The sequence below is a fragment of the Paenibacillus sp. FSL F4-0125 genome (genome assembly GCF_038008565.1).
Classification (GTDB): Bacteria; Bacillota; Bacilli; order Paenibacillales; family Paenibacillaceae; genus Paenibacillus_AQ.
Map to the genome: position 1 here is coordinate 749,731 of NZ_JBBOZJ010000001.1, position 230,686 is coordinate 980,416.

The 230,686-nt window shown below is 43.1% G+C and carries 170 protein-coding genes, 15 tRNA genes, 3 rRNA genes, 2 pseudogenes and 1 riboswitch (2 of these 191 running past the window's edge); of the genes and pseudogenes, 143 read left to right on the plus strand and 47 right to left on the minus strand.

The genetic code is table 11. The features are described from left to right. Positions 1 to 139, minus strand: the 5' portion of a protein-coding gene (locus NST74_RS03380) for a flavocytochrome c (protein ID WP_341110384.1). Its footprint begins 1,652 nt before the window's first position; only the first 139 of its 1,791 coding nucleotides appear in the window; the start codon lies at positions 137 to 139; the stop codon falls past the left edge of the window. Between the two features lie 224 nt (positions 140 to 363). Here NST74_RS03380 and NST74_RS03385 point away from each other — a divergent pair, with 224 nt between their 5' ends. From NST74_RS03385 to drmC, 13 genes are all read left to right on the plus strand, one after another. Next, entirely contained in the window at positions 364 to 2,001 is a 1,638-nt protein-coding gene (locus tag NST74_RS03385; RefSeq protein ID WP_341110385.1) for a sensor histidine kinase, read from the plus strand. Then, positions 1,970 to 2,758, plus strand: coding sequence for a response regulator transcription factor (locus NST74_RS03390; RefSeq protein ID WP_339289163.1), 789 nt, complete (start codon positions 1,970 to 1,972; stop codon positions 2,756 to 2,758). The genes NST74_RS03385 and NST74_RS03390 overlap by 32 nt, the downstream gene beginning before the upstream one ends. 340 nt (positions 2,759 to 3,098) lie before the next feature. Continuing rightward, positions 3,099 to 6,119, plus strand: coding sequence for a DUF4855 domain-containing protein (locus tag NST74_RS03395; protein ID WP_341110386.1), 3,021 nt, complete (start codon positions 3,099 to 3,101; stop codon positions 6,117 to 6,119). A gap of 300 nt (positions 6,120 to 6,419) precedes the next feature. Further along, positions 6,420 to 6,989 (plus strand): SF0329 family protein, encoded by a 570-nt coding sequence (locus NST74_RS03400; RefSeq protein WP_341110387.1) that lies wholly within the window; start codon positions 6,420 to 6,422, stop codon positions 6,987 to 6,989. A gap of 465 nt (positions 6,990 to 7,454) precedes the next feature. Beyond that, entirely contained in the window at positions 7,455 to 7,604 is a 150-nt protein-coding gene (gene scfA, locus NST74_RS03405; RefSeq protein ID WP_076098734.1) for a six-cysteine ranthipeptide SCIFF, read from the plus strand. Between the two features lie 122 nt (positions 7,605 to 7,726). After that, the gene (scfB, locus tag NST74_RS03410) at positions 7,727 to 9,121 is read left to right on the plus strand and encodes a thioether cross-link-forming SCIFF peptide maturase (RefSeq protein ID WP_341110388.1); all 1,395 of its coding nucleotides are present in this window, start codon (positions 7,727 to 7,729) and stop codon (positions 9,119 to 9,121) included. Positions 9,122 to 9,512: 391 nt separating this feature from the next. Continuing rightward, positions 9,513 to 15,515 carry an S-layer homology domain-containing protein gene (locus tag NST74_RS03415; protein WP_341110389.1) on the plus strand — a complete coding sequence of 2,001 codons (6,003 nt, stop codon included), beginning with the start codon at positions 9,513 to 9,515 and terminating at the stop codon, positions 15,513 to 15,515. Between the two features lie 1,437 nt (positions 15,516 to 16,952). Next, positions 16,953 to 18,077 carry a DNA cytosine methyltransferase gene (locus NST74_RS03420; protein ID WP_341110390.1) on the plus strand — a complete coding sequence of 375 codons (1,125 nt, stop codon included), beginning with the start codon at positions 16,953 to 16,955 and terminating at the stop codon, positions 18,075 to 18,077. After that, on the plus strand, positions 18,058 to 21,219 hold the full coding sequence (gene drmD, locus NST74_RS03425) for a DISARM system SNF2-like helicase DrmD (protein ID WP_341110391.1): 3,162 nt from the start codon (positions 18,058 to 18,060) through the stop codon (positions 21,217 to 21,219). The genes NST74_RS03420 and drmD overlap by 20 nt, the downstream gene beginning before the upstream one ends. Next, on the plus strand, positions 21,212 to 25,231 hold the full coding sequence (locus NST74_RS03430) for an Eco57I restriction-modification methylase domain-containing protein (protein WP_341110392.1): 4,020 nt from the start codon (positions 21,212 to 21,214) through the stop codon (positions 25,229 to 25,231). Before drmD ends, NST74_RS03430 begins: the two co-directional genes overlap by 8 nt. A gap of 74 nt (positions 25,232 to 25,305) precedes the next feature. Beyond that, positions 25,306 to 29,184 carry a DISARM system helicase DrmA gene (drmA, locus tag NST74_RS03435; RefSeq protein WP_341110393.1) on the plus strand — a complete coding sequence of 1,293 codons (3,879 nt, stop codon included), beginning with the start codon at positions 25,306 to 25,308 and terminating at the stop codon, positions 29,182 to 29,184. Continuing rightward, positions 29,181 to 31,022: a DUF1998 domain-containing protein gene (locus NST74_RS03440; protein WP_341110394.1), complete on the plus strand. Its 1,842-nt coding sequence runs from the start codon at positions 29,181 to 29,183 to the stop codon at positions 31,020 to 31,022. The genes drmA and NST74_RS03440 overlap by 4 nt, the downstream gene beginning before the upstream one ends. Next, on the plus strand, positions 31,022 to 31,780 hold the full coding sequence (gene drmC / locus NST74_RS03445) for a DISARM system phospholipase D-like protein DrmC (protein WP_341110395.1): 759 nt from the start codon (positions 31,022 to 31,024) through the stop codon (positions 31,778 to 31,780). The genes NST74_RS03440 and drmC overlap by 1 nt, the downstream gene beginning before the upstream one ends. 318 nt (positions 31,781 to 32,098) lie before the next feature. Here the strand turns inward: drmC and NST74_RS03450 are convergent, their stop codons facing one another. Then, complete coding sequence (locus NST74_RS03450) at positions 32,099 to 32,347, minus strand: helix-turn-helix domain-containing protein (RefSeq protein WP_341110396.1); 249 nt, start codon at positions 32,345 to 32,347, stop codon at positions 32,099 to 32,101. A 152-nt stretch (positions 32,348 to 32,499) separates the two neighbouring features. Between NST74_RS03450 and NST74_RS03455 the strand changes: the two genes are divergently transcribed. The 11 genes from NST74_RS03455 to NST74_RS03505 all read left to right on the plus strand — a co-directional run bounded on the left by NST74_RS03455 (position 32,500) and on the right by NST74_RS03505 (position 46,097). After that, complete coding sequence (locus tag NST74_RS03455; protein ID WP_341110397.1) at positions 32,500 to 32,997, plus strand: hypothetical protein; 498 nt, start codon at positions 32,500 to 32,502, stop codon at positions 32,995 to 32,997. 143 nt (positions 32,998 to 33,140) lie between these two features. Beyond that, positions 33,141 to 33,827: a nuclease-related domain-containing protein gene (locus NST74_RS03460; RefSeq protein ID WP_341110398.1), complete on the plus strand. Its 687-nt coding sequence runs from the start codon at positions 33,141 to 33,143 to the stop codon at positions 33,825 to 33,827. A 381-nt stretch (positions 33,828 to 34,208) separates the two neighbouring features. Beyond that, positions 34,209 to 36,464, plus strand: coding sequence for an MrcB family domain-containing protein (locus NST74_RS03465; RefSeq protein ID WP_341110399.1), 2,256 nt, complete (start codon positions 34,209 to 34,211; stop codon positions 36,462 to 36,464). Beyond that, positions 36,436 to 38,850 (plus strand): restriction endonuclease-like protein, encoded by a 2,415-nt coding sequence (locus tag NST74_RS03470; RefSeq protein ID WP_341110400.1) that lies wholly within the window; start codon positions 36,436 to 36,438, stop codon positions 38,848 to 38,850. The genes NST74_RS03465 and NST74_RS03470 overlap by 29 nt, the downstream gene beginning before the upstream one ends. 479 nt (positions 38,851 to 39,329) lie before the next feature. After that, a complete protein-coding gene (locus NST74_RS03475; protein WP_052404147.1) occupies positions 39,330 to 39,908 on the plus strand; it encodes a sigma-70 family RNA polymerase sigma factor in 579 nt (192 codons plus the stop codon). After that, positions 39,901 to 40,761, plus strand: a complete 861-nt coding sequence (locus NST74_RS03480) for a hypothetical protein (protein ID WP_341110401.1) — start codon at positions 39,901 to 39,903, stop codon at positions 40,759 to 40,761. Before NST74_RS03475 ends, NST74_RS03480 begins: the two co-directional genes overlap by 8 nt. Positions 40,762 to 40,950: 189 nt before the next feature. After that, positions 40,951 to 42,063 carry a helix-turn-helix domain-containing protein gene (locus tag NST74_RS03485; RefSeq protein WP_341110402.1) on the plus strand — a complete coding sequence of 371 codons (1,113 nt, stop codon included), beginning with the start codon at positions 40,951 to 40,953 and terminating at the stop codon, positions 42,061 to 42,063. Positions 42,064 to 42,175: 112 nt separating this feature from the next. Beyond that, positions 42,176 to 43,186, plus strand: coding sequence for an ABC transporter substrate-binding protein (locus tag NST74_RS03490; protein WP_341110403.1), 1,011 nt, complete (start codon positions 42,176 to 42,178; stop codon positions 43,184 to 43,186). Beyond that, positions 43,183 to 44,004 carry an alpha/beta hydrolase gene (locus NST74_RS03495; RefSeq protein WP_341110404.1) on the plus strand — a complete coding sequence of 274 codons (822 nt, stop codon included), beginning with the start codon at positions 43,183 to 43,185 and terminating at the stop codon, positions 44,002 to 44,004. The genes NST74_RS03490 and NST74_RS03495 overlap by 4 nt, the downstream gene beginning before the upstream one ends. Before the next feature lie 75 nt (positions 44,005 to 44,079). Further along, positions 44,080 to 45,111: a FecCD family ABC transporter permease gene (locus NST74_RS03500; protein WP_341115819.1), complete on the plus strand. Its 1,032-nt coding sequence runs from the start codon at positions 44,080 to 44,082 to the stop codon at positions 45,109 to 45,111. Beyond that, positions 45,111 to 46,097, plus strand: coding sequence for a FecCD family ABC transporter permease (locus NST74_RS03505; RefSeq protein WP_341110405.1), 987 nt, complete (start codon positions 45,111 to 45,113; stop codon positions 46,095 to 46,097). Before NST74_RS03500 ends, NST74_RS03505 begins: the two co-directional genes overlap by 1 nt. 78 nt (positions 46,098 to 46,175) lie before the next feature. Here NST74_RS03505 and NST74_RS03510 read toward each other — a convergent pair whose 3' ends face one another. Continuing rightward, a complete protein-coding gene (locus NST74_RS03510; protein ID WP_341110406.1) occupies positions 46,176 to 46,715 on the minus strand; it encodes a PadR family transcriptional regulator in 540 nt (179 codons plus the stop codon). A 46-nt stretch (positions 46,716 to 46,761) separates the two neighbouring features. Then, positions 46,762 to 47,949: a YhgE/Pip domain-containing protein gene (locus tag NST74_RS03515; protein WP_341110407.1), complete on the minus strand. Its 1,188-nt coding sequence runs from the start codon at positions 47,947 to 47,949 to the stop codon at positions 46,762 to 46,764. A 218-nt stretch (positions 47,950 to 48,167) separates the two neighbouring features. Between NST74_RS03515 and NST74_RS03520 the strand changes: the two genes are divergently transcribed. The 5 genes from NST74_RS03520 (at position 48,168) to NST74_RS03540 (ending at position 53,860) form a co-directional block, all read left to right on the plus strand. Next, entirely contained in the window at positions 48,168 to 49,289 is a 1,122-nt protein-coding gene (locus NST74_RS03520; RefSeq protein WP_341110408.1) for an NAD(P)/FAD-dependent oxidoreductase, read from the plus strand. Positions 49,290 to 49,447: 158 nt separating this feature from the next. Continuing rightward, a complete protein-coding gene (locus NST74_RS03525) occupies positions 49,448 to 50,614 on the plus strand; it encodes a DUF4317 domain-containing protein (RefSeq protein WP_341110409.1) in 1,167 nt (388 codons plus the stop codon). Positions 50,615 to 51,011: 397 nt separating this feature from the next. Beyond that, positions 51,012 to 51,686 carry a hypothetical protein gene (locus NST74_RS03530; RefSeq protein ID WP_341110410.1) on the plus strand — a complete coding sequence of 225 codons (675 nt, stop codon included), beginning with the start codon at positions 51,012 to 51,014 and terminating at the stop codon, positions 51,684 to 51,686. Beyond that, positions 51,634 to 52,929 carry a hypothetical protein gene (locus NST74_RS03535; RefSeq protein ID WP_341110411.1) on the plus strand — a complete coding sequence of 432 codons (1,296 nt, stop codon included), beginning with the start codon at positions 51,634 to 51,636 and terminating at the stop codon, positions 52,927 to 52,929. The genes NST74_RS03530 and NST74_RS03535 overlap by 53 nt, the downstream gene beginning before the upstream one ends. Before the next feature lie 208 nt (positions 52,930 to 53,137). Continuing rightward, a complete protein-coding gene (locus NST74_RS03540; protein ID WP_341110412.1) occupies positions 53,138 to 53,860 on the plus strand; it encodes an MBL fold metallo-hydrolase in 723 nt (240 codons plus the stop codon). Between the two features lie 17 nt (positions 53,861 to 53,877). On the opposite strand, the gene NST74_RS03545 is transcribed toward NST74_RS03540, so the two are convergent. Further along, on the minus strand, positions 53,878 to 54,819 hold the full coding sequence (locus NST74_RS03545; RefSeq protein ID WP_341110413.1) for an AraC family transcriptional regulator: 942 nt from the start codon (positions 54,817 to 54,819) through the stop codon (positions 53,878 to 53,880). 456 nt (positions 54,820 to 55,275) lie between these two features. Between NST74_RS03545 and NST74_RS03550 the strand changes: the two genes are divergently transcribed. The 17 genes from NST74_RS03550 to yaaA all read left to right on the plus strand — a co-directional run bounded on the left by NST74_RS03550 (position 55,276) and on the right by yaaA (position 75,352). After that, positions 55,276 to 56,295: a glycoside hydrolase family 88/105 protein gene (locus tag NST74_RS03550; RefSeq protein WP_341110414.1), complete on the plus strand. Its 1,020-nt coding sequence runs from the start codon at positions 55,276 to 55,278 to the stop codon at positions 56,293 to 56,295. Between the two features lie 12 nt (positions 56,296 to 56,307). Then, positions 56,308 to 58,470 (plus strand): 1,3-beta-galactosyl-N-acetylhexosamine phosphorylase, encoded by a 2,163-nt coding sequence (gene gnpA, locus NST74_RS03555; protein ID WP_341110415.1) that lies wholly within the window; start codon positions 56,308 to 56,310, stop codon positions 58,468 to 58,470. A 271-nt stretch (positions 58,471 to 58,741) separates the two neighbouring features. Further along, positions 58,742 to 59,629, plus strand: a complete 888-nt coding sequence (locus NST74_RS03560; RefSeq protein ID WP_341110416.1) for a spermine/spermidine synthase domain-containing protein — start codon at positions 58,742 to 58,744, stop codon at positions 59,627 to 59,629. Positions 59,630 to 59,804: 175 nt separating this feature from the next. Continuing rightward, positions 59,805 to 61,415 carry a Na/Pi cotransporter family protein gene (locus NST74_RS03565; RefSeq protein ID WP_341110417.1) on the plus strand — a complete coding sequence of 537 codons (1,611 nt, stop codon included), beginning with the start codon at positions 59,805 to 59,807 and terminating at the stop codon, positions 61,413 to 61,415. Between the two features lie 70 nt (positions 61,416 to 61,485). Then, the gene (locus tag NST74_RS03570; protein ID WP_341110418.1) at positions 61,486 to 62,265 is read left to right on the plus strand and encodes a hypothetical protein; all 780 of its coding nucleotides are present in this window, start codon (positions 61,486 to 61,488) and stop codon (positions 62,263 to 62,265) included. Positions 62,266 to 62,468: 203 nt separating this feature from the next. Further along, complete coding sequence (locus NST74_RS03575) at positions 62,469 to 63,197, plus strand: LytR/AlgR family response regulator transcription factor (RefSeq protein ID WP_042124123.1); 729 nt, start codon at positions 62,469 to 62,471, stop codon at positions 63,195 to 63,197. A 653-nt stretch (positions 63,198 to 63,850) separates the two neighbouring features. Further along, entirely contained in the window at positions 63,851 to 64,471 is a 621-nt protein-coding gene (locus tag NST74_RS03580) for an ATP-binding protein (RefSeq protein WP_339302271.1), read from the plus strand. A gap of 194 nt (positions 64,472 to 64,665) precedes the next feature. After that, positions 64,666 to 66,051 (plus strand): radical SAM/SPASM domain-containing protein, encoded by a 1,386-nt coding sequence (locus NST74_RS03585; protein ID WP_341110419.1) that lies wholly within the window; start codon positions 64,666 to 64,668, stop codon positions 66,049 to 66,051. A 5-nt stretch (positions 66,052 to 66,056) separates the two neighbouring features. Continuing rightward, positions 66,057 to 67,301: a hypothetical protein gene (locus tag NST74_RS03590; RefSeq protein WP_341110421.1), complete on the plus strand. Its 1,245-nt coding sequence runs from the start codon at positions 66,057 to 66,059 to the stop codon at positions 67,299 to 67,301. Then, positions 67,298 to 67,963: an ABC transporter ATP-binding protein gene (locus NST74_RS03595; RefSeq protein WP_094869983.1), complete on the plus strand. Its 666-nt coding sequence runs from the start codon at positions 67,298 to 67,300 to the stop codon at positions 67,961 to 67,963. Before NST74_RS03590 ends, NST74_RS03595 begins: the two co-directional genes overlap by 4 nt. Further along, on the plus strand, positions 67,953 to 70,271 hold the full coding sequence (locus NST74_RS03600) for an ABC transporter permease (RefSeq protein WP_341110422.1): 2,319 nt from the start codon (positions 67,953 to 67,955) through the stop codon (positions 70,269 to 70,271). The genes NST74_RS03595 and NST74_RS03600 overlap by 11 nt, the downstream gene beginning before the upstream one ends. A gap of 453 nt (positions 70,272 to 70,724) precedes the next feature. Further along, positions 70,725 to 71,018: a hypothetical protein gene (locus NST74_RS03605; protein ID WP_042124136.1), complete on the plus strand. Its 294-nt coding sequence runs from the start codon at positions 70,725 to 70,727 to the stop codon at positions 71,016 to 71,018. Between the two features lie 144 nt (positions 71,019 to 71,162). Then, entirely contained in the window at positions 71,163 to 71,549 is a 387-nt protein-coding gene (locus NST74_RS03610) for a VOC family protein (RefSeq protein WP_339289219.1), read from the plus strand. A 35-nt stretch (positions 71,550 to 71,584) separates the two neighbouring features. After that, entirely contained in the window at positions 71,585 to 72,460 is an 876-nt protein-coding gene (locus NST74_RS03615) for an aminoglycoside phosphotransferase family protein (RefSeq protein WP_341110424.1), read from the plus strand. A 192-nt stretch (positions 72,461 to 72,652) separates the two neighbouring features. Beyond that, entirely contained in the window at positions 72,653 to 74,209 is a 1,557-nt protein-coding gene (locus NST74_RS03620) for a glycosyltransferase family 39 protein (protein WP_341110425.1), read from the plus strand. Positions 74,210 to 74,239: 30 nt separating this feature from the next. Next, positions 74,240 to 74,488 carry a hypothetical protein gene (locus NST74_RS03625; RefSeq protein ID WP_341110426.1) on the plus strand — a complete coding sequence of 83 codons (249 nt, stop codon included), beginning with the start codon at positions 74,240 to 74,242 and terminating at the stop codon, positions 74,486 to 74,488. Between the two features lie 102 nt (positions 74,489 to 74,590). After that, positions 74,591 to 75,352, plus strand: coding sequence for a peroxide stress protein YaaA (gene yaaA / locus NST74_RS03630; protein ID WP_341110427.1), 762 nt, complete (start codon positions 74,591 to 74,593; stop codon positions 75,350 to 75,352). A 211-nt stretch (positions 75,353 to 75,563) separates the two neighbouring features. Here the strand turns inward: yaaA and NST74_RS03635 are convergent, their stop codons facing one another. Together NST74_RS03635 and NST74_RS03640 are read right to left on the minus strand one after the other, a co-directional pair. Next, on the minus strand, positions 75,564 to 77,339 hold the full coding sequence (locus tag NST74_RS03635; protein ID WP_042124145.1) for an ABC transporter ATP-binding protein: 1,776 nt from the start codon (positions 77,337 to 77,339) through the stop codon (positions 75,564 to 75,566). After that, on the minus strand, positions 77,326 to 79,131 hold the full coding sequence (locus NST74_RS03640) for an ABC transporter ATP-binding protein (RefSeq protein ID WP_341110428.1): 1,806 nt from the start codon (positions 79,129 to 79,131) through the stop codon (positions 77,326 to 77,328). The genes NST74_RS03635 and NST74_RS03640 overlap by 14 nt, the downstream gene beginning before the upstream one ends. A gap of 238 nt (positions 79,132 to 79,369) precedes the next feature. Between NST74_RS03640 and NST74_RS03645 the strand changes: the two genes are divergently transcribed. Next, entirely contained in the window at positions 79,370 to 80,071 is a 702-nt protein-coding gene (locus NST74_RS03645) for an ABC transporter ATP-binding protein (protein WP_042124149.1), read from the plus strand. 13 nt (positions 80,072 to 80,084) lie between these two features. Then, complete coding sequence (locus NST74_RS03650) at positions 80,085 to 82,730, plus strand: FtsX-like permease family protein (protein WP_341110429.1); 2,646 nt, start codon at positions 80,085 to 80,087, stop codon at positions 82,728 to 82,730. A gap of 120 nt (positions 82,731 to 82,850) precedes the next feature. Here NST74_RS03650 and NST74_RS03655 read toward each other — a convergent pair whose 3' ends face one another. The 3 genes from NST74_RS03655 to NST74_RS03665 form a co-directional block, all read right to left on the minus strand. After that, positions 82,851 to 83,309: an acetyltransferase gene (locus tag NST74_RS03655; RefSeq protein WP_341110430.1), complete on the minus strand. Its 459-nt coding sequence runs from the start codon at positions 83,307 to 83,309 to the stop codon at positions 82,851 to 82,853. A gap of 20 nt (positions 83,310 to 83,329) precedes the next feature. Further along, the gene (locus NST74_RS03660) at positions 83,330 to 84,322 is read right to left on the minus strand and encodes a DUF4003 family protein (RefSeq protein ID WP_076300281.1); all 993 of its coding nucleotides are present in this window, start codon (positions 84,320 to 84,322) and stop codon (positions 83,330 to 83,332) included. An 83-nt stretch (positions 84,323 to 84,405) separates the two neighbouring features. After that, positions 84,406 to 84,972: a TetR/AcrR family transcriptional regulator gene (locus NST74_RS03665; protein WP_042124157.1), complete on the minus strand. Its 567-nt coding sequence runs from the start codon at positions 84,970 to 84,972 to the stop codon at positions 84,406 to 84,408. Between the two features lie 195 nt (positions 84,973 to 85,167). Here NST74_RS03665 and lpdA point away from each other — a divergent pair, with 195 nt between their 5' ends. From lpdA to NST74_RS03680, 3 genes are read left to right on the plus strand one after another with little or no spacing between them, the layout of a single operon-like run. Next, on the plus strand, positions 85,168 to 86,562 hold the full coding sequence (lpdA, locus tag NST74_RS03670) for a dihydrolipoyl dehydrogenase (RefSeq protein WP_341110431.1): 1,395 nt from the start codon (positions 85,168 to 85,170) through the stop codon (positions 86,560 to 86,562). Next, the gene (locus NST74_RS03675) at positions 86,559 to 87,191 is read left to right on the plus strand and encodes an HlyD family efflux transporter periplasmic adaptor subunit (protein ID WP_341110432.1); all 633 of its coding nucleotides are present in this window, start codon (positions 86,559 to 86,561) and stop codon (positions 87,189 to 87,191) included. The genes lpdA and NST74_RS03675 overlap by 4 nt, the downstream gene beginning before the upstream one ends. Continuing rightward, positions 87,175 to 88,335 (plus strand): ABC transporter permease, encoded by a 1,161-nt coding sequence (locus tag NST74_RS03680; protein WP_341110433.1) that lies wholly within the window; start codon positions 87,175 to 87,177, stop codon positions 88,333 to 88,335. The genes NST74_RS03675 and NST74_RS03680 overlap by 17 nt, the downstream gene beginning before the upstream one ends. A 1-nt stretch (position 88,336) precedes the next feature. Here NST74_RS03680 and NST74_RS03685 read toward each other — a convergent pair whose 3' ends face one another. After that, entirely contained in the window at positions 88,337 to 88,960 is a 624-nt protein-coding gene (locus NST74_RS03685) for an NAD(P)H-dependent oxidoreductase (RefSeq protein ID WP_341110434.1), read from the minus strand. Between the two features lie 38 nt (positions 88,961 to 88,998). Here NST74_RS03685 and NST74_RS03690 point away from each other — a divergent pair, with 38 nt between their 5' ends. Both NST74_RS03690 and NST74_RS03695 read left to right on the plus strand, forming a co-directional pair. Then, on the plus strand, positions 88,999 to 89,259 hold the full coding sequence (locus NST74_RS03690; RefSeq protein WP_341110435.1) for a hypothetical protein: 261 nt from the start codon (positions 88,999 to 89,001) through the stop codon (positions 89,257 to 89,259). A 51-nt stretch (positions 89,260 to 89,310) separates the two neighbouring features. Then, on the plus strand, positions 89,311 to 89,499 hold the full coding sequence (locus NST74_RS03695) for a hypothetical protein (RefSeq protein WP_341110436.1): 189 nt from the start codon (positions 89,311 to 89,313) through the stop codon (positions 89,497 to 89,499). A 2-nt stretch (positions 89,500 to 89,501) separates the two neighbouring features. On the opposite strand, the gene NST74_RS03700 is transcribed toward NST74_RS03695, so the two are convergent. From NST74_RS03700 to NST74_RS03710, 3 genes are all read right to left on the minus strand, one after another. Further along, positions 89,502 to 90,815 (minus strand): purine/pyrimidine permease, encoded by a 1,314-nt coding sequence (locus NST74_RS03700; protein WP_341110438.1) that lies wholly within the window; start codon positions 90,813 to 90,815, stop codon positions 89,502 to 89,504. A 104-nt stretch (positions 90,816 to 90,919) separates the two neighbouring features. Further along, positions 90,920 to 91,363, minus strand: coding sequence for a cyanase (gene cynS / locus NST74_RS03705; protein WP_042124170.1), 444 nt, complete (start codon positions 91,361 to 91,363; stop codon positions 90,920 to 90,922). A gap of 39 nt (positions 91,364 to 91,402) precedes the next feature. Next, complete coding sequence (locus tag NST74_RS03710; protein WP_042124173.1) at positions 91,403 to 91,987, minus strand: beta-class carbonic anhydrase; 585 nt, start codon at positions 91,985 to 91,987, stop codon at positions 91,403 to 91,405. A 138-nt stretch (positions 91,988 to 92,125) separates the two neighbouring features. Between NST74_RS03710 and NST74_RS03715 the strand changes: the two genes are divergently transcribed. Continuing rightward, on the plus strand, positions 92,126 to 92,563 hold the full coding sequence (locus NST74_RS03715) for an Lrp/AsnC family transcriptional regulator (protein ID WP_042124175.1): 438 nt from the start codon (positions 92,126 to 92,128) through the stop codon (positions 92,561 to 92,563). Positions 92,564 to 92,610: 47 nt separating this feature from the next. Here NST74_RS03715 and NST74_RS03720 read toward each other — a convergent pair whose 3' ends face one another. Next, positions 92,611 to 93,549 (minus strand): helix-turn-helix transcriptional regulator, encoded by a 939-nt coding sequence (locus tag NST74_RS03720; RefSeq protein ID WP_341110440.1) that lies wholly within the window; start codon positions 93,547 to 93,549, stop codon positions 92,611 to 92,613. A 97-nt stretch (positions 93,550 to 93,646) separates the two neighbouring features. Between NST74_RS03720 and NST74_RS03725 the strand changes: the two genes are divergently transcribed. The 19 genes from NST74_RS03725 to NST74_RS03815 all read left to right on the plus strand — a co-directional run bounded on the left by NST74_RS03725 (position 93,647) and on the right by NST74_RS03815 (position 117,021). Next, positions 93,647 to 94,096: a VOC family protein gene (locus tag NST74_RS03725; protein ID WP_341110442.1), complete on the plus strand. Its 450-nt coding sequence runs from the start codon at positions 93,647 to 93,649 to the stop codon at positions 94,094 to 94,096. Positions 94,097 to 94,280: 184 nt separating this feature from the next. Next, positions 94,281 to 94,871 carry a TetR/AcrR family transcriptional regulator gene (locus NST74_RS03730; protein ID WP_231574030.1) on the plus strand — a complete coding sequence of 197 codons (591 nt, stop codon included), beginning with the start codon at positions 94,281 to 94,283 and terminating at the stop codon, positions 94,869 to 94,871. A 37-nt stretch (positions 94,872 to 94,908) separates the two neighbouring features. After that, positions 94,909 to 96,219: a cytosine permease gene (locus tag NST74_RS03735; protein ID WP_341110443.1), complete on the plus strand. Its 1,311-nt coding sequence runs from the start codon at positions 94,909 to 94,911 to the stop codon at positions 96,217 to 96,219. A gap of 4 nt (positions 96,220 to 96,223) precedes the next feature. Then, entirely contained in the window at positions 96,224 to 97,336 is a 1,113-nt protein-coding gene (locus tag NST74_RS03740; protein ID WP_445668123.1) for a DUF917 domain-containing protein, read from the plus strand. Then, positions 97,336 to 98,916, plus strand: coding sequence for a hydantoinase/oxoprolinase family protein (locus NST74_RS03745; RefSeq protein WP_341110445.1), 1,581 nt, complete (start codon positions 97,336 to 97,338; stop codon positions 98,914 to 98,916). Before NST74_RS03740 ends, NST74_RS03745 begins: the two co-directional genes overlap by 1 nt. Positions 98,917 to 99,039: 123 nt before the next feature. Beyond that, positions 99,040 to 99,885, plus strand: coding sequence for a TolB family protein (locus NST74_RS03750; RefSeq protein WP_341110446.1), 846 nt, complete (start codon positions 99,040 to 99,042; stop codon positions 99,883 to 99,885). A 60-nt stretch (positions 99,886 to 99,945) separates the two neighbouring features. Next, a complete protein-coding gene (locus tag NST74_RS03755; RefSeq protein ID WP_341110447.1) occupies positions 99,946 to 101,643 on the plus strand; it encodes a hypothetical protein in 1,698 nt (565 codons plus the stop codon). 80 nt (positions 101,644 to 101,723) lie between these two features. Beyond that, positions 101,724 to 103,637, plus strand: a complete 1,914-nt coding sequence (locus NST74_RS03760; RefSeq protein WP_341110448.1) for a PAS domain S-box protein — start codon at positions 101,724 to 101,726, stop codon at positions 103,635 to 103,637. A gap of 232 nt (positions 103,638 to 103,869) precedes the next feature. After that, on the plus strand, positions 103,870 to 104,214 hold the full coding sequence (locus NST74_RS03765) for a YojF family protein (RefSeq protein ID WP_042124189.1): 345 nt from the start codon (positions 103,870 to 103,872) through the stop codon (positions 104,212 to 104,214). Between the two features lie 23 nt (positions 104,215 to 104,237). Further along, a complete protein-coding gene (bshB2, locus tag NST74_RS03770) occupies positions 104,238 to 104,891 on the plus strand; it encodes a bacillithiol biosynthesis deacetylase BshB2 (protein WP_341115821.1) in 654 nt (217 codons plus the stop codon). Between the two features lie 161 nt (positions 104,892 to 105,052). Then, positions 105,053 to 107,005 (plus strand): flagellin N-terminal helical domain-containing protein, encoded by a 1,953-nt coding sequence (locus NST74_RS03775; RefSeq protein WP_341110449.1) that lies wholly within the window; start codon positions 105,053 to 105,055, stop codon positions 107,003 to 107,005. Positions 107,006 to 107,208: 203 nt separating this feature from the next. Next, a complete protein-coding gene (locus tag NST74_RS03780; protein WP_341110450.1) occupies positions 107,209 to 108,582 on the plus strand; it encodes a hypothetical protein in 1,374 nt (457 codons plus the stop codon). Positions 108,583 to 108,665: 83 nt separating this feature from the next. After that, entirely contained in the window at positions 108,666 to 109,658 is a 993-nt protein-coding gene (locus tag NST74_RS03785; protein WP_339244921.1) for a LacI family DNA-binding transcriptional regulator, read from the plus strand. A 318-nt stretch (positions 109,659 to 109,976) separates the two neighbouring features. Further along, entirely contained in the window at positions 109,977 to 111,272 is a 1,296-nt protein-coding gene (locus NST74_RS03790; protein WP_341110451.1) for an ABC transporter substrate-binding protein, read from the plus strand. Positions 111,273 to 111,357: 85 nt separating this feature from the next. Further along, positions 111,358 to 112,242 carry a carbohydrate ABC transporter permease gene (locus tag NST74_RS03795; protein ID WP_341110452.1) on the plus strand — a complete coding sequence of 295 codons (885 nt, stop codon included), beginning with the start codon at positions 111,358 to 111,360 and terminating at the stop codon, positions 112,240 to 112,242. Then, positions 112,242 to 113,078 (plus strand): carbohydrate ABC transporter permease, encoded by an 837-nt coding sequence (locus NST74_RS03800; RefSeq protein ID WP_341115822.1) that lies wholly within the window; start codon positions 112,242 to 112,244, stop codon positions 113,076 to 113,078. The genes NST74_RS03795 and NST74_RS03800 overlap by 1 nt, the downstream gene beginning before the upstream one ends. Positions 113,079 to 113,123: 45 nt before the next feature. Further along, on the plus strand, positions 113,124 to 114,806 hold the full coding sequence (locus tag NST74_RS03805) for a glycoside hydrolase family 13 protein (RefSeq protein ID WP_341110453.1): 1,683 nt from the start codon (positions 113,124 to 113,126) through the stop codon (positions 114,804 to 114,806). Between the two features lie 15 nt (positions 114,807 to 114,821). Continuing rightward, positions 114,822 to 116,267 (plus strand): sucrose phosphorylase, encoded by a 1,446-nt coding sequence (gene gtfA / locus NST74_RS03810; RefSeq protein ID WP_341110454.1) that lies wholly within the window; start codon positions 114,822 to 114,824, stop codon positions 116,265 to 116,267. 100 nt (positions 116,268 to 116,367) lie between these two features. Continuing rightward, complete coding sequence (locus NST74_RS03815) at positions 116,368 to 117,021, plus strand: M48 family metallopeptidase (RefSeq protein WP_341115823.1); 654 nt, start codon at positions 116,368 to 116,370, stop codon at positions 117,019 to 117,021. A gap of 85 nt (positions 117,022 to 117,106) precedes the next feature. Here the strand turns inward: NST74_RS03815 and NST74_RS03820 are convergent, their stop codons facing one another. Next, positions 117,107 to 118,117, minus strand: a complete 1,011-nt coding sequence (locus tag NST74_RS03820; RefSeq protein WP_341110456.1) for a LacI family DNA-binding transcriptional regulator — start codon at positions 118,115 to 118,117, stop codon at positions 117,107 to 117,109. Positions 118,118 to 118,351: 234 nt separating this feature from the next. On the opposite strand from NST74_RS03820, the gene NST74_RS03825 reads away from it, so the two are divergent. From NST74_RS03825 to NST74_RS03850, 6 genes are all read left to right on the plus strand, one after another. After that, positions 118,352 to 120,445: an amylo-alpha-1,6-glucosidase gene (locus NST74_RS03825; protein ID WP_341110457.1), complete on the plus strand. Its 2,094-nt coding sequence runs from the start codon at positions 118,352 to 118,354 to the stop codon at positions 120,443 to 120,445. 52 nt (positions 120,446 to 120,497) lie between these two features. Beyond that, positions 120,498 to 121,820, plus strand: coding sequence for an ABC transporter substrate-binding protein (locus tag NST74_RS03830; protein WP_341110458.1), 1,323 nt, complete (start codon positions 120,498 to 120,500; stop codon positions 121,818 to 121,820). A gap of 72 nt (positions 121,821 to 121,892) precedes the next feature. Continuing rightward, a complete protein-coding gene (locus tag NST74_RS03835) occupies positions 121,893 to 122,792 on the plus strand; it encodes a carbohydrate ABC transporter permease (RefSeq protein WP_094870022.1) in 900 nt (299 codons plus the stop codon). Positions 122,793 to 122,810: 18 nt separating this feature from the next. After that, a complete protein-coding gene (locus NST74_RS03840) occupies positions 122,811 to 123,635 on the plus strand; it encodes a carbohydrate ABC transporter permease (RefSeq protein ID WP_042193304.1) in 825 nt (274 codons plus the stop codon). A gap of 271 nt (positions 123,636 to 123,906) precedes the next feature. Continuing rightward, entirely contained in the window at positions 123,907 to 124,464 is a 558-nt protein-coding gene (locus NST74_RS03845) for a hypothetical protein (protein WP_341110461.1), read from the plus strand. A gap of 20 nt (positions 124,465 to 124,484) precedes the next feature. After that, a complete protein-coding gene (locus NST74_RS03850; protein WP_042124198.1) occupies positions 124,485 to 124,778 on the plus strand; it encodes a hypothetical protein in 294 nt (97 codons plus the stop codon). A gap of 62 nt (positions 124,779 to 124,840) precedes the next feature. Here NST74_RS03850 and NST74_RS03855 read toward each other — a convergent pair whose 3' ends face one another. Further along, positions 124,841 to 126,562 (minus strand): cellulase family glycosylhydrolase, encoded by a 1,722-nt coding sequence (locus NST74_RS03855; RefSeq protein ID WP_341110464.1) that lies wholly within the window; start codon positions 126,560 to 126,562, stop codon positions 124,841 to 124,843. A gap of 220 nt (positions 126,563 to 126,782) precedes the next feature. Here NST74_RS03855 and NST74_RS03860 point away from each other — a divergent pair, with 220 nt between their 5' ends. The 9 genes from NST74_RS03860 to NST74_RS03900 all read left to right on the plus strand — a co-directional run bounded on the left by NST74_RS03860 (position 126,783) and on the right by NST74_RS03900 (position 139,812). Beyond that, complete coding sequence (locus NST74_RS03860) at positions 126,783 to 127,361, plus strand: hypothetical protein (protein ID WP_341110466.1); 579 nt, start codon at positions 126,783 to 126,785, stop codon at positions 127,359 to 127,361. Positions 127,362 to 127,452: 91 nt separating this feature from the next. After that, positions 127,453 to 127,653, plus strand: a riboswitch (cobalamin riboswitch). Between the two features lie 165 nt (positions 127,654 to 127,818). Beyond that, entirely contained in the window at positions 127,819 to 132,741 is a 4,923-nt protein-coding gene (locus tag NST74_RS03865; protein WP_341110467.1) for an S-layer homology domain-containing protein, read from the plus strand. 73 nt (positions 132,742 to 132,814) lie between these two features. Further along, complete coding sequence (locus tag NST74_RS03870) at positions 132,815 to 133,783, plus strand: DUF4430 domain-containing protein (RefSeq protein ID WP_341110468.1); 969 nt, start codon at positions 132,815 to 132,817, stop codon at positions 133,781 to 133,783. Continuing rightward, positions 133,783 to 134,673 (plus strand): energy-coupling factor transporter transmembrane component T, encoded by an 891-nt coding sequence (locus tag NST74_RS03875; RefSeq protein ID WP_341110469.1) that lies wholly within the window; start codon positions 133,783 to 133,785, stop codon positions 134,671 to 134,673. The genes NST74_RS03870 and NST74_RS03875 overlap by 1 nt, the downstream gene beginning before the upstream one ends. After that, positions 134,646 to 136,316 carry an ABC transporter ATP-binding protein gene (locus NST74_RS03880; RefSeq protein WP_341110470.1) on the plus strand — a complete coding sequence of 557 codons (1,671 nt, stop codon included), beginning with the start codon at positions 134,646 to 134,648 and terminating at the stop codon, positions 136,314 to 136,316. The genes NST74_RS03875 and NST74_RS03880 overlap by 28 nt, the downstream gene beginning before the upstream one ends. After that, positions 136,298 to 137,026 (plus strand): ECF transporter S component, encoded by a 729-nt coding sequence (locus tag NST74_RS03885; RefSeq protein WP_076120093.1) that lies wholly within the window; start codon positions 136,298 to 136,300, stop codon positions 137,024 to 137,026. The genes NST74_RS03880 and NST74_RS03885 overlap by 19 nt, the downstream gene beginning before the upstream one ends. A 425-nt stretch (positions 137,027 to 137,451) precedes the next feature. After that, complete coding sequence (locus NST74_RS03890; protein ID WP_341110472.1) at positions 137,452 to 137,655, plus strand: hypothetical protein; 204 nt, start codon at positions 137,452 to 137,454, stop codon at positions 137,653 to 137,655. Positions 137,656 to 137,962: 307 nt separating this feature from the next. Continuing rightward, positions 137,963 to 138,964: a Gfo/Idh/MocA family protein gene (locus tag NST74_RS03895; RefSeq protein ID WP_341115824.1), complete on the plus strand. Its 1,002-nt coding sequence runs from the start codon at positions 137,963 to 137,965 to the stop codon at positions 138,962 to 138,964. A 215-nt stretch (positions 138,965 to 139,179) separates the two neighbouring features. After that, the gene (locus NST74_RS03900) at positions 139,180 to 139,812 is read left to right on the plus strand and encodes a carbohydrate-binding family 9-like protein (protein WP_341110473.1); all 633 of its coding nucleotides are present in this window, start codon (positions 139,180 to 139,182) and stop codon (positions 139,810 to 139,812) included. Positions 139,813 to 139,901: 89 nt separating this feature from the next. Here the strand turns inward: NST74_RS03900 and NST74_RS03905 are convergent, their stop codons facing one another. From NST74_RS03905 to NST74_RS03915, 3 genes are read right to left on the minus strand one after another with little or no spacing between them, the layout of a single operon-like run. Next, positions 139,902 to 141,254, minus strand: a complete 1,353-nt coding sequence (locus NST74_RS03905) for a HAMP domain-containing sensor histidine kinase (protein ID WP_341110475.1) — start codon at positions 141,252 to 141,254, stop codon at positions 139,902 to 139,904. Continuing rightward, entirely contained in the window at positions 141,251 to 141,928 is a 678-nt protein-coding gene (locus tag NST74_RS03910; protein WP_341110476.1) for a response regulator transcription factor, read from the minus strand. The genes NST74_RS03905 and NST74_RS03910 overlap by 4 nt, the downstream gene beginning before the upstream one ends. A 58-nt stretch (positions 141,929 to 141,986) precedes the next feature. Then, entirely contained in the window at positions 141,987 to 143,960 is a 1,974-nt protein-coding gene (locus NST74_RS03915) for a serine hydrolase domain-containing protein (RefSeq protein ID WP_341110478.1), read from the minus strand. A 216-nt stretch (positions 143,961 to 144,176) separates the two neighbouring features. On the opposite strand from NST74_RS03915, the gene NST74_RS03920 reads away from it, so the two are divergent. Continuing rightward, the gene (locus NST74_RS03920) at positions 144,177 to 144,464 is read left to right on the plus strand and encodes a hypothetical protein (protein ID WP_341110480.1); all 288 of its coding nucleotides are present in this window, start codon (positions 144,177 to 144,179) and stop codon (positions 144,462 to 144,464) included. 85 nt (positions 144,465 to 144,549) lie between these two features. On the opposite strand, the gene NST74_RS03925 is transcribed toward NST74_RS03920, so the two are convergent. From NST74_RS03925 to NST74_RS03935, 3 genes are all read right to left on the minus strand, one after another. Next, positions 144,550 to 145,824, minus strand: coding sequence for an MFS transporter (locus NST74_RS03925; protein WP_341110481.1), 1,275 nt, complete (start codon positions 145,822 to 145,824; stop codon positions 144,550 to 144,552). A 25-nt stretch (positions 145,825 to 145,849) separates the two neighbouring features. Next, on the minus strand, positions 145,850 to 146,755 hold the full coding sequence (locus NST74_RS03930) for an ArsR/SmtB family transcription factor (RefSeq protein ID WP_341110482.1): 906 nt from the start codon (positions 146,753 to 146,755) through the stop codon (positions 145,850 to 145,852). A 256-nt stretch (positions 146,756 to 147,011) separates the two neighbouring features. After that, a complete protein-coding gene (locus tag NST74_RS03935; RefSeq protein WP_341110483.1) occupies positions 147,012 to 147,320 on the minus strand; it encodes a hypothetical protein in 309 nt (102 codons plus the stop codon). 82 nt (positions 147,321 to 147,402) lie between these two features. Here NST74_RS03935 and NST74_RS03940 point away from each other — a divergent pair, with 82 nt between their 5' ends. The 3 genes from NST74_RS03940 to gshAB all read left to right on the plus strand — a co-directional run bounded on the left by NST74_RS03940 (position 147,403) and on the right by gshAB (position 151,519). Further along, the gene (locus tag NST74_RS03940) at positions 147,403 to 147,756 is read left to right on the plus strand and encodes a MerR family transcriptional regulator (protein ID WP_341110484.1); all 354 of its coding nucleotides are present in this window, start codon (positions 147,403 to 147,405) and stop codon (positions 147,754 to 147,756) included. Positions 147,757 to 147,825: 69 nt separating this feature from the next. Then, positions 147,826 to 149,169 carry an MATE family efflux transporter gene (locus NST74_RS03945; RefSeq protein WP_341110485.1) on the plus strand — a complete coding sequence of 448 codons (1,344 nt, stop codon included), beginning with the start codon at positions 147,826 to 147,828 and terminating at the stop codon, positions 149,167 to 149,169. 19 nt (positions 149,170 to 149,188) lie between these two features. Beyond that, positions 149,189 to 151,519 (plus strand): bifunctional glutamate--cysteine ligase GshA/glutathione synthetase GshB, encoded by a 2,331-nt coding sequence (gene gshAB, locus NST74_RS03950; protein ID WP_341110486.1) that lies wholly within the window; start codon positions 149,189 to 149,191, stop codon positions 151,517 to 151,519. Between the two features lie 82 nt (positions 151,520 to 151,601). On the opposite strand, the gene NST74_RS03955 is transcribed toward gshAB, so the two are convergent. Next, entirely contained in the window at positions 151,602 to 152,045 is a 444-nt protein-coding gene (locus NST74_RS03955) for a hypothetical protein (protein ID WP_341110487.1), read from the minus strand. 93 nt (positions 152,046 to 152,138) lie between these two features. Between NST74_RS03955 and NST74_RS03960 the strand changes: the two genes are divergently transcribed. Genes NST74_RS03960 through NST74_RS03970 form a run of 3 tightly spaced genes read left to right on the plus strand, consistent with a single transcriptional unit; the run spans position 152,139 to position 155,536 of the window. Further along, complete coding sequence (locus NST74_RS03960) at positions 152,139 to 153,485, plus strand: glycoside hydrolase family 5 protein (RefSeq protein WP_445668124.1); 1,347 nt, start codon at positions 152,139 to 152,141, stop codon at positions 153,483 to 153,485. Positions 153,486 to 153,495: 10 nt separating this feature from the next. Then, positions 153,496 to 154,143: a response regulator transcription factor gene (locus NST74_RS03965; RefSeq protein ID WP_042124226.1), complete on the plus strand. Its 648-nt coding sequence runs from the start codon at positions 153,496 to 153,498 to the stop codon at positions 154,141 to 154,143. After that, entirely contained in the window at positions 154,127 to 155,536 is a 1,410-nt protein-coding gene (locus NST74_RS03970; RefSeq protein ID WP_341110489.1) for a sensor histidine kinase, read from the plus strand. Before NST74_RS03965 ends, NST74_RS03970 begins: the two co-directional genes overlap by 17 nt. A 711-nt stretch (positions 155,537 to 156,247) precedes the next feature. On the opposite strand, the gene NST74_RS03975 is transcribed toward NST74_RS03970, so the two are convergent. The 3 genes from NST74_RS03975 to NST74_RS03985 are packed head-to-tail and all read right to left on the minus strand — an operon-like array spanning position 156,248 to position 159,289. After that, a complete protein-coding gene (locus NST74_RS03975; RefSeq protein ID WP_341110490.1) occupies positions 156,248 to 157,387 on the minus strand; it encodes a DHHW family protein in 1,140 nt (379 codons plus the stop codon). Positions 157,388 to 157,408: 21 nt separating this feature from the next. Further along, positions 157,409 to 158,794, minus strand: coding sequence for an MBOAT family O-acyltransferase (locus NST74_RS03980; RefSeq protein WP_341110492.1), 1,386 nt, complete (start codon positions 158,792 to 158,794; stop codon positions 157,409 to 157,411). A 6-nt stretch (positions 158,795 to 158,800) separates the two neighbouring features. Beyond that, positions 158,801 to 159,289, minus strand: coding sequence for a DUF4358 domain-containing protein (locus NST74_RS03985; RefSeq protein ID WP_042124234.1), 489 nt, complete (start codon positions 159,287 to 159,289; stop codon positions 158,801 to 158,803). 227 nt (positions 159,290 to 159,516) lie between these two features. Between NST74_RS03985 and NST74_RS03990 the strand changes: the two genes are divergently transcribed. Both NST74_RS03990 and NST74_RS03995 read left to right on the plus strand, forming a co-directional pair. Next, positions 159,517 to 159,957 carry a HEAT repeat domain-containing protein gene (locus tag NST74_RS03990; protein ID WP_042124236.1) on the plus strand — a complete coding sequence of 147 codons (441 nt, stop codon included), beginning with the start codon at positions 159,517 to 159,519 and terminating at the stop codon, positions 159,955 to 159,957. Between the two features lie 11 nt (positions 159,958 to 159,968). Next, positions 159,969 to 160,547 carry a hypothetical protein gene (locus NST74_RS03995; protein ID WP_341110493.1) on the plus strand — a complete coding sequence of 193 codons (579 nt, stop codon included), beginning with the start codon at positions 159,969 to 159,971 and terminating at the stop codon, positions 160,545 to 160,547. Positions 160,548 to 160,635: 88 nt separating this feature from the next. Here the strand turns inward: NST74_RS03995 and mbcS are convergent, their stop codons facing one another. Continuing rightward, positions 160,636 to 162,231: an acyl-CoA synthetase MbcS gene (gene mbcS, locus NST74_RS04000; protein WP_341115825.1), complete on the minus strand. Its 1,596-nt coding sequence runs from the start codon at positions 162,229 to 162,231 to the stop codon at positions 160,636 to 160,638. A 164-nt stretch (positions 162,232 to 162,395) separates the two neighbouring features. Here mbcS and NST74_RS04005 point away from each other — a divergent pair, with 164 nt between their 5' ends. Together NST74_RS04005 and NST74_RS04010 are read left to right on the plus strand one after the other, a co-directional pair. Further along, on the plus strand, positions 162,396 to 162,917 hold the full coding sequence (locus tag NST74_RS04005) for a GNAT family N-acetyltransferase (RefSeq protein WP_076120079.1): 522 nt from the start codon (positions 162,396 to 162,398) through the stop codon (positions 162,915 to 162,917). Between the two features lie 189 nt (positions 162,918 to 163,106). Continuing rightward, positions 163,107 to 163,811: a hypothetical protein gene (locus tag NST74_RS04010; protein ID WP_341110494.1), complete on the plus strand. Its 705-nt coding sequence runs from the start codon at positions 163,107 to 163,109 to the stop codon at positions 163,809 to 163,811. 114 nt (positions 163,812 to 163,925) lie between these two features. Here the strand turns inward: NST74_RS04010 and NST74_RS04015 are convergent, their stop codons facing one another. Continuing rightward, complete coding sequence (locus NST74_RS04015) at positions 163,926 to 164,051, minus strand: DUF4023 domain-containing protein (protein ID WP_052414454.1); 126 nt, start codon at positions 164,049 to 164,051, stop codon at positions 163,926 to 163,928. A 167-nt stretch (positions 164,052 to 164,218) separates the two neighbouring features. Here NST74_RS04015 and NST74_RS04020 point away from each other — a divergent pair, with 167 nt between their 5' ends. The 20 genes from NST74_RS04020 to NST74_RS04115 all read left to right on the plus strand — a co-directional run bounded on the left by NST74_RS04020 (position 164,219) and on the right by NST74_RS04115 (position 176,131). Then, positions 164,219 to 168,547, plus strand: coding sequence for an S-layer homology domain-containing protein (locus NST74_RS04020; RefSeq protein ID WP_341110495.1), 4,329 nt, complete (start codon positions 164,219 to 164,221; stop codon positions 168,545 to 168,547). Positions 168,548 to 169,060: 513 nt separating this feature from the next. Continuing rightward, positions 169,061 to 170,619: ribosomal RNA gene (locus NST74_RS04025) — 16S ribosomal RNA — on the plus strand. 261 nt (positions 170,620 to 170,880) lie between these two features. Continuing rightward, positions 170,881 to 173,809 (plus strand): 23S ribosomal RNA (locus NST74_RS04030). 72 nt (positions 173,810 to 173,881) lie between these two features. Next, a 5S ribosomal RNA gene (rrf, locus tag NST74_RS04035) occupies positions 173,882 to 173,998 on the plus strand. The 16S, 23S and 5S rRNA genes sit together here with 15 tRNA genes alongside, the layout of an rRNA operon. Before the next feature lie 57 nt (positions 173,999 to 174,055). Beyond that, a tRNA-Ile gene (locus NST74_RS04040) sits at positions 174,056 to 174,132 on the plus strand. A 3-nt stretch (positions 174,133 to 174,135) separates the two neighbouring features. Beyond that, positions 174,136 to 174,211, plus strand: a tRNA-Asn gene (locus NST74_RS04045). A gap of 5 nt (positions 174,212 to 174,216) precedes the next feature. Next, a tRNA-Ser gene (locus tag NST74_RS04050) sits at positions 174,217 to 174,309 on the plus strand. A gap of 130 nt (positions 174,310 to 174,439) precedes the next feature. Beyond that, positions 174,440 to 174,511: transfer RNA gene (locus NST74_RS04055), tRNA-Glu, on the plus strand. A gap of 6 nt (positions 174,512 to 174,517) precedes the next feature. Then, positions 174,518 to 174,593: transfer RNA gene (locus NST74_RS04060), tRNA-Val, on the plus strand. A 17-nt stretch (positions 174,594 to 174,610) separates the two neighbouring features. Continuing rightward, a tRNA-Met gene (locus tag NST74_RS04065) sits at positions 174,611 to 174,687 on the plus strand. A gap of 72 nt (positions 174,688 to 174,759) precedes the next feature. Further along, positions 174,760 to 174,836, plus strand: a tRNA-Met gene (locus NST74_RS04070). 25 nt (positions 174,837 to 174,861) lie between these two features. Beyond that, positions 174,862 to 174,939: transfer RNA gene (locus tag NST74_RS04075), tRNA-Asp, on the plus strand. A 16-nt stretch (positions 174,940 to 174,955) separates the two neighbouring features. Further along, a tRNA-Gln gene (locus NST74_RS04080) sits at positions 174,956 to 175,030 on the plus strand. Between the two features lie 7 nt (positions 175,031 to 175,037). Continuing rightward, positions 175,038 to 175,113, plus strand: a tRNA-Lys gene (locus tag NST74_RS04085). Between the two features lie 15 nt (positions 175,114 to 175,128). After that, positions 175,129 to 175,212 (plus strand) — tRNA-Leu (locus NST74_RS04090). 5 nt (positions 175,213 to 175,217) lie between these two features. Then, positions 175,218 to 175,292: transfer RNA gene (locus NST74_RS04095), tRNA-Gly, on the plus strand. A gap of 8 nt (positions 175,293 to 175,300) precedes the next feature. Continuing rightward, a tRNA-Arg gene (locus tag NST74_RS04100) sits at positions 175,301 to 175,377 on the plus strand. 30 nt (positions 175,378 to 175,407) lie between these two features. Next, a tRNA-Pro gene (locus tag NST74_RS04105) sits at positions 175,408 to 175,481 on the plus strand. A 12-nt stretch (positions 175,482 to 175,493) separates the two neighbouring features. Next, positions 175,494 to 175,564 (plus strand) — tRNA-Gly (locus tag NST74_RS04110). 102 nt (positions 175,565 to 175,666) lie between these two features. Next, the gene (locus NST74_RS04115) at positions 175,667 to 176,131 is read left to right on the plus strand and encodes a YdeI/OmpD-associated family protein (RefSeq protein WP_341110496.1); all 465 of its coding nucleotides are present in this window, start codon (positions 175,667 to 175,669) and stop codon (positions 176,129 to 176,131) included. A gap of 102 nt (positions 176,132 to 176,233) precedes the next feature. Here the strand turns inward: NST74_RS04115 and NST74_RS04120 are convergent, their stop codons facing one another. Beyond that, positions 176,234 to 176,689, minus strand: a complete 456-nt coding sequence (locus NST74_RS04120) for a GreA/GreB family elongation factor (protein ID WP_341110497.1) — start codon at positions 176,687 to 176,689, stop codon at positions 176,234 to 176,236. A 397-nt stretch (positions 176,690 to 177,086) separates the two neighbouring features. Here NST74_RS04120 and NST74_RS04125 point away from each other — a divergent pair, with 397 nt between their 5' ends. Continuing rightward, entirely contained in the window at positions 177,087 to 177,281 is a 195-nt protein-coding gene (locus tag NST74_RS04125; RefSeq protein ID WP_042124253.1) for a sporulation protein Cse60, read from the plus strand. A gap of 192 nt (positions 177,282 to 177,473) precedes the next feature. Here NST74_RS04125 and katA read toward each other — a convergent pair whose 3' ends face one another. Together katA and glgP are read right to left on the minus strand one after the other, a co-directional pair. Then, a complete protein-coding gene (gene katA, locus NST74_RS04130) occupies positions 177,474 to 178,931 on the minus strand; it encodes a catalase KatA (protein ID WP_341110500.1) in 1,458 nt (485 codons plus the stop codon). Between the two features lie 254 nt (positions 178,932 to 179,185). After that, complete coding sequence (gene glgP / locus NST74_RS04135; RefSeq protein WP_341110502.1) at positions 179,186 to 180,799, minus strand: alpha-glucan family phosphorylase; 1,614 nt, start codon at positions 180,797 to 180,799, stop codon at positions 179,186 to 179,188. A gap of 252 nt (positions 180,800 to 181,051) precedes the next feature. Here glgP and rbsK point away from each other — a divergent pair, with 252 nt between their 5' ends. Together rbsK and aroD are read left to right on the plus strand one after the other, a co-directional pair. Further along, positions 181,052 to 181,993 carry a ribokinase gene (gene rbsK, locus NST74_RS04140; RefSeq protein ID WP_341110503.1) on the plus strand — a complete coding sequence of 314 codons (942 nt, stop codon included), beginning with the start codon at positions 181,052 to 181,054 and terminating at the stop codon, positions 181,991 to 181,993. 46 nt (positions 181,994 to 182,039) lie between these two features. Continuing rightward, on the plus strand, positions 182,040 to 182,804 hold the full coding sequence (gene aroD / locus NST74_RS04145; RefSeq protein WP_341110504.1) for a type I 3-dehydroquinate dehydratase: 765 nt from the start codon (positions 182,040 to 182,042) through the stop codon (positions 182,802 to 182,804). A 74-nt stretch (positions 182,805 to 182,878) separates the two neighbouring features. On the opposite strand, the gene NST74_RS04150 is transcribed toward aroD, so the two are convergent. The 4 genes from NST74_RS04150 to bglX form a co-directional block, all read right to left on the minus strand. Further along, positions 182,879 to 183,670 (minus strand): MerR family transcriptional regulator, encoded by a 792-nt coding sequence (locus tag NST74_RS04150; protein WP_341110506.1) that lies wholly within the window; start codon positions 183,668 to 183,670, stop codon positions 182,879 to 182,881. Positions 183,671 to 183,782: 112 nt separating this feature from the next. Then, positions 183,783 to 184,535, minus strand: coding sequence for a 3'-5' exonuclease (locus tag NST74_RS04155; protein WP_042124264.1), 753 nt, complete (start codon positions 184,533 to 184,535; stop codon positions 183,783 to 183,785). Between the two features lie 194 nt (positions 184,536 to 184,729). Beyond that, positions 184,730 to 185,698 (minus strand): metallophosphoesterase family protein, encoded by a 969-nt coding sequence (locus NST74_RS04160; protein ID WP_341110508.1) that lies wholly within the window; start codon positions 185,696 to 185,698, stop codon positions 184,730 to 184,732. Between the two features lie 31 nt (positions 185,699 to 185,729). Next, positions 185,730 to 187,889 (minus strand): beta-glucosidase BglX, encoded by a 2,160-nt coding sequence (bglX, locus tag NST74_RS04165; protein ID WP_341110509.1) that lies wholly within the window; start codon positions 187,887 to 187,889, stop codon positions 185,730 to 185,732. A 591-nt stretch (positions 187,890 to 188,480) separates the two neighbouring features. On the opposite strand from bglX, the gene NST74_RS04170 reads away from it, so the two are divergent. The 5 genes from NST74_RS04170 (at position 188,481) to NST74_RS04190 (ending at position 194,022) form a co-directional block, all read left to right on the plus strand. Beyond that, positions 188,481 to 189,416 carry an ABC transporter permease gene (locus NST74_RS04170; RefSeq protein WP_231574041.1) on the plus strand — a complete coding sequence of 312 codons (936 nt, stop codon included), beginning with the start codon at positions 188,481 to 188,483 and terminating at the stop codon, positions 189,414 to 189,416. Positions 189,417 to 189,444: 28 nt separating this feature from the next. After that, a complete protein-coding gene (locus NST74_RS04175; protein WP_339289297.1) occupies positions 189,445 to 190,341 on the plus strand; it encodes a carbohydrate ABC transporter permease in 897 nt (298 codons plus the stop codon). A gap of 77 nt (positions 190,342 to 190,418) precedes the next feature. Then, entirely contained in the window at positions 190,419 to 191,999 is a 1,581-nt protein-coding gene (locus tag NST74_RS04180) for a DUF3502 domain-containing protein (RefSeq protein ID WP_339268871.1), read from the plus strand. 68 nt (positions 192,000 to 192,067) lie between these two features. Further along, positions 192,068 to 193,096, plus strand: a complete 1,029-nt coding sequence (locus NST74_RS04185; protein WP_341110510.1) for a LacI family DNA-binding transcriptional regulator — start codon at positions 192,068 to 192,070, stop codon at positions 193,094 to 193,096. A gap of 38 nt (positions 193,097 to 193,134) precedes the next feature. Beyond that, complete coding sequence (locus NST74_RS04190) at positions 193,135 to 194,022, plus strand: sugar phosphate isomerase/epimerase family protein (protein WP_341110511.1); 888 nt, start codon at positions 193,135 to 193,137, stop codon at positions 194,020 to 194,022. Positions 194,023 to 194,104: 82 nt separating this feature from the next. On the opposite strand, the gene NST74_RS04195 is transcribed toward NST74_RS04190, so the two are convergent. From NST74_RS04195 to NST74_RS04220, 6 genes are all read right to left on the minus strand, one after another. Continuing rightward, entirely contained in the window at positions 194,105 to 194,884 is a 780-nt protein-coding gene (locus NST74_RS04195) for a spermidine synthase (RefSeq protein WP_445668125.1), read from the minus strand. Continuing rightward, positions 194,856 to 196,355: a response regulator transcription factor gene (locus tag NST74_RS04200; RefSeq protein ID WP_341110513.1), complete on the minus strand. Its 1,500-nt coding sequence runs from the start codon at positions 196,353 to 196,355 to the stop codon at positions 194,856 to 194,858. Before NST74_RS04200 ends, NST74_RS04195 begins: the two co-directional genes overlap by 29 nt. Further along, positions 196,356 to 198,209 carry a sensor histidine kinase gene (locus tag NST74_RS04205; protein WP_341110514.1) on the minus strand — a complete coding sequence of 618 codons (1,854 nt, stop codon included), beginning with the start codon at positions 198,207 to 198,209 and terminating at the stop codon, positions 196,356 to 196,358. A 30-nt stretch (positions 198,210 to 198,239) separates the two neighbouring features. After that, positions 198,240 to 199,073, minus strand: coding sequence for a carbohydrate ABC transporter permease (locus NST74_RS04210; protein WP_042124279.1), 834 nt, complete (start codon positions 199,071 to 199,073; stop codon positions 198,240 to 198,242). A gap of 2 nt (positions 199,074 to 199,075) precedes the next feature. Further along, the gene (locus NST74_RS04215) at positions 199,076 to 199,969 is read right to left on the minus strand and encodes a carbohydrate ABC transporter permease (RefSeq protein ID WP_341115826.1); all 894 of its coding nucleotides are present in this window, start codon (positions 199,967 to 199,969) and stop codon (positions 199,076 to 199,078) included. A 118-nt stretch (positions 199,970 to 200,087) separates the two neighbouring features. Continuing rightward, positions 200,088 to 201,440: an ABC transporter substrate-binding protein gene (locus NST74_RS04220; protein WP_341110515.1), complete on the minus strand. Its 1,353-nt coding sequence runs from the start codon at positions 201,438 to 201,440 to the stop codon at positions 200,088 to 200,090. A 380-nt stretch (positions 201,441 to 201,820) separates the two neighbouring features. Here NST74_RS04220 and NST74_RS04225 point away from each other — a divergent pair, with 380 nt between their 5' ends. The 3 genes and pseudogenes from NST74_RS04225 (at position 201,821) to NST74_RS04235 (ending at position 207,732) form a co-directional block, all read left to right on the plus strand. Further along, a complete protein-coding gene (locus tag NST74_RS04225) occupies positions 201,821 to 204,373 on the plus strand; it encodes a beta-mannosidase (RefSeq protein WP_341110516.1) in 2,553 nt (850 codons plus the stop codon). Between the two features lie 25 nt (positions 204,374 to 204,398). After that, complete coding sequence (locus NST74_RS04230; protein WP_341110517.1) at positions 204,399 to 206,552, plus strand: alpha-galactosidase; 2,154 nt, start codon at positions 204,399 to 204,401, stop codon at positions 206,550 to 206,552. Between the two features lie 213 nt (positions 206,553 to 206,765). Next, positions 206,766 to 207,732, plus strand: a pseudogene (locus NST74_RS04235) (alpha/beta fold hydrolase). A 77-nt stretch (positions 207,733 to 207,809) separates the two neighbouring features. On the opposite strand, the gene NST74_RS04240 reads toward NST74_RS04235, so the two are convergent. Next, positions 207,810 to 208,643 (minus strand): helix-turn-helix transcriptional regulator, encoded by an 834-nt coding sequence (locus NST74_RS04240; protein ID WP_341110519.1) that lies wholly within the window; start codon positions 208,641 to 208,643, stop codon positions 207,810 to 207,812. A gap of 179 nt (positions 208,644 to 208,822) precedes the next feature. On the opposite strand from NST74_RS04240, the gene NST74_RS04245 reads away from it, so the two are divergent. From NST74_RS04245 to NST74_RS04285, 9 genes and pseudogenes are all read left to right on the plus strand, one after another. Then, positions 208,823 to 210,874, plus strand: coding sequence for a beta-galactosidase (locus tag NST74_RS04245; protein ID WP_341110521.1), 2,052 nt, complete (start codon positions 208,823 to 208,825; stop codon positions 210,872 to 210,874). A 180-nt stretch (positions 210,875 to 211,054) separates the two neighbouring features. Beyond that, positions 211,055 to 212,029 carry a phosphotransferase enzyme family protein gene (locus tag NST74_RS04250; RefSeq protein WP_341110522.1) on the plus strand — a complete coding sequence of 325 codons (975 nt, stop codon included), beginning with the start codon at positions 211,055 to 211,057 and terminating at the stop codon, positions 212,027 to 212,029. Positions 212,030 to 212,119: 90 nt separating this feature from the next. After that, positions 212,120 to 212,479: pseudogene (locus NST74_RS04255) on the plus strand (GNAT family N-acetyltransferase); the annotation flags it as partial. Positions 212,480 to 212,560: 81 nt separating this feature from the next. Then, positions 212,561 to 213,547: a phosphotransferase gene (locus NST74_RS04260; RefSeq protein WP_341110523.1), complete on the plus strand. Its 987-nt coding sequence runs from the start codon at positions 212,561 to 212,563 to the stop codon at positions 213,545 to 213,547. 285 nt (positions 213,548 to 213,832) lie between these two features. Continuing rightward, positions 213,833 to 214,336 carry a CYTH domain-containing protein gene (locus NST74_RS04265; RefSeq protein WP_042124295.1) on the plus strand — a complete coding sequence of 168 codons (504 nt, stop codon included), beginning with the start codon at positions 213,833 to 213,835 and terminating at the stop codon, positions 214,334 to 214,336. Positions 214,337 to 214,439: 103 nt separating this feature from the next. Beyond that, positions 214,440 to 215,828, plus strand: coding sequence for a threonine synthase (gene thrC / locus NST74_RS04270; RefSeq protein WP_341110524.1), 1,389 nt, complete (start codon positions 214,440 to 214,442; stop codon positions 215,826 to 215,828). Positions 215,829 to 216,090: 262 nt separating this feature from the next. After that, on the plus strand, positions 216,091 to 217,077 hold the full coding sequence (locus NST74_RS04275; protein ID WP_042124299.1) for a Gfo/Idh/MocA family protein: 987 nt from the start codon (positions 216,091 to 216,093) through the stop codon (positions 217,075 to 217,077). A gap of 19 nt (positions 217,078 to 217,096) precedes the next feature. Beyond that, a complete protein-coding gene (locus NST74_RS04280; protein WP_339289316.1) occupies positions 217,097 to 217,972 on the plus strand; it encodes a radical SAM/SPASM domain-containing protein in 876 nt (291 codons plus the stop codon). A gap of 95 nt (positions 217,973 to 218,067) precedes the next feature. Further along, the gene (locus NST74_RS04285) at positions 218,068 to 220,137 is read left to right on the plus strand and encodes a class I SAM-dependent methyltransferase (RefSeq protein ID WP_341110525.1); all 2,070 of its coding nucleotides are present in this window, start codon (positions 218,068 to 218,070) and stop codon (positions 220,135 to 220,137) included. A 99-nt stretch (positions 220,138 to 220,236) separates the two neighbouring features. Here NST74_RS04285 and NST74_RS04290 read toward each other — a convergent pair whose 3' ends face one another. Next, on the minus strand, positions 220,237 to 220,995 hold the full coding sequence (locus NST74_RS04290; RefSeq protein WP_341110527.1) for a hypothetical protein: 759 nt from the start codon (positions 220,993 to 220,995) through the stop codon (positions 220,237 to 220,239). A 104-nt stretch (positions 220,996 to 221,099) separates the two neighbouring features. Then, entirely contained in the window at positions 221,100 to 221,990 is an 891-nt protein-coding gene (locus tag NST74_RS04295) for an AraC family transcriptional regulator (RefSeq protein WP_341110529.1), read from the minus strand. A 127-nt stretch (positions 221,991 to 222,117) separates the two neighbouring features. Here NST74_RS04295 and yicI point away from each other — a divergent pair, with 127 nt between their 5' ends. Together yicI and NST74_RS04305 are read left to right on the plus strand one after the other, a co-directional pair. Further along, positions 222,118 to 224,439, plus strand: coding sequence for an alpha-xylosidase (gene yicI, locus NST74_RS04300; protein WP_339289320.1), 2,322 nt, complete (start codon positions 222,118 to 222,120; stop codon positions 224,437 to 224,439). A gap of 124 nt (positions 224,440 to 224,563) precedes the next feature. Next, on the plus strand, positions 224,564 to 225,733 hold the full coding sequence (locus NST74_RS04305) for an SGNH/GDSL hydrolase family protein (RefSeq protein ID WP_341110531.1): 1,170 nt from the start codon (positions 224,564 to 224,566) through the stop codon (positions 225,731 to 225,733). A 95-nt stretch (positions 225,734 to 225,828) separates the two neighbouring features. On the opposite strand, the gene NST74_RS04310 is transcribed toward NST74_RS04305, so the two are convergent. Together NST74_RS04310 and NST74_RS04315 are read right to left on the minus strand one after the other, a co-directional pair. Then, a complete protein-coding gene (locus NST74_RS04310) occupies positions 225,829 to 227,490 on the minus strand; it encodes a helix-turn-helix domain-containing protein (RefSeq protein ID WP_341110533.1) in 1,662 nt (553 codons plus the stop codon). Next, the gene (locus NST74_RS04315; RefSeq protein WP_341110534.1) at positions 227,487 to 229,307 is read right to left on the minus strand and encodes a cache domain-containing sensor histidine kinase; all 1,821 of its coding nucleotides are present in this window, start codon (positions 229,305 to 229,307) and stop codon (positions 227,487 to 227,489) included. Before NST74_RS04315 ends, NST74_RS04310 begins: the two co-directional genes overlap by 4 nt. 136 nt (positions 229,308 to 229,443) lie before the next feature. Between NST74_RS04315 and NST74_RS04320 the strand changes: the two genes are divergently transcribed. Further along, positions 229,444 to 230,325, plus strand: coding sequence for a carbohydrate ABC transporter permease (locus NST74_RS04320; RefSeq protein ID WP_042124318.1), 882 nt, complete (start codon positions 229,444 to 229,446; stop codon positions 230,323 to 230,325). Next, a protein-coding gene (locus NST74_RS04325; protein WP_042124320.1) for a carbohydrate ABC transporter permease crosses the window boundary here: on the plus strand, positions 230,325 to 230,686 show its 5' portion. The gene runs 472 nt beyond the window's last position; the window shows 362 of its 834 coding nt (coding positions 1–362); it begins with the start codon at positions 230,325 to 230,327; the stop codon falls past the right edge of the window. Before NST74_RS04320 ends, NST74_RS04325 begins: the two co-directional genes overlap by 1 nt.

The following is a 230,686-nucleotide window of genomic DNA, read 5'->3' on the forward strand; positions in this document are numbered from 1 at the left end:
CTTGCCCAACTCCTTCAAAGACTTGAACTCCGTTTGCATCTGCAGCGGGTGCTGCCTCTTTACCGCCACAGGCAGCAAGCGTGAACATAAGACTGAGGACTAGTAGAATAGATAACAGCTTTTTCGTGTGAGTTCGCATAATATCTCCTTCATTCTGTTATGAATTGGTTACATACACTAGGGAGAGGAAGATTTGCTAGGCAAATCATTCATCTCTAGCCTAGACATGAATGTTATTTCATGTGAAAATATGCACAAGACCTATTATAGATTTAGTGCAGCATTATGTATTTGCACAGATTAGCGTTTTTTTGTCTTTTTCGGGCATGTAAGAAACGGATATTGTGAAGGGCTATGATTACAATGAAAACAATTCACTTCAAAATTACGTTAATCGCAGGAGGCTGCTTCTTGCTGCTGTTCGTTGCATTGCTTGTAACAATATATTTTGAGATGAACCATACGGTTGTCCCTTTGAATAAGAACTTAACGCAGCAAGTGGTTAATGCACGCAGCGACCAGATCGATTATTGGTTTAATCAGCGCATCGGTGAGATAGACATGCTTGCTTCTCTAGCTTCGGACCATCATTGGACACGAGATGAATTGCTGCAAGAGATCAATAAGTTCGAGGCGAAAAAACAAGTAGAGTACGAATCCATACGCGTGGTGGATATTCACGGAGATTCCTGGTCAGCAAGGGATAAGCCTTTTTCGATACTAAACCGACCCTACTATCGAAAACTACTGCTAAATTCAGATTCCAATTATGTGGTGAGCAATCCTATCGTATCCAAAGCGAATGCAGCTGAAATCGTCGTCATTCTGTATCGCGTGAATCCATCGGTGAATGATGAGGTAGCTTATATTGCCGCAGCCGTCTCCGTCAAGAAGATGAAGGAGATTGCTCAAGATGTAATGCTATATGACCAGTCAGGCCAGCTTATCATCGATTGCAGAGAGCTGGGTGAAGGAGATGGAGCGGATGATGCAGCAGATAAGAAGAGCATAAGTGTATTTGAGGCTCCAATTCAAAATGTGGAAGGCTGGAAGCTAGTACTCGAAGTACCGAATTCAAGTCTATCGCTAGCGGTGATCAAAACCCAGCGGACTGCATTGCTGGTAGGCGTTCTTATCGGTAGTGCGTTTATCGTCTTTCTGATGCTGCTTGCTTCTTCCATTATTCGTCCAATTCAGTCGCTTCGCCAGGTAATGGAAAATGTGCAGAAAGGCAATCAAACCATACGAGCAGATGTTATGCGCTCGGATGAGATCGGCGATCTTGGGCGAAGCTTCAATGACATGCTTGTTCAATTATACGCTGTGGAGCAGGACCGAAAGAAGATGGAACTCAGACTGATTCATGAGCAGATCAAGCCGCACTTTTTATACAACACATTGGATACGATCCAGTGGATGGCAACGGAACATGGAGCAGACAATGTGGTGGAGATGGTGGAAGCGCTTAGCGCATATTTCCGATTAGGGCTTGGCACAGGCAGTCCCTACATTCTGCTTGATCAGGAGTTGTACCATGTCGAGAGTTATCTTCATATTCAAGGCGTGCGATATGAGGAGATTCTGGACTACGAGCTTCGATATGATGAAAAGCTTGCTCAGTGCCAAGTCGTTCGCTTCATGCTGCAGCCGTTGGTGGAAAATGCGATTTATCACGGGATTAAGCCACTTGGGGATCAAAAGTGCAAAATTTCGATCACAGCATATAAACAGGTCGATGATTTGGTCATTAAGGTTAAAAATAATGGGGTTATGATTCCTGAAGAGAAGCTTGAACAGATGAATCAAGCCCTTCTTGATGATAAATATGATCGTTCTGCCACAGGCTTTGGGCTATACAGCGTAAACCATCGCATTCGACTAGCTTACGGGGTGCCATATGGCCTTGCAGTGAAGAGCGAAGATGGCATTACCGTTATGGTCATTCGAATACCTTTGGAAGGGGAGCGGAATGAAGATGTGGAAGATTGTCATCGTCGATGATGAAACGATCATTCGCAAAGGCTTGCGACAATACATTGAGGAGAGTTCGTATCTTTTTGAAGTTGCAGGAGAAGCGAAAAGTGCAAACGAAGCATTGAATATGGTGGAGGAAGCCCCACCACATGTATGTCTTGTGGACATCAACATGCCGAATATGAATGGGCTCGATCTGATAAATATATTGCGCGAACGCTGCCCGTCGGTTCTAGTTGTAATCATCAGTGGCTACGATAACTTTGAATATGCGCGTCAAGCCGTGCAACTGCAAGCATTCGATTATGTATTGAAGCCTGTGCCGAAGAGTGATCTGAACAAGCTGCTTCATCGGATCGATGAGCATCTTCAGGTAAAATATCCTTTGCATTCACATGAAAGCAGGGTGGATAAGGAGCTGGGGCTTCCCGGGTATACAGGGGATGGAACAGTGCTTATCCAAAAAGTGATCGAGTATATTGACAGTCATTATCAGGATCCGGAGCTGTCTATTACTCGAGTAGCATCGCTATTTCATATCAACCAAACCTATCTTAGCAAGCGTATGAAGCAAGAAATCGGTGCTTCATTCCTTGACTATGTCACCGAGCTTCGGATATCGAAGGCGAAGGAGATTCTGGATGACGTAATGCCGAATATCAAAATCGGGGATCTGGCCGTGAAGGTAGGGTATAAGAGCCAGTACTATTTTAGTCGTGTGTTTAAAAATAGAGTCGGCTCAAGCCCCTTAGAGTATAAAAAGCATCCGATCGGTTATGGATAGGGCATCAATTTAAGTAGAACGCCACAGCAATTAGGCGCGACCATATATAAACACGACGCAACCTCGAGGGGTTGCGTTTTTTATTTGGCAGATTGCTTGGAGGACAGTTGATGGCCTTCATGTCAACAAGTGTATACCCAATGTCATTAATTATCTATTTGAAAGAAAGGCCACTTTTCATAATGTTACTTTAAGGACATTGACATATGTTATAAGCTTCTATGACGTGTCGGAATCTCGGAAGGGAGGAAGGAGCATCGAGGTAAGCTGAAATGGAAGCACATACCATTTAGGAGATTGATGTTTCTTGACTCAAAAATCAGAAGGGAGTTAGTACGATATGAAGAGGAGTAGAAAATGGGTAGCTCTCGTCATGGTTGCGATCATGATCGTAACGATGATGCCGATCGCGCAAGCGGCAGAGGCGCTGTCGCCTACACAGATAGAGGAACAGACACCAGCGAACCCGCCGGGCGAAGCCGATCCGGTCGAGGTGATGAATCCATCAGACCTACCGGGAGCGGGTACGGAGGGTGTTATTGCGTCAGTGTATGGGGCGGTATATCACAATCTTGCAGCGGGCTTATCTTATGAGTGGTCGCAAGAGCCGGAAGCTTCCTATCCGGATGAAGGCAACACACTTACGGATGGTATATATGGGGCAAGCAATAGATCCGACGTAGCATGGGTTGGACATCATTTGGGTAAGACACGCGAAGTTGTGTTTGATTTGGGGGCGAAGAAATCCATCACGGGTATTAAAGCCAATTTCCTCGAAGATTGGCCAACGAACAATGTACTCGTGCCACTCACGGTATCGATGTACGTCTCCGATGACAAGGTGAACTGGGGACTGCTCAAAGACAATGCCACGCAGAAGCTGTGGAATGACGGCAAATACACGGAGACCTATGTGTGGGACGGCAGCAAGGACGGTATCAAAGCGATCGGCCCAGATGCGAAGATCGCTCATGCTCGCTATGTGAAAGTGACATTCACAATGCATACGCGTGCAATGACCTTCGTGGATGAGATTGAAATCCTCGGTGAAGACGGCAAAGTTGCCGGAGCTGTAACTGTTCCAACGCATACGCCGAAATTCTTGGCGGCAGGCGAGGCGACAGCGGGTATCGAGCATCTTGGACTTTTGTATAACGGGCAATATGCGAATGACTTAGGCATCTGGACGAAAGAACGGATCATTCCGAATATTAGTTATGTCGATAAGGACGGCAAGATTAAGGATCGACTCTTCGACGGCGTCCTGTATCTTGGCATTAACTCTCCAAATCCAGGTCGTGATTTCGGCGGGCGGGCTTATATGGAAGATTGGAAATGGTATCTGGATAAAACCTTTGCTGTAGGCGGTGATATGGATGCGTTAAACGAAGCGGCTAAGGAAGTATCCGATGCGCTGAACGAGTCTGGCGTGAAGGAAAAGGTTGTCCTCATGATTCCGGATCCAGGTGAATCGATCACTAATTTCGGAGCTGTTGAACAAGGTGGAGAATCGCTGAACTTCAATGATTCCGTTGGCAAAGAGAAAGCCCTTGCGAACCGTGAAAAAGCAGTTCAATGGTGGCTGCAGCAAGTCAAATCGAGATGGGAAGCGAAAGGTTACGCTAACCTCGAGCTTGTAGGTATGTACTGGTTCGAAGAGCAAATCAGCACAAGCCAATCCGGACCGGATCTGATCCGGTCGGTGAGCAGCACCCTGCATGACATGCAAATTAGCGGCAAGGACCTGAAGTTCTTCTGGATTCCGCACTTCTTCGCTTATAAAGCGTTCATGTGGAAGGATGTCGGCTTCGATGCGGTGACGATCCAACCGAACTACTTCTTCGAGCCGACGGATATCGAACGTTTGGAGGATTCTGCGAATCTGGCGAAGCAGTATGGCATGTCCAATGAACTCGAGTTCGATGATCGGATGCTGACGGACGGCGTGTTCCGCGAGCGGTATATCGATTACTTGAACAGTGGTGCGAAGACAGGGCTCATGAAGGATGGCTTCAAATCGTATTATCAAGGCAACAATGCAGTCTATAACACCGCGGTAAGTAAAGATCCAGCGACACGCGTTCTTTACGACTGGCTGTATCAATTTGTTAAAGGAACGTATCAGATCAATGAGGCTCCGCCTTCCGAGGTAGACATGCAGATGAACGGCAATCCGTTCCAGAGCGGGATGAAGCTGCCCGATTCAGAATCCGTATCCTTTACATGGAAGCTTAGAACGGATGATGGTCTGACGAAGGTGACGGCGACGTATGACGGCAAGCCTTATACAGCGGGTACCGTTATTCCGCTTGCAGGCAAGCTTGGCAAACATGAGCTTAACATTACCGTTACCGCGGGGCGTATGGTGACAAAGTCATATGTTATCGAAGCAACGACGAATGCATCTGGTATGAAAGCGCTAGTCGACCGCTTCGAAAAAGCGAAGCAATTTACGAATTCTGCAACGGTGCGTTCTTTGAACAACTATTTGGAAATGATGATGCGCTATGAAGGGAACGATGCAGCGCAAGTCACCAAATATCTCCGAGGCTTTAACGCAAAGCTGGATGAATTCAAGAAGGCGGGTACGATAAAAGATGAGGCGTACAATACGCTGAAGGAAAGCGTCTATTACCTAATAGGCAATTTGGCGCAGAATAAAACGGTAGAAGCTTCGTCGACCGAAGGCAATAATGCGAATTATGCACCGGCTAAAGCCGTCGATGGATTCCCTGCTTCAAGATGGGCGAGTGAATACGTGGACAATACTTGGTTCCTGGTTGATCTCGATGAAGAGAAGGAAATGGATACGGTTCGAATTGATTGGGAATATGCTCGTGCCGATAAATACAAAATTCTTGTGTCGAACGATAAGCAGGACTGGATCAATGTCATGCCAAATGACGGAATTATTACCGCGCATGATGGCAAAGAAACGATTCAGTTCAACCCGGTCAAGGCAAGATACATGAAGTTACAAGGCATAAAAAGAGCAACCGATTACGGATATTCCATCTACGAGTTTGGTGTCTATAACCTCTCGGGTGCTGTAGACGTGAAAGGCATTGAGGGCATACAAGTAAAGGTTGACGAGGAAGCGAAAAAAGTAACGATTGATGGATTGCTGATGAATGGCGTCCTTACAAATGTGCAGTTGATGGTGCTTGATCCGAAAGGCAAGGTTCAACTCGAAGATGAGACGAAGAGTACAGTCGCGGGAAGCTTCCAATTCACATTCAAACTTACGGGTAATTTAAAGGGAACCAATGAGGCGTATCTATCGACTGGCTATATGAGCGAGCCTGTAAAAGTGACCTTTGAATACTCAAAAGAAAACCCGGGTAAAGGTCACGATAAGTAATGGAGAAATAATCCATCCAAGCAGCAATACGACCCGCGCTGAAACTTCCTGTACCGGTTATCGAATTATCTGTCCAAGTAAGAGTAATAACCGAAGTGAAAACGTTTGAGGCGTAACATAACAAGCCGATTAGGTGCCAGACCACGGGGTCTATACCTAATCGGCTTGTTTCTATATACAGAAGTGATGATAAGACGGAATATCAAGATATGATTCAGGTTTTAGTGGGATTGTATTATGTATTGTATAATAGAACGACTGCCTCAACAGGTATTTATAACATAAAACATAGGAGGATACATGTCCTGGAGCAAATTGAAGCAACAACTGGAGAGTTTTCTCTGTCCTGCGTTATACGGCAGGGTTGAATATCGCGCAAGCAGTTACCGTTATTTACCTGATAAATCAGGGGATTGTTATATTTCGGTAGATAAAAAGAACGTACTCAAAATGAATGATAGAACTAGCTCAATTAGATGGTATCAGACGGAGCAGGAGATTAAGAATGATTCAGATCTTCAAATTCCTATTAACCATGAAGACATTGAAGCGGTTAGAAAAGATAGTAAGGGGATCATCCCGGAGGATCGGCTAATAGTCATTGCAAGAAGCAGAAAAATATCAGAAGTTGCAAAGGAGCTTTTGTCAGCACAGACATCATTAAGTAAATCGAACTTTATTGTTATAGCTACTAAGTATTTATCTATTTCCATAGAGGAGAGCTTAGAAAGCAATGATATCTTATTGAATATTCTAGCTATAGTGGACAGACGAGTTGGGAAAAAGCGAATTTTAAACATGAGCGACAAGATGAAGTTAAAGCATCCAATTGTGCAATATTTTTATGAACTAAGGCGTAGTACATTATAAAAATAAATAACTTCATTGAATATTCACGAAACACTCCCTACAAAAATCCTTAATTCTACGCGACTTCTTTCCGCCATAACAATAGCCATGATAATGAGAGGGATGTTCGCATAGGGTGCATATGGAGTTGGAGAGTGTCGCTCTACTGGTAAGGAAGGATACAGTGCTATGAGATCCTTATATTTATTGGACTTTACGGACAAGTATGAGGAAAAATCGTTATTGAAGAGATGGCATCATTGCCGTCTCTTTTTTGTTTCATATTTTTAATTTTGCACTGACTCTGGTTCCCGCTGCCGCATCCTACGATCACAAGCATGAAAATGAGCGTTGATGCTTATGTTTAATCCCTCTCTGCTCTGCTAGGTGACGGGAATCATAGACGTACTTACGTCAGGTTGCTACGATGTTCCATGGAAATTAAGTGAAAGTGATCACAAGAAATTACAGAAGGAGTTATTTATCGTGAAAAGAATCGTAACACTGAGCACCCGTAAACTGATGGATACCGCAAAACACGGCGGATGCGGCGCATGCCAGACCTCTTGCCAGTCCGCTTGTAAAACTTCCTGCGGCGTTGCAAACCAGAAGTGTGAAAATGCAATGAACAGATAGGATTCGGAATTTTACCGCCCATTGCTCTGCTGATGGGCGGCTATTTTTAAGAAATGGACGCTTCCTCTAAAGGATGGCAAAGCCGTTTCTACTTGTGTGCAAAAGGAGCTTGATTAGTAAGTATGATTCATCAATATAAACTAAACGGATACAATATCGTGCTCGATACCTATAGTGGCTCGGTGCATGTTGTTGATGACCTGGCATATGAAATTATAGAACTTTATGAGAAAACTCCTGTCGACAAAATCGTGACTATGATGATGGATAAATATAAGCATGATTCCAGTATTTCTGAGAGCGACATTCAAGAAACCATCGTGGATATCGAGGAGCTTATAAAAGATGGACAGCTCTTTACAAAAGATGAGTATGAGAACCTCTCGCTTGATTTAAAAAAACGAAAAACTTATGTCAAAGCGCTCTGCCTCAATGTTGCGCATACCTGTAATCTGTCATGCGACTATTGCTTCGCCAGCCAGGGGAAATACAACGGAGACCGAGCGATCATGAGCTATGAGGTTGGACAAAAAGCTATCGATTACCTGCTTGAAAATTCGGGCCATCATCGAAACCTGGACATCGACTTTTTCGGCGGGGAGCCGCTTTTGGCTTGGAAAGTGGTTAAACAGATCGTAGCTTATGCAAGAAGTAAAGAACAAGAATACAAAAAGAAGTTCCGCTTCACCTTCACGACGAACGGGATGTTGCTGAACGATGAGGTCACCGAGTTTTTAAATCAGGAAATGTACAATGTCGTATTGAGTCTGGATGGAAGAAAAGAGGTTCATGACCGGCTGCGCCAAACGGTTAACGGAAAAGGCAGCTACGATCATATTGTTCCGAAGTTCAAGGAATTCGTTCGTAAGCGCGGGGACCAAGAGTACTATGTTCGAGGAACTTACACTCGTAACAATGTCGATTTCACCAACGATATATTTCATATCGCAGACCTTGGTTTTGACAAAATCTCTATGGAACCAGTCATCTGTGATCCAAAGGAGCCCTATGCACTTACCGAGGAGGACTTGCCGGAGATATACAACCAGTACGAAATTCTCGCCAAGGAAATGATCGGTCGCGGTGAACAAGGCAAGGGGTTTACCTTTTATCACTACATGCTTGATCTCTCAGAAGGGCCTTGCATCCAGAAGAGAATCACTGGCTGTGGGTCAGGAACCGAATATCTTGCCGTCACCCCTTGGGGAGAGCTTTTTCCTTGCCACCAGTTCGTAGGGGATGAAGAGTATAGCATGGGGAACCTCTGGGATGGCATCACAAAGCCTGAGCTGCAATGTCAATTCCAAGAGAGCAACTGCTACTCGAAGCCGGAATGCAAGGACTGCTGGGCTAAACTCTACTGCAGCGGTGGTTGTCCTGCCAATGCACTGCACGCGACGGGTTCTCTGGTCGGAACCTATGACTTCAGCTGTGACGTCTTCCGCAAAAGAGTTGAATGTTCCATGATGGTAAAGGTGGATGAATCCATTAGAGCGATGGAAGAACAACCTAACTAATTAAAATAACGGATCAATAAACCATAACCGAGAAATAGACACTTTTAAATAAAGTGCTCTTTCTCGGTTTTTTGTTTTAACTATCACTATGATCATAGAGTGTCTTCTTCATCGGCAATCAGGATGTGAAATTCTCAACGTGACAGCCTAATCTGTTTAGTGGACAGAGAGGGCTTTTTTAATGTGCGAATCTATGATTTTTCTCTTTGACCACAAATATATATGACTAAAGTCATGATAAATTCGTGATTTATCGTATTTTTTTGTCGAAAAATAAACTATTTTCTAAGAAATGTCGATATAATAGGATAGAAATCTGCTTTTCTGTATTAATTGCAATTACGGAAGCGTTAACAATTATATGAATAGTCATTCAACAAGGAGGAAAGCAATGTTAAAAAAGTTAGGCAAGATTGGATTGGCTTTTATATTAGTCATTGGACTGCTACCGATGATTTCACTCCGGGCATACGCTGCCATACCCTCATTCACCCAAACGGTGGACTTTCCCATTCAGCCTCCAGTTACAAACGCCTCGGGTAAGAATGTTTCTGATGTTGATGTTCTTCCTGACGGAAGTACCGCAGTAGTGTTAAACACATTCGCTTATCAAGGCAATTCCTACGTTTATTCTTATTTTTTGAAGATTTTTGACCGCACGGGAGCTCCTAAAGCGGATATTCCTCTAAGCAACTTAATGGAAACCTACTACCAGATGATTGATGTGAACATGCTTGCGCTAAGTAATGGCAATATCCTGATTACTTACAATAAAAGCGACAGCGGAGCTAACAATTTGCAATTGGGGTCTGTTAGGGAGAATAATCCCAACGCCTATTTTATGGTGCTAAACCAGTCAGGACAAAAGGTAGTTGGCCAGACGCAGATTAATACATACTCTGCTGCCAGTACCCCGGCACTCACGCGGTTTATATCTATAACGGAATTGTCCGACGGCAATATAGCTTTTTCCTGGCAGCGAAACGACAATATGAGCACGGCTACACGTGTATTCTCTGTTACGGGTACCCCGGTCTCGAGTGAAACGCTATTGGTTAACCATAATGCGAGCATGTCTTATGTATCCGCTGGAGACGGTGTATATATGGTTGCTTATAATTCGGGAGTAGGACCTCAGTCGGATAAAATGTATCTAAAAATATTCAGTAATAAAGGAGATCTGTTAAACACAATTGATAAAGGAATAAGAACGAATGAAAAACAGCTCTATTTGTCTACGTTGAACAACGGGAATTTCATGTTCAGCCAATATTACTATATAACGGACTCTTCAACGGTTTCTTTATATGATAAGAACGGTACGAGTAAGGGTGATTTTACAGTAAGTGGCTATCTAGGTGAATCTTCGGCTGCTATTTATAGAGATGGTGCAAATCCGGGATTCGTAACTGTAAGTACGGACCCTACTTCTACCAATGCCATCAATGATGCGTACAACAACTTTAAAGAATGGTCGGGAACGCAGTATGCTTACCTGAATTATTATGACAATGACGGTAATTTGGTCTTTACATCGGATCAGCCGGTGGATTCCGCTCCGGTGGCTATGCAGGGTTTCAATGTAGCCACTTGGATGTACGCTGTGGAATATTATCCAAGCTTCCGATTGTATCCCACCTTTGGCGACAATCTTGTCTTGGTGACAACCGATAATACGGATGCTGATCATTATAGAATAACTGCAAAATTATTTGAGACAGGAGCTCCGGCACCGGCAGCCATCATTGACTATGCTGCTGAGCAACTGACCGGACTGACGCCAAACAGCGCGTACTCGGTTAACAACGGTACGGCGGTAACGGCGACAGCAGAGGGGAAGCTGGCTATAGACAGTAGTTGGTTGGGAACGTCACTGAGCATCGTGAAAAAAGGTGATGGCTCAACGACAACGGATAGCCCAGCACAAACGCTGATTATTCCATCCCGTCCAGGGGCACCGACTGGTGTAACGGCGACGAATGAAACGGCAATAAGTGCTAACGATGGTACATTGACCAACGTAACAACTGCCATGGAGTATAAGAAGGGTGAGGTGGGTACTTGGACGAATATTCCAGGTGCAACCGTAACGAGACTTGTTCCGGATATGTACTATGTCCGGACAAAAGCGACGGTGACGGCGTTTGCGTCAGAAGCGAAGAGCGTGACGGTGGCTGCGTTCGTGGGAACACCGGAAGCGACACCAGCAGCCATCATTGATTATACAGCAGAGCAGTTAACTGGTCTGGCGCCAAGCGGCTCATACACGGTGAACGGTACGGCAGTAACAGCGACAACAGATGGTAAGCTGACCATTAACAGTGGTTGGTTGGGTACGTCGCTGAACATCGTGAAAAAAGGCAATGCCTCGACGACATTGGATAGCGCGGCGCAGACGCTAAGCATTCCGTCACGTGCAGAGGCGCCGACTGGTGTGATAGCGACGGGTGAAACGGCGATCAGTGCTAACAATGGTACTTTGACGAACGTGACAACCGCGATGGAATACAAGAAGGGTACAGCAGGTGCATGGACGAATGTAGCAGGTGTAACCATAACGGAACTTGTTCCAGACACGTATTATGTGCGGACGAAAGCAATGGCGACGGCATTTGCTTCAGAAGCGCAGAATGTTACGGTGGCTACTTTTGTGCCAACGCCGGAAGCAACACCGATAGCGACCATTGATTATGCGGCAGAGCAGTTGTCAGGCTTGACGTCAAGTGGCTCGTACACAGTAAACGGGGCTTTGGTAACAGCGACAACTGATGGCAAATTTGCTATTGATAGCAGTTGGTTGGGGACGTCACTGAGCCTTGTGAAGAAGGGCAACAGTTCGACGACTACGGATAGCGCGGCGCAGACGTTAAGCATTCCGATCCGTCCAGTGGCGCCGATAGGTATAACGGCGACGGACGAAACGGCGATCAGTGCTAACAATGGTACTTTGACGAACGTGACAACCGCGATGGAATACAAGAAGGGTATGGCAGGTGCGTGGAAGGATGTGACGGGTGTAACCGTAACGGAACTAGCTCCAGACACGTACCATGTGCGGACAAAAGTGACGGCAACGGCATTTGCGTCAGCTTCAGTGCAAGTGGCGGTGGTTGCTTTTGTAGCAACACCGGAAGTGGTGCCCTCAGCCGTTATTGATTATTCGACTGAACAACTGACAGGCCTCACGCCGAATGGCTCGTACACAGTAAACGGGGATTTGGTAACAGCAACAACTGATGGCAAATTAGCAATTGGTGGCAGTTGGTTGGGAACGTCGCTGAGTATTGTGCAGAAAGGCAATGGCTCGACGACAACGGATAGTGCGGCGCAGGCGTTAAGCATTCCGTCCCGTGCAGGGGTGCCGACTGGTGTAACGGTGACAGATGAAACGGCGATAAATGCCAACGATGGCAAATTGACGAACGTAACAACCGCGATGGAATACAAGAAGGGCACAGCAGGGGCATGGACGGATGTGTCAGGCACAACCGTAACAGGGCTTACTCCTGATACGTATTATGTCCGGACGAAAGCGACTTTGACAGCATTTGCGTCAGAAGCGAAGATCGTGATGGTGGCTACGTTCGTGCCAACGCTGGAAGCAACACCGACAGCCATCATTGACTATGCGGCAGAGCAGTTGACAGGCTTGACGCCAAGTGGCTTGTACACGGTAAATGGTTCAGCGGTTACGGCGACAGCAGATGGTAAGCTGGCCATTAATAGTAGTTGGATAGGAACATCGCTAAGCATCGTGAAGAAGGGCAACAGCTCGACGACAACGGATAGTGCGGCACAGACGCTAAGCATTCCGTCCCGTTTAGTGGCGCCGACTGGTGTGACAGCAACGGGTGAAACGGGAATGAACACAAACGATGGTACGCTCATCAATGTTACTAGTGCGATGGAATACAAAAAAGGCACAGCAGGTGCATGGACAGATGTACCGGGTACAAGCGTGACGGGACTTACTCCTGACACGTATTATGTGCGGACGAAAGCAACAGCGACGGCATTTAGTTCGGCTTCGGTGCAAGTGACGGTATCGGCATTCACGAAAATGCCAGAAGCGACGCCAGCGGCCGTCATCGACTATGCTACTGAACAGTTGGCAGGCCTGACGCCAAGTGGCTCATACATGGTAAACGATACAGCGATTACGGTGTCAGTAGATGGCAAGCTGGAAATAGATAGCAGTTGGTTGGGAACGTCACTGAGCATCCTTAAGAAAGGTGACGGTTCAACAACAACGGACAGTGCGGTACAGACGTTAAGCATTCCATCTCGTGCAGCGGCTCCGGTAGGAGTGACTGTTACGGATGTAACGTACAATGGAGCTAATAACGGCACCATTCAGAATCTGACAGTCCAAATGGAATACAAAATAGGCAGCACTGGTCTTTGGACAGAAGTTACAGACACAATGATTACTGACCTTGCGCCGGACACGTATTATGTTCGGGAAAAGGCAACGGCAACAGCATTCGCTTCTATTGCCGCTCAGATTACTGTTCATGACTCGAATGCGGTCATCCCTTCCGCGCCTGAAGTCACGGCTGATGATCTGAACAATACGATTGTTGGTCTGGACACAAGTATGGAATTTTCAGTGGACGACGGACCTTACGTACGGTACGACGGAACCAACTTGCCGGATTTGAGTGGTGAGCACATTGTTAAGGTACGGGTGGTAGCTAGCGGGTCCGTTCCGGCGGGACCGGCAACCACGTTGACCTTTACAATTAATATGCTTAACCCTGCCGGTGGCTTGAACGTGATCGCCATCGATCCAAGTGGCTCGGCAAATAACGGCTATTCACAAATCACTGTTACGCCTACATTGGCTGATGGACATAAGCTCTTTTATAAGAACTTTGGCGCTGGTAGCGTCGTCGTACCAAATGTGGGAGATATCCTGACTGGATACACGCTTCTAGGCAGTGAGGGATTGGTTCCAGCAGCCAACGGGGATACGATTGGGATTGCAGAGGTAGATGCTGACGGCAAAGTGGTGAAATACGGTAGTGCAACAGCAGCTGTGGCGGCTGATCCCGTATCACCGGGTACTGATCCGGTCAGCCCAGGTTCCGGAAGCAACTCGAATAGCGGAAGAACCCCCGGTAATGCGAACACAGTTGTTACCGATGTGATCGTCCTCGTTAATGGTAAGGAAGAGAATGCGGGCAAAGCAACAACAACGACCTCAGGAAACGTGGGAACGACTATTATTGTCGTTGACCCAGCTAAACTCCAAGCGAAGCTGGACGCGGAAGGTAATGGGGCGGTGGTGACCGTTCCTGTGACGCTGGATTCCAACATCATCGTCGCTGAGTTAAACGGTCAAATAATTAAGAACATGGAGAACGCATCGGCTACCCTAGTGTTTCAGACAAGTAAAGGTACTTATACTTTGCCAGCTGACGAAATCAATATTGATGCGTTAGCTAAAAAACTTGGAAGCGGCTTGAAGCTGGAAGATATCACACTGAAGATTACGATCAGCGAATCCTCAGCATCCATGAACCAGGTAGTGGCGGGTGCGGCAAGCAGAGATGGCTTCACACTCGTTGCACCGTCACTAGATTTCACTGTTACCGCTACTTACGGTACATCGACAGTGGAAGTGAGTCAGTTCAATGCTTACGTAGAGCGGATAGTGGCACTTCCAGGTGGTATTGATCCGAATCGGATTACGACTGGAGTCGTTGTGGAGCCAGATGGCACAGTGCGCCATGTACCGACTAGATTCGTTCTGAAGGACGGCAAATACTACGCAGTTATTAAGAGTGTGACGAACAGCTCGTATTCGATGATCTGGCATCCGCTGACTTTTGCGGATGTGGAGAATCATTGGGCGAAGGACGCAGTGAACGATATGGGATCTCGTCTAGTAATTAATGGAGTGAACAAAACGACCTTTAACCCGAATGCAGATATCACCCGGGCAGAGTTCGCGGCGATCATCGTACGCGGTCTGGGACTGAAGCTTGGAGAAGGAAAGACTGCGTTTACGGATGTGCCAGTGAATAGCTGGTATGCAGGTGCGGTTGAAACGGCATCCGAGTATGGTCTGATCACTGGTTTTGAGGACGGGACATTCCAACCGAATGCTCCAATCACACGCGAGCAAGCCATGAACATTATCGCCAAAGCGATGAAGTTAACTGGTCTTGCGGACCAGACTGGCATAGTGGATGCAACAAGTGTACTTGCTGCCTTTACTGATGCCGGCAACATAGGTGTCTGGGCTAAGGACAGTCTGGCACTTGCGGTCAAGGCTGGCTTGATTAGTGGCCGTGGCGACAATAAGCTGGAGGCAAAGGCTAATGTCACCCGCGCGGAAGTGGCAGTTCTGATTCAGCGGTTGCTGCAGAAATCGGGTCTTATTGATTAGAGCAAAATGAGTAATGGAAGAGCGGATTCAGCATAGGGCTGAATCCGCTTTTTTTTGTTTGGCTCATTTTTGGGTATATCCTTGGACAAACGCTAATTCTAGAATTGAAGTACCTATTATGTATAAAAAATGAAGAATTTACGGTTCGAATTTATTTTTATAGATCTGACTGAGGGTAGTGGCTTGAACTTGCAGTTTCACAGTAATGAGAGAAAAATTCTGATACCAAATATTTATATTAATCTTAAAAATGAAACATGTAGGGTTAAATAAAAGACACAGGGAGTATATCCAAGGTTATAAGTAAACAAATGGAATTCTCTGTCCTCTTTCAACTCTCAAAACACAAAAGCAAATTGCTAAGGCATTAGATTGTGCCGCAGAACTGCTTGCTATGCGTAAATAGTAACTTACTGAGCTGGTTAATCTTTTTAAATGATTATTTTGATATGTTTGGTGATTCTGTAAGTAATTCAGCAGGACAGATAATTGTGAAATTAGTGTCTTTAATAAAAACAAAAATGTTTTAGTTGTGGAGCCCTTTGGTTCATCAATTAATACAAAGGCAGACTATGTTGATAATGGAGAGATTCCTTTTAAAAGGACTAAGAATGTTAATAATCTAGAATTTATAATCGAAGACTTGAAGTTTATGACAAGAGGAAAATACGAAATATTCATTGGAAGAAAAGTATTACCTCAACAGATCAACTAAAATAGGATCGATCACAATTTATGTATTATTCTTGATATTTATTCCGAAGCGGTTAAATTAATACGGAAAGTTGTGAAATTTGAGAATTGATTAACATATCTAACTATATCATTTATATTGTGTTTAATTTTAATATTTTTTGGGTGTGAATTCATTTGATTAGGGATCAACGTATAAAGGTTATTCACATCTCTCTTTTGGCTTTCTGGTATTGAAGACACTAATTATACGAATTAAATATTGTCTTTAAGGAGTTATTGATCTTAAGCCAATACATTGTTAACATATCCTCATTTAACTTTATCCTGAATAAAATGAAGGACTTTTAGTGACTAAATTACTTTATTTATCCCAATTCTTATTTAAAAAAATGGATCTAACTTATCAGCCGTAGCCTGATCTGCCAAGCATTTTCAATAACCATCGGATGTTCACTGATTGCTATAGCGACCATCTTACTAAAACAACATTTTTGACGATCATATCTAATCCTATGGGTTCAAATCTAATAGTAAATGCTATGTCATTATTATATGTTGGAACACCACTTAGTTGATGATAAAATGTAGGAATCAACTAAAAAGAATTGTCGAGTATTAGCAAATTTTATATTGAGATTAAACCTTTTTTTAAGTCAGTCTATTTAAATTTAAACTCTCTCGTACATTCGCATTATTAGGATGCAACTTGTATAAAATTTATTAATTTGAGGAGCCGTACAGATGCGTAATGAAAAAAAAACTTCAAAAAAACTAATGCCAAAACGGAAAATATATGCTATTGATTTATTTTGTGGTGCCGGAGGATTAACAAAGGGAATGGAAAACGTAGGAATTGATGTCCGATTAGGAATTGATATTGATCCAGCTTGTACTCATCCCTATAACTACAATAATAAGGCTCAGTTTCTTTTAAAAAACATAGAAGAAGTTACGGTAGACGAGTTAGAAAGAAAGTATAGAAAAAATGGAATTAAGTTGCTGGCGGGATGTGCCCCATGTCAGACATTTTCAACATATAATCGTAAAGCAGATCAGACTGATAAACGTTGGTGGCTACTAATGCAATTTGCGAGATTAATAAAGGAGGTTTCTCCAGAATTAGTTACAATGGAGAATGTACCTAGTCTAATTGATCAAGACGTGTTTATAAAGTTTTTGGAAGACTTAAAGAATGCAAATTATCATGTGAGTTATCAAATTGTAAATTGCGCGGAGTATGGTCTGCCCCAGCAACGTAAAAGATTAGTTTTGCTTGCCTCAAAGTTTGGTGAAATTGAACTTTTAAGTCCTTCAGAGATGGGGGTTAAACCTATGACAGTGCGTGATGCGATTTTTAATTTGCCGCATATTGACGCTGGTAAGGTTTGCAGTAGTGATCTTTTACATCAATCTTCCTCACTTTCTGAGACTAACCTGTTACGAATAAAAGCATCAAATCCGGGCGGGACATGGCTAGATTGGGATAATGATCTTGTAGCCGAATGTCATAAAAAAAACTCAGGAAAGACTTATCGAAGTGTTTATGGAAGGATGGAATGGGATGAACCAGCCCCTACAATAACTACACAGTATTTTGGTTTTGGTAATGGGAGATTTGGTCATCCAGAACAGGATAGAGCAATCTCTCTACGCGAGGGGGCAATTCTACAAAGTTTTCCTGAAGAATATAGTTTTGTTGAGCCAGGAGAAAAAATCAGTATAAAAGCTGTTGGTAGGATGATTGGTAATGCGGTCCCTGTAAAACTGGGTGAAGTTATTGGCAAAAGCTTATTAGCACACGTAGCTCACCATGAAGCGATAAATAATGGTAAGGGAGGCGCGTCTGTTGCAGCAACAAACCAATAAAAACCTTTCATTCAGTCAGAACGTCCCCGACCCAGGTCAACTTGTTGAAGTTAGACGACGTCATTGGGTAGTTAGCCAGGTTCAAGGGTCCTCGTTCTCTACTGACTTAAATAGGCAACAGCATTTAGTAACCCTCGCTTCATTAGAAGAAGATTCTCTAGGTGAAGATCTTCAAGTCATATGGCAGATAGAACCTGGTGCAAAGGTTATGGAAAAGGCTGGTCTCCCTCAGATTACTGGATGGGATACAAACGAAAGGCTTGAGGCTTTCCTGGATGCAGTTAGATGGGGGGCAGCAACTAATGCAGATCGTTCTTTTCTACAAGCTCCATTTCGTAGTGGGATATCGATAGAAGAGTATCAACTAGATCCTCTTGTGAGGGCTGTTGATATGGCTCGTGTTAACTTATTAATTGCAGATGATGTTGGTTTAGGTAAGACAATTGAAGCTGGATTGGTAATACAAGAACTTCTAGTACGTCATAGAGCACGGACTGTCTTTATTGTTTGCCCAGCCTCCCTTCAGGTGAAATGGCAAACTGAAATGCAGGAGAAATTCGGCCTTGAATTTCGAATTGTTGATACTGATTATATAAAACAACTGCGACGCGAGCGTGGAATACATGCTAATCCTTGGGCCTCCTTTCCGCGACTTATTTCGTCTATGGATTGGATGAAAAGCGGTGAGGGATTACGACTGCTCAAGGACATTCTACCTCCTCAAATAACTTATCCACGCAAATTCGACATTTTAGTAGTCGACGAGGCACATAACATAGCGCCAACGACTTCTAGTAAGTATGCACTTGAGAGCCAACGTACAAAACTAATTCGTACCATTTCACCTCACTTTTCAAATCACTTATTTCTGAGTGCGACACCGCATAATGGATATCAGGAGTCTTTTACTTCATTACTTGAACTACTCGATGATCAGCGATTTGCAAGAACAATTATGCCTGATGAAAAGCAACTTCAAAGGGTAATGGTTCGCCGACTAAAAAGTGACATAGTAGATAGTAATGGTCAGCCTGTATTCCCTGTTCGAAAGCTAGAGTGTCTTGAAGTGGACTATTCCATTGAGGAGAGAGACATTCATAAGCTACTGGGGGAATATATAACTAGTAGATCAAGTAGTGTTCGTGGAACTCGTTATGAGTTCGGGACGGATTTCATTCATACATTACTAAAAAAAAGATTGTTTTCTTCTCCTATGGCTTTCGCAACAACACTAGAAAAGCATAGAGATACCCTTAGAAAAGGGTGGGAAAGTCCTGCAAAAGATACATTAGATAATCGGATTCTTCGAAAGGCGATCTTGCGCACGGAAGAAGAATATTCCAATGATGCACAAGCTGAACAGTTCAATAATGAGGCGATTGAAGTAGCTAGTGAGCTTACAGTTCCCTTAACGGTAATACAAACGGAAATGTTAGATCGTCTTTCTGGCTGGGCTGATAAATTTAAGAACCGTTTGGATTCAAAAGCAAAAGCAATACTTAGTTGGTTAGATACTCATCTTAAGCATAATGGGCAACCGAATAATAAGCGGGTGATATTATTTACTGAATATCGGGCCACACATACATGGTTACACCAAATTCTAGTTAGTCATGGTTATGGTGGGGAGCAGCTAATGTTTTTGCACGGTAGCATGCTTCCCGATGAACGGGAAATTGTTAAGGCGGCTTTCCAAGCGGACCCGCAGATATCCCCAGTTCGTATTTTATTAGCAACTGATGCTGCTTCAGAGGGGATAGATTTGCAGAATCACTGTAATTATCTGATTCATATCGAGATCCCGTGGAATCCAAACGTTATGGAACAACGTAATGGTAGAATAGATCGACACGGTCAGAAGGAAAATGAAGTATATATCTGGCATCCGGTAGGAAAAGGTTTTGAATTTGATAGTTCACAAAGAAAAATTAGCATAGGTCAGGTTACTGGTGACCACGAATATCTGATGCGTGCTGTTCTTAAAATTGATAGGATTCGGGAGGACCTAGGTACAGTTGGTCCTGTTATTGCATCACAAATTGTAGAGAAGATGCTTGGGAGACGTAATTCAATGGATACAAGTATTGCAGAGACTAAGGCAGCCCAAGCTCGTCGTTTTGTTGCTGCTGAAAAAAGGATGGAAGAAAAAATTTCTCGTCTTCATGCGCGGCTATTAGAGGCAAAAGAGGAGTATCATCTTTCACCTGCAAATATTGAAAGGGCAGTGAAAGTAGCTTTAGAAATTGCTGAAAAGCCGGGGCTTAATCCAATTTCAATTGGTAATATTTTTGAGATACCTATATTACCTGGATCATGGGGAAGGGCGACATTAGGACTAGACCATCCCCATACAGGCGTGCGTCGCCCAATAACATTTGACCATAATGTAGCAAAAGGAAGAGACGATGTCGTACTTGCGCATTTGAATCATAAACTCGTTCAAATGAGTCTGCGCCTATTACGTGAGGAATTGTGGAAATTAGATGACGTTAAGCAACTCCATCGTATATCTTTTCGTTCAGTTCCTGATAGGGATTTTGTAACACCCATTGTCACGGTTTGGTCAAGACTAGTTATTATCGGCGGCAATCACCAGCGACTTCATGAAGAAATGACATTATCAGGAGGGGAACTAGGGAAAAGCGGGTTCTCTAGAATAGCGCAATTGGGTAGATTAGAATCATTTATTGAACAATCAACTGCTCTGGAACCATCAGAATTATTATTTAATTCGCTCAAAGAAAAATACGAAAGCCAAGAAAAGTCTATTCTAGCAACTATTGAGGCTAGATCGCGTGATAGATTAAAGTATTTAGAAAACAGCTTAAACCGACGGAAAGATGGAGAAATTAAGGATGTTTTAACAGTTCTAGATGACTTGGAAAAGAGCATAAAAAGTGAATTAAAAGATCAAGGGCCTCAGCAAATTGAATTGCAACTATGGCAAGAGGATCAAAGAAATCAGCTTCGTCGAGATATAGATGCACTTAAGGAAAGACTCAAACGTATTCCAAATGAGAGAAAAAATGAAGCTATTGCAATAGAAAATAGATATAAAAATATTGTTGATCGAACGTTTCCGGTAGCGGTTGTATTTCTTGTGCCTGAATCGGAACTTGGAAGGATGAAACAGAGTGAATAGACATACAGAGTGGCTGTCTCTAATAGAAGTGTCAGGTCCTTTTTTAACGGTTCCTCTCTTAGAAAAAGCATTTCCTCAAGGATTGGAGTCGATTGAAACACCAAGAAGAGCACGTCTTCGTTCGGCTTATGATGAATGGTGTGAGGCTAGAGACGCACAAGATTCGCTGTTATCAGAACTTCATAGTGAATGGATATGGTTAGTGATTACTGAACTCTTAGAATATGATAGTTATTCTTTGATTTCGAACTCAAAATTATCTTTTCCTTACAGTATAACTTCTCCTGAGCAAAATGGACTGTTCATGCCTGATTGGATTGTTAAGAGTAATCAAGATGAAAACCCAAGACTCTTTATTTCTATTCAATCTCCTGAAATTAGTCTTGAGGCGGCCGAGAATGATGATGGCTGGCCAAATTCTATTATAGAGAGAATGACATCGTTATGTAGAACCTCAGGTGTTAGACTCGGTCTTGTTACCAACGGTGAGCGATGGGTATTGATAAACGCTCCAGTAGGTGAGACTTCAAGTCATGCTTCGTGGTATTCACGACTTTGGTTTCAAGAACCGGTAACATTAAAGGCATTCCAGTCATTATTAGGAGTACGGCGTTGCTTTGGTCCTCAGGAAGAAACTTTAGATGTTTTACTAGAAGAATCGTTAAAACATCAGGATGATGTGACGGATACCCTAGGTGAACAAGTTCGTCGTGCGGTTGAAGTACTAATACAATGTCTAGATAAAGCTGATCAAGATCGAAACCGTGAGTTATTGCAGAATGTGGCCACGGCTGAGCTATATGAAGCAGGTCTTACAGTTATGATGAGATTGGTGTTCTTGCTCTGTTCAGAAGAAAGGGGATTATTGTTATTAGGTGATCACTTTTACGATCAACATTATGCAATTTCAACCTTACGTAGTCAATTAGTGGAAGAGGTCGACCGTCATGGACCAGAATTGTTAGAACGTCGATACGACGCTTGGGCACGATTACTAGCTGTATTTCGTATGGTTTATGGAGGAATTGATCATGAATCACTTCGAATGCCAGCTCTTGGTGGCTCATTATTTGACCCGGATAGATTTCCCTTTTTAGAGGGTAGGAAAAAAGGAACCAGATGGCTTGATTCAGAAGCTAAACCATTACCAATTGATAACAGAACAGTGCTTCTTTTGTTAGAATCATTACAAGTATTGAATCAACATGATGGAGCTTTGCATTTATCCTATAGAGCACTAAATGTTGAACAAATAGGACATGTATACGAAGGGTTACTTGAACAAACTGTAACGCGGGTACCAGATGTAACTTTAGGATTAATAGGTTCGCAAAAGGCTAAAAATCCCAATGTTTCGCTTTGCAAACTTGAATTAGAGCTAGCTGAAGGGGAGCAGGAGCTCGTAAAATTTATTAAGGGAGTCACAGAACGTAGTGAGACAACTATCTGTAATGCCATTAACAGATCAGTTGAAGAGGCACAAGTAAGTCGGCTGCTTGCGATATGCGGTGGGGATGTCGCACTTGTAAAACGTATAGAGCCATTCATACACTTGATACGACCAGATGCTTGGAATGATCCTATTGTCTACCTAGCGAAATCTTTTATAGTTACTATCGGAGTAGATCGTCGTGAAACTGGTACTCACTATACACCAAGATCACTTACAGAGCTTATCATTGCAAAAACTTTGGAGCCATTAGTATATGATGGTCCTGTAGAAGGTAAACAACGTTCAGATTGGGTGTTAAAGCCTTCAAATGATTTATTGAATCTTAAAATTTGTGATCCTGCAATGGGTTCGGGTGCATTTCTTGTACAAACTTGTCGTTGGTTGGCTGAACGCCTTGTAGAAAGATGGGGGATTGAAGAACAGTTAGGAAAGGTCATAACAATTAGTGGCGAAATTCTGGATGGTATTAATTTTAAAGATCCGCTGCCGAAGGATCTAGACGAACGATTACTCATTGCAAAGCGGCTAGTTGCAGAGAGATGTCTTTATGGTGTCGATATTAACCCCTTGGCTGTCGAGTTATCAAAACTATCAATTTGGCTGATAACTATGTCTAAGAATCTCCCGTTTGGTTTTTTGGACCACAATTTACAGCATGGTAATAGCTTAGTTGGAATATACAAGCTTGAACAGTTAATTCATTTAAGGATAATTCCTGACCAAAATCATCGACAGCTTAATATCTTCAGTAAAACGATTGAAAATCTTAATTCTGAAGTAATTGATATAAGGAAGAGATTGCGCGAAACACCGATAAGAGATATCAAAGATGTAGAATACATGTCGCGCTTGAATAGTGAAGCGAGGAATAAGTTATACATCGCTGATGTTGTAGCCAATGCGATTATTAGTGAGATTTTACAATCGGGATTTAACTCTAAGGATATTAATATTGGATTGGATGCCCTTTTAGATAAGGTTGAGGCATTAGCTAATTGGGATAATCAACTGAATCCAATGGATGTTTCTGAGGAAATGAAAGAATTGTCGTCAAGTCTGTCTCGAAATAAAATGTTTGGTAAACCATTTCATTGGCCTTTGGAGTTTCCTGAGGTTTTTATTAATGGTGGATTCGATGCTGTTGTTGGTAATCCTCCATTTATGGGGGGGCGTCGTTTAAGGGGAAACTTAGGTGATGTTATGATGAACTGGCTGGTGGTTAATTGGCCACATGCTAGTTTGAACTCAGATTTATGTGCCTTTTTTTATTTAAGGGCGGCATCACTTCTTAGAACTAACGGTGAACTTGGCTTCCTAGCTACAAAAACTATTGGTGAAGGTGATACCGCACGCACCGGGTTGGCTTTTCTGATGGATAATTACAATATTAATATACGATATGCTAAATCTTCTTTTACATGGCCGGGGACAGCATCTGTTACGGCTGCTCTTGTTATTGCATGCATGGGCGAATGGGACGGATTAAAGTATCTAGATGAAAGGCCAGTAGCAATTATTTCTCCAAATCTTGATGATCAGGAAGGATGGGGCGAGGCTGTCTTGCTGGTAGAAAATAAAACAAGAAGTTTTCAAGGGTCTGTGTTGGCTGGTAAAGGATTCATTCTTACTACCGAGGAAGCTTCAGAGTTTATTAAAAAGAACCATAATAACAAGCGAGCATTATTTCCATTTTTAAGTGGTGAGGATATAAATTCTCATCCTGAACATAAAACAGACAGATGGGTAATTGATTTCCGAGATTTAAGCTTGGTTGAATGTCAAAAACAATGGCCAGAACTAGTTGAACGGTTACTTATCTTAGTAAAGCCAATAAGAGAAAAGGTTCGACGAGAAGCACATCGCAAATATTGGTGGCATCATGGTGACAAACGTCCCGCACTTTATAAGAAGATTAAAAACAAAGAAGAGGTATTCGTTATTTCAAGAGTAACTAAATATCTAGCAATTACATTGGTTCCAGCAAAGCAAGTATTTGGTGATGCAGTATGTATTTTTGATTTACCATCCTGGGCAAGTTTTGCTGCTCTTCAATGTACATTTCATGAGATATGGGTACGACGTGAGAGTTCGACAATGGGAGAGAGAATTAGGTATACACCATCAGATTCTTTTGATACTTATCCATTTCTCCATTTGAAAAATGATCAACTAGAATCAGTTGGAAAAAAATATCATGATCTTCGAAAGACGGTAATGATATCACGGAATGAAGGTATGACTTCAATTTATAATCGCTTTCACAATCCCGAAGAGGTAGACGGGGATATTGTAGAGTTGAGGGAACTTCATGCACAAATGGACAAAGTTGTAGCCGGTTCGTATAGGTGGAATGATCTTGATCTAAAACATAGTTTTTATGAGACAAAACAGGGTGTTCGCTATACTATTTCCGAATCGGCGGCAAGAGAAGTACTTAAACGCATACTAAATCTAAATCACAAGATTTATCAACAAGAAAATATAAGTGATGGTAAATCAACAAAGTCACGGAGTACAAAAAAAAGGCAACCGACAAATCAACTTACACTTTTTGATTAATCAAGGTTGTATCGATCAGTATCATGAAAAAACTAATAAACAAATCTTGGAGTAGTTTTGAGGGAGGGATTAATGTGAGTGAGGAAAGCAGGAAAAAAATTAATTGGGATGAGCCTGTGGTTTCAAAAGAACACCATTCATTTAACGCTTGGATAATTCGCCTTGGAGAAGAAGCCCGAACAAACAAATATTCAGTTACTTTGGATATCAGTTCGTCCGAATGTCAAGGATTGCATGAAGGGGATGCCTTGGCATTAGTTGAGGAACGAAGTGGGGAAGTAATATTAGTTGCTTTCGCCCGGATTTATCTTAAACGAGCCATTCTACAGAAAACTATTCTCTTATTTGATGGTATTCTTGAGGTAGAGAGCAGCATTATTGGATTAGAGAATGTACAATCTCTCGCATCTATTACTCGATTAGATTGGCTTACCTTTGAGAAAAGTTTAAAAACCGTTTGTAATATTGAGTTTTCCTCTTTTCCAACTCTGATTGGAAACTCCCCTCAAGAACAGTCCTACATTCGTGACTTATTACAGATGGCTGTGTATGATGACTTACTTGGTCCTGCTGGTGGCCCTGAGGAAGAGATAGTTGAAATGAGTGTACGTGACCGTTACCTGGTAGGAAGGCTTGCTCCGCAAGAAACCCGTTTCGAAGAGGCTGACGACTTGTCCAATGCAAGTGGGCGAATTGATACCGAAGATTCAGATGAGGAAATTGACGCTTCAACAAATCAGTCTCTGGTTCCTTCATCAATAGGATTTACCTTCTGTGTTGATGGGGCTGTTAAAGAAGTTGAACTTATTGCAAGTTGGGGAAGATATGAGCGTGCAGAAAGCCATAAGGTTAATGAGAAAACTGGAAAACCTCTTCGTGCATGGAAACGGATACCTTCGGGTGGGACTAAACTTATCAAATTAAATGATAGCAACATTAAACCTGTACAAATAGACATGAATTGTCCAAATGTTGTTATTCAAGGAATGATAAGTAACCCACTAGAAAATGGAGACAGGCTGGTTACGTTATTCCTAATTAATAATCAAATTAGTATAAGTCAAAATCAAGATCAAGCTTGGTTATTTCAACCTGAGTTGCTAGTACGAGACTCTCAAAATAAAGCCATTTTTAGACGCCGTCCTATCCTTCAAAATGAGGATTTCGACGATGAACGGGAATCATTAGAGATGGTATACCGACATCATATTGAGTTTGCTGTTGGTCATGGAATATCAGTACACGCTACTACTGCAGATGGGGATAGTGAACATGCGGTTGAAATAAGTACAAAAGTAATACCTAATTATGAAGTACCTATTACAGAAACTCCTGGTCTTGAATCCGAAGATCGTCCTGCAATGCGTGAAATGGTTGAGTCAGGGTATCTTGATATGGAGCTATTGGCTAATTTAGAAAGCGATGATCTAGAAAGTGCCTTGAATATCCTTATAAATGATTATGACACATGGATTCGTGTACAAAGAAAGCGAATAGTTGTCTCGGTAAAAGGATACGAAAAATCTGGAGCAGATGCGATGGATAGTTGTGATCATATTCTTGGTAGATTGCGGGAGGGCATTGCAGTACTTAAATCTAATCCGTTAGCGTTAAAGGCATTTCGTTTTGCTAATCAAGCAATGGCCACTCAACGTATACATAGCATTTATGCACTCTCAAAGCGCCGTGGTGAGAGCCCGGATTTAGATAAATTGAATATTCGTAAAAATCGTTCTTGGCGTCCATTTCAGTTGGCTTTTATTTTATTATCGATTCCTGCTTTGTCTGACCCAACTCACCATGATCGTACCGAGCCGCTTGAGGCGTATGCTGATTTGTTATGGTTTCCAACCGGTGGGGGGAAAACTGAGGCCTACCTCGGAGTAGCTGCTTTTACTATGGCTATACGGAGACTACAAGGAAATCTTGGTGGTTTTGATTCTGGTCGTGGATTAGCTGTCATTATGAGATATACACTCAGACTATTAACCTTACAACAGTTTCAACGTGCAACGGCATTAATTTGTGCAATGGAAGTATTACGTAAAAACGAACCGAAATTATGGGGAACACAACGTTTTACCATAGGGTTATGGGTTGGGAAAAAGGTAACACCTAATACTACAAAGGAAAGCCATGAAGCAATTGAAAAGGAACGTGATGGTAAATTTAGAGGCTCTACTCCTGCTCAACTTACTACTTGTCCTTGGTGCGGATCTGAGATTGCCTCTGGTCGTGATATTCGCGTAGATCTTGATATGGGAAGGACTTTAATTTTTTGTGGCGATAAGTATGGTCGTTGTGAGTTTAGCCAGGAGAAGTCAAAAAAATTAGGTCTACCAGTTTTAGTTGTAGATGAGGAGATATACCACCAACCACCTTCTATGTTGATCGCTACTGTAGATAAGTTTGCAATGATGGCCTGGAAAGGTGAGGTCCGTACGCTCTTTGGTAAAGTAACTCAGGAATGTCAACGTCATGGCCTACTATGGCCTGACGCTGATTGTAATGGAAATCATAAGAAGAAAGGTTACCTATCTGCAACTTCCGCGCAGAATGTGTTATCAGTTCGCCCACCTGACTTAATCATTCAAGATGAATTTCATCTTATAAGTGGACCTTTAGGAACTATGGTAGGACTTTATGAAACAATTGTTGATGAATCATGTACTTGGGAATTTAATGGTAAAAAAATAAGGCCTAAGGTTATCGCTTCCACAGCTACAGTAAGAAAGGCTCGGGAACAAATGAATAATGTATTTCTGAGACAAGTATCAATTTTCCCACCACATGGCTTAGATGTAGAAGACAATTTTTTCTCTATCCAAAGGCCTGTAGAAAAGAAGCCTGGTCGTTGTTATATGGGAATCTGTTCACCTGGAAGTTCACGCCCAGCAGTGTTGATTCGGATTTATGTCGCAATGCTTACCGCTGCGCAAACGTTGTATGATCACTTTGATCAAGCAGCAGATCCTTACATGACTGTAGTCGGATATTTTAATTCTCTTAGAGAATTGGGTGGAATGCGGAGACTTGCTGAAGACGATGTTCAGACCCGTTCTTACCGGGTGGAGATGAGTGATGTGGATAGACCGGGTTTGAGCCAAAGATCTGTAAAGAATGTAGATGAGCTTACTTCACGAGTAGCAAGTAAAGAGATTCCTAAAAAGCTTGACCAATTAGAGGTGAATTTCAAGTCTTCATGGGAAAAGGGCGAGGCTCGTGCGATAGATATAATGCTCGCGACTAATATGCTCTCGGTTGGCGTCGATGTAAATCGTCTAGGTTTAATGGTTGTTAATGGTCAACCAAAAAGTACGGCTGAATATATTCAGGCTACCAGTCGGGTAGGTCGTGCATTCCCTGGCTTAGTTTGTACTGTTCTCACATGGTCTCGACCTCGTGATCTCTCTCACTATGAAACCTTTGAGCATTATCATGCCACTTTTTATAAACATGTTGAAGCACAATCAGTAACTCCATTTGCTCCACGGGCCTTGGATAGGGGGCTGACAGGAACAATGATAAGTTTGTTGCGCATGAATCACGATGTATTAAACCCAAATACTGGTGCCCATTATCTCGATAGTCCTACCAAGCCAGAAGTGGAATATGTGAAACGAATTGTGAAGAATAGAGCATGGAAAGTTAAGAATGAAGAAGCAATGAATAATGCAAATCAGATGTCATCAGAAAGAATAGATATCTGGGCAAAAGAAGCAGCTAAGCCTGGTCGGCGACTTGGGTATGAGACAGAACGCGGTCAGGGCGACCTAGTGGCTCTGTTGAAGAAGCCCGGTATCTTCGCATGGGATAATGTAACTGTCCCTATGTCTTTGAGAGAGGTTGAGCCTGGTGTTCAACTTATTATGGATGTAGCGAATCTTCCTGAACCTCCAAATTGGAGGCTGAAAGAAAATGATAGTGTTAGCGAAGGAGGCAATAGAGGATGAGTACTTATAGAGTTGGAGCTGTTCGACCTTCTCAGCTATTATGGACTTATGGACCTGGGGCTTTGATCGACTTACCTAACTTATCTGCAATAACTATGGGATTAGATCTTTGGAATATTGAAAATTGTTCCCCTATTGAAGAGGCGAGATTACTGGCTGCCGTAAGACGCAAGTTAGGCCCACAAGTTGAACGATTACGTGTTCCACCATTCCTTAGAGACGAGAGTGCAGATCCGATGTCTGCTGAAGGAAAGATAGGTGTGCCAGTTAGGCCTTTTCCACGCTGGTTGAGATGTGTAAGATGTGGTCTTCTTTCAGAATATGATTCGGGGTTGTTTAAAATTAAACCCAATCCTTATCGCCCGGAGCAAACCCACTTCATTCATGAAAATTGTGAAAAGGGTAAAAAATCGGATGCAGTGCCAGCCCGCTTTTTATTAGCGTGTAGAAATGGCCATCTTGATGATTTTCCATGGCGTTGGTTTGTACATAGCGGTCCGTCTGATTGTAAAGGGAAATTAAGGTTCTTCGAAACAGGTGCATCGTTACAGACAGAAAACCTATGGGTGAAATGCGATGAATGTGAATCATCAAGATCTTTAGTTCATGCTTTTGGGAAAGAGGCTCAACAAAATTTACCAGCCTGTCGTGGAAGGCATCCCCACCTTGATATGTATGATAAATCATGTGATGAAAACCCAAGGGCTGTATTACTTGGAGCTACCAACAGCTGGTTTCCTATTACTTTATCAGTATTGGCAATACCAATTCATAACAATTTGTTAAATCAACTTGTGGCTGATGGTTGGGAAGATTTTGTAGATGTTGAAAGTCCTGAGGAATTAAGAGGAATCGTCAGGACGCTCTCCAGAAGAGGGGTCTTGCCTGGTATAAGTGAGTATGATTCTAAGGATATATGGCATGCAATTCAAAATAAGAAAAACGGGCAAGCTGCAGATGAGAATGTTACGGAACTTGATATTAAAGTGCCAGAGTGGGATGTTCTTACATCATCATCACCTCCAAATGATTGGCCACAATTCTTAAGCCGGCGAACAGAACCTCCAGCAAGTTACGGGGATAAAATATCAAATGTATTATTATTAGAAAGATTAAGGGAAGTAAATGCACTAATTGGATATACAAGGGTCGAAGCCCCAGAGGAAGGTTCAGATACAGAAGTTCAGCCAACTATGGCTGGATTATGCCGCGGTCGCCCAAAGTGGGTGCCAGCAAGTGAAGTGCATGGCGAGGGGATATTCATACAGTTTAATGAAGAGAAGATAAGGGATTGGGAAAACAGGGGGATTGTTAAAGAACGGAATTTAAAGTTAGAACTAGGGCATAAGGGATGGCGTAATGCAAGGAAGTTAGATCCAGAGGAAGGGTATCCGGGAATTAGGTATGCAATGTTACACACATTCGCACATCTGTTAATCCGTGAGCTAGCGCTTGAATGTGGATACAACGCAGCTAGTATTAGAGAACGGATATATGCTAGTGATGATTTGGAACGACCAATGGCTGGGGTTCTATTGTATACTGCAGCGGCCGATTCTGACGGAACGTTAGGAGGGCTCGTAGAGTTGGGAAATACCGAAAGCCTTGGTCGACTTATTGATCAAGCCTTGGTAAGATCAGAGATTTGTTCATCAGATCCATTATGTTCGGAGCATGATCCAAGTCAAGATCGAACTCTTCATGCTGCATCATGTCATGCCTGTGCTTTTGTCGCCGAGACTTCTTGTGAATGTGGAAATCGATATCTTGATAGAGCTCTCCTTGTTAATACATTAGAATGTAGTGAAGCTGCATTCTTAAAAAGGGAATTTAATTAATGAATGAAATATTTCAGATTGTTGCAGAGCTAGGAATGAAACTTCACCCAGATCGGATAAGAGCAATTGCCGAGAAAATAGCTTCTTTAGGATCTTTCAAAGATTTTTCTAGAGCAAAAACTAGTTTTGGGCCTAACGTTGATAATTTATTAATTATTAGATTTGAACGTGCTTGGCAAAAGTATAGTCATATTACGCCTGCTGAACTGTCTATAGCATTACGTAGTTCATCTTGGACTTCGAGTTTGCACAATATGAAGAGTTCCATTGAATTAGTATGGACAGGTCCATCAACTGGGATAGTACCTATTAGACATACTGAGCAGGTGTTGTGTCAAGTAATTAGATCTGCAGTCAAGAAGCTTTACATAGTCAGCTACGTTGCATACAAAGTTGAAACAATTATCCACGAATTATGTCATGCCGCTGAGAGAGGTGTGAGTATTAATTTGATTTTTGAATCCTCTACAGAACATGGAGGAACTGTCAGTTTTGATTCAGTGGAAGCTATGAAAAAAACAGTCTTAACAGCAAATATCTATATTTGGAAAAAGACAGGACAATTAGTTGGTTCAGTGCATGCTAAATGTGCTGTTGCTGATGGGCAGATATCATTTATTACGAGTGCAAATTTCACTGCCGCTGCAATGGAAAGGAATATGGAGCTAGGCGTTTTAGTTGAGGGAGGGCATATTCCCCAAAACTTAGAACGACATCTTGAAGCACTTATTGTTACTGGTATCGTTCAAAGAATTTGATTTGGGATTACTAAGGTATTTCTAAATTTATCACGCTTATGTAATACTTGCTGTTTTTATCTACCGGTATTTTTTTTGAATTGCTGCTGCCTAAGTTGTAGGTTAAGAAAGACATAGTAATCAGCAGTTTATCATCTCAATAGATGGATGCGAGAATTTAGGAGACAGATTTATTTGGAGATTAATTGGGGACAAAGATCGCCAATTGATCTCCAATGTCAACTAAACAAAATCATACGAGAGCGTAAAAATTCTTATTATGTTTACTTTTTTAATGGAATTAAAGAGGCTCTATTAGAAACAGAATCCCCCGTCCCTTCAGCTATCCTCCCCCAACAACTCCCCAACAGAAACCTCCAGCGCCTTCGAAATAGCAACTACCTCATAATCCTGCACAAGCCTATACTGACCTTCCAAACGCGATAGACTGGTTGGACTAATATCTAAGCCGAAGGTTTGTAACCTGGCGAGAAAATCCTTTTGCTTCATTCGCTTAGCTTTTCGAATAGCTACCACTCTGGTCCCGATGATGTTTTTGTCACCTGGGGGCTCTTTGCGATGCTTCATTTCGGTGTCACCTCACAATATTAACCAAATTGTATGCGAGGCAAGTGTTGTTTTAATGCGAATATCGAATTAAAATAAAATAAACCGATAAACGCACTAAAATCTCTGTACATCGTCTACAGAGTTAGCTTTGCCAGAAAGGTGAGGATGCAATGCACAATCTGACGCATAAATATGAGGAGGAGAAGCGCAAGCTGAATGAACTCGGGCAGCGATTAATGGAGCAAGGAATTCCGTTGAGCACCAATGAGGCGCTTCAGGCTCAGAGTCGTAAAGTAGATGAACTTATTAATCAGATGTATCAAGAAAAGAACGGGTATTCAGAGGCTTTGTGTTTAAACTTCTGTCTTGGGGGAGATATGGTGAGCTTTCCTGCGTGGTTTATACAAACAATTCAAGGTCGATTGAATGAGGTGACTGCACAAATAGAATATCAATCGGAGCCTAGACAAGCGTTTGAAGAAGAGAGCGATGCTTTTCAGGCGTTATTTGACTCCATGGATATTGCTCTTATGCCGGAGTTTGAGGATTGGGAGAGTAAACTTCAATTGAAACAGTCCGTTATTTATGAACGCCTATATCTACAAGGACTTAAGGATGGGATGCAGCTTGCCAATGCCTTCACTGCTCCTTCTGTTCTCTCGGATTAACATGGACAAAAAAGGCATACACATACTTATATTTGGGCTGTCAATTCGACAGTCTTTTTCTTATGTGCATTTTGGAAGGGAATCCTTCCCATATTGTCGAATTACCATACATATTGTAAATCCAGATGATATGAGGTTTAGCTATGTTTAAAGCACTGATTTCTCTCTTCAAGAAATCTGACCCTAAGCCGCCACAGGCTGTACATAAGGTGCAAGCTCCAAAATCGAAGCCAAAAGTTGCACCCACGCGAATTGGAGAGTTAGGCGAACATAAAATCAATATTCAACTTGACCAGCTACCTAAGGAATGTAGATCATTAAGCGATCTGCTGCTTTCTAATTCCAAGTCTAGAACAGGTTACGCTCAGATTGATCATGTTGTTATTTCTCCGTTTTGCGTATTTGTCATCGAGACGAAAAACTACAATGGGGAAATTAAAGGTGGACGGACGGATCAGCAATGGTCGGTGAGTAACCGTTACAAGATGTATAATCCGCTGAAACAGAACTATGGACATATCAAGGCCATCGAGAGTCTGTTAAAAGATGTGGCCACAGTGAAATACATCTCTATGATTTCATTCACGATGAGATGTAGGTTCAGTATTGACCCAGAGCTTCGGAAGATCCACTCGGACGAACTGATTGTCTATGATGTGGAATTAAGTGAGTTTATCACCAGGAAGATGCTCAGTTTGAGAACAGCAGTACCTGAACCTCCTATTTCTACTGCACAGGCCCAGACCATATATGATTATCTGGTTCAGGCTAATATTACCGATATTGAGATTCGTAAGATTCATGTGGATAAAATCAAGAGCAGGAGCTGATTTTAATGCCGATCTACAACAAACTTTTTCGTGAATCCATGAAATTATCCGAAGGTCCGATAAAGACTTCAATTGCATAACGTTAGAGAAAGAATCTTATATTTCCGAACTAAAAAGAAAGCTTCGAGAAGAGGTAGAAGAGTATACCCGAGCTGCCGATGACTCAGAGGGAGTCGAAGAACTGGCCGATATTCTTGAAATGGTCCACGCTCTTGCTCAAGTACATAAGTTCCTTCCAGAAGATTTAGAGAAGGTGCGTGCTAAGAAAGCAGAGGAATGCGGAGAATTTAAAGAGCGCAAGCGCACTTTTCTAATTGAAGTAACGGGTTAATCAAGTTTTAGGTAATTACTGTAATTATACATTCCTATTGGGGGATCAACATGACATTACCAGAATCTATTACTCAAATTTTTAGGAGAAAACAAAAATCCTACAAGATGGTGCTCATCATATCCTTAATTGAAGAGCTGAAGACTACTAATCAGGAGAGAGCTTTTTTTGATAAAGTGAGGGAGCGATTTCTTAGTTACTATATGCAGCAACAAGATCTTGGACATAGGGTAGATGAGACACCTATTCGCTACCACGCCCGATGGAACGAGATAACGATTGGGCAGCTTAATTCTATTTTAACGACACCTGTTAAGGTTCTTTCAGAAATTATATTTGTTGATAGAGAAGATAATTCAATTGGTTTTTATCCTGAGATAAAGAGTCAACTCGGGGAGGGTGGCCTACGCCAGTTGGAGAACCTAGCAAAAGAAGAGCTAAATAAGTATAATATTGCAATGCAACAATTCTCTCTGAAAAATCACCTGGAGAATATTATGGCCCAATATGTTCAGGCTAAAGCAGAACCCTTTAAAGGCCATTCGTTAGGAACTTTATTGCGTAAGACGATTCCTTCTGAACTAAAGACCTTACCTTTCCTGAATGAGGAGCACTATAAGATTCAAGGCTCCATTGGACAGGGGAAATGGGCAGATGTGCCTTGGTTTTCTATATTAGATAAACGAATTACTAGTACCACTCAAAGCGGTGAATATGTCGTATATCTTTTTGCCGAAGATATGAGTGCTGTGTATCTAACACTTGCCCAAGGAGTGACGGTTCCATCGAAAGAGAAAGGTAGCAAGGAGAAGTATGCCTACCTACGCAATAAAACTCAAGAAATTCGTGAGCTCATTCCTCTCACAAATATGAATAAGGACGAAAATATTCATCTCTTAAGCCACGGCCGAGGGAATGATTATCAGGCATCCACGGTTGCATACATAAAGTATGAACGTGGTAAGGTGCCGTCAGATGAGCATCTGGTACAGGACCTACAGAACGTAATGGAAGATTATCGAATCTATGTTGAAGATCACATACTTAACGAAACGGCAAGCACCCTGGAGGTAGAGCCAATGATGGAGTATATAGAATCGGTACCTGAGCCAATTGACGATGCCCAAATTCCCTTCCTCCTCCACCAAATCCAATTCCACATCCGCCGCAAAGGCTTCTTCTTCCCTGAGCACCTTATCGAGAATTTTTACCTCTCCCTAAAGACTAAGCCTTTTGTCATTCTGGCAGGCATATCGGGAACAGGAAAGACTCGGTTGGTGAAGCTGTTTGCAGAGGCTCTTGGTGCAACGGGGAATAACGGCCAGTTTACCTTGATCCCAGTGCGGCCGGATTGGAGTGATCCTGCGGATCTGCTGGGGTACAAGGATCTTTCGGGCAGGTTCAAACCGGGTCCGCTCACGGAAGTATTAGTAGAGGCGCGGAAACCGGAGAATCAGTATAAACCTTATTTTATCTGCATGGATGAGATGAATCTGGCGCGGGTAGAGCATTATTTCAGTGAACTGCTAAGTGTGCTGGAAACACAGGACTGGCAGGAGGGAAAGATTCAGACACAGGATCTCATATCTTCTACCATGCTGGATACGTCTGAGGATCAAGTGAAGTATGGCAGTCTTGGTATTCCGGAGAATGTGTTCTTAATCGGGACTGTGAACATGGACGAAACGACACATCCTTTTAGCAAAAAGGTACTGGATCGAGCCAATACACTAGAATTCAATTATATTAATCTGCAACAGTATCCGGATTTGGGTGAGCAGGTAGAGACCAGTGATAGCTCTGACGCTGCCGAATTGAATCATCTTTTTCTGCGCTCCGATTATTTGCAGCTAGTGGATGCTTATGATGCCAACAAAGAGCTTGTTGTACGGACGACAGAGAGAATGGTTAAGATCAATGACTTACTTGAGGATATTCACGCTCATGTAGGTTTTCGGGTACGGGATGCGATTTGCTTCTATATGATCTATAACGAACGGTACAAGCTGATGAGTGAGGAAGAAGCTTTTGACTGGCAACTGCTGCAAAAGATACTGCCGCGTATTCAAGGGAGCCATTCTTCGGTTCGCCGGGTATTGTTGAACTTGATGAAAGGGGCTCTTGGTACCGGATCTGGTGTTACAGTAGACTTCCAAGCTTTTATGGATGATGCTTCTCCACTCTACCTGAAATGGGCTGCTGGCCAAACTCCACCTACGGCTAAACATCCACAAAGTGCGCGTAAATTGGCTTTTATGCTTAGGAGGTTAGAGGAAGATGGATTCACCTCTTACTGGCTCTCTTAATCAGACGGTAGAATTGCTCCGTATAGAAACGGAGCTTTTTACGCTTTTTCTTCAAGGACGGCCTTATCATCCTACGGTGGAGACATTGCAGCTTCATCGTTCTTCTAGTCAGGAATGGGTGAGTGCGCAGCTTGGGCTTGTTTGCTCCGAACGGCTTGGTGATGTTCAGATTAAAGTTTTTTCCCCTGAAGCCCACGGGATGGTGGACTGGCAGCCGAGGGAGTCTGCTTTTCCTTGTTTTTATGAGACACAGTCGTATGAGCTGGTGATTCAGAAGAAGACCGCTGCTAACCTATCTTTTTATCATGAAAATGTGCTGCTTCGGCAGGCAATTAAGCCTCTAGGTGAGACTATTCTTGCGGGTGTTCTGAACTTTGGGAATGAGGTAGGTTTGACGGAGTGGGAGATCCGTAGTTCAGGACAGGCTTTGCTGCGGGTAGAGATGGAGATCTTTCCCTCTAAAATGGATTACAAGCTGGATTACCAGAATATTTTAAATGAAGTGAATGAGCAGATTTATAATTTGGCCTTTGATTTTTTGCGCAAAACCTACCAATTAACAGGCCTGCGGGAAACGCAGCATCAGAGCTTGACGGAGTTTTTCACTATACTTCAGCATGTATTTAGACAGCTTCTGGATGCCGTTGAGCGGATTAACAAGAATCCTAATTATGCTCTGCTCCAGGATCGCCGACTAGTGGACGCCAATCGGGTCAAAAAGGCAGGAAGAGAGAACATCCGCGAGCTCGCGAAGCATCCCGAACGATTAAGAGAAGACATGGACCATGGATTCCTGACCATCGGCAGCCGAAATTACACAGCTACACATTTAATGGAGACACGAAGACGCCTCGCCTATGATACTAATGAGAATCGGTTCATCCGCTGGATGCTGGAACGTATTCATGGAAAGTTGAAAGAGCTCAAGAGTCGCTGGAAGATTAAAAACCGAACCCCAGATCCATTACTAATAAAAAGGATAGACACCATGCTCACTCAACTAGAGCGGGTGCTCAAGATGGATTTCTTGCGTGAGGCTGGAGTACTGAAGCAAATGTCCGTTACGCTGGTGCTGCAGATGGCCCCTGGATACCGCGAAGTCTATCGCTGTTATCTAATGCTGCTTAAAGGCTTGTCTATCCAAAGTGACCTGTTCCGCTTATCCATGAAGGATGTCGCTCAGCTCTATGAGTACTGGTGCTTCTTGAAGCTGAATCAGCTCCTGGGGCAGAAGTATAAACTGGTGAAGCAGGATATTATTAAGGTGAATCGGAACGGTATTTTTGTTACACTTGACCGCTCGCAGAGCGCTAAGATGGTGTACGAGAATCCAGTTAACGGAGAGCAGTTCATCCTGTATTATAATGCGATTCCTAGCTCGGATAGGACCCCGACGCTCAATCAGCGTCCGGATAATGTGCTGACACTAAAGAAGAAGGATGCTGGCAAAATCAAAGAGTATAAGTATATTTTTGATGCGAAGTATCGGTTAAATCCGGCTTATGAAGGGACTTCCTATCACGGGACTTATAGACAACCTGGACCTGAAGAGGATGACATCAACACGATGCACCGCTATCGTGACGCCATAGTGTATCAGGAGAAAGGCTCGGGGGAATATGAGCGAAGTATGTTCGGTGCCTATGTGTTATTTCCCTATCCGGATGAGGAGCGGTATAAGACCCACCAATTCTACAAAAGCATCGAGCTATTGAATATTGGCGCTTTGCCGTTCCTACCGAATTCTACAAGCCTGGTGGAGCAATTCTTGGATGAGATTATTCAGGATAGTCCGGAAAAAGCTTATGAACGATCTACTCGTCCACGCGGTACGAAAGAATACTATGCCAACCAACTCGCGGGTAAAAATGTTCTTGTCGGCTCTGTTCGTGGTCCCAAACAAGTCGAGGTGGCCAGGCAGCACTCTTTTTACCATGTACCTTTGAAGAACCTTGCAAGCCAGAAGATAATAACCCAAATCGAATATATAGCGATGTGCCAATCGAGAAGGAAATTCTTCGATCCTGCAAAGACAGGGATTCATTGGGTGGGTAAAGTGGTGGATTGGGAAGTGGTGAAACGGAAGGAAATAAAGGAGATTGTCCCTGAACCTCATAAGGAAGAGAAAGATTATGTTAGATTCACTGTTGAGGAATGGATACCTTTAAAGCCTCACATTGCTTTAGGGGGACAGGGAATAAATACAGTCCTTTACACAAGCAAATATGTCCTAGACCGAGCGCTGGAAATCGCGGAGCTTCGCTTAGAAACGGAGGAAGATCTTCGTGAATGGCGTGAGAAACGCCGAAAGGGCAGAGTGAAGGTGAAGGTGGATCATGACCAGTATGTGGACTTAGGGAAGGTTGTTGAAGTTCGGAATATTTAAAGCTAGTGAAAATGAAGTAAGGTTATTGTCCTGCCATTTATCAAGCATCCCGCTGGATAATGGCAGGATTTTTTTATATTAGGCAAATACAAAACATCCTGTTAATAGACGGTACTTGGAATGAACATGTTATGATAACAGTTATATAGAAAGAGATCACCTGGAAAAGCTTATGGATGCACTGGATGTACAAGTATTTTGTATAGATTCTAAAAGTCTTGAAGTACATAACTATGAAATTATTGAATTATAGCGCGGAGTTTCTCCCCTTCTCTCCCACACATATATCCACCCCGCAACTCAAGTATCGCCGCTTTCGCAAATAGTGATCTTTCACCTGTTTCCCACCATCCCACAATTATCAAAACATTTGTTAATGGTTTGGGCTTTTCTACGTATTAACTTATGTAAGTTTCTTCACAACAAATTGCGCAATTTGTTTAGCTTTTCGATGAAGGTGAGGTGGAAGGAGGGTGAAGATGGAAGTTATCCAGGGTACTGCGGACCGTTACAAGAATATCGAAAGATCACGTGGTGCCATGATGTCAAAAGAGGAATTTACCCGGATGTACGATACGTACTACAAACGTGTTTACAAATATATTAGTTATCGCATTAATAACCACCACGTGTCGGAGGACATTTGCAGTCAGGTGTTTGAGACGGTGATGTGTAAGTATTACAGCTTTTCAGAAGAAAAATCGAATTTTGAGGTTTGGTTGTTTGCCATTGTAAGGAACGCTGTGACGGATTACTTCCGGGGGCAGAAGAAAAGAAGCTATACCTCACTAGATTCTTTGCTGGAGCTCATATTTCCCAAGCCGTCTCCGGAGGAACTGGCGATTCGTGAGGATAATAATCAAGCGCTGTTCAAGGCGCTCTCCAAGCTGCGTGAGAAGGAACGTAATATCATTGCAATGAAATATGGGGCTGGGCTGAAAAATTCCGAAGTCGCACAGATCATGGGCGTCAGTGAGTCCAATATTGGTGTCGTATTGCATAGAAGTCTGAAGAAACTGCATATTTCTTTAAAAGCAGGAGGATTCAACCATGAATAAAAAAAATGATGATCTCACAAAATTCAGCAAAACCATAGAGCTGCTTGAGAATGTTGAACAGGATAACACAGCCGCCAAAGAAAGAATTTATAACCGTTTAGTATACAAGCTGGACCACGGAGCTCTTGAACCCAAATCAGAGAAAAAGGACGGGATAACAATGAAAAAAAGTAGCTGGAGAAATGCAATAGTGATTGGTAGTGCAGTCATTTGTTTGGGTGGCGCATTCTCTGCAACCTCCTATGCACAGGATATGTTCCAATCGATCATGGCAAAGTTTGAAGTAGGAAATCTCGAAATCACGCAATACGATAAGGAAATCCCTTCGGCTGGACAGTCAATGACTCCATCTGAAGAGGGGAAAGGCGGGGAGAATATTGCCATTGAATTGCCGGTTGCAGCTAAGTTGAGCCTGGATGAAGCACGTGCGGAGCTTGGAATGAACTTCCCGGCACCAACCTGGATGGCAGACTATGCGTTTGTGAATGTTGTTCTTCAGGGGACCAGCATGGCTGAAGTGCAGTATAACTCCGGGGATAAAGCTGTTAATTTCCTAATCTCCAAGGGCGGCGACAATGGGATCAGTACTACGGAAGAAGTGAAGACAGAAGTAATTAACGGGACTAAGGTTTATTTTGCAAATGGAATTGTGATTTGGGAAAAAGATGGCTTTACCATTGAACTTTACGCTCAAGAAGACTTTGACAAAGCCACACTTGGGAAGATCATCGATAGTTTCAGCATCGGTGCTCCTGTGAAGTCCTTAGGGACTGAAGAAGTGAAAGAGAATTTGCAGAAGAATGAAGGGGTAGTTGCAGGTCCGGCTCCGGTTCCGGTTGTAGATTCAAAATAAGATGCTCTACTTAGGGTAGTATTCATAGATACACATAAAGAAGACGCGAGGGGATTCCCCTGAGCGTCTTTTTTTACGAGGCTATACACTTCCAACCATTGCCACCCTCCCAATTCAAAAGTATAATTGAGAATAATTATCAATCAGCGAATTTAATAAAATTCATCGAAGCAGTAAAGAGGTGACAGCATGCAAAAGCAATCTCAAAAGACAGATTTAAGCGAGGTTAAAAAATACATAGAAGAGAATTTCGCGAAGCCCTTATCTTTAGCTCATTTAGCTGATCTTACTGGTCTTAGCTCCAGTTATTTTTCCTCAGCGTTCAAACAGGAATATATACAAAGTCCAATGGAGTTTGTTACCCAGCTACGGATTCAAAAGGCTAAACAATTATTGCAAAAGGAAGACGTTCGCTTGAAGTTTATAGCAGAAGCTGTTGGATATAATGATGAGTTTTATTTTAGCCGAGTGTTCAAAAAAGTTGAAGGGATATCCCCAACGATGTACTCCAGCCAGCAAAAATCTAATATCGGTGTTGTAACTGGGAACATGATGGGGTATCTACATGCGGCAGGAGTAGTCCCGTTTGCTGCACCCTTAAGTGCAAAATGGACACCGTACTACTATAATTTGTGGTCGCAAGAAATCGAGCATAAGGTAACCTTGACGCAAAATAAAAATTATTGCAGCCCAAATGAGCTGTTGCATTTGCCAATCGATCTTCTTATTTCTCCTAAAGATTTGTCGTCAGAGCTGGTAAAACAGATAGAGGATCATTTTCCAATCTATTGGTTGGATGATAAACAAGATTGCTTAATAGCGTTAACTGAACTTGCTGCCCGATTAAATAAACAAGAAGAAACGAATCAATGGATCACGCAGTATAGGGCAAGATTGGAAGACATTCGTAGCGAGTTAGGCTGGACCACAAATCCACCTAAAGTTCTAGTTATACGTATCTATCAGCAGCAAATCTTTGCTTATTGCAATACAGGCATTCAGCATCTTTTATTTCAGGATTTGGGAGCGGAATCTGGTTATGAGCAGCCTGGTCTATATAATGCAGAGATTACTTTTGATGAGTTAAGTACATTGAAGGTAGATAAGCTGTTTACGATTATATGCCCTGATGATGAGTCACGCGCAACCTGGCATCATTTGCAGAGAGACGCTGGATTTAAACAGTTAGAGGCTATTAAACAGCGACAAATCTATGTCATTCATTCTGATCCTTGGTTCGAATATTCCCCTGTGGCTTTAAAGCGGATGCTAGAGGAAGTTGCAGTGATGATGATACCTTGAAAATGTACATGAGGAATCATAAGATGTTACATGGTCAATGAGCCCTATCTCTTATACACTCAATAATGAGAATGATTATTATTGAGAAAATAGGAAAGAGGGAAGGTCAATCATGAAGGGGTTTAATACAAAGATAATAAGTTATGTTGTAATGGTTGGTTTATTATCCATTCTACTAACAGCTTGCGGCAGTAATAATACAGCGAATCAGCAAGCAACAGATACTCCAGCAAAAACTAGCGAAGCGAGCGCAACGGAGGAATCAGCTGTAAAAGAAACGGAAGCAGCGGCTAGAGAGGCGTTTGTAGTAACGGACCAAGTAGGCAATACAGTAAACATTTCCGGAACTGTACAAAAGGTGTACGCACCAGGTTTAGAGGATTACTTAGTTACGCTTGGTGTAACCCCGGTAGCGCAATGGTCCACGGGTGAAAGACCGCAGCAATATCTACAGGATACGTTAAGTGGCGTAGAAGAAATCAGCTTCGCTAATGGTATTCCCTCTCCAGAATCGGTAGTAGATTTGGAGCCGGAATTAATTATATTCCCAACGGCCTTTTATGCGCAAAATGGTGTCTATGAAAACTACTCGCAAATTGCTCCAACTTACGTGTTTAAGAATGCACTTGGAAACGTAGTGGAAGCAACGGAAACGATTGCGAAATTGCTAGGATTAGAAGATAAGGCCACAGAAGCTATTGCTGCTTATAATACAAAGCTAGAAGAGACTAAAGCACAATTATCTAGCGTTTCTGCCGGTAAAAAAGCGATTTATATCAACGCGAATGCCCGTGCGATCTTCTTAGTGGGTAACTTCCATTATGGGGGTTATGTGCTGAGTGAGTTAGGCTTTGCTCAAAGTACTCTGGTAGAAGGTGAAATGTCCGCTGATATTTCGCTGGAAATGCTGTCTGATTTAGATGCTGATTATATCTTTATTAACGATAATGATGGTCTGGGAGATGCCTTCCTGGCAGACATTAAAGCTAGTCCCTTATGGAATGCGCTGCCTGCAGTTCAAGCAGGTAAAGTATTCGAGGTGGATGGCGACCACTGGAGATCCAGCGGATTAATTGCTTATCAAAAAACGATGGACGATATTGTGGCGTTCCTGCAGCCATGATTATCAAACCGTACGTAAAGCCCAACTATGAAACGATGCTGATCACGAGTAAAGCTAACAATCTAGACTATGAAATCTTTATTGCAAAACCTTTAGATGAGCCTGCAATGGATGGCTACGGTGTCATTTATGTTCTTGACGGTAATGGGCTTTTTGAAACCGCTGCTGAAATCACAAGATTGCTGACGCGTAAGCCTAAAGGATTTCCACCCGCGATTGTTGTTGGCATTGGATATCCTGGGGGTGAGGCGTTTGATACCGTGCGTCGAACCTATGATTTAACGATGCCAGCCGAGCTTGCAAATTTACCGAAACGTCCCAATGGGGAGCCTTGGCCTTCATTTGGTGGGGCAGATGAGCTGCTAGCTTTTTTTGAAAAAGAGTTAATGCCAGCCATTGCCCAGCGGTTTGTTATCAATAAGCAGAAGCAAGCACTGTTTGGCCATTCCTTTGGCGGATTATTTGTTCTGCATGCCTTGTTTACGCAACCTACCTTGTTTTCGCATTATATTGCAAGCAGTGCTTCTATTTGGTGGAATGATTATTCACTATTAAAGGAGTATGAGAATTTTAAAGCTGATTTACACAGCAATACGCTAAGTCAGTTACCTAAGACGCTTATGATTGCCGGTGAAGATGAGCTGGATTATATGGTCAAGGATAGCTTGAATCTATGCAACAGCATGATGTCCTTACACATACCAAGCTTTGAAGTAAGCTGGGCATTGCTTGCGCAAGAGGAACATGTAAGTGTAATCTCGGGTGCGATTAGTCGAGCTGTTAAATTTATGCTTACCACATCCTCTGACTTACGTTAGAAATCATATTCGTTTGCATCTGAGCTGGCCCTTGGCTGGCTCTTTTTGTAAAGTGAAGGGAAAGGGTTGGAAACATTGGCCGTAAATGTTCAGAAATCATCTCTACCAGGAGAAAAAAAACTCTCCTTTTTATTATTGCTAATCTTCATGCTCCTCCTACTAATAGGAGTATTAGTACTTGCTATGGCCCTTGGCGCGAAAAAAATACCCTTTGCAGATGTATTCATGTCGATCATTGCTTTTGATGATAAGGCGTCTACTCATCAGGTGATCCAGTCGATTCGTTTACCCCGAGTACTTGCCGCTATGGCTACAGGCGCTGGATTTGCAGTAAGTGGAGCGATTATTCAAGGGATTAGTCGCAATCCTTTAGCCGATTCGGGAATTCTTGGATTAAATGCTGGGGCAGGTGTCACGTTAGTTATTGCTATGGTTTTCCTGCCGACACTTACATTTACAGGCACACTTTGGCTCTGTATTCTAGGTGCGGGATTGGGAGCGGGTTTAGTCTTTAGTGTAGGCTTACTAAGTAAACGAGGAATGACGCCTATTCGACTTGTATTGGCGGGTGCTGCCATCTCTGCTATGCTAACCGCCTTAAGTGAAGGCATAAGTATCTTTTTTTCAGTGGCACAGCAGGTGGCCTTTTGGTATGGAGGAGGTTTAAGTGGCATTAGTATGGCTCATTTACAGCAAATGTTGCCTTGGATGCTCCTTGCTCTATTACTTGCCATCGTAATTTCAAAGTCGATTACAATACTATCTGTTGGGGATGAGACAGCGGAAGGGCTAGGCGTTAATATTAAGCTTATCAAAAATCTTTCACTTTTATCCGCATTTATGTTAGCTGGGATTTCATGTGCTTTGGCTGGATCTGTAAGCTTTGTTGGCTTAATTGCTCCGCACTTGGTACGTTACATAGTGGGTGTAGATTATCGTTATATTATTCCATTATCCGCAGTTCTGGGGGCCATCCTTGTTGTGCTTGCTGATTTAGTGGCACGTATCGTAAATGCTCCTTATGAAATACCTGTAGGTGCTGTAATTGCAGTTATTGGAGTTCCGTTCTTTCTGTACTTGGCACGTAAAGAAAGGCGGGAACTATAGTGAAGCTAAGATGCAAATTTATAATCATAGCAATCATTTTACTGCTTGGCTTTATATATAGTGTATCTACTGGTCAAAGCAGCTTAAGCTTACAAGAATTATGGCAAACATTATTGGGAAATGGAACATCGAGGCAGGAGCTTGTACTTTTTCAATTTCGTATTCCTCGTATGATATTAGGCTTTCTAGTGGGTGGCGCGTTAGCGATAGCAGGTATGCTGCTACAGGCCATAAGCCGAAATGCTTTAGCAGACCCGGGCATATTGGGGATAAATGCGGGTGCTGGATTATCCATGATGTTATTTTTATTGTTACAAAATAGCTCTACCGGCTTACATACTTATGTTCAGCCATTGTATGCTTTATTGGGCGGATTTATTGTTGTGGCCATTTTATTTTTGCTGTCATATGACCGCAATCAAGGCATTATTCCCATTCGATTAATTTATACAGGGATTGCTGTTGCAGCTGCCATTAGTGCATTTATGATTGTGCTAACCTTCGTATTAGATCCTTCGCAATATCAGATGATCAAGGTGTGGCTGGCAGGGAACATAGGGAATAGTAATTGGAGCCACGTGTACGCTATGCTGCCTTGGTTACTTATTATTGTACCTTTATTAATTCGGAGCCATCTTATATTGGATGTACTAAGGTTTAACGATCCTGTAGTCATTAGTTTAGGGGTGTCTTTAAATAAGTATCGGGTTTGGTTTTTAGTGTGTAGTGTCTTATTGGCGGCACCAGCGGTTGCCGTTAGTGGAAGTATTGGATTCGTAGGTTTAGTAGTTCCACATTTAGTTAGACGACTCTTTCGTGGCCATAAAATAATGATTCCCGCATGCTTATTAATAGGTGGCGGATTAGTTGTTATTGCAGATGCGCTTGGTAAAATGGTAGTAGCCAATACTGAAATACCAGCAGGAGTGATCGTGGCTTTAATCGGTGCTCCATACTTTTTATATTTATTGATTAAAAGTGAATAACTAAAAGAGATTATTGTGATTGGTGCTGGAAATAAAAAAAGAATGCCTTGATTATGCTATAATCCAAGGCATTCTTTTTTATATGGTTTTCGTTTTCAGCTTTTCTAAAAGAACTTTCCACCAGTGAATAGATTGCTCTAGTTGAGAATCGTAGTAGCTCTCCATGAAATCTACGACTTCTCGAGTGGAGCTAACTGCATCTATTTGATGATAAATTTGATTTAATTGATCTTTTCTTATCAGTGACTGTTCAATTTTCTTCTCGATAATAGGGATCACTTTATCAGTCTCTACAAAACGAAGATTCACAAGAGCGACAATCATCTCTGAAATAGATTCTGCATTTTCTATTACCTTATAAATTTTGAGCGGGAGTTCTTTACGCCCTTTATCAGTAATGGAAAACACCTGTTTGTCTGGGCGATGTTCTTCTTTGATAATCTCTACCTGTTCAACTAAGCCCTGTTTCGAAAGAGATTCAAAGTGATAATATAGCTTGCTTTCAGATAGATTGAGCAATTTATCAAAAGGAATAGGGGTGGATAGTTCTTTTTTTAATTTATAAGGATAATTATTTTCATCCATTAACTTACTTAAGATATAAATTTGAATTGACATCACAGAACCCACTCCTAATTGTTGGCTAAACTCTATCTTACCAAACCTAGGCGGTTATTTCAGCTGTATTTTTAACTTCAACGGGCAGTATAGCTTCTTTAGTCACAGGTACAGGCTTATGAACAAACCGGACGATTACAATGTTAATCAACATTGCCCCGGCAAATACGCCCGCTAATCCCCATAAGAAGGGTGCTGGACTAATGGAACCAAACATTTGTGCCATATAAGCTTGTACAGAATAATACATCGGTGTGATGCGGCCGAACCAATCGTATGGTGTATACATCATATCACGAGGCATGGTAGCACCATTGGCGATGGTTTGCATGAGCAGGATTGGAATATTTAAGACCATACCGCCTTCGCCAACGAGGAAGACCATAATCGCACACACGTTAAATGCAGCCATATACATTAGAATTTGCTGAGCAGCAACTGGTAATAGTAAGGATAGGTCTACATCTGCAACAGAGAAGGCAATGGTTAAAGCAACGACTGTTGATAATACAGCGATTAATAAAGCTGTGAGTTGAACGAACATAAACAGTTTTGTCTTGCTTGCTTTCCCGCGGTTCGCTTTAAATGAAGCAACCAATTGCATGGAGGCAATCATTGCCCCAACATAACCAGCCATAGTTAAGAACATCGGTAACATGTTGTTGTGCATACCGTTCGGAACGTCATTGATGACAACATAATTCCCGACATAACTATTTTTAATTTGTGTAGCCATTGCGGTGGCTTGTTCTTCTGGTACGTTAAAGTTCATTAACACACCTTTTGCGGTTTGCTCTGAGAAGTTCGCGCTTAATTGTTTGTTAATCTCTCCTACAACGGAAGACATCGCTGAAGATACCATGGTGGCAGAAGCCTCGTTGACTGTGAAATCAATACTTGCGGATACCTTACCGCTTTGAACGTTGGCGGAGAATTCTTCTGGAATATGAACAACTAGAGCTAACTTATTATGCTCTAATTCATCCATTGCCTTTTTATTCGATATATCGGTTTTTATCGTTTTGAATGGTAAGCTCTCCGATAACTGACCCGAAATCTGAGCCCCGTATTGACCTGCATCATCATTGATGATAGCAACTTTTAGATCATCCATGTTCCCTGGAAGTGCTGTATACCCTGGTAAGAAAATACCAAGCATAGCAATGGCATAGAACACACCCATAAAAATAGAACCGATTGCCCCTTTGGACTTCAAAAACTGTGAAAACTTCAACTGTATACCTTCTTTCTTCTGAATAACACTTTTATTCTAGTACTTCAATTAAAGTACTTTTAACTGAGTGAGGTTTATACTACGATAATTCATTAGAAATGTCAAATTTAAGATACAATGGGTAAGTAGTGAATGAATTATCATTCTTGTTGTTACATTGATACATAGTAGATGTGTTAATGTATTGATTAAAAGTGATAACTGAAAGGATTTCAGACATGAAAAAGGTTATTGTAATTGGTGCAGGGATATTAGGGGCTTCAGCGGCTTATCAGTTAAGCAAGTTAGGTGCTGAGGTCATCATTATAGATCGTAAAGATGTTGGACAAGCAACAGATGCAGCAGCAGGGATTATTTGTCCATGGTTGTCTCAACGCAGAAACAAAGCATGGTATCGTCTTGCTAAGGCGGGAGCAAGCTTTTATCCAGCACTTATTCAAGAGCTTCAAGAGGCTGGAGAAACCGAGACTGGATACGCAAAAGTTGGAGCGATATGTATCCATGATGATTTGAAAAAGTTACTCGCGATGAAAGAAAGAGCGGAGCTTCGCAGAGAGGACGCCCCTGAAATAGGTGAGCTTACGATGTTGACGGATCTTGAAGCGCAAGAGAAGTTTCCATTATTGTCGGAAGGTTATCATGCGCTGCATGTATCGGGTGCAGCAAGAGTGGACGGACGTGAATTACGTGATGCTTTGCTAAGAGCGGCACAGCGTAACGGTGCGCAAATGATTGAGGGAGATGCTATTCTTGAGCATGCTGATCATGAAATTAAAGGGGTTAGCGTCGGAGAACAGACATTCACAGCGGATGAAGTGATTGTGTGCGCAGGGGCTTGGTCTAACGCTTTGCTTCATCCGCTTGGGATCATGCTCCAGGTGCGTTATCAGAAGGCTCAAATTATGCACTTGAAGCTTGCTCAACAAGCGAGTACCGAGCAATGGCCTGTGGTAATGCCGCCTACAGATCAATATATCCTTGCATTTGCGGATCAAAATATCGTAGTAGGTGCTACTCACGAAAATGATGTCGTAGGTTATGATACCTCTGTAACCGTAGGTGGAATGCAAGAAATTTTAAATAAAGGTCTTCAAACGGCTTCCGGTCTTGCAGATTGTAGCCTAAATGAAATAAGAGTAGGGTTCCGTCCATTTACAGCAGATTTTCTTCCCGTGCTAGGAAGGGTTCAAGGATGGAATAAACTAATTGTTGCTAATGGACTAGGTTCATCGGGATTAACGATGGGACCCTTTCTTGGTGAGCAGCTAGCCAAGCTAGCCATGGATCAACAGGTAGATATTCCGCTTGAAGACTATGCATTAGAGCATGCGATAAATTGATTAGAACGAGCACGTATGGAGGGGAAGTCCAAACATTCACCGCAGTCACGCACTTACCTTAATAGAGCAATCTTAAGTTCAACTAATATAGCGAAGGTTTTTTTTATCCTTTATACTGAAAAGACCAATTTATCTTCCTAGGAGTTGTCTAACGAACCATGATAAAGAAAGAAGTCGCGCATATACGCAAGCAATTTAAGCTGGATCATGATTTAATGAATATTTACGATATTCTCAACGTGTATATTATGAAGGAAAGCAACGAGATCTATCATTGGGAGCGCCTGCCATTTGGAATGGTGGACAGAGAAAAGCAGGAGCTGTATATGGGCAATTTCAAAAAACTGCTGACAGGTGAGTTAGATCAGAAGCTGTTCGAGTTGAAGTTTCAAGCGGAAGCGGAGGAGCCAGCGCAGGTGATGCTTCACCAAGCTTTGGTGACAGGGGATCCAGATGAATGGCAGGATCTGATGCTGCTGCTCGTGGACAGAATGATGGCGGATACTCATTATGAACGCGATACGGTGATCACTTTCGTTCGTGGGCAGTATTATCGCCCGACTAAAGATAGAAACGATGAAGCCGAGGAAAGTGAGAAAAACGAACTATTCGCGCATCCGTTTATTCTATGCAGCGTGAATTCCACGGAGAAGCAGCGGAAAGCTCTCTTATTTGATTATGTGGAGCGGGAATTCAAGTACAATGTCATTGTAGATCCGATCGTCAAGCTAAGTACACCGGAGCAGGGCTTCTTTTACCCGAGTGTGACGGACAATTATTCCGATGTGAACCGCATTCTGTATTGTACAGGTAAATCGAACTTCCCGGATCCGCATTTCGTCGGAGAGGTCTTGAATGCCGAAAGATCCATGACGGCACTGGAAGAGAGAGCGATATTCGAGGACATCGTGAAGGAAGTGGCGGGCGAACAGCTTGATGCAACCACCCTAGCACAGGTGTACGAGGAGATCCATCAGGTCATCGAAACCAACGACGATAAGGAAGAACCTCCAAAGCTCGATTATAGAGATCTGGAACGCGTACTGACGGTAAGCGGCGTAGAGAACGTGACAACGGAAAAAGTGGAACGGGCGTTTGAAACGATCGTTGACGATAAGCATTATGAGATGAAGGCAAGTAGCGTGATGCCGAAATTCACTACCAAATCGATTAAGATCGAAACAAAGGTAGCTACGATTTCGGTCAGTCCGCAGGATTTAAAATATGTGAAACAGGTAAATCATCATGGGAGACGTTGCATCTTGATTGAGGTCGACGAAGATGCCGTGATCGAAGGATTTACACTTACTACAGAGACGCTTTAGACTCTTTAACAGCGGGCTATCCTTAAAGTCTTTGATCAGACTTGGGATAGCCCTTTTTGTATTTGGATCAAATACGGTGCTTATAGATATAGTTGATATATTCTTTTGCGCTACATCAAACTGATTTACAGAATTGTTATCAAACTATTAAGAAAAAGTAGGGTTGTTTAAATCCCTTGGTAGAGCCAATCAAAGTGTTCCTAGTAATATTGTAACCCCTCCTAAAAAAGAGTTGGCATTATTTAGCACCTGATATTCCTCTGAATTGGATATTTATTTATATATTGTTTTATTTCAATAGGATAATGTTACCTCACCGTAACACTGTCCTAGGTTGCTAGGAATATAATAAGTCTGTATTCGACACCAACCTTTATAAACCATCGGAGGAAACACAATGAAAATTAAGAAAACATTATCCGTTGCATTATGTGTAGCAGCTGTCGCATCTTTCTCATCTCAAGCAATGGCAAGTCCTGTCGCAACGCCAACAAGCGCAACAGTAGCGCCATCTGTTAATCAAGTAGGACAAAAGTTTACACTAGCTGGTGTCCAAACAAATGCAAACACAGTATTGATTGCAACACAAACTACGGATATTAATTTGGATGGAGTTAAAGATACGTTATATCTCATCGGCGACAAAAATGAATCTCCTGATTTCGACAACATTAATCTCATCGTTGTAAACGGCAAAACAAACAAAGTGTTAAACGCAGGGATTAAAGACTTCGGTGGTTTGAACGCGAAAATCAGCTATGTGAGTGATTTCAATAATGACCATGCACTTGATGTGATGATTACTGCGTACTCCGGTGGCAACCAAGGTTCTACCAATGCTAGAATCGTAACTTTTAAGAATGATACACCTTCTATTATTCTGGGCGGGGATTTGAAGGTGAAGGGCGAACGGGCATTATTCAGAACATTAGAAGCGATTGATGTGGAAAATGATGGCGTGAACGAGCTGCTTGGAATCAGAATCCTTCATGGCGAAGCTACTTCAGTGGTAACAGGCTATGAAAAAGTATGGTTCGCATACAAAAATCGAATTCGTAGCTACCAAAAGTGAAACTACTAAAGAAGATCCATTCAAGCAACCTGCACTTGGTGAACTGACTGTTGGACAACCTTTCGCATTGCAAGATGTTAAAACAACAGATAAATCGGTTCTTATCCGTAAACAAGTCAACGATGTAAACAAAGACGGTGTTAATGATAAAATCTATCTGATCGGTGACAAAGCAGATGAGCTTGGTTATGTAACCAACATCAACCTGGTGGTTGTGGATGGCAAAACAAACACAGTGAAGGATGCAAAAATCAGCGGTTTCGATGGCTTTAAGCCAGAAATTCAATGGATTGGTGATTTCAACGGGGACAAAGCAAATGATGTCATGTTTACAGCATTCTCCGGTGGTAACAACGGTACGACCGATGCTTACATATTGTCTTTCGCAGGTGATAAGGTACAGCCGCTTTTGAGCGTAAAGCCTGTTGTGGATGGTAAAACAGCATTTTTCAACACTTTAGAGCAAGTGGATCTTAATAAAGATGGTGTATATGATTTGGTAGGGACTAGAAAAATTCGCGGTAACGCTGAAGCTATCGTTCTAGGCGAGGAAAAAACAACCTTCACCTTCAAAGATGGTGCCTTCAAGGTTGTGGATACAGAAACCATTAAATCCGATAGCAAGCCAGTGACTACACCAGCTACAACTACAACAAGTGAATACACCGTTGGCAAACGCTTTGAGCTTAAGGGAATTCCAACGACAGCAAAAACAATTTTGCTAGCTAAACAAACAATGGATGTAACAGGTAATGGCGTTGCAGATAACGTATTACTGATTGGTAACAAGGATGCCACAAATGGTGGCTTGGTTACAGATATCAACATCGTCGTTCTCGAAGGTAAAACTAAAAAAGTGATTAACAGTAATATCAAAGGCTTCGAGGGTTACCAACCAAAAATCAACTTCATAGGAGATTTTAACGGAGATAAATCTAAAGATGTCATGATTACTGTATACTCTGGTGGTAACAGCGGCAGCACCAATGCTTACGTAGTATCCTTCAAAGACAGTAGTGTTAAAGTTCTTCTTAACGAGTACGTGAAAGTGAATGGCAAACGTTCGCTCTACAATACAATGAAGGCTTCTGATGTAGACAAAAACGGAGTCTATGAAATTGTTGCAACAAAAACGATTCACGGTGGAGCTACTTCCGTAGTGAAAGGCGAAGAAACCTCTGTTCTTGCTTACAAAAATGGAGCATTTCAAGTTAAATCGACGACTGTGAAGAAATCTAAATAATCTTATAGCAAAACCTAACAATGAGAGAGTTTCCAGATAGCCATAAATAAGTGGTTACTGAGGGACTCTTTTTTGTGCTTTTAGTTGGATTAACTTATGTACCTGGTGAGGACGTCTAAAACTAAACTCTCCCTTGCTCAATAAGTTTTTCGGATTCATTATTAAATTACTAAATGACCCGCTATTCTAAAGGAGAGAAAACAATCTTATGGAACTGAAAAAAATAAATGAATCTATTTATTACTTAGAAAATGTTAGAGAAACAGACAGACCAGTTTTGGGATATGTATTAGGTGAGAGCTTTTCAATAATGATTGATTGCGGCAATTCCAAATCGCATTTAGATGCCTTTATGAAGTATTTGGATGATAACAATCTTCCGCGTCCCAAATATGCTTTGATCACACACTGGCATTGGGACCATACCTTTGGTATGCATGCTTTTGAGGGGGAAACGATAGTATCTTCAGCAACGAATGAGGTATTGAAACGATTGAAAGCGTGGAAATGGGATGAAGAGTCCGTTATACAACGTCTAGAGACCAAAGAAGAAATAGAATTCGCCTATAACTGTATGAAAAAAGAATATGATACGTTCGATAAGATTTCGGTCAGCACAGGATCGATTATTTTCGAGGATTCTTTAACGTTGGATTTAGGGGGCATCACTTGCCAAATTCTCAAGGTAGGAGGGCCGCATGAAGCAGACTCTTGTGTTGTATATGTTAAAGAAGCGGAGGTTTTATTTGCAGGTGATGCACATAGTGGAGATTATTATCATGGAGAAGGTAAGATTGATCCCATAAAAATGAAGGAATATGTTGAGTTTTTAACAACTCTTTCATTTACTACGTATATCCCAGGACACGACGCCCCTATGAGCAAGGAGCAAATCATTCATGTGCTAAGTAGATTTTGTGAAGTGAAGTAAACAGGGACTCCCTTTCCCTATACCCACCCCGTAAACTCCAATATAGATGCTTTTGCAGATTGAGCTTCGGAATGTGCACCTTTTCGCCATTGTTTGGGTGATTCGCCCATAAGCTTCGAGAAGCATCGGTTGAAGCTGGAAATAGACTGAAATCCGACTTGTTCGGAGATGGAGAGGATGGAAGCATCCGTGCTTTTTAACTGCTTGCAGGCCTCTTCAATACGGGTACTGTTTAGAAAATCGAGAGGTGCAGTTCCCATGATCTCGTGAAACTTTCTTCGAAAATGAGTGGTGCTTAGATGACACAGATCAGCCAGGTCAGCGATGGTGATAGGTGTCATATAGTTTTTAGTGATGTATTCCAGAACCGGAGAGATGACAAAATCTCCTTTCAGGTTATGCTCTATTTCTTGCTCTGCCAAGGGTTCGTTCTGGGAATGGATTCTAAGCAGTTCTATATAAAGCGATAATAATAAGCCGTAGGCACTTTCTTGATAAAAAGGATTTTTGTGCTTCAATTCCTCTACGACCGACGTCGCAAGGGTATAAACCTTGGGATGCTCCTCCTTGTTCAAAATACAGTTCATCCCCTTGATCGCCCATAAATTTGGTTCGAAGTCGCTGTAAGCGCTTTTGAATGAATGCTGAAAAAGATCCTCAGGTGAAAAGAAGATATAAGACCAAAGACTAGCCTCATTTGGCGAACTATACGTTGTGTGAGGAAGATACCTAGGGATGAAGGTTACATCTCCGGCTTTAAAAGGTACAGATTCCCCTTTGATCTCCATAATGCCGCTATCTGAATGACAAATGCCAATCTCTAAATGGTTATGAAAATGGAGATGCTCACTTTTAATATCGGAAATCTTCCAACGTTCACCGCTTAACAGTAGAATTGGGAAGTTTATCGGCAAGCTGTAGTGGCGGTATTCGATGATGGGCTTCTTTTTTCTGGGCATAATCTCAATACTCCCGTTCCGTTGATTTGTGTAGATTATAGGTGAAAGAGCTTTCAAGTTCAACTATATAAAGAGATCTTGATATTATACAATTTGGGAAAAAAGTGGCGGAGGAGAAGTTTGGAACTGTAGGAGCGTTAGCGTCCGCCTGAAAGCTTTCCATAGGAAAGCTCGCTTCGGAAGCATAAGCAGTCTGCAGATTTCCACCGCGAAGAGCGGTATAAAATCAAGAAATTCTTACGACAACAGCGACCGGAAGTCCAAACATTCTCTGTAGTCACGGCCAATCCCGAAATATAAGAACCACTAGTTAATGGTCGGAATTGCACAGTTTAGTTATGAATATGCTTAGAATCAGACTATTTTACTCCTTACAATGGAGTTAGTAAAGCGTTTACATAGAACGGACAGCTCTCAGCGCCAATGGGGGTGTGTGCGAAAGAGAGGAGAATCAAGATGCTTCAATTAACTTATGACAGAGAAGAGATTCTAAGCGTTATCGACAAGGTCGTTAGAAAAACAATGACGATGGATTTAACATGGGACTGGCCATGTGGTGTGGCTTATTATGGGGTATCCAGAGCTTATGCAACTACAGGGAATAAAGAGTATTTGGATATGCTTGTAGAGTGGGCAGATGAATATATCGAGCTGGGGCTGCCGGATTGGACGGTAAACACCTGTGCTATGGGCCATATGCTGATCACCTTATATGAAGAAACAGGCAACCAGAAATATTGGGATATTGTGATGAGCAAGGTGGATTATCTTCAGCATAATGCGCTCAGATTCGGAGATCATGTGCTACAGCATACCGTTTCTACTTCGAATGATTTTCCAGAACAAGCGTGGGCGGATACGTTGTTTATGGCGGCATTTTTTCTACTCAGAGTAGGAAGTAAATTAAACGATCAGGAAATGATCCAGGATGCCCTGAATCAATATTACTGGCATATCAAATACCTGCAAGACCCTAGCAGTGGCCTCTGGTACCATGGCTACAATAATGTGAAACAGGATCACATGTCCGGACTATATTGGGGCAGAGCAAATGCTTGGGGCGCATATACCATGTCGCAGGTCAAAATGCTTTTGAAAGACTGGTATTTGTATCCGCAATGTATGGATGTGGAGTGTTCGCTGCGCGATCAACTGGCGGCACTTAAGCTTGTGCAAACGGAGAACGGCTTGTGGCGTACCGTACTGGATGACGAAGAGTCCTATGAAGAAGTGTCTGCCTCTTGCGGGATTGCGGCTGCTATGATCAATAATGGCAATCCACTGCATACCAAATATGTGCAAAAGGCTCTAACGGGCGTCTTGAACAATATCAGCGAGGATGGACGGGTACTGGGAGTATCGGGCGGAACAGCGGTTATGAAGGATCGGGAAGGCTATCGCAATATTCCAAAAGACTGGATTCAAGGCTGGGGTCAAGGCTTAGCACTCTCTTTTCTGTCCGATATGCTTAAATAGGAGGGATCCAAGTTGTCCAAGCAAACAACCGGGGCCTTTACACTACCGGGCGAATCCGGTTATGAGGCACTGACCTTAGAGTTAGCTGAACGGTGGGGTGCCGATGTCATCCGTGACAGTGACGGCACACAGTTGTCCGATGAGATTATCAACGCAGGATACGGCATTTATTCTACAATCTGTATCATCAGAGATCATAACGAATGGGCATCCCAGCACCCTGATAAGCTGCAGCAGAGCTTTTTAATTACCAATCCGAAGGTAGCGGTCGAGGATTATTTATCCATCTATTTGATGGAGGATTTTTTCGCTGAGCAATTTCGAGTAAATGATTCCAAAGAGGCGTTTAAGTACTGGCAGGTTTATGACCGAACTACAGGTGAAGAGATTCCAAGAGATCAGTGGAATTATGAGCGGGAATCAGGAAATGTGGTCATTACTGGCATTGCGCCTTGGCATAAGTACACTGTCAGCTTCATGGTCTACCGGATCTGGGAAGAGATCTCCATGTACAATCACACCACGAATCATTGGGAAAAAGAGCATTTGATGCAGATCGATCCCATCTATGTAGAAACGCAAAAATATTTACTCCATTGGATAGAAGATTGGTGTCATAAGCATAAGGAAACAACAGTGGTTCGGTTTACCTCACTCTTTTATAATTTCGCCTGGATCTGGGGCAGCAATGAGCGCAATCGCCATTTGTTCTCAGACTGGGGTTCATACGATTTTACGGTAAGCTCAAGAGCGCTTGATCTGTTTGCTCGGAAATATGGGTATTCGCTCACGGCCGAGGATTTTGTGAATGGTGGAAAATATCGCGTCAGTCATATCCCGGCGCAGCAGCGCAAGCTGGACTGGATGGCATTTATCAATGATTTTGTCATCGGATTTAGTAAGCAGTTAATTGATATAGTGCATAAGCACGACAAGCTGGCGTATGTTTTCTATGATGATAGTTGGGTTGGTATGGAGCCTTACAATGATCGCTTTGAGGAGTTTGGCTTCGACGGAATGATTAAATGTGTGTTCTCAGGGTTCGAGGCAAGAATGTGTTCAGGTGTAAAAGTAGATACCCATGAGATTCGGCTGCATCCCTACTTATTTCCGGTTGGATTGGGAGGGCTTCCTACTTTTATGGAGGGAGGTAACCCTACACTAGATGCCAAAAAGTATTGGATCAATATCCGGCGTGCTCTACTCAGAGAGCCTATAGATCGAATTGGATTGGGCGGATACTTGCATCTTGTAGAGCCTTACATGGATTTTTGTGATTACATCGAAAAGATTGCAGGTGAATTCAGAGAAATAAAAGAGCTGCATCATAAAGGCAAACCGTATCATATCAAGACTAAGGTAGCCATTCTGCATGCTTGGGGCAAATTGCGATCTTGGACCTTGTCCGGGCATTTCCATGAAACGTATATGCATGATTTGATTCATATCAATGAGGCTTTATCTGGATTGCCGATTGAAGTACAGTTTATTGATTTTGAGGATATCCGTCAGGGAATTTTAAAAGATTATGATGTAGTGATCAACGCCGGCTCTGCTGGTTCAGCATGGAGTGGTGGAGAACACTGGAGGGACAGCAAGTGCGTGGACTTACTGACAGAGTGGGTGTATGAAGGTGGTACTTTTATTGGCGTGAATCAGCCTTCGGCGCTTGAAGGGTATGACAGCTTTTTCAGAATGGCACATGTTCTCGGTGTGGATGGGGATACAGGCTCCAGAGTAGCGCATGGGAAATGGACATACGAAGTGAAGGATGAACTTGGTTTAGTTCCTGCTGGGACTACCATTAAGCCCAAAAACAACCTTAATCTTACCGATGGATCAGCAGCGGTTGTGAATGAAACGGATGGTCAAATAACGCTGTCTACGCATGCTTTCGGTAAAGGAAAGGGGATCTACCTGCCTTCTTTCACCTTCAGCTTTGAGAATACAAGACTGCTGCTGAATTTGATTCGTTTTGCGGGTAATGAGTTCACAGAAGCAAAGTACATTACAGATAACTTATATACAGAGTGTGCTTATTATCCGGCAAGTAAAATCCTCGTGGTGATTAACAATAGCGGTGAACTTCAAAGCACTACGATTCAAACGGAGTATGGGCAACAAACCCTGGAATTAGATCCGTATGACACGATTATTAGAACTATTGGCGACTAGTAAAAATCGATTTAGGAACGGAAAAGCGATCCACGAGTATAAGACTTAAAAGCTCAAGCCTACGGCAGTCAGTCTGCGGATGCTTGGGCTTTTTTTTTGCAGCGATAGACCATTCGCTCTTACCTACTTTAAGAAAAATTGTAACCAACGAAAAAAAACTATGCTTCCCCTCATGATAAATTGAATAAAGACTGATAAAATGAGGAATGGTTGAAAAGAGATCGGGATAACAGTGCTTTACTATATAATTTTTAAATAGACAGGTGAGGAAATGGTAGGTAACAAGGGAATAACAGATCAAATAAAAGAAGATAACTACAAAGTATTCGCTTTGCTTAGCCAGTATTTAAATCATTCACCAGATTTTATTCACGAAGATGAAATTGGAGAGATCGTAAAGTGTGGCGTAACTTATGAATACGCTTTTGGTCTACTATTGGCTTCTGCCTTTGGGATGGACACGGTTGATAATGCTGAGGATAAGGAATTGTTCAACAAATATTTTAACAATATGTTTCATAAGCTTGATGCAAATGAATTTTATGACAATCCATATTATAAGAATATCAAGATACCAACTATAAAGATTGGTAGCAGTGAATTGAAATATGAAACCTATAAACCTTTTGAAGGGTTTGTATGTAACGATATCATGCAGACAGCAGAGGGAAGACAAATTCCTCAAATCGGCTTTTTTGAAACGGAATTTAGCTTTCCCGCAGTATTAGAAAACGATAGGATCTGGATGACGATTACGCCTAATGAAATAGAAACGATGAAAGAAGCAGTGGATCAAGCGTTTGGGAATGTCCTTACTTTTGGACTGGGGCTTGGCTACTATGCATATATGGTATCTGAAAGAGTTAATGTCGAAAGCATTACGGTTGTTGAAATGAATGAAGATGTCATTCAGTTGTTTAATAACTACGTATTGCCACAATTCAAAAATGCTCACAAGATTAAGATTATCAAAGCAGATGCCTTCGAATATGCTCAAAAATATATGTCTAAAGAAAACTATGATTTTGTATTTACCGATTTATGGCATGATGTTTCGGATGGAATAGACATGTATTTAAAAATGAAAAAATTCGAAAAAGAAAGCTCTGATACTGTATTTACGTATTGGATAGAACAATCTATTTTATGTTATTTATAAAAAGAAGCTCAAGCCTGCGGTTATCTGCGGATGCTTGAGCTTTTTTGCTGTGTTGCACCGATTCACCCTTGCTATATTTTGAAGTTTTGTACGGTAAACCGGGTTAGACGTCCCGAATTTAGATCATGCTATGTGTTGAATCTGTTTATTTTATACATGTGGAGGAGGCTTTCCCTTGGATTGGCAGGATTTGATATTTAAATTCGTTGGTGGACTTGGGATTTTTCTGTTTGGTATTAAATATATGTCGGACGGGCTTCAGAAATCCGCTGGGGATAAAATGCGCGGCCTGCTTGAGAAGTATACATCCAATCCGATTTTGGGTGTTCTTGTCGGTATTAGCGTAACCGTATTGATACAATCTTCTACGGGGACAACGGTTTTGGCGATCGGGCTTGTAAATGTGGGACTGATGACTTTGCGTCAAGCCATTGGTGTAGTCATGGGCGCCAATATCGGAACAACAATGACAGCATTTATTGTAGGGATCAAGATTGAAGAATATGCCCTTCCAATTATTGCAGTAGGTGCTTTCTTCTTGTTCTTCATTCACAAAAAGCGATACCAGTATATTGGACAGATTATCTTTGGGTTTGGTACCTTGTTCCTTGGTCTCGGTACAATGGGAGGGGGACTTAAACCACTTCGGGAATTGCCTGCATTTACAGATTTTATGATTGAGCTGTCTCACCAGCCCGTCTTGGGCTTGATTGTCGGAACGGTATTTACAATGATTGTTCAGAGTTCGAGCGCAACGATTGGTATTCTACAGACGATAGCTGATGAAGGCATGATTAGTTTGCGGGGAGCTTTACCGATCTTGTTCGGTGACAATATCGGAACAACAATAACGGCGGTGCTTGCATCGATCGGTGCGACGGTAGCTGCTAAACGTACGGCTCTCGTACACGTTATTTTTAATATTGTTGGGGCAATTCTCTTCACGATTCTGTTACCGGTCGTATATAACATTGTCCTGTGGCTTGGAGAAGGTGTGAATATCCGTATGCAGATTGCTTATGCTCACGGTTTATTCAACGTTACTAATACACTGATCTTCCTGCCTCTTATTCCAGTGCTGGCTTGGATCGTAACAAAGGCTATTCCAGGCCAAATGCAGGAGATTCAGTTCAAAGCGATTTATCTGGATGAACGTTTTCTTGCGACACCTGCTATGGCTCTTGGACAAGCTCAGCATGAGATTGTACGGATGGGACAATATGCATACGAATCCCTTCAGGATGCAACAGGATTCTTTTTCAATAAGGATACTAAATCTGCAGAGTTGGCACTTCAGAAGGAAGAGCTAGTAAATGAGCTTAACCGTAAAATCACCGATTATATCGTGAAAATTCACCAAAAGGGTCTTTCTCCGGGAGAATCTGAGAAGGCAACAGGCTGGTTCCAAACCGTAAGTGATCTGGAACGAATCGGCGACCACGCTGAGAATATAGTGGAACTAGGCGAATTCAGAATGACGAACAAGCTGGAGCTATCAGCCGAAGCGGCCGCTGAGCTTAAGGAAATGATTGAGGTTGCGAATCAGGCTGTGAATAAAGCACTAGTTGCTCTTGAACATAATGACAAGGATATAGCTAAAGAGGTGCTTCAACTTGAATTAAAGCTGGATGATCTGGAAATAGAGTACCGTAAGAATCATATTCAGCGTTTGCATAAGGATTTGTGTTCTGTCGGAACGGGGTCCATTTATCTTGACCTGCTGACCAATCTGGAGCGAATTGGTGATCATAGTAAGAATATTGCGCAGTTCGTTTTGCATGAATAATAAACAGCACCCTTAGAATAGACATTGGATAATCCCTATCCGATGAAACTCTAGGAGGTGTTTTTTTATTATGAAAATAGGAAAGAGCATGCTCTCAAAGATGAACCTTATTAATGAAGTAGGCGCTCATGTTAATACAATCGATCAATTGTATACATCCAGCATCATTAATCGCAGAGGTAAGACAGCAGATGGCGAATTCTCCACAGAAGTAATTGCTGAAGAATTGCTGAGACTGGATATAAAAAATCGACTGAAAGAGATCAATGTAGTAGTAAGAGAGAAAGGGTATCGCGTGGCAACGCATAACGGGGTTGTTACTACCGGGCATAAGGAAGAGGACTCTAATCGAAAAGAAGAGCGAGTTGCCATCCAATTATTTAACTTGAGTCAAAGTGGTACAATATTCGATCATATTGGAAGGATTATCGACTATCAAGTCCCTTTAAAAAATATTAGGGCGGATAAAGGATTAGGCAAGATTGATTTAGTTTCTTTGGTGGATGATTGTATTGTTCTGATCGAATTTAAAATTAAAGAAAATCGAGAAACCCTCTTAAGATGTGTTCTTGAAATCGCGACATATTATCAGGTGCTGTCAAAGCCCAAGTTGTTGGAGAGTTATTCAAATGATTTTGGATCACCTAAACGCATAAAGAAAGCGGTTTTGATCGTTTTAGATTCCTTGCAATATAAGGAGATGTTAGAACTTCGTAATGGGGAAAGAAGGTACTTGGAAAAGCTTATGGATGCGCTGGAGGTCCAAGTGTTTTGTATGGATCCTGTAAGTTTCGAAGTGCAGACGGTGTTTATTCATGAGGGACTTTGTAATCCGAAATCTGAAGGATGAAGCTATACGGCTTCAGATTTACCGTTGGTTATGAAATAGTTTAGTAAGTATTTAGTAGACGACTTTGGTCGTCTTTTTTATTTTGCAAGGACTTCAGACCTACTTTGTTGAATTAATACTAATAAGGTAATATTTACATAACTATAGGCATATATTGAAATTTCAATTTCTTTATTTTATTTCAACAGAGGGAGTTTAGGGGAATGATAAGAATTTGTATTTGTGATGACGAGCAATTACATAGTTCCAAATTAGAGAAGATCATTATGGATAGTCTGGTCTTGTATCAAAACATAGAGTTAGATATTGATATTTATGAATCTGGAAAATCATTATTGAAAGCCTTAAATGCTAGAAACGAAGAGTATCAAATATTATTCTTAGATATTGAAATGGGGATTCTAAATGGAATTGAGGTCGCTAGGGAAATTAGAAAAATAGACAAAAATATGATTATCATTTATGTTACCAGCTATGACAATTACACTATGGAAAGCTTTGAAGTTTCACCTTTTCGATACATACTAAAACCTATACAAGAAGAACAAATAAGTAAAGTATTACTTCACGCAATTGATGAGGTCAGAAGGAATAACCAGTACTTATTCTTCAAAACTCAAAATCTTAACTATCAAATTAAAAGCGAGACGATTCTATCCATTTCCTCTGAGAAAGGTAGGATTATACATGTTGTAACCGTTAATGACGAATTTTCATTCTATGGCACAATAAAAGAGATTGAAGAAATGCTTGATCCATTATCTTTTATAAAAGTAAATCAAGGCACCATTTTAAATTTAAATTACATACATATTGTTTCAGGGACTGATATTATTCTCACCAATAAGGAAAGTTTTGCAATTAGTAGAGGGCAGAGGAAAATAGTTAAAGATGCCTATAACCATTTCATAAAAAGGAGGATTGGCTTTTGAGACATGTTGAGGTTATAAGCATTGCGGTTCTAGCTATTCTCTATACGCTTGTTCAGGTCACATCAATTTCTATTTATTTTAATGGATTTCTTAACCTCAGAATCTCAAAGTATAAATTCTATTCTTTAACCTTTCTTTCTATGGGAATCATAAAATTATTGTCTAGTGACACAAACGCTATGGTCAGGTTGCTTTTATTTGTTGTTCTTTTAAGTATCTGTATATTGTACTCATTCTACGGATCAATGGCTCGAAAGATTTACCACATTATCTTTTTTACGCTGATAACTACGCTTGCAGATTTAGCTCTGTCTATCATTACATATAATTATGATCAGAAATTTGAAGGCCAGTTATTTATTATGCTTGTCGTATATTTTAGTGCAAACTTTTTATCGTTGTTAATCGTATTGTTGTCAGCAAAGCTGCTGCTCTATTTTAGATCTGATAATGAGATCGGATTAAGTAATAAGGAATGTTTGTTATTAAGCATTGTTCCCTGTCTATCCTTATTGAGTATATATTGGATTTTCCAATATAAAGATATTAATCAATTCGTTCCTTGTATTTTCTTGTTAATTGTTAATGTATGCATCATGCTGATCTACAACAGTTTAGAAGGGAAAAATTTTCTTATACATAAGTACTCCATAATGGAGACACAAAATAAATATTACGAAGAGAGCTTAGAGAATCAAAGGGAAATGTCTAAGTTAAAACATGATCTGAAAAATATTTTATTAAATATAGCCTATGGATTGGAGAGAAAAAAAACAGACGAGGTAAAAGAGGAGCTACAGGAGTTATTAAAAACCAATGTATTCTCATATAGATTATTAACCGGATGTATACCCATCGATGCCATTCTTAATAGTAAGCTAGAACAAACCAAGAAGTATAATATAGAATGCACTTTAGACCTCCAAGTTCCTCATGATTTATTTATAGAGCATACCATTGATCTAGCGGCCATTTTAGGGAATCTTTTAGATAATGCTGTTGAAGCCGTACTTAGATTAACAGAAGAAATAAAAAAGGAAATTGAAATTAAAATAAAGTTTAGTGAAGGTAAATTATTCATAATCATTGTGAATTCGTCGAATCATGTGAATGTGGACTTCTCCTATGGGCGATTAATCTCTGAAAAAGGGAAAAATAGGTACGGCATTGGAATCAGCAGTATCAATGAACGAGTCAAAAAGTTAAAAGGATACTCAGACTTTTCATACGATGAGGGCTATTTTAATTCAATCGTAGTTTTACCAATTCCATAAGAACAAACGGTGGCGATTTCCCATTCATAATAATTGAATGGGAAATCGCCTTTTTGTTATGCAGATTACAACGAGTATTATGCCGATTACAACGAGCAACAAAAAAACAGAAAATATTGGTTTATGATTTCAGCATAAGGAATGAAATGTGACGAATAGTTCCCACTAATAAAAATGAAAAGTGAAATAGGAGGATGGAAAAATTGTATTTCACGGATAGAGTAATGGATTTCCAGCTTGATGATGAGAGTATCTTATTAATAAATACAATCTCTAGTGCATTTGACATTATTGATTCAGATACTTATGAACGGATTGAGGAAATGAAGAAGGGATATTCCAATTTTGATGATAAAGATGAGCTGATGCAAACTTTAATTAAGAGGGGCTACGTGTTTGAACAAAAAGAGAAAGAACAAGAATTCATAAGAAAGTATGCTGAGATACACCAAAAGTATATTGAAAAAAATCTGGTTCGCAGCTTTACCATTTGTCCCACGATGGGTTGCAATTTAAGATGTACCTATTGCTTTGAGGGGGACGAGAATCTAAGTAATAAAAAAGTAATGACTGAAGAACAACTAACTTTAATCCTTAATTATATTGATACTTGCATTACGGCACAAACAGAGATTGACACACCAAAAACATCGATTTCCTTGTTTGGAGGAGAGCCCTTGTTACCTCAAAACATGCCAATTGTACAAAAGACACTTGATTTTGCAAAAGCAAGGGACATCGAAGTGAGAATTGTAACGAATGGAACAACAATAAAATACTACAGTAAGCTTTTGAAAATGTATGATAATGTCATCATTCAGATCACCTTGGATGGTTCAAAGTCTATTCATGATGTCAGACGAATTGGAGTCAGTGGAAGAGGAACCTTTGATCTCATCGAATCAAGTATTGATTTACTGACTGAAATGAAAATAAAAACGCATTTGCGAACAAACATAAATCAAGATAATATCGATTCTTTAAGCGATTTGGTCCATTTTATCAAGGAAAAGAAATGGGTGGAATCAGGCTATGTATATCCTTATGTGGCACCAGTATTAGAATATTGTGACGGTTCGAACAACTCTATGAAAGAAAGTGAGTTATACTCCAGAGTTCTTGAAATCGAACCCACATTAGGATCTGAGGATTCGATTATTAAAATGGTTGTTTCTCCATGTGTGAATTACCTACAATCCTTCTTTGATTCAAATAATCAAATGAAACCTTGGAAGCTAAATTATTGTGAGGCTACTTCTGGTGGTAATTTAGTATTCTCTCCCGATGGAAATATTTCTACTTGCTTAATGCTAGCCGGTAAGGGGCATCATCAAATCGGATCCTATGACGGGGAAAGTGTAAAGCTTGATCCAAATCTTGAGGGAATGTGGAAAGATCGAACTATACTACGAATTCCACAATGCAAAGAATGCAAGTACGGTCTGATTTGTGGTGGGGGTTGTCCTATAGCAGCCATAGACATAAACCAGGATATTGATTGTCCTGTATGCAGTGATATTGAAGATACAATGAAAGCTTTTGTGAATACAAGAAAGCGTCAAATTCTACAAAAGGTGTGATGAGCATGGAGGGGCTGCTACAAGTAAAGCAATATGAAACTAGACAAGAGCTTGATGTAGACGGTAATAGCTTTTATATATTATCGTTTGATCAATCCAGCCATATCAAAGTATCACCTAGAGCAAAAGAAATCATTGATAAGTTAGATGGAACGAACAGTAATGAGGAGATTATTAATGATCTCAATGCAAAAGGTATTAGTATTACAGACAAGGAATTCGATTATTTTATTAAAAAATTTCTTGTTCCTAAAAATATGATGACAAATTCCTCTAACAAATCTGGTGAGAAAAAAAAAAGCTACCTTTGGTTACATCTTCCGATCATTGAGTCGTCGAAGTTCCGTGGACTATATTCAATACTGAAATATCTACTCTATAGTCGTTGGGTTGTTATCCCATTGCTGATCATTGTAAGTATTTGTGGAGTATTTTCGGTGATGCATCTTTCAAAATATCCAACGGATATTTTTAATAACCTGAACACTATTCTTGTTATTTTTTTAGTGTATCTCTCCATGTTTATTCATGAGCTGGGGCATGCAACAGCAGCTTATAAGTACGATGTTAACGTTGGAAAAATAGGTATCGGAATTTATTTAACCTATTTTGTGTTCTTTATTGATATGACAAATACCTGGCGTTTAGACAAAAACAAAAGAATTATCAATGATGTCAGTGGGATGTACTTTCAAGTACTCACTACAATTCCAATATTCGTGTGTTATATGATATCACATAATATTTCTTTACTTATCGGCATTGTTCTTATTCTAATGACGTCGGCGATGAACCTTGTACCATTCTTAAGAATGGATGGATACTGGCTGTTGTCGGATTATCTGAATGTTCAAAATATTCAGGTCAAAGCGTTTAAGTCAATCAAAGAGATGACTGTAGAATTAATAAATGCAAAGAGAGCAAGAAAAATGGATGAACACTATTCAATCAGTAAATCTGTATATGTGTATGGTATTTACAGTAGTGTATATGTACTTACTACATGTTTGATTATTCTGTCACTTCTGTACTCTGTCATGGGCTTAATTCAAAATCATGATTTGTTAATCAACAAATTTATATCCTTACAGCAAAATATAATACATGGAAATATATCTAATGTTTTAGTTGATCTAAATAACCTATTTATTCTGTTTATACCGGTGATTTTTGTTGTTAGCCTGTTGGCATCCTTCTTAAAAAGACTTTACCTCACTTTGAAAATTAAAGGAGGCTTGAAGGCACAATGATTGAGTGTGTAAATGTTAAAAAAGATTTTAGCACTGATAAAAATGTGCAGCATGTTCTAAAGGGAATTGATTTAACCATTGAGCAAGGTGACTTCATCACCATAATGGGGAAATCGGGAAGTGGAAAAACGAGTTTTTTAAATTGTATTTCATTGTTAACAGATGTAACAGAGGGTCAGATCTTAGTGGATGGAAGATCCATTGATACCAAGAATAGAAAAGAGATCGAACAGATCAGGCAAGATTACATTGGACTTGTATTTCAAAACTCAAATCTAATCCCTTGTTTGTCACCCTTAGAAAATTTGATTATTGCTATTCATGAAAATTTATCGTATGCAAAGAAAAAGAGTCGTGCAATGGAAATGCTAGAAAGAGTGGGATTAACAAGCAAACATAGTCATAAGACACCGACACTTTCTGGTGGGGAAATGCAAAGAGTCGCCATTGCGAGGGCCTTAATTAATAATCCCAAGATGATTCTATGTGATGAACCAACAGGAGCTTTAGACGCTGCCACCGGCAAAAGCATAATGGACTTCCTTCTAGAAGTAAGTGCTTCTTATAACAGCGCATTAGTGATAGTTACTCATGATCATTCCATTGGAAGTCTGGGTAAACGACAATATTTAATGAATGAGGGGTTGTTAAATGAAATATAGAGAATTATTTAAACTCTATAATCTTAAAAACCTAAACCAAAATAAATGGTCAATGTTTTTTATAGCCCTTTCAATCGTAATTACAATGACCGTTTCGCTTATTTTGCCTCAAATAAGAATGAGTAAGCAGGAATACATTAATCAGGCTATGCAAGAATCTAACCCTGCTGATCTTGTAGTCACACAATCTTTTCCTTCTAAGAGCTTTGATAAAGCTATAAGCGCATATGAGCAGGAAGGAATTCAAACCTCCTATGTTCATTCAGCCCCTGTCTATCTTAAAAATGAAAATAACCAAATGATGCTCTATCTTCTATCCGGTTACGAAAATTTATCCGAGGAAGAAGTTGTAATCTCTGAAGGATTGGCAAACAAGCAGCATTTAAATGTAGGGGATACAATCCATCTAATAGGAATTAAGGAACAAGACAAAGCCTTAAAGATCACGAGAATAGAATATCTCCCTATTGATGTTGTGGATGATGCCCAGGTTTCTGGTTATATCAAGACTAAAAATTTAGAATCCTCCTATCATTCTGACGCTGGATTAGTATTTATTTCTGGTAAATCCGGAGAGTTATTGAAACAAGAACTGCAAACCCTGGAGTCTGGTTATAAATACAAAACAATTGAAGATAGAAGAAATGAATTATTCTCAGACTTAGATAAACAGATTATGGCTTTGAATTTGATTAGTACAGTAGGGTACTTATTAGCAATCGCCGTGTTGATTAGTGGAATTACGATGTTGATTGTGAGAAGCCAAAAAGATATTGCTGCGTTCATGCTAATTCCTATCAAGATGAAGGACATTATTAAGGCAATGAAATTAGAGATCAATATCTTGATCTTTACCCCATTAATCTTGTCCGTTATTTTCAGCATTCCACTCGCAAAAATGATTTTAGCTGCGGAAAATATTAGTGTTAATTACACAGCCGCTTATATGATAAATATTCTTAAATTTGTAGTCTTTAATATTTTTGTATTCCTTTTGTACAGAAATATTGCACTAAAGTATATGGTCAATCTAGATCCTGTTCTTATTGTCAAAGGAGATCATGGTCTCCCTAAAAGGAATAGGCTAAGAAATTTTGGGATTATGCTATCTCTCCCAGTTGTCTTTTCCGTATATGCAGTTTTATTGGGTAGTGGTACATCCATGGCGAGTAACTTTATTTTATTAATTACGTTATGCGCTATTTTTATAGGGATATTACTGCTCATTGAGCTGATTACAAGACTTCCAGTATGGAAATATCATCGTAGTACCTTATATACATTTAAAGAAATTAAAAAAAATAAGCTCGTTTTTGTAATAGGGATTCTAAATTTAACCATGATGCTTTGGTTTATTCTAATAGGCTTTGGGTTAGCAAACACCTTAAAGGAATCTGTTGATATGGGGTATCAACAATCTTTACCCTATAACTATTTAATGAAGACAAGTGATGAAGAGGCTCTAAATCAGGTGTTGGTTAACTCCGGTGATATAAAGACATTCACGATAATGCACTATATGGATGCAAAGATAGAAAATGATGAGGTCTCCAACAAACAAGTTCGTATCAATGAAATTGACCAAAAGAACTATACCTCAAAATTTAAAATTACCGAGGGGCAAGATGTCTTTGAAGGAAATCCAAGAGAAATACTCATCTCAAAAGCATATGCAGACGCCTATAAAATCAATATTGGAAATACCCTAGAAATTACGAACGAAGAGAAAACTGTGAATTATAGAGTAAAGGGAACCTACGATTCTGCTGGTATCAATAATAATTGGATGTTGAAAGCTTCCGAAAATCAATATAGCGATACAATTTATTTGGTAAGAGCAATTGATGATGGATTCCTTAATGAAGTGAAGGATAGCTATATTGCTAACATGAATGTAGTTGGAGATTACCTGTTATCTAAAATGGATTCATTCTTAACTAGTTTTAAATATATCTGTTTTCTTTTCATCGTGGCAGCAGTCATATTTAACGTTAATTTACTTAGCTTAATGAATGATCTCAATAGAAAAGAGTATGCAATCATCAGGTCTTTAGGCATAGGTAAGAAAATTCTTGTGAAGCAATATATGATCAAAGCCATAATTAGCATAATATGTTCGCTTACGATGTCATTGGTTCTATTTTCTGTAGTTATATCCGTTGCTGTTTCAGCTATTTCTAAAGGAAATGCAATTATTGATGGAAGTATGTATGTATTTATCATTGTTATATCTGTTTTGTTTGTATTTGTAGGAAATATATCTCTTTTCAGTGGAAAATATAATGATTTAGAAGTGATTAGAGAATGAAACTAATTATTCATATGACAACTGCGACAACTATTGTTACTTTTCTACAGTAACTAAATAAATATGAATGTTATATGTGAATTCATTTATGCCATCAATTGTTTCCGCTAATTCAAAATGAAAGGAGTGGAAGGTAAATGCATTCTTTAAACGCCACAGAATCCCTTTGGACTGATGAATCCGTAGAAAATTTGGAAACGAGAGAAGAGTATGGTTGTTTCTGCTTCTCCATTTGTTTCTCACTATGCTTCTGTTTCTGTTTCTAATTTAAACTAAATATTTCTAACTGGTTAGGTTTTCTTGGTAACAATAGTTGTGATATTCGTTCAAAGTAATTAACCAGTTAGAAATATGAAGAAAGCAGTATGTTAGTACTTTTAAGCAGGAGCAAGGGGAGTAAACTTGAACCTGCTTAATTATTTTTTGGGGTGAAAAGTAAGGAGGGCGAAAGTTATGATTCCATTAGTTGTATTAGTTGTTGTATTTGCTTTATTGACTATAACGCTATCATGTTTATGGCTCTACAACGATTGTTTGTATCGAGGGATAAATCCTTGGATTTGGGTATTATTAATGATTGCGACCACTCCCATATTGGGATTCATTTTATATTCGCTTATCGGAAAAAGAGGAATATCAATTACGGGTAAGTCTATAAAGAATAAGTATATAGGATCTGCGGTTTTTATTACCATACTGTTGCTTATCTTTTCAAGTATCGGATTGGCATTTTATTCAGTGACATAAGTAGTACAGTTAGATTTAGCTGAGAGTGCTCTGTAGAGTTTCTACAGAGCTTTTTATTATTGTATAGTTCATTTCATTATTTTACCGGCTATGTTACTATGTCTACGATCTAAAAGGAATAATTTTGAATCGTAGGAGGGTTTTATGGAAATCGGTGCGATCACTTTTATTGTAAAAGACATGGAAAAGATGGTTACATTCTATCGGGATGTCATGAACATGGCTTTGGAATGGGATGGCGGCGTATTTACCGGGGTCCAGCTTAAGAGTGGTGTGTTCTTTAATTTATGCCAGCGGGATGCGCTTAGTATCTCAGGGCTAGGTTATCCTAACGGGTTGAATGGGACACTGGAGGTCTCATTTGGCGTTCCCTCGCCTGAGGAGGTCGACAAGGAATTTGATCGTCTGGTGACTGCCGGTGCAACGCCTATAAAAGAACCGATTTCGCAGCCTTACGGGTTGCGTGAAGCTGTTGTGGCTGACCCAGAAGGCAATTTGCTTGAGATCGTAGCGGGCATTCCAGAAAATTAATATCTGCGAACAACCGAGCGAAAGGAGGGACACTTTTGAGAACCCCTATAACTAATGTAAACTGGTTAGAACACCAAGAAATCATCATGCACGACTTACTCATTCAAGAAGCCACTTTAACCACCTATCCGATGGAGGATGGCTTTGAAGCTGAGGTTCTAAAGATCAGTTCAGGCCAGGAAAGCTTTGTTTTGAAAACATGGAGTAAGATCTCCAAACCAGATGTTCAGTTTCAATATCGATTATTGGAGGTCCTGTCCGAACGAGGAGTAGCCGTCTCTAAGCCAGTGGGCTGGGGGATTAATCCCGATGGGGATAAGGTGTTGTTAACAAGCTTTGACGGAACGCCAATTCTTAAAGTGAATGATAAGACAATGAAGAAGCTCGCGAGCATTTTAGCCAGAATTCATCAAATAGATATTGTTGAGCTTGAACATATACAACTACCTAAGTACGACTTCGTCGATTACTTTTTTCCTGAAGTGAGTGAGCACGCAGATCTTAAACAAGCACTGATTTCTCTAGTAAAGCAAACGCCAATGAAACAGGACCGTATCATTCATGGAGATTTTCACGTAGGAAATATAGTTGAGGAACAAGAGCAGTTTACGGTCATTGACTGGACGAACGGCCAGTTGGGAGACCCGAGATATGATTTTGCATGGTCATTTATTCTGCTGAAAATCCACCTATCTGAGCGATATGCCCGTTTGTTTCGTTCTGCTTATCTATTGGAGAATGACATGGAGCAGGAAGAGCTGGAGGTCTTTGAAGCATGGGCTTGTCTTAGGTGGATCTTGCTGAATAGACGAGGTAGTACACCTAAAGGACCTAATGTAACGAAGAGGGTAAAGAGTTTAATAGGAAGTAATCGATTCCTAAAGGATTTGGAATTCGTAGGGTTTAAATGATCTTTTCCGCAATGAATATTTAACAATACTGACCGCAACCCTTTGCATGGAGGGCGGTCTATTTGCGTTTGTTCACTGCGGGGGCCCGGCACCCCCAATTTTCATTGAATATTCAGTTTGGGTATTTATAATGCTTTTATGAAACAGAGGATGTGCTTGTATAGGACTTCGACTGAGAAAAGGAGGTTTTCCATGGTAAGGGCAATTCAAAAATCATTATATCTCATCTTTGCATTCTTCATTGGACTGTTTATCGCTTCCTCCTTTTTTATCCGAGCGAAATATAATTATTTCGTATATGGGGACACGCCAGTTTTGGAGAAGCAACAGCTGGGCCTTTTTATTCTAGGGATTGTGGCGGTGCTGGCGTTAAGCGTTATTTTGTATAAAATATGTCTGAAGCTTAATCCGTACAGTTGGAAAATCGTCATTCCATCCATATTACTGTGTTCTTTTGCTATTCAGATCGTGATCATTTTTCTGTTTCCCCGCTTGCCGACGGATGATTCGCAGACGGTGCTTTCACTGGCACTCGATATGCTGTACAGGAATGATTATTCAAGTTTTGATACGACGGGTTACTTGCATATGTTTCCGTTTAATTTCTCGATTGTTGTGTATTTAAAAACGTTACTACAGTTATTTCCGGATAATTATTTGGTGATCAAAATATTCAATATTCTATTTACACTCTTAACCTCGTTAATGATTTACCTGCTGTATAAAGAGCTCAATGAGAAGTCAAAGGATCGTGACTATGGCATTCTCGTGTTTGCTGCAACCTATATTCCTTCTTTGTTTATGAGTAATTTAATCTATAACGATGTGATTGCTACAGCCTTTCTAACAAGTGCTTTATATTTCGCTGTGAGATTTATAAAAAGAAAGTCCATAAAGGATATCCTCTTCGCAGCCATCCTTCTGGCAGTCGGCAACTATTTCCGAAGCATCGGTGTTATTGTTCTGATTGCTGTGGTGGTCAGTCTTTTGTTCAACATGCGTGCGATCGGGGTGAAAAAAGCTCTAAGCGCTTTGTTTATCACAATTTTATTGTTCAATACTCCGAGCTGGACGCAAAATGCTGTGTTGCAGGCGACGAGTGTTGTAGATGAACCGATTACTACAAATTCCGCACCTGTCTATATGTGGCTAAATATGGGGGTAAATCTGGAGACGTTTGGGTTCTGGGATAACTGGCAGAGCTATACGATCTATCAGCAGGAGGCAAATTATAATAAGGCAGAAAGTACGGAGCTATTTAAAGAGGAAATCAGTAATAAACTCTCCGAGGCGAGCCTAAGCGATTTAGTGAAAATGTATTATAAAAAGATCGTTTGGACCTGGACGGAAGGCACATACCAGATGGAACGATATGGGCTGGGAAATGACGGATCATCCAGTAACGGCGGAAGAATGGGCTTTGTCATGGACCGTTATAGCTACACTACCGCTGCAACAGATTTGTTTAAGGCGGACTCAAGTTACAGAAGCGGGCTGCTGTGGTTACTGTATATTCTGAATTTCCTGATGTATGTTTGTATACTCATTCGTTTAATCGGTGGAATAAGAGCGAAAAGATATGGGGAGTCCTCTTTGATTCTTGTGGTGCTAGGCTTTATTGGATTCTATCTGCTATGGGAGATTAAGTCTCGGTATATTTACCCGGTGTATCCGCTGCTGATCGTGTTATCCTACATGGGCTTTAAAGATGTATATGATTATATGTTAAAAAGATATTTTTCACGTTGACCATTTTTGCTCGGAAAGAGGGGTTCAAAGATGCGGATTAAGCGATATCTCGCTTTGCTCATAGCAGTGCTAAGTTGTTCCATGGTGCTCGTCTCTTGCGATGCCATCACCGCGCAGAAGATATCAAGTACAGATTCTGGTTCGAGGGCGAACGGGGGACAGGGCTTTAACGGTGGTCGGGGTAAAGATGGAGGTGTCTCTCCCGGCATGAATGGCGGGACAAGAAGAAATGGCAGCCAGGGTACGGATGGTGGTAGTGGGCAAAGCGGGCGGCAGTGAAAAATTTCATGAACTTGCCCCAAGCCTACGAAGATTAAGTGTGATAGGATAAAGTTACGTATAAATTCCCCGCGGGGGTAAGAAAAGAGAAAAGGGAGCATCATGAGAATCATTATATCGCCTGCCAAGAAGATGAAGATGGATACGGATTTTATGGATTGCCGCCAGCTGCCGCAATTCATAAGCGAGTCACAGACTCTTCTGGCCTTATTACAAAAGTTGAATTATGAAGAAGCCAAATCGCTATGGAAATGTAATGATGCCATCGCCACGCTAAATGTAGAGCGGATTCGGGAGATGGATGTAACACGGAATCTTACTCCGGCTATCTTTTCTTATGAGGGGATCCAGTATCAGTACATGGCACCTGGGGTACTTCAAATGGAGGAGCTCGAATATCTTCAGCAGCATTTACGGATATTGTCCGGGTTCTATGGAATCGTCCGGCCGTTTGACGGCGTTGTTCCGTACAGGCTGGAGATGCAGGCTAAGCTCAGCGGACCAGGTTTCAAATCTATCTACGAGTTCTGGAACAGGAAGCTGGCAGATCAGCTATTTTCGGAAACTGACATCATTCTGAATCTGGCCTCCAAGGAATACAGCAAGTGCATCTCCCCGTATGTTGTCGGAAACGTTCGAGTGATTAGTTGTGTATTCGGGCAGGAAATCGGCGGTAAGATCGTTGAGAGAGCGACTCTGGTCAAGATGGCCAGAGGTGAGATGGTACGCTTCATGGCTGAGCGGCAAATCACCTGTGTGGAGGATATCAAAGGCTTCGACGGGTTTGATTTCAGCTATGCGGATGAGCTGTCGGATGAGAGTACGTATGTGTTTATACAGAAAAAGAATGATGAGAGTAAGTAGTATACGATGGGTAATCTTGAAGACGGTTGAACGACCAGCTAGAGCCTGCAGAGCGTTTGAGGGTGTACAGAAATCACACGAATATTGCGGTTCGCTCACTTGCGCTAAATATTTGGACGGTAATAGATTAGTTTGCATATTTTTAAGAATATATAAACACCAAAAAAGCTCAGGCTGTAAATCGCCCTGAGCTTTTTTGGTGTTTATTGAGTTATGCTTCCATCTTCTGTGCCGTGTAGAGGCGGTAGTAAAGCCCCTTTTGTGCGATAAGCTCATCATGTGAGCCACTTTCCGCAATACCTTTATTAGATACATACATAATGCGGTCGCAGTTTTTTACGGTGGACAGGCGATGCGCGATAATGAACGAGGTACGTCCTTTAAGGAGCTCATTCAGACCTTTTTGCAGCAAACGTTCAGTCTTCGCATCGATCGATGAAGTGGCTTCATCTAGTATGAGAATTCTCGGATCAGCCAAGAGCGTTCTTGCGAACGAGATGAGCTGCCGCTGTCCTTGAGATAGCTTGGAGCCACGCTCGTTGACCTCTGTCAGGTAGCCTTGATCGAATTCACGGATGAATTCGTCGGCACAGACGGCTTTCGCTGCGGCGATTACTTCTTCCTCGGTGGCATCGAGTTTACCGTAACGAATATTGTCCAAGATCGTACCGGAGAAGATGAAACTGTCCTGTAGCATAATTCCCATTTGGCTGCGCAGAGACTTCAGTGTAACCTGCGAGATATCCTGATCGTCGATAAGAATCTTACCGCTGGAAATATTATAGAAGCGCGAGATCAGATTGACGACCGTAGTTTTGCCTGCACCTGTTGGTCCCACCAGAGCGATGCTTTCTCCCGCTTTGATCTTAAAGGAGATATTCTCCAGAATATTGAGTCCTGGGTCATAGGCAAAGGTTACATCATCGAAAGTGACATGGCCCTCTACAGGTCGCAGTGTCTTCGCGTCTGGAATATCACTGACGGTAACTGGCTCATCCAGCGTCTCAAAGATACGCTCAAGATAGGCAACGGCGTTGATGAAGTTATTGTACAGGTTCGAAAGATTCAGAATCGGCTGCCAGAAGCGGGCAGCGTAGCTGCTCATCGCCAGAATGACACCGAGGGTCATGTCTTGTGGACTAAGTGTTAGTAGACCTACAAGGAAAATCAATGATGTAACGATCGTAGACAAGTTGTCTACGGAGAACGGAATAAGCATGTTGTAACGTAGAGCCTTCATCCATTCTGTACGGAAATTACCCGCCAGACGTGTGAAGATTCCTTCGTTACGTTGTTCCCGGGAGAACATTTGCGTCACACCAATACCGCTGATGCTTTCTTGCAAATAGGCGTTCAGGTTGGAGCTCTTATTGGATACCGCTTGCCAAGCCCGGCGTTGCCGAGTTTTAATCAGCATCATGATGCCAAAGAATACCGGCAGTCCTGCAAGGATGACAAATGATAGACGTACGTCAACGGCGAACATGAAGGCTGCAATAAAGAGCAAATTCACGATTTCTAGAATAAAGTTGATAATACCGTTGGACAGTACATCGGAAACGGCGTTGACATAGTTTACGACCCGGATGAGAATCTTGCCCTGCGGCCGGTCGTCATAATATTTGAAGGGCAACTCTTGCAGATGCTTAAACAAATCTGTACGGATATCAAAAATAATATCCTGCCCAACACTCGTCATGATGCGTGATCGTATAGTAGCCAGATAAACACTGACCACGATGGTCAGAAGCATCAGTCCAGCCCAGCCCAGCAGCGCAAGCTTGGCTTTTGCCGGAATAGTTACGTCGATCACATGCTGCATGATCAGTGGAGCCGATAGGGATATAGCCGCTGAAAGCGCACTGAGTATAAATGCAACAATCATTGGCGTTTTCTTACGTTTGATGTATACCATCGCACGCCGGAAGTGTTTTATATTAAACGGCGATTCCAGATTCTCATCGACGTCGAATTTATTCCTTGCCACTTGCGGTCACCTGCCTTCCAATACCCTCGTTCTGCAGTTTAAACACATCGTAGTAGTAGCCCCGTTTCGCCAGTAGTTCGGCGTGGGTACCTTCTTCAACCAGCTTCCCGCCATCCAGAATGAGAATGCGGTCAGCCTGCGCGGTCGTAGATACACGCTGCGCGATAATAATCTTCGTGCAAGGGTAATCCAGCTCGCGTAGACTTTTCTGGATATGTTCCTCCGTCTCCAAATCGACAGCAGAGGTCGTATCATCCAGAATCAGGATCGGACGGCGTACGGCCAAGGCACGTGCTAAAGCGATACGCTGTTTTTGACCTCCGGATAGACCGACTCCGCGTTCCCCGACAACGGTATCATAACCTTCAGGCATTTTGGTAATGAAGTCGTGTGCGGCCGCGAGCTCGGCATAGCCTTTTGCATCTTCTTCCGGAAGATCAGGATCGCCATAGGCGATGTTTCCATCAATAGTATCAGAGAACAAGAGTACATCTTGGGTCGCCATACCAATATTATCGCGGAGCTCATCGAGCTCTAGCTTTCGGACATCAACGCCGTCGACAAGTACGCGCCCCTCGGCTACATCATAGAATCGAGGAATCAGATTGATGATTGTTGTTTTGCCAGATCCGGTTGAGCCCATGATTGCTATAGTTTCACCAGGTTCAACGGTAAAGCTAACATCGTCAAGTACGATAGCGCTGTCATATTTGAAACGAACATGATCGAACTCAATACGGCCTTCGTAACGGCGTTTAGTAGTGGACTTATGCTCATTTATAATATTTGGCTTGGCGTAATAGATATCAACAATTTTGGATAAGCTCGCAAAAAAGCGTTGAATATCGTTGATAATAATACCGATGTTACGCATAGGGTTGGATACAGCCCAGATCAGCGACGAGAAAGCCGTGAATTCACCGAAGGTGATCCGGCCGTTCATTAGGAACAAACCACCCACCAACATAAGAATTACGTTGAAGCCCTGAGCGAAGGATTCCAGATAAGGAAAGTAATCAAGCCATACAAGGGCGGCCTTTTTGTTCGCCGTGGAATAGTTGACATTCTTCTCTGTGAATTTTTGGACCTCGAACTCCTCGCGGGCAAAAGCCTTAACCACACGGTTTCCTGAAATATTCTCCTGAGTTGTCGTGTTAAGCTGGGACAACCGCTCACGCAGGTCGATATACATAGGACGAACGCGTTTAGCAAATATGTAAGCCACAATAAAAATGGGCGGTGACAGGATTAGCATCCACAACGTCAGCTGAGCATCTATAGTGAAAAAATAGATAACAGCGGCGATGAAGATCGTTAGCGATTCAATGATCGTTTTGAAAATCCATGCCATCGAGTGCCGTACCATATCCAGATCCCCGGTCATCTTGGTCATGAGATCGCCGGTTCGGTTATGGTCGTAATAGTCTCTGTCCTGTCCTTGAATCTTGTTGTACAAAAAAATACGGATATTGTACATCATGTTTTGCGAGGACTTTTCATACTGCATGGTTGTAAAATAAGCAAGTCCTGTACGCAGTAGAGAAAATCCAATCATGCCTAGGCAGAGCATAATTAATAATTGCCGTTCTTGTGTAAGATTCTGCAGGGCATTGTCACCCGCAATAAACGTATCGACAATGCGCTGACTGATGTACGGGTTCACGATCGTAAGACTTGAGCCCACCACCGAGAGGCAGAGCGCCAGAATATACCGTGTCCGGTTCCCCTCTAAGTTCTGCCAAAGCCATTTCAGTTCGAACATCTGATCACCTGTTTCTGTTTGTTCTTTCACTCTTGCCTGAAAAGAATGAATAAATCAAGGTGATTATAACACTATCAAATGACTAAGTATCGTTTACGGAAAAATTTCCTTGTTACATTATTGTTACAAAAAAATGAACTTATTAATGATGTGAATTTTACCTTGCGTAATGAGGGTTTACCATTCGGGCTTGGGCGTTCTAATTATGATAAACTGAAACAATGTAAAGTAATTAGGCTTGGTTTGGATAGAGACAGGAGGATGAGGAATGAGCTTTGTTGCTGTAAAAGGGGAGTACAAGCGTTACAAAATGGGTGAAAGTGTGATTGTTGCCAACGACGGAATTGATTTCGAGATAAATAAAGGTGAGTTTGCAGTGATTGTCGGTCCCAGCGGTGCAGGTAAATCGACGGTGCTTAATATTCTTGGCGGGATGGATTCTGCCGACGAAGGCCAGGTCATTGTAGACGGTACGGACATAGCCAAGTTCAGTGCCAAGGAGTTGACAGGCTACCGCCGCAATGATGTGGGTTTTGTGTTCCAGTTCTACAACTTAGTGCCGAATCTTACTACGCTAGAGAATGTTGAGCTTGCTTCTCAGATTTCCCCGCGTGCACTAGATGCGCGTAAGGTGCTGGAGGATGTGGGACTGGGCGCGCGGCTGGATAATTTTCCGGCTCAGCTGTCTGGTGGCGAGCAGCAGCGTGTCGCTATTGCCAGAGCGCTAGCTAAACAGCCGAAGCTGCTCCTATGCGATGAGCCAACAGGTGCACTAGACTACAATACCGGCAAGCAAGTGCTCAAGTTGCTTCAGGATACCTGCCGCAATACAGGGACGACAGTCATTGTAATCACGCATAATCTGGCGATTGCGCCAATGGCAGACCGGGTTATTGAGATTAACAATGCTAAGGTACGGAAGATGGTAACCAATCCTTCGCCAGTTTCTGTTGAAGATATCGAATGGTAAGGAGAAGTCACCTATGAAAAAGCGAGCGTTGTGGAAAGATATTTTTCGCGAAATTAGGCACACGAAAGCCCGGTTTATTTCGATATTTGCAATCATTATGCTGGGTGTTAGTTTTTTTTCCGGCATCAAGTCAGCCGGTCCAGATATGTTGGATACAGCCGGAACCTTTTACCAAGAGACGAGACTGATGGATTTGAAGGTGCAGACCAACTATGGTCTGACCGAAGAGAACATAGATCTGCTGAGTGATGTACCGGGCATGGACGAAGTCCAGCCGGGTTACAGCGCAGATGTATTCAGTGGCGATAATGCATTGATACTCAAAGTTCATTCTTACAATTCAGATAAACCTCTTAACCAGTACAGCATAATTGAAGGTCGTCTTCCGGAGAATTCCGGAGAAATGGTATTGGATGACAAGCTGGTCGAAAAGTATGCACTAGGTGACAAGGTAACGTTCAGCGGAGCTGGAACGGATGCGGAATTGACCAACAACTTCGAAACCCTTGATTATACCGTAGTGGGCTTTGTGAGAAGCCCACAATTTATAGAGAAGAGTGCCCGGGGCACCAGCGGAATTGGTAAAGGGACGGCGGATGCATTCGCAGCAATCCCGGAGTCAGATTTTAAGCTCCCGGTCTATACGGAAGCCTATCTATCCTTCAAGGATACAATCGGAGTGAAGGCTTATTCACCAGCGTATGAGGAATTGATCGAACAGCATACCAAGGCAGTAGAGCAGGCGCTATCTGGCGTACCGGAAGCGCGTCTTACTGAGATGCGTGCGGAAGGTGAGAAAGAGTTGTCCAGTGGACGTGACAAGGTAGCCGCCGCCGAGCAGCAGCTCGCTGACTTAAAGCGCCAGCCAGAGGCGGTGCAGCAGGAACAAGCTGTAAATATGAAAGCCATTGCGGATGGACTGGTTGCAGCCAAAGCGGAATTGGCTGCAGGGGAGCAAAAGCTTGCAGAGCTAGCGCTTCCCAAGATCTATATCACTGACAGAAACGCCAATCCGGGATATGCCGAATATAAAGACAACGCTGACCGGTTGTCGGCAATTGCGAGCGCGTTCCCGGTATTCTTTTTCCTGATTGCTGCACTGGTCAGTCTGACAACTATGACCCGCATGGTCGAGGAACACCGCCTGCAGATCGGGACACTTAAAGCGCTCGGCTATGGCAACCGTGACATTATGGCCAAATTCTTGGTTTATGGTACGCTTGCCAGCTTGGCGGCTTCGGTTGCAGGGCTTGCCCTAGGTTTTACCATGTTTCCGACCATTATCTATAATGCGTACAGTTCGCTTTATAATCTGCCGGATCTTATCAAAAGCTTCTATCCGTCATATTCCATCATTTCTATTATAGTGGCGCTAATCTGTACAACATTGACAGCTTGGATTGCCGCGCGGGTAGAGTTACGCAGCAACGCTTCCGTATTGATGCGTCCGAAGGCGCCAAAGAGCGGGCAGCGGATTTTGCTGGAGAGAGTTACGTTTGTATGGAAACGACTAAGCTTTGTTCAAAAGGTTACCGCACGGAATTTATTCCGCTACAAGCAGCGGATGTTCATGACTGTGTTCGGAGTGGCCGGCTGTACGGCGTTGATCCTGACCGGGTTTGGTCTCAAAGACTCGATTGGCAGCATTGCACCTCAGCAGTTCGGTACGATCATGAAATATGATGCACTTGTGGCGCTGCATGAAGATGCGTCTGCGGATGCACGGGATGCCTATGAGCAATTGATCACTGGCGAGTCCAGCATAACCGGATCATTAAGTGTGGCACAGGAAACGATGAAAGCGCACAGCAGTGGTGTGAATGATCAGGATGTGCATCTGTTCATCCCTGCATCTGTTGATGCTATATCCGATTATGTGGAGCTGCGGGATCGAGTAAGTGGAGAAAAACGCATGCTTTCGGACGAGGGCGCTATAATCTCGGAGAAGCTGGCTAAATTATACGGGCTTGAGCCCGGTGACCTGTTGAGTGTGGTGGACAAGGATAACGAGACATTCAAGATTAAGGTGGCAGGGATTACAGAGAACTATGTAATGCACTATGTCTATATGACACCTGCTTATTATTCTTCCGTATTTGGACAAGAACCGGTGTTCAACACAGAGCTGCTGAACTATACCACGCACGATAAAGCATGGGAGGACAAGTTCGGAGAGAAGCTGACAGACAATGAAGGAGTGGCTGCGGTCAGCTTTTCAAGCAGCGTAGGCACTGCCTTTGACGACACCATGAAGAGTATGGACGTTGTAACCCTGGTGCTCATTGTATCGGCTGCTGCTCTTGCATTTGTTGTCCTCTACAATTTAACTAATATCAATGTCTCTGAACGGATCAGAGAACTATCAACCATCAAGGTATTGGGATTTTATGATAAGGAAGTAACGTTGTATATTTACCGCGAGAATTTGCTGCTAAGCTTACTCGGCATTGTTGCCGGATCGGGTCTTGGCATTATATTGCACAGCTTCGTCTTGAATACAGCTGAGCTGGATGCGACGATGTTCGCGCCGATCATCAAGTGGCCAAGCTATGTGTATGCCGCACTGTTAACACTGCTGTTCTCAGGCATAGTCATGGCATTCATGCACATTAAGCTCAAACGGATTCATATGATTGAGGCGTTGAAATCGGTAGAATAAGCGCAGCGTCCACACCAAAAACTAAAGTTGATCCTGCTTAAACACAAAGGACCGCATCGAACAGCCATTGTTATGGCTGCTCGATGCGGTCTCTTTTGATTTGAGTGGCGACGTAATCTTCTAACGTGAGTCGATCGATAACTCCATATGCAAGATAGGAAATGGATTACCTTGTTCATCCAGTGCAGAACGCTCAAAAACTTCAAAACCCATATGCTCATAGAAACCTAAGGCCTGCGGATTTTGTTCATTTACATCGACGTAATGTACGTCTAGAGTCTGTATGGCATGAGTAACGAGCGATTTACCGATGCCTTTTCCCATTGTAGCAGGTTCTACGAACAGCATTTCAATCTTGTTATCCTGAACTCCTATGAAGCCAAGGGATTGGTCATGCTCATCTATAAAAGTAAGTAGATGATTTATATGCTCCAAACCCTGTAGAACCAGTGGACGCAACGCATCAATGTCCTGTTCAGACAAGAATTGATGCGTATGCCGCACGGATGATTCCCAAATATTCAGTAGACGGTATAAACATTCTTCATTCCTATTGGTGATGAGTTGTATTGAGTTCATGTCTTCCCTCGCATTTCCACTTAATTCGAAGAAGATGAAGCTGCAGCCGCAGCCGACGCAGCCGCAGCCCCAGCAAGAGCAGCCTGCTGTGCGATCACAATATTAGTGATGCTGGTGGAGAGCATCGAGGTTACAATGCCGCTTTGCACATCCTCTACATATTTGAAAGCTACCAGCGCAGCTGACAACAGTAGCAATTCCTGCTTTACAATGGACCAGCTGCCAAAGCCTTTTTTGGTACGCAGTAATTCGAAGGTCTCTGAGACTTCCGTAACCATGTCCTTATTGTTGGAGGAGAGCAAAGTAAGCACGCCCAGCGAAGAAAGGGTATATTCCTTATCTAACCGGATGCCATGTGCACGGAACGCATCTCGTAATGCCAGTACACGATCCGCTGCTTCAGAAGCTTCTTTTCCAAGAACCAGTACCTGTGTCAGAGCTTGGACACTGTTCCCCGACATAAATTCAGGCTTTAGTGTAGTGTATAGCTGCTCCATCCGGTCGATGCCGCTGTCCACGTCGATATCGGAAAGGCCGAGCATGGCAGAGAAGATGTAATCATCATGTCCGGTAAGGAAACGGTGCTTCGCTTTCATACTATCGTAAAACATCTTTGCGCGTTCAACCGTACGCTGATACTGATCTGTTGTCGTATTAGCGGCGATTTGATAAGCGGCAACGACGAGATAATCAGAGGCTCTAAATTTGACGTCCTTCAATAAGTCATACACGGTCAGCGTATTTGCAAGCTGTTGTTCCTTGTCAGCAGAAAGAGAGAGCATAGTAGCAATACTGATTGCCGAGTTTCCCCTAAACGAAGAAAACATTCCGGTATTTTCTTTAATAAGCTCGTGGCTCGCACGAATCGCATCCTCATCTGCACTTTTATTCTCTGCTGTGTACAGTAACCCCGCCAAACGGCTAACCATTGCATTATGCCAAGGAAAAGCCTTTTTGATCCTCTGTGCGTTCTCTGCGAACAATTCAACCCTTGCTGCATACTGCTCGTTCATTGGATACACCCCTCAGTTACCTTTTATTTCATATTACTACGAAGAAATTTGGAGGAGGATTCATTTGTGGCTCAAAATCAAAATTAGTTCATAACTAGCTTTTTGGCAGACTGCTTGCCTGCAGAGAGGAGGTTGTCGCTCAATTCAGGATTATTTACAGTCCGTGCAAGAATAAGAGAGCCAACCATAGTACTGAACAGTGCGCTACCTTTGGACGTGTCGATGCCAGCCAGAGTAGAGATAAAATCAATCATCCGCTCTAGCTCCTGTGTGAATACCTGCCGAACATCCTCGGAAGAGTGGGCTAATTCGGTAGAAAGGGCAGGAATAATGCAGCCCATCTCGGTTTTGTCGCGGTGATACGGACTTAAATAATAGTCAATGACCGCATTGATTTTGGGGTTCTGGTCTTCCTGATCCGCAACCTTCTGCAGAAGTGCGATGGTATCGCTGATGGCATATCGGCAGGCTTCGGCGACCAGCTGTTCTTTGTTGTCAAAATGTGAATAGAAGCCTCCATGCGTCAATCCGGCTCCTTTCATAATGAAGGGAACACTTACATCATGAATTCCATGGGTGCGAAAAGCCTGGGCAGCACTTTCAACAATTTTATTCCGTACTTTTATTTTATGGCCTTTGGGATAGGGCATTGTAATCACTCCACAGCATCATAATTCTACTTCTAAAATATTATAATCATCATAATAAATCCTGTCAATTTAGCGTTTCTGAGCACATCTAGCTTATGAAAGGCTAAACAAGGTTATTGACGGTTTTAAAATATTATGATTATAATATATTACGATCATCATATTTTGAGATAGCTAAACAGGAGGTATCGGGAGATGAATAAACTTGAATCCGTAGAAACATTGGTCATTGGATCAGGTCCGGGAGGGTATGTGGCGGCGCTGCGATCCGCACAGCTTGGGATGAAGACGGCAATAGTTGAACGCGATCAGTTAGGTGGGGTCTGTACAAATGTAGGGTGTATTCCATCCAAAGCATTAATTGCAGAATCCCATCGTTATGAGTGGCTTAGAGCGTTCAGCTCTGCAGATGCGGCAGTGTCATTTAAGAATGCTCAGGATTTCAAGCAGGGAATTGTGAATAAGCAGGCAGGAGGAGTCAGCTATTTATTAAAGACGGCAGGCGTAAACATTCTGGTAGGAGAGGCTAGATTGCTTGATGAGCATACGGCGATTATCAGTCAGTGTGGGCAGGAGCAGACTCTTTCTTTTAAAAATGTCATCCTGGCCACAGGCTCTCGTCCGATTGAGCTGCAAGCCTTTCCGGTTGGCGGACGTGTTTTGTCTTCCACAGAAGCTTTGGCGCTGCCAGAGGTTCCAACAAGCCTAGTAGTTATCGGCGGGGGATATATAGGTGTTGAACTGGGGCAAATGTATGCCAAATTCGGAACAAAAGTAACGATACTGGAGGGAGGAGAACAAGTGCTGCCTGGATTTGAGCCGGAGCTTGTGAGCCCTGTTGGAAGGCAGTTGAAAGCTGATGGGATTAAGATGATTACCGGAGCGACAGCTGTGAACGTAGTGCAGAGTGCGGATGCCATTACACTGCATTATTTAAAAAATCAGGAAGAGCAGTATGTGACAGCGGAATATGTGTTAGTCACTATAGGCCGAAAACCAAATACAGACGGCAATTTAGGGCTGGACCGTATAGGCTTGCCAGTGACGAGCAGGGGATTGATTGAGACAGATGAACAGTGCAGAACGGCTATTCCGAATATTTTTGCAATTGGGGATATTACGTCGGGTCCTGCCCTTGCTCACAAGGCATCTTACGAAGCCAAGATTGCGGCAGAAGCTATTGCTGGTCTCTCCTCCGAGGTTGATTATAGAGCCATTCCGCTTGTTGTATTTTCTGATCCAGAGCTGGCCAGTGTTGGCTTAAGTGAAACGGAAGCAAAGTCAAAAGGAATTCCGGTCGTTATCGGCAAATCCTCCTTTGGGATTAACGGGAGAGCCTTGGCTTTGAGAGAAACTGAGGGCTTCGTCAAAATTGTAGCGGACCCGAACTCTGGAATCGTTATTGGCGCCCAAATTGTTGGAGTAGAAGCATCTACACTTGTGTCGGAGCTTGCCCTTGCTATTGAGATGGGTGCAACTGTGGAGGACTTGGCGATGACCATTCACCCTCATCCCACATTGGGAGAAGTAATTATGGAGGCTGCCGAAAATGCAGTTAGGAAAATGAGAATGGGAGAGAGTGGAAAATGAAAATAAAAGCAGGTTTGTATATCGGAATTGCTATTGTGTTGATCGTTGGTGGGGCGCTTCTTGCTGTAAAAGGAAAGGATGCTGTCAGTCAGGCTGAGAGCAGGAAGCAAGGGATTCTAGATGCGGAGCAAAAGACCCTATTGTATCAGAACAGTCCAGGGTCAATTGTAGAGGTCGGTGTGGCTGCAGGTGATTCTATAAAACAGGGAGAGGTATTGTTCAAGGTTAAATCCGCTGAAGAAGGAGAAACAGATGTACTCGCGCCAGAGGACGGATCGGTCAACAGGATTATTGTAAAGCCGGGAGATCAAATACAGCAAGGAATGCCAATGGCGATTTTGCAGAAAAATAACTTTTATACAGACCTCTACATACAGGAAAGTGAAATCCAAAAGCTAGAGGTGAATCAAAGCATTAGCGTTCATTTTCCGTATTTGGAGCACCCAGCGGAGGTGACGGGTGTAATTGCTTCCATCGCAGTCGCTCCTCAATTTGCCGGCTTACGCATGTCACGTGAAAAAGGGCAGGCTGATTTAAGCATGTTTCTTGTCCGTGTAGCTATGGATGCGAATGCTGATTTACTTCCGGGGATGACTGCGGAGGTGAAGCTCGATGAAATCACTGATTGATGAGTGGAAGTATGTAACGGGCAGTAAGTATTTACGCTTGATTTTTATCGGCCCGTTAATCGCAGCTCTGTTCTTCGGCTTGATGTTCTCAAAGAATCAAATCAGCGAATCGCATGTTGTAGTCATTGATGAGGATCACAGTTCGTATTCACGACAGCTGATCTCTAAAATAAATGGTTCTCCTTATATGAAAGTAACTAATGTGTACGCCAGTCCCCTGGATCCAGAAACATTACTGGCAAATGAGCAGGCAGTCGCGGTCATCATGCTTCCTAAAGAGTTGGAGCTGCGTCAGCAGCAGGGGTTATCAACGAATCTCGGCATATTAATGGATAACACAATGCCCTCAGGGCTAACCGGCATCCGAACTGCGATTCAGGAAGTCATCCAGACGGAAAATATGACGCTTTCGATGACCCGTCTGGTTCAGAAAGGAATGGACGCAGAAACCTCTAAAGGGATTATTTCTCCATTGTCCCTTCAGCAGCGGATGCTGTTTAATCCGACCACGAGTTACGTAGGCTTTATGGTGCTTGGATTTGTAAATATTGTGACGCTGATGATTACAACAAGCGCAGCGGGTTCAATTGTCCCTCGCTTGCGTCAGGAGGGGAAACTCTTTGCAAACGGGAAGTCACCTTGGCAGATTTGGGTTCGTAGTCTACCATACGCTGTTTTGACCACTATCTCTCTGCTCCTGTGTTATGGCTTATTAAAACAGATGGGGGGAATGCGCTTTGTAGCGGAGCCTTATCTGTTCATTCTTCCGCTGTTTGTGTATGCCTTTGCCTTGTCTCTCATGGGCCTGTTGATTGGTTACACTGCCAAAGACGTATCCAAAGTTAATTTACGAACCAATTTCGTATTGTATCCGTCATTTCTTGCTACTGGAATCCAACTGAGTCCACTTGCGTTTCCGGAGTTTTTTCAAATTTCCGCTTGGGCATTACCGATGAATTGGCTGAATCGCCTCATACGCGGGATGGCTTTTCGGAATGGGGCGCTAACAGCCTACAGTCAGGAGCTGGGGGCACTGCTGATCATTATTGGTGTTGCATCCTTATTCATTGGATTGCTGGTGCTTCGGGAGGCGAAGAAACCCGAGGTTCAGCTCTCGACATCCGTTTCAGCTTCAGTAAATTAATTTACCCAAGTCGTGCAAAACGTCGTTCTTTTTTATTAAGATGCTTCACCCGTTCTTCTAAGCTGCGATCTGACATTCCGGCATAATTATACCAACGGAGATTCTTACGTATTCCCATTTTGCGGAAGGTCCCTCTGAACAGAATCTTGGTGATGGGGTTACCAAAAATCCAGCGATAAAAGAAGTCAGGAGTATTCATAACAGTCAGCAGGGATACTCCTTTAATATTCGGCAGTAAGCATTTGAAGGGCCGTCCAGGTTTAATTTCTTCGTAGACAATGCCTTTTGCAAATACCTTATCAAGAAAGCCATTGGTAAGAGCGGGCATGGCTTCCCACCATATAGGGAATATGAAGACAATATGATCCGCTGCTATAAGACGCTGCTGATCATTGGCGACTAGAGGGTCGATGGTTTTCTTTTGTCGCCAAGCAGCAAGTTCTTCGCACGACATGACTGGATTAAATTCATCGGCATGCAAATCGATAAGATCAATCGTATGACCTTTGGTGGTAAGACCTCGCATAACGGAAGCTAGTAAGGCCGCGGAATAGCTTCGCTGATGGGGGACATTCTCGAACGCTGTTACTCCATATGGATGATCAAAAATAATCAGGACATTCATATAAATACCTTCTTTACGATTTATTGTTTCACAGAAACATGACCTTGCCTGTAATAGGTGCAATTGGACAGCTTGAGCCGGTGAATGGCACTACCATTTCGAAGCATTTCCGAATTCCGAAAGGCAGCGTGTCCAAAATCACTAGAAAATTAGTTCTGCAGGAAATGATTCGCACGGAGTTTCTCCCCGATAATAAAAAAGAAGTGCTGTTTCTTACAACACCTCTTGGAAAAGAAATATTCGATTTGCATCAAGCACTACATAAGGAGATGAATAAAGGGATAAATCGGTTTCTATAAAGATATAACACAGATGAATTGTTATTTCTGATCCAAGCATTCGAGGATTCTTTGGAAGCATCATGGGTTCATTCGGAATCGGTTGCTGAAGAAGAACCATTAAATGCTGGAGAATCTCTTAAGGCAATGGAAATCGATGAAATGAGTCAAATCGTAGATATGCTGAACCTACTGGATACACGCAATCTTAAGAAAGCTAAGGCCATTCTTCAAGATGTGTTTTTTACCTCTTTTGAGTAGCTTCATAATTTGCGATAATGGCTTATTTTCTTTTCACCCTTCCACAATTGCTCTAAAAGCATGGCCAGTATAGTGCCGACAAGCAGACCATTACTGCAAATATATCGAAATGTGGAAGGAAGACTCTGAAATACCGCTGGAGGTAAAAACATAAGTCCGATGCTCACCAACAACGTTATTCCTAGTATCGTTAATCGGCGATGATCAAGCTGTTCCTGTAGCAAGGATTGGAATGCAATCCCTACGATTTGTACAAAAGTAGCTAGAAGTGCTGCACTGGCTACTGGCGCTGGAAGTAACGATAGCACATTGACAACGGACGGCATAAGCGCGATAACGGTTAGTAACAGACAGGCCATAAGAAATGGCCGAATTCGCTTTTGCCCTGTTAATTTCATAAAGCCCGCCGAGGCTGGCAATGGAACAACGCCTATCGTTGAGAATAGGGCGGCTAGTATATGAGAGATCCCTCCCGTCCAAATCCCTCGACTTAATGCTGTTTTTTCATCTTTCGGTACAACCGGAACTACTTGTTTTACAGCGGAAATAGAAGAAATTGTATTGGATACTAACAAAAACGTAAACAACAGTGAGGTAATCACGATCCCTTGATCGAATTGAGGTGCTCCCCAAGCAAAAATATGAGGGAACTTCAAGACGGGAGTTGAATCTGTAAATGTTGGGCCCACTTTCCCGAATGCTGCAAATAAAGCCGAGCCCAAGCCAATTCCAATCAGTACGGCGTAACTACTAATCCATCCTCTTCCTTTAATAGAGAGAAAAATAACAAGTCCAAAAATAAAAAAGGATATGAGTGCTGCCATAACATCTGGTTCGGCGCTTGTGCCCTGTAACCCAAGCATGCCTTTGACTAATACACCGCTTAATTGCAAGGCGAGAATGAATAAAAATGAACCCGAAACTAAGGGTGTGAATAAAAATTGAAGCCTATAAACTAGCCCTGTAATTCCTAATACGAAGAGAAGAAGACCGGCTACGATTAATCCTCCTTCTAGAATTTGTAATGTATACATTTGATCTTGCCCTTGAATGAAGGCTAAGTTGCCTAATATGACAAAGATACTAACCCATGATCCCGCAGGACCATCTGCAATAGGGTATTTATGTCCGAAGCATCCTTGAATAAACGAACTGATTCCTACAACGAAAAATGTCCGCTGCATTAAGGTTGAAATTTGTTCGAACGACAATTGAAAAACACCTCCAATGACAATGGGCAGAGCCACTGCATTGGCTAGCAAAAAAATAAACCATTGTACAGTACTGAGAGTATTAGTAACACGTTTGTTCTCCATATCAACTCACCTTTACTATTGTTAACTATACAATCTATACGGAAAAAGAAAGCCACCTTTCGATGTGAAATCGTTAAAAGGTGGCTGGCTCGCTTCTTAATCTATTACCATTTGCGATATGGCAAAAACTTTCCGTTCATCGTCAGAATGATGCGGTCACCGTTCGGATCTTCTTGCTTTTGTACGTCGAATTGGAAATCGATTGCGCTCATGATCCCTTCGCCAAGCTTCTCCAAAACAAGTTCTCTAATCGTTGGACCGTATACAAGCAGCATTTCGTATAGGCGATACAATCCTGGATCTGTAGGCGGCATATCGATGACATCGCCACGGTGTGGGATTTGTGTGAGCGCTTGAACGACTTGTTCGTCGAGTTCAAGCAATTCCCCCATTTTATCTGCTTCATTACGTGTCATTGTTGCTTGACCCAACAGTGCAGTTACAACCCAGCTCTCTGAATGCTCGCTTTCCTTTGCGATTTCGCCCCAAGTTAATCCTTTTGCAAATTTAGCGTCCAATATCTGTTGTGTCGCTTCTTTTCTATTCATATTTCATTGCTCCCTTTAGTTTAGTATAATGAGTATCGCTTAGTGCTTGTCGTGGCCTGTTATTTGTTCATATCCATTTACAATCAGATCGAGTTTACCAGTGTCTGGTGCTATCACCAGACCATGAACAGCTACCTCTTTCGGAATGAGCGGATGATTACGCACCAGATCTATGTTTCCTTTAATCGAATCTACGACATTCGTAAAGCCGAACAACCATTTATGAAGATCGATACCTGCATATTCAAGTGAAGAAAGAATTTCTGGTGTAGCGACTCCGCGATCCATTATTTTTTGAAGTGTTCCTTCTGGGTTACTTTGACTCATGCCACAATTGTGGTGACCGATGATATAAATTTCTTCCGCATTCAGTTCGTAGACAGCCGTTACGATACTGCGCATGATGCTTCCAAATGCATGGGTAATCGTTCCACCTGCTGTTTTGATGACTTTTGCATCCCCATTGTGTATATTTAGGGCTTTAGGCAGCAGCTCAATAAGTCGAGCATCCATGCACGTTACGACAATCATGCGTTTTTTAGGGAATTTCGTTCCCTCATAAGGTAGATACTCCTTGTCTTCTACGAACTGATCGTTATACTCCAAAATTTCTTGTAATAGCATTCTTGGGCCTCCTTTGAAGTGGTTTAGTTATCACTGTTTCAATGGCTACTAACTAGTGAATCAGGATATAACTAAGTATAGATATTCATGCTTAAATGCTGAACAAGTTGGCGAAACGCTATATGTCCGTTTGCTTTCATGACGAAAGGATTGATTTTTATTTTTGATCATATCGATTTTGCGATACTAGCATTACTAAAAGAAAACTCCAGAATTCAGTGGAAGGACATTGGCCAAAAGATACATATGACCGGCCAAGCGGTCGGAAATCGCATTAGGCGTTTAGAAGATTTGGGGGTTATCGAGCAATATACGATCGTTACTAATAAAGCAAAGCTAGGTCTGTCTATCACAGCCTTTATTACATTTTTTGTGGAATCAGCCAATCATCCTTTATTCCAGAAGTTCGTGATGGCAGAGGATGCTATTACCGAAGTGCATCGAATTAGCGGAGAAGGATGTTATGTGTTAACCGGACATTTTGCTTCTAATGAGGAGCTTGAGGCATTTCTGGCTCAACTTTTGAATCATGGGAATTATCGAGTGAGCCTATCCATCGGAAAAATAAAATCTTAATCCATACAAAAAAAGAGGGGCGTAGACCCCTCTTTTCTTTTTCCAATTTATAATTTTTGATAATGATGTAAGAGATTTTCTATTCTATCCTGAATCATTTGTTTCAAGGCTTCAGGCTTCACTGCTCTAACATATTGACCATAACGCATGAAATAATTAGCTAGAAATTCTTCTTCGCCTGGATTATAGAATCCCTTTATGATTGTTTTCTGGCCAGCTTCTATTTTCATAGAGGGATAATGCTCTTTATAAAAAATATCTTTGGCTTGCTCCGCAATCTCAACTTCAAAGTGAATACTGTGCTCGGATTGATAGAATTCTAAGGAACGACTAAGAAGTTCTTCTATAGAATAGCGGGCTGTGCTTTCCTCTTCTTCGATGAAGGTTATTCGATCACATCTAAACACCCTATAGGTATTCGTATTTAACTCTATTCCAGTAGCATACCATTGACCAAACTTCGCGGAAATTCTGAAGAATTGTACAGGGTAGCTTTTTGTCTGGTTCTTTTTTGTGTATTCAATGGTGCAGACACATTCATTCAGAATACTTGCCAGGATTTTATCTAAAAAACGACTGACATGCTTATGCTGATACATTTCGAAATGTAGAACTTTTTTCATTTTATGAATCTGCTCGATTTGTATATTCGAAAGACAGTACTCGAACTTTTCGTTTAGCTTGTTAACACTTAAATGAAAAGGTGTAGATTGATAAGATTCTAGCGTCAGCATAGCAAAGTACAGTGCATACACTTCATCTATCGTGAAAATAATAGGGGATAACAATCTATTTTTTAAAATACCATAACGTCCGTGTCTTCCATGTTCCGCGAAAATAGGCATACCCAATTGTTCTAATGAAGTAATATCACGCAGCGCTGTACTTTTTGAAATATTGTATTTCTCCCTAAGGTCACTTAGATTAAAAAACTCTCGCCCGTTTAAGTATCTCATCATGTCATTTAATCGTTCTGATTTCTTCATAATAAAAAGCCCCTTTTTAAGGTGTCATGTTTTGATACCTTTTTATATGATAATAAGTTCAAGGTCACATATCAAATCAACAAAGGAGATTTATACGATGAGTACAACACTAGAAGTAGCTATTTTCTTATCGATGAACGGAAGCGCAAAGGAAGCTATAGAATTTTACAAAAAGCATTTTAATGCAGAGGAATTGTTACGTGTTACCTATCAACAACTCGCAGAACGTGACAGCTCCATACAGCTTACGGATGAAAATAAGGAGTATATTACTCACTCTGTTTTGTTAATCGGCAGAACCAAACTAATGATCGCAGAAGAAACCATGAATCCGAGTGAAGCATATAGAGTGGGGAATAATACTTCATTATGTATCCAAAGTGCTGATGTAGAGGAAATTGAACACTTCTATAGTAGCTTAATCACAGATGATCGAGTAAAAGTCATAGTTCCCTTATCTAGCAATGTATTTAGCAAAGCCTATGGGATTATTGAAGACCCATTCGGTATTCAAATTCAATTAATGTTTGATGAAAGATTACATTAACCCGAGGACGCTTTTTGCATTGAAAGTAAAACTAGTTCACTGTCCAGCTGACCATAATTCAGGGATTGTCCTGATGTTGGTCAGCTTTTTTCATTCATTTGCTGTTGTTCTTTCTGAAAAAGGATTGAATTTTTATGCACAAAGATGTATAGTATTTTTTAATTAACGTTAATTAAGTAAGGGTGTGAATGTCTTGACCAGAAACAAGCTGAAAGAAGTGGCGATGAGACTATTCGGGGAGAAGGGGTACGAGGGTACAGCTCTCTCTGAAATTGCTAAGGAAGTAGGCGTGAAGACTCCGGCGATCTATGCCTTTTTTGAGAATAAAGAGGATTTGTTTATGACGGTCTTTCGTGAGGCGATGTTGTCCTATAACACTTATATTCAGGAACTGTCGGAAGAACAGAAAGTACTGAGTGCGCAGGAAAGTCTACGTGGGATTTTAGACAGACAATATCAATTTTATCAACAGAGTCCTGAAGCAGGCAAAATTGTACTGAGATATGTGGTCTTCCCGCCGGCATTCTTGAAGGAGACGATTGAGGAAGCATTCCTAGAGTCGGATGCGATGCTGACGAAGATTATTGAACAATTCATCTCGAAAGGGATGGAAGAGGGTGTAATTCGCGACCAATCCGTGGAGCTTCTCGTCGATGCTTTTCTCAACTTGATGGATGGTTTAAGCATGCAATACTTCTATTACACTTCTAAGGGAATATATGAGCGTAAGCTGAACCATGCGTTTGAAATGTATTGGAAGGGTGCGTCCTCATAGAGCTACAGAAGAAGATAACAACAGGGGGATGGGGAGAATGGCAGAAGTAAGTGAAGTAAAGGGGAACGAGCTTAGCTCGGGGGATTTTGAGAGAGAGCCGGTTCCAACGCATTTGCGTAAAAAATGGCTGTCTATGTCGCTCGTCTGGATCGCCATCGGAATTGACCTATCAGCGATGTTCCTGGGTGCTCAACTTGGCAATGGAATGAATCTGACGGATTCACTCACAGCAACAATAATCGGTTCGTTAATTCTTGGGGTGATCGGAGCGTTATGTGCGTATGTAGGGGCGAAAACAGGGTTATCGACATCGATGATCTCTAGGTTTCTATTCGGAAATATGGGTGCACGTGTCGTAGCGGTTATCCTCGGTATTTTCTCACTCGGTTGGTTCGGGGTGCAGGTCGGGTTCTTCGCTTCAAATATGCAGACTGCTTTTAGTCAATTATGGGATATCCATTTGTCCTTAGGGGTGCTTTCATTCATAGGCGGGCTTTTGATGATGTCGACAGCTATTTGGGGGTATCAATCTATTGAACGACTAAGCACCTGGTCCGTACCGTTGCTTATTTTGTTTATCGGAGTGGCTATTTATTCCGCGTTCCACACCAAAGGAGCCTCAGCCGTTTGGGAGCCGATTAGCGGAGCAGCGATCCCGATGGGGACAGCGATCTCGCTTGTTATTGGTATCTTTATTGTCGGCACGGTGCTTTCACCGGATATCGCTCGTTGGGCACGCACACCAAAGCATGCTATAACCGCGGCCTTTATCGGCTTCTTTGTGGGTAACAGCTTCATGACGATTGTAGCTATTTTCCTATCTCGAATCATGGACACAGATGATCTGACGAATATTTTCATTGCGTTAGGACTTGGGCTTCCAGCTATTATCGTCTTAACCCTTGCCCAATGGACGACAAACACGAACAATTTATATTCTGCTTCGCTAGGGTTCTCTGTCGTGTTCCAAAGGGTTCCGAAAAAGCTAATTACTATTGTGGCAGGTATCTTTGCTACGTTGCTTGCCGTATTTGGCATCTATGATAAGTTTTTATCTTTCCTAAATATTATTACGGTGTTTGTCTCTCCAATCGGGGGGATCTACACGTCCGAATTTTTGCTTGTAGATCGAAAAAAATTCACTTTTGATGGTCTGGACCGCAATAAAAACTGGGTGATTCGCTCTTTAGCGGTATGGGTCGCAGCTACGTTATTCGCTTTTATGACCACCGCAGCGCCAGATGGATTCGGGTGGTTCCAAATCACAAGCGTACCGGCATTGGATGCATTTATGTTCGCCTTTATAGTGCAATGGATTGTCGGAAAAATCATGACCAAGAAGGGATAACATCATGAGAATGAACAAACTAACAGAATTAAATGAGCAAGCGGTACAATATATTGCTGTGGGTGCAGCCGTTCTTGGAACAGGCGGGGGCGGTGATCCGCATATCGGTAAATTAATGGCGAAGGAAGCTATTCGTAAGCATGGCCCTGTTCGTGTGATCAGTCCTGAGGATCTGGAAGACGACGCTTTGGTTGTTCCTATATCCATGATCGGTGCACCAACAGTCATGAATGAGAAGATTCCTTCGATTCAGCAAATGATCAAGCCTTTGGATATGATTGAAAAAGAGCTTGGACGCAAAGTGAGCGCCATTATGCCGATTGAGGTTGGCGGCGGTAACTCCCTAGTTCCTGTAATTACGGCAGCGGAACGCAACATTCCTATCGTGGATGCGGATGCCATGGGACGGGCTTTTCCTGAATCGCAAATGGTAACGTTCTACTTGGATGGTATCGACTGCAGTCCGATCACGATGGCAGATGAACGCGGCAACGGAGTGCTAATGCATGCGATCGACGGTGTCTGGGAAGAGCGGATGGCGCGTGCGGTCACGATTCAAATGGGTGGATCGGCTTCGATTTGTGATTATCCGGTAACTGGAGCGCAGGTAAAGCAAAGTGCAATTCCGCATACCTTGACACTTGCGTATGAAATAGGAAAAACATTGTTCGAGTCCAAGGAATTGAAGCGGAATCCAATTGAAATGCTGCTGAAGCAGCTGAATGGATATGCCTTGTTTCAGGGTAAGGCAGTAGACATTCGCCGTCGTACAGAAGGCGGATTTACACGCGGTGAAGCGATCTTCGAAGGTACAGATGCTAAAAAGGGACGTTCGATGACTTTGTTCTTCCAGAATGAGTTCCTTCTTGCCACAGAAGATGGACATTCCATTGCTATTACTCCTGACCTGATCTCCGTGCTTGATCAGGATACCGGTATGCCAATCACGACTGAGAATTTGAAATACGGTGCTAGGGTAAGTGTGGTTGGTTTCCCTTGTGATCCGAAATGGCGTACAGCTAAGGGTCTTGAGACGGTAGGTCCGCAATATTTTGGCTATGATGCACCTTATGTTCCAATTGAACAATTGGCAACATCGAAAGGGGGCGCTGAGTAATGTCTAATACGAATGTAAATAACATGGAAGAAATATACCGCATCGGGATCGATGTGGGCGGCACAAATACGGATGCAGCCTTACTCAATTCGAAATTAAATACAATTCATACTATAAAAGTGCATACTACACGTGACGTCAATGAGGGTATTAGCGAATCGATTCGCCGCTTGCTTGAAGAGAGCAAAGTGAATCCAGCGCAGATTCGTTATGCGATGCTTGGCACTACACACTGCACGAATGCTATTGTGGAGCGCAAGCACCTCGGTAGAGTAGGCTTGATTCGGATCGGGGCACCAGCGACAACTTCGGTTCCTCCCCTCGCGGATTGGGACGATACGCTGAGAGCGACGATTGGTTCCCATGCATATGTTGTTCACGGTGGTTATGAATATGATGGTCGAACCATTGTTGAGCTGGACGAAAATGAGGTTATCGATTGCTTAACAAAGATGAAGGGGAATGTCGAAGCGGTTGCGATTTGCGGTGTATTCTCTCCAGTGAACACCTCACAAGAGAAACGCGTGGAAGAACTTGCGAAGCAAGTTCTTGGAGCAGATATGCCGGTGACATTGTCTCATGAGATTGGAAGTATTGGACTGCTTGAGCGTGAGAATGCCTCACTACTGAACGGTGCTTTACTGAACGTTATTGCCGGCGTTGTAAAGGGCTTTGAAGAGGCGCTTCAGGCCTTTGGTATTAAAGCTAGCGTGTATATTTGTCAGAACGATGGAACGTTAATGTACAGTTCATATGCGCTTCGTTACCCGATTCTAACGATTGCTTGCGGGCCGACGAATTCCATTCGGGGTGCGGCTCACTTATCAGGCTTGAACGATGCGCTCGTTGTTGATATCGGGGGGACAACGACGGATATTGGTGTTCTCACACAAGGCTTCCCGCGTCAATCCTCTGCCGCTGTTGAGATCGGCGGGATTCGTACGAATTTCCGCATGCCGGATATTTTATCCATCGGGATCGGCGGCGGTACTATCGTTCGCTTGGATGAAGCGCAGGATCAGGTAACGGTGGGGCCGGATAGCGTGGGTTACGAGCTGTTGAAGCGCGGTCTTATCTTCGGCGGCGATACGCTCACAGCAACTGATGTGGCGGTTAAGCTCGGACGATATGAGTGGAAAGATGCGCAGACAGAGAAGCTTAATGAATCGATCTGCCGAAGAGCGGATGAGATCATTACGCGAGATATTGAGGACGCGATTGATCGGATGAAGACAAGCTCGGCCCCTGTTGACGTTATCCTAGTCGGCGGTGGGAGCATTCTTGTAGCCGATCAGCTTGAGGGTGTAGCACGGATCGTAAGACCCGATCACTATGATGCAGCAAATGCGATTGGTGCGGCATTAGGTGAGGTTAGTGGTGAGACGGAGCGAATTTATTCGCTGGATGAGATGTCTTATGACGAAGCCAAGGACGATGCTCGCAACCATGCGATAGAGCAAGCCGTTCTGGCCGGTGCAGATCGCGAGACTGTACAGATTGTGTTGTCTGAGGATATACCGATTGCTTACTTGCCGGGCAATGCCTTGCTGGTAAAAGTGAAAGCCGCAGGACGTTTATAAGAGGAATACGGATCTGCCTTGAGGAGTGAACGCTCTTCGAGGCAGATTTTTTTTGCAGAAAGGGTATTTAGAATACCTGTCGAAGTGGGTTATGTACATATTTTAACGATGGGAGAGAGGACAATGAAAGTGATTAGCACATTAGAAATCGTAGATGTACAGACAGGGGAACGAACTGCGCTCCGCTCGTTTGATTCCTTAATTGAGGCACCCAATTGGACGAGCGATGGTAAGCGCCTTATTTATAATAGTCAAGGTTGTCTTTATTCGTTCGACATTGCAACCTGTGAGTATGATCGATTGGATTCGGGGTTTGCAACGGATTGTAATAACGATCATGTGCTGTCTTTTGACAACACTAAGATCGCAATAAGTCATCATACAAAAGAAGATGGTAAATCACGTATATACATCCTTCCTATAGAGGGTGGCGAGCCGGTTCTAATTACACCGAATGCACCAAGCTATTTACACGGCTGGTCTCCAAATGGTGCTGAATTGGCTTACTGTGCTGAGCGCAATGGTCAGTATGATATTTATACCATTCCAGTAGACGGTGGAGTTGAGGTGCAACTGACGAATTCGCCTGGACTGGATGATGGACCTGAATATTCACCTAATGGACAGCATATTTGGTTCAATTCGGTACGTACAGGGCTTATGCAGGTGTGGAGAATGAATGCCGACGGCAGTGAGCAGACGCAGATGACTTTTGACGAGAGTAATAACTGGTTCCCGCATGTATCGCCAGATGGTCAGACGGTTGCCTACCTGAGTTACCGCAAAGGAGATGTAGATCCTGGCGATCACCCTGCAAATAAGGATGTTGAGATTCGATTGATGGCAAGCACAGGAGAAGATTATCGCACACTAGTACAATTGTTTGGAGGACAAGGTACGATTAACGTGAATTCGTGGTCTCCGGATAGTAAGCGCTTGGCGTTTGTAAGTTATGTGGTGGAGGAATAGGAATAAAATACCGATAAAATTATAGTATTTTTATTTATATATAAATGGGGGAAAAGTTGGATGAAGAGGATTTTTAGTGTTTTGCTAATTGTATTACTGGTTATACCCGCGCTCGGCACTACAACCTATGCGAGTAATACGGTGAAGGCTAAGGTGACTGAGAGCAGTACATATTTTGACGGAGAGAAAAAGGCTTTGAACGGGTTCAATATCTCGAACAATAATTATTTCAGACTGCGTGATGTAGCGGAGTATTTCTCGGGAACAGCCAGTCAATTTGATGTCACTTGGAACAAAGCAAACAATGCGATAGAGATCATAACCGGGCAAGCTTATACGCCTGAAAAGAAAGCTGGCAGCAACTATTATAGTCGCAGTAGAACTTATTCAGCCACGCTGTCGACCTCTAAAGTGCTGGTGAATGGGCAGCTACAGTCGATTACGGCGTACAATATTGACGAGAATAACTATGTTCAGCTGCGAGATTTGGCGGGGAAGATTCCATTCGATATCGAATATGACGTTCAGTCTGATCGAATATCCTTGTTCTCCAAAGTTCCGGATCACGCTTACCGGGTAAAGACGGCGGTGGAAACTGAAAGTAACGCTGTATCTTCTTATTTTCCTAGATGGAAAAGCACAATCTCTTCCTATCTGGTGAAAAATAATGATGGGACTGTAAGTGTTTTGGAGGCGAAAAAGGAAGTTACGATTGAATCGTATAATGAGAAGTTCGAACTGACGGGAAACAAAAGTATTCCTTTGGAGCTTCCGATATTTGGGGGCTTCTATAGCGGCGAGAACTATAACTACATTGCTTTTGGACAAGAGAACCGTGAAGAGAATGATAGCAAAGAAGTCATTCGGATTGTCCGTTATGATAAAAGCTTTAACAGAATCGATAGTGTCTCCATAAAGGGTGGGGAGAGTTATACAGTCAGCCCTTTTGATGCAGGCTCCGGTAGTATGGCTGAAGCTGGTGATACGCTGGTATTCCACACCTCACGTACTAGATACACGACAGAAGATAAACTAAATCATCAATCCCAGCTTACCATTATCGTGAACACCAAAACTATGACTGTGACGAATGATCTAGGAAGATTCCAGAAGAATCATGTCAGTCACTCGTTTGATCAGTATGTATTGTTTGATGGTGCCACGCATGTTCTAGTGGATCATGGTGACGCGTATCCCCGTTCGATTGTTCTGAATAAAGGAGATGGAACCAGCTATAACGAGGTAGACCTGTTCAATATCCCCGGCAAAATCGGAGCGAACGCTACTGGTGTTTCTATAGGCGGATTCGAGATGTCTTCGGCGAACTATATTGTCGCTATGAATACGATTGATCATTCGCTTGTCAAGGAATATACGTCTTATGAAATGGTGGGACTGGAGAAGGATCAGAGAGATATCGTTCTTAGCGTACTGCCAAAAGCTAACCTGTCTAGCACAGCAGTGAACCACATCACCTTGGCTAAATATGTAGGTACAAACCAGATCGCTTCCATTCCAAAACTAGTGAAAATAACAGACGATAAGCTGATGGTGCTGTGGCAGGAATTTGATAAGGAGAATCATCCGGGTGACCTGAAATATGTTCTTATAAATGGAGAGGGTGCAACCACTGGCGGTATCCAAACGATTAAGAACTTTACACTTTCAGAAGGCAGCCCTATTGTTAGCGGCGATAAAATTGTATGGTATACCAACAATAAGGGATCCAGAGTGTTCTATTCGATCCCGTTAAATTAACGGATTCAATTAATAACAAAGTGGGTAAATTAGACTATAAGATATAAATAGGACCTTCTAAATAGAAGGTCTATTTTTTCATGCAAAAATCACATCATTCCATGGAGGTCGCTATGCATCGCGTAAATCTAAACCATGAACAATTCAACCAACAGGTGATTAATCACGCATCCTTTGGAATCGCCCTTATATCGCCAAATGGTTTGATTCTGACCGTAAACCCAGCCTTTGAACAGATTTTTGCTTATTCCACTGAAGAGTTTGAGGGTTTGCGGTTAGAAGACCTTTCTCACCCCGAGGATTTCGGCAACCTTCGTGATTTAAAAGCACTCTTGGGTGAGGAAACAGAAGTGCAGATGGAAAAGCAGTTTATCACAAAAAATGGAGATTATATTTGGGGACAGCTTACTCTCCACTTATTCAGCGACGAGTCGAACCAGCCAGCATATTTCATTTGCCAGATCGTTAACATTACAAAGCAAAAGGAATCCGAGCAACGCCTTCAGGAGTCTGTTGAACGGTATACGTCGCTTAAAAAATACAACCATGACGCCGTCATTTCCTTTGACCTTGATGGTCGAATCATTAACACCAATAGTATGACGGAAAAGTTAACGGGCTACTCCATCGAGTCCGAGTTGATCGGGATGAAGCTTGCGAGTCTGATTGGAGAAGAGAATGTCCAGCGCATTCTGGAAAGAGCCCTTTACGATAATACGGTTGAGCAGTATATCAATAAGCTTGTCACTAAGGATAGCGAAGTAGTTGAAGTGCTCACCAGTATTGCACCCATTTATGTGAACAATCATAATATCGGGTTTTACCTTATATGCAAGGATATTTCCGAGCAAAGGCAATTGTCGCTAGCTAAGGAAGCCGCAGAGTCCACGAATAGAGCTAAAAGTGAGTTCCTGGCTATGATGAGTCATGAAATTCGCACTCCCATGAACGGGGTGATCGGCATGACTGATATTCTGCTTGAAACAGAGCTCAATGAAGAACAACGTGAATATGTAGAAATCATTCGCAAAAGCGGAGGAATCCTGCTCAATATAATTAATGATATCCTTGATCTTTCAAAAATTGAGGCAGGCCGAAGCGAGCTACAAGAGGATACATTCGATCTGCGAACTTGCCTCAAGGACAGCTTTTCTGTTATCGCAATAAAAGCTGAACAAAAACATCTGGAGCTCACCAGCATCATAAATCATGACGTTCCTGAATTTATTTACGGTGACGAGGAACGCTTGAAGCAAGTGTTCTTGAACCTGCTAGGCAATGCTGTGAAATTCACACCGGCGGGCAGCATATCGGTAAAAGTGAGGCTTGTAAAGGAAGATCCCTCCCTGCTGGCCTTTACGGTAACGGATACTGGCATTGGAATTGATCCTGATCGACTTACTGATATTTTTGAACCGTTTGAGCAGGTGGATAGCTTTATGATGCGGAGACATGAAGGTACGGGGCTTGGCCTTGCCATCAGCCGCAGAATTGTCGGAATGATGGGTGGTGAGATCTATGCGGAGAGTGACGGCAAGAACGGTACGTCGGTTACCTTCACAATCAGGCCCAAGAAATCAGTGGTAATCTCTAGCCAAGAGGCTAACATTAACAAGCTTCATACCGCACGTGAGGCAAGAATTTTACTTGCTGAAGACAACTCTATCAATGCGCTAGTGCTGACCAAAATACTCGAAAAAATGGGTCACAGCGTTACCGCTGTAACAAACGGCATAGATGCGGTTGAAGCAGCAAGGAAAGAACCATTTGATCTTATTTTATTGGATCTTCACATGCCCATTATGAACGGCATAGAGGCTATGAAGATGTTAAAAGATGAGCATCAAGAGAAATGTCCGCCCATCATCGCGGTCACGGCTAATGCTTTGAAGGGTGACCGTGAAAATTGTCTAGCTGCCGGGATGGACGAGTATATCAGTAAGCCTGTAAAGCGTGAAGTCATCGTAAAGATGTTAGATCAGTTTGTGATCTAATATAAACAGCATAACCTCTTAGTGATATTAACCCCTTCAGGTGAACAGTAAAAAGCCAGTCCATTACTGATACACTTGGAGGCGATCGCTCTATCCATTGAATTACATAGCATTGCAAGTTATACTTTGATGAGAAATACGGACCCGCTTATCCTTTAACAGATCCGTCCTTTATAAGGTATGGATCTTATTTTTCGTAGGCATAAATTCATTCAGATATGGAGGCGTAACCTTGCAGCTAATTAATCAATCCGAAATACAAGAGAGGATCGACCTGCTTAAAGATCAGGATCTATACATCCATCTTGAGATGACGACGGGAGCATACGCTGCCCATTTCGATAGTTCAAAGCATCCGGCAGCTACTTTCATTACTAATGCTGTGATTCGATATTCTCATGGTTCAATTTCCGGTAATGGACCTTTTCGCGTCGGCTTAAAAATGTCGCAGGGCTGGATATACTCGGAAGGACTAACTCACTTTGAAGAGAGTGAGACAGAAAGATTGATTCTGGCCGGGCATGACAGTCAAGGCAAACTGGTCGTATCTTTACAATTAAGCCGGGAGCCGTTCTAATGGTAGAGGAGATGAAGAGTTCAGTGGAAAGACATATTCTAGTTATATTACCGCATCCGGATGACGAGGCCTTTGGTATATCAGGAACACTTGCCAAGCATGTGCAAAACGGCACCCAAGTCACCTACGCTTGTCTGACACTTGGAGAAATGGGGCGGAATATGGGCGTTCCGCCATTCGCAAATCGGGTAACCCTCCCACAGATACGTAAAAAAGAACTGGAAGAATCCTGCCGAGCGATTGGTATACAGGATTTAAGAATGCTTGGTTTCCACGATAAGACGATTGAATTTGAGGATCAAGCGCTGCTTGACAGCCATATTGATGCGCTTTTGAAGGAGCTTAATCCCTCATTGATCATTACGTTCTATCCGGGGTATAGCGTTCATCCCGATCATGATGCTACCGGAGCTGCAGTGGTGCGAACGGTTGGTAGAATGCCCAAGGCAGAGAGACCTCCAGTTCACTGTATAGCTTTCGCCAATAATATTGAAGAGATTGGGAAGCCAAAGGTTATCAATGATGTGAGAGATTTCCTGAAGCAAAAGATGGCATCCATTCAGGCGCATAAATCTCAATTCCAAGCCGCTGAGTTATTGGGGAACAAACCGTTAGAGGATAAAGAAATCCAAGATCGATTTGGAACAGAGCATTTCTGGATCTATCCATTTGAATAATATTTTCATGAACAGAACTTTTAAGCGGCGTTCAGTTGTCGGTATCTTACCGATGACAGATCGTCGTTTTTCTATGGTAAATATTCAACTTTTCAGAGAGGCACGATGGGGATTGCAAGTGAGGTCTTAAGCAGTGGGTAATTTGACCTAAATAATTACTAATGAATATCCGATATAGAAGATATTATCAATTGAAAGGTGATTATATGCGGATAGGTCACAACATCACATCTTTAAATAGTTTGAACAGATTAAATAAAAATAATAAATCTATTACAAGTTCACTAGAGAGACTATCATCTGGACTTCGTATAAATATAGCAGCAGATGATGCTGCGGGATTAGCAATTTCGGAGAAAATGAGAGCACAGATTCGTGGATTAGCTCAGGCGGAGAGGAATACACAGGATGGTATTTCATTAATTCAGACTGCTGAGGGTGGACTTGGAACTATACAAGATCCTAATCTGCTAAGACTACGAGAGCTTACAATACAGGCTTCAAATGATACCTTAACAAATTTTGATCGAACATTGATTCAAAAAGAAGTTGAACAGATAAAGCTTGGGATAAATGATATTGCCAATAACACTCAATTTAATGGGATTCATTTATTGAATAATGACCTCGAAGTAAACACGAATGTTACGCCAGTACAGGGCAATATAAGTACGAATTGGACAGCTAACATACCTGCCAGAGATTTATCTAAGACTTCGGATGGAGGTTACGTCGGAATAAGAATTCCCGGTAATAATCCTTTCAAATTAGATAGTATGGGTAATCTGGTTTGGTCACAAGCAATTCCTAATATGGATGTGTATAGTATTAAGGAATCTAGTGATGGTGGTTATATTTTATTAGGAAATGATTTCTCAGCAGGGGTACTTTCCGATCAAAGGATTAATATAATTAAATGGGATGGGAATTTGAATGAGCAGTGGAGAGCAGGAGTATCTGGCGTCTACTCCATTATGGGAAATGAAGTAATTGAGACTGGTGACGGTTCCTTTATTGTGGCAGGTACGGGCTCTGGTATTCAAGTTTGGGATGGTCTAGTGGCTAAATTTAACAGCAGTGGTGTTCAACAATCCACCTCGATAGTGGGTTCTTCACAATCCAATCCTGTTGGCTATGGAAGTGAAGAATTTAACTCTATTATTGAAACGGCTGACGGCGGTTATTTGGCTATTGGTTCATCAAGTCTCCAACTAAATGGTTCTTATACCGATAAGACAAGCTGGGCTGTGAAATATGATAGCAATTTAAATCCGTTATGGGACACACGAGTCGGTGCTGCTGGGGATGATGAAGGTTACCGGGCCATTGCAACCAGTGATGGAGGGGCCATAATTGTTGGTTCATATAACGACTCTACTAAAACTAGTGGATTAATCTATAAACTAGACAGTAGTGGAAATGTATTGTGGGAGAAGAATATCTCAAATCAAACTTCCAACTCCAGTCAACTTACTAGCATTACAGAAATGAAAGATGGGAATTACATCGTTGGAGGAATAGTAGATAATAATTATCGTCTTTCCATTTTTGATCCACAGGGAAATGAATTGGCTAATGTCAATCTAAATGGCGGGGGCTCTACGGACAGATTAAATAACATTATTAGTAATGCTGACGGAAGTTACACTTTTTCAACTACAACTGGGATAACAAATTTCAATGTATCTTACGGATCAAATCCTAGTACCACATATGAATACAAAACACTAAATCTACAGGTGGGGGCTAACGCCGGGAATAACTTCGCTGTTAAATTAACAGATGCCAGAACTACTGCTCTGGGAATTGCGGATATCGATCTTTCAACCAGACAAGGTGCCGAATTAGCGATTTCGAAAATAGACAAAGCTATAAATACCGTTTCATCCAGACGTTCAATGTACGGCGCGTATCAAAATGCATTAGAACATATCCATAATAACCTTAGCAACTACGAGGTAAACTTAACAGCAGCTGAATCACGAATAAGGGATGTGGATATGGCAAAGGAAATGATGAAGCTTACCCAATACAACGTCTTATCCCAAGCATCACAAGCCATGTTGGCTCAGGCCAATCAACAGCCTCAAGGCGTATTACAGTTATTAAAGTAAAAGTGTTTAATAGAGTCTATGCCATTTTGGGCATGGGCTTTTTAAAATTTGTTGTTATTTGTTTATCAGTCCTATTAGATAACTCTAGAAAACAGGAATAGAAATGATTTACAAAAAAATACACAAAGATTATGATATTTCTATAGGCAATTATATCCTTTTTTTCCTAAACTTTTGTTTGGACTAAATAATTGGAGGATCAAATGAAAAAGCACGACAAAATCATTTCCTTCATCTTCATACTTTTTATGATGGTGACGGCTATTTACTGGGCAATTACGACCGAAAGTTGGACCGTGATGGGCACCCTTGCATCCGTGATCTGTTTCGTACTTTTTGTATTATTGGGGCTTCGCACTATCCCTGTTTTGACAGCATTTGTGCTGGCGAACCCGGGACTCGAAGTGACTCAGGAAATTAGAGAGCGGGATAGAAGGCGCGCTTGGCTTCGAATTATTGGCTGGATATTGGCGAGTCGTATCCTGCTTATGCTCATTGGTTATGCATTTTTAATTATACAGAATGGTTATTCAGGGGGTCTGTTTAGCAAGATTGCCGAGACTTGGCATATATTCGGGATCGATGCTTCACATTATTTAGGGATTGCAGAGAATGGATACGTGACGGAAGGAGATCCGAAGTACCATATTGTGTTTTTTCCTTTCTTTCCAAACTTAATTAAAGTAGTTCAGGTATTCGTAGGAAATTATCTTGTTGCTGGATTCATCGTTTCAAATATCGCTTCTATTGTTGCCGCCTTGGTTGCTTATGAGCTTGCAGCACTAGACATGCACCGTAAAAATGCCATGCGAGTCGTGAAGTATATTTTCATATTCCCTGCCGCGTTCTTCTTCTTTATTCCGATGACAGAAGCGCTATTTCTGGCTTTATCTTTAATGAGTTTATATTTTGTGCGAAAAAAAGAATGGCTCATCGGATGCTTATGTGGTGCACTTGCAGCGTATACTCGTTCTCCAGGGGTGCTACTGATTGTACCGGTTGCCATTGAATTTGGACGGGATCTGATAGGCAATTATAAATTACTAAATAAAAAAGCGTTTATACATAGAATCACCACTGCCGTTGGCTGTCTCGCTATCATATCAGTAGGTTTACTGGCTTATCTGTATATTAATTACTACGTTACGGGAAATGCATTTCAGTTTAGTATTTACCAGCGGGAGCACTGGTCTCAGCGGTTTTATCTCTTTTTTGATACCGTAAGATATCAGATGGAATACGCTGTGGGCACTTTTAAGAGTGGAGATCATCGTTCTTTCCTTGGGATGTGGCTACCCAATTTAGTCGCTATATTCTCAGCACTAGTTATCATGTTTAGGGGTGCAAAAAAGATCCGACCTTCATACACCGCCTATTTCATCGTGTACTTTGCGTTCGTAGTGGGTGCTACCTGGCTGCTCTCAGCCCCACGGTATTTGCTTGTTGCATTTCCGCTAGCTTTTGCTGCTGTCGCGCTTACGGAAGACAAATCAAAGGATGTTGCGCTTACTGTAGTTTCAGTTGTGGGGAGTATATTGTATTTAGCGATGTTTGTGGCAGGATATCCAGTGTATTGAGGACCCTTTCATTTTTTTATATTTTAAGCTAAAATGATTGAAACTGGTTTCAAAAACTGTCCCTATCTGGAGTGAGTGTAGAAATGGCAAATATTTTAGATGTGGCGCGTTTAGCAGGAGTGTCTAAGACGACCGTATCCCGAGTAATAAATAACTATCCTCATATTTCAGCAGATAAAAGAGAATTGGTATTAAAAGCAATGGAAGAGCTTGAATATACCCCGAATCTCTCAGCAAGAAGATTAAGAGGACAAGTGACAACAACGATAGCTGTCGTAGTTCCTAGAATAGTGAATCCTTTTTTCTCCTATTTAGTTGATTCCATAGAGAAGGTTGGTTACAAAAACGGCTACCAAACCTTGATCTGTCAGACTAATGAGGATAAGGAGAGAGAATTAACCTATTTAAATTTGTTGAAGACCAAACAAGCGGATGGCATCATCATGGCATCCATTGAGAATGATTGGAAAGTCATTGAACCGTATACTGAATTTGGACCTATTGTGTTATGTAACGAATATGTGAGTAATGCAAAAATTCCGATGATTCGGCTGGATCAATTTAAAGGTACATACTTAGGAATCAAGCACTTAATTGAAAGAGGTCACCGTAAAATTGCTTACTGTACGGGAGGTCTGTTTACCGAGGCCGGGAAAGATAAAGACCGTAACCTAGGTTATCAAAAAGCATTGGAAGAGGCCGGGATTCAAGTGAATCCTAACTGGATTTTGGTCAACCAGCATACCATTGAAGATGGGAAAAGAGTAATGAAACTCTTGCTTGAAATGAAGGATCGTCCAACCGCTGTGTTTACAGGCAGTGATGAAATTGCTGGTGGTTTGATGATGGCTGCAAAAAAGGAAGGGTTAAGTATCCCACGGGATCTGGCGATCATTGGTTTCGATGACCAGCCCCTCGCTGAAATGTTGGATCCCGCATTAACGACAATACGGCAGCCTATAGAGCAGATGGGGCGTAAGGCAGGGGAAGTTCTTATGGAGATGCTGGATGATTCCAATGTAGAGCCAGTTACTTATGAGCTTCCGGTTGAACTGGTAGTTCGAGAATCTACGTAACACTGATAAGCGAATTTGCAATGCAGACTCGCTTTTTTATTTATCTTTATTGGTATCGATACCACATCTATGGGATAAACAATTAACTTGAATCACCTTGTTTATCAGTAGTTGTTCCGAATAATTTATAAACTTAGCTTTAAATTGTATTGAAACCGATACCAAGTGATGTTACAATACAGGCAAGAAAGCTTTCTAGTATATCAGCTAGTTGAATTTATGAATAATTTTTTTAACTAATGAAAACGGTCTCAATCTGATGTTCAGACTTTTATAGGGGTCTAGCATATAAAAAAGCACAAAATGGAGGGGTTTTGTTTGAAAAAGATATCTGTTTTATTATTTGTTCTTTTGCTTGCTGTTTCATTGACAGCTTGTGGTGGATCCAACGGAGCGGGGTCCAGTCCGGCAGCGAACTCGAAGGATGAGCAGGTCAGCATAATTATTACGAACGGTAAAGGTGAAATCGCTTCCCAATGGGAACAAGCGGCTAAAGACTTCATGGCAGCGAATCCGAATATCAAGGTTGAGGCTGTCTCTGGAGCTGTTGGTGATACCGTTAATTTGCTGGATAAACTTACGGCATCCGGTAAAACGGTAACTATGGCAATGATGTCCCCAGATTCCATTGTGAACAAATATAAAGATTTCGGTATAGATCTTTCAGGTGAGAAGTGGAATGAAGATACGGTTTACGGCGTTAAAGATGCAGAGGGGAAAATTGCCGGTTTTCCATTTTCAATAGAGGGCTTCGGTCTCGTGTACAACAAGAGTGTACTTGATAAGGCCGTTGGCGGTACCTTCGATCCGCACACTATCAATACTCGTGACAAGCTAAAAGAATTATTAGATCAAATTAAAGCTTCCGGTGTAAAATATCCGGTTGCTTATCAAACCGAAAACTGGTCCGTAGCGAACCATTACAGTACACAGTTTGTGAATCAGGCAGAAGATCCGAACACGATTGTAGAGCAACTAAAAGCCGGAACATTTGACTTAGCAAGTAATGATGTTTGGAATGGTTACTACGATACGATGGATCTGCTGGTATCCAAAGAATACAACAAATACGGTGAACGTCCACTGGGCAAATATTATGACGATGCGCATGTAAGTGTGGGTAAAGGGGAATCAGCTATCCTGTTTAACGGGAACTGGGCTTATGATTCATTGCAGGCGGTTAGTGGAGAATCCTTCGGATTTATACCTGTCCCAGTGGATAACAATCCAGACAATCCGCTGAACAATAAGATTGCTGCAGGTCCAACTAATATTCTGGTGATTAATAAAGCGGCAACCCCGGCTGAGCAAGAAGCAGCTAAGAAGTTCCTGAACTGGCTCGTTTATGATGAAAAAGGTCAAGATTTTCTGGTGAACCAGTCTCAAGTCGTCTCAGCCTTTAAGAACAACACTATGAAAGTGAATAATCCACTCGGATCAGCGATCGCGGATGCTGTGGTAGCCGGCAATACGATGCCGTTCAGCTCAAACTATGTGAAGGTCGAAGATTGGGGCAATATTCTTGCACCGGATATTCAGAAATATATCGCCCAAAAAGAATCCCGTGTTGATCTTGCCAAAGCTATTGAAACCTATTACAAAAGCCAAAAGTAATTAATCATTTGCTGAATTGCGGGAAACGGGTTGGGATGACTCTCGCCTGTTTCCTCCTTTAAGCAATTAGGGGTGTGCTAAACGTATGATATCAGAAAAACGTCTGATCAAACGAATGGGCAACCAGTTATTTTTCACCGGTCCCACGATCATTTTCTTTACGATTGCCGTGCTGATTCCTTTTGCATATGGATTATATCTGACCTTTACCAATATGACCTCTCCATTAAATCCAATAGAGTTCTCAGGTTTAGCTAACTATAAGACAGCATTTACGGACTCTAAGTTTTGGGATTCTCTTATATTGACCGTTAAGTTTGTCGTAACAACCGTTATTATCATCAACATTCTCGGCTTTGTTTTGGCTTATTTAGTGACTTCCGGAGTGAAGATGCAAAATTTCTTCCGAACATCTCTGTTCACACCGAATCTGATCGGCGGCTTGATTTTAGGTTACATCTGGCAGTTTATATTCGTACAAACTATGCCTTCTATCGGTGAGAAGTTCGGGATAGAGTGGTTGCGTTTAGGTTGGCTAGGGGATGAACATTTGGCTTTCTGGGCCATTGTTATTGTGTCAATCTGGCAATCGGCGGGCTATATGATGATCATCTTTGTGGCTGGTTTAGTCAATGTGCCAAAAGATGTAATGGAAGCAGCGAAGATAGATGGTGCCAACGGCTGGCAACGTTTGAGAAAGGTTACTTTGCCGCTGATGGTTCCTTCCTTTGTAGTAACGATCTTTTTAACTCTGAAGAATGCCTTCATGGTTTACGACGTTAACTATTCTCTAACGGCAGGCGGACCATATGATAGTACAACCATGGTATCGATGCATGTGGTGAAAAAGGCCTTTGTCGAAAATAATTATGGCGTTGGTCAAGCAGAAGCCTTTGTATTATTTGCTATCGTTGCAGTTGTTACCGGCCTGCAGGTTTATTTCAGTAAGAAATTGGAGGTTGCTGCATGATGAGTGCTAGACGAAAAACTTCCGTGATTCTGACGTATTTATTTTTAATTGTGTTTTTCATTATTTTTGTTTTTCCATTCTTCCTTATGATCGTCAATTCCTTCAAGAGTAATGGTCAAATTCTCGAAAGCCCTTTTTCACTGCCAACCAGCTTAAACTTTGGGCATTTTGCTGAAGTCATTGATAAAATGAATTTTTTTGTCTCGTTTAGAAATACAGTCGTAGTCACCTTTTTCAGTGTCCTATTCATTGGTGTTTTTGCAGCAATGACCGCCTATTACATGGTGAGACATTCGACTAAATTCAATAATGGTTTCTTCGCACTAATGGTGGCTTCCATGATTATTCCGTTTCAGTCCATTATGATTCCTCTGATTTATATCTACGGGGCAAAACTTCACTGGATCGATGCAGCGCCTATTCCATTATTGATTATTCTTTACATCGGCTTCGGAAGTGCGTTATCGGTATTTATGTACCATGGTTTTGTGAAGTCGATTCCTTATGAATTGGAAGAAGCGTCTCTGCTGGATGGATGTAATCGTAGACAGACATTCTTTAAGATTGTACTGCCTATGTTGGCTCCAACATCAGTGACCATTGCGATTCTGAATGTGTTATGGATTTGGAATGATTATCTGCTACCTTCACTGGTACTGACTAAGGATAACCATTTTACAATGCCGATTAAGATGAAGGTGTTTAACGGAACGTACATGAATAACTGGGAACTGTTGATCCCAGCACTTCTGTTAACGATCCTGCCGATTCTTATTGCTTATTTGTTTGGTCAACGTTACATCATAAGAGGCGTCAGCCAAGGCGCTATTAAATAAGATAAAGAAAGCCCTAGACTCGGGTGCTGGAGGAAGTGTGGAGTTATGGAGACTAGAAACAGCAACTGGTGGAAAGAAAGTGTGGTTTATCAAATTTATCCCCGGAGTTTTCAGGATTCAAATGGAGATGGAGTAGGGGATTTGCGTGGAATCATCAACCGGCTCGGGTATTTAAGGGATTTGGGCATCAATGTTATTTGGTTGTGTCCGGTCTACGATTCACCTAATGATGACAATGGGTATGATATTCGGGATTTCTATAAAATTCAGGATGAGTTTGGAAGTATGGAAGATATGCTCGAATTGATCACACAAGCGGAAGCGTACGGAATTCGTATGATCATGGATCTGGTAGCGAATCACACCTCTGATGAACATGCTTGGTTTATGGAATCCAGAAGTTCTAAGGACAGTCCAAAGCGTGACTGGTATATATGGAAGCCGGGGAACGATGGTCAAGAGCCTACCAACTGGGAATCGAATTTTGGAGGTTCAGCTTGGGAATATGATGAGACCTCACAGGAATATTATTTACATTGTTTCTCTAAGAAACAACCGGATCTCAATTGGGAGAATCCCGAAGTTCGCCAAAGCATCTTTTCTATGATGGATTGGTGGATTGACAGGGGAATAGCCGGATTTCGTATTGATGCGATCACATTTATTAAAAAGAATCAGCAATTTCCGTACCTTAAGTCTGAAGATGACCGCCGCTATGTTCCTCTGGCAGAAGCTTGTTTGAATCAATCCGGAATTTTGGATTTTCTTCACGAGATGAAACAGGAGGTTCTTGAACCTCGCAATGTGATGACGGTTGCGGAAGCTCCTGGAGTTCCGATAGAGCAAATTCATGAATATGTAGATGAGCAGAACGGCGTCTTTAATATGATATTTCAATTTGATCATGTAGATCTGGATGCCAAGCCAATGGCTAAAGGAATCTATCATCCTTGGAAGCTGACTGAATTTAAGCACGCGTTATCTAAATGGCAGATTGAGACAGCCAATAAGGGCTGGATGGCACTTTTTATGGAGAATCATGATCATGTGCGTTCGGTTTCAAAATTCGGTAACGACGGGATATACCATAAAGACTCAGCTAAAATGCTGGCTGCCTATTATTTCTTAATGCGAGGAACACCGTTTATTTATCAAGGTCAAGAGATTGGAATGACCAATTATTTCATGGCTTCAATTGAAGAGTATAGAGATATTGAGAGCTTAAATTATCACCGTAATGAAACTGCACTGGGTAGGTCTGAGGCAGATATCCTGAACTATTTAGCGATCAGAAGCAGGGATCAGGGGCGTACACCGATGCAATGGAGTTCAGAACCTATGGCCGGATTTACGAATGGGCAACCATGGATTAATGTGAATCCGAATTATTCGTCGATTAATGTGGAGGAAGAGCTACAAGACGGTAATTCAATTCTTCATTTTTATCGGGAATTAATCAAGCTGAGACGGGATAATAAAGCGTTAATTTATGGTGACTATCATGAGATTTATGTGGACTCGAATGAGCTAGGTGGATATGTTCGAACTTACGGGAATGAGTGTTGGACGGTAATCTGTAATTTTACGGATCAAACCATTCCGTTAACTAATCCTCTTGCAGGCCATGTTGTACTGTCTAACATTAATAATCATGATAATGGTCTGTTGAGGCCTTATGAGGCTTTGATACGCAAAGGGGAAAAGAGTGCAGATGTAGCCGAAATCTAACGAGGGGGATTTATAATGCAAATTAAGAATGAAGCTATGTTGATTACCTATGCAGATAGCCTCGGGCGTAATTTAAAAGAATTAAACGAAGTATTAGATAAGCATCTGCGAGGCATCGTTGGAGGTGTTCATTTACTACCGTTTTATCCTTCTTCGGGTGACAGAGGATTTGCACCAATGGATTATACCAAAGTGGATCCTGCATTCGGAGATTGGTCGGACGTCGAAGCGATGAGTAAAAATTATTATATGATGTTTGATTTTATGATTAATCATATCTCCAGACAATCACCTTATTTTCAGGACTTTCTTGAGAAAAAGGATGCATCAGAATATGCGGACTTGTTTATCCGTTACAAAGATTTTTGGCCGAACGGGGAGCCCACTCAGGAAGATGTGGATTTAATATATAAGCGTAAACCACGCGCTCCATACGTAGAGGTTACCTTTAAGGATGGTAGCTTGGAGAAAGTATGGTGTACCTTTGATGAACAACAGATTGATCTGGATGTGACCACAGCAACGACGCAGAAATTCATAACGGACAATCTTACCTTTTTGGCGGAAAAAGGGGCTTCAATTATTCGACTAGATGCTTTCGCATATGCCAACAAAAAAATCGGTACGAATTGTTTCTTTGTTGAGCCGGATATTTGGGAGATGCTAAATCAATCTGAGCAGACCGTTGCCCCTTATGGAGTGACCGTTTTGCCGGAAATTCATGAGCATTATAGCATCCAGTTAAAAATCGCAGAACAGGATTACTATGTATATGATTTTGCGTTACCAATGTTGGTGCTGCATGCTTTATTTAGTGGGAAAGTAAACCGGCTGGTTCATTGGCTGGAGATTTGCCCGAGAAAACAGTTTACAACATTAGACACGCATGATGGTATTGGTGTGGTGGATGTAAAGGATCTTTTGAGCGATGAAGAAGCAGAAATGACAAGAGAAAGTCTCTATAGCCAAGGAGCTAATGTCAAAAAAATATATAGCACCGAAGCATATAACAACCTTGATATTTACCAAATCAACTGTACCTATTATTCAGCACTTGGGAATGATGATCAGGCTTACTTGCTGGCGAGAGCCATCCAATGTTTTGCACCAGGAATACCGCAAATTTATTATGTGGGACTATTAGCTGGAGTGAATGATATAGAGCTTCTGGAAAAGACCAAAGAAGGACGGAATATTAATCGGCATTATTATACCCAAGATGAGATTGATGCTGAGGTGAAGCGCCCGGTTGTGCAAAAGCTCTTTAATATTTTGAAATTCAGAAATAGTAATCCAGCCTTTGATGGAGATATTCAGATTGAACAGTTGGATGAGAATAATGTGGTGATAATTTGGAAAAATCTGCAGAACGAAGCGAAATTGGAAGCGAATCTGTTAAGCAAGGCATTTACGATTTCGCAAAAAGAACGGTCAGCAGATTGGGAGATGGTTGTACTGTAAGGGAATATCCAGTGTATTGATGAATCATGTTAAAATAGGGAGAACGTCTAAACGCGTTCTTCTTTTTTGTGTGAATAACCTTATAGAAACGATGGTGGGTATGAAGATTGAGTACGACAATCAGGTGATCGAGTTTAATGTTCAATATGGAAATGGCAAGAAAATCTCCATTCATATAGATTCTTCAGGGCGTATAACACTCAAAGCTCCCAAGAAAACAAGTGAAGAGACGATTAAAGGCGTGGTTGAGCGTCATGGGAAATTAATAGTGGAGAAGCTGCAGAGCATTGAAGCAAACAAAGAAACGCCAAAGCTTAAAGAGTATGAAGACGAGGGCAAGTTCTTGTATCTGGGCAAATATTATTCGCTGCAAGAGCTAATAGAGACAGGGGATTTAAATGAGGAAGAGCTTAAACTGAAGCTGAAGAAGTTCTATTTTGCTAGCTGTAAAAAGATTGTAGGCGAACGGATTAATAGATATCAGACGCAGCTTAGAGTAAAGCCTAAGACGATTGACATTGTAGAGTCTAGAACCAAGTGGGGAAGCTGTAGCTCAGATAAAAAGCTAACCTTTAACTATCGCTTAGCGATGGCTCCAGTGGAGGTTATCGATTATGTAATCATCCATGAACTGTGTCATTTACTTCATATGAATCATGACCGCTCTTTTTGGCGAAAGGTTGGAAGCCTCATGCCGGATTATAAGGAGAAGGAAGAGTATTTAGCTAGATATGGGCGTGCTATGACCCTGTGATAAATTAGTATTCATGATTTAAGATAAAAAAGGATGTCCCTAATGAAGGGGCATCCTTTTCGTTGTTAATGAGCTGCTCATGATGTTAAAGGGCACGAACGCTGTCTCTTTTTATAAGCTCGCTAGGAAGCATGACATGATGAATCGCTTGTTGTTTCTCTAGTAGATCTATGAGGATCTGAGCAGCATTGGTACCTAACTCGTATTTATGCTGGTTCACTGTAGTCAAAGCTGGTGTGCAATACGCTGTCAGATCAATATTATCGTAACCTATAATTGAAATATCTCCAGGCACCAATTTTCCGGCTCCCTTCACACCCTGCATAGCTCCGAGCGCCATCAAATCACTTGCACAAAAAATAGCAGTGACCTCAGGATGGCTGGACATCATTTGCTGAGCAGCTTCTTTTCCTCCTTGTTCGGAAAATAATCCGTTAAATACGAGGGATTTATCAAAGGGAATATCGTAATTCTCAAGGGCGAGACGATAGCCTTCTAATCGAAGAAGTGCTACATCTGCTTGGGTATGTCCGTTAATCATTGCAATATGGCGATGTCCTGACTCTAGCAGATGAGTTACTGCGTGAAGCGCCCCTTTTGTATTATCAGAGGTGACATAACCGACATTTGGCCCTTCAAGTGTAATATCAATGAGCACGCAAGGAATATCAGAGGATACGATTTCCTTGAGATAGGGATCATCCAGTCGAATCCCCATAATAATAACACCATCCACACCTCTTTCTTGGCATAATGTCTTATAGGATTTTACCCTTTGTTTTTGCGGGGTTGTGCTGAAGAGTACAAGGTCATAATCCAGCTCTCCTGAACGATCATTGATCCCGCATAACACTTCAAAGGCTATATTGTCTTTGGAGCTATCTCTTGTAACATTGGAGAGTAGGAGACCTAGCGTTTTAGTTTTTTTGGATATAAGCGATCTGGCAGCCATGTTAGGGCTATAACCTAATTGGTCTGCAATAGTTCTAATCTTGAGCCGGGTACCTTCGTTAACATCGTCATAACCATTTAAGGCTCGGGAGACGGTGGTAACGGATACGCTGGCGGCTTTGGCAATATCTTTTATAGTAACCATTAGGATACCTCCTTCATATTTAGGGACAATAAGGCAATATGTAGTATTCAAATATTAAAAAAATAAAATATAAAATGCATCTTGTAAATGCTTTCATCATGATTTATAATTCGATTATACCTTATCCGAAACGTTTTGGTAAGTCTGTCGAGCATTAGATTATTTGAAGACATATATTTTTTTGTGCTTTTTCCGAAACGTTTCGGATACACAGCGAAGAAATGAGGGGAAGTTTTGAATTATCGAGTTATCAAAGAAAATGATCTGTTTCTAATGACGGACAAAAGTGGGGACATACCGGACAATGATCAATCGGGTCTAGGTCTCTATACCAGAGATACCCGTTTCTTAAGCCGAATGGAAATCCGAATTAATAATCAGCGACCAATATTGTTATCCTCCGCCGCCGATGAGAATTATATCTCTACCATTCGTCTTACCAATCCTCATATGGAGGAAGACGGTAAGCTGATTTTATGGCGTGAGTCTGTAGAGATTGAACGTACGCGCTTTATTTATGAGGGGGCGTTATATGAGACCTTTAAGTTAACAAGTTATTACCCTAAAGCAATCCAATTTGATTTCTCTGTACTGTTAGATGCGGATTTTATAGATATGTTCGTGATTCGTGGTTTCCAGCATGGAAAGCTAGGAAATAAGACAGGTGAACGAAGTGCTTCAGGTGAAAAAGTGATCAGTTATCTCGGGGCAGACGAGTTGCTGAGAGAAACCAAGGTAAAATGGGATACTCAGGAAAGCCGAATAAGCGAGACAGGCGAGGTACATTTCGATGTTGAGCTGAAGCATCAGGAAAGTGTTGAAATCGCTTTCTTTATTGCTCCGATGATAGAGGGCAACGAGCCGCTGCAGCATGAACCTAAGGAAGCAATGAATAAGCTCAGAGCATCTTACGCTAGTTGGAATGCTTCATCGACTTCCATCAGCAGTGATATGCCGTTATTTAATAAGCTGTATCATCGAGGTGTTCAAGATTTGCGGGTACTGCTTACAGATCTTGGTTATGGCCAATTTCCGGTCGCAGGCTTGCCTTGGTACTCCGTTCCCTTTGGACGCGACAGCCTGATTGCAGCGCTGCAGATGTTATCTTTGAATCCTCAAATTGCTAAGGGAACCTTACTTACAATGGCTGCCTACCAAGGACAGAAGGAAGATGAGTGGCGCGACGAGCAGCCAGGCAAAGTGATGCATGAAATCCGGTATGGAGAGTTAGCGGCTACTAATCAGGTTCCGTTCACACCTTATTACGGCACTATCGATGCAACACCTCTGTTCCTGCTGCTTACCGCCGAGTATTACCACTGGACAGGAGATCTTGATTTTGTTAGCTCATTAATGCCGCATCTCAACGCTGCGTTGAATTGGATTAAAGAATATGGCGATTATGATAAGGATTCCTTTGTGGAGTATTATCAGAAGTCATCCAAAGGAATTGCCAATCAGGGATGGAAAGATTCTGCCGATTCCGTCATTCATAGTAATGGTGATTATGCGGAGGCCCCGATCGCGCTAGTAGAGGTTCAAGGTTATGTGTATCAGGCGCTGACTCGACTTGCTCCTATCTTCAAGAGTCTTGGTCACGAAGAACAGGCAGAGGGTATGGAAAAAGATGCAGCTCAGCTGCGAGCCCGTTTCGAGGAAGACTTCTGGATGGACGATGAGCAATTCTATGCAATCGCCTTGGATAAGGATAAGAAACGGGTAGACTCCGTTACTTCGAATGCAGGACATATTCTCATGTCAAGAATCGCCTCCCCAGAGCGGGCAAAAGCAGTTGCGGCAAGACTAGTAGCCCCTGATCTCTTCGGAGGATACGGTATTCGGACCATGAGTACTGCAGCTACGGGTTACAATCCGATGAGCTACCATGACGGAAGTGTATGGCCACATGATAACTCACTTTGTTTGCTTGGCCTTAGTCAGTCCGGATTCACAGAGGAAGCAATCACCGTCATGCAAGGATTGCTGAATGCAGCTGACCAATTTGAATATTACAGATTGCCTGAATTGTATTGCGGTTACAGTGACCAGCTCGGTGCTCCTGTTCCTTATCCGGTAGCCTGTTCTCCGCAAGCATGGGCAGCTGGAACACCATTGACGTTCGTGCAAGCGCTGCTTGGTCTTCAACCGAATGCTCTAACCCGCCAAATTACGATCAAGCCTGCACTTCTAAACGGTATGAATGACTTAAAGGTGGAGCAATTACAGATTGGTAATGGCACGCTCAGCCTGCGAGTTAGTCGTGTGGATAACGAGCCAAAGCTGGAGATTTTATCTAACCAGACAGGTTATGAACTGGTGATTCTATAGGCAATACGTAATTCTTTCATATAAAAAGCCTGACAATACTAAGGAGGTTGTAATGAAAATGAGAAAATCGGGGCTAATAATTCTATCTTTGATGCTGGTTGCTGGACTAATGTTGGCTGCATGTGGCGGTAATAAAACAAACAGCAACACAGGAACGGCAGCAACAAACAATGGCACAGATAAAGAGCCGGCAGCACCAGCAACGGATGAGCAGGTTACGGTTACACTTGCGGGCTGGGGAGCAAGTCCAGAAGAGCAGGAGCTGCTTAATCAGACGCTGAAGGAGTTCGAAGCTAAATATCCGAATGTGAAAGTGAATTACGAAGTTATAGCTGATCAATACATGGACGTTATCAAGACAAGACTCATAGGTGGAGAAGGTCCGGACGTCTTCTACCTGGACGCATTCGAGGCGCCTGGTCTCATTGAAGCCAATGTGCTGGAGCCATTGGACAGCTATGTGACACCTGAGTTTGATGTTGCAGATTTTGAACAGCCAATGGTCGATGCTTTTAAGAAAGATGATGTATCTTACGGATTCCCTAAGGATTTCTCTACGCTCGCTATGTTCTACAATAAAAAGGATTTTGCCGAAGCGGGAATTACAACACCTCCAACAACTTGGGATGAACTGAAAGCAGACGCAATCAAGCTGACCAAAAAAGAGGGTGACAAAATCACTCGTTATGGTTTCGGCGTTGCTCCTGAGCTTGCGCGTCAAATGTTTATGATCCAAGCTTTTGGTGGAAAAGTTTCTGACGAAGAAGGCAAAGCAACCTTCGCATCTGCGGAAGCACTCCCAGGTTTGCAGCTTGTTGTAGATATGCACAACGTTGATAAATCCTCCGGTGAGCCTAAGGAAGTAGGCGCTGGCTGGGGTGGAGAAATGTTCGGGCAAGGCAAGGCTTCTATCGTATTCGAAGGCAACTGGGCGATTCCATTCCTGGAATCCAACTACAAGGATCTGGATTATGCTACCGCTGAGCTTCCAACGGTGAACGGCACTAAAGGCACAATGGCCTTTACGGTAGCTTATGTAATGAACAAGCAATCGAAGAAGAAAGAAGCGGCTTGGCAGTTAATCTCTTTCTTGACAGGCAAGGATGGAATGAAGACCTGGACCAGCAAAGGGTTCGCACTTCCTACACGGAAATCGGTCGCACAGGAGCTGGGCTACGACAAGGATGAACTGCGTGGAGCAATTGTAGCGGGTGCTTCTTATGCAACACCATGGCAAGCCGCATCTACGTTGCCTACCATCACTAATAACTTCAATAACCAATTTGTAGATACATTTATGGGTAACTCCAAGCTTGAGGATGCAATGAAGAAAGCTGAAGATGTAGCGAATAAGGAAATTGAAGCAGCAAAATAAATGGATTGAAGGGGGAGGGTCTTCGGACCACCCCTTCCTTCTTTCATTCTGATACGAAAGGAAAAGTGAAGCATGACTCAAGTCTCAACATTTAGAAAGAAACTAAGAAATAATGTGACGGCCTATCTGTTCCTGCTTCCTACTATTCTTGTACTGGGCACTTTTTTGTTCCTGCCAGTTTTTTATTCGCTCTATTTATCAGGACATAAGGTAAATTTACTTGGTGATGTCAGTTACAAGTGGGTTGGATTCAATAACTTTACACGTATGGCCGGTGACGAGAGAGCTTGGATTGCATTGAAAAACACGGCATCCTTTGCGCTGTTCGTTGTACCGTTGCAGACTGCATTTGCTATTTTATTAGCCGTTATTTTGAATGCTAAGCTTAGATTTAAGAATTTTTTCCGAATCGTCTTTTTTATGCCGACGGTTACTTCCTCGGCGGTATTGTCACTTATTTTTATGTGGATTTACAATTCGAACGGTCTGCTGAACCGTGTGCTTGAGTTCGTAGGTTTACATGGTTACAACTGGCTTGGAGATCCGGCGGTCGCTCTTAAGGCGATCATGCTTATGAATATATGGTCTACTGCTCCGTTCTTTATGGTAGTCTTCTTAGCTGCACTGCAAGATATCCCTGATGCATTGTACGAGTCGGCCATGCTGGATGGAGCAGGAGGATTTAGACGTTTTATTTCTATTACGCTTCCGATGATTAAGCCAGCGACCTTCTTCACGGTAGTCATGGGAATCATCGGTACCTTTCAGCTATTCGATCAATCGTATATTTTTTCGGCAGGCTCCGGCGGCCCGAATAACTCCACCTTAACGGTGGCTTTGCTTATCTATCAGTATGCGTTTAAAAATCTCGACTTCGGTTACGCTTCTGCGCTCGCTGTCATGCTGGCTGCGGTCATTATGATCGTAACGCTGATTCAGCGGAAGCTATTCTCCGAAGAGAAGCTGAACTAGGAGGACGATCAGGTGGTTATTAACTATTCCAAAGGGGTTAAGGTGGTTCTATATTTCCTGTTATTCGCATATGGGTGCGTAACGGTCATACCTTTCCTATGGGCACTATCCTCATCGTTTAAACCGTTAAGCGAGATTGTGTCAGGGAGTATCAACTTTATTCCAAAGCAGTTCACTTTCCAGAACTATTATGACATCTTCGTGAAGGAACCGCTGTTCCTCAGATGGATGTTCAACAGTGCACTCATCGCTGTAGTTTCAACGCTATGCAATACCTTGTTCAACTCTATGGCAGGTTATGCGCTTGCACGTATTGATTTTACTGGCAGCAAGGTTGTGTTTTTTCTTATCTTGGCTGTACAGATGATTCCCGGTCAATTGACTATCGTGCCAGCATATTTGATCATGAAACAGCTTGATTTGTTGAACACTTATGCCGCGCTGACGCTGCCGATGATGGTAAATGCAACGTTTATCTTTATGATGCGGCAATTCTTCCTGAGCTTTCCGAAAGAGCTGGAGGAGGCTGCCGAGATGGATGGTCTAAATAAATTCGGCACATTTTTCCGCATTGCTCTGCCACTAGCCATCCCCGCGTTGGCGGCTCAGACGATTTTTGTATTCATGGGTGCATGGAATGAATTTCTGAAGCCCCTGATGTTCATGTCAGACAAGTCGATGTTCACACTTACACTAGGTCTCAATACTTTTAAGGGCCAATATATTAGCCATTGGAATTATATTATGGCCGCATCAATGGTGTTTACCCTGCCAGCACTACTTATTTATGCATTCTTCAACCGCTTCTTTATAAAAGGAATTACGTTTACCGGAAGCAAATAATTTGCTTTACTAGAACCGCCACTGAGCTTAAATCAGGGCGGTTTTTTGAAAATATAAGAAAGTATAAGTTTCGCACCATACTTTATGTCTTATATTTCTCGCTTAAACGCGTATCGTCCTTATAAGGACGCCGAAGGCGTTTATGCTTGTATGTTCATAAATTGTTACCATTCTATCGATCTCATATGTGGAAGTTAGGGTATAAAAGGAAGGGAAGAGGTAAAACTATGTTCACTAAATAGAACTGGAAGAAATTTAAATGCGGAGGTAAATGATGACACAGAATAAAGGGAATTCACAACGGCAGATTCGAACTTCAATTCTTTGTTTGATCTGTGCCTGCACCGTCCTATTAAGTGGCTGCTCTAAAGCTGCCAATGAAACCACACAAGTAACTCCAACGCCTACAACAGAAGCCACTGCACCTGCGGCTACGAACAATGCAACAGAACAACCCAATGCATCATCCGGTAGCAATACAGAGGGGCTTCCGGCGGATGTTAGCGTTCAGAGAGTCATTAAGGAAGTCACTTTAAAGGATGGCTATCATAAAAAGATTGAGCTGCTGACTGACGGCGGCAAGCGGGTTACCATTACGGATCCGAGCCAAAAGATTGTTTTACAGCAGATTGAATATGATGGAAAGATTACTACGTCTAATGGTAAACAGGTTACCGTTAAAGTCGAAGGTGGGGGAGAGCAGACCCTAACCATCCCCGATCATGTAGTGATCGAAGATGAGGACAAGCTTGGATTGATGCCAGGTGTTGATATCGAATGGACAGTGAATGCCGAGGGTCAAATCGAAAGTGTTGAGCTGGAGGATTAAAAAGATATCGGGGTGATTGGATGAAATTTCTAATCGTACTTGGCAGTATAGTGGTACCCATTGTCATGCTAATGATACAAAGGAAATGGATAAAGTGGCGCATTGTATTTAATGTAGCTTCTGTGTTGTCTGCGCTTATCTTAGGTAATATTTCTGCCCTAGCCATATATGAAATATTAAGGGATAACACAGTATTTATGACTTCAATCCATGCGATTTTTTTGAATCCGATGTTCCTTTTAACGGGAGCCTATCTTGGAGTATATCTGGTCTATCGCTTGATGTTGATGACGTATGAAGAAGTTTATGTATGATGTAGTTTAAAATAGGAGTGTCCCTGTGAAGGGACACTCCTATTTATGTTATACAGTGAAAGCTAAGAAGACTTTCCTACAACACTAGTGCCACTCTTCGTGATCTTGTAAGTAAGGATATCACCATTCCAGAAGTGGAATTTCAAGATGACCTCTCCATCTTTAACATCTTTAAAGAAGGCTGGGAGCAGCTTAATTTCTTTCGTGTTATAAGACGGTGAGAAAGTATTGCCGAACTCCTTGAATGGAGTCCAATCTTGAGGGCCTGCATTGCCGCCAGCGGTATAGACAGCCTCCATCGTGGCAAGCTGGTTGCCATTAAAAGTAGTCGGTATCGCAAACGATTCAGTCGTACCTTTGGCATCACTTAATTTGGCAGTGTCATTCACGATGATCTTTAGTCTCCACGCAACGCCTTTGTTGAATTTCAGCGTTAACACAGCATTTTCACCGTATTTTTGGGAAGCCGTGAGCTTTTTAAGTTGGCTGGCCTTGAGTGTAAGCTCCTCGCCATTTAAGGTGTAATCTTTGCCTTTAGTTAGATATTTGCCATTTACACTAATGGTAGTAAGCTTATTTCCGTTTAGATTAAGCTTCACTTTGGTGTCTTTGATGGTTGCACCTTTTTTAAGATAGACCAGATCGCTCTCGGTACTGGAGGAACGTTCCTTCAGACCGGACATTAATACACCCTGCAGCTCGGAATCGGACCACTTATACGTTTTGCGGTTGAAATGCTGCCCATTATCCCAGAGCATAGAGGTCATTTTCTTTTCTTTTAAATAATAGGTAAGGTACTCGAAGAATTTCAGCTTCTCGCCTTGTTCAATCACACCTGTATCTTTATCGAAGCCCAGTAGTCCGAACTCACCAACGATAACCGGAATTCCTTTAGCTACGAATGTGTTGTAAACGTTATCAAAAGTTTGGGTGATATCGTTTTTTGTATCTTTTTCAAACGTGGTGTAGCCAGCGATATTCACACTGAACGGCCAGAAGCCATAGAAGTGAACGGTCGCAATTATATTCGGATCTTTGAGAGCTGTAATCGTTTTGTAGAGCTGATCTATTCTAGGCTGCGTAGGAGAAGTCTCTAATGAAGGTAGAACTAGCGGACGTACATCATTCTTTCCACCGGAGTTCCGAACGATCTGATGGAAGGAAGTGTTGAGTTCCGTAAGCATTTGCTCCATCTTTGCTTCATCGGTGCTTCCGCCATCTGTGAAGCGTGGTTCATTGATGCTTTCGAACATCAGCTTATCGGATTTATCCTTGAAGCGGTCCGCAATTTGAGTCCATGCTGCGTTATAACGCGCGAGCGTTTCATCATGCTTCTCTTCCATATGACTTACCCATAACCAGGAGTCATGATGGACGTTAATCATTACATAAAGCTTGGCGTCCAGCGCCCAGCCGACCACTTCTTCGACACGGTCAAGATAAGCTTTTTCAATGGTGTAGTTCGGTGCTTCACCTATGTGTGAATCCCAAGTGATAGGAATCCGGATACTTTTGTAGCCTTGTGCGGCAATTTTCTTAATCAGCTCTTGGGTCACACGCGGATTTCCCCAGGAGGTTTCATCCTCACCTGTAGCATCTAGAGTATTGCCAAGGTTCCATCCGGGCTGCATATCGTCTACATAGGATTGGATTTTACTCTTTGGTGCTGCTTTAGCTTGTTGCTCGTCCTTGGTAGCAGCGGCGGCAATGGATGAGAACAAAGAGAGCAGAAGAGCGGTAACAAGGGTCAATGATAAGAAGGATTTCTGGATTCGAGTAGTCATTGAATTCTCCTTTGTAAGATCATTTTTGGGGATGCTTAAACCTGACCTTTCCTCAAGCACTTTGGTACGTAGATGAACACTGACACCTCCATTTTTGTTGTAAACGCTTACCAAATACCCTAACATAGAACATTTGTAGTGAGTACCTTACTAATTTGTGGTAAATTCATATGGAAATTAGTGATTTGAAGTGATCCCAAAAGTCATGGAGGAATAACCAGTGAGCAGATTTCATTACATAGGCTCGGCTAAAGAGCTTCCGTTAGGAGAAAGAGGCAGTGTACTGTCAGCAAAGACATATGATGAAGTGAAAAATTCACCAGAGTATAAGAAACAAAGAGAGTCTCTGCGCCTGCAAGGCATAATTCCTTTGGATGACATCGCAGATCTATCTCATTTAAGAGATGAGAACTGTCTTGTATATGACTCGGAAGAAGATGCAGCAGGTATTTTTATAGAGGAACTTGGGTATTGGAACGATGAGATTCGCAAGCATTTTCGGAGTCCGTTTGTGTATCGGATTTCACCTAATTGGGGTAGCTTCTCTGTATCCCCTGAGCTAAAGAATACTCTATCGGGTTCATATAACGCCTCACTCAAGTGTTGCCGGGAGTTATTTAAACTTATGACAGATATCGGAGTAGCTGGTACCGAGTTTGAGCTTTATACTTGTTGGGCAGAGGAGGAAGGGCACCCACGTAATAAAAAGTATGACCGAATCTTTGATTTGGCCTCTTTGTCACTGGAGGATGGTTTTGAGCTGAGAGAAAAAGAGTATATTGTGGTTAAAATGGTTTGATATTCAATAGAATTATCTCCAACTACTTGTTATACAAAAAACAAATATTGCATGACAAAAGCATCTATATTAGATATGATGAAGCATGGAAAAATTAATATTAGCAATAGGTGCCAATTATGAATGTTTCGGAGACACAATCATAGATTGGTTAAATGGAAAGCGGGTGTGAATCCCGCGCGGTCCCGCCGCTGTGAAAGAGGAGTCCTTGCAAGGTACCACTGGGAAACTGGGAAGGTAGCAAGGGTGATGATACTTGAGCCAGAATATCTGCCTGTTTCTGATACACCGTTAAACTCTACGAGCGATAGAGAGGTGTTTGATATAGTATATGCCTGCTATTGTTGCGGTTCACTATCTTAAACCTCTTGACGTTATGTTGAGTGGTTTTTTTGTAGTGCTAAAAAAGTTTATTCTGTTTTTTATCATAGGAAAAGAAGGGAAGGGTTATGGAAACATGAAGAAAAATAAGTTTTTGGCTTGGTTACTCATTGTAGCTGTATTTATCACGACGTTCTCTACAAGCGTAATCCCGGCTCATGCCAATGAAGCAATTGCCGATAGTGCAGTTGTAACAACAGAGGTTGATCAAGCTCTAGTAGAGCAGATTAATGCGTTAGTACAAGAGCCAGATACAGAGAAGCCTACGATTTTGATAGAAGGTATACAAGATAAACAGGAAGTATCCAGTAAAGATTTAAGCTTCAAAGTAGTGGTTACAGACAATGTCTACAAAGACATTATTCCAGTAGTAAAGCTGAACCAAGTCGTTCTGTCAGCTACTAATGGTGAGTACAAAGCATCTCTTAACCCAGGTAGTAACGTAATCGCAGTAACGGCTGTGGATGGCGCAGGAAACAAAGCAGATAATGTAACCTATCAGGTTACTTATAAAATTACTGCCAAAGAACAGTTAGATAAAAGTTTGGCCTACATCGTTAACACCGTAAAAAATCCGTCATTTGGAACAGGTAGCGGAGAATGGTCGATTCTTTCTCTAGCACGTGCGAACTACAAAGTACCTAACGGTTATTACAATCTCTATTACAACAATGTAGTTACGAAAATAAGTTCGATGATCAAAGAGGATGGAAAACTCGACGCTAACAAAAGCACAGAGAATTCCAGAGCGATTCTAGGCCTTACCTCTATCGGAAAAGATATCACGAATGTTGCAGGTCATGACCTAAGAAATGCACTCGCTGATTATCAATATATTCAGAAGCAAGGGAACAATGGTCCCATATTTGCTCTGATTGCACTAGATAGTTATAACTACGAAATTCCAGTATTATTCCCTGATCCTGATGAGAAGGGAGTAATCTATCAAAGCACAAGAGAAAACCTGGTTCAGTACATCTTGGATAGAGAAGTTAAAAAAGGTGCAGCAGATGCCGGGGGCTGGGCATTAGGTGTAACCAAAGCCGACGTCGATATGACCGGGATGGCGATGCAAGCCCTTGCACCTTATTACGCAAAGGATCCTAATGTAAAAGCTGCCGTGGATCGGGCGATTGCATGGTTATCGAGTGTACAAAATAATCAAGGCGGATTCACAAGCTGGGGAAGCACAAGCAGTGAGAGCATCGCACAGGTTGTTGTTGCCTTAACTGGCGTAGGCGTAGATCCGCACAGTGACCCTAGGTTTATTAAAGAAGGAAATTCACTTATAGATGCTTTACTTAGCTTCTCTGGGCCGGATGGTGGATTCAAGCATATTCTCACCGGTAAAGTAGACGCTATGGCTACGGATCAAGGTACATATGCACTCGTATCCTATGATCGTCTGATTAATAATAGCAAACGTCTCTATGACATGACGGATGTTCAATTAGAACAGCCTACTACCGTTGTAGCAAAACAACAATTAAATAAAAACCTTGCCTATATCCTAAACACTGTAAAGAATCCGTCATTTGGAACAGGCAGCGGGGAATGGTCAATTCTTTCTCTGGCACGGGCCAATTACGAGGTTCCAAGTGGCTATTACAATCTTTATTATAACAATGTAGCTGCTGAAGTAGCTAAGCTAATGAAGGATGGAAAACTCGACGCTTCGAAAAGTACTGAGCATTCCAGAGCGATTCTAGGACTTACCTCGATCGGAAAAGATATCACGAATGTTGCAGGCTATGATCTAAGAAATGCACTTGCAGATTTTCAATATGTTCAGAAGCAGGGGCTTAATGGTCCTATATTTGCACTGATTGCCTTAGATAGTCATAACTATGATATTCCTGTAGTAGAAGGCGTTACAGATCAAACCACAAGAGAAAAACTGGTTCAGTATATTTTAGAAAAAGAAGCACCGACTGGTGGATGGGCGTTATTTGGTACTAAAGCCGACACCGATATCACCGGAATGACGATGCAAGCCCTTGCACCTTATTACGTAAAGGATCCTAATGTAAAAGCTGCTGTGGATCGGGCGGTTGCATGGTTATCGAGTACGCAAAATGATCAAGGTGGATTTACAAGCTGGGGAAGCACAAGCAGTGAGAGCATCGCACAGGTCATTGTTGCTTTAACTGGTGTAGGCGTAGATCCGCACAGTGACCCAAGGTTTGTTAAAAAAGGAAATTCGCTTATAGATGCACTGCTTACCTTTGCTGATCCGGATGGTGGATTTAAGCATATTCTCACTGGTAGAGTAGATGGTATGGCTACGGACCAAGGTACGTATGCACTAGTGTCTTATGACCGTCTGACCAATCATAGTAACCGTCTTTTTGATATGAATGATGTGGTAATTGAACAACCACCTGTACAACCAGAGGGTCCAAAAGAATTCCCGTTACCTTCTGGTGATAAGCCGGAAGTTATCATCAATGATGATGCTCATGATTATATCGTTCCGATCAGCGCCGGAGACAGCAACAAGGAAATAACAGTAGTTATTCCTAAAGGTCAACAATCGAAGGTTAGTGTTAGTTTACCTAGTAACAGCGACCTTCCTCAGATTGAGGCTGCCAAAGGTGACGTATCTGTAGTCATTCCTAAGGGTGCAAAAGTTACAAGCGGAGATGCCTCTGCGATTGAACTGATGTCACCTTTAACAGGCACAGAAGCTGCACTAAAAGATAGTCTGAATCAGATTATTTCCCAAGATAAGAAGCTGGAGAGCATTATTCATGCTTTTTCCATGGGTGGCAGTGCAAGAGTAGAATTCAGTCAATTTATTACGTTAACCTTTAAGGACCTTAAAGGAAAAGATGCAGCTTATATTCAAAATGGTACACCTCATGCGATTCAAAAATTTGCAAGCGATGACTTAGGCTTTGCAAGCGGTAAGTCTGAGTATGCCTATGATAGTGGAAATGATTTAATCGTAAAAACTAATCATTTCACTGATTACATTGCGTATTCCTCCAGTGCAGTACAAACGCCTGGTGGTGACGGTAATGGTGGCAATGACGGTGGAGGAACCACTCCGTCGAAGACATACGTAACCCTATCCGTGGATAAGCTTACGATTAAGAAGGGATCTGTTGTTCCATCTGTACAGGTAGAGCTACAATCTGGTGACACAGTATGGTCTGTACTAGAGAGAGTGCTAGATAGCCGCGATATCGACTATAGATATTCTTGGAACAGTACATTTGGAAGTGTGTATGTTGAATCCATAGCTGGCGATGGAGAATTTGACCATGGTAGCGGTAGTGGATGGATGTATAATGTGAATGGAAATTATCCTAATTATGGTGCATCTTCATATAGTCTGAGTTCAGGGGATAGAATTCAGTGGCGTTATACTACGAATTTGGGTGCGGATCTAAATGCACCGATGCCAACCCCATCTGCGACACCAAAACCAACGCCTAAACCTAGCGGTACTCCTGCTCCTGGTGATGTAACTAATCCAAGTGTTCCGAATGTGAGTCCATCTCCAACAGCGACTCCTAATGATATCAAGCAAGTGTATAAAGATGCCGATAAGATCTCATCATGGGCGTTCTCAGCGATTGAAACGGCTACAGTAAAAGGGTATATCCAAGGTAATAATGGTCAAGTGAATCCGAAAGATCATATTACAAGAGCAGAATTTACTAAGATCCTATTATCAGCATTGGAACTGGATATCAAGAGTGACAAAGGAATTACCTATAAGGATGTCGCTCTGGGTGATTGGTTCTATCCTTATGTGAATGCTGCGCATAAAGCAGGGTTAATTACAGGCTTTAATAATGAATTTAAGCCAAATGACAAGATTACTCGCGAACAAATGGCAGCCATTATTGTCAGAGCATTATCAATCCCGGCTACGAAGCCAGGTACAGCTATTAAAGATATCAATACAGTGTCTGCGTGGGCTAAAGCAGATGTGGAAACCATTGTTGCCACCGGACTTATGTTAGGTGATAATAATCAGTTTAAGCCTAAAGAGCTTGTAACGAGAGAAATGGCAGCTGTTGTTGCTACTAGAACCCATGATTATAAGAGTGGCGACAAAGCGGTTAGTCCATATATTCAGAACACAGCAGCCTTTTTGCAAAAAACAGTAACAAACCCGGTCATTGCCTCGGTTGGCGGAGATTGGACAGTGTTCGGGCTGGCACGTTCTGGTGTGAAGGTTCCAGATAGTTATTACGCTAAGTACTATGCGAATGTAGAAGCAACCCTTAAAGAAAAAGCTGGGAAGCTGCATAGCGTAAAATATACGGAATATGATAGAGTTATTTTGGCATTAACTTCAATCGGCAAAAATATTGATAAAGTGGCGGGTTATAACCTACTGGAACCGCTCGCGGATTTTGATACTGTAATCAAGCAAGGTATTAATGGACCTGTGTTTGCGCTGATCGCACTGGATAGTAATCATTACGACATTCCAGTAGTTAAAGATGTAAAGACGCAAACAACAAGAGAGCTGCTCATTGATTACATTTTAGGCAGAGAGATCAGCGGTGGGGGATGGGCATTAGGCAGTAATGCTACTGAGGCCGATCCGGATATCACTGGGATGGTTATTCAAGGCTTAACTCCTTATTACAAAACGAATGCCAAAGTAACGGCTGCTGTAGATCGTGGATTAACTTGGTTATCCAAAACACAAACAGCAGACGGTGGCTTTGCAAGCTGGGAGTCTACGAACTCTGAGAGCATTGCTCAGGTGATTGTAGCTTTAACTGGACTTGGTATAGATCCGCATAAGGATTCCAGATTCATTAAAAATGGCCGTTCAGCTGTAGATGCGCTGCTTGGCTTTGCTGCACCTGAAGGTGGTTTTTATCACGTGAAGCAGGGTGGAGTAGGCAACGGAGGCGCGAAACCAGGAGAAGTAGATCTTATGGCTACGGATCAAGCGATGTATGCACTGGTTGCTTATGATCGGTTCGTTAAGGGTCAGACGAGTCTTTATGACATGACAGACGTTAAATAGAACTTTATTTAAAGAGATAAGCAAGGGTAGCGTGTATACCCTTGCTTATTATTTAAGGTGGGGAACTTAAGAAATGAACAAGAAAAAATGGCTAACAGCGATACTAATTATTGGTGTGTTGGCGATTGCCTTCTTTTGGGGCGGGAATTATCAGAAGAGCCCGAACAAGGTTGCGAGTAACATTGCAGAGTCTCAGGTTGTAGAATCAGACAACACGGCTTCGAATCAGAATGTTGATGTAGAGCCTTCAGCCTCAAGTGATGCCGAGACAATGGAGATAGCACCTACAGCTACGCCTGGCGAAACAGCTAAGCCCGTTGAAACGGTAAAACCAACTGAAGTGGTAACGCCAACCGAAACTGCGGTAACAGAGGTTGAAAAGCCGACCGCAACAGCTAAATCGGATACACAGGCACAACCGACCGCAACACCGAAAGCGGCTAAAACGTCCGTGCCGGAAACGAAAGCGACGGCAAAGCCAGTAACCAAACCGGATTCAAAAGTAGCGACAACAGAAACCAAGCAGGAACCGAAAAAGGATAAATTCCTTACCGATCCAGTGCCGAGCGGGAAACCTAAGCCCGTGGAATGGCAAGATGCAACAGTAGATAAGAAGAAGCAATTAACGGCTACATTGTCCGTCTCGGCGGCAACGATTTTAGATAATATGGATATTTTTAATAAGGATAAGCTTGAAGTATTGCCGGCAGATGGTATCATTTATAAAGCGCAGAAGGTAACCTTTTATGAAGGTGAGTCTGTGTTTGATGTTTTGTTAAGAGAGATGAAGAAGAATAAAATCCATATGGAATTCAGCATGACGCCGATCTATAACAGTAATTATATTGAAGGTATAAACAATCTGTATGAATTTGATGCTGGAGAGCTTAGTGGATGGATGTACAAAGTAAATGGCTGGTTCCCTAACTACGGCAGCAGTCGTTATGTTCTTAAGGATGGCGATGTCGTTGAATGGGTATACACTTGTGATTTAGGTCGAGATGTAGGTGGTTATGTAGCCACAGGAGGAGCTCAGAAATAATGAAGGATAGCTTTTCTACCTTTCATCCGTTTGTGAATTTTCTATATTTTGTTGTGGTATTGCTGTTTAGCATGGTGTTCATGCATCCCATATTCCAGGTGATTGCCCTTATCAGTGCGGTGGTCTACTCCTTTATGTTAAAAGGAAAGAAAGCCGTTCGATTTAATCTGCTGTACATGGTTCCTTTTCTACTATTTATGGCGATTATGAACCCTGTTTTTAATCATCAAGGGGTAACGATCCTGTTCTATTTGAACAATGGAAATCCCATTACGAAGGAATCCATTCTTTATGGCGTAGCAGCGGCGTGCATGTTTGTGACGGTAATCATCTGGTTCTCCTGTTATAACGTCGTGATGACCTCGGATAAGTTTATTTATATATTCGGAAAAATACTGCCGGCACTGTCGTTGATTTTTTCGATGGTGCTTCGTTTTGTTCCTAGATATTTAGCGCAAATCAAGGTGATTTCGAATGCCCAAAAATGCATAGGCCGGGATGTCACACAGGGAAATCTCCTCGCTCGAGCGCGCAATGGGATTACGATCCTATCGATAATGACCACCTGGGCTCTGGAAAATGCGATTGAGACAGCCGATTCCATGAAGTCAAGAGGATATGGATTGCCTGGACGTACAAGCTTTTCGATCTTCCATCTAGATGCCCGGGACAAAGTAGCCCTCTTGATCATGACAGGCTTAATTGCGATGGTAGCCATCGGCGCAGCGATGGGTGAGAACACGATGAGATATTATCCGTCGATTAAAGCGAGCGCAATTACACCTTTTAGTATCCTTGTATATATCGCTTATTTTGCGCTATGTATGATCCCTGTGCTCATCAATATGGTGGAGGCAATGAAATGGAAATCTATCGAATCGAAGAACTAAGCTTTGCTTTTCCTGAACAAGAGCAGATGGCTCTTTCGAATATCAATCTTTCGATTGCAAGCGGAGACTTTATTACTGTGTGTGGAAAGTCAGGTTGCGGAAAAAGTACCTTACTAAGACAACTGAAAACAATCCTAACCCCACATGGCAAACGCCAAGGGGCGATTTATTATAAGGGTCAACCTGTAGAAGAGATCGATGGGCGGACACAAGCAGCGGAAATCGGTTATGTACTCCAAAGTCCCGACAATCAAATTGTGACGGACAAGGTGTGGCATGAGCTGGCCTTTGGCCTTGAAAGCTTAGGTTATGACAATTCTACGATTCGTTTGCGTGTGGCTGAGATGGCGAGCTTTTTCGGAATTCAGACCTGGTTCCATAAAAGTGTGACTGAGCTATCAGGTGGCCAGAAGCAGCTACTCAATTTAGCGGCGATTATGGCTATGCATCCCTCGGTTCTAATCCTTGATGAGCCTACCTCTCAGCTAGATCCTATCGCGGCTTCCGATTTTTTGGAGACGGTCAAAAAGATAAATCGCGAGCTTGGCACAACCGTTATCATGACCGAGCATCGTCTGGAGGATGTTCTTCCGCTCACAGATCGGCTGATTGTGCTGAATGAGGGCGCCGTAATTGCTGATGATACCCCGCAAAGGGTGGGCGAGGCTTTAAGCAAGCTGAATCATCCGATGTTCCTGTCCATGCCCTCACCGATGCAGATTTACGCAGGCGTAGAAAATGGCTTAGCATGGCCTGTTACTGTGAAGGAAGGTCGCCAATGGCTGGATGCTTTTCTGAAGGATAAGACACCTGCATCGATGACAGAATCTCAGCCAAGCGTGAATGAGGACGGCCCTGTTGTCATAAAGTTCAAAGATGTATGGTTTAAATATGATAAACACGGACCCGATATCATAAAAGATTTGTCTTTTGAAGTGAAGCAGGGGCAATTCTACTCTATTGTTGGTGGAAATGGAACGGGGAAGACGTCGACGCTGTCGCTGATGAGTGGCATTCTTCAGCCGTACAGAGGGAAGGTTCTAATCGGTGGGAAGAATCCAGCGAAGATGAACGCCAAGGAACTGTTTACTAACAATCTGGGTATTCTCCCGCAAAATCCACAAACCTTATTTGTGAAAAAAACAGTCGAGCTAGATCTATTCGAAATGTTATCCCAGCTTCCTTTAACGAAGGAAGAAAAGGTGGCTAAAGTCGAGGCTGTGGTTAAGTTCGCAGAACTGGAACATCTTCTCTCGATGCATCCGTATGACCTTAGCGGGGGAGAACAGCAGCGTGCGGCGCTGGCTAAAGTGCTTTTGTTAGAACCAAAGATTCTGCTGCTGGATGAACCGACGAAGGGACTGGATGGGCCTTTTAAGGAGAAATTAGCTTTATTCTTACAGAAGCTTAATGCTGAAGGTGTTACCATCGTAATGGTTTCGCATGACGTTGAATTTTGTGCCAAATATGCGGAAGTTTGCGCCATGTTTTTTGATGGAAGTATCATTACTACGAATGAAGCGCAGAAGTTTTTTGCGGGAAACAGCTTCTATACGACTGCCGCCAACCGTATGGCGCGTCATGTATGGAGCGAGGGAGTAACGATAGAGGGTGTGATTGATTTATGTCAACGAAGCAGGTGACGAGTCGTCGTTTGAGTCGTCGAACTTTATTAGCGGGACTGCTAATCTTTGTAGTTATTCCAGCTACAATTTTGTTAGGCATTTTCGTCCTAGATGATCGCAAATATTACTTTATTAGTCTATTGATCGTCCTCTATACAATGATTCCGTTTGCGATGGTGTTCGAGAATCGGAAACCGCAGGCGAGGGAATTGATCGTCATAGCAGTGTTAGCAGCCATTGCCGTTGCTGGACGCGCAGCCTTTTTCATGCTGCCACAGTTTAAGCCAGTAGTTGCTATTGTCATCATTGCAGGGGTGAGCTTGGGGGCGGAGGCAGGGTTTTTGGTGGGCGCTGTTGCGGGATTCGTCTCTAATTTCTTTTTTGGTCAGGGACCTTGGACGCCTTGGCAAATGTTCTGTTTTGGCATTATTGGTTTTCTGGCGGGCATTTTCTTCAAGAAGGGTCTGCTTAAAAAGACTAAGCTGTCTCTCTGCATTTTCGGAGGGCTAGCTACTTTCTTGGTATACGGAGGCATCATCAATATAGGCTCGCTGATGATGTTCACTTCAGAGTTCTCATGGTCGGCTTTGATGACCACTTATATTTCCGCCTTTTGGTTTGATATGGTGCATGCGATCTCGACGGTGGTGTTTTTGTTTTTTATTGCCAACCCTATGATTGAAAAGTTGGATCGGATAAAAACGAAGTATGGGTTGATTGAGCCTTAGGGTGTTTGTGCGGGGTGTTGTACGCATTGCGCTGGCGGACGCTCCGCTTTTCCACAATCAGTCCGTTCTCTCCGCTGCCATCAGCGCGAAACCCAAAACACAAACAACCTAAAGGGCTTAATGAACCCACCTTCGGTTTTTAGCCGAAGGTGGGGAGGTAGTGACTAGTGGCTGTGATACTAGCCACTGAGCAACATAATGAGAAGAGAATATACCCAGTGGCGATGCTCCTAGATCTAACCTAACCAAAACAGGCGATGCTCCAGTAACCGGAGTATCGCCTGTTTTTTGATTCTAAGACAAATGTAGCCTAACGATAATTGACGTCCCCACTTCAACGGAATCGTCTAGTGCTATGCTTCCCTGATGAAGAAAGACATTCTTCCCTACAATACTCCCTCCTCCATCGCAACGGACAATTGGCCGTGGCACATATAAAACAGCTCGAAATCATACAGCTTCCTTCCCGGGAACAAGCGGAGCGCGACCATCTGGAACTGCGCGTAATGAATGGAGGGAGTCCACTCATGGAAGGGGAATCGCTTGCAGACCGGATGTTGGAGCGGGGGCATGGTGGGACAGCACCTTATATAGAATTAGATAAAATAACGGAATCGTGCAAAAAGTAACTTTCATAGCTAAATAAAAATCTCCATCATTCTTATATAATAAAGGTAATAATAAGACAAAAGTTGTTCTGTTGTAATCCGGAATAGTACAAATGAAAGAAAGGGATATTCATGAAGAAAGGGATTAACATCTGTTTATTCCACCTAATGGCACCCTTGAATTCATCCCTTAGGTGGCGGATACATTGTCCGTAAGTCCAAGCCAAGGCGGAATCCGCAGCCTAACAAGAAGCTTGGATCAACATAAAATAACCTCCATGAGTGAGAAGAATAGGATGGATGCATCGTGAAAAGGTATGGGGCAGTCGTGATAGGCTGTGGTTATATGGGCTCACTTCACTTGGATGCCATATCAAGGCAGGAGAGGGTCCGGTTGATTGGTGTCGTAGATTGGAACCAGGGCAGGGCCTCCCAAGTGGCAAGCCAATACGGAGCCGAGTGTTGGAGTACGGATTACCGGGCCTTGATAGAGCGAGAGGACGTGGATCTGGTCATTATCGCCACGTACCCGTCCTCCCATCTGGAGATTGCAAAAGCATGCCTCGCGGCAGGAAAGCATATCCTATGCGAAAAGCCGATGGCGGGCAATGCACGGGAAACGCAGGAATTCATGAAGCTGGCCCGTGGAGCCAAGACCAAGGTGCTGATCGGTCACATCCTTCGTCACAACACCACTTACCAGGCAGTTATGAAGATGATCCGGGAGGGTGCTATCGGCTTCCCCCTGGTTATTCGGTTAACCCAATTGAAGCCCTCCAAGAATTGGGATTCCCATCTGTCCCTGCTCCGGGACGTCTCACCGATTGTGGATTGCGGCGTCCATTATATCGATGTGATGCGTTGGGCCACAGGGGCGGACGTGGTAAGCGTCAACGGGATCGGGCAGCGTCTCTATGAAGAAGTCCCGCCGTACACTTACAATTACGGACTCATGACCCTCCGTCTATCGGATGGCTCCATCGGCTACTTCGAGACAGGGTGGGGCAAGGGGATGCCGACTGACAACCGGAAGGAATTCATCGGACCGGCTGGCCGGATCCGTATCATCTACAAGAATGATCGACCGCAAGAGGAGCAGCATCTGGGAAATCTGGTCGAGGTCGAAGACAACCGGAAAGGAACGGTACAGAAGATCAATATGGACTTCTCCGTGAAGCCTACGGGTGCCCAACTGGACTATTTCCTATCTATGCTGGAGAACAACTTGCCCGCTATACCGGCAATGGAGGATGCCTACCGGGCAATGGAGATCGCTCTCCTGGCCGACCAGGCGATCCATGAAGGAATTACTTTACCTTGCGCGAAATAAGGGGGGAAGGGAGGAGGTGCCCGCTCAAGAGGGATATAGAGCGGGCGGTCTCCTTCATCCGCATTACAGGTAACGCAGAAGGCTGTGCGAAATCTCGGGGATCGAGACTGCGTATTGAAAAACCGGATAAACGCGGGTCTTAATAAACAAGTTAATTAATGGGGTTGTTTTGCTGCATTAGCCCCAGTAGGACTCCGAACGGAAGGGAATGAACCATGGAAAGAAAATTGGAAACCTTAGTAATTTCTCACCTGACAAATCAGACGGATGTTTCACATACAGAAGAAGTTCAGATCATCAAGCAGTATCAATGGCTTAAAGAGTATACTCCGGTCGTTACAGCGAGATTAAATTACAGTAAGGAGGATCTGAAGCTTCAATTTAAGGTTTACGAAAAGAATCCAATACGAACATATAGAAACATGAATGATCCCGTGTATAAGGATAGCTGCATCGAGTTCTTTTTTCAGCCTAATCCGGATTCGGACCAGCGCTATATGAATTTTGAATTTAATGCGAACGGCACAATTCTCTTGCAGATAGGAGCGGATCGGTATGATCGCTTCCCAATCACTATCAATCCGGCGCTTTTCCGCATCCTATCCACCACAGATCAAATTAATGCTAAAGGGGAAGCGTATTGGGAATTAAGCTTTTCGATCCCATGGGCTTGGGTACAATCTTATTTTCCGGATTTTCGGGCAGTGCCGGGAAAAAAGATAAGAGGAAACTTTTACAAGTGTGGCGACGATACGACCTATCCGCACTTTGGAACATGGAGCAGAGTTCATTCGAACAAACCAGAATTTCATAGCAGCAGTGATTTTGGGATTCTGTACCTAGAGTAACTGCATAACATAGAGTTAATGAATAACTTCCGAAGCCGCATATGCGGGGTTGGAGGTTTTTTATCTTTTTTAGGGAAATTAGTTTTGTTCTAAGACAAGGGTAGCCTAACGATAATTGTCGTTCCCTCTCCAACCGCACCGTCCAACGCTATGCTTCCCTGATGCAGAGAGACAATTTTTTTAACGATCGCAAGTCCGAGACCATTGCCGTTGTTGTTTCCGTTCCGCGATTTGTCTATTTTATAAAACCTTTGGAATACGGCGTTGAACTCTTCCGGGGAGATACCGATTCCATTATCGCTGATAGTGACAGATACTTCTGCTGCATTACGATCTATACTGATGCGGATTTTCCCGTCTTCCGGTGTAAACTTGATGCTGTTGCTGAGTAAATTCATCCATACTTGCTTCAGTTGGTCTTCATCGCCCATAATTTTGACAGCTTCCGGTAGTTCTAAATCAATAACAATGCCTTTGGCTGACCATTGCGGCTCACAGGTTACAATGATTGTTCTAATCTGCTCATCAAGATTGAAGGGACTTGCGTTGAAGGGATGATGTTCAGAATCCAGAGATGCGAGCTTCAGTAAATTATCACTTAGCCTCGACAGTCGTTCACTCTCCGCAATGATGATATCAAGATATTCACTGCGTTCCTCTTCCACGATCAAATCATGGTTTTGCAACGCTTTGGCAAAACCAGAAATAGACGTAAGCGGTGTTTGGATTTCATGAGAAACGTTGGATACGAAATCCTGCCGCATCTGTTCCAACTGTTTAAGTTCCCCTGCCATCACCACATAACTTTGTGTTAATTCCCCGATTTCGTCTATTCGGTTCACTTTAAGCTCCACCTCGAAATCACCCTTGGCCAGCCTTTTTGTCGCATTCGTTAGTGCTTTGATCGGCTCTACCAAATATCTAGCGGCAATAAGAATGCACACACTACCCAGCAAGAGCACGAGTAATAGTACAAAGAGCACCATCCGATTGACGATATTTTCGTTCTCAGCAGAATACTGCAAGAACATCGCACGCCACTCTCCGTCCAACATAAAGGGTATACCGATAAAGATATCCTTATCTTTCGCAGAAGAGCGGTAGAGCTTTCCTTGCAGCACTTGTTTGACAGCTTCGGGGGGGACAGTGACAGCCGGACTACCCTTGAGCCCATAAAAGGTATGTTCTCCGGCATGATTGTACAGGTGGATAGGGTGTGCGGATACCTTAACCATACTATTCAGGAACTCATCCGTATCCATGGGTTTGGCGTCATCATAGCGGTGAATGATTTCTTTTCCCACTACGATCATTTCATTCTGCCCCTCGTAACTTATTTGTTTCTGAAAGACATACAATCCAATGAAAAAGGAACAGATTAGACTAAAGATAATGATGCCTAGAAACGTGAGAATGACACGTACATACAGAGTCTTGATCATGGTGTAGGAATCAGCCTGTATCCCAGGCCGCGGGCCGTTTCGATGTGAAATTGCTCGTCGTTGCCGCTGAATTTCTCCCTCAACCGACTTATATGCACATCTACAGTCCGTCCGTCTCCTTCATAATTCAATCCCCAGATTTGAAGAATCAACTGTTCTCTTGTAAAGATTTGCCCGGGGTGACTGGCCAACAGAAACAGAAGCTCAAATTCCTTCAAAGGAATCGTGACCGGTTCTTCACCGCGCGTGACCTGGAAAGTACGGCGGTTGAGCAGCACATTACCTAATTGCACAGACTGTGAAGAAACGACCAGCGAGCGTTTAAGCAAAGCTTTTACTCGCATCACGAGTTCAAGCGGATCGAACGGTTTGGTTAGATAGTCATCTGTACCCAGTTGAAAGCCTTTCACTTTGTGTGCAGATTCCGCTTTAGCCGTCACCATGAGGAGGGGGATGTTGGCATCAGACCGCCTGATTTCTCTGCAGAGATCCCAACCATCCAATCCTGGCATCATAATATCTAGAATGACGAGATCAACTCGCGAGTTCTCTATTATGGACAAGGCTTTTGTACCATCCCTGGCTTCTTTAAGTTCAAAACCTTCTTTTCGCAAAAATAAAGACATTAGCTTTCGGATGTTATCATCATCATCAGCGATAAGTATAGTAGCCACGATTTTCCTCCTCTATTAAGCTTTCATTATATCTGATTTGTTCTTGGGAGTAATGGCGTTATCCGAACTGCCAACCCAACAGGTTCCAATAGTAGAAGAACAGAGTCATCGCCACAGCCGAAAGCGCCACTAACGTATAATGCACACGCTTGAAAGCTGTCCAGTATTTATTCTTCCAAACCAATATAGCCGAGATTAGCAAAGCTAAAGTCAGACCAACCAAAATGATTGGCATAACTAAACTGAGAGAAAGCGAAAGCCTGATTCCGCTGAACTTCTGCATTATGTCCATGGACATAACTACCATAAATAACGTGACGAAAGATAGCAGCGCCCAACCAGCAGTTCCCGCAGACAGTCGGATGGCCCATTTTTCCGGAGGCGTCATCGCCTTAATCTTGCGTCTGGAGAAGAATAGTCCGAGCAATGCAGTGATGAGAATCAACCCCGAGAACCCTAGTACGATAAGCCAAAATTTATTCTGATCCAACAGTGGCGTACGCTCCAGCGGCATATCCGGGATCAAACCTAAGATCATATGTGTAACTTTACCGGACTCATTCGTGCGAAAGGCAATTTGTTCGGTGCCTCCCTCGATTTGGAACAGATTCGGACCGACTTCACTATACAATTGTTGCTCACTGCCACTTCCCAAGGATAGCTTATTATCCTCAACCGAGACGTTCAGCTGGGCAAAAAAGTTGAAAAACTTATCAATATCACTGATGTTTCGGCGTGTGAATTGATAGGCGCCTGCATATTTCTGAATAGATTCATCAGAAGCAATGAATTCAGGCTGCTTTGCATCAGGAGAAGGGTAGTAGCGGTTGAAAAAGGCTTGGATGAGGCCTGCTGCCGAATCACTTCCCTCGCCGCCGTTGTAGGATACAAAGATGCCTGCATCCTTGGCAGGCACAAGATACAATTCTGTATTAAACATGGGGTCGGAACCACCATGAGTGATCAGTGTGAGATCATTGATTCGTTTCTCTGCGAACCCAAGATCCACTCCCGGCAGACGTTTATCGAATTGAAACGCCGTTGAATGCATTAGTTCTGCCGTCTCGGGTCTCAGAATCTGTTGGCTACCATATTTCCCATGCTGTAGATGTGCAATCATGAAGTGCGCCATATCTACTGCGGATACGGTACCAGAGCCGGCAGGACGAAAACCACCCTCAAATGTAGGTGTGCCAGGTACAAAGCTGCCGTTTTCGCTGTTATACCCCACAACTTTGTAGGGGATGAAGGAATCCGGTAAAGGCTCTACAACAGTCGAATATTTCATGTCGAGCGGATCGAAAATATATTTCTTTATATAATCATTGTAAGGAACACCGCTAACTTCCTCTACAATTAGACCTGCGAGTGTAGCACCGTAGTTTGAATAAGAACTTATCTGTCCGGGTGGTCTTACCCGTGCCAACATATGCTTATTGAGAGTTTCCGAGATTGACCCCGGCAATTTTGCAGGGTCTGTAGTGATTTGATAACCAACGCCACCCTCTTCGAACCCTGCTGTATGTGTCATTAAATGGCGCATCGTGATCGGTTCAGGATAAGTAGCAGGGATCTTTACTGATTTCAGGTAGGTATTAATATCCGTGTCCAGATCAATCTTACCTTGTTCGACCAACTGCATCACTGCTGTCCAGGTGAATAACTTAGTCGTTGAAGCGATTCGGAACATGCTGGTTGTCGGGTCAACTGATTCAGCTTTTTCCAGATTGGAACTGCCATAACCTTTGGCCAAAATAATTCTGTCGCCCTTTACGATGGAGATGACCGCTCCCGGAATTTGTAGCCGATTCATATCTTCTTCCATGATCCCATCTACGAAGGCAGTTAGACCTGCGGTATCATCGAGATTGGCAGGTGCTTCAGTCTGAGTTATGGGTAGCGCGGTTTGATCCGTCCGGGACTCGGCCGATGCTTGTTTCCCGGAAAACACTAGGTTCGTACCTAATCCGGCGCTAATTACAACCAATAGGGTGAGACCAGCGATTAGTCTTTTTTTCATAGATGTTAACATTATTATCCTCCGTATTATCATTTATCGGGATTGGATGATCATCCACCTAACGCTTATAAACATTATCAGAGTAGTGTGAATGGAACGTTAACAAGACTATTTTCATCAGAAGGATAGCTCAAGAATTTCGCGAATAAGTTGTTAAACGAAAGTCTCTAAAAAATAGCTAGTAAGACATCTAGTTTGGGAATAGCTGAGAATGATGCGATTATTACTATGCAGACTGAACCAGGCGAGTACCGATTCAGGATTGCAAAAGTCACAGAAGATTTAAGTTTGTTTCAATTATTTGAAATGAGTGATAACTTTAGTTCCGAAGCTATTGAAGAAGGAACTCTATTAATAACGGAAGAAATAAAGACAATTAGGTTACTGAGAATAATACATAGAGAGTTAACGAAAATGAAAGATCTAGGCATGGAAGGATTTAAAGAAAGATGGAATTCAGATTTTCCGATAAACGCCTATAATGGGCTATCTGAAACTATTCATAAATCAAAGTAAACAGCGGTAGTCTAGGACGTGATTTCATTGTCCTTAGCTATCGCTGTTACTATTAGTGTCAGTTTGCTCTTCTACACCTTTCCGTTTATCGATCAGTGGTAACGCTGTGCGTGGCATTCCCCACATTATTTCGGCGATGGGTTACCTCAAGGGCAGAGAGGTCGCCATCCAGCGCTTTGAGTCCGGGGAGTAACAAGGCTGCGCTAGCACAGAACATTGGAAGCAGTCCAGCGATTAGGAACAATACAGGCACACCGTAGTGCTCAGCAATTACACCGCCGGCAAAAGCACCAAAAGGCTGTAAGCCGCCTCCGATCAAAAAGCGAATAGAATTGACTCTTCCTTGCAGATTACTCGGAACTAGGCGTCCGTGTAATGAAGAACTTAAGGAGCCGAAGAAGGGACCTAAGGTTCCGGTTGCAAAGACGGCAGCGAGAGCAAAAGGAAAACTAGGAACTAACCCCCATAGCGAAGTCACTAAACCTATGGTCCCCAGACTGCCGAGCATGACAAGCCGCCTTTTCTTAATTTCCCCTATCATGGAAATCACACTTAGCCCGACCAATGTTCCAAGAGCGAGAACTGTACTTAGAGTACCCATCGTCGCCGCATCGCGGTGGAGCACTTCGCGTACAAAAGGGACCATCATCGTCCAGACGGCAATTGAGCTTAAATTACTGATGGAGGCCATGACCATAATCATTAGCATTGCAGGGAATTGTTTATAGAAGGTAAAGCCCTCGGCTATTTCACGAACGTAAACGGAGAGGGAGAAACGGCCTTGGGCTGGAGAGGCTTTCGGCAGCTTTTGCAAGCTGAGTAGGGTAGTGATGGCGGCTAAGTAACATAACATGTTGATGCCAAGAGCTGGCAGCGCTCCACTGGCAGCGGTTAACGCACCGGCTAAGGCAGGTCCCAGCAGGGTTGCTGCGCTTTTGCTGCCATCAATGATAGCAAAAGCCCGTACCAGCTTCCGGCTGTCGGCAACGCCAGGAATAACAGCCATCGCTGTTGGCATGAACAGAGCGGCACAGGCACCGCTGAGGCCCGCGGCAACAAAGAGATGCCACAGCTGCAGTTGGCCAGCCAAGCCCATGCCGAGTGGCAGTGCTATGGCAAGCAATCGAATGGCTGCCAAGCAGGCCATAAAACGGACCCGGTGCAATCGGTCAGACAGCGGTGAGCCGAGCAGGCGTAACAGCAGTTCAGGTATGCCGGAGCTGAGCGCGAGGGCTCCCATCGCTAGCTTAGATCCCGTCAGCTCATAGACGAGCCATTCCATAGCCAGTAAGCCGAAAGCATCTCCAAAAGCGCTTAAAGTAATGGTCGAGAGTAGACCATAATAGCTGCGTTTTATCATATCTAGGTAGCTCCTTTTTTTATGCTTAACTCTCCAGATACGCCCCGATTTGCTGGGGCAGCCCATTCAAGGCCTCTAAACGTAGGCTGTACGAAGTGCTTTTCACATTGGTATGGACAATAACCAGTCCGGCTGCGCGCAGCGCAATAAGATGGTAGTGGATTGTACTTTTGGAAAGTCCCACCTCGCGCACGATTTCCGTGAAATTCAGTTGTTTGCCTGTGAGTAAACGAAGGATATACAGCCGCGTTTCATCCGACAGCGCTCTGGTAAGGCGGAGTAGTGCTGGAGCAGGCCGTCCAGCTTCCGGAGGGAGAACATCACAAGAGTAGCTAGTGAATACGAATTCATCATACATAGAGGTAGTAACCAATGGACGAGCATGATATTGCGGAATAATAATGACCTGCTTCAGATGCTCAGTTGGATAGAGGCGCATTCCTTCGGTTGCTGCTTCAAAGACGTCCATGTCATTGTTACCATTCAACGTCGCTCTTCTTGATTCGGCTTCCTGTTCAAGTCCCTTGATGATGTTAGGGTCAATTCCACTGAAGTATCCCGCATTCCATTCGCGCAAGATGTCAGAGGCAGTGTCCCTGAGTTCCGCAAGGTTAGAGGGAACCGATTGACCGAAACGTCCGGAGATTTCATACAGTTCGCCCGAAGATAAGCCGTCGAACCAAACCAAAAAGCCTTCTACCGAACGCTCCCCCGGACAAGACCAAATATAGGGAGCCAAACTGAAATCATCAAGTTTCTTAACGACCTCTTGCATTTTACGAAGCAGCATTGGCGCGAATCTTGCTTGAACATCGCGTACCCAGAGCTTGCCGGAATCCATAGCAGTATGGTTCTGCTTGCTTAGAAAAGCGGTCATACTACTAACACATTCATACATGGGTGCAAAATCGACTTCTACTTTATATTCCATAACTTGCTCCATTCCTTCAGTGAGTTACTGAATCAGAATTAGTTCTATAAATATAGAACTATTAATTGGTTTCATTTTAAACGAACTAATCATTCTTTTCAATAGCTATTAGACTGAAAAATAAGAGAATTTTTTATTATGAAAAAAACAGTTCCACTGGGCACGTTTTGTGCACTAGGAACTGCTTATTAATGTATACACAATTTATTTGCTTTTAAGGAGTTCATATTCTGTCTACAGGTTCATAATGAAGAGACTAGGTTAAGAAGTAAGCCAGAGCAAAGAGCAGCGCAACAATAAAGTAGTGAAACCAATTATTCCGACCGAACACAAACGTACCGTTGAGCCATCGGGAGGTAAGACAGGCGAGGAAACCGATAATAAACCAAATGAAGTTAAGCGGTGTACATAAGTCATAAACAGTGATGACAACCAACACAATATGACACAGCAAAAACAAATAAATGTACCCTACAGCAGATTTTACTGTTCCTTGGATTAGATTAGCCACTGCACCTAGCGCACTAACCATTCCATACAGGATTAAAAGGCTTGAACCTATCATTTTATGCACCCCCGTTAATAAAATTAAACGTTACGGGGTTAACCCCGTGTCAATCTATATTTGTATTGAGGAGGTTGTACTTTTGCGAATCGGTGAATTTATAGCCCTAACCGGGACAACGAAAGATACGATCAGACACTATGAGGATCTGGAATTGATATTGTCCATGGGGCCGGATGGGAAGAGAATCTATACGGAGAAGCATTTAGCGGATTATTATGCGATTCAAGAATTGAAAGGTTATGGCGTTAAGCTAAGAGATATTCAGTCTATTTTTAAATTGAAAAGGAGTTATGGATGTGGTCACGCAGAGTTGATTAAGGAGGTAGGCGATTCTCTGAATCTTCAACTGGAAGGCTTGAGAAAGGAAGAAATTGAACTCCGTAATCGGATACGGATGCTTGAAGAGTTAGTCCAACAAATCAATGAAATATAATCAATTGATTATATAAGTGTATGGTTATATAATAAATCTGAAAATGAAATAAAGAAGGTGTTATTGGTCTTGAAGGACGCAAACGATTTGACTCAGGGTCCTATTATGCCTACCTTAATGAAACTAACGCTTCCCATTATTGCAACGAATTTCATCTCTACTACTTATGGTCTAGTCGATATGATTTGGGTTGGAAGATTAGGAAGTGGTCCGGTTGCCGCGATTGGTACAGCGAGTTTTTTCATTAATCTAGCGATTGCTTTATCGACAATGGTTACGATAGGCACAGGGATTAAAGTGGCGCATTGTATGGGATCTGCTCAGATAGAGAAGGCTAAATCTTATATTAAGAACGGATTTATGATGTCTACTTTACTAGGACTTCTCTACATGTGTTTAGTGCTATTAACCAAGAATCAATTGATTGGTTTTTTTGATCTTGGAAGTGATGACGTTGAACGGATGGCTAGACAATTTCTAATGATTTCGATCTTTGGGACGGTATTTTCTATTGTTAATACATTGTTTGCAACCCTTTTAAACGCAATGGGAAATAGTAAACAACCGTTTCAGATCTTCTCTATTGGTCTTATGGTTAATATTGTCCTCGATCCATTTTTAATTTTTGGCTGGGGCAGTTTTGAAGGATGGGGAGTCGCTGGAGCTGCTATTGCAACATTAACGGCGAACATCTTGGTTACGGCTCTTTTTATCATGAAGACAAGAAAGTCAGAAATCATTTCAAACACATCAACGTGGGACAGTAGCCAAATGAAAGAAGTCATCCGCATGGGGCTTCCCATTACGATCCAACGGGTTACTTTTACGATCATATCGATCATCATTGCCAAGATCATTGTGCGTTTTGGGGCGGATGCCATTGCGGTTCAAAAAGTTGGGATTCAAATTGAATCTATTTCTTATATGACCATTGGAGGACTACAGGGAGCTATTGCTGCTTTTTTTGGTCAAAATTATGGAGCACGCCGATTCGATCGAATTAGGCAAGGTTATCGTCAGGCGCTAATCTTAACCTCCATCTTTGGTGTGATCGTGTCGCTTATATTTATTGCGTTTCCGCAGCAGCTATTTTCATTATTTTTATCAGACCAGACGAGTATGGCATTAGGCGCAGATTATATGCGGATCATCGGATACTCACAATTGTTCATGTGTATGGAATTGATGACAGTCGGTGCTTTTAACGGCATTGGTCAAACTCACATTCCACCGATCTTTAGTATTACATTTACTGCACTCCGAATTCCGCTAGCCCTGCTATTATCCGAACCTTTTGGCTTGAATGGAGTGTGGATGTCGATTGCGCTAAGCAGTGTGTTCAAGGGTGTTATTCTTGTGTTCTGGTTTAGAAGATCTTTGTTCAGAATGAACAAACAGCAGGTAGATTATTAAGCAAAGGATGAGCGTAGAAATGGCTTTATTAAATCGTAGACTCATACAGCTCTTAAGAGATAACCATTTGAATAAGGAGCTTTTTCACGGTGAATTTGGTTTGGAAAAAGAAAATGTCAGAGTCGATCCAGAAGGGAACCTTGCGCTGACACCACATCCAAAAGCCTTTGGCAACAAATTGGAGAACCCCTATATTCAAACGGATTTCTCAGAGAGTCAGATTGAAATGGTGACACCCTCATTTGATTCTATTGAAGAGACTTACAACTTTCTGGAGGCGCTGCAGGATATTGTGTCGCTAGAGCTTAAGGATGAATATCTGTGGCCGAGTAGTAATCCTCCCATGCTGCCGAACGATAAGGACATTCCCATTGCCAAGATGGGTAATCCGGTAGAGGACGAGTATAGACATCAGTTAGCGGATAAGTATGGACGCAAAAGACAATTGCTGAGCGGAATTCATTATAATTTCTCTTTTGACGAACCATTTCTTAAACAGCTTCATGACATTGTAGATCCGCAGATGAGCTATAAAGATTTCAAAGATGCTACTTATTTAAAAATAGCCCGCAACCTATTGCGATACCGCTGGCTTCTAATCTATTTAACAGGTGCTAGTCCTGTTTTTGATAAGACTTATATGGAGCAATGTGTCGCACGAGGCGAGTCGGATGATCAGAATAGCTATTATGTTCAAAATATGAATTCACTTCGGAATAGCGAATGCGGATATCGAAATGAAAAACCTCTTTATGTTTCCTTTGATTCACTTACGGACTATGTACATGATTTACAAACGTTGATCGACTCGGAGGAGTTATTAAGTGTAAAAGAGTTCTATAGCCCAGTTAGAGTGAAGACGGCAAGAGGCAAACATCCGTTAGAGGAACTGCTGCAGGATGGGATTGCTTATATAGAGCTTCGTTTTATTGATCTGAATCCACTCTATAAAATAGGAATTAGCAAAGAAACAATGACTTTCATTCATTTGTTTATCCTGTACATGCTATTGAAAGAGGACGAACCGTTCGGGGTAGAGGATCAGAAGATGGCGAACCTTAATCATGATCAATTGATCATGGAGGGGATCAAAGGCTGCTTGCATGATTACGGAGATTCTTGCGGGACGATGGAGCAGAAGGCTTTAACTTGTATTCAAGAGATGCAGGATATGATTCAGTTGTTGAACCCGGAAGATAAAGAATTCACGAACATTCTGAACGAAGCCAAGGATAAAATTCTGAATCCAGATCAAAGTTTTGCCGCGATTGTGAAGTCAGAAGTTCAACAATCCTCTTTCGTACAATATCATCTGAATAAAGCTAAACAGTATGCTGAGGAAAGTCTTTCGAACGGATACCGATTTGTGGGATATGAGGATCTGGAGCTATCTACACAGCTTCTACTAAAAGCAGCAGTTAAACGCGGGATTAAATTTCAATTGCTCGATCGAGAAGAGAATTTCGTTCTACTTACAAAAGGCGATCATAAAGAATACGTTAAGCAAGCTACGAAGACCTCCTTGGATTCTTACAGCACGGTACTAATTATGGAGAATAAAATTGTTACGAAGGAAGTCCTCAAACAACAGGGCATTCGTGTTCCCGCAGGTGAAGCTTTTGGAGATCTGGAAGCAGCAATGAATGCATATAACACTTATCGTGATAAGGCTATTGTGATCAAGCCCAAATCAACGAACTTTGGACTCGGTATTACTATTTTTACAGATGAATTCTCCAAAGAAGATTATCAAAAAGCCTTCGACATTGCCTTTGAGCATGATCGAACAGTGCTGCTTGAGGAATTTATGACGGGGAAAGAATATCGTTTTCTAGTGATGGGCGATGAAGTAGTCGGAGTATTGCACCGGGTTCCGGCGAATGTGGTCGGTGATGGTGTACATACGATAGAAGAGCTAGTCCACGAAAAAAATAAGGATCCGCTAAGAGGTCGTGGCTACAAAACTCCGCTTGAGAAAATACAGATCGGCGAAGCCGAAGAGATGTTCTTGAAGAACCACGCTCAGGCTTGGAGCGATGTTCCTCCATTTAATGAGGTGATCTTTCTACGGGAGAACTCAAATATTAGTACCGGTGGAGATAGCTTAGACTTTACTGATGAGATTCCGGACAGCTATAAAGATCTAGCCATTCAATCAGCTAAAGCTGCAGGGGCCACTATTTGTGGAGTAGACATGATGATTGATGATATTAAGGAAAAGGCCACGGGTACTAATTATAGCATTATTGAGATCAATTTTAATCCAGCGATTCATATTCACTGTTACCCCTATAAAGGGAAGAATCGCAAAGCGGACGAACGAATTCTGGATCTATTGTTTGGCGAATAAACAGAAGCTCAACCAGTATTTTTGGTTGAGCTTCTGTTTATAAAATAGTGCAGTATGCACCTCAACTCACTACTTGTTTATGCTAGGAGTTACCCGCTGCTGCAACGCCACTAAAGTTTCTGGCTTGGACGTTATTAAATGGATCTGTTGCCAGTGCATTTGTGAAGATTTCTGCTGTGTACTGAATCTGACCTGCTGCGACAGCCAGCGCTGGTGGGACATCTACTGCTGAGAAACCAAAAGCTTCATTTTCTCTGCTGATTGCTACACCAAATGTCGTGGTGAAAATGATGGTTCCGTTTCTGCGAACATTAATGGTATTGGTGTTGAAAAGAGGATTATTCTCTACTTTCAAAAAACCCGACAAAAGTACGCGGACATTGCCTTGATTGTCAGGCGTGACCCCTACAGTCTGAATACCAATATCCCCAAAAACAAGGGGAGTTGCTGCTAACGGGATCACCACAGGGGTGTTATCTGAAGCAGCTTGGTTGGAAAGTCGTAAATCTACAAACTGGATTGTCATATTATACTCACCTCCTAGAAATAGAATATGAGAGAAGAAGGTTCAACTCTTGGATTCATATAAAATTCATCAGTTACCTACTTGAATGGTTGTATGTCCACCACTTGTGACACTCTTGTAACAGAGATTCGCTACGATAGCTTACGAGGTGAGAGAATGAAAAAATCTAAAGCTTTTATAGTGTTAATCTTATTGTTGGTTGTAGGGTGTAGTTCAGTAACACCGCAAGCCAATCAAGAACTGAAGAAGGAAGAGAAGAAGGAAGAGAAGACAGAAAGGAATGAGAAGCTAGCCTTCTGGGATGGCCAGAGAAAAGGAACCAATTTCATGAATTCAAAATCGTTACCGGATAACTATAAAGCTGCCAAAGAGCAGAATATTGAATTCATCCGGTTGGCACCAGATAAATGGGCAAAAGACAGTGACTATTTATTTAATGACAAACCGGATACGAACCCGGATAAAGATTTCCTAATAGGGAATGCAGATAAGTATGAAGGGATTGTTGAAGAGGATTTTGCCGAGTTAAAAGCGGACTTAGATGCAGCCGAGGCTCGGGGCTCAAAAGTAGTACTGACCGTCCTAAGTCTCCCCGGAGATCGCTGGAGGCAGTTTAATAATTACGAGAATGATGATCGGATATGGAAGGATTTCAGTTATCATGAACAAGCGGCAGTATTTTGGAGAGATCTAGCAAGCCGGTTGAAAGATCATCCAGCGGTAATCGGTTATAACTTGATTAATGAACCACATCCTGAGACTGCAACGGGATTTCATGACTTCTGGACACAGGACTACAGCGAATGGTATAGCTCAGTGGAGAACACCCCTGCGGATTTGAATCTTTTATATGAAACGATAGTGACCGCTATTCGTACCGTAGATTCCAAGACACCAATCATCGTAAATTCTGGCCTGTATGCTACACCTTGGGCCTTTAAATATTTGAAACCCCTCGAAGATGAGAATGTCTTGTATGCTTTTCATATGTATGAGCCGTACGAGCTAACCAGTCAGAATAAGAAAAAAGGGTTCACCTATGAATATCCTGGGACGATAAAGGTCGGGGACAATAAAACAGAAAAAGCCTTTAACAAGGAAGCTCTAAAGGAATTTCTAGAACCAGTTGCACAGTGGGCAAAGGAACATAACATTCCCGCAAATCGGATTGTTGCAGAAGAGTTTGGAACGAATCGATTAGTAAAAGGCGCAGATCAATATATGGCGGATTTAATTTCGATTTTTGATGATTTCGGCTGGCACTGGGCGTTCTATGCTTTCCGAGAGGATACTTGGGACGGTATGGATTATGAGCTTGGCACTGAGCCTCCAACCTGGGCGTATTGGCAAGCGATAGAGAAAGGCGAACAGCCTCCCCGGACAGCAGTGGATAACCCAATATGGGAAGTTTTGAAGAAAGGACTGGAAAGAAAGGAGTAAATGATGCTACTTGAACATTCTAATTGCCGATGATGAGAAACATATGACCACCATATTGAAGACTTATTTTGAAAAAGAGGGCTATAACGTTTGGGTAGCTGCGGATGGGGAGGAGGCGCTGGAGCTCTTTTTTTCGAATAAGATCGATCTTGTGGTCTTGGATTGGATGATGCCTAAACGAAGCGGGATTGAGGTGTGCAATGAAATCAAGCAGGTTAGTTTAGCTAAAGTGGTGATGCTGACCGCCCGATCTTCCCATGACGATGAATTTAGCGCTTTAGATATCGGTGCAGATGAATATATTAGAAAACCATTTGATCCACGGATTTTAATGCTGAGAATTAAAAAAATGCTGGGTACCGAAAAAGTAGCTGCTATACGGGACTTAGAAATTGATTTTGAACGGAAGAAAGTGTACAAGAATGGGGAGGAGCTGTCCCTATATAAAAAAGAGTTCGAGTTGCTCACCTTCCTATATGAGAATAAAGGCCGGATTTTGTCCAGAGATTCTTTGTTATCTTCCGTTTGGGGAATGGACTACCTCGGCGAAGAACGAACCGTGGATACACATATCAAGCGATTGCGCGATAAGATTGGAGCTGATCACGTGATCACACACAGGGGAATGGGGTACAGCTTCCATGATAAAAATCAATAAAATAAGCGCGAAGTTATTGATTATGGTAAGCATCATTCTGCTGATTGTGTTTGGGACATCCTATTTATTGCACAATTTTTTCTCATCCGATTATTACCTTTACAAAATGAAAACCAAGATTAACACTATTTATGACGAAGTAAAGGATCTCAGTCTGGATCAGCTCATGGACAAGGAAACAGCGATCGAGAACAATAACAATATAATGATTGTTAGGGTTGAAAATAGAGGAAGCACAACAGAAATTAACGACAACATTCAATTTGCTCTTTTTAAAGATAAGGTATCGCTCAATAAGTTCTGGATTACGGAAGAAGTCTTACAAAAGGTAAACGAAGGAAATACGGTGAATCTATTATTTAATCAGGGGAAATTAAAGTCCAGCCTGTTAACGAAAATATATGAGCAGGATGGCAGTCTAATCCTCATCGGCACTGTGGTTGTGCACAATACAGATGCTTTAAACATCGTAAATCAACTCAGCTTCTACTCCGTTCTTTTGGGGATTATTATCAGCTTGCTGTTAGTGGCTTATTATTCGAAAAAGATCATTACCCCATTAGAGCAGTTACAGGATGTGGCGAAGGATATTTCCAATCTTGATTTTAAACAAGTGACGATTAAATCGGGGGATGAAATTGAAGAGTTATCTAAAAGCATTAATCAGATGAGTCAACGCCTAAAAAGCGCCCATGCAGAACTGGAGAAGAAAAATCAAAGCTTAAACACACTGATCTCAAGCATTTCACATGAAGTGAAGACACCGTTATCCTTAATCCAAGCCTATACGATTGGTATCCAAGATGGTCTGGATGATGGTACGTATACGGATATCATTTTGGAGCAGGTGAAATATACGTCGGATATGGTAGATTACTTAATTAAGCTGTCCAAGATTCAAAAGACCGAAGTGCATAAAGAGAAATTCGATCTTAAAGAGCTTTTGCTCAAAGTGATCTCACAATATAACATTACGCTTAAAAATAAAAACCTGACCTTACAGACCGACTTCCATTCGGTTGAACGATCCATCGTTGAAGAGGATATCAGCCAGATTGAGATTGTATTCAACAACTTAATTAGTAATGCCATTAAATATGGGGAAGAGAATGTCTTTGGGATCTCATTAGTAAATGATACTCACGACACTCTGAAGTTCACTATTACTAATAAAACCACGCACCTGAAAGAGAAGCACTTAGCCTATATCTGGGACCCGTTCTATGTCATCGACGAGTCTCGGAATAAAGAAATCTCCGGAACTGGACTTGGCCTGTCTATCGTCGCGGAGATTCTAGCTAAAAATGATCTGAAATACGAAGCCATATTAGAGGATTCGAATATTAGCTTTTGTGTTTGGTTTGATGTTGAGGTTACAGAAAATAATTGCTAGTGGGAGGGAAATTTCCCTTAAGCAATCTTCAGTTATTGTTGCAACTCTTTCACTCTTAATCAACCTCATAATGAATATGTATCAGATACTATCAATGATTAAATGTTTAGATTAGGGAAAACCTCCCGAATTATGTGAGATTTATCGTGCTCCAAGCGATAATTAGGGAAAATCTCCCCAATTATCAGGGTGTTTCATTCATAAAGAGGGTATTCTCGTATTTATTAGGGAGGATTTCCTTAAAAGTCACAAATTGAGCCGATAATTGACTAATTTTAGGGAGGATTTCCCTAATCCGCAAAGTGGTGTGATGTGGAGTTTAATGCAATGCTAGTGGAATTGAATTGCAGCTCATAATAAATGAAGCACTCCTTCAAGGAGGATTCATTCGCTTTAAAGCTATCGGCAGAGACACGATTCTACACATAATCGTGAATGGTTTTTTAGATTAAACCCATAAATATGGTGAAAAGTAACGGAGGGAATTTTGGAACTGTAGGAGCGGAGCGTTCGCCTGAAAGCTTTCCGAAGGAAAGCTCGCATCGGAAGCATATGCTGTCTCCGGATTTCAACCGTTAGAAACGGTATAAATAAAGAAATCTGGAGACAACAGCGACCGAAAGTCCAAACATTCCAGCAGTTACGCCCTATCACCATATTCATCGCCCTGTCACGATACTCATCACACTATCACCTGTTCCCCGTGTACCTTCAGTTAAGCTTCAAGATCGAAGCATTATCAACAAAAGTAGCTGTATTAAACAGCATCAATACATCCTTGATATCATTCTGAGCCATGTACTCACTGATACTCCCGTTATAATAACGAATGTCGATCACATGGATTTTCGGTACATGCTGAGTCAAAAAAGGGATGACACTATGCGCATAGGAGTCCTTGATGACGAGCAGCTTCTCCTGTTTGACTTCTTTAGGATCAAGCTCGCTTGTGATTTTCATAAGAGCATGAACGCCGCCTAGAAAATAAGAGTATTTATCTTTTTTCGTTAGATAGCTTGGATCGTATAGACTTGTTAAAGTCTCACCGGTATCTACAATATGCATCTTGGTGGATACATCATTAATTGGCTTATACTCTTGAATGGAATCTGGCACCACTCCGATAAATTGACTCCGTGTATGGTAGCTTCCAAGGAACGAATCGCTTACCGTCTCAATCTCGAATTTGCTCTGGGACAGAGGCTGCCATCCCATACTTTCAGCATACGCTACGTAAGCCAAGTAAGCGCCGTAGGTTGTCCAGTGATGATCGGTCCGATAATAAATGCCCTCTGCAGCATGCGGAGTAAGCACATCAAATCCATTTATAAAAGTTAGGCTATCACTTACTTCATCAGCAATCTTTTGATTCACCTCAGCTTGTGAGTATACAGGTGCTAACCAGGGCAAACGTTCGTTGTACAAGCCTACCGATGTAGGCGCAAGCAGAAAGGTCGTTTTGACTTCAGGATTTTTATCAGCAAAACGTTTCACAGCCGCTGTATATTGCTGAACCTTAGTGTAATCAGGGGCATCGAATTTTTGGAATAAGTAACCGTCTTTCCCCTTATAAATCCCGTTATTCTCTTGCTGCAGCCTCATTTGCTCCACCGCCGATTTCACCCATACCCATTTGGCTCGAAAAGGGAAATGATCGGTTACAAAGTTTTCTGCCTCTTCCGCATAGGTGTGGGATAATAAATTATCCCATGTCAGACGGGGAGCGCTTTGCAAATAGCGATTCTCTAGCTCGGAGAAACGTTGAACAGGCAGTAAGAAAAAAGTTATACCCACCAGAAACAACGTCGCGACAAATCCCACCACTAGTATTCGATCCGTCCTCTGCTTCATAAACAATCACCCCCTAAGTCGTTAGAATCGGAAATATAAGAATGGGTTAAAGGTAGCATCCACTAAGTAAGCGACAGATAAGAAGAATAAGACGCCATACCAGACCAGAGCAGGAATCGATCTAGCCTCCATACGCTTGGAGAGTTTCAAAGGTATGGAGGCTAAAGTTAATACCACGAGTAGAATCGCGTTTGTGTAAGTGAAGTATAAAGTAGTGGTATTCCACAATGGCTGGCCATTAAAGCCGAGCATCGCTTGCAAGTAACTAAGTACCAACGGAAGTTCTTCAAAGGCGAACAAGACCCATCCAATGAGAATAAGCACAACGGCATAGAGATGCCTAGTCCAGCGCGGTAGACGGCTCAGCAGTTGTAGTCCCCACCATTTTTCAAAGATAAGAATGACCCCGAAGTATAATCCCCAGAACAGAAAGTTCCAGCTCGCCCCGTGCCAGATTCCTGTGAGCAGCCACACAATAAGGATATTGCGAACTTGAATACCTAACCCCCGGCGGTTGCCTCCAAGCGGGATATATACGTAATCACGAAACCAACTGCTTAAGGAAATATGCCATCTCCGCCAGAAGTCAGTTATACTCTGTGATATATAAGGTTTGTTGAAGTTTTCGTTAAATCGGAAGCCGAACATAAGGCCGAGGCCAATCGCCATATCCGAATACCCACTGAAATCAAAATAAATCTGAAAGGCAAACGCAATAATGCCAAGCCAAGCGGTTAAAGCAGGCATGGACTCCAGATTGGAGCTGGATATGGTGTGCCAGAGCAGGCCAATGTTATTGGCGAGCAGCACTTTTTTGGCTAGTCCGATAATGAATCTTCTTACACCTTCCGCGAACATGGGGATATCCACCGAACGCTCACGTAGTTGCTCTGCAATAGTGTTATATTGAACGATAGGACCGGCTACTAATTGCGGAAACAGAGCTACAAACGTCCCGAAATCAATCCAATTCCGCTGTGCTTTGGTAGTTCCTCTGTAGACATCAATGATGTAGGACATGGATTGAAAGGTATAGAACGATATCCCAATAGGTAATGGTAAATCAGTTAAAGGGATATGAGTGCCGAGGAGTTCGTTTACATTCTGGATGAGAAAATCTGCGTATTTAAAATACGACAATAAGCCCAGGTTAATAATGACGGAGCTAACCACAATCCACTTGCGCTGCACCGTAGTTAGCTTCGGTCTACTAAGAAGTAGACCAAAGCCGTAATCCGTAACGGTAGACAGCAACATAATTACAATGTAGACGGGTTCGCCCCATGCATAAAACACCAGACTGCTCAAAAATAAAATGAGATTTTTAATCCGCCAAGGCGAAACGTAGTAGAGTGCAAGGACAGCCGGCAGAAACAGGAATAGGAAGAGTAGGCTGCTGAATACCATCGCTAATTATTTTTTAGTAAACAAGGTATCGAATTCAGTCACCAGCTGATCCGCACTCTCGGAAATCACGAATAAGATGTAATTGCCTTTTTTGACCAGCTTATAATTTTGGGCGTTCTCATATTGATCCGGAAGGTATTGTTCGAACTGCTTTTGAATATCTGCCGCACGCTCTTTGACTGCGGTTTCGACAGTAGAGATATCTTTGGCATCTTTAACTTTTAAAATAGCAATTTCATTACTTTTCACATTCATCATTGGCATTCTAATGCTATAATCTTCAAGTAATGATGGAGCTAGATGGTACAGCTGACTCACCATATCTTCTTCAACTTCCATTAATGAAGGCTGTTCCACTTTTGCAAGCATTTCGTCGACCATCTCTTTCGCCGTCAGATTGGTTTCTACTGCGGCTTCATTGTTACTGCTGGCACAGGCGCTAAGCACCACACTTAATACAATAGTTAACGCTAGAATGAAGGTATGCTTTTTCAATTAGGTCACTCTCCTTGGTGTGTTTGATCTACAATTCTCTAGTTAACTAACGTATAGAGTCTATAGAATGTTGCGCGACACTTTCTTTCGAATACTTTACCCCAATTTTGTGGAAATATGTTTGAAGGAAAAGGTCATGCAAAGATCTTCCTCTCTTAGCTTGCGCAATGGTTGGTTATACTGTTACTGTAAGATAGATAGTTTTGAATAGAAGGGGATTGAACGGAATGATCGAAGAACTAAACAATAATGAATTACCGGAGAATTACGAGGAATTAAAGAAAGCTGCGAACCGCTCTGCGGATTGGAGAGCCCGTCTAGAAGCAGTTGAAGAACTGGGACAGACTAACCACAAACAAATTATCGATATCCTGACGCGTTTAATGGAGAGCGATCCTGTATATACAGTTCAAGAAGCGGCTTACCTTAAACTGAAGGCATTCGGAGAAGATGTTAAAGCGCCATCCAAGAATAAACCGGAGCTAGTGAAAGGCGTATCCAAAATACTCCTGAGAATTAAGAAGAGCCTGCCTAGAGATCATTCGTACGAGGATTTCAAAGAGAAGCTGAAGAAGATGAGAATCGACGTCTATGACACTTATGAAGGCGAAAAAGGCGATGACTTCGACGCGTGGCTGATGAAGATGTGGACTTCCGCGAACAAGTAAAGGATGACAACATGCAAACTAACAAATTAACAGAACAATTTCAAGAATACCTTAAACTGTCTGCTGACCTACGTCCTGACTATATTGCCAGCTTAGGTAAGGGTGATAATGAAGCGAAGATTACGGCGATTTTTCCGGAAGCCCCTGAACTGTTGAAAGCTTTTTATAGCACAGTTTCAGGTACAAGCAGTGAGGAAGAAGAACCAAGTCTGATCGAATTTATTCCGGGGTATCGTCTAATTCATATTAATGAATATGAAGCAGAGATGAAGATTTTAGCTGGAATATTGGAGGAAAAAGGCCATCAAGCGGATGGCGTTATCTTGCCGATCTTAACGAATTACGGTAGCGACTTCATTTGTTACCATAAATCCGCGGATGGTGTGGAACGAGTATGTGACCTGCTGCATGATTTTGGGGATCTGATTGTAATGTATGAATCACCTGAAAAGTTTCTGGAGACTTTATGTGAGTTCTACAAGCAAGAGGTTTATTTCCTGGATGAAGAGGGTTACCTCGATTGCGATTTAGTAAAAGAGGGCGAAGTAGGCGCAGCCTTGAACCCGGATGCAAAATACTGGTCTGAATAATTAACAAGAGCAGCAGTCCGATTATGGACTAGCTGCTCTTGTTGTTTTTTAGCCTCAGTAAGCTGAAGCCTCCTGTTTCATATCGATTTTAATCTTGCGCAGCACGTTTCTCCTGCTCCCGCAGCTCTATTCTCCGTATTTTACCGGAGGCAGTTTTCGGAAGATCCTGAATGAACTCGATTTTACGAGGATATTTATAAGGAGCGGTCCACTCTTTAACATGGGATTGCAGCTCCTTCACAAGCTCAGGAGAAGCCGTAGTCTCATCCCTTAGTACAATAAAAGCCTTAACGATGTGTCCGCGGATTTCATCCGGACTAGCAACGACCGCGCATTCTTTAACTGAGGCATGCTTCATAAGGGCTTCCTCTACCTCAAAAGGACCAATGGTGTAACCCGAGCTAATGATAATGTCATCTCCACGGCCCTCGAACCAGAAATAACCGTCTTCATCCTTCCGCGCCCGGTCGCCGGTTACGAAGAACTCACCGTGAGTGCAGCTTTCTTTTCTGCCGGGGTCTTTGTAATAGGTATGGAATAACGCTGGCATGCTTAAGTGCACTGCGATATCTCCAACGACTCCAGCAGGTAACGGAATCCCGTCTTCGTCTACCACTTCAACTAGACCGGGAGCAATAGACTTACCCATTGACCCTATTCGAATTGGCGTATCTTTAAGTGTTCCGATGATAAGCGTACTTTCGGTCTGTCCGTAGCCATCACGAATCGTGATATTGAATTCACGTTGAAAAGTGTTGATGACCTCTTGATTCAAAGGCTCTCCAGCGGAAACTGCGCAGCGAAGGTGGGACAAGTCATATTGACTGAGGTCTTCCAATTTAGCCATTAAGCGATATTCGGTTGGTGTACAGCATAACACCTCAATATTGTGATCCTGCAGCAGCTGCAAATATTTTTTAGGATGAAAAGATCCACTATATACAAAGCCGGTCGCCCCGTTACCAAGGACGGACAAAAAGGGGCTCCAAATCCACTTCTGCCAGCCCGGTGCCGCTGTTGCCCAGACGGTGTCTGTTTCTTTAATATCAAGCCATTGAGGGGAAGTGATCCGCAAGTGAGCATAACCCCAACCATGACTATGAACGACTGCTTTAGGGTTGCCGGTTGTTCCAGAGGTATATGCCAAGATCGCCATATCGTCACGGTGGCTTTCGACTGTAGTGAACGCATCCGGTTGATCAATCATTAGTTCTTCTAGATCTAACCATCCGTTACCGAGCTCGTTAGAGCTGCCAGATACTGAAAGACGGTAATCCAGAGCAGGCAGATCATCCGAGATTTTATTTACTTCCTCAGTAACCTCTGACCAGGCAATAACGGCTCTGGCCTCGGCATGCCGCAGGCGATAGGATAAATCCTTGGCGCGAAGCATTTCTGATGAAGGGATAATCGCAAGTCCTAGCTTCAGACATGCTAAATAGATGACATAAGCGATGATTCGACGTGGAACCATAACAAGAACACGATCCCCTTGCTCGAGACCAAGTGCTGCGAGTCCCCCGGCAAGTCGGTTAGCTTGTTTGCGAAGTTCTCCGTAAGTGATTTCCTCGTAGTCTCCCAGTTCATTCAACCACTTAAGTGCAATCTTTTCCGGTGCATGACGTTCCATTTCCGAAGTGAGATTGTAGTACTCAGGTGCGATCCACTGCTGATTATCCAATATGAACCTCTCCTATATCAAACAAGATGTGTATAGCTGTTACACTTAGTATAGCACGTTATCCTAGTACCAGGTACTAGTACCTTGATGCTTAAATTTGATATCATAGGGTTCAGAAGGTTAAGATAACTTGTGTAAATATAAATCCAGAAAGTGAGAACTATGTTATGAATCACACAACTTTTGATGAAATATTCGCTATTATGGAAGCCTCTTTTCCCACTTCCGAGATCAGAACCTATGAGGGACAACAGGCGTTATTGGATGTTCCACATTACCGATTGATTACCGAAGTGAATGCTGAGGGGAAAATCATTGCTTTTATAGCTTGCTGGGAGTTTCCAGGATTTCGATTTGTAGAACATATCGCAGTGGACCCAAGTATAAGAGGTGGAGGCATTGGTAAAAAGCTGATGGAGGAGTATATCCGTAAGTCAGGTAAACCTGTGCTTTTGGAAGTTGAACCGCCACTGGGTGAAATGGAACAACGGAGAATCGGTTTCTATGAGCGGCTGGGCTTTCATTTGAATCCTTATGAGTATGTGCAGCCCCCTCTGCGTGAGGAAAATGCTGATTTACCGCTTCAAATCATGACCTATCCTAACCCTGTCGATGAAGAAGAGTTCAATTTATATCGAGAAATTTTATATACAGAAGTGTATAAGGTTACAACACCGTATCAAAGTTAATCTCTTCAGCAACCCGTACGATCCTTTTTAGGACAAGCGGGTTGCTGTTTTTATTTTTGGTTAAATGAATGATATTTTGTTTTTTTTAATTACAAAATGGGTACAAGTAAGAAACAACTTAGAGACATAATCTTATTTTGTTTGAGCTAAAGTAAGAACAAAGATTGAACTTCCAAGGAGGGCTTACTTATGAAAAATAAAAAAATAATCATAGCAACAATGGTGTTTGGGATGGTAGTTACAGGATCAGCCGGTGTATATGCGGGAACTAAACTTCAAAAAATCACTGCATACCTCAATCACAGCATTGGTTTTAAGGTGAATGGTACGGCGTATACGCCAGTTGATAATAAAGGGAACGCGTTGGCGCCAATTACTTATAACAATACAACCTATCTTCCTGTACGTGCGATTGCTGATGTGATGAAGGTGCCTGTGACCTTTGATGCGGTGAACAATCAGGTTATTCTTGGCACAGGAGGCTCGGTGACTGACACTATTTCTCTGACTCCTGTACAATACAGCAGCACTCAGAAAGAAGAGATTGTTAAAGCCTTCGCCAATTTCCAAGGTTTCGAAACAGCCTATGCACCTACTCAAATGGTGAGTGGAGACGCATTCCAAAAAGTGGTAGGCTCTGATGATGGTGTGAACTTTCTGTTTAAGCAGATGAAGGTGAACATTTCTCCTCGTGATTATGCTTACGATTACAAAGGTGAAACTGTAAAGCTCTCTAATGGAACCGAAGCTAAATGGTACAGCCCATCCAGCGATTCGTTGTTCTTGACCTATAAACTGGATGATCGTTTTGTTACGATTAGTTCCCCAAATAAAACACTGAGTAAGACGCAATTAGAAAAAGTAGCAGTGAATGTAGTGAAATGGAGTAAATAAGGTTTTCTTTAACACTTCTCTTTGTGCTTTAAAAAGTAAAGCAGCAAGTCTCCCATAGTTGGAGAGGCTTGCTGCTTTTTTTTGTCGTGTTTGAGAGCTGATCGTTTAAAGCTTTTACTTACTGTGCTGTTTATTTGGCAGCTTTTGACTTGGTGTACTTTTACCGTGATGTTCTTTATTCTTTTCAGCTTTCTTTTGGGTGTCGTGTACTTTTTCTACAAAAGCATGAGTATCGTCCATGTTTATCCTCCTTGATTGGCAACCTTGCCGTTACTGTAACCACTTTTGTAAGAATACATACATGATGTACTTTACAAACTTCTATGTTTATAAAGACATTGCGAAAATATTTGATAGTTACTATAAATGGATGCAAGCATTTCATAGAACAGTAAGGGAGACTGATTATGAACAGGTTATTTAAACAAGCTGTATCCATGACCTTAGCTTTCGTTATGGTACTGGGAATTACATTCACAGGAATGCCAGCTTATGCTGAAGACAGCAATGGGGATGCTGGATTACTGCAATTACAATCGCTAGAGCCTGTTACATTATTGGCAGCGAATTCTACGTGGAAGTATCTAGATCACGGAACAGATCAAGGGACGGTATGGCGGTCCGTGTACGACGATTCAGCATGGGCGTCTGGTCAAGCACCGCTTGGTTATAAAGATAATGGAAGCGGAGTCAGCAGCAAGCAATTTGGTGCTCTGAACACAAATATAAGCTACGGTTCTAATAAGAGTATGAAATATCGTACTTCTTACTTCCGTACAAACGTAACGGTGAATAAGGAAGAGATTATGAAATCCGATAAAATCTTGGGCAACTTCGCATTTGATGACGGAGCTGTACTATATTTGAACGGTAAAGAAATCTACCGTGAGGCTATGCCAGCGGGTGAAATCACTTTCCAAACCAAAAGCTCAACTAACTTAAGTGATCCAAACGAATATACCAAGGTAGACCTTACTGAAGTCGTAAAGGCTAACTTGATGGATGGAAGTAATGAGCTTTCAGCTGAGGTTCATCAGTCGAGTGATGGTAGCTCTGACTTGTACTGGGATATGAACCTGATTGCTTATCCGGTAGTAGAGACTGAAGAACCTGGAGTTGGGAAGCCTGAGTCAATCGCGCTTACCTTTAACGGAAACCCTCAGACTAGTATGGGGTTCAATTGGTATGCACCTGAGAAAGTAACAGGCACCAAGCTTGAAGTAGTAGAAGCTTCTAAAGTAGTGAATGGTCAGTTTCCAGTAGATGCTCAAACTTACGAGGGAACATCTGTTACAACAAGCGTGTATATGACAAAAGCGGATAAATCAGCCAAGAAACCAGTGGTACTGACTAGCCATAAGGTCATTGCCGACAAATTGCAGCCGGGAACGGAGTATGCTTACCGTGCTGGGGATGGACAAGCTGACAATTGGAGTGACATCGGAACGTTTACAACAGAAAGCTCCAGTAATCAGGCCTTTAAGTTCTTATATACAACGGACTCTCAAGGAACAACTGAAGGTGATTTTGATATTTGGAATCATACCCTTCAAGAGGGATTGGCTAAATTCCCGACAAGTGAATTCATTCTGAATTCCGGTGATTTGGTAGACAACGGTGATATTGAGGAGCAATGGGGATGGTTCTTCAATAAACCAAAGGATATTCTAGCAAATATTCCATTGGTTCCACTGGTAGGTAATCACGAAAGTAAGAGTTACAGCAATTACACAACTCATTTTAATTTACCTAATGTCTCAAATACGGGCGCAAAACCAGATGGCTCTGTCTATTCTTTTGACTACGGTTCAGCACACTTTATGGTTATTAACACAGAATATTATGGTGCTAGCTCGAATCTTGAGAATAATGAAATTTACAATAAACAAGTAGAGTGGCTGCGCAGTGAAGCCGCGAAAAGCGATCAGAAGTGGAAGGTTGTGCTCTTGCATAAATCACCTTATTCTGTTGCCAGTCACACAAATGATACAGATGTACTCTATTACAGAGCTAATTTGACAAAGGTATTTGATGAGCTTGGTATTGACATGGTTATCGGTGGACATGACCACACCTATACTAGAAGCTATCAAATGTACAACAATCAGCCGTTGACGGATATTAAGCCGGACAAAAACGGAGTGGTAACTGATCCTAAGGGTACGCTGTACCTGATTACGAATGCAGCGGGCAATAAAAAATATAATGTTGGCGCAGGTCCGTTTCCTTTTGCAGCTAAATACGAACAGCCTGGTAAGGAAATGTTCACAGGAATGACTGTAACTAACGATGAATTCTCGTACGAAGCCTACACCACAACAACTGGTGGAACTACAGACTTGTATGATAAGTACAGCATTCATAAGTCTGACGTAGCTGTTAAACCTGTGCAGAATGCAAAAGCTACTGTAGCAGATGGCGGTAAAATCACGTTAACTTGGGACGCGCCTGCATCCGGTGCACCAGTATCCGGATATCGCATTTATGAGCAAAATGATCTGGTATCTGCAAATTGGACGATCAGTGTTCCTAATAAGGAAGGTCAAACTTCGTATAGTTACACTGTAGAAAATACTAATCCAAACCAAACCTATCAATTTGTTATCAAAGCTGTAAGTGACAGAACAAATTCAGCAGCTAAAGTTGCTTCTACCGATGCTATCAAAAAAGTTACCGTTACCTTTAACGGTGACCCAGTTAGTGCTAAAGGATTCACTTGGTACACAGCGTTGAAATCTGCAGGAAGCGACCTGCAGGTTGTAGAGAACACGGGCGTTACTCCAGACTTTACAAAAGCTGCTGAGTTTACAGGACGTTCAGCTGTTTCCAGAAATTCAAAGGATGAATTAGTTCATAAAGCTGAAGCTGCTAACCTTAAGGCTGATACGAAATACTACTTCCGTGTAGGTGATAAAGCACTAGGATTGTGGAGTGCAGTGGGAACTTTCGAAACTGCTGCTAAGACAGGTGCATTTACTTTCATTGATCTGGCAGACACACAGGCTAAGACGGAAGATGAAGCGATTCTTTCCGGTGAAACGATGGCAAAAGCACTTACGACATTCCCGAATGCAGAGTTTGTGGCGATTAACGGAGATATCGTAGATACTGGAACCAATGAATCACAGTGGAATTGGTTGCTTGGCCACTCGCAGGAAACCTTGCTCAATACGACTATTGTTCCAGTTGCGGGGAATCATGAGGATAAAGCGAATGCCTTCTATGAGCACTACAATATTAAGGAAGCAGCAGGCTCACCGACAGAAACAGGAGCTTACTATTCTTATGATTACAGCAATGCGCACTTTGTAGTCTTGAACACGAATGAAAATTCGGACGAATATGCTAACTTCAGCAAAGCACAGTTGGATTGGATGAAGGCCGATGTAAAAGCAGCGAAGGCTGCTGGAGCGAAGTGGATTATCGTCGCTATGCATAAAGGACCATACACAACCTCTAACCACGCTACTGACAAAGATATTATGGGTGCAAACGGAGAAAGAGCGAAAGTCGCTCCAATGATGGCTGAACTGGGCATTGACTTGGTTCTTCAAGGCCACGATCATATTTATGCACGGACGAAGCCAATCAAGGCTGACGGAACTGCAGCAGACACAGTGAAGATCAAGGAAAGCTTCAATGGTCAAACTGTGGAGTACACAGTAAACCCAGATGGAACGATCTATCTGATTCCAGCTACAGCAGGAGCAAAGGTTTACTACAAGAACATGAAACCTGAGTTGGGAGATGCGTATTATAACCTCTTTGAAGTAGCAAACGAGAATACAGCTGCTAAATACGGAGCGGACCCAAGTGATGCTACGCGTCCAATGCGCGGTCAAGTTCAGACCTTTGTTGGTATCACTGTAGATGCAGGGAAGCTGACAGCTGTATCTTATGAGATTGATCAGAATGTTAATGATGCTAAACCATATGTTCTTGAAGAGTTCGGCATTGTTAAAGGTGATGAGAATGGTGGAGTTACACCAACACCAACACCAACACCGACGCCAACAACAGAGCCGACAACAGCACCAACAACAGCACCAACAACAGCACCAACAACAGCGCCAACAACAGCACCAACAACAGCACCAACAACAAAACCGACAGCAACACCAACGCCAACAGTAGCGCCAACAACAACACCAGCACCAACAACGGCGCCTTCCCCAACTGCAACGCCAGTTAGTAAGCCATCTTTAACGGATACTAGCAATCACTGGGCAGCTGCTGTTATCGAGAAAGCAGTAGCAGCTGGTTTTGTTAGTGGTTATCCGGATAATACTTTCCGTCCGAATCAGAAAGTAAATCGGGTTGAATTTATCACAATGCTGGCGCGTGCTTTGCAATTGCCGGACAATGGTGATACATCAAGCTTTAAGGATTCTGCGAAGATTCCAGCATGGGCAAAGTCTTTTGTAGCACAGGCTGTATCTTTGCAAATTATCAGTGGCTATGATGATGGGACATTCCGTCCTACACAGGAGCTGACGCGTACAGAATTAGCAGTTATGGTTGTTCGTGCTCTTGGCATTACAGTAGATCCTAAAGCGACATTAACCTTCAATGATGCTAAGGATGTACCAGCATGGGCTGTGCCGTATATTGCAGCAGCAGCGAAATCAGGTCTTGTGAATGGTGTAGGGCAGAATAAATTTGCGCCTAACCAGAAGGCAACAAGAGCAGAGGCAGTTACTATAATCCTTTCCTTGTTAGAAAAAGGGCAGAAATAAACTAGTATCAGTGTGAAATGAACTCAAGCTTAGTAAGTATCAAACAAAGAGGCTCAGCTTATCTGCTGGGCCTCCTTTTTGTTTATGGGGGTTTTTAGAAGAACTCTTACACTGTTCAAACCCTTACTAAAGTAAGCGGAGGCGGAAGATGATGAAGTAACGGAAATGCGAAGTAATATTAATTTATAAAAAAGTGTTGCATTCAATCTCTATACATGATATATTCTAAGTCCGGCCAAGAAATACACATGCCGAGCTCGAAAAAGAAGTTAAAAAAAGAGCTTGACATTAAATAGCCGAACATGATATAGTATAAGAGTTGCTGCTGAGACATTAAACGGCGCCAACGAGAACTTGATCTTTGAAAACTGAACAACGAGTGAGTAGGAAATCACGAAAGTGAAATCCAAAACTGATGAGTTTCACAGCGTATTTTACGCTTTTGAAATTTCATCGTGAGAATTAATTTTCTCGTCAGATGTTTCAAAATGAGCATATCGCTCTTTTCAATACTAATTGGAGAGTTTGATCCTGGCTCAGGACGAACGCTGGCGGCGTGCCTAATACATGCAAGTCGAGCGGAGTTATTTTGAAAGCTTGCTTTCAAAATAACTTAGCGGCGGACGGGTGAGTAACACGTAGGCAACCTGCCCCTTAGACTGGGATAACTACCGGAAACGGTAGCTAATACCGGATAATTTCTTTTTTCTCCTGAAAAAAAGAATGAAAGACGGAGTAATCTGTCACTGAGGGATGGGCCTGCGGCGCATTAGCTAGTTGGTGGGGTAACGGCCCACCAAGGCGACGATGCGTAGCCGACCTGAGAGGGTGAACGGCCACACTGGGACTGAGACACGGCCCAGACTCCTACGGGAGGCAGCAGTAGGGAATCTTCCGCAATGGACGAAAGTCTGACGGAGCAACGCCGCGTGAGTGATGAAGGTTTTCGGATCGTAAAGCTCTGTTGCCAGGGAAGAACGTCCGGTAGAGTAACTGCTACCGGAGTGACGGTACCTGAGAAGAAAGCCCCGGCTAACTACGTGCCAGCAGCCGCGGTAATACGTAGGGGGCAAGCGTTGTCCGGAATTATTGGGCGTAAAGCGCGCGCAGGCGGTCATTTAAGTCTGGTGTTTAAACCTTGGGCTCAACCTAAGGTCGCACTGGAAACTGGGTGACTTGAGTACAGAAGAGGAAAGTGGAATTCCACGTGTAGCGGTGAAATGCGTAGATATGTGGAGGAACACCAGTGGCGAAGGCGACTTTCTGGGCTGTAACTGACGCTGAGGCGCGAAAGCGTGGGGAGCAAACAGGATTAGATACCCTGGTAGTCCACGCCGTAAACGATGAGTGCTAGGTGTTAGGGGTTTCGATACCCTTGGTGCCGAAGTTAACACAGTAAGCACTCCGCCTGGGGAGTACGGTCGCAAGACTGAAACTCAAAGGAATTGACGGGGACCCGCACAAGCAGTGGAGTATGTGGTTTAATTCGAAGCAACGCGAAGAACCTTACCAGGTCTTGACATCCCTCTGAATCTGCTAGAGATAGCAGCGGCCTTCGGGACAGAGGAGACAGGTGGTGCATGGTTGTCGTCAGCTCGTGTCGTGAGATGTTGGGTTAAGTCCCGCAACGAGCGCAACCCTTAACTTTAGTTGCCAGCAAGTAATGTTGGGCACTCTAGAGTGACTGCCGGTGACAAACCGGAGGAAGGTGGGGATGACGTCAAATCATCATGCCCCTTATGACCTGGGCTACACACGTACTACAATGGCCGGTACAACGGGAAGCGAAGCCGCGAGGTGGAGCCAATCCCATCAAAGCCGGTCTCAGTTCGGATTGCAGGCTGCAACTCGCCTGCATGAAGTCGGAATTGCTAGTAATCGCGGATCAGCATGCCGCGGTGAATACGTTCCCGGGTCTTGTACACACCGCCCGTCACACCACGAGAGTTTACAACACCCGAAGTCGGTGGGGTAACCCGCAAGGGAGCCAGCCGCCGAAGGTGGGGTAGATGATTGGGGTGAAGTCGTAACAAGGTAGCCGTATCGGAAGGTGCGGCTGGATCACCTCCTTTCTATGGAGAATCGTCTTCGGAAGTGAAGACATTCAAATCGGAAGTTTAACTTCCACAATCTCAGGTTTAGGCCTGTTACTCACTCGTTGCTCAGTTTTGAGAGTTTAAGCTCTCAAGTAAGACTTGATCCTTGAAAACTGGATACCGAAACGAATTTGCGTTTTAGAACATCTTTTAGCAACTTGTGTAAAACAAGTAAATGTTATTAGTGAAATGATTCCAAGAGAGATATCGTATGATATTTTCCTGCGGAAAAATCAAGGTTAAGCTAATAAGAGCACACGGAGGATGCCTAGGCGCCAGGAGCCGACGAAGGACGTGGCGAACAACGAAACTGCCTCGGGGAGCTGTAAGCAAGCTTTGATCCGGGGGTGTCCGAATGGGGAAACCCAGCTGTGGTAATTCGCAGTTACTCATACCTGAATACATAGGGTATGTAGAGGCAGACCAGGGGAACTGAAACATCTAAGTACCCTGAGGAAGAGAAAACAATAGTGATTCCGTCAGTAGCGGCGAGCGAACGCGGAACAGCCTAAACCTAAGAGCTTGCTCTTAGGGGTTGTGGGACGTCTCACATGGAGTTACAAAGGAATATGGTAGGCGAAGAGGTCTGGAAAGGCCCGCGATAGAGGTAAAAGCCCTGTAGCCTAAACTGTGTTCTCTCCGAGACGGATCCCGAGTAGTGCGGGGCACGTGAAACCCCGTATGAATCCAGCAGGACCATCTGCTAAGGCTAAATACTACCTGGCGACCGATAGTGAAACAGTACCGTGAGGGAAAGGTGAAAAGCACCCCGGAAGGGGAGTGAAATAGAACCTGAAACCGTGTGCTTACAAAAAGTCAGAGCCCTATTAATGGGTGATGGCGTGCCTTTTGTAGAATGAACCGGCGAGTTACGTTTAACATGCAAGGTTAAGTCGAGAAGACGGAGCCGCAGCGAAAGCGAGTCTGAATAGGGCGAATGAGTATGTGGACGTAGACCCGAAACCGTGTGATCTACCCCTGTCCAGGGTGAAGGTGCGGTAACACGCACTGGAGGCCCGAACCCACGCACGTTGAAAAGTGCGGGGATGAGGTGGGGGTAGCGGAGAAATTCCAATCGAACTCGGAGATAGCTGGTTCTCCCCGAAATAGCTTTAGGGCTAGCCTCGGTATAAGAGTAGTGGAGGTAGAGCACTGATTGGGTGCGGGGTCCGCAAGGATTACCAAGCTCAGTCAAACTCCGAATGCCATATACTTATTGCCGGGAGTCAGACAGTGAGTGCTAAGATCCATTGTCAAAAGGGAAACAGCCCAGACCATCAGCTAAGGTCCCCAAGTGTGTGTTAAGTGGGAAAGGATGTGGAGTTGCACAGACAACCAGGATGTTGGCTTAGAAGCAGCCACCATTGAAAGAGTGCGTAATAGCTCACTGGTCGAGTGACTCTGCGCCGAAAATGTAACGGGGCTAAACACACCACCGAAGCTATGGCTAGATACGTATGTATCTGGGGTAGGGGAGCGTTGTATGTGGGTTGAAGGTGTACCGTAAGGAGCGCTGGACAGCATACAAGTGAGAATGCCGGTATGAGTAACGAAAAGATCAGTGAGAATCTGATCCGCCGAAAGCCCAAGGTTTCCTGAGGAAGGCTCGTCCGCTCAGGGTAAGTCGGGACCTAAGGCGAGGCCGAAAGGCGTAGTCGAAGGACAACAGTTTGAAATTACTGTACCACCGTAATCCGCTATGAGCGATGGGGTGACGCAGGAGGGTAGTGACGCGGACTGATGGATATGTCCGTCTAAGCAGTGAGGCTGATGTGTAGGCAAATCCGCACATCGTTAAGGCTGGGCTGTGATGGGGAGCGAAAATTGTAGTAGCGAAGGTCATGATCTCACACTGCCAAGAAAAGCCTCTAGCCAGGAGAAGGTGCCCGTACCGCAAACCGACACAGGTAGGCGAGAAGAGAATTCTAAGGCGCGCGGAAGAACTCTCGTTAAGGAACTCGGCAAAATGACCCCGTAACTTCGGGAGAAGGGGTGCCCCGGTAGTGTGAATAGCACGAGGGGGCCGCAGTGAAAAGGCCCAAGCGACTGTTTAGCAAAAACACAGGTCTGTGCGAAGCCGCAAGGCGAAGTATACGGGCTGACGCCTGCCCGGTGCTGGAAGGTTAAGGGGAGTGGTTAGGGGTAACCCGAAGCTATGAACCGAAGCCCCAGTAAACGGCGGCCGTAACTATAACGGTCCTAAGGTAGCGAAATTCCTTGTCAGGTAAATTCTGACCCGCACGAATGGCGTAACGACTTGGGCGCTGTCTCAACGAGAGATCCGGTGAAATTTTAATACCTGTGAAGATGCAGGTTACCCGCGACAAGACGGAAAGACCCCATGGAGCTTTACTGCAGCTTGATATTGAATTTGGGTACGATCTGTACAGGATAGGTGGGAGCCGTAGAAATCGGAGCGCAAGCTTCGGTGGAGGCGCCGTTGGGATACCACCCTGATCGTATCTAGGTTCTAACCTAGTGCCCTAATCGGGTACGGGGACCGTGTCAGGCGGGCAGTTTGACTGGGGCGGTCGCCTCCTAAAGAGTAACGGAGGCGTTCCAAGGTTCCCTCAGAATGGTTGGAAATCATTCGAAGAGTGCAAAGGCATAAGGGAGCTTGACTGCGAGACCTACAAGTCGAGCAGGGACGAAAGTCGGACTTAGTGATCCGGTGGTACCGCATGGAAGGGCCATCGCTCAACGGATAAAAGCTACCCTGGGGATAACAGGCTTATCTCCCCCAAGAGTCCACATCGACGGGGAGGTTTGGCACCTCGATGTCGGCTCATCGCATCCTGGGGCTGAAGTAGGTCCCAAGGGTTGGGCTGTTCGCCCATTAAAGCGGTACGCGAGCTGGGTTCAGAACGTCGTGAGACAGTTCGGTCCCTATCTGTCGTGGGCGCAGGAAATTTGAGAGGAGCTGTCCTTAGTACGAGAGGACCGGGATGGACGTACCGCTGGTGCACCAGTTGTTCCGCCAGAAGCATGGCTGGGTAGCTACGTACGGACGGGATAAGCGCTGAAAGCATCTAAGCGTGAAGCCCCCCTCAAGATGAGATTTCCCAATTAGTAAGACCCCTTGAAGACGACGAGGTAGATAGGTTGGAGGTGGAAGTGCAGTAATGCATGGAGCTGACCAATACTAATCGGTCGAGGGCTTATCCTATACTTAAAACGCAAATTCAATTCGGATTCAGTTTTCAGGCGATTAAGCCTGAGCATTACGCTGTAATGCCCGTTTGGTGGCGATAGCGGAGGGGTTCCACGCGTACCCATCCCGAACACGACCGTTAAGCCCTCCAGCGCCGATGGTACTTGGACCGAAGGGTCCTGGGAGAGTAGGACGCCGCCAAGCGGACAACCACATTACCCGTGGTATTTTTTTTGCCCTTAATATTCGTATGTCTTAAAAGGGCCTTTAGCTCAGCTGGTTAGAGCGCACCCCTGATAAGGGTGAGGTCGGTGGTTCGAGTCCACTAAGGCCCACCATATTCCCTGATAGCTCAGTTGGTAGAGCACTCGACTGTTAATCGAGTTGTCACAGGTTCGAGTCCTGTTCGGGGAGCCATTTATGGAGAGGTGTCCGAGTTTGGCCGAAGGAGCACGATTGGAAATCGTGTAGGCGCCACAAGCGTCTCGAGGGTTCGAATCCCTCTCTCTCCGCCATGAATTTACTTCCCTGTTAGGGATGAGAAGCCTTGGTGGTTCGTTGAAGCATAAGCTTCGTTAGGAATGCTTCGCAATCTCGATCGTAGTGAGAGTATCCCTCTCTCTCCGCCATAAAGTTTATTAGCATGGCCCGTTGGTCAAGGGGTTAAGACACCTCCCTTTCACGGAGGTAACATGGGTTCGAATCCCATACGGGTCATAACATGGAGGCTTAGCTCAGCTGGGAGAGCATCTGCCTTACAAGCAGAGGGTCGGGGGTTCGATCCCCTCAGCCTCCACCATATTCATTTAAGAACGACGCGGGGTGGAGCAGCCCGGTAGCTCGTCGGGCTCATAACCCGAAGGCCGCAGGTTCAAATCCTGCCCCCGCAACCAAATTTTCCTTAAGCATGATGTTTTGGGACTAGCTGGCGTAGTGTAAATGAATAGTATATACTTATTAAATGACGCGGGGTGGAGCAGCCCGGTAGCTCGTCGGGCTCATAACCCGAAGGCCGCAGGTTCAAATCCTGCCCCCGCAACCAATTTACATTTATGCATTATGTCTGTGGAACCGTGGTGTAGTTGGCCTAACATGCCTGCCTGTCACGCAGGAGATCGCGAGTTCGAATCTCGTCGGTTCCGCCATTTAGTTAATTATTGTTGGGGATTAGCCAAGCGGTAAGGCAACGGACTTTGACTCCGTCATGCATAGGTTCAAATCCTATATCCCCAGCCATTTATGAGAGCCATTAGCTCAGTTGGTAGAGCACCTGACTTTTAATCAGGGTGTCGAAGGTTCGAGTCCTTCATGGCTCACCATTATTTTTAAAGTGTGCGCGTGTGGCGGAATGGCAGACGCACCAGACTTAGGATCTGGCGTTTCACGACGTGGGGGTTCAAGTCCCTTCACGCGCACCAATTTTGCGGAAGTGGCTCAGCGGTAGAGCATCGCCTTGCCAAGGCGAGGGTCGCGGGTTCGATTCCCGTCTTCCGCTCCATAATTTTTGCGCCCTTAGCTCAGCTGGATAGAGCGTTTGACTACGAATCAAAAGGCCGGGAGTTCGAATCTCTCAGGGCGCGCCATTTTTATTACTAAGTCATTACATGTTTTGACGGGATGTAGCTCAGCTTGGTAGAGCACCTGGTTTGGGACCAGGGGGTCGCATGTTCAAATCGTGTCATCCCGATTTTATACCTTTGCGGGTGTAGTTCAATGGTAGAACTTCAGCCTTCCAAGCTGATAGCGTGGGTTCGATTCCCATCACCCGCTTATAATTAAGAAACACCTGTCTATTATAGGCAGGTGTTTTTTTGTATAGTTACATTCATATGGATACAATAGAACTTAGGGCTTTTACTTGAGGAGGTAGCTATGTTTGAATTTGAAGCTAAATTAGTGCGACCTGATGCAAGTGGGAGCTGGACTTATCTTAACGTCCCTTTTGATGCCGAACAAATATTTGAAACAAAGTCCAGAATACAGGTAAAAGGAAGTGTAAATGGAATCCCCTATAGAGGAACGCTTATGCCCCATGGAAACGGAAAGCATTTTATGGTGGTAAAGAAAGAACTACGGGATCTAGCTAAAGCTCAACCTGGTGATATTGTGCGTGTGACGATGGAGTATGATCATCAATTACGAGAGGTAGAAGCCCCAGAGGATTTCCTTGATGCGCTGAGTAGCCATGAGCAGGCAGAAGCTTATTATAACGGTCGGGCTTATTCTTATCAGAAGGAATATGTATCTTGGATCGAAGCAGCGAAAAGACCTGAAACCAGAGCATCACGTATCGAGAAATCAGTTAGCAAGCTCGCAGATGGATTGAGGCTAAAATAAGAATACGAATAATCGATGCAAGGTATGAACATAAGAACAGCGTCCCTTTCCCGTCATAAGGAAGAGGACGCTGTTTACGTTGGTGGATATGCTCGGGGTGGCTTAAATAAGAACGGCTACCTCACCACAATTCACAAACTTAATACTTTCGATCATTACCGACAGTTCACCTGAAGGTATGGCTAACAGGCATGTGCTACCGATCTGAGCTAACAGTAGCTGCATGCCAATAGGCGAGAACATTGAAATCTTGTTATCATTGGGTTCAGCCTGGTTTGGAAATACGATGGTGTAGGTATCTGTAGTATTGTCGTCTAAGTAACGAAGCTGAAGCTGACTTCCAATCAATACGAGTGAGTTCAATTCTTCTCCATTAAAACGGGATAGTAATTGTTCCAGCTCGGAGCAATAACGGGACAGCAACGTTTCAGCATTGCTTCTTTGTTTACTTCGTTCCGGGAAATATTGATTTAGAAATGCGATTTTTTCCTCATCAAAATATATAAGCTGCTGGACCAATTGTGTCCTTGAGCCTTCATAAATTAGACTATGGTTCATAGTAGATTTCACCCCCTCTAAGTAGCACATTCTTTGCAAATTTGTTATGACGCGTTGCCATATTAAAATCCCTCCTATACAAATAGAGGTCCCCTAGAGGGAACCTTCTGATCAGTATAACAGCTTCTATATGTAAATCCAATCCATTTTGTAAAGGCAATTAATTCTTACTAAATATTGTATTTAAAACGTTTGACTATTACATATTTGGGTGCTATGATAGGCTGATGTTATAGGCATTTCGTAGAAAACTGCGGAATGCCTATACTATATTTCGATGATGTTTTTACATTAATGTTACCAGGGGAGTGATACGCGCCATGTACATTTCGTTGAGTTTACCTATAGAATCTAGACATAAAAATTAACTAATAAATTTATCAAAGGAGAGATCAGGATGATTCAAGTAAAAGAGTTTGTAGATGCGGATAATTCGTATGCTGAGAATAAGGCAAATGAGTTCTTGGCAGGGCTGCGGGAGGAACAGATTGTGAATATTTGTTACGGTTCGATAGTTAAATCTTCACGTGATGGGGCAGAGCATCAAAGAAGCACAATACTGGTCGTGTATAAGACAAATGAAAGGCAATAACTGGAATACGTTTTTTTCATGCTTATCGGTTGTCTCCACGCTGTGCATCGTGATCGTTCTTATGTATTATATGTTTAGCTAATTAGCCCCTAAATTGGAATACTTAAATCGATAACTTTTCTTACAAACAAAAGAGGACCTTTCCCATTACGGGTAAAGGTCCTCTTTGTTTGTATAAGTGCATTTACAGTCTTACACTCCGTCTGGGACAGATAATCCTAAACCGGATGCGACACGCTGTCCCAATTCTGGATCAGCTTTATAAAAATGTACAATTTGGCGAAGTTTAATATCGTTACTTTCAACGGGTGTCATAGCGCCTACGATATTTTGAACAAGACGGGTACGTTCTTCTTCACTCATCAGGCGATACAAGTCACCAGGTTGTGTGTAATGATCATCACTATTATAGGAGACACTGTCGGCATTTCCAGTTACTTCGAATGGTGATGTTTTGTACTGTGGTGCTTCTTTAGGTCCACCTAAGCTGTTAGGCTCGTAATAAGCACCTGATCCGCCATTGTTGCCGAGTGCCATACCGCCGTCACGTTGATAGTTCTTCACTTCTACCTTTGGACGGTTGATAGGCAGGCTGTTATGGTTAGGTCCTACACGGTGACGGTGAGCATCGCCGTAAGCAAACAGTCGACCCTGTAGCAATTTATCAGGAGAAGCTTCAATACCAGGGACGAAAGAGCCAGGAGAGAACGTAACTTGCTCTACTTCCGCGAAGTAGTTCTCTGGATTGCGATCCAATACCATGCGGCCAACCTCAATTAATGGATAATCCTTTTGTGACCATACTTTTGTTACATCAAATGGATCAAAGCGGTAAGTCTTTGCATCTTCGATCGGCATAATCTGCACGTAGAGCTTCCACGCAGGGAAATCTCCTTTATCAATAGCATTGAACAAGTCCTCTGTATGATAATCTGGGTTCTCCCCAGCGATTTTGGTAGCTAGTTCTGGATCAAGATTCTTAATCCCTTGTTCTGTTTTGAAGTGATATTTCACCCAGACGGTATTGCCTTCGGCATTTACCCACTTGAAGGTGTGGCTTCCGAACCCGTGCATATGTCTCAGCGTAGCTGGAATTCCGCGATCTGACATCAAAATCGTAACCTGATGTAGAGATTCTGGTGATAAAGACCAGAAGTCCCAAACCGCATTAGGGTTCTTTAAGTGTGTCTGTGGATCACGCTTCTGTGTATGAATAAAATCAGGGAACTTGATTGCATCACGAACGAAGAATACAGGTGTATTGTTACCTACGAGATCATAGTTTCCTTCTTCAGTATAGAATTTCACAGCAAAACCACGAGGGTCCCGAACAGTATCAGCAGAACCTAGCTCACCAGCTACCGTTGAGAAACGGATGAACAGAGGTGTACGCTTGCCTACCTTAGACAAGAAATTTGCTTTTGTATATTGGGTCAAATCTTGAGTGACCTCAAAGTACCCATGAGCGCCAGCGCCTTTAGCATGAACGACGCGTTCAGGAACACGTTCTCTGTTAAAGTGGGCTAATTTCTCAAGCAGATGAACATCTTGCAGCAAAGTAGGACCGCGATCACCGGCTGTCATTGAGTTTTGATTGTCGCCTACTGGAGCACCCCAGCTGGTTGTAAGATTATTATTATTGGAGCCCATTAATAGAATCACCTCGTAAGATTTGATTTTAGATTTAGTATAAGTTCTATATTAATGTTTTTTGGAGAAAATGCAATACTTTTTGAATAATTGACACATTACAGTATGTGGTAATCGCCGTCACATTCAGAAGTATATGATAGATCTAGTGATTAATTGCTAACCAGAATTAAAAAAGAAACAGCGTACCTCTACCATCGCTGGAGGGGTACGCTGTACTTTTTTGAAAGAAAGATATCCGTTTTCTACACTTATTATTTAATATACATTCTGTTGTAATATTCATCTAGCATTCGTTTGGTGGCAAATTCGGTACGAGTCGTTTCAATACTCTTCTTCATCATTTCTACCCACTTGTCCTGATTCTCGTAATAGGTAGGGAGTACACGATTTAATAAGGTGTCGTATAACGCATCACTATCATGCTTATCCAGAACCTCGAAGTCGGTTGTCTCAAAGCCGTCTCCAATCTGCCAGCCATTCTCGCCATCTATACAGGCTTCCGGCCACCAGCCATCTAGTATGGAACAGTTCAATACGCCGTTCATAGCTGCCTTCATCCCGGAGGTTCCGCTTGCTTCCAGTGGTCTACGCGGATTGTTCAGCCAAATATCAGAACCGCGAGTCAGCTGTGCTCCGATAGTCATATCGTAGTTCTCCAAGAAGACAACACTTTTCGGATATTTTTTCATCATCGCCACTAGATTGCTGACAATTTTTTTGCCGTTATCATCGAGCGGATGGGCTTTGCCAGAGAAGACGATTTGTATTTTTCCAGACTCCAGATAAGGCTCAATAATTTCCGGCTGCGAGAAAATCAGGTCACTACGTTTATAAGGAGCAGCTCTGCGTGAGAAGCCAATGAGTAGATTGTCAGCATTTAGACTAATGCCGGACCGTTCTTTGATAAAATCAATCAGTTCACCCTTAATTTCTTGATGTACTGCCCATAGATCGCCATTTTCTTCATAGGCTTGCGTGATTCTTTCATCTACCCAAGTAGGGGTATGAATAGCATTAGTAATACCAATGATGTCCGATCGTCCAGCAACCTCTTTCCACATTTTATTAGCTGTATCCGCATGAAGCTGCGCTACTGCATTAGATATGCGGGAGAGTCGCAGACCGGCAACCGTCATGTTGAACGGATCACCACCGATTCGCTCCATCTGCTCGCGGCTTAAACCATTGAATGCACTCATGTACTCTAGACGATCTAGCGGATGGGTTTCGTTGCCTTCTTTTATCGGCGTATGTGTAGTGAACACAACCTCTTCCCGAGTAGCTTTCCAAGCTTCCTCAAAGGTGTTGCCTCCTGACATTTTCTCACGGATTAGCTCGATGGCTGCTAAGGCTGCATGACCTTCGTTGAAATGATAGACATCAATCGGAATTCCTAGCGCACGCATAGCTTTGACTCCACCGATACCCAGTACGATCTCTTGTGCGATTCGTTCCTCGCCAAACCAGCCGTACAATTGTCCGGTAATCCAGGCATCATTATTCTCGGGGATATCCGTATCCAGTAAATACAACGTGCTGTTGCCAAAATAATCAGTCTTCCATACTTTGCATACCACATCGGTCTTTCTGACTTTAACGGTTACCTTAACCCCTGTATCTTCTAGAAAATCATAAACATAATTGTGATAGGAGTCGTACGGATTTCCGTTCGCATCAATCTTTTGGTCCGTATAACCTTGTTTCCACTTCAGCCCAATAGGGATGATAGGAGCGTTGATATCTTTGGCTCCCTTAATGTAATCACCGGCAAGAATTCCAAGCCCTCCGGCATACATTTTGAAATCGGAATGTAACCCGTACTCCATACTGAAATAAGCTACTGATGGTAATTTTTGTTCGTTCACTTGATAAGCCTCCTAATCGCGGATTAGATTGAATTGCAGTAAAGCTGCTGGCATTATCTACGATGCAAACGTTTGCTCAAAAAACAGTCGACAATCGTTGTGGAAGCGATTGCACAACATTATTCTAGCACACTTTATCTGTAAAAGCATAACGTCGATTTGGTGAAAATAGCCAATTAGGTGCAAAATCGACGGAAGTGATTGATAAAGTGGAGGGAAGACCCTAAGATAAAGAGATTGAAGAAATAATTAATGGTGGTGTCTAAGTTGGGTATAGTTGTGATTGGAAGCTTAAATATGGATATGGTAGTACGTACGAACCGGGCACCGAATGCAGGAGAAACACTTATGGGACAAGCATTTGCTCTATCTCCCGGTGGAAAGGGAGCGAATCAAGCCGTTGCTGCAGCCCGTCTAGGTGCTGAGGTTAGTATGATCGGCAGCGTCGGAAAAGATACCTTTGGAAGCGAAATGCTGGAGATTATTAAGCAAGAGGGTATTCATATAGAGCATATCTCGGTGAGTGAAATTGAGGCAACAGGCGTAGCTTCAATCGTTATTGAAGAAGATGGAGAAAATCGGATTATCGTTGTACCCGGAGCGAATATTGATCTATCTGTGGACGATATACAGGCGTTAGAGTCTGTGATTAGCCAGGCTGAGATGATTGTGATGCAGCTTGAAATGGAACTGGCGATGAGTGAGCATGCTATTGCCATTGCACATCGTCATGGAATTCCGGTTATTCTGAATCCAGCACCAGCAAGAGTGCTTAAAGATGAGATGCTGGGTCAAGTATCGTATCTGACTCCTAATGAGACTGAAGCGGGGATTTTGACTGGAATGACGGTAGATAGTTTAGAGACTGCTGAGCAGGCGGCCCGCATTTTGCTGCAAAAGGGTGTTAAGAACGTTATCGTTACCTTGGGATCTAAAGGTGCATTAATCGTTAATGCTGAGGGTGCTAAGTCAGTTCCGGGATTCCCGGTCAAGGCGATAGATACGGTTGCTGCGGGAGATTCATTCAATGGGGCATTAGCCCAGCAATTGGTTTTAGGCAAAACGTTGGAAGAAGCTGTGAGCTTCGCTAACGCTGTTGGAGCACTGGCTGTAGGGAAAGAAGGCGCAATCCCATCGCTGCCGCAGTTATCAGAGGTTGAACAGTTTCTAAAACATGTATCGGTAGTAGAATAAACAAGTACAGAATCTATAGTAGACGACTGGATAAGGGGCTGAAATTATGAGCAGGACAGTAACTATTAAAAATGTGATCATCGGCGAAGGAATTCCTAAAATATGTGTTCCGTTGATTGGAGCTACCTTGTCTGAATTGAAACAGGAAGCCGAAGCGTTGAAAGAACTGAGTCCCGATTTGGTGGAGTGGCGGACGGATTTTTTTGATGAAGTTGAAGACGTAGAGGCGGTTAAGTCAGCGTTAAAACAAATTCATTCTGTAATTCCGGAGTTACCACTGATTTTTACTTTTCGGAGTGCCAAAGAAGGCGGCGAAAAGCAGGTCAGCACGGAATATTACATAGCGTTAAATATAGCTGCTGCCGAAAGCGGATTAGCAGATATAATAGATGTTGAATTATTCAATGAGGAACAGAATGTGAAGTTACTAGTCGAGACTGCTCATACTCATAACGTGGCTGTCATTATATCGAATCATGATTTTCATGGAACACCTTCTCAAGAGGAGATCATCTCGCGGCTATGCAAGGCACAGGAGCTTGGCGGAGATTTGCCCAAAATCGCGGTGATGCCTCAGGATGCGGGGGATGTACTGACATTACTAGAAGCTACCCATAAGATGAAAGAACAATATGCGGACCGTCCGATTATAACGATGTCCATGGCGGGAGCTGGGGTAATCAGCCGTTTAGCCGGTGAAGTTTTCGGTTCAGCGCTAACCTTCGGAGCGGCACATAAACCTTCTGCACCAGGTCAGATTGCTGTGGTTGAGCTGCGCAATGTACTGTCGCTGCTGCATCGCAGTCTATAGGAGTTATTGGAAGGTTCCGAATAATAGAAATAGAGCGGCAACCGGATTTCCGATGCCGCTCTATTTCTATTTCATTATTTTGTTCCCGTGTATACGTGAACAGCATCCCTTAAGAAAGCAGCAAGTCCAGGACTACGCTTGTCATAATACTTGGTAAAACGCTCATCATCAACATACATTTGCGCAACACCAGCATGCGCTTCTTTGGAATAGGAATCCCAGTAGAAGGAGAGCCACTGGCGGTGCAGGTCAGCACTTTTTTGCGCCAATACACTGGCAGGATCTCCATGCTCCATTGCCTGCACTAGCGTCTCGAACATCTCCTCCTCAAGCTGCTGTATAGCCGCATATTGCTCCTCTGTCATGCCTTTAAGCTTCTTGTTGGATTGATCCACGGTGCTGTCCCCGTATTTCTCCCGAATTTCTTGACCGTATTTCTTCTCGTTATCGTCTACCAGCTTTTGCTTAAAGCCTTCGAATTTTTCAGCGTCACTCATGGTCATTCTCCCTTCTTGGTGAGCCAGCGTCTGTTCGACGTTAGCAATTAATAGATCTAATTGATGTCTCTTTTCAAGCAGCTTGTCATGATGCTCCCGTAGCGCCTTGGCCCCGTCGAAGGACGGTTCGGTCATTATAGCTTTGATTCGTTCCAGGCTTAAGCCAAGCTCTCGATAAAATAAAATTTGCTGTAGTAGATCTACTTCGGCGCGGCCATAGATACGATACCCCGAGGAGTTGATTCTCGCCGGCTTAAGAATGCCAAACTCATCGTAGTAGCGCAGGGTTCGCGTGCTGATTCCAGCTAGCTCTGCGAGCTTCTGTACTGTGTATTCCGTAGTATCACCTCCTACAAACTCAATGTACACCTTTACGTAGCGTGAAGGTCAAATGTTTTTTTAGCGTACCCAAAACAGCGGCAGTTACCCGCTGAAGATCATTGGGAAGACTGCCGCTGTTATAGTTTGCTGATGTTTGAAGTTATTTTTGACCCATCTGCGCCGCAAAATAATTTTGTAATTCCTCTAATTTTCGAGGATCGGTTAGGGTGGTTTTGTCTGAGAAGTAGTGTTCAAGAACAAGGTCCCAGGTTGGCACTATTTTTTGTGAGTTCATCGCTTTAATGGCGATTTTGACCGTCTTGCGTTCTTTGGCATTAGAGAAGGTATCTACGTAATGCTGTGAGCGCTCGAAATCCAGATCTTTAAACACAGCGCGGAAGATTTCCGAAGTCATCTTTGCATCATCCAACGCACGGTGAGCAGATCCAGACGGCTCAAGTTCAAACAAAGCCATCGCGCTTTCCACGCTGACATCATTGCTTAGGCCGCGAGCCCGCAGTACACCCTTCAGTAAATCGAAATACGTTGCGGACATCCAGTAGGAGTCGTCCATTTTATGCATGCGCACATCCTGAATGATACGCTTCATGTCCTCGCCGCCCCATGTTAGTAGCAGAACTCCGTCTGTACTTAGATCAAGCCACTCTCTAAAAGCAGTGATGACCTTCGGGAAGCGGGGTGCAATATCGATTTCCTCTTGGGGAATCCCGGTTTTTTTCTTAATAAAAGAATTAAGGGTAGAGAAATATATGGGTTTGATCAAGGAAGAGAATTCATCCTTATACTGCAATGAAGAGTCTAACCGGACAGCTCCAATCTCAATGACCTCCATAGGGTGCTCGCTGGCAAACTTACGGCCGTTGAATTCGATGTCCAGAATAATATAATCCACAGGTACTTGCCTCCGTTCCATGACTGACGCTGTAGTGCTTAATACGTCGACTACTCTATTTTAACAAAAAAAGCGATGTAATGGGGAGTATGGGAACAAGCTAATATTGGAACATAAAAAAGAACCTGCACTATGCGGGTTCTTTTTATAACTATAAATAAGCAAAGATGATTGCAGACAATAAAGTAAGACGATTAATGCTCTGGAACGGAAGCAGGTTCAGGCTGATGAATTGGCTGTTCCAGCAGGACAGATCCGTCTTCAAGACGAAGCCAGGTATCGAAGTCTTGGGTGCCTTGGGTCAGTCTGATGACGCGTGCGCCCCGCATAAAGCCTTCTTTTCCATAAGTATTGTAGCCGGTAGCACGGCCATAGGAAAGACGTATGCCATACAGGCTGCCCGTAAAATCATTGATATGGTCATGTCCGCAGAAGGTTCCAAGCACATCACCCATTTCAAGCAAAGCCGAGAATAATCCCGAGTTAACCTCAGGTGAGCATACACGCTCATGCTTATACCCATGACAGACTTGTGTAGACCAGACCTCACGATATTCGGGAATCGGGATATGGAAGAAAGCTAATGCAGGCAGCCTGTTCTCAGCAGTTTTAGGATTCAACCGAGCGGATTCAGCAGTTAGCCAGTTAATCTGATTCCGGCTAACCCAATTGTAGCCAGGGATATGCTCCATCTCGGAGTAGCTGCCGGAGTCAACAAAATAAAGGACAGCGGCCGCATGGCCATCCTGATCTTTTATTTCAAGTGTGTAATTGCCTGAGCCTTCAAGATCCTCTGGACCGGCTTCGGCCAGACAGTGGGGATGTTCCAATGCAATCTGCATCAGTTCACTGCGGGAAATCAGAGTCTCTGTATCATGGTTGCCAAATACGAAGGCCCAAGGGGTACCTGTTTTCTCAACAGCAGCGACAGCATCCCGAAATGCTTGGGCAGGGTCTTCACACGCCTGTTCACCAGGTGAGACAGGGGCGGTGTAAATCAGATCTCCCGTGAAGACCACAAGATCAGGTTGTTCCGCTTCCAGAACGAGTTCCATCAGTTCCCGAGTACGCTGATCTTCGGCTCTTCCATCCATCCAGTGAAGATCAGTGAACTGTACAATTTTCAAGGTTCCATCTTGCTGAAATGATAAGCTGTGTCTCATTGGGGGGTATCTCCCTTACTGTGTAATATTATTAGCCGATCCAGATCCGCTGTGTGAAATGATCTCCGGAGTTTCTACCAATCATAATATCAAATTCTCCGGGCTCGTAGACCAATTGATCGTCTTTTCCGTAGAACATCAGCATATCTCTAGTGATCTCGAAAGAAACCACTTGTTTTTCATGCGCTGCGAGTGTAATTTGCCGGAAGCCCTTCAGTTCTTTGACCGGGCGAACGACACTTGCGCTGACGTCGTGGATATAGAGTTGAACGGTTTCCTTACCGGCGATGTCTGAAGTATTCTCCACCTCAATGGAGGCAACAATCCGACCCTCAGCATCAACATTGAAGTTGCTGTAATCAAAACTGGAATAGCTCAGACCATAGCCAAAGCAGAAGAGAGGGTCATTAGGGCAATCCAGATATCGAGTTACATATCGTACATTGGGATATAGGGGATCATAGGGACGCCCCGTCTGATAGGCATTGTAATAGATAGGAATTTGTCCAACCGAGTAAGGGAAGCTCATAGATAAACGACCGGATGGATTATAATCTCCGAACAGCACATCAGCTAGTGAGTTTCCGGATTCTGTACCTAGAAACCAGGCTTGCAGCAAAGCGTCGCTGGCCTCAAGAACAGGTTTTAGTTCCAGTGGTCGGCCGCTAAATACAATGGTAACAATCTTTTTTCCAGTATCTTTCAAACGCCAGATCAGCTTCTCCTGATTGGTCGACAAGCGCAGATTGGTTTTGCTTCCGCCTTCCCCGGTATCCTGCTGATTCTCACCTACAGCAGCGAGAATTACATCGCAATCCTTCAGGCGCTGGAAGGCTTCTTCGATTTCATCCTCTACATCAAAAACACCCTCCAGCATGCTTCCCAGCTCACCAGTCATGGCCGTAATAATATCTGCGGCAGATGTTTTTTGAGAAATGCCGTTGTAGAGTGATACGGCCGGGTCTTTTTCCGTTCCAGACCAGCCGCCCAGCACATGAATAGAGGTAGCGAAGGGACCAGCCAATCCAATCTTCATACCGCGTTTAAGGGGCAGAGCGTCATTGTCATTTTTCAGCAGTACCACTGAGCTGGCACCCAGCTCTCTCGCTGCTTGTAAATTCTCCGTGCTCGGCGTGGGCGCCTCATCTACTAACGGGTCTGCATCCTTGAATGGATTGTCAAACAAGCCGAGGGCATCCTTAAGTTCTAGCACTCGGATAACGGCTTCATCGATCAAAGAGACATCCAGCTTGCCTTCCTCGACCAGACCGGCACCGTGGTTTAGATAATGGGTGGACATCATTTCAATATCAAGTCCTGCAGCTATACTTTTCTCCGCTGCTTCACGGCCATCCTCAGCTGCACCATGAGGGATTAGCTCATTGACGGAATTGAAATCGGCAATGGTAACGCCGTTGAAGCCCCATTCCTCACGCAAAATTCCCCGGAGAAGTTTGGAATTACCGCTTGCTGGTATACGGTCAATCGTATTGAATGCGGCCATCACCATGGCTACACCAGCATCTACAGCAGCTTTATAGGCTGGTAGATAGAACTCACGTAATACACCGAGGGACATATCGACTGTATTATATTCTCGACCGCCTTCGGGAGCGCCATAACCGGCGAAGTGCTTCACACAGGCAGCGATACGACCTTTTTCTTTTAGGTCTTTGCCCTGATAGCCCCGTACCATGCTCTCAGTTACACGGGCATTCAGATAAGGATCCTCACCGGACGTCTCCATCACCCGTCCCCAGCGCGGATCGCGTACGAGATCTGTCATAGGTGAGAAAGTGAGATGGATGCCGGCAGCTGCGCTCTCTTTGGCTGCAACTTCAGCAAATCGCTCGCAAGCTTCCATATCAAAGCTACAACCTATCGCAAGCGGGATCGGAAGAATTGTTCTGTAGCCATGAATGACATCCGCCATGAAGAGCAGAGGAATCTTCTGACGACTGGCTTGCAAATGCCGGGTCTGCAGATCAATCACATTTCTGGCACCAATACCATTCAGAACACTTCCTATGTTCTCCATCACCTGTGGCTGAATGTTCAGTTCTTTAAATGGGCCGGTTAAATCCACGGTATCATCCAAACCCCAATAGTGAGGGCCTAGCTGGGTTAATTGGGCCAGTTTTTCTTCCAGAGTCATATCGTTCACAAGATCTTGGATAAAAGATTTAGTCATGGTTAACACCTTCCTCGTGAGCGCATTGATAGTTATTGTGACAATTAGATGTGCTATACCAATAAGAAAGCGCTTGCGATTTCTGTTCGCCGCTGCTTTAAGCGGGAGAGGATTCCGAGTAAAGGATAGCTTTCAATACCCTGTTCCGTGTGCATACGCAGATTAATATTATTGGATGAGACATGTAATAGATCGGTACGGGGAGTTCAACGTCAGACGTCATAGATAGAGACTGACATGTTTATGAAAGAACAGATAGAAACGTTTCCATAAACGATACATATCGATCTTAGTCCGAAGGCCATAAAAAGTCAATTATCTTCGTGAAATCGGCCGATTCATTATATTTAGGTTGTAAAATGTGATTTTTATTACTAGAAAAACAAAAATAAAATGAATTGACAGCGCATACATCTAGGGAGTATGATTTTCGTACAGGGAGTTTCAAAGAAATTATGGAAACGTTTCTATATCATCCGATACGCTTTATCATAAAGGATGAGCAATCAGTTTTAAGCTGGTTGCGGGACAGGAAAGGAAGCTAAGTTATGCATCTGACGAAATGCATTTTTCAAATTGGAGGTGGGCTCATTGGCAAGAATTAAGCTTGCGGGTGGAAATATTGTCCGGGAAGTCATTAAGAACAAAGTGCTTTTTCTAATGTTGCTGCCTGTAATCCTATACTTTATTATTTTTCACTATGCGGTAATGCCTGGCGCTTACGTCGCATTCGTAGATTACAAGCTCAATAAGGGTATTTTCGGTAGTAATTTCATTGGCCTTAAGAACTTTGAGTTCCTGTTTCAAAACGGTGATCTCTGGAATATTACCAAAAATACACTACTCTACAATGTTGTATTTCTTGCCTTGGGGAATATTATTCAAATCGTTTTCGCCATTATGTTATCTGAAATAGCAGGTAAGTGGTTCAAGAAGATAACGCAGTCCGTCATTCTTCTTCCAAACTTTATCTCAATGGTTATCGTCGGTGTATTTGCCTACAACTTGTTCAACTTCAACTCAGGTTTTATTAATACGATGTTTGTAAGCTTGGGGTTAGATCGTTATGAATTTTACTCTGACCCTGGGATTTGGAAGTATATCATTGTTGCCTTTAAGATTTGGGCTGGAACTGGATACGGTATGATTGTCTATTTGGCAACCATTACAGGAATTAATCATGATTTGTATGAGGCGGCCTATATGGATGGGGCTACGACCTGGCAGCGGATTCGCTACATGACTCTTCCAATTCTGAAGCCTACTTTTATTCTATTGCTGTTGTTCGGATTGGGTGGCATTCTTAAAGGCTCCTTCGACCTATTCTACAACCTGATTGGTACTAACTCCGTGCTGTATCCGCAGACGGATATCATTGATACCTATGTCTTCCGTTCATTAGTGGGGCAATTCAACTTCTCCATGGGTGCGGCAGTCGGCTTCTATCAATCCTTATTCGGTCTGATTCTGGTACTGGTGATAAACTTTATTGTTCGTAAGGTCGAACCAGACAGCGCATTATTCTAAATTCAGAAACGAAATAGGGGTGATATCAGTGGAACAATCAAAAATCAAGCAGGATTCTGGCAGTATTCTCATTAAAGCGGTCAGCTATCTCTGCATTACAATCTTTGCACTATTTTGTGTATTTCCTTTTGCATTAATGATCTCTTCCTCGTTCATGAATGAACAGGAAATTGTCCGTGAAGGCTATAAGCTCTGGCCAAAGGAATTCTCATTAAAGGCTTATGAATTGCTGTTGAATAACTCTGGCAAACTAGTAAGTGCTTATCAGGTTACGATTTTTATCACCGTAGTAGGTACGGTACTTGGACTATTCATGATGTCAATGGCTGGGTTCGTACTTAACCGAAAAGATTTCAAATATCGTAATTTCTTCTCCTTTATGATTTACTTTACAACGCTTTTCAGCGGTGGTTTGATTCCAACGTATATCCTGATGGTCAAACATCTTCATATGAAGGACAGCTTATTTGCCATGATCCTTCCGGGTGTAGTGGGCGCTTGGTCCATCTTCCTAATGCGTAACTTTATGAAAGCTATTCCGGATTCTCTATATGAATCCGCTACAATTGACGGCGCCGGTGACTTCCGCATCTATTGGCGGATATTCATTCCACTAGCAGTTCCATCCTTAGCAACAATTGGATTGTTCTCGGCACTGGGCTTTTGGAATGAATGGTATAACGGAATGTTGTATATCGACGATCCGACGAAGTATCCGCTTCAATACTTCTTGCAGCGAATGGTCAATCAGGCGAATCTCGGAGCGCTAGTCAATTCGGGGGCGGTAATCAATACTGCTGATCTTCCGACGCAATCCATTAAAATGGCTACAGCTGTGCTAGCTACTGGACCTATTATTCTTCTATATCCATTTGTGCAGCGTTACTTCGTAACAGGCCTCACAATCGGGGCAGTAAAGGGTTAATGGACGTTTCCTTTTCATAGGGCGTTTATTATAAATCAAGCAATCATTATTAACAGAAAAAAAGGGAGGTTTACCTAATGAAAGGTAAAAAAACGGCGTCTTCTTTACTAGCTGTCCTAATGCTTACGGGGGCACTTACAGCTTGCTCATCATCCAAAGACAATGCTTCTAGCAATGATGCAGCAGCTACTAAATCACCAGAAACATCTGCTAACAATACAGGAGGAGTCGATACTTCCAAAGAAGCTAAGCTGACGTACTACTTGTGGGGCAGTGAAGGTGTTCAAAATAAGGCGATTCTAGCTGAGATTAACAAAAAACTCAAGGCAGATATCAATACAACTTTAGAAATTAAATATATCGACTGGCCAGATATTGCAACGAAATATCCATTGCTATTTGCTTCTGGTGAAACATTTGATTTGTCACATGCTTCTCCTGGAGCACCGGTAAACTACTATACATTAGCAAGTGAAGGTGCATTGGTAGACATTACTGACATGCTCGACAAAGTTGCTCCTAAGCTGAAGGCAGAAATTCCAGCAAGTGTGTGGGAAAATACGAAGGTCAAAGGTAAAATCTATGGTGTTCCGAGTCTTTATAGCGAATATACACCAAGCGGTTATGCTTATCGTGTAGACTTGCTGAAAAAATACGGCATGGAAAAAATTGCATCTATCGACGATATGGTTAAATACATGGACAATGTAGTTGCCAATGAATCATTCCCACCTATTAATGGTAAAGCTGAAGATGCACAAAATATGTTCAGAATGCTCGTAGATACTACTGGTCAGTGGCTTAATGCACCAGGGATCTCAACAAATGAAATCAATTTAGTGACTAAGAGCGCAGAGGACTACAAAACAGTGTTCTCTCCAGCCTACACCCAAGAATTCGAAGATTGGGCTGTGAAGATGCGTGAATGGGCAGACAAGGGATACTGGGGCAAAGATGTACTGTCCTCATCACTTGGAAGCAAGGATAACTTCAGAGCAGCAAACTCCGCGGGTTACTTGACGCATACTCAGGACTGGCTCGGTCAATATGGCGGGGATAAGACTGCACTACCAGGGGTAGAAACTGATTTCTATACTTTTGCAGAAGCTAACAAGAAGATTAAACGTAAAATGGGTGTTGATAACTCTACCGTAATTAGTGTCAACTCTGAGAATCCAGAGCGTTCTTTGATGGTAATCGAGAAGTTCATGACTGACGAAAGCTACTACAACCTCATCCAAAACGGTATTGAAGGTAAGCAATATGTCATGGAAAATGGAGTTAAAAAGCAGCCTGCAGGCTTCAACGAAAAAACAGACGGCGGAGGTTTCGCTGCTTGGTCACTTCGTAATGACAAATTCGTAGTTCCTACGGACACAGAGAACCCAATCCGTAACTCTCTGTTCGCAGAGTGGGATAAAGTGGCTATCAATGATCCATACAACGGCTTTACTTTCGATCCAGCGAATGTAACTACAGAAATTGCTTCCATCTCCAACGTGAATTCCCAGCTTGGTATTCAATTGATGCTTGGTAAAACAAGCAAAGATCCTAAAGCTGCTGTAGCGGATTACCGTGAGCAACTGAAAAAAGCAGGAATTGACAAGGTTATTGCCGAAGTAGAAAAGCAATTGGCTGAGTTTGTTCCAGTGAACTAAAGAACGTTAAAAGGTGTAAGGGAGCTATAGTAGCATATAGCTCCCTTACTTATAAGTGGGGGAGTATAGTGGACGTAAATATCAAGGATATCGCGCGGATTTCCGGAGTGGGCATCTCGACGGTTTCCAGGGTCATCAACAATAAGGGGCTGGTGAGCAAGGCTACACGGGAAAAGGTTCTGAATGTTGTTAAGGAATATAATTACATTCCTAATTCCAATGCAAGAAATTTAAAAACGACGGAGTCTAAGAATATTGCGCTCATGGTTAAAGGGATTACTAATCCGTTTTTCTCCAATATGATCAAAGAAATCGAGCGGCAGGCTAATCTTCGAGGTTACCCCTTCCTCATTCATCAGGTAGAGGATGGAACGGATGAAATTAATGCGGCGATTCAGCTGACTAAAGAAAAGAATCTATGCGGGATTATCTTCATGGGCGGAACTTACAATCATTCTGAAGAGAAATTCAAGCAACTGACGGTCCCATTTGTTCTGACAACGATCACATCTACACAAGAGGTGGACCCTGATATCTTTTCTAGTGTCACCATTAATGAATTGAAGGAAGCTTATAAGGCCACCAATTACTTGATCTCACTTGGGCATGAGAATATCGGTTTTCTAGCCAAGTCCCCATTACTGGATGAAACGACAGGCAACCGGCGTTATTTGGGCTACAAGAAAGCACTGGAAGAACATAATCTGCCTTATGATGCACAGCTTGTGGAAGATTGTGAATACAGTCCTAGCTCTGGATTTGATGCAGCGCGAAGATTGCTTAAAAGGGATAAGGGAGTAACCGCAATATTTGCAGCCTCCGACACGATTGCTATCGGTGCTGCCAAAGCGGTGCTTACCGCGGGGTTGTCTATTCCGGATGATATTTCAATCATTGGCTTTGACGGGATAGAAATGGCTGAATATTTTCATCCTTCACTTGATACGATCAGCCAACCGGGTACAGAAATGGCTTTATCCAGTGTGGGCGTTCTGTTTGATCTAATTTCTGGACGGTCAGGTCATCAGCATATTGTCTACGATGCGGTATTGCTCAAACGAGGCTCTTGCAAGATGCTCAAAACACTTAAGGTATAATACTGACTATAAACGCCATCATTGGAGTGGTAACCCAAATGCAAGACACATTGAGAATAGGTACTCTAGTTCGTGGCGGAGAGGCCGTCACCATGATTCCACAAATCGTTCAGCATGGTTTTGAATCCTTTAACCTGAACTTTTGGCAGACCACTGGCGAAACTAATCTTGTAGAAACAGCTGCACGAGTAAGGGAACTGGCTGCTGAACATGATTTTGTCATCTCTTCCATTGGGATTTACGGAAATCCACTTTCAGGAGATGGAGACAATGCTGACACACTAGCCAGTTGGGAGCGATTGATTGATCATGCCCATTTATTCGGCACAGATATTATCGGTGGATTCACCGGACGTCTTCCAGGTTCTTCGATTGACGAGTCGATTCCGAGATTTGCAGAGGTGTTTAGTGAATTGTCCAAAAGGGCAGCCGATCGTGGCTTAAGAATTGCTTTTGAAAATTGCTCTATGGGTGGAAACTGGCAGGCCGGAGAGTGGAACATCGCTCACAATCCTTCAGCCTGGGAGAAGATGTTCAATGCTGTACCAGCAGACAATCTGGGTCTGGAATGGGAACCGTGCCACCAGATGATAGGTCTCATTGATCCGATTCCGCAGCTACGCAAATGGGTGAACAAGGTGTTCCATGTGCATGGTAAAGATGCCACTATTGCCTGGGATATCGTCAAGGAATACGGAATTCATGGACCTAAGCCTTATGTGTGGGACCGGACGCCTGGCTTCGGAGATACGAACTGGGTGGATATCCTATCGATTCTGCGCCAAGCCGGCTATAAGGGAACTATTGATATTGAAGGCTGGCATGATCCTGTCTACCAGGGTGAACTAGAAATGACTGGACAAGTACATGCACTAAATTATTTGAAGTATTGCCGAGGTGGCAGTTTTGTCCCTAATCCGGTGTAAAGGATATCAGATAGTAACAACCCGAAAATGACCTCAAAACCCACAGTGAAGTGGAGGATGAGGTCATTTTTATATGCATAGCTTAATCCCGAATAAGATATCCTTGCCCAAGCTGGATTTCATTAAAGCCTGCCATGTGGCGAGCTTGAAAGCGAATCGGCTTAAATCCACCTATAATAATGATGTTTTTGATATCCGCAGCCCCATCTGAAGGCAGTGAAAAGGATTTGATATAGGGGAATTCTTGCGCGAGCGTGGTGTGAATCGCGTTGATATGTGGGTCATTTTCACCTTTTCCCATTAGATTCATTAGGAGATACCCTTCGGTATTCAGTTTTGAATACACGATGCTGAAAAATTCACTGGAGATTAAGTGCCTCGGCGTGCCCGCGGCGGTGAAAGCATCCAAGATAATATAATCATATTTCTGCGGTTCTTCACCTTCAAGGATCTGACGTCCGTCACCAATCACTACGTTATCTTGGATGTATCCAAAATAGCGGCGGCTTAATTCGACTACTTCACCGTCTAGCTCAGCTACTTTAAATCTTTTGTCTAGAAAATGCCCAGCAATCGTTCCAATTCCATGACCAATAAGAAAGGCGTCCTCGAAAGAGGGAGCGTTGAATTCCATCAAGTGAATGATGGCTCGCGGATATTCAAACACGACTCGTTCCGGGTAATTGAGATCCATCGCACCTTGAATGGCCTGATTGGAAAACTGCATGACGCGGAACGCACCTTGTTCACCGTATAGTTCTGTAGTGTCATAGACGGTGATTTCATGATTATCGCTGCTCGTGTGAATCTGTGATTGCAAGTGATCAAGCTCCTTATACGATAGAAATTCGTTTATATTCATTGGGTGTAACGCCGACTACGCGTTTAAAAAGCTTATTAAAATAGGCAGGATCGCCATATCCAACTTCTGCTCCAATCTCGTGAATCTTTAGGTCAGGGGCATTCTTGAGCAGATGTTTGGCTTTACGCAGCCGGATTTCCGTGATGTAGTCCGTTAATGTAAGTCCAGTCTCTTGTTTGAACAGCTTACTTAGATAGCTTGGTGTCAAAAAAACCATATTCGCTAAGGTGTTCAGATCCGCGTGTTGATTATAGTTGGCTGATATCCAGCGCTTTATGGTTTCTACAGCTGTACCGGACATCTCTAGGCGATGGGCTCTGATCTCAAATAAAATGCTTGAAAATTGGTCGGTGAAACCACGCTCGATTTCACTGAAGCTCATACTGGACGCGATACTTTCATCCAGCCCGAGAAGGCGAGCATCTTTGTAGAGGGTCTCGAATTCTTGCAGTTCTTTCTGCGCAGATTCAATAACCCATCCACAGACACGGAGAATTTGATCGGGCGCAGCTTGTTGTGATCTCAGTACTGAGAATAAGCTATGCACACGTTCTAAGGCACCCTCCATATTCAGAATCTGCAGATCATGGATTAAGGGTTCCTTGATCGAATTAAAAGGCTCTAGAATATTTATCTCAGGCTGTCGGATGTCCTGAATATTCGCATAATGCAGTCGATCTGGATTATAAATACCGACACTGCAGGCTAACTTAGCATCTAGATATGCTTGTCTAAGCTTGGTGGTATCATTATATGAACGGCTAGCACCTATATGCAATATCATACCATTGGCAGAGATACGGATCCTGTCACCCATGTCATTCCAATCGCTGTTTGAGAGTGGCTTCGTAGAATACAGGATACAGACGTGCAGACCATTCTGAATCTCTAAGCTGTCGATGCTAAATGTCTTCTCTTGATTCAGACTGTCTACACAGAAACAGACGGTCTCTCGGGGTCTTCCTTTGAACACAAAGACCGAGAAATAAGGCTGGGGCAAGATAAGACTCGACAACAGCAAGGGAGAAGGGGGCTCATCGACTTGAAGTAGGGTCAGCAGGAGACCAGAACGGTGACGTACCTCCTTGTCACGAGAGAACTGTTGCTCTTCCTCCAATTGATAAAGCAGCTCGAATAGTTGCTCCTTATCGATCGGCTTTAATAAGTAGTCTACTGCAGAGCTGCGTATGGCTTCTCTGGCATAATTAAATTCAACAAATCCACTCATCAGAATGGAGCGGATTTGAGGGTGACTGGTTTTTAACTGTTTAATTAATTCCAAGCCGTTGATTTGCGGCATACGAATATCAGTAATCACAACATCAAGTTGAAGTGAAGGTAACTCGTCAAGCAAATGTTTCCCATCGGAGTAGGTGCCGATGACCAGGAATTCAGTGTTTTCTTTGCTGATCATTCGGGCTAGACCTTCGCGGATCAGGATTTCATCGTCAACAATTGCAATTCGCAGCAATCAGAGCATCTCCTCTCCGTAATTCATGTCATCTTCACTATAAGTAGTGAAGGTAATGTCCTCAATGCGTAGCGTAACACGAGTACCCACTCCGAGCGTACTCTCTACAAGGAGCCCGAATGAGCTGCCGTAATGCAGGCGGATTCTCTCATTCACATTTCGTAGACCAATACCGAACATTTCACTTTCAGTCCCATTTTGCAGACTATTATTTAAGGATAGAAGGGTAGCTTCGTCCATACCGATACCATCATCTTCTACACAGAATGCGACTTTTCCATGCTCACTCCATGCGGTGATGCGTAAGGTGCCGAGCCCTACTTTTTGATCCAAGCCATGAAAGACCGCGTTCTCCACAATCGGCTGAAAGACAAGCTTGATTACAGGAAGATGTAAAAATTTCTCGGGCACATCAATGTCTAGACTAAACTTATCTGGGAACCGGATTTGCAGCAGATGATAATAATTTCGTACATGATCCAGCTCTTGTCTGATCGTAACGGCTTCTTCGCTTCGGACAATACTGTAACGCATCTGAAGTCCAAGCAAATAGGTAAGCTTCGCTACACGTGGGTCATCATTACTCTCTGCCAGCATACGGATAGACTCCAGCGTATTATAAATAAAATGTGGATTGATCTGGTTCTGAAGTGCTCTCATATCAGCCTTTTGCTTACGCTTCTCGGTGAGGGATACTTCCTGCAGCAGATCCTTGACCCTTATGATCATTCGATTAAAATGACTGCCGAGCATTCCGATCTCATCATTGTATTTGGAGTGCTGCCAGACATCCAGATTACCGTGCTGTACCCGTTTCATTAGACGGACTAAAGATTTAAGAGGTTTGGTCAGCGCATGTGAGATAATCGTCGCAACACAAAGTGCAAAAGCAATAATGATCAGTGTAGTCAATATAAGAGCATTGCGGTTCTTTTGTACAGGTGACAGGATACGGGCCAAAGGAATCGTAACCATTGTCGTCCAACCTGTCTGTTTCGAAACGGTATACACTGCAAGATAAGATTGGCCATTGATTTCTATTTGAAAATGATCCTGTTGCTGATTCACATGCTGCAGCAAAAGCTGCGTGTTCAGACTTTGCTCCTCGCCAGCTTGCATCGAGTCAGCGGACTCATCACCGGCATAGATCAGTTCTCCGTTATTATCTACAATTAGTGTATTGCCTTGCGTTACCGCATTTACGGGATCGATGATCCCCTTAAACAAGTTGATGTCTACATCAAATACGAGAATTCCTATATTATCTAGCGTGCTTACAGAATTAATGGTACGAAGTACACTAATAACCTCTCTATGGAGATTGGAGTTTACACGAATCGTATGTTTGCCTTGAATGACAGGAGCGGCCCCAGCTTCTTCACTTAAGGTCCTCCACTCAGCTAATCGTTCCTCAGGATACAGCTCGTGGATTCCTGGGACTCTATCATAAAAAACAGAACCGTATTGATCCACCATGTACACGGCGATGATCTCTTCCTTCGTATGCTTCAAGTAGCTCAGGAACATCGCCATGCCAGTATTTTTATCCCAGTCGGTATTTTGCTGAGTAAGGTAGAATTGTACATCGGTATTATACAGCGGCAGCGCAGTATATCTTTTTAGATCGGCGACATAACGGTCAATGGTATCAGAGGCGTTCGATGTCATTTGGCTCGCGCTTTCCGTTGCATTCACAAGAACAGAATTAAACATGGAGCGGGAGGACAAATAACTAACATAAGTGATTGGAAGCGAGATCAAAAAGATAAATACGACGATCAGTTTCCGCTCCATCGGAAGATTGGCAAGGAACAACCACATTTTACGTAAGACTAGCCGGATGAATGATACCATTTGCGTTGTCCTTTCTTAAAGTGAGCTTCCTTATTTAACTGCACCGCTGGTTACGCCTTCAAAGATGTAACGTTGTAGGAAGAAATATAGAATTATTGTTGGAAGTAAGATAAGCAGAATGGCCGCACAGATCAAATTCCACTCTCCTGAATTGACCCCCTGAAAACGCATCAGTATCGTCGTAACTACGCCCAGGCTTTGTTTTGGCATATATAGATAAGGGATGTACATGTCATTATAAATACTAATCGTCTTCAAGATAATCAAAGTAGCTGTAGCCGGCGTCAATAATGGGAAAATAATCGAGCGATAGATTTTGAAAAGAGATGCACCTTCAACCATCGCATTCTCATCGAGATCTACAGGAATATTACGGATAAATTGCAAATAAAGAATAATTTGAATCACATCTGCTCCGATGTAGAGCACGATAGGCGCGCCGAGCGTGTTATAAAGCCCCATGCTTTTGATGATACCAAAAGTCGCTACTTGTGTCGTGATGCTTGGAATAATAGTGGCTATTAAATAAGCACCGAAGACAACAGGTTTTAATTTAAAAGAGAAGCGTCCCAGTACAAATGCTACCATAGTTCCAAATAGAATGTTCAGAATTAAAGTAATAGCAATAATAATTAACACGTTACCAAAGCCGTTAAGTAGACCTCCACGCTGGAAGACTGCAATGAAATTATCAAAGTTTAAAAAGCTTGTCGGCAATGCCATGGAGCTACTGCTGTTGAATTCATCAGTTGATTTGAAGGCGTTTACGATAACAACATAAGGAGGAAAAAGTACGACAAATACGCCGATTATTAGCGAGAAGTATTTAATGAAGTCTGTGAAGCGAAACTTGGAGTGTGTCATGTCTATTTGTCTCCTCCCCGGCTAAGAACTAGTTGTTGAATTAACAGCACGATAACGACAAAGAAGAGCAGGATAATACTCATGGCAGAAGCGAGACCATAGTTGCTATAAGCAAATGCAGTATCTACAACTTTCTGAACGTAAGTTTCGCTGGCACCTGCAGGGCCGCCCTTGGTCAGTACGAAGGGGAGATCGAATACTTCCAGTGCTCCGGTGACGGTAAGAAATAAGTTGAGCTGGATGACTGGCTTCATATTGGGTAAAGTAATTCTCCAAAGCGTCTGAAAAGGTCCGGCACCATCGATCTTTGAGGCTTCATAGATATCGTTTGGTATGGCCTGCAACGAGGCGATGTAGATGACCATGTTATAGCCCATGAAACGCCAAAATCCTGTGGACGCCAGAGAGTAGTTGACCAGACCTTCTGTTCCGAGCCAGCTGGTCTGTCCTAGTCCGGTTAGACCGATGCTGTTCAGGAACATGTTCAATGAGCCGTTAGTAGTGTCAAAGACATAACCAAACATAAAAGCAACGGCAACCCCGTTCATGATATAAGGAAGGAAAAGTAAGATTCGGAATGCATTTTTACCTTTGAGCTTACTATTCAGAACAACTGCAAAATAAATGGCGACAATGTTCTGAATAATTCCCATAGCGAAATAAGCAAAGTTATGTGTAAATACTTTGAAAATATCAGGATTAGAGAAGACCTCGCGGTAATTAGCAAGGCCAACCCAAGGTTTCTCAGGGCTATAGCCATCCCAGTTGGTAAAGCTGTAATAGATCAGCTTAAGCGCTGGATAATACGTAAACGTCGCAAGGAGCAACAATGGGATCGTGAGGAATGATACGATGATTATCATTTTCTGTTTGTTATAGGAAAGTGTTCCGAACATCGCTAGCCCTTCTTTCATAAAAGCTTGATATGGAAAGGCAAAATGGATTATCCGTAAGGGCGATAATCCATTTTGCGCCGTAGTGTACTTCTATTTCATGAGTGAAAAGATGCCTTAATTAATAGCCAAGGTCTTTCTTGGCTTTTGCCCAAGCCTTGTTCCACTTGTCTATTACAGATTGTGGGTCCTTAGCAAGCACGAATTCTTGAACTACTGCAGGGAGATCCAACTGTGCCTTATTGCCGATCTCTGTAACCTTCGCATCATCGACAGTTCCTTCTATAAGCTCTACTCCAGTAGCTTGGAATTCTTTTAGCTGAGCCAGATTAGATTCTTTTCCTTTTAATGGAGAGATAAAGCCTGCAAAATCCTCATATCCCGAATCCTCAATCATCCATTTTACAAAAGCTTTTGCTGCCTCTAAGTTTTTACTGTTTTTGGCGACAGCATAGAAGAAGTCAGGGCTGAGGGTAGCAGATGGTTTGCCCGAATTATCATAAGGCAACGGGAAGAAGCCAACATTGTCTGAAGGAGCTCCGACTCCAATAACTTGGTTAATAACCCAGTTTCCGAGATAGTACATGGCGAACTTGCCGGAAGCGATGTCTTTTTTCGATTGCTCCCAGTTAGTAGAGTTGATGTCTTTTTCCAGATATCCTTTTTCGTTAAGCTCTCTCAGCAGACTAAAGGCTTTCCCATAGCCGTTATCCATCGTGAATGGTGTTTCTGTGTTCAATTTCTCGTTAGGGAAGTCAGGATTACCTGCAATCAGGCGGGGTGTATCATAAGCCCATGTACCAAGCGGCCATTTATCTTTGAAGTTAGAAGCCAGTGGAATGACACCTTTTTCTTTCAGCTTCTCGCAGGCAGCCAAAAATTCATCCCAAGTCTTTGGTGTTTCTGTGATACCGGCATCGGCAAATGCTTTTTTGTTATAAACAATCCCGGATGTAGAGTTCCCTGTGGTAATTCCGTACAGCTTGCCATCAAAGGATTTAAAGTCTTTAAAGGTGATTTGATCGTTCAGGCCAAGATCATCCAGTGAAGCGAAGTATTTCGGCAGGTCGGAGTTAGGGATGGTAGGTACGAACATAACGTCTGGAAGCTCGCCGCTGGCCATTCTGACTTTAGCCTGTTGATTATAGTCGGTCTGAGAAGCTTCGAATTCGACTTTAATATTCGGGTATTTCTCATTAAAGCGCTTTAAATATTCGTCGTATTCTTTGCCAATCATGTCTGTTCTGTTGGTCAGGAAGGTGATTTTTCCGCTAATATCAGCTCCCGCTGCAGGCTCAGCTGTTGCGGTGTTTGTAGAATTACCACTTGTATTTTCTGTATTCGTTGCTGCGGGCTTATCTGTTGCGGAAGCCCCGTTATTTGTGCTGTTGCCGTTGTTCGAGCCGCAGCCAGCAAGCGTTGATGACAAAATCATAATCATAACAAAAGATAACGAAAATAACTTATTTCTCATAACTTAATCCCCTTTTCATTATTTTGTTAGCGTTTACATGAACATTATAGCTTTAAATAAAGCGTTTAGAAATGTATTGTATTATTATTTATTGTCTTTATTTGTTTTGTTTGAGCGATTATAATTAGTGAATACCTAACGAATGGATAACAAAATACAAAGAATATCAATTGACTTCAATGAAATGCTAGAAGAGGTATGCTATTTTGAAAGATGAATAGGCTTACAAAACTTAAGTTGCTGCTTTCGAAGCGAGTTTTGTACGAAGACGTTCAAAGAAGTGTATGCTCTACAAAACTTTAAGCAAATGCTTTCGAAGTGAGTTTTGTACGAAGACACTCAAAGAAGCATATGCTCTACAAAACTTATAGGAGGATAAAATGAAACAGCTAGAGATGAAGCTTGCAAAGTGGGAATTTAGAGGTTACGGAGATGAAGAGTGGCTTCCGGCTACTGTGCCAGGCACGGTCCATACGGATTTACTGAAGAACGGAAAAATTGAGGATCCCTTCTATGGAACGAACGAACATAATCTACAGTGGATTGATAAGAAGGATTGGGAATATCAAACGACTTTGCAGCTTGGCGAAGAGTGGTCGGGGCTTTCTTGCACGGAGCTGATCTTTGAAGGTCTTGATACCTATGCTGATGTTTATGTGAACAATGTACATGTACTCGCGGCAGATAATATGTTTTTGGCGTGGAGAGTGGATGTCAAAGATCAGCTGAAGATTGGTGAGAACAATATTAGAGTGAGGTTCCGCTCTGTAGTCAAAGAGGATTTGCCTAAACTAGCAAAGCTGGGGTATACGTTGCCTGCACCGAATGATCAATCCGAGCTTGGGGGGCTGGATGAACAGCGGATTAGTGTTTTTGCCCGCAAAGCTCCTTATCATTACGGCTGGGACTGGGGCCCGCGTTTCTTGACCAGTGGCATATGGCGTGAAGCCTCCCTTGAGGGACGTGACGAAGTTCAAATCACAGATCTCTATATCCGTCAAAATGTGATCACCAAGGAAGAAGCTCGACTGACCGCAATTATTGAAGTGGATGCTCCTACTGCTTGGCAGGGAATGCTGCGCATAAGCGCCGATGGCTTAGAATGGATGCGAACAGTTACATTAGAGGGTGGCAAACAGCAAGTAGAGATGGATATCGTGATAGATCAGCCGCAGCTCTGGTGGTGTAGAGGGCTAGGCGAGCCTCATTTATATACTTTCCAAGCCGATTTGGTGCAAGGTAAGGAAGCTATAATTAGCAAAAGTGTAAGAACCGGACTGCGCAGTATTCAATTGATTCGGGAACGCGATGCCAAGGGAACTTCATTTTCTTTCGCGCTGAATGGTGTGCCGGTCTTTGCTAAAGGTGCCAACCATATTCCGAATGACAGCTTCATCACAGAAGTTACCGAGGAGCGGTATCGGCATGAAATTGTCACGGCGGTAGAATCAAACATGAATATGCTGCGCGTATGGGGCGGCGGTTTTTATGAAGAGGAGATTTTTTATAAGCTTTGTGATGAATATGGTCTGCTGGTCTGGCAGGATTTTATGTTTGCTTGCAGCATGTACCCGGGGGACGAGGCGTTCCTTGCAAATGTGAAGAAAGAAGCGGAGTATAACGTCAAAAGATTGCGCAATCATCCCTGCATCGCCTTATGGTGTGGCAATAACGAGATTGATTCGGCCTGGTCACAGTTCGAGGAAAATATGGGCTGGGGCTGGAAAGAAAAGATCGATGCTGAACATAGAGCGAGCATGTGGGCTGATTATGAGAAAATATTCCACCATATTCTGCCGGAGGCTGTTACCGCTTTCCATCCAGGAGTAGACTATTGGCCGTCTTCGCCGCTGCGGGATCTGACGGGCAATATGGATCAGCATGCGACGCGGATGGCGGGCGATGGGGATGTTCATTACTGGGGCGTGTGGCACGGAATTGAGCCTTTTGAGAATTATAATACAAAGGTTGGCCGCTTTATGAGTGAGTATGGCTTCCAGTCGTTCCCGGAACTGAAAACCGTAATGAGTTATGCCGAAGAGCAGGATTTGGAGCTTACTTCAAAGGTGATGCTGGCTCATCAGAAGAATGGCCGCGGTAATCTGCTGATCAAAGAATATATGGATATGTATTTGCCGCAGCCGAAGGATTTCAAAGCATTTCTATATATGAGTCAAATTCTGCAAGCTGAAGCAATCCGAATTGCGATTGAAAGTCACAGAAGAAATAAACCTTATTGTATGGGCACTTTATATTGGCAGATGAATGATTGCTGGCCGGTTGCTTCTTGGGCGGGTATGGATTACAACGGGCGCTGGAAAGCTTTGCAATATACCGTGCGTGCAAGCTTCAAGGATGTCTTGTTGTCTATTGATGGTACAGACCGTGAGCGGATTGACGTTCATGTCGTTTCTGACTTAAGAAGAGCAATAACTGCTGAGCTGATGCTTAGGCTGTATAAGTTTGACGGCTCGGTGCTACGAGAGTGGACACATCCGGTTGAGCTCGGAGCCGATTCTACGGCTATTGTATTCTCGTCTCCTGTGGTGGAATTGCTAGAAGGTCATGGATCAGGCGAGGTAGTGTTAGAGATAAGCTTGCAGGCTGCTGGACAGGTGATAGACCGCAAGGTACATTATTTTGTCCCGGAAACAGAAATTCCGTTGCAGCATGCAGTGATTACGATAAAGGAAACTCCGGATAGCGGTGGTTTAAGCTTCACTGTGACAAGTGATGTATTGGCTAGGGGCGTATACCTGATCTCAGAGGATGAAGGTATATTCTCCGACAACTTCTTTGATCTTCTCCCAGGACAGTCCAAGACGATAGTATTCTCTCAGCGGGGCAAGGATGGAAGAGATTGGATTCCGGCCGTTCCTAAGGGGCTAAAGGTTAAATCGATGGTTGATTTTGTTAGCGAAGATTTACTGTAAATCTTAAGGAGAGAAGGACTAGCGCATGGGGATTTTAATTCAGGAAGATCAGGGGCTTTTCCATTTACAAAGTGCAGGAATGAGTTATATTCTTCAGCTTATCAATGATTATCCGGCACATGTGTATTGGGGCAAGAAGCTACGGAGTGACAGTAATCTGGAAGGGCTGTTGAATCTGGGAGGAAATACGGGGCTTGACCGACTCCCGCAGGAATACCCACAATACGGTACGGGAGATTTCAGAACACCTGCTTATCAAGTTCGGCTTGAAGATGGCACTCGTATCACGGAATTGAAATACAGTGGATACCGGGTCATGAAGGGGAAACCAGCACTTGCCGGGCTGCCTTCAGTATATGTGGAGTCCGACCAAGAAGCACAGACGCTGGAGCTTACGCTCAAGGATGATTATGCCAAGCTAACTGTTATTTTACGATATACCATATATGAGGATTCTAACGTGATTACCCGCTCTGTGGAGTTCACAAATGGTGGAGATGCCCAGCTCCAATTACAACGTGCACTGAGTGCCAGTGTCGATTTCTCGTCTGGTGAAATGGATATGATCTATTTGGCAGGGGCCTGGTCAAGAGAAGGTAATCTGACTCGCAGACGTCTGGTGCAAGGGGGGACGACCATTGGGAGCCGCAGAGGGATGAGTAGTCATCAGTTAAATCCATTTGCAGCGCTGGTGAAACCTGAAACGGATGAAAATCATGGAGAGGCCTACGGCTTCAGTCTTGTATATAGCGGAGGCTTTGAAGCCGAGGCAGAGGTCGATTCCTTCGGGATGACAAGGTTTACGATGGGGCTGAACGCTTTTGATTTCTCATGGCTGCTGGAGCCGGGAGAACAATTCCAGACCCCAGAAGTAGTTATGGTGTATTCTTCTGAGGGGATCGGAGAAATGTCGAGAACCTATCACCGTTTGTACCGGACCCGTTTATGCAGAGGGTTATTTAGAGATAAGGAACGGCCTATTCTGGTCAACAATTGGGAAGCTACCTATTTTAACTTCAATGCGGACAAACTGGAGTCCATTGCGGCCGAAGGCGCGAAGCTTGGGATCGAGCTATTCGTGCTGGATGATGGCTGGTTTGGCAAAAGAGACGCTGACAATTCCTCTCTCGGAGACTGGGTGGAGGATCTACGCAAGCTTCCAGGCGGATTGTCTGATGTTGCCCAGCGCGTGAACCATCTAGGTTTACAGTTTGGCCTCTGGTTCGAGCCGGAAATGATCTCGCCAGACAGCGACCTCTATCGTAAGCATCCCGACTGGTGCCTGCATGTGCCGGGACGCCGCCGCAGCGAAGCCCGCTGGCAATTGGTGCTGGACTATACACGGGAAGATGTGCGCCAGTACATTTATGAGTCATTATCCCGAATTTTCTCGACGGTGCCCATTAGCTATGTGAAATGGGATATGAACCGTTGTTTAACGGAGATTGGCTCTGCAGAGTTACCCCCTGAACGCCAAGGGGAGACTGCACATCGTTATGTGCTTGGTCTGTATGAGCTATTGGAGCGAATCACTTCAGAGTTTCCACATATCCTGTTCGAGAGCTGCTGTAGTGGTGGTGGACGCTTCGACCCGGGTATGCTGCATTACATGCCGCAGACCTGGACCAGTGATGATACCGATGCTGTGGAACGGCTAAAGATTCAATATGGAACAAGTCTGGTATATCCGGTTAGTTCGATAGGCGCGCATGTGTCTGCCGTACCGAATCATCAGGTAGGACGGATCACCCCGCTTTCCTTCCGTGGAGATGTAGCTATGTCCGGTAATTTTGGTTATGAGCTGGATCTCACCAAGTTTACTGCCGAAGAGAAGGAGCTTGTGAGGGAGCAGATTGCAAACTATAAACAGATCCGCAGTCTTGTACAGAAGGGCAATCTATACCGTCTGCAAAGCCCGTTCGAGGGGAACGAGACGGCATGGATGTTCGTCTCAGACGATCAGCATGAGGCACTCATTTATTACTTCCGGGTAATGGCTGTGCCGCACCCGCCACGCCGCAGCCTGAAGCTGAATGGCTTGAATCCGGAGCTGAATTATACTCTGGAGGCAAGCGGTGAGGTTTACGGCGGTGACCGGCTAATGCAGGTCGGACTGGCTCTGCCGGATATCCAGCAGGATTTTGTCAGCGGATGCTTTAAATTGAAGGTGCAGGAATAGGGAGTTAATTTCAAAAGGAAGCAAGCCATGAGCCCGGCTCTTGGCTTGCTTTTTGTGTGGGTATATAAGTATTTTTTTGTATTTTCATATTCCGTTCATGATGACGTCATGGGAAGTACATCTTCATTGGTTAGCCTTAGCTTAACAGTGGTTTAAGGCAGTCCAATACACAGAGGATGACAGGAGAAGATACGAGTGAAAATAAGAGAGGCGATAACATCGAAGGTAGGCACGAGAACAAGCAAGATACTAAATATTCTAGTTAAAATATTAGGAGCAATAATCATAGCCATCGTGCTGTTTCTCGCCATTGTGTATACCGTTAATCTGATCAGCAACAAATCGGAACAAAGAAGAATAGAACCTTATGGTCAGCTAGTACCTGTAGATGGGAAGAACATGAATGTTTTGATTCGAGGGGATGGCGAAGAAACAGTCGTGCTTCTACCAGGCTATGGCACAGCAGCACCAGCTCTTTGATTTTAAAGCATTAATAGATGAGCTATCCCCGTTTTACAAAGTTGTCGTGATTGAGCCTTTTGGGTATGGATTAAGTGATCTGACCAAAAAGGAGCGCAGCACAGAGAATATTGTAAGTGAAATTCATGAAGCTCTACAGGGTCTTCATATTGACCGTTATATTCTAATGGGTCACTCCATTTCTGGCCTTTACGGAATAGATTATGTTAACAAATATGAAAATGAAGTGAGTGCATTTGTCGGGCTCGATAGCAGCGTTCCATCGCTAAGTGAACGGAAGATTGAAGCCTCGGCATTGAGAGCTTTAAATCTACTCAAAAAATCAGGTCTCATCAGATTGCAAATGAAACTAAGTGCTGACCCCATTGCTGAACTGCCATTTGATGATACAACAAAAGAACAAATGAGATTGATTAATCGCCAAAACATATATAATCCTACCCAATTAAATGAAGCCGGAAGTATGTATTCTAATTTTAAAGGAGCTGAAAATTTATCGTTTCCCAGAAATCTTCCTCTAATCTTATTTGTACAAGCGAATCATCCAGTAACGGATAGATGGTTACCAGAGCATGTAAAGCAAGTGAAAGACTCTGTAAATGGAAAAGTGATAACCTTTGAAGAAGGACATTATTTATATCGTACGAAAGCAAAAGAGATCGTAGAAAACTTCAGATCATTTATGAAAGAGATTAAATAAATATACCATTGCGCCGAACGTACTTCAGGATTATCTCTGATTGTCGTTCGGTTTTTTCTTGTTCATCGTTTAAGGCGTTATGATCCAAAAGCCTGACGGTACTTTACGGGAGACATTCCCTCAAACGTTCTGAACACTTTAATAAAATAGCTGGACTGGGAAAAGCCGGATTGTATCGCAACCTGAGCAATGGAGAGTCCGGTAGAAACCAGTAGAAGCTTAGCTCTGGCCAGTCGACAATCCGTTAAATAACGATTTGGGGTTTTACCCATAACCATTCGGAACAGCCGCAGAAAATGATAGCTGCTATACCCTGTTAGTCTTGCCATTGACTCCAGTGACCAAGGGCGGGCACATTCGACATGTATGATATCTGCGGCACTGCGGATAGACTGCCTGACCTCGTGGGGGACGGAGCCGTGAAGCGGTTCCGAGTTCTGCAGCAATTTCACTAGAAGCTCGTAGAGTAGCGCGGATAGTCTTGGCTCACTACGTGTTACATAGGAAGCGCTCAGCAAGTACATTTCCTCGAACGGCTCGTCCAGCTTGGCCTCTAAATCAAAAGTGAACAGGTATGCACGTGACTGGTCCACTTCTTCTAATAAGGGGAGTACAATTTCAGTACTAAAATGAACCCAACGAACATCCCAAGGCTCTCCGGGATCAGACCCATACTGCTGATAAGCACCTTTAGGGTAAAGAAAACCTCGTCCTCTGCTCATCGGAATACGTTCACCCTCATGGAATACATAACCTTCTCCACCAAAGATTAAATGCAGGTTATAGCTTCCCAGAAACCCTTCACTTCTTCTCTCAGTATGCTGTGGAAAGTGAGTGTAGTGCCCCAAAAATTCAGGATAACAGACATATTTTGAAAAAGCCGGTGTCGGCAAATACCATTGTTTCTTCATGATTGACAGCACCCGTTTCTATCGCGCTGCAGAGCGCTAGTTGGATTAAGGCAATTAACGCAATTAACGCAAGATTGTTATACGATCGCAATATTTTGTTATATAAGCCTTCTTATCACTGATAATACAATAGAATTATAAAATACTGAAAGCATATTTTTAATACTTTGGAGGTAATCATGAAGAAACCTGTCGCAACAGAAAAATTCGAGCTTGGCGTCTGTTATTATCCGGAACACTGGTCGGAAAGCCTGTGGGAGGACGATTATCGCCGGATGCGGGAACTGGGCTTCACGATCATTCGGATGGGGGAATTTGCTTGGTCAATTTTTGAACCAGCTGAGGGTGAATTCCAGTTCGGACTCTTTGATCGGGCGATTGATTTAGCTCATAAAAATGGTCTGCAGGTTGTTCTCGGAACTCCGACGGCTACCCCTCCAGCTTGGTTGACCCATAAGTATCCAGAAGTATTGAACGTGACGTATGAAGGTGTTACCCTTCAGCATGGCATGCGTCGTCATTATAATTACAGTAGCCCCATATATCGGGAGCTGTGTGCAAGGATTACGGAACAGATGGTTAAACATTACGGCAATCATCCAGGTGTAGTCGGCTGGCAAATTGATAATGAGCTCAACTGCGAAATTAGTGAATTTTACTCCGAGAGTGACCATAAGGCTTTTCGGGAATGGCTGCAGCAGAAATATGTTAAGCTTGAGCATTTGAACGAGGCTTGGGGAGCTGTTTTTTGGAATCAAAGCTACAGTGACTGGTCTCAGGTCTATCTTCCACGGCCTACTCCAGTATCTAAGCAGCCTAATCCCCATCAGGCTTTGGATGAAAAACGGTTTATATCGGACAATACGATCTCTTTTGCCAAAAACCAAGCGGATATCATTCGTAAACATGCTCCAAAACAATGGGTAACCACGAATGGTCTGTTCGGGCATCTCGATAGCCATGAAATGACGGATGAGCTGCTGGATTTCTTCAGCTATGATTCTTATCCGCAGTTCTCTACTATTTCTAATGACCCGAATGAGCGGAATCCGCTGAATGATAGAGGCTGGGGGCTGTCGTTATCTGTTGTCCGTTCGATTTCTCCGAATTTCTGTATTATGGAGCAGCAATCGGGGCCGGGTGGCTGGGTGAACCGGATGGATATGCCTTCTCCGAAGCCGGGACAGATGCGGTTATGGACTTATCAATCGATCGCTCATGGCGCCGATATGGTGCTGTATTTCCGCTGGCGGACAGCTACGATGGGTAATGAAATCTATTGGCATGGCATTAACGACTATCATAATCAGCCGAACCGAAGAGTACGGGAAGCGGGACAGATCGGACAAGAGCTGGCGGCGGCAGGTCAAGCACTTATCGGCACTCGTAATCAGGCTAACGTTGCTATTGTTCGTGATTATGATAATGAGTGGGATGGAGAATACGATGTGTGGCATGGTCCGTTTATGTGGAAGAGCAACAAGGAGTGGTACAAGGCGCTCCAGCGGAAGCATATCCCGAATGACGTATTCTATTTACGCAAAAAGACAACGCTGGAAGAACTTGCACGATATGATGTGCTTATCTATCCTCACCCGGCGATCATGACAGATGAGACAGCGTCACTACTGGATGAATATGTTCAGCAAGGTGGAAAACTGATCTTCGGATGTAGAACCGGTTATAAGGATGAACGCGGTCAATGTTATATGCGTCCGTTTCCAGGTGCTGCCAGGGATTTATGCGGGATCACAGTCGAAGAATTCACAATGGTTAAAGGCAGTCGTCAACCAACTACGATTAGCTGGTCAGGTGCGGCCGAAGTGGTCACTGGGGCAGATGATTTTAATGATATTCTCCGAATTGAGGATGATTCGGCCGAAGTCATGGCGGTTTATGCCTCGGACTATTACGCGGGAAAACCGGCGGTTACGAGAAATCATCGCGGCAAAGGCGAAGTTTGGTATCACGGAGCAGTCTTTAATGAACAAGCAGCGTCTATAATCATTGATCAAATCGGTCTGCAGTCGCCAGCAGAGTGGATCGAGCTTCCAGCAGATGTAGAGCTGCAAATTCGTAGCGCGGCTAATTCCAGTTATACTTTTTTACTTAACTATAGTGAGATGCCTGCCTCCATACATCTACATGAGACCAAAACGGATTTACTGAGCGGAACAACATTATCGGGTGAGGTTACTTTGGAAGGGTTTGGTGTATTGATATTGCATTAACGCAATGAATAAAAGCTAATGTAATAAATAGAGTTACGTATTAGGGAACTAATATGTACCTCTATTTTTTTAGTAGAGTCTTCTAAGAGATAGTTTAAATATAGTTATTTATTCCAACAAAATACAACGAACAACAGGTACAATATAAAGGATATTCTTGATTCAAAGGAGGGAAGTCTTGTGATTATAGAAGCTGAGAAAGTATTGTTGCAGTATTCGTTTATCGACCCAATCATTGAATTCATTAGACATAATGAGAATATTACATTTAAAGTGACTAATAAGCTGGATAACAAGAAGTACCTATTACGTATACATAAACCAATATCGGAAGGGTTCTCAGGCTTACAACATACTCGAGATGGATTGCAGTCCGAAATGTTTTTTCTGCGGGAAATCGATCAGAAGAACATACTGAAAGTTCAAAGACCGGTTGTAAATCAGAAGGGGCAGATGGTTACTGAATATTGTTCGGAGCGATTCGGTACCAGTTTGGCAACGCTTTTAGAATGGATTGAAGGCTTTACGCTTACCCAAGATGAAGACAACATTGAACAGATTGTTTATAGATTAGGGAGAAATCTTGCCAGTTTACATGAATTCTCACGAACGCTAATGCCCTTGGAGTTACATAGACCTGTATATAACGTCAAAAAGATTGATGAAACTTTAATAGAACTTGGAAAGGGAGCAGACAATGGAGCCCTTAATCAGGAGGATTACGATGTTATTCGTAGCGTTCTACTCGTAGTAAAAGAACAGTTAGCAGAACTAGACGCTAGGGAGAACTCATGGGGATTCATTCATGCTGATTTTCAGCTGGGGAATGTCGTTGTGTCAGAACATAACCCGATCTTAATAGATTATTGCTTATTTGGTTATGGATATTATTTGTTTGATTTGGGCTCTGCATCTTCTATGCTGAAAAGTGAGCTCCGAAAAACGCTTTTGGAGGGTTATGCTTCTAAATCTAGCTTTTCGCTAAATGAGATTCGGTACATTGAAGGACAAATATTTATGGATATTTTTATTAGTTACGTATTTTTTATTCATGATTCTGAGAGGAACGGCTGGATCAAAGAGCACGCCTCCAAAATATGCAGCACCTTATGTCAGGATTTTCTTAAGGGGAAAGAGGTATATTATTCGTTTTAGAGATGATGTGATACTCTAATGGGGAATGATAAATGAAGGGACTGAACTATGCGCAGAGATCATTATTTTTAAACCAACTATTAAAATTTAATGGAGGTAAAAATAATGTTAACTACAGAGTTACACACAGAACGATTACATTTAAGAAAAATGAAGGTATCGGATTCACCTAGTTTGTTTAAAGTGTGGTCTGATCCAGAGGTTACCAAGTTCATGGATGTCGATTGCTTTACTGATGAAAGTCAGGTAAAAGAGATGATACAACTGCTTGATGAATTTTCTCGAGATAACAAAGCTATTCGTTTCTCCGTAATTGTAAAGGAATCCAATGAAATCATAGGTTCTTGTGGGTATAATTTCTTAGATTTTGAAAATGAAAAAGCAGAGATTGGATATGATATTGCTAGAGCATTTTGGGGAAGAGGATATGCTTCAGAAGTTCTATTTACAAAACACAGATTTATTTAAGAGGTTATATAGGTCTCCATAAGGAATAAAAACTTATACACTTTAAATATAGGAGTTGACCCAATGGAGACTATATTCACAGAGGAAATGATCCTGGAAGACCTAATAAAAACATTTCATCAAAGTTTCGGTCTGAATGTAATAGAGACTACTTCAATAAAACGAGGCTGGTTAAATTTAAAGTGGAAAGTTACGACGGATGCAGGGGAACTTTTATTTAAACAATATAACAAAGAAAGATATAAATTATATAACCCAGAGGAGCTATTGTTAGCACTCTCTCAACAGATTAGATTATATGATCAAGGTCTAGCATGCCCCGAAGTGTTAACACAGAACGAAAATATTTTTCTTGAATCTGGTAATGGAGAACGTTTCATAGTGATGGCATATTGCCAGGGAAAAATAATTTCACCAGGTAAAACCAATATCCATCAAATATACGATTTAGGTCGAGCAACAGGAAAAATGCATCGATTGTTAAATGACGGGACACTTGGTATGAATAACAGTCCGCAATTTAATCCCCCCAGCCGGGAGGCGCGTTTAGCACATTGGAACGTAGTCTGGCATGAGTGTATGGGAATTGGTAAACCTTTGCTACTTGCTGATGTAGAAGCTCAAATAAAAGCTACTGAAGAAATGAATATAGAACTACTCGAACTACTTCAAACAGGATGGGCACATCGTGACCTTTGGGTAGATAATCTTTTATTTAATGATAATGGACTATCTGCAATTCTAGATTTTGATCGACTAAAATATGACTATCCACAGCTTGATGTAGCTCGTGCTGTTATGTCTTGTGCTTTAGATGATGATTTAGATGTCTCTCTGGCTTCGGCGTTTATGGAAGGGTACAGTGAGGAACGTGAAGTGGTAGAGGGCTATTTAACACATTCCTTACAGTTGTTGTGGTATATGGAAAGCACATGGTGGATTAATGCTAACATGGATCAACATAGTATACCGCCGGCTCGCTTTGCGAAGGAAATGATTTGGCTCGCAGAAAATCAAAAAAATATGTCCTCTTTGTTAGGAAATATTTAAAATGTCCATAATTAGCAGCGACAGTCTAGGGCTTGCTTTTCCACGTCCATGACCGTCGCTGTTTCTATTATTATCCGCGCTGCCTTCTGGGTCCGGATAGTTAGACAATGCGTACCCCCGCCAATCGTAGATCCTGAACCTGGACAGTCACAGGTTGATCGTAACAGTTTCATTTTTTGATAAAAGCATAACCTATTTCTCTGTAATCTACATTGACTTGGGTTTGTCTCACCCCTATGATGATTAGTAATATAAAATAAATGGCACATTGAGGAGCGAAACATCATGGCTTTGGAGATCGAACGCAAGTTTCTGCTGCCGGAATTTCCGGAGCGGCTTATTCAAGAAGGCGAATTGAAGATTATTACCCGGCATAATATCGATCAGACTTATTTGGCGATAGATGGGGGCCAAGAGCTGCGTGTGCGTAAAATTACAGATCTGGACTCAGGCGAAGTAACCTACACGCATACGTTTAAGGACGGCAAAGGGATCAAACGTGAAGAAATCGAATATTTTATCTCAGAGGGTTTATATAATCAGATGATTGAGGCAGTAAATGCGGTAGCCTTGGTCAAAGAGCGGATTACTGCAGTGTGGAAGGGCACAACGGTTGAGATCGACGTGTATTCTCAGCTGAAATTGTCCGTTCTGGAGGTTGAATTTGAATCTTTAGAGGAAGCGGAGAGCTTCAAGGCACCGGAATGGTTCGGTAAGGATGTCAGTACAGAACGGCAATACAGCAACAAAACTGTCTGGAAAGAGCTACAAAATAAGACAAAGAATTAACGGACTTTAGCGCGTAAACGTGGTAGTATATAGGGAAAACAAGCAGCTATAAAGTGAAACTTATAATTTATATATATTTATAGAGGGGTTCAGGAGGATGAGCATGAAGTATATAAGCACAAGAGGCAATGTGGAACCTAAAGGCTTTATCGATACGGTGTTGATGGGACTTGCGGATGATGGCGGATTAATGGTCCCAGCCGAGATTCCTGTCGTTACAGCAGCTACTTTGGAAGAGTGGAGAAGTCTTAGCTACCAGGAGCTGTTCCTGAAGATCTTCGCTTATTACACTAATGATGAGATTCCTTACGAGGATTTACAGGACATGGTCAACACTAGTTATGGCAATTTCCGCACGCCGGAAGTAACGCCTATTCACCAAGTGAATGATTCCTTATATGTCTTGGAATTGTTTCATGGCCCTACTTTTGCCTTCAAGGATGTAGCGCTGCAGTTTATGGGTGAGCTGTATTCTTATATTTCCAAAAAGCAGAACAAGATCATCCACATCCTCGGAGCAACCTCAGGGGATACCGGGGCGGCTGCCATCCAGGGCGTTCGCGGTAAAGAAGGCATCAAGATCTGTATTCTGCATCCGCATGGGAAGGTAAGTAAAGTGCAGGAGCTGCAGATGACTACGGTAGATGATAGCAATGTACTGAACCTGTCTGTGCACGGTAACTTTGATGATTGCCAGAAGGTAATTAAAGATCTGTTCGCGGATCTCGACTTTAAGGGTCGCTATCATCTGCGTGCAATCAACTCCATTAACTTTGTGCGTATTCTGGCGCAGACCGTCTACTATTTCTATGCGTATCTACATGTCGATGGCAGCAGTGAGAAGAAGATTAACATTAGCGTGCCTTCCGGCAACTTCGGTAATATTTTCTCCGGATATTTGGCGAAGCAAATGGGATTGCCGATTAACAAACTGATTATTGCCACGAATGAAAATAACATCTTGGAGCGTTTCGTGAACACCGGGGAATACAAACCGGGCAGCTTCACAAGCACATACAGTCCTTCAATGGATATCCAAGTGGCGAGCAATTTTGAGCGTTATCTATATTATTTGGTAGGCGAGGATTCCAAGAAACTATCCGCGTATATGTCCAAGCTCCAAACTGAAGGTAAGATTACGGTTGAAGGAGATGCGCTTCAGCAGGTGCAGAAGGATTTTGCTGCGCTGGGTGTGAAGAATGACCAATGCTTGAATACAATCGCTAAGTATCAAAAAGAATATAACTATCTGCTTGATCCGCATACTGCATGTGGAATCGCGGCTTACGAGGCTTTTAATGGCTCGGACGAGATTGGAATTACCTTTGCGACGGCACATCCAGCTAAATTTGATGAAGCGATAACCCTGATCGATATTAAGCAGGAATTCCCGGCACAAATTAAAGCGTTGTTCGAGATGCCACAGCATCAAACCGTAGTGGATCATGACAAGGATGAAATTGTGCGTCAATTGCAGGCTTTTTATAAATAAGCAGTAACTCTATATGGCTCAAAAGGCTCCTGTTCTTAAGTTAAGAATGGGAGCCTTTTTACTGCATCCTTCGACAAATCATGTCGCAGTCTACCAGGAATAGTTTCTTATCGACAAAAGATGAAGGAGTGGTGCTTTTTTTTCACAAGGTGGATCTATCAGAATTTGTCGGAAATTTGTCCTGAAAAGTAGACATTACTACCCAGAGAGTGAGAAAATAGCATATAGAGATTTAGTAAGAACTAAAAAGGACGGGATTATCATGACAATTCGTTTCGGGGTCATTGGAACAAACTTTATTACAGACCGCTTCGTGCAAGCCGGCTTGGAGAATGAGGAGTTTATCCTGACAGCCGTGTACTCCCGCACAATGGAGAAAGGTCAGGCCTTTGCTGCAAAATATGCTGGAGCTACAATTTATACGAATTTGGAAGATATGGTTTCCAGTAAAGATGTCGATGCTATATACATTGCAAGCCCGAACTCCATGCATGCTGAGCAGGCGATTATGTGCTTAAATCATGGCAAGCACGTGCTCTGTGAGAAACCAGCTGCCTCAAACAGTGCGGAGCTAAGAGCAATGATTGAAGCTGCGAAGAACAATGATGTGTTGTTGGTAGAAGCAATGAAATCGACATTCATGCCGAATTTCGGAGTGATCAGAGACAATTTGTATAAAATCGGCCAAGTTCGCCGTTATTTCGCGAGTTATTGTCAATACTCATCGAGATATGATGCTTATCGGCAGGGAACGGTGTTAAATGCTTTTAATCCGGCCTTCTCTAATGGCTCGCTCATGGATCTTGGCGTTTACTGCTTGTATCCTATGGTTGTGTTGTTCGGGAAACCGAATTCTGTACAGGCTGTGGGTCTTATGCTATCTTCTGGTGTGGATGGTGAAGGAAGTATTGTTATGCAATACGATGATATGGACGCAGTTGTGATGCATTCCAAGATCGCTGATTCCTATTTACCAGCCGAGATTCAAGGGGAAAGTGGTACCATGGTGATCGATAAGATCAACCAGCCTTACCAAGTGAAGATTCAGTATCGTGATGGAACCGTCGAGGAGCTTACGCAGCCTCAGGTGTTCGAGTCTATGTATTATGAGGTTGAGGAATTTATTAACTTAATTAAGAACGGTGACCGGGAAAGCAGAATTAACACGCATGCGAATTCCTTGGCGGTAGCAGAGGTTATGGAGGAAGCCAGAGCACAAATCGGCCTCCGCTATGCCGCAGATCTATAAATAGAATGGGGAGCAGCACTTGAAGACTTTTAAAAAGGTATACATTGAGATAACAAGCGTCTGCAACCTGGCCTGCAGCTTTTGTCCACCAACCGCCCGAACGAAGAACTTTATGAAGCTCGATACTTTTAATACGATATTAGATGAAATTAAGCCACACAGTAATCATATTTACCTTCACGTAAAAGGTGAGCCATTGCTGCATCCCAAGATTGGTGAGCTGCTGGATGCGGCACATGCCAAAGGGTTCAAGGTCAATATTACTACCAATGGTACGTTAATTCATAAGGCTGGCCCTAAGATTCTCGGCAAACCTGCACTACGACAGATGAACTTCTCTCTGCATAGCTTTGATGGGCATGAAGGATCTGAGAACCGCGAAGGGTATTTGTCGGAGATTATTTCTTTTGTACGGGAAGCCTCCGCGCAAGGGGTGATTATATCCTTCCGATTGTGGAATTTGACGGAGGATAATCTGACCAATCTAGAGAAAAATCGGAACCGTGAGACCCTTGCTGTGCTGGAGGAAGCCTTTAACCTTGATTTCAAGATCGAAGAAAAGGTTATACCTGGCAGCGGCGTCAAGGTTGCCCCACGGGTATATCTCAATCAGGACCATGAGTTCCGTTGGCCTGCACTGAACGAGCCGGAAGATGACGGAAAAGGGTTTTGTCATGCGCTGCGCAGCCAAGCGGCAATCCTTGTGGATGGTACTGTTGTACCGTGCTGTCTGGATGGTGAAGGCGTCATTAACCTCGGAAACATTCATGAGACTCCGTTCTCAGAAATCGTAGAGGGTGAGCGAGCGAACAATCTATTTTACGGGTTCTCTCGTAGAGAGGCGGTAGAAGAGCTGTGCCGCAAGTGCGGATATCGGCAACGGTTCGGAACTTAAATGTATGAATGCAAACAGAATCAGGACATGGGTATTTCATGAGTCCTGGTTCTGTTTTTTATTATCATCTCCGCTTTGGAGCGAAGGAGGAGTATATGCTGAAATCGTTGGAAGCTATCACTTTATACCGTGAAGGCGTGCAAGAACATTTAGAAGATCATCTCTGGCTGAAGCTTATTGTTCAAGCGGAGGAGCAAATTGTAAATCTGGAACGCGTGGCATCTTTGGAGGAGCTGGACCACAGGAATTCTGTGCTGGACTATGTGGAACGCAGTCTGAGGATTCTGAATCAACTTCCCTGTTCGATTTGGGTAAAGGAGCTTGTAGAAGAAACATTAATTTGGTCAGAATCGGCTAAAGGCGGCACATTGAAGGAGCGCTTACTTTGGCAGGAGGAAGGCATTAACTGTTTTGTACATAATATTGGTTCCGCTCAGTTATATGAAAGGCATTTGGGTAGGATAGTCTCCGAGAAAGGCGCAATGGTTTATCGACTTATTGAAACCCATGGGCTAATAGGACAGCAAATTCGTGGGGAGGTCCCACCAGAAGTGAATAAGCCGCTGCATGAGATTGTGGAAGCGCAGCTGCTGACGGCGGAGGAACTGGAACGGTTGTTGACTGTACTTAATCAGTGCGTTATCGGCTCTGTGTCCCCCGAGCTCTGGCTGAGTGTAGAGCATGAAGTGAAACAGCTTATCGCTCTGATTTCATCCGGTGAACTTGCTAGTCCAATGCCGATGAAAGAAAGACTGCGCAGAATGCGGCTGGGTCCGATCTCCAGAGGGGAGGATTTCACTACGGAATGGGCAAAGCTTATGCACGAAGGCTTCCATGCGGAACGATTGGACGCCTTAAGTAAGATTACCTTCTGGTATGTGGAATCTGCACTGCAGACCTTTTCGCTGGAGCAATTTCTGAAGTTGATGATACTTGCTGCTCATAGAGCCCAGAATGAATCCCTAAATCATATCAGCTTCGAGCATGTCATGAACAGCATTTACTACGACTACAAGGGTGTTAAGAAGATCAACGTTTATAAGAAGCGGATTATCGAAAAATATTTATCGGAGCTTAAATGGGAGGATATCGAACAAGGGACTTTACCTGCTGAGAACCCGCATCTAATGCTTCGTCAATATGCTAAGGAGCATCTGCCAGACACGGTGTTTTTCCAGTTCCAATTCTCGGCAGCAGCAGAGAAGCTGATTGAATTTTGTATGGAAGCTGAAAAGTCGCCTTTGTATGAACGTGCAGTATTGCTGTTGTTCGACCTGTTCGAGCTGCGGAGGGACGCATTCGACCGTTTTCATAATGAAGATACCTACTTAAGTCAGATGAATAATACAGCAGATTATAAAGCCGTAATTCTGGAGCATGTTACTGGTCAAAAAGTGCTCGATATCGGTCCGGGCGGCGGTGTGCTGCTGGATTTGTTGGAAGAGCGTATGCCAGATGTCACCCCTATCGGCATTGATATATCGAGCAATGTAGTGGAAGCTCTGCGGCAGCGTAAGCAGCGGGAAGGTCGTCAGTGGGAGGTCCTGCAGGGAGATGCGTTGAATCTTAAAAATTTCGTGGTGGCTGGAACAGTGGACACGGTAATCTTCTCTTCCATCTTGCATGAGCTATATTCTTATGTGCCGTTTAATGGTAAAAAGTTCAATCATGACACCGTCTCCGCAGCCCTGCGAAGTGCCTTTGATGTATTGTCAATTGGTGGGGTTATCATTATTCGTGATGGAATTATGACCGAACCCCCATCATTGCTGAGGAGAGTTCGCTTTCTGGAAGAGGACGGTCTGGTGTGGCTGGAGCGTTATGCGAAGGATTTTGCCGGACGTCAGATTCAGTATCAAAGATTAGGGGAGCAAGAAGTTCTTATGCCCGTTAATGATGCCATGGAATTTTTATATACGTATACTTGGGGCGAAGAAGCTTACATTCATGAAGTCCAGGAACAGTTTGGTTATTTTACTCCTACGGAGTTTGCCTCATTTATTGAGCAGAATTTAGGAAAGCAGGCGAAGATTGAAGTCTTCCGGCATTACTTGCAAGAAGGGTATACCGAAGCACTGCGCGACAGAGTAAGGTTCAAGGATGAGAGCGGACAGGAAGTGGCCTTGCCAGACAGCACCTGCTTTATCGTGATTCGGAAGGAATAGTTGAACAATAACATCATCTGCATTTAAAAAAGCAATCGGTAGACCCTTTGATGTAGTAGAGGTCCGATTGCTTTTTCTATATAGAGAATTTTGTCTTTGTTAGATTAGTATTTCTAGCTGCGACTTATCAGAATCTTCGGCTAAACGTTGAATTCCTTGGTAGGTGGCTAATTTCTCAGTCCGTTCCTGATCTTTAATTTTATCTCCGGTGTCTTTTATGGTATCGCCTAACGTTTCATTCATTTCCGATATTCTATCTTCGATTTTGGATAACTGCTCACGTTTGGCTGTTGCAGAATGAGTAGAACGAGCTTCATCCGATTCGATTTCCTTGGTCAGAACTCTTGCCTCGCCATGCATCTTAGAATGGGTGGAAGAAACTACCTCCATTTGTGAAACATTTTGGCTTATAGCAACAATCGTATTCAATCTTTCGTTTTGTATCTCTTGCTCGGTTTTAGGTTCATCCGATAGATCTTCTTTTTGAGCTTTTTCTAAGTTCTTTTGTTGCTCTTCAAAGGTGTACTTCGCAATTTGTTGGTCAATCGTTTGGAGCTGCTTGTCGAAGTCCTTAAGTTGATCTTGAATTGAATCCAGACTGTGAGAGCTTTGGGTAGTTCTTTCAATCAAGCTGTTCTTGCTATCGATGATACTCTGTTTTTGTTTAAGTAGAGAATCAACCATTCCGCTCATTTTAGATTGATTTTGAAAAGCTGCTTTTGCAGATTTGCTTATCGATAAGTGGTCTCCGCTACCACTTGTCTTGCTGTTTGAATTTATGGTTTTATCGTTAGTTTGGTGACTAACAGCTACATTAAGTCTCGTTCCCATAGCAGAGGTCATATTCGTTATATGCATGGCTCATTCTCCTCCTACGACGATAAGATCTATCTATAATATATCGGTAGATGAATAGGAAGAATTAATAAAGAGAGCCATTAGCTAAGTCGAACAACAAGATGTCAACGGGACCCCTTCCTAAACTCCGAAGGCGAGCATTTCATCGCTCTGCGAAACACTTTAATAAAATAGCTTACATTATCAAATCCGACTTCGAACGCGATGTCGGATATTTTTCTGTCGCTTTGTTGCAGAAGATCGGCAGCTTGGCGAATGCGATAAGAGTTAATGTAATCCACTGGAGTCTTTCGGGTCATCTCTTTGAAAAAACGGCAGAACTGTCCTTCACTCATGGGAATCAGCTCAGAGAGGTCTCGAGTTCGAATCGGCTCCTGATAGTTATCCTGAATATAGAGAATAATCTTCTTAAGACGATTGATCTTAGTAGTATCAGCGTCATCCAGCTGGCTGCGGTTAACAAAACGATCTTCTGGAGCAATCTGGGAGAGCATGATGAGAAGTGTGCCTTTAATAAAAGCTTCAAAACCGGGGGATTTTGCAGCGTAGGCGTCCATCATACGTTCTAAGTGTTGCAGAAGTTCTTGTTGCCATTGCACAGCCGGTGTAAGGTGGCGAGGAAAGCTTTGTCTTTTCTCCTGAAGGGGTAAAATGGAATTTTGCTGGATCGCATCATATTGGGCGCTAGCCAACAGATCAGGGAGAAACACAAGTGCGCAGAATCTGCAGGGAGTATCTTCATTCAGAACATAGGCGGCATGAATATCACCGGACTCGATAAATACAGCCTCGCCGGCCTTAAGAGGGAAATATTCGGTGTCTACCTGAAACAGAATTTCTCCTTCCAGCAGCATAAAAAACTCCGCTTCTTCATGCCAATGGGTATCGAGTACATGTGTTCCTGCAGGTAATTCGATCCAATAAGCTGCAAGCGGAAACATGCTATCGCCATGCACTCTGTCTTCTTTTAGCAGACTCTGGGTTGTACGGTCCATAAATGTTACTCCTTTCGAATAAAATATCAAAATAGTGTTATAAATGAGCTATATAGTATTAGTTTTGTGCATTTTTTATCGGTATAATGCAACTATAAACACCAAATTGAAAGGTGGCAAGTACACAATGAAATTTACTGATGGTCTCTGGCTGGTGCGTGATGGTATCACGATTAACGGCGCAGTTCAAAATTATGTTGTAGAAAAGACTCCAGAAGGATTAACAGCAATTACTCAAACGACTCCAATCACAGGACGTTCAGCAACGCTGAATTCAACCCTGCTTACTGTTAAATTTCATTCCCCGCTTCCAGGTGTGGTAGGGGTTAAGATTATTCATCATGATGGCGTACAAGAACGCGGTCCAGTCTTCGAACTTACGAAAGGTACTGGAGATCACGTTAAGATTGAAGAAAACGATTCCGAGACTGTGCTGATCAGCGGCGGACTTCGGGTAGTGATTCGTAAAGGCCAACAATGGGCTGTGGATTTCTATCGTGGAGACGAGAGAATTACAGGTAGCGGTTTCAAGTCCATGGCTTATATCACGGATCAAGACGGCAACACGTATATGCGTGAAGAGCTGGATCTCGGTGTAGGTGAATTCGTATACGGTTTGGGCGAGCGTTTTACCGCTTTTGTAAAGAATGGACAGACTGTAGATCTTTGGAACAAAGATGGTGGTACTAGCTCCGAGCAAGCTTATAAGAACGTTCCTTTCTATGTAAGCAGCAAAGGCTACGGCGTATTTGTTAACCATCCTGAGCTGGTTTCTTATGAAATCGCTTCGGAAAAAGTGAAAAAAGCGCAATTCAGCGTATCTGGAGAAAGCCTAGAATACTTCGTGATTGATGGTCCTACCATTAAGGAAGTTATCAGCAACTATACATCACTTACTGGCAAGCCTGCGCTTCCGCCAGCATGGACATTCGGCCTGTGGCTGACGACTTCTTTCACTACCGACTACGATGAAGCAACCGTAAACTCCTTCGTAGATGGTATGGCAGAGCGCGATCTGCCGCTGAGCGTATTCCACTTCGACTGCTTCTGGATGCGTGAATATCAATGGACCGATTTCCAGTGGGATGAGCGCGTATTCCCTGATCCAGTAGGTATGCTGAAACGCCTCAAAGATAAAGGCCTGAAAATTTGCGTATGGATCAACTCTTATATCGGCCAACGTTCCCGCTTGTTTGAAGAAGGTAAGAAGAACGGTTATCTGCTCAAAAAACCTAACGGCGACGTTTATCAATGTGATTTGTGGCAAGCGGGCATGGCGCTGGTGGACTTCACTAACCCTGCAGCTTGTGAATGGTATGCCGGCTACCTGCGTGATTTGGTAGATATGGGCGTAGACAGCTTCAAGACAGACTTCGGCGAACGTATTCCTACAGATGTAGTGTACTTTGACGGATCTGATCCGATGAAAATGCACAACTATTACACTCAACTGTACAACAAGGTTGTATTTGAAGTGTTAGAAGAGAAGCTTGGTAAGAATGAAGCGGCATTGTTCGCACGTTCTGCAACTGCCGGTGGCCAACAGTTCCCAGTTCACTGGGGCGGTGACTGCTACGCAGATTATGAATCCATGGCAGAGAGCCTTCGCGGTGGATTGTCCCTAGGCTTGTCCGGTTTCGGCTTCTGGAGTCATGATATCGGCGGCTTTGAGAACACTGCTCCTGCGCATGTATTCAAACGCTGGCTGGCGTTTGGACTTTTGTCCAGCCACAGCCGTCTGCATGGTAGTACTTCGTACCGTGTGCCTTGGGCTTATGATGATGAAGCTTGTGATGTTACCCGTTTCTTCACGAAACTCAAATGCAGCTTGATGCCTTATCTGTATGATGTAGCAGGACAGGCTCATGAACATGGCTGGGCTTCTATGCGGGCTATGGTTATGGAATTCCCGGAAGATCCTACCTGCGAAGTGTTGGATCGTCAATACATGCTAGGTGAATCCTTGCTTGTAGCTCCTATCTTCCAAGAAAACGGAGAAGTGAAATACTACTTGCCGGCTGGTCGTTGGACGCACCTGCTTAGTGGTGAAACTGTACAAGGCGGATCATGGCGTAAAGAGAAATATGATTTCTTCAGTCTGCCATTATTCGTTCGCCAGAATTCCTTGCTGGCAATCGGCAGTGTGGATAATAAACCGGACTACGATTATGCGAATGGCGTTAAATTTGGCCTGTATTCGCTTGAAGATGGCACTAGCACTACTGCAACGGTTCGCGATCTTAAAGGTACTCCTGAATTGACTGTGAAGGCTGACCGTAAAGGCAGTATCGTAACAGTTACTGCAGAAGGCAGCGGTAAAGAATTCTCGCTTTCTCTTAAAGATCTGGGAACGATCGCTGCTGTAGAAGGTGCAGAGCAAGTAGATGAAACTACAGTAAAAGTAAACGCAGGTGCGAAATCCGTATCGTTTACAATTACACTGAAATAAGCTCGTTTCTCAAAGCATATTGATATAGCCATAACCTCTCTTGTAAACTGGGTGGACGATCCGTTCCCTGGTTTATAAGAGAGGTTTTAGTGTTACAATCTTATTGAATGACGGGGGAAACATTATGAATGCTAATTTAACTAAGGGAAGTGGAGTATTGAACCAGACGGATTATACCTCAGCAACGGTTCTTTCAACCGCAGCGAATTTTATAATGAATAGGCAAGAACCGTTTACACATACCTTCAGGACATATATTCGTTTGAGGGAAAATGGTTCGTTAAAGCTAAAATTCTGGCATAGTAACGCGGTCGATTCTACATGGGATCAAGGGCAAGAAGCTGTAGGCAGTGAACCTGGAGGTGACTGGGTGATCGAGACAGCTTATATCGCTGACGGTGGAACCGTACCAGACGGAACGATTACAGAAAAGACACAACATGCGCTTACTTTTGAAGGTAATGTCTCTAAAGCCGTTGCGGCTGGGGAATGCTTCTGGAGTGATGAGGCAAGCATTGATCTGCCGGAGGGTCATTACTTAGCGTTTACGTGGACGATTAAGACGCTCACTGCGGGTAAATCGATTCCTTTCAATGTAGAAGGGATGCTGGCAACAGCCTATGACGCGCCCGGAAATCTTGCTGCGCAGGAATCAGCGGAAGGTTTCACAGAATCTGATAAGCTGTTAGTTCTGCCGAGTTTTATCGGTTATAAGAAATCTGTTAACAAGAGATTAGTATTCTTGGGTGATTCAATTACTCAAGGTGTGCGGACATTAAAGGATGAGTACGAATATTGGGTCGCAAGAATTGCAGATGGTCTTGGTACAGACATCGGTGTATGGAATATCGGCTCGGGCTGGGCTAGAGCTTATGATGTTGCCGCGGAGGGTCCATGGCTTAACAAGGCTAAACAGAGTGATGAAGTAATGATCGTACTCGGAGTAAATGATATTGATATTGGCTGCCGTTCGGCGGATGAGCTTCTTGGTGATTTGACGACTATTATTTCTAAGATCAAGGCTGAAAATGCAGAAGCCAGTATTATTCTAAGTACAGTACCACCGTTCAATTTTCAGGGTGAAAGAGAAGAGACTTGGCGCAAGGTGAATCAAGAGATCTTGACCAATCCGCCTATAGGCGTGAGCCGTGTGTTTGATATAGCAAGCCTATTGTCGTTACCTGCACCAGATGATCACCGGATCAGACCCGAATATATGAGCGGAATAGACGACCCGCATCCGAACGGCTTAGCCGGTAAGACAGTTGCGGACGCCTTTTTAAAATATAAGTAAGAATAAGTTTCACGCTATACATTATCTTTATACTTCTACGAGAAACGGTTGTCTTCCATAAAGGATGACAACCGTTTCCTGTAGAGTGATATTAATCAAATCTTAAACTGGTTTCGATAGTCTTTGGGTGAAGTACCAACCTGTTTCTTGAATACCTTGCTAAAGTATTTCACATCATGAAATCCGACCATTTCAGAAATTTGCGACAGCTTCAAACGAGGATTCTGCAGCAGCAATTTAGCTTTATCTATCCGCATATTAACGATGAAGTCGGAAAAATTAATGCCGTATTCCTGTTTGAACCGACGCGAAATATATTCGCGGCTAACAAAGAACTTTCCGGCTATCTCCTGTAAGGAGAGATCAGAGGCGTAATTGAGTTCGATATATTTCACGATATCATGCATAGGATTGTTTTCTTTAGCCTGTTTAGCAGCAATCACTTCTGACATACGCTGCATCAGGTCAAATGACCAGTCACGCCAGGCAAATAAAGAGAACGAGTAACCGTTCGTATAAGGAGCCGGGTGAAGTTGGTCGGCCTGTTCTAGCTCAGCTAGTGCGTTATCGGCATCAGGGCCTAACGTTTCCCTTACCAACTGGGAACGGAATAAGAGTGCATCATTCTTCCACGAGTTTAGGATCTCCGGTGTAACCATTCCGCTTCGGCTAAGCTCGTCCACCCAGTGCTGCGCTGCCGAGGACAATACATCAGGACTTCCGCTGATGACTGCCATTTTCCAATCTTCCTTGACATGAGCAAAGATCGTAGGGGATGCATTTCCGTGAATTTCTGTCTTCGTGGTTTCATTCCGCTCTTTAAACTCTTCGGAGGAAGTGGAAAAATGGCAGTAATCCTCATGTATTAATAAATTTCGACGTTGTAAGGCTTCGGCTACTTCTGCACGCTGATAAGGTAATTGCTTAGGCAGGTTGCCGATGCAGCTAATCCCGAAATGCATTCTTACCTGCAGAGTAGCGTAGATACCTTGATTAATTCTACCTATAAGCTCAACAATGGACGTTTGGATATCCCACAGAATAATAGCGATTTCCGAAGGGCCTCCCCAGTAACGAAAAGCCACACCCTTATACTGTCCTTGTAAAAATTCATTGCAAATATTTACGATAGCGTAGTTCATGAGCCCGGTGTCTCCTCCAAAACGTTTTAGCAGGAGACTATTTCCTGTGTCAGTCTGCACCAGTATTAGGCGTGAATAGTGAACATTTTCCGGGATAATGCCATCGCTACGCAATCTTCGGAGAGATGTTTCCGAGTTGATCGGGTCATCGATTAGTGCGGATAGCAGCTTTTCTCCATAGATGGGCTTGAACTCATTAAGCTGGATGCTCTGCTTCTGGCGTTCGCTACGGTCAGCTTCCTCTGAACGCCAGGCAGCCACTGCCTTAGCGACTGCTACATTAATTGCTTCTGCCTCAATGGGCTTAAGGATATAATCGATTCCGCCATGACGTACGGTCTGGCGCACGAACTCGAAATCATTATGTCCGCTGACCACAATAAATTTGATGTTGCCGGCGAACTCGTTAACCCATGTCATTAGCTCTACACCATTACCGGATTCCATCATCATGTCCATAATGACCAAGGCTGGCTTAACTTGCCGAATAATCTCAATGGCTTCATTTCCATTACCGGCTTCCAGAATTTCATCGATTTGATGTGCGTCCCAGTCGACTAGAAGTCTAACAGCTTTTCTAACTCTCGCCTCGTCATCAACAATTAACGCCTTCATATCGTCTCACGCTCCGCTATAATGTCTATTTCCAGTCTTACAACCACTCCACCTGCTCTGAGGTTGTCTACAGTTAAGATGGCGCTATCTCCGCATACGAGCTTGAGCCGTGCCAGAACGTTCGGCAGACCAATACCAGATCCTGTAGCTTCCTTGTCCTGCTCTGTATTTCTTAATAAATCTATATCTGTTCTAGTCGAATGTTGAAGTTTCTGCCGCAAAAGATCGAGCTTCGCTGAAGGGATAGCGTTTCCGTTGTTTTGAATACAGATCTCCATTCGCTTGTCGCCCCATTTTGCCGCGGTGATCTCAACAAATCCGTCTGAACGGGAATGGTTAAAACCGTGTTTGAAATAATTTTCTACAATAGGCTGCAGAATCATCTTAGGCATAAATGTCTCTAAAAGAGATTCCTCCATATCGTAACGGAAACTGAATTTATTTTCAAAACGTTCCTTCTGTAGTTCGACGTAAGCTTTGACATGGTCTAGTTCGTCTTTAACCGTGACGATCTTCTCCTCATTGTACATGCTGTAGCGCATCATTTTTGCTAGAGCCGAAAGAAGAGAATAGATTTGGGGCACTTTAAGCTCCAAGGCAAGTGTACCGATGATCTGTAAGGTGTTGTTGAGGAAATGCGGGTTGATCTGTGCTTGCAAAGCCCGCAGTTCATTCGTTTTATTATTTAATTCCAGCTTGTACTCTCTCAGGATCAGATTATTGATCGTATCCATCATACTGCGGAAGCGTTCTGTAACGACACCAATCTCATCTTTGCCCATGGGGCGGATATCGATATCAAGTTTCCCGGTTTGGACCTGATTCATATAGCGGGTCAACTGCTTGATCGGGGCTGTGATTCGAAAAGAGATCAGGATCGTTAATGTGGTAATTGTAATCAGCAGCAGGATTAGCAGTGCTATATTGATCGTTGCCGCCTCATTGGCTTCTCGGAAAAGATAAGACACCGGAATCTGCTTCACTAGCGTCCAATTTAACCCTGGACCTTCGATATTCTGGTAAATAAACATGGCATTGTCCTCTTCAAAGTATCCCTTTGAGCTTTGATTGCCCGCGATGTGTGTATTGTACCAAGCTGCATTTAGTTTCTTACCGTATTCTTCGCTTTTATCTCCGTAGACAATGTCTCTATCGCCATCCAATAGCCAGATATTCTCCTGCTTCTGATCATATAACTGACTGATGATGTCGGTTAGAGCGGTTAGCTTGACATCAATCGACAGGTAGCCAAGCGCCTTTGTGGTAGGGACTTTTTCGATTCTTCTGTGCAAGGTAAACACTGGCTCCGGTATGAATTGCGGGATCGGTGCTGTTAGGCCGTAGCTATGACTTAAATGCGTACTCTGTATGGATACCGTAGAATCGGTTGTGATCTTGGACTCAGAATAAGGTGGAATGCCTTGCCAACGTTTCGGTGTATTCTGGGTGAGCAGAGTGGCCTTGCTGTCCTTGACACCGTATAAATAGACCTGAGTAATGTCAGGGATAGATGAAGATATGTAATTCAGAGAAGAATAAATTCGTGAATTTGCGAGCATATCCTCGTATCCGGCTTCGAGTGATCTGTAGAATTCTGAATCTGAATAGACGATAAGGGAGAGTCGATTGATTTCCTGAATCAGACTTTCGATATTTTTAGTGCCCTGAAAGAGAAGATTCGTATTCTCATCTACTGCTCTTGTTCGTAAGGATTGGGTACTAAAGTGATAACTTATAAACATCGTGGTCATAATACAGATTAACGTTGGGAGTAGGATAAAAACGATCATTTTTGTGCGAATCGTGTTCCATTTCATCGAAATTTGTCACATCCGATCAATATTTTACACCTGAAAGATCAATTCCGTAGGTGTGAGGTGCGCTCAAAAAAACAGATAATATGTGTATAAAGCATAAACAAGTAAGTGAGCAAAAGAAAGGGGGGGGCAATAAATGCGCGGCACTAAGTTGTCCCAGTTAGGTCAACAGGTATTCTTCGTTGGTCCTGCAGTCTTGTTTTTTACCTTAATAACGATTATCCCATTTATCATGGGGATGTATTACTCCTTCACAGACTGGAACGGTGTATCAGGTAATGTAAGTTGGGTCGGATTTCAAAACTTCTCCACTATATTTACAAATGACCCCGACTTCTGGTCTTCCTTTTGGTTTACAGTAAGATTTACTGTGTTAGGTGTAATTTTGACTAACGTGGTAGGATTCTTCCTTGCTTATCTGTTAACGAAACCATTAAAGACACGTAACATGCTTCGGACGATTTTCTTTATGCCGAACGTTATTGGGGGATTGTTGCTCGGGTTTATCTGGCAATTTATCTTCATCAAAGGGTTCGCAACCATGGGAGAACTCACAGGTTGGTCGTTCTTTAATCTTCCTTGGCTGGGTGATGCAACAACCGGCTTCTGGGCGATTGTAATGGTTTTTGTTTGGCAGTCTTCCGGTTATCTAATGGTTATCTACATCGCTTCTCTCAGTAACGTATCGAAAGAGGTATTGGAAGCGGCTGATATTGATGGTGCCTCCCGTTGGCAGGTACTACGCAGCATTGTAGTTCCATTGATTATGCCTGCTGTAACTATCGGCTTGTTCTTGGCTATCTCTTGGTCCTTCAAAATGTTCGACCTTAACCTTTCCTTGACGAAAGGCGGACCATTCAAATCTACAGAATCAGTTGCAATGAATATTTACAATGAAGCCTTCCTGAACAACCGTTACGGTCTGGGTACTGCTAAAGCGCTGCTGTTCTTCGTTATCGTAGCGATTATCACCCTGATTCAGGTCCGTATTACGAAGAGCAAGGAGGTAGAAGCTTAATGAACGCTAAGTCAAAAAGCAGATGGAATATCGGCGTAGAAGTGTTGATGATTCTTCTTGCCCTTCTCTTCCTCTCTCCATTTTATTTCTTGCTAGCGAACTCAGTGAAATCCTTCGGTGAAATTCTGAGTGATGCCGCAAGCTGGCCGCAGGCCTTCATGTGGTCGAACTATACAAATGCTTGGAAATTAGCGCGTTTCGGTGAAGCTTTCCGAAATTCGGTAATCATCACGGTGATCAGTGTTATTCTAATCTCTCTGTTTAGTGCGATGGCTTCCTATCGTATGGTTCGGGCGAATACGAAATTCAATCAGATTTTGCTGTTATTGTTCGTAGCCGCAATGGTTGTTCCGTTTCAAAC

What these genes read in the sequence shown, in the direction of transcription:
- NST74_RS03385 (WP_341110385.1), top strand. Translation starts at nt 364, where the DNA reads ATGAAAACAATTCACTTCAAAATTACGTTAATCGCAGGAGGCTGCTTC.
- NST74_RS03390 (WP_339289163.1), top strand. Translation starts at nt 1,970, where the DNA reads ATGAAGATGTGGAAGATTGTCATCGTCGATGATGAAACGATCATTCGC.
- NST74_RS03395 (WP_341110386.1), top strand. Translation starts at nt 3,099, where the DNA reads ATGAAGAGGAGTAGAAAATGGGTAGCTCTCGTCATGGTTGCGATCATG.
- NST74_RS03400 (WP_341110387.1), top strand. Translation starts at nt 6,420, where the DNA reads ATGTCCTGGAGCAAATTGAAGCAACAACTGGAGAGTTTTCTCTGTCCT.
- scfB (WP_341110388.1), top strand. Translation starts at nt 7,727, where the DNA reads ATGATTCATCAATATAAACTAAACGGATACAATATCGTGCTCGATACC.
- NST74_RS03415 (WP_341110389.1), top strand. Translation starts at nt 9,513, where the DNA reads ATGTTAAAAAAGTTAGGCAAGATTGGATTGGCTTTTATATTAGTCATT.
- NST74_RS03420 (WP_341110390.1), top strand. Translation starts at nt 16,953, where the DNA reads ATGCGTAATGAAAAAAAAACTTCAAAAAAACTAATGCCAAAACGGAAA.
- NST74_RS03440 (WP_341110394.1), top strand. Translation starts at nt 29,181, where the DNA reads ATGAGTACTTATAGAGTTGGAGCTGTTCGACCTTCTCAGCTATTATGG.
- drmC (WP_341110395.1), top strand. Translation starts at nt 31,022, where the DNA reads ATGAATGAAATATTTCAGATTGTTGCAGAGCTAGGAATGAAACTTCAC.
- NST74_RS03450 (WP_341110396.1), bottom strand. Translation starts at nt 32,347, where the DNA reads ATGAAGCATCGCAAAGAGCCCCCAGGTGACAAAAACATCATCGGGACC.
- NST74_RS03455 (WP_341110397.1), top strand. Translation starts at nt 32,500, where the DNA reads ATGCACAATCTGACGCATAAATATGAGGAGGAGAAGCGCAAGCTGAAT.
- NST74_RS03460 (WP_341110398.1), top strand. Translation starts at nt 33,141, where the DNA reads ATGTTTAAAGCACTGATTTCTCTCTTCAAGAAATCTGACCCTAAGCCG.
- NST74_RS03465 (WP_341110399.1), top strand. Translation starts at nt 34,209, where the DNA reads ATGACATTACCAGAATCTATTACTCAAATTTTTAGGAGAAAACAAAAA.
- NST74_RS03470 (WP_341110400.1), top strand. Translation starts at nt 36,436, where the DNA reads ATGGATTCACCTCTTACTGGCTCTCTTAATCAGACGGTAGAATTGCTC.
- NST74_RS03475 (WP_052404147.1), top strand. Translation starts at nt 39,330, where the DNA reads ATGGAAGTTATCCAGGGTACTGCGGACCGTTACAAGAATATCGAAAGA.
- NST74_RS03480 (WP_341110401.1), top strand. Translation starts at nt 39,901, where the DNA reads ATGAATAAAAAAAATGATGATCTCACAAAATTCAGCAAAACCATAGAG.
- NST74_RS03485 (WP_341110402.1), top strand. Translation starts at nt 40,951, where the DNA reads ATGCAAAAGCAATCTCAAAAGACAGATTTAAGCGAGGTTAAAAAATAC.
- NST74_RS03490 (WP_341110403.1), top strand. Translation starts at nt 42,176, where the DNA reads ATGAAGGGGTTTAATACAAAGATAATAAGTTATGTTGTAATGGTTGGT.
- NST74_RS03495 (WP_341110404.1), top strand. Translation starts at nt 43,183, where the DNA reads ATGATTATCAAACCGTACGTAAAGCCCAACTATGAAACGATGCTGATC.
- NST74_RS03510 (WP_341110406.1), bottom strand. Translation starts at nt 46,715, where the DNA reads ATGTCAATTCAAATTTATATCTTAAGTAAGTTAATGGATGAAAATAAT.
- NST74_RS03520 (WP_341110408.1), top strand. Translation starts at nt 48,168, where the DNA reads ATGAAAAAGGTTATTGTAATTGGTGCAGGGATATTAGGGGCTTCAGCG.
- NST74_RS03525 (WP_341110409.1), top strand. Translation starts at nt 49,448, where the DNA reads ATGATAAAGAAAGAAGTCGCGCATATACGCAAGCAATTTAAGCTGGAT.
- NST74_RS03530 (WP_341110410.1), top strand. Translation starts at nt 51,012, where the DNA reads ATGAAAATTAAGAAAACATTATCCGTTGCATTATGTGTAGCAGCTGTC.
- NST74_RS03535 (WP_341110411.1), top strand. Translation starts at nt 51,634, where the DNA reads ATGAAAAAGTATGGTTCGCATACAAAAATCGAATTCGTAGCTACCAAA.
- NST74_RS03540 (WP_341110412.1), top strand. Translation starts at nt 53,138, where the DNA reads ATGGAACTGAAAAAAATAAATGAATCTATTTATTACTTAGAAAATGTT.
- NST74_RS03545 (WP_341110413.1), bottom strand. Translation starts at nt 54,819, where the DNA reads ATGCCCAGAAAAAAGAAGCCCATCATCGAATACCGCCACTACAGCTTG.
- NST74_RS03550 (WP_341110414.1), top strand. Translation starts at nt 55,276, where the DNA reads ATGCTTCAATTAACTTATGACAGAGAAGAGATTCTAAGCGTTATCGAC.
- NST74_RS03560 (WP_341110416.1), top strand. Translation starts at nt 58,742, where the DNA reads ATGGTAGGTAACAAGGGAATAACAGATCAAATAAAAGAAGATAACTAC.
- NST74_RS03570 (WP_341110418.1), top strand. Translation starts at nt 61,486, where the DNA reads ATGAAAATAGGAAAGAGCATGCTCTCAAAGATGAACCTTATTAATGAA.
- NST74_RS03575 (WP_042124123.1), top strand. Translation starts at nt 62,469, where the DNA reads ATGATAAGAATTTGTATTTGTGATGACGAGCAATTACATAGTTCCAAA.
- NST74_RS03580 (WP_339302271.1), top strand. Translation starts at nt 63,851, where the DNA reads ATGGAGACACAAAATAAATATTACGAAGAGAGCTTAGAGAATCAAAGG.
- NST74_RS03585 (WP_341110419.1), top strand. Translation starts at nt 64,666, where the DNA reads ATGGAAAAATTGTATTTCACGGATAGAGTAATGGATTTCCAGCTTGAT.
- NST74_RS03590 (WP_341110421.1), top strand. Translation starts at nt 66,057, where the DNA reads ATGGAGGGGCTGCTACAAGTAAAGCAATATGAAACTAGACAAGAGCTT.
- NST74_RS03595 (WP_094869983.1), top strand. Translation starts at nt 67,298, where the DNA reads ATGATTGAGTGTGTAAATGTTAAAAAAGATTTTAGCACTGATAAAAAT.
- NST74_RS03600 (WP_341110422.1), top strand. Translation starts at nt 67,953, where the DNA reads ATGAAATATAGAGAATTATTTAAACTCTATAATCTTAAAAACCTAAAC.
- NST74_RS03605 (WP_042124136.1), top strand. Translation starts at nt 70,725, where the DNA reads ATGATTCCATTAGTTGTATTAGTTGTTGTATTTGCTTTATTGACTATA.
- NST74_RS03610 (WP_339289219.1), top strand. Translation starts at nt 71,163, where the DNA reads ATGGAAATCGGTGCGATCACTTTTATTGTAAAAGACATGGAAAAGATG.
- NST74_RS03620 (WP_341110425.1), top strand. Translation starts at nt 72,653, where the DNA reads ATGGTAAGGGCAATTCAAAAATCATTATATCTCATCTTTGCATTCTTC.
- NST74_RS03625 (WP_341110426.1), top strand. Translation starts at nt 74,240, where the DNA reads ATGCGGATTAAGCGATATCTCGCTTTGCTCATAGCAGTGCTAAGTTGT.
- yaaA (WP_341110427.1), top strand. Translation starts at nt 74,591, where the DNA reads ATGAGAATCATTATATCGCCTGCCAAGAAGATGAAGATGGATACGGAT.
- NST74_RS03645 (WP_042124149.1), top strand. Translation starts at nt 79,370, where the DNA reads ATGAGCTTTGTTGCTGTAAAAGGGGAGTACAAGCGTTACAAAATGGGT.
- NST74_RS03650 (WP_341110429.1), top strand. Translation starts at nt 80,085, where the DNA reads ATGAAAAAGCGAGCGTTGTGGAAAGATATTTTTCGCGAAATTAGGCAC.
- NST74_RS03655 (WP_341110430.1), bottom strand. Translation starts at nt 83,309, where the DNA reads ATGAACTCAATACAACTCATCACCAATAGGAATGAAGAATGTTTATAC.
- NST74_RS03660 (WP_076300281.1), bottom strand. Translation starts at nt 84,322, where the DNA reads ATGAACGAGCAGTATGCAGCAAGGGTTGAATTGTTCGCAGAGAACGCA.
- NST74_RS03665 (WP_042124157.1), bottom strand. Translation starts at nt 84,972, where the DNA reads ATGCCCTATCCCAAAGGCCATAAAATAAAAGTACGGAATAAAATTGTT.
- lpdA (WP_341110431.1), top strand. Translation starts at nt 85,168, where the DNA reads ATGAATAAACTTGAATCCGTAGAAACATTGGTCATTGGATCAGGTCCG.
- NST74_RS03675 (WP_341110432.1), top strand. Translation starts at nt 86,559, where the DNA reads ATGAAAATAAAAGCAGGTTTGTATATCGGAATTGCTATTGTGTTGATC.
- NST74_RS03680 (WP_341110433.1), top strand. Translation starts at nt 87,175, where the DNA reads ATGAAATCACTGATTGATGAGTGGAAGTATGTAACGGGCAGTAAGTAT.
- NST74_RS03685 (WP_341110434.1), bottom strand. Translation starts at nt 88,960, where the DNA reads ATGAATGTCCTGATTATTTTTGATCATCCATATGGAGTAACAGCGTTC.
- NST74_RS03690 (WP_341110435.1), top strand. Translation starts at nt 88,999, where the DNA reads ATGACCTTGCCTGTAATAGGTGCAATTGGACAGCTTGAGCCGGTGAAT.
- NST74_RS03700 (WP_341110438.1), bottom strand. Translation starts at nt 90,815, where the DNA reads ATGGAGAACAAACGTGTTACTAATACTCTCAGTACTGTACAATGGTTT.
- cynS (WP_042124170.1), bottom strand. Translation starts at nt 91,363, where the DNA reads ATGAATAGAAAAGAAGCGACACAACAGATATTGGACGCTAAATTTGCA.
- NST74_RS03710 (WP_042124173.1), bottom strand. Translation starts at nt 91,987, where the DNA reads ATGCTATTACAAGAAATTTTGGAGTATAACGATCAGTTCGTAGAAGAC.
- NST74_RS03715 (WP_042124175.1), top strand. Translation starts at nt 92,126, where the DNA reads ATGACGAAAGGATTGATTTTTATTTTTGATCATATCGATTTTGCGATA.
- NST74_RS03720 (WP_341110440.1), bottom strand. Translation starts at nt 93,549, where the DNA reads ATGAAGAAATCAGAACGATTAAATGACATGATGAGATACTTAAACGGG.
- NST74_RS03725 (WP_341110442.1), top strand. Translation starts at nt 93,647, where the DNA reads ATGAGTACAACACTAGAAGTAGCTATTTTCTTATCGATGAACGGAAGC.
- NST74_RS03735 (WP_341110443.1), top strand. Translation starts at nt 94,909, where the DNA reads ATGGCAGAAGTAAGTGAAGTAAAGGGGAACGAGCTTAGCTCGGGGGAT.
- NST74_RS03740 (WP_445668123.1), top strand. Translation starts at nt 96,224, where the DNA reads ATGAGAATGAACAAACTAACAGAATTAAATGAGCAAGCGGTACAATAT.
- NST74_RS03745 (WP_341110445.1), top strand. Translation starts at nt 97,336, where the DNA reads ATGTCTAATACGAATGTAAATAACATGGAAGAAATATACCGCATCGGG.
- NST74_RS03750 (WP_341110446.1), top strand. Translation starts at nt 99,040, where the DNA reads ATGAAAGTGATTAGCACATTAGAAATCGTAGATGTACAGACAGGGGAA.
- NST74_RS03755 (WP_341110447.1), top strand. Translation starts at nt 99,946, where the DNA reads ATGAAGAGGATTTTTAGTGTTTTGCTAATTGTATTACTGGTTATACCC.
- NST74_RS03760 (WP_341110448.1), top strand. Translation starts at nt 101,724, where the DNA reads ATGCAAAAATCACATCATTCCATGGAGGTCGCTATGCATCGCGTAAAT.
- NST74_RS03775 (WP_341110449.1), top strand. Translation starts at nt 105,053, where the DNA reads ATGAATATCCGATATAGAAGATATTATCAATTGAAAGGTGATTATATG.
- NST74_RS03780 (WP_341110450.1), top strand. Translation starts at nt 107,209, where the DNA reads ATGAAAAAGCACGACAAAATCATTTCCTTCATCTTCATACTTTTTATG.
- NST74_RS03785 (WP_339244921.1), top strand. Translation starts at nt 108,666, where the DNA reads ATGGCAAATATTTTAGATGTGGCGCGTTTAGCAGGAGTGTCTAAGACG.
- NST74_RS03795 (WP_341110452.1), top strand. Translation starts at nt 111,358, where the DNA reads ATGATATCAGAAAAACGTCTGATCAAACGAATGGGCAACCAGTTATTT.
- NST74_RS03800 (WP_341115822.1), top strand. Translation starts at nt 112,242, where the DNA reads ATGAGTGCTAGACGAAAAACTTCCGTGATTCTGACGTATTTATTTTTA.
- NST74_RS03805 (WP_341110453.1), top strand. Translation starts at nt 113,124, where the DNA reads ATGGAGACTAGAAACAGCAACTGGTGGAAAGAAAGTGTGGTTTATCAA.
- gtfA (WP_341110454.1), top strand. Translation starts at nt 114,822, where the DNA reads ATGCAAATTAAGAATGAAGCTATGTTGATTACCTATGCAGATAGCCTC.
- NST74_RS03815 (WP_341115823.1), top strand. Translation starts at nt 116,368, where the DNA reads ATGAAGATTGAGTACGACAATCAGGTGATCGAGTTTAATGTTCAATAT.
- NST74_RS03820 (WP_341110456.1), bottom strand. Translation starts at nt 118,117, where the DNA reads ATGGTTACTATAAAAGATATTGCCAAAGCCGCCAGCGTATCCGTTACC.
- NST74_RS03830 (WP_341110458.1), top strand. Translation starts at nt 120,498, where the DNA reads ATGAAAATGAGAAAATCGGGGCTAATAATTCTATCTTTGATGCTGGTT.
- NST74_RS03835 (WP_094870022.1), top strand. Translation starts at nt 121,893, where the DNA reads ATGACTCAAGTCTCAACATTTAGAAAGAAACTAAGAAATAATGTGACG.
- NST74_RS03845 (WP_341110461.1), top strand. Translation starts at nt 123,907, where the DNA reads ATGATGACACAGAATAAAGGGAATTCACAACGGCAGATTCGAACTTCA.
- NST74_RS03850 (WP_042124198.1), top strand. Translation starts at nt 124,485, where the DNA reads ATGAAATTTCTAATCGTACTTGGCAGTATAGTGGTACCCATTGTCATG.
- NST74_RS03855 (WP_341110464.1), bottom strand. Translation starts at nt 126,562, where the DNA reads ATGACTACTCGAATCCAGAAATCCTTCTTATCATTGACCCTTGTTACC.
- NST74_RS03865 (WP_341110467.1), top strand. Translation starts at nt 127,819, where the DNA reads ATGAAGAAAAATAAGTTTTTGGCTTGGTTACTCATTGTAGCTGTATTT.
- NST74_RS03870 (WP_341110468.1), top strand. Translation starts at nt 132,815, where the DNA reads ATGAACAAGAAAAAATGGCTAACAGCGATACTAATTATTGGTGTGTTG.
- NST74_RS03875 (WP_341110469.1), top strand. Translation starts at nt 133,783, where the DNA reads ATGAAGGATAGCTTTTCTACCTTTCATCCGTTTGTGAATTTTCTATAT.
- NST74_RS03880 (WP_341110470.1), top strand. Translation starts at nt 134,646, where the DNA reads ATGGAAATCTATCGAATCGAAGAACTAAGCTTTGCTTTTCCTGAACAA.
- NST74_RS03885 (WP_076120093.1), top strand. Translation starts at nt 136,298, where the DNA reads ATGTCAACGAAGCAGGTGACGAGTCGTCGTTTGAGTCGTCGAACTTTA.
- NST74_RS03900 (WP_341110473.1), top strand. Translation starts at nt 139,180, where the DNA reads ATGGAAAGAAAATTGGAAACCTTAGTAATTTCTCACCTGACAAATCAG.
- NST74_RS03905 (WP_341110475.1), bottom strand. Translation starts at nt 141,254, where the DNA reads ATGATCAAGACTCTGTATGTACGTGTCATTCTCACGTTTCTAGGCATC.
- NST74_RS03915 (WP_341110478.1), bottom strand. Translation starts at nt 143,960, where the DNA reads ATGTTAACATCTATGAAAAAAAGACTAATCGCTGGTCTCACCCTATTG.
- NST74_RS03920 (WP_341110480.1), top strand. Translation starts at nt 144,177, where the DNA reads ATGCAGACTGAACCAGGCGAGTACCGATTCAGGATTGCAAAAGTCACA.
- NST74_RS03925 (WP_341110481.1), bottom strand. Translation starts at nt 145,824, where the DNA reads ATGATAAAACGCAGCTATTATGGTCTACTCTCGACCATTACTTTAAGC.
- NST74_RS03930 (WP_341110482.1), bottom strand. Translation starts at nt 146,755, where the DNA reads ATGGAATATAAAGTAGAAGTCGATTTTGCACCCATGTATGAATGTGTT.
- NST74_RS03935 (WP_341110483.1), bottom strand. Translation starts at nt 147,320, where the DNA reads ATGATAGGTTCAAGCCTTTTAATCCTGTATGGAATGGTTAGTGCGCTA.
- gshAB (WP_341110486.1), top strand. Translation starts at nt 149,189, where the DNA reads ATGGCTTTATTAAATCGTAGACTCATACAGCTCTTAAGAGATAACCAT.
- NST74_RS03955 (WP_341110487.1), bottom strand. Translation starts at nt 152,045, where the DNA reads ATGACAATCCAGTTTGTAGATTTACGACTTTCCAACCAAGCTGCTTCA.
- NST74_RS03960 (WP_445668124.1), top strand. Translation starts at nt 152,139, where the DNA reads ATGTCCACCACTTGTGACACTCTTGTAACAGAGATTCGCTACGATAGC.
- NST74_RS03970 (WP_341110489.1), top strand. Translation starts at nt 154,127, where the DNA reads ATGATAAAAATCAATAAAATAAGCGCGAAGTTATTGATTATGGTAAGC.
- NST74_RS03975 (WP_341110490.1), bottom strand. Translation starts at nt 157,387, where the DNA reads ATGAAGCAGAGGACGGATCGAATACTAGTGGTGGGATTTGTCGCGACG.
- NST74_RS03980 (WP_341110492.1), bottom strand. Translation starts at nt 158,794, where the DNA reads ATGGTATTCAGCAGCCTACTCTTCCTATTCCTGTTTCTGCCGGCTGTC.
- NST74_RS03990 (WP_042124236.1), top strand. Translation starts at nt 159,517, where the DNA reads ATGATCGAAGAACTAAACAATAATGAATTACCGGAGAATTACGAGGAA.
- NST74_RS03995 (WP_341110493.1), top strand. Translation starts at nt 159,969, where the DNA reads ATGCAAACTAACAAATTAACAGAACAATTTCAAGAATACCTTAAACTG.
- NST74_RS04005 (WP_076120079.1), top strand. Translation starts at nt 162,396, where the DNA reads ATGAATCACACAACTTTTGATGAAATATTCGCTATTATGGAAGCCTCT.
- NST74_RS04010 (WP_341110494.1), top strand. Translation starts at nt 163,107, where the DNA reads ATGAAAAATAAAAAAATAATCATAGCAACAATGGTGTTTGGGATGGTA.
- NST74_RS04015 (WP_052414454.1), bottom strand. Translation starts at nt 164,051, where the DNA reads ATGGACGATACTCATGCTTTTGTAGAAAAAGTACACGACACCCAAAAG.
- NST74_RS04020 (WP_341110495.1), top strand. Translation starts at nt 164,219, where the DNA reads ATGAACAGGTTATTTAAACAAGCTGTATCCATGACCTTAGCTTTCGTT.
- NST74_RS04115 (WP_341110496.1), top strand. Translation starts at nt 175,667, where the DNA reads ATGTTTGAATTTGAAGCTAAATTAGTGCGACCTGATGCAAGTGGGAGC.
- NST74_RS04120 (WP_341110497.1), bottom strand. Translation starts at nt 176,689, where the DNA reads ATGAACCATAGTCTAATTTATGAAGGCTCAAGGACACAATTGGTCCAG.
- NST74_RS04125 (WP_042124253.1), top strand. Translation starts at nt 177,087, where the DNA reads ATGATTCAAGTAAAAGAGTTTGTAGATGCGGATAATTCGTATGCTGAG.
- katA (WP_341110500.1), bottom strand. Translation starts at nt 178,931, where the DNA reads ATGGGCTCCAATAATAATAATCTTACAACCAGCTGGGGTGCTCCAGTA.
- rbsK (WP_341110503.1), top strand. Translation starts at nt 181,052, where the DNA reads ATGGTGGTGTCTAAGTTGGGTATAGTTGTGATTGGAAGCTTAAATATG.
- aroD (WP_341110504.1), top strand. Translation starts at nt 182,040, where the DNA reads ATGAGCAGGACAGTAACTATTAAAAATGTGATCATCGGCGAAGGAATT.
- NST74_RS04160 (WP_341110508.1), bottom strand. Translation starts at nt 185,698, where the DNA reads ATGAGACACAGCTTATCATTTCAGCAAGATGGAACCTTGAAAATTGTA.
- bglX (WP_341110509.1), bottom strand. Translation starts at nt 187,889, where the DNA reads ATGACTAAATCTTTTATCCAAGATCTTGTGAACGATATGACTCTGGAA.
- NST74_RS04180 (WP_339268871.1), top strand. Translation starts at nt 190,419, where the DNA reads ATGAAAGGTAAAAAAACGGCGTCTTCTTTACTAGCTGTCCTAATGCTT.
- NST74_RS04190 (WP_341110511.1), top strand. Translation starts at nt 193,135, where the DNA reads ATGCAAGACACATTGAGAATAGGTACTCTAGTTCGTGGCGGAGAGGCC.
- NST74_RS04195 (WP_445668125.1), bottom strand. Translation starts at nt 194,884, where the DNA reads ATGAATATAAACGAATTTCTATCGTATAAGGAGCTTGATCACTTGCAA.
- NST74_RS04205 (WP_341110514.1), bottom strand. Translation starts at nt 198,209, where the DNA reads ATGGTATCATTCATCCGGCTAGTCTTACGTAAAATGTGGTTGTTCCTT.
- NST74_RS04210 (WP_042124279.1), bottom strand. Translation starts at nt 199,073, where the DNA reads ATGACACACTCCAAGTTTCGCTTCACAGACTTCATTAAATACTTCTCG.
- NST74_RS04215 (WP_341115826.1), bottom strand. Translation starts at nt 199,969, where the DNA reads ATGTTCGGAACACTTTCCTATAACAAACAGAAAATGATAATCATCGTA.
- NST74_RS04220 (WP_341110515.1), bottom strand. Translation starts at nt 201,440, where the DNA reads ATGAGAAATAAGTTATTTTCGTTATCTTTTGTTATGATTATGATTTTG.
- NST74_RS04225 (WP_341110516.1), top strand. Translation starts at nt 201,821, where the DNA reads ATGAAACAGCTAGAGATGAAGCTTGCAAAGTGGGAATTTAGAGGTTAC.
- NST74_RS04230 (WP_341110517.1), top strand. Translation starts at nt 204,399, where the DNA reads ATGGGGATTTTAATTCAGGAAGATCAGGGGCTTTTCCATTTACAAAGT.
- NST74_RS04240 (WP_341110519.1), bottom strand. Translation starts at nt 208,643, where the DNA reads ATGAAGAAACAATGGTATTTGCCGACACCGGCTTTTTCAAAATATGTC.
- NST74_RS04245 (WP_341110521.1), top strand. Translation starts at nt 208,823, where the DNA reads ATGAAGAAACCTGTCGCAACAGAAAAATTCGAGCTTGGCGTCTGTTAT.
- NST74_RS04260 (WP_341110523.1), top strand. Translation starts at nt 212,561, where the DNA reads ATGGAGACTATATTCACAGAGGAAATGATCCTGGAAGACCTAATAAAA.
- NST74_RS04265 (WP_042124295.1), top strand. Translation starts at nt 213,833, where the DNA reads ATGGCTTTGGAGATCGAACGCAAGTTTCTGCTGCCGGAATTTCCGGAG.
- thrC (WP_341110524.1), top strand. Translation starts at nt 214,440, where the DNA reads ATGAAGTATATAAGCACAAGAGGCAATGTGGAACCTAAAGGCTTTATC.
- NST74_RS04275 (WP_042124299.1), top strand. Translation starts at nt 216,091, where the DNA reads ATGACAATTCGTTTCGGGGTCATTGGAACAAACTTTATTACAGACCGC.
- NST74_RS04285 (WP_341110525.1), top strand. Translation starts at nt 218,068, where the DNA reads ATGCTGAAATCGTTGGAAGCTATCACTTTATACCGTGAAGGCGTGCAA.
- NST74_RS04290 (WP_341110527.1), bottom strand. Translation starts at nt 220,995, where the DNA reads ATGCATATAACGAATATGACCTCTGCTATGGGAACGAGACTTAATGTA.
- NST74_RS04295 (WP_341110529.1), bottom strand. Translation starts at nt 221,990, where the DNA reads ATGGACCGTACAACCCAGAGTCTGCTAAAAGAAGACAGAGTGCATGGC.
- yicI (WP_339289320.1), top strand. Translation starts at nt 222,118, where the DNA reads ATGAAATTTACTGATGGTCTCTGGCTGGTGCGTGATGGTATCACGATT.
- NST74_RS04305 (WP_341110531.1), top strand. Translation starts at nt 224,564, where the DNA reads ATGAATGCTAATTTAACTAAGGGAAGTGGAGTATTGAACCAGACGGAT.
- NST74_RS04310 (WP_341110533.1), bottom strand. Translation starts at nt 227,490, where the DNA reads ATGAAGGCGTTAATTGTTGATGACGAGGCGAGAGTTAGAAAAGCTGTT.
- NST74_RS04315 (WP_341110534.1), bottom strand. Translation starts at nt 229,307, where the DNA reads ATGAAATGGAACACGATTCGCACAAAAATGATCGTTTTTATCCTACTC.
- NST74_RS04320 (WP_042124318.1), top strand. Translation starts at nt 229,444, where the DNA reads ATGCGCGGCACTAAGTTGTCCCAGTTAGGTCAACAGGTATTCTTCGTT.